The organism is Arthrobacter sp. TJ-58, assembly GCF_058269295.1.
Map to the genome: position 1 here is coordinate 1 of NZ_JBZCNM010000001.1, position 230,686 is coordinate 230,686.

The 230,686-nt window shown below is 65.4% G+C and carries 198 protein-coding genes, 1 tRNA gene, 1 rRNA gene and 2 pseudogenes (1 of these 202 cut by a window edge); 123 read left to right on the forward strand and 79 right to left on the reverse strand.

Going from position 1 to position 230,686, the window contains the following annotated elements:
• From rrf to AC4D2W_RS00055, 11 genes are all read left to right on the forward strand, one after another.
• A 5S ribosomal RNA gene (gene rrf, locus AC4D2W_RS00005) occupies window positions 1-98 on the forward strand; the annotation flags it as partial.
• Window positions 99-491: 393 nt separating this feature from the next.
• Window positions 492-2,717: a hypothetical protein gene (locus AC4D2W_RS00010; protein WP_490924886.1), complete on the forward strand. Its 2,226-nt coding sequence runs from the start codon at window positions 492-494 to the stop codon at window positions 2,715-2,717.
• 4 nt (window positions 2,718-2,721) lie between these two features.
• A complete protein-coding gene (locus AC4D2W_RS00015; RefSeq protein WP_490924887.1) occupies window positions 2,722-3,720 on the forward strand; it encodes an HAD-IIA family hydrolase in 999 nt (332 codons plus the stop codon).
• A 42-nt stretch (window positions 3,721-3,762) separates the two neighbouring features.
• Window positions 3,763-3,969: a hypothetical protein gene (locus AC4D2W_RS00020; RefSeq protein ID WP_490924888.1), complete on the forward strand. Its 207-nt coding sequence runs from the start codon at window positions 3,763-3,765 to the stop codon at window positions 3,967-3,969.
• Window positions 3,970-3,972: 3 nt separating this feature from the next.
• A complete protein-coding gene (locus tag AC4D2W_RS00025) occupies window positions 3,973-4,851 on the forward strand; it encodes a TlyA family RNA methyltransferase (protein WP_490924889.1) in 879 nt (292 codons plus the stop codon).
• A 47-nt stretch (window positions 4,852-4,898) separates the two neighbouring features.
• Entirely contained in the window at window positions 4,899-5,873 is a 975-nt protein-coding gene (locus AC4D2W_RS00030) for an NAD kinase (RefSeq protein ID WP_490924890.1), read from the forward strand.
• A complete protein-coding gene (recN, locus tag AC4D2W_RS00035) occupies window positions 5,866-7,611 on the forward strand; it encodes a DNA repair protein RecN (protein ID WP_490924891.1) in 1,746 nt (581 codons plus the stop codon). Before AC4D2W_RS00030 ends, recN begins: the two co-directional genes overlap by 8 nt.
• Window positions 7,612-7,641: 30 nt before the next feature.
• Complete coding sequence (gene pyrG / locus AC4D2W_RS00040) at window positions 7,642-9,336, forward strand: CTP synthase (protein ID WP_490924892.1); 1,695 nt, start codon at window positions 7,642-7,644, stop codon at window positions 9,334-9,336.
• Window positions 9,337-9,342: 6 nt separating this feature from the next.
• A complete protein-coding gene (locus tag AC4D2W_RS00045) occupies window positions 9,343-10,011 on the forward strand; it encodes an NUDIX domain-containing protein (protein WP_490924893.1) in 669 nt (222 codons plus the stop codon).
• Between the two features lie 404 nt (window positions 10,012-10,415).
• Complete coding sequence (xerD, locus tag AC4D2W_RS00050) at window positions 10,416-11,309, forward strand: site-specific tyrosine recombinase XerD (RefSeq protein WP_490925982.1); 894 nt, start codon at window positions 10,416-10,418, stop codon at window positions 11,307-11,309.
• Window positions 11,309-11,794, forward strand: a complete 486-nt coding sequence (locus AC4D2W_RS00055; RefSeq protein ID WP_490924894.1) for an 8-oxo-dGTP diphosphatase — start codon at window positions 11,309-11,311, stop codon at window positions 11,792-11,794. The genes xerD and AC4D2W_RS00055 overlap by 1 nt, the downstream gene beginning before the upstream one ends.
• A gap of 40 nt (window positions 11,795-11,834) precedes the next feature.
• Here AC4D2W_RS00055 and AC4D2W_RS00060 read toward each other — a convergent pair whose 3' ends face one another.
• Entirely contained in the window at window positions 11,835-12,314 is a 480-nt protein-coding gene (locus tag AC4D2W_RS00060) for a DUF4188 domain-containing protein (protein ID WP_490924895.1), read from the reverse strand.
• A gap of 77 nt (window positions 12,315-12,391) precedes the next feature.
• Here AC4D2W_RS00060 and AC4D2W_RS00065 point away from each other — a divergent pair, with 77 nt between their 5' ends.
• Entirely contained in the window at window positions 12,392-13,039 is a 648-nt protein-coding gene (locus tag AC4D2W_RS00065) for a MerR family transcriptional regulator (RefSeq protein WP_490924896.1), read from the forward strand.
• A 39-nt stretch (window positions 13,040-13,078) separates the two neighbouring features.
• On the opposite strand, the gene AC4D2W_RS00070 is transcribed toward AC4D2W_RS00065, so the two are convergent.
• From AC4D2W_RS00070 to AC4D2W_RS00090, 5 genes are all read right to left on the reverse strand, one after another.
• Complete coding sequence (locus AC4D2W_RS00070) at window positions 13,079-13,522, reverse strand: hypothetical protein (protein ID WP_490924897.1); 444 nt, start codon at window positions 13,520-13,522, stop codon at window positions 13,079-13,081.
• A 118-nt stretch (window positions 13,523-13,640) separates the two neighbouring features.
• Window positions 13,641-14,774, reverse strand: a complete 1,134-nt coding sequence (locus AC4D2W_RS00075; protein ID WP_490924898.1) for a bifunctional 2-methylcitrate synthase/citrate synthase — start codon at window positions 14,772-14,774, stop codon at window positions 13,641-13,643.
• Window positions 14,775-14,829: 55 nt separating this feature from the next.
• Window positions 14,830-15,735, reverse strand: a complete 906-nt coding sequence (gene prpB / locus AC4D2W_RS00080; protein ID WP_490924899.1) for a methylisocitrate lyase — start codon at window positions 15,733-15,735, stop codon at window positions 14,830-14,832.
• Window positions 15,736-17,253 (reverse strand): MmgE/PrpD family protein, encoded by a 1,518-nt coding sequence (locus tag AC4D2W_RS00085; protein ID WP_490924900.1) that lies wholly within the window; start codon window positions 17,251-17,253, stop codon window positions 15,736-15,738. It abuts the gene before it with no gap.
• A complete protein-coding gene (locus AC4D2W_RS00090) occupies window positions 17,240-17,962 on the reverse strand; it encodes a GntR family transcriptional regulator (protein WP_490924901.1) in 723 nt (240 codons plus the stop codon). Before AC4D2W_RS00090 ends, AC4D2W_RS00085 begins: the two co-directional genes overlap by 14 nt.
• 205 nt (window positions 17,963-18,167) lie before the next feature.
• Here AC4D2W_RS00090 and AC4D2W_RS00095 point away from each other — a divergent pair, with 205 nt between their 5' ends.
• Window positions 18,168-20,147: an AMP-binding protein gene (locus tag AC4D2W_RS00095; protein ID WP_490924902.1), complete on the forward strand. Its 1,980-nt coding sequence runs from the start codon at window positions 18,168-18,170 to the stop codon at window positions 20,145-20,147.
• Between the two features lie 23 nt (window positions 20,148-20,170).
• Here AC4D2W_RS00095 and AC4D2W_RS00100 read toward each other — a convergent pair whose 3' ends face one another.
• The 3 genes from AC4D2W_RS00100 to AC4D2W_RS00110 all read right to left on the reverse strand — a co-directional run bounded on the left by AC4D2W_RS00100 (window position 20,171) and on the right by AC4D2W_RS00110 (window position 23,234).
• Window positions 20,171-20,689, reverse strand: a complete 519-nt coding sequence (locus tag AC4D2W_RS00100; protein ID WP_490924903.1) for a GNAT family N-acetyltransferase — start codon at window positions 20,687-20,689, stop codon at window positions 20,171-20,173.
• A 93-nt stretch (window positions 20,690-20,782) separates the two neighbouring features.
• Window positions 20,783-21,541, reverse strand: coding sequence for a response regulator (locus AC4D2W_RS00105; protein WP_490924904.1), 759 nt, complete (start codon window positions 21,539-21,541; stop codon window positions 20,783-20,785).
• Window positions 21,531-23,234 carry a sensor histidine kinase gene (locus AC4D2W_RS00110; RefSeq protein ID WP_490924905.1) on the reverse strand — a complete coding sequence of 568 codons (1,704 nt, stop codon included), beginning with the start codon at window positions 23,232-23,234 and terminating at the stop codon, window positions 21,531-21,533. The genes AC4D2W_RS00105 and AC4D2W_RS00110 overlap by 11 nt, the downstream gene beginning before the upstream one ends.
• A 226-nt stretch (window positions 23,235-23,460) precedes the next feature.
• Here AC4D2W_RS00110 and AC4D2W_RS00115 point away from each other — a divergent pair, with 226 nt between their 5' ends.
• From AC4D2W_RS00115 to AC4D2W_RS00155, 9 genes are all read left to right on the forward strand, one after another.
• Window positions 23,461-24,837 (forward strand): cation:dicarboxylate symporter family transporter, encoded by a 1,377-nt coding sequence (locus AC4D2W_RS00115; protein ID WP_490924906.1) that lies wholly within the window; start codon window positions 23,461-23,463, stop codon window positions 24,835-24,837.
• Between the two features lie 509 nt (window positions 24,838-25,346).
• On the forward strand, window positions 25,347-26,246 hold the full coding sequence (locus tag AC4D2W_RS00120; RefSeq protein WP_490924907.1) for a ParA family protein: 900 nt from the start codon (window positions 25,347-25,349) through the stop codon (window positions 26,244-26,246).
• A gap of 5 nt (window positions 26,247-26,251) precedes the next feature.
• A complete protein-coding gene (locus tag AC4D2W_RS00125) occupies window positions 26,252-27,133 on the forward strand; it encodes a segregation and condensation protein A (protein ID WP_490924908.1) in 882 nt (293 codons plus the stop codon).
• Window positions 27,111-27,842: an SMC-Scp complex subunit ScpB gene (scpB, locus tag AC4D2W_RS00130; protein WP_490924909.1), complete on the forward strand. Its 732-nt coding sequence runs from the start codon at window positions 27,111-27,113 to the stop codon at window positions 27,840-27,842. Before AC4D2W_RS00125 ends, scpB begins: the two co-directional genes overlap by 23 nt.
• 23 nt (window positions 27,843-27,865) lie before the next feature.
• On the forward strand, window positions 27,866-29,137 hold the full coding sequence (locus AC4D2W_RS00135; RefSeq protein ID WP_490924910.1) for a pseudouridine synthase: 1,272 nt from the start codon (window positions 27,866-27,868) through the stop codon (window positions 29,135-29,137).
• A 3-nt stretch (window positions 29,138-29,140) separates the two neighbouring features.
• Window positions 29,141-30,250, forward strand: a complete 1,110-nt coding sequence (locus AC4D2W_RS00140; RefSeq protein ID WP_490924911.1) for a prephenate dehydrogenase — start codon at window positions 29,141-29,143, stop codon at window positions 30,248-30,250.
• Window positions 30,247-30,948 (forward strand): (d)CMP kinase, encoded by a 702-nt coding sequence (gene cmk / locus AC4D2W_RS00145; protein ID WP_490924912.1) that lies wholly within the window; start codon window positions 30,247-30,249, stop codon window positions 30,946-30,948. Before AC4D2W_RS00140 ends, cmk begins: the two co-directional genes overlap by 4 nt.
• Before the next feature lie 188 nt (window positions 30,949-31,136).
• The gene (der, locus tag AC4D2W_RS00150; protein ID WP_490924913.1) at window positions 31,137-32,690 is read left to right on the forward strand and encodes a ribosome biogenesis GTPase Der; all 1,554 of its coding nucleotides are present in this window, start codon (window positions 31,137-31,139) and stop codon (window positions 32,688-32,690) included.
• A 115-nt stretch (window positions 32,691-32,805) separates the two neighbouring features.
• Window positions 32,806-32,879 (forward strand) — tRNA-Pro (locus AC4D2W_RS00155).
• A gap of 63 nt (window positions 32,880-32,942) precedes the next feature.
• Here AC4D2W_RS00155 and AC4D2W_RS00160 read toward each other — a convergent pair.
• Together AC4D2W_RS00160 and AC4D2W_RS00165 are read right to left on the reverse strand one after the other, a co-directional pair.
• Window positions 32,943-33,584 carry a hypothetical protein gene (locus AC4D2W_RS00160; protein ID WP_490924914.1) on the reverse strand — a complete coding sequence of 214 codons (642 nt, stop codon included), beginning with the start codon at window positions 33,582-33,584 and terminating at the stop codon, window positions 32,943-32,945.
• Between the two features lie 63 nt (window positions 33,585-33,647).
• Window positions 33,648-34,229 carry a small multidrug efflux protein gene (locus AC4D2W_RS00165; protein WP_490924915.1) on the reverse strand — a complete coding sequence of 194 codons (582 nt, stop codon included), beginning with the start codon at window positions 34,227-34,229 and terminating at the stop codon, window positions 33,648-33,650.
• 225 nt (window positions 34,230-34,454) lie between these two features.
• Here AC4D2W_RS00165 and AC4D2W_RS00170 point away from each other — a divergent pair, with 225 nt between their 5' ends.
• Both AC4D2W_RS00170 and AC4D2W_RS00175 read left to right on the forward strand, forming a co-directional pair.
• Entirely contained in the window at window positions 34,455-37,253 is a 2,799-nt protein-coding gene (locus AC4D2W_RS00170; protein WP_490924916.1) for an ATP-binding protein, read from the forward strand.
• 12 nt (window positions 37,254-37,265) lie between these two features.
• Window positions 37,266-38,345 (forward strand): PQQ-dependent sugar dehydrogenase, encoded by a 1,080-nt coding sequence (locus AC4D2W_RS00175; RefSeq protein ID WP_490924917.1) that lies wholly within the window; start codon window positions 37,266-37,268, stop codon window positions 38,343-38,345.
• A 25-nt stretch (window positions 38,346-38,370) separates the two neighbouring features.
• Here AC4D2W_RS00175 and AC4D2W_RS00180 read toward each other — a convergent pair.
• From AC4D2W_RS00180 to AC4D2W_RS00195, 4 genes and pseudogenes are all read right to left on the reverse strand, one after another.
• A pseudogene (locus tag AC4D2W_RS00180) lies at window positions 38,371-38,765 on the reverse strand (VOC family protein).
• Window positions 38,739-38,876: pseudogene (locus tag AC4D2W_RS00185) on the reverse strand (helix-turn-helix domain-containing protein); the annotation flags it as partial. The pseudogenes AC4D2W_RS00185 and AC4D2W_RS00180, both read right to left, overlap by 27 nt.
• Before the next feature lie 105 nt (window positions 38,877-38,981).
• Window positions 38,982-40,151: an oxidoreductase gene (locus AC4D2W_RS00190; RefSeq protein ID WP_490924918.1), complete on the reverse strand. Its 1,170-nt coding sequence runs from the start codon at window positions 40,149-40,151 to the stop codon at window positions 38,982-38,984.
• Complete coding sequence (locus AC4D2W_RS00195; protein ID WP_490924919.1) at window positions 40,148-40,654, reverse strand: nuclear transport factor 2 family protein; 507 nt, start codon at window positions 40,652-40,654, stop codon at window positions 40,148-40,150. Before AC4D2W_RS00195 ends, AC4D2W_RS00190 begins: the two co-directional genes overlap by 4 nt.
• Window positions 40,655-40,748: 94 nt before the next feature.
• Between AC4D2W_RS00195 and AC4D2W_RS00200 the strand changes: the two genes are divergently transcribed.
• From AC4D2W_RS00200 to AC4D2W_RS00220, 5 genes are all read left to right on the forward strand, one after another.
• Window positions 40,749-41,543 carry an SDR family NAD(P)-dependent oxidoreductase gene (locus AC4D2W_RS00200; protein WP_490924920.1) on the forward strand — a complete coding sequence of 265 codons (795 nt, stop codon included), beginning with the start codon at window positions 40,749-40,751 and terminating at the stop codon, window positions 41,541-41,543.
• A gap of 562 nt (window positions 41,544-42,105) precedes the next feature.
• Window positions 42,106-42,570, forward strand: a complete 465-nt coding sequence (locus AC4D2W_RS00205; protein ID WP_490924921.1) for an FHA domain-containing protein — start codon at window positions 42,106-42,108, stop codon at window positions 42,568-42,570.
• Window positions 42,571-42,639: 69 nt separating this feature from the next.
• On the forward strand, window positions 42,640-43,410 hold the full coding sequence (ftsR, locus tag AC4D2W_RS00210) for a transcriptional regulator FtsR (RefSeq protein ID WP_490924922.1): 771 nt from the start codon (window positions 42,640-42,642) through the stop codon (window positions 43,408-43,410).
• A 5-nt stretch (window positions 43,411-43,415) separates the two neighbouring features.
• Window positions 43,416-43,916: a bifunctional nuclease family protein gene (locus AC4D2W_RS00215; RefSeq protein WP_490924923.1), complete on the forward strand. Its 501-nt coding sequence runs from the start codon at window positions 43,416-43,418 to the stop codon at window positions 43,914-43,916.
• A gap of 216 nt (window positions 43,917-44,132) precedes the next feature.
• Window positions 44,133-44,720 (forward strand): MerR family transcriptional regulator, encoded by a 588-nt coding sequence (locus AC4D2W_RS00220; protein WP_490924924.1) that lies wholly within the window; start codon window positions 44,133-44,135, stop codon window positions 44,718-44,720.
• A 117-nt stretch (window positions 44,721-44,837) separates the two neighbouring features.
• Here the strand turns inward: AC4D2W_RS00220 and AC4D2W_RS00225 are convergent, their stop codons facing one another.
• Window positions 44,838-45,668 (reverse strand): ParA family protein, encoded by an 831-nt coding sequence (locus AC4D2W_RS00225; protein WP_490924925.1) that lies wholly within the window; start codon window positions 45,666-45,668, stop codon window positions 44,838-44,840.
• 249 nt (window positions 45,669-45,917) lie between these two features.
• Here AC4D2W_RS00225 and AC4D2W_RS00230 point away from each other — a divergent pair, with 249 nt between their 5' ends.
• Window positions 45,918-49,322 (forward strand): pyruvate carboxylase, encoded by a 3,405-nt coding sequence (locus AC4D2W_RS00230; protein WP_490924926.1) that lies wholly within the window; start codon window positions 45,918-45,920, stop codon window positions 49,320-49,322.
• A gap of 112 nt (window positions 49,323-49,434) precedes the next feature.
• Window positions 49,435-50,847, forward strand: coding sequence for a mycothione reductase (locus AC4D2W_RS00235; RefSeq protein ID WP_490924927.1), 1,413 nt, complete (start codon window positions 49,435-49,437; stop codon window positions 50,845-50,847).
• A 63-nt stretch (window positions 50,848-50,910) separates the two neighbouring features.
• Here the strand turns inward: AC4D2W_RS00235 and AC4D2W_RS00240 are convergent, their stop codons facing one another.
• Window positions 50,911-52,719, reverse strand: a complete 1,809-nt coding sequence (locus AC4D2W_RS00240) for an AMP-dependent synthetase/ligase (protein ID WP_490924928.1) — start codon at window positions 52,717-52,719, stop codon at window positions 50,911-50,913.
• A gap of 261 nt (window positions 52,720-52,980) precedes the next feature.
• Between AC4D2W_RS00240 and AC4D2W_RS00245 the strand changes: the two genes are divergently transcribed.
• Entirely contained in the window at window positions 52,981-53,943 is a 963-nt protein-coding gene (locus AC4D2W_RS00245) for an ROK family glucokinase (protein ID WP_490925983.1), read from the forward strand.
• 7 nt (window positions 53,944-53,950) lie between these two features.
• Here the strand turns inward: AC4D2W_RS00245 and AC4D2W_RS00250 are convergent, their stop codons facing one another.
• Both AC4D2W_RS00250 and AC4D2W_RS00255 read right to left on the reverse strand, forming a co-directional pair.
• Window positions 53,951-54,541, reverse strand: a complete 591-nt coding sequence (locus tag AC4D2W_RS00250; RefSeq protein WP_490924929.1) for a hypothetical protein — start codon at window positions 54,539-54,541, stop codon at window positions 53,951-53,953.
• Window positions 54,538-55,299: an alpha/beta hydrolase gene (locus AC4D2W_RS00255; protein WP_490924930.1), complete on the reverse strand. Its 762-nt coding sequence runs from the start codon at window positions 55,297-55,299 to the stop codon at window positions 54,538-54,540. The genes AC4D2W_RS00250 and AC4D2W_RS00255 overlap by 4 nt, the downstream gene beginning before the upstream one ends.
• A gap of 183 nt (window positions 55,300-55,482) precedes the next feature.
• Here AC4D2W_RS00255 and AC4D2W_RS00260 point away from each other — a divergent pair, with 183 nt between their 5' ends.
• A complete protein-coding gene (locus tag AC4D2W_RS00260) occupies window positions 55,483-56,463 on the forward strand; it encodes a lysophospholipid acyltransferase family protein (RefSeq protein ID WP_490924931.1) in 981 nt (326 codons plus the stop codon).
• Between the two features lie 30 nt (window positions 56,464-56,493).
• On the opposite strand, the gene AC4D2W_RS00265 is transcribed toward AC4D2W_RS00260, so the two are convergent.
• A complete protein-coding gene (locus tag AC4D2W_RS00265) occupies window positions 56,494-57,975 on the reverse strand; it encodes an FAD-dependent oxidoreductase (protein WP_490924932.1) in 1,482 nt (493 codons plus the stop codon).
• A gap of 231 nt (window positions 57,976-58,206) precedes the next feature.
• Between AC4D2W_RS00265 and AC4D2W_RS00270 the strand changes: the two genes are divergently transcribed.
• Window positions 58,207-59,604 (forward strand): class II 3-deoxy-7-phosphoheptulonate synthase, encoded by a 1,398-nt coding sequence (locus AC4D2W_RS00270; RefSeq protein ID WP_490924933.1) that lies wholly within the window; start codon window positions 58,207-58,209, stop codon window positions 59,602-59,604.
• A gap of 148 nt (window positions 59,605-59,752) precedes the next feature.
• On the opposite strand, the gene AC4D2W_RS00275 is transcribed toward AC4D2W_RS00270, so the two are convergent.
• Entirely contained in the window at window positions 59,753-61,927 is a 2,175-nt protein-coding gene (locus tag AC4D2W_RS00275) for a Stk1 family PASTA domain-containing Ser/Thr kinase (RefSeq protein ID WP_490924934.1), read from the reverse strand.
• 80 nt (window positions 61,928-62,007) lie between these two features.
• On the reverse strand, window positions 62,008-63,333 hold the full coding sequence (locus AC4D2W_RS00280; RefSeq protein WP_490924935.1) for a lytic transglycosylase: 1,326 nt from the start codon (window positions 63,331-63,333) through the stop codon (window positions 62,008-62,010).
• Between the two features lie 220 nt (window positions 63,334-63,553).
• Here AC4D2W_RS00280 and AC4D2W_RS00285 point away from each other — a divergent pair, with 220 nt between their 5' ends.
• Window positions 63,554-63,907, forward strand: coding sequence for an Rv2175c family DNA-binding protein (locus AC4D2W_RS00285; RefSeq protein WP_104054705.1), 354 nt, complete (start codon window positions 63,554-63,556; stop codon window positions 63,905-63,907).
• Window positions 63,908-64,056: 149 nt separating this feature from the next.
• Here the strand turns inward: AC4D2W_RS00285 and AC4D2W_RS00290 are convergent, their stop codons facing one another.
• Both AC4D2W_RS00290 and AC4D2W_RS00295 read right to left on the reverse strand, forming a co-directional pair.
• On the reverse strand, window positions 64,057-65,166 hold the full coding sequence (locus tag AC4D2W_RS00290) for a polyprenyl synthetase family protein (protein WP_490924936.1): 1,110 nt from the start codon (window positions 65,164-65,166) through the stop codon (window positions 64,057-64,059).
• Between the two features lie 7 nt (window positions 65,167-65,173).
• On the reverse strand, window positions 65,174-65,746 hold the full coding sequence (locus AC4D2W_RS00295) for a hypothetical protein (RefSeq protein WP_490924937.1): 573 nt from the start codon (window positions 65,744-65,746) through the stop codon (window positions 65,174-65,176).
• Between the two features lie 85 nt (window positions 65,747-65,831).
• Here AC4D2W_RS00295 and dinB point away from each other — a divergent pair, with 85 nt between their 5' ends.
• The 23 genes from dinB (at window position 65,832) to dnaE (ending at window position 93,353) form a co-directional block, all read left to right on the forward strand.
• A complete protein-coding gene (gene dinB / locus AC4D2W_RS00300) occupies window positions 65,832-67,079 on the forward strand; it encodes a DNA polymerase IV (protein ID WP_490924938.1) in 1,248 nt (415 codons plus the stop codon).
• A 233-nt stretch (window positions 67,080-67,312) separates the two neighbouring features.
• Window positions 67,313-67,696, forward strand: coding sequence for an SCO2097 family morphological protein (locus AC4D2W_RS00305; protein ID WP_490924939.1), 384 nt, complete (start codon window positions 67,313-67,315; stop codon window positions 67,694-67,696).
• A 308-nt stretch (window positions 67,697-68,004) separates the two neighbouring features.
• Window positions 68,005-68,436: a division/cell wall cluster transcriptional repressor MraZ gene (mraZ, locus tag AC4D2W_RS00310; protein WP_400932888.1), complete on the forward strand. Its 432-nt coding sequence runs from the start codon at window positions 68,005-68,007 to the stop codon at window positions 68,434-68,436.
• A gap of 226 nt (window positions 68,437-68,662) precedes the next feature.
• A complete protein-coding gene (gene rsmH, locus AC4D2W_RS00315) occupies window positions 68,663-69,661 on the forward strand; it encodes a 16S rRNA (cytosine(1402)-N(4))-methyltransferase RsmH (RefSeq protein WP_490924940.1) in 999 nt (332 codons plus the stop codon).
• Window positions 69,658-70,386, forward strand: a complete 729-nt coding sequence (gene ftsL / locus AC4D2W_RS00320) for a cell division protein FtsL (protein ID WP_490924941.1) — start codon at window positions 69,658-69,660, stop codon at window positions 70,384-70,386. Before rsmH ends, ftsL begins: the two co-directional genes overlap by 4 nt.
• A 41-nt stretch (window positions 70,387-70,427) precedes the next feature.
• A complete protein-coding gene (locus tag AC4D2W_RS00325; protein WP_490924942.1) occupies window positions 70,428-72,209 on the forward strand; it encodes a peptidoglycan D,D-transpeptidase FtsI family protein in 1,782 nt (593 codons plus the stop codon).
• Window positions 72,210-72,342: 133 nt separating this feature from the next.
• Window positions 72,343-73,980: a UDP-N-acetylmuramoyl-L-alanyl-D-glutamate--2,6-diaminopimelate ligase gene (locus AC4D2W_RS00330; protein WP_490924943.1), complete on the forward strand. Its 1,638-nt coding sequence runs from the start codon at window positions 72,343-72,345 to the stop codon at window positions 73,978-73,980.
• A gap of 6 nt (window positions 73,981-73,986) precedes the next feature.
• Entirely contained in the window at window positions 73,987-75,510 is a 1,524-nt protein-coding gene (locus AC4D2W_RS00335; protein ID WP_490924944.1) for a UDP-N-acetylmuramoyl-tripeptide--D-alanyl-D-alanine ligase, read from the forward strand.
• The gene (gene mraY / locus AC4D2W_RS00340) at window positions 75,510-76,613 is read left to right on the forward strand and encodes a phospho-N-acetylmuramoyl-pentapeptide-transferase (RefSeq protein WP_490924945.1); all 1,104 of its coding nucleotides are present in this window, start codon (window positions 75,510-75,512) and stop codon (window positions 76,611-76,613) included. Before AC4D2W_RS00335 ends, mraY begins: the two co-directional genes overlap by 1 nt.
• Window positions 76,595-78,169, forward strand: a complete 1,575-nt coding sequence (gene murD / locus AC4D2W_RS00345) for a UDP-N-acetylmuramoyl-L-alanine--D-glutamate ligase (RefSeq protein WP_490924946.1) — start codon at window positions 76,595-76,597, stop codon at window positions 78,167-78,169. Before mraY ends, murD begins: the two co-directional genes overlap by 19 nt.
• Window positions 78,170-79,552: a putative lipid II flippase FtsW gene (gene ftsW, locus AC4D2W_RS00350; protein WP_490924947.1), complete on the forward strand. Its 1,383-nt coding sequence runs from the start codon at window positions 78,170-78,172 to the stop codon at window positions 79,550-79,552. It begins immediately after the preceding gene.
• A complete protein-coding gene (gene murG / locus AC4D2W_RS00355; RefSeq protein ID WP_490924948.1) occupies window positions 79,549-80,658 on the forward strand; it encodes an undecaprenyldiphospho-muramoylpentapeptide beta-N-acetylglucosaminyltransferase in 1,110 nt (369 codons plus the stop codon). Before ftsW ends, murG begins: the two co-directional genes overlap by 4 nt.
• Entirely contained in the window at window positions 80,655-82,133 is a 1,479-nt protein-coding gene (murC, locus tag AC4D2W_RS00360; RefSeq protein WP_490924949.1) for a UDP-N-acetylmuramate--L-alanine ligase, read from the forward strand. Before murG ends, murC begins: the two co-directional genes overlap by 4 nt.
• Before the next feature lie 136 nt (window positions 82,134-82,269).
• Window positions 82,270-83,088 (forward strand): cell division protein FtsQ/DivIB, encoded by an 819-nt coding sequence (locus AC4D2W_RS00365; protein WP_490924950.1) that lies wholly within the window; start codon window positions 82,270-82,272, stop codon window positions 83,086-83,088.
• A 230-nt stretch (window positions 83,089-83,318) separates the two neighbouring features.
• Entirely contained in the window at window positions 83,319-84,512 is a 1,194-nt protein-coding gene (gene ftsZ, locus AC4D2W_RS00370) for a cell division protein FtsZ (protein WP_400932865.1), read from the forward strand.
• 53 nt (window positions 84,513-84,565) lie between these two features.
• Complete coding sequence (locus AC4D2W_RS00375) at window positions 84,566-85,324, forward strand: purine nucleoside phosphorylase YfiH/LACC1 family protein (RefSeq protein ID WP_490924951.1); 759 nt, start codon at window positions 84,566-84,568, stop codon at window positions 85,322-85,324.
• A 4-nt stretch (window positions 85,325-85,328) separates the two neighbouring features.
• Window positions 85,329-86,099 carry a YggS family pyridoxal phosphate-dependent enzyme gene (locus AC4D2W_RS00380; RefSeq protein ID WP_490924952.1) on the forward strand — a complete coding sequence of 257 codons (771 nt, stop codon included), beginning with the start codon at window positions 85,329-85,331 and terminating at the stop codon, window positions 86,097-86,099.
• Window positions 86,100-86,173: 74 nt separating this feature from the next.
• Complete coding sequence (locus AC4D2W_RS00385) at window positions 86,174-86,731, forward strand: cell division protein SepF (protein WP_490924953.1); 558 nt, start codon at window positions 86,174-86,176, stop codon at window positions 86,729-86,731.
• Window positions 86,732-86,797: 66 nt separating this feature from the next.
• Window positions 86,798-87,088: a YggT family protein gene (locus tag AC4D2W_RS00390; protein ID WP_490924954.1), complete on the forward strand. Its 291-nt coding sequence runs from the start codon at window positions 86,798-86,800 to the stop codon at window positions 87,086-87,088.
• Between the two features lie 157 nt (window positions 87,089-87,245).
• On the forward strand, window positions 87,246-87,992 hold the full coding sequence (locus AC4D2W_RS00395) for a DivIVA domain-containing protein (protein ID WP_490924955.1): 747 nt from the start codon (window positions 87,246-87,248) through the stop codon (window positions 87,990-87,992).
• A 137-nt stretch (window positions 87,993-88,129) separates the two neighbouring features.
• Window positions 88,130-88,810, forward strand: coding sequence for a signal peptidase II (lspA, locus tag AC4D2W_RS00400; protein WP_490924956.1), 681 nt, complete (start codon window positions 88,130-88,132; stop codon window positions 88,808-88,810).
• Window positions 88,807-89,742 carry an RluA family pseudouridine synthase gene (locus tag AC4D2W_RS00405; RefSeq protein ID WP_490924957.1) on the forward strand — a complete coding sequence of 312 codons (936 nt, stop codon included), beginning with the start codon at window positions 88,807-88,809 and terminating at the stop codon, window positions 89,740-89,742. The genes lspA and AC4D2W_RS00405 overlap by 4 nt, the downstream gene beginning before the upstream one ends.
• A gap of 74 nt (window positions 89,743-89,816) precedes the next feature.
• On the forward strand, window positions 89,817-93,353 hold the full coding sequence (dnaE, locus tag AC4D2W_RS00410) for a DNA polymerase III subunit alpha (protein WP_490924958.1): 3,537 nt from the start codon (window positions 89,817-89,819) through the stop codon (window positions 93,351-93,353).
• Between the two features lie 95 nt (window positions 93,354-93,448).
• On the opposite strand, the gene AC4D2W_RS00415 is transcribed toward dnaE, so the two are convergent.
• Together AC4D2W_RS00415 and AC4D2W_RS00420 are read right to left on the reverse strand one after the other, a co-directional pair.
• Window positions 93,449-94,039: an ABC-2 transporter permease gene (locus AC4D2W_RS00415; protein ID WP_490924959.1), complete on the reverse strand. Its 591-nt coding sequence runs from the start codon at window positions 94,037-94,039 to the stop codon at window positions 93,449-93,451.
• Window positions 94,036-94,488, reverse strand: coding sequence for a hypothetical protein (locus AC4D2W_RS00420; RefSeq protein ID WP_490924960.1), 453 nt, complete (start codon window positions 94,486-94,488; stop codon window positions 94,036-94,038). Before AC4D2W_RS00420 ends, AC4D2W_RS00415 begins: the two co-directional genes overlap by 4 nt.
• A 298-nt stretch (window positions 94,489-94,786) precedes the next feature.
• On the opposite strand from AC4D2W_RS00420, the gene AC4D2W_RS00425 reads away from it, so the two are divergent.
• The 3 genes from AC4D2W_RS00425 to nrdR all read left to right on the forward strand — a co-directional run bounded on the left by AC4D2W_RS00425 (window position 94,787) and on the right by nrdR (window position 97,420).
• Window positions 94,787-95,323: a TetR/AcrR family transcriptional regulator gene (locus tag AC4D2W_RS00425; RefSeq protein ID WP_490924961.1), complete on the forward strand. Its 537-nt coding sequence runs from the start codon at window positions 94,787-94,789 to the stop codon at window positions 95,321-95,323.
• A gap of 51 nt (window positions 95,324-95,374) precedes the next feature.
• Window positions 95,375-96,730, forward strand: coding sequence for a histidinol dehydrogenase (gene hisD, locus AC4D2W_RS00430; protein ID WP_490924962.1), 1,356 nt, complete (start codon window positions 95,375-95,377; stop codon window positions 96,728-96,730).
• Between the two features lie 192 nt (window positions 96,731-96,922).
• Window positions 96,923-97,420: a transcriptional regulator NrdR gene (gene nrdR, locus AC4D2W_RS00435; RefSeq protein ID WP_490924963.1), complete on the forward strand. Its 498-nt coding sequence runs from the start codon at window positions 96,923-96,925 to the stop codon at window positions 97,418-97,420.
• Window positions 97,421-97,674: 254 nt separating this feature from the next.
• Here the strand turns inward: nrdR and ppgK are convergent, their stop codons facing one another.
• Together ppgK and map are read right to left on the reverse strand one after the other, a co-directional pair.
• Window positions 97,675-98,481 carry a polyphosphate--glucose phosphotransferase gene (gene ppgK / locus AC4D2W_RS00440; RefSeq protein WP_490924964.1) on the reverse strand — a complete coding sequence of 269 codons (807 nt, stop codon included), beginning with the start codon at window positions 98,479-98,481 and terminating at the stop codon, window positions 97,675-97,677.
• A gap of 40 nt (window positions 98,482-98,521) precedes the next feature.
• Window positions 98,522-99,400, reverse strand: coding sequence for a type I methionyl aminopeptidase (map, locus tag AC4D2W_RS00445; RefSeq protein ID WP_490924965.1), 879 nt, complete (start codon window positions 99,398-99,400; stop codon window positions 98,522-98,524).
• Window positions 99,401-99,543: 143 nt separating this feature from the next.
• On the opposite strand from map, the gene AC4D2W_RS00450 reads away from it, so the two are divergent.
• Entirely contained in the window at window positions 99,544-99,720 is a 177-nt protein-coding gene (locus tag AC4D2W_RS00450) for an SPOR domain-containing protein (protein WP_490924966.1), read from the forward strand.
• 18 nt (window positions 99,721-99,738) lie between these two features.
• Here the strand turns inward: AC4D2W_RS00450 and panB are convergent, their stop codons facing one another.
• A complete protein-coding gene (gene panB / locus AC4D2W_RS00455; RefSeq protein ID WP_490924967.1) occupies window positions 99,739-100,608 on the reverse strand; it encodes a 3-methyl-2-oxobutanoate hydroxymethyltransferase in 870 nt (289 codons plus the stop codon).
• 204 nt (window positions 100,609-100,812) lie between these two features.
• Between panB and glnA (AC4D2W_RS00460) the strand changes: the two genes are divergently transcribed.
• From glnA (AC4D2W_RS00460) to AC4D2W_RS00500, 9 genes are all read left to right on the forward strand, one after another.
• Entirely contained in the window at window positions 100,813-102,153 is a 1,341-nt protein-coding gene (glnA, locus tag AC4D2W_RS00460) for a type I glutamate--ammonia ligase (RefSeq protein ID WP_490924968.1), read from the forward strand.
• Between the two features lie 64 nt (window positions 102,154-102,217).
• A complete protein-coding gene (locus tag AC4D2W_RS00465; protein ID WP_490924969.1) occupies window positions 102,218-105,235 on the forward strand; it encodes a bifunctional [glutamine synthetase] adenylyltransferase/[glutamine synthetase]-adenylyl-L-tyrosine phosphorylase in 3,018 nt (1,005 codons plus the stop codon).
• A 145-nt stretch (window positions 105,236-105,380) separates the two neighbouring features.
• Complete coding sequence (locus AC4D2W_RS00470; protein ID WP_490924970.1) at window positions 105,381-106,850, forward strand: amino acid ABC transporter substrate-binding protein/permease; 1,470 nt, start codon at window positions 105,381-105,383, stop codon at window positions 106,848-106,850.
• Window positions 106,847-107,575 (forward strand): amino acid ABC transporter ATP-binding protein, encoded by a 729-nt coding sequence (locus tag AC4D2W_RS00475; protein ID WP_490924971.1) that lies wholly within the window; start codon window positions 106,847-106,849, stop codon window positions 107,573-107,575. Before AC4D2W_RS00470 ends, AC4D2W_RS00475 begins: the two co-directional genes overlap by 4 nt.
• A gap of 652 nt (window positions 107,576-108,227) precedes the next feature.
• Window positions 108,228-108,872 (forward strand): DUF2510 domain-containing protein, encoded by a 645-nt coding sequence (locus tag AC4D2W_RS00480; protein ID WP_490924972.1) that lies wholly within the window; start codon window positions 108,228-108,230, stop codon window positions 108,870-108,872.
• A 199-nt stretch (window positions 108,873-109,071) separates the two neighbouring features.
• On the forward strand, window positions 109,072-109,443 hold the full coding sequence (locus AC4D2W_RS00485; protein ID WP_490925984.1) for a PadR family transcriptional regulator: 372 nt from the start codon (window positions 109,072-109,074) through the stop codon (window positions 109,441-109,443).
• A complete protein-coding gene (locus tag AC4D2W_RS00490; RefSeq protein ID WP_490924973.1) occupies window positions 109,424-109,786 on the forward strand; it encodes a DUF1048 domain-containing protein in 363 nt (120 codons plus the stop codon). Before AC4D2W_RS00485 ends, AC4D2W_RS00490 begins: the two co-directional genes overlap by 20 nt.
• 23 nt (window positions 109,787-109,809) lie before the next feature.
• Window positions 109,810-110,631: an ABC transporter ATP-binding protein gene (locus tag AC4D2W_RS00495; RefSeq protein ID WP_490924974.1), complete on the forward strand. Its 822-nt coding sequence runs from the start codon at window positions 109,810-109,812 to the stop codon at window positions 110,629-110,631.
• Window positions 110,631-111,395, forward strand: coding sequence for an ABC transporter permease (locus AC4D2W_RS00500; RefSeq protein ID WP_490924975.1), 765 nt, complete (start codon window positions 110,631-110,633; stop codon window positions 111,393-111,395). The genes AC4D2W_RS00495 and AC4D2W_RS00500 overlap by 1 nt, the downstream gene beginning before the upstream one ends.
• Window positions 111,396-111,497: 102 nt before the next feature.
• Here AC4D2W_RS00500 and glnA (AC4D2W_RS00505) read toward each other — a convergent pair whose 3' ends face one another.
• The gene (glnA, locus tag AC4D2W_RS00505) at window positions 111,498-112,922 is read right to left on the reverse strand and encodes a type I glutamate--ammonia ligase (RefSeq protein WP_400932819.1); all 1,425 of its coding nucleotides are present in this window, start codon (window positions 112,920-112,922) and stop codon (window positions 111,498-111,500) included.
• A 249-nt stretch (window positions 112,923-113,171) separates the two neighbouring features.
• Between glnA (AC4D2W_RS00505) and AC4D2W_RS00510 the strand changes: the two genes are divergently transcribed.
• A complete protein-coding gene (locus tag AC4D2W_RS00510; protein WP_490924976.1) occupies window positions 113,172-113,612 on the forward strand; it encodes an RDD family protein in 441 nt (146 codons plus the stop codon).
• Window positions 113,613-113,715: 103 nt separating this feature from the next.
• On the opposite strand, the gene AC4D2W_RS00515 is transcribed toward AC4D2W_RS00510, so the two are convergent.
• The 3 genes from AC4D2W_RS00515 to lipB all read right to left on the reverse strand — a co-directional run bounded on the left by AC4D2W_RS00515 (window position 113,716) and on the right by lipB (window position 116,338).
• Window positions 113,716-114,468, reverse strand: a complete 753-nt coding sequence (locus AC4D2W_RS00515; protein ID WP_490924977.1) for a DUF4191 domain-containing protein — start codon at window positions 114,466-114,468, stop codon at window positions 113,716-113,718.
• 146 nt (window positions 114,469-114,614) lie between these two features.
• Window positions 114,615-115,619 carry a lipoyl synthase gene (gene lipA, locus AC4D2W_RS00520; protein ID WP_490924978.1) on the reverse strand — a complete coding sequence of 335 codons (1,005 nt, stop codon included), beginning with the start codon at window positions 115,617-115,619 and terminating at the stop codon, window positions 114,615-114,617.
• Window positions 115,616-116,338 carry a lipoyl(octanoyl) transferase LipB gene (lipB, locus tag AC4D2W_RS00525; protein WP_490924979.1) on the reverse strand — a complete coding sequence of 241 codons (723 nt, stop codon included), beginning with the start codon at window positions 116,336-116,338 and terminating at the stop codon, window positions 115,616-115,618. Before lipB ends, lipA begins: the two co-directional genes overlap by 4 nt.
• 136 nt (window positions 116,339-116,474) lie before the next feature.
• Between lipB and AC4D2W_RS00530 the strand changes: the two genes are divergently transcribed.
• The 5 genes from AC4D2W_RS00530 (at window position 116,475) to crcB (ending at window position 123,362) form a co-directional block, all read left to right on the forward strand.
• The gene (locus tag AC4D2W_RS00530) at window positions 116,475-118,106 is read left to right on the forward strand and encodes a protein kinase domain-containing protein (RefSeq protein ID WP_490924980.1); all 1,632 of its coding nucleotides are present in this window, start codon (window positions 116,475-116,477) and stop codon (window positions 118,104-118,106) included.
• A gap of 70 nt (window positions 118,107-118,176) precedes the next feature.
• Window positions 118,177-118,722 (forward strand): GNAT family N-acetyltransferase, encoded by a 546-nt coding sequence (locus AC4D2W_RS00535; RefSeq protein WP_490924981.1) that lies wholly within the window; start codon window positions 118,177-118,179, stop codon window positions 118,720-118,722.
• A gap of 35 nt (window positions 118,723-118,757) precedes the next feature.
• Entirely contained in the window at window positions 118,758-122,342 is a 3,585-nt protein-coding gene (locus AC4D2W_RS00540) for a S41 family peptidase (protein ID WP_490924982.1), read from the forward strand.
• Window positions 122,343-122,529: 187 nt separating this feature from the next.
• Window positions 122,530-122,988 carry a fluoride efflux transporter FluC gene (locus AC4D2W_RS00545; protein WP_227908751.1) on the forward strand — a complete coding sequence of 153 codons (459 nt, stop codon included), beginning with the start codon at window positions 122,530-122,532 and terminating at the stop codon, window positions 122,986-122,988.
• Window positions 122,985-123,362: a fluoride efflux transporter CrcB gene (gene crcB, locus AC4D2W_RS00550; RefSeq protein ID WP_490924983.1), complete on the forward strand. Its 378-nt coding sequence runs from the start codon at window positions 122,985-122,987 to the stop codon at window positions 123,360-123,362. The genes AC4D2W_RS00545 and crcB overlap by 4 nt, the downstream gene beginning before the upstream one ends.
• A gap of 69 nt (window positions 123,363-123,431) precedes the next feature.
• On the opposite strand, the gene AC4D2W_RS00555 is transcribed toward crcB, so the two are convergent.
• Window positions 123,432-124,448 carry a LacI family DNA-binding transcriptional regulator gene (locus AC4D2W_RS00555; protein WP_490924984.1) on the reverse strand — a complete coding sequence of 339 codons (1,017 nt, stop codon included), beginning with the start codon at window positions 124,446-124,448 and terminating at the stop codon, window positions 123,432-123,434.
• 118 nt (window positions 124,449-124,566) lie between these two features.
• Between AC4D2W_RS00555 and AC4D2W_RS00560 the strand changes: the two genes are divergently transcribed.
• The 5 genes from AC4D2W_RS00560 to AC4D2W_RS00580 are packed head-to-tail and all read left to right on the forward strand — an operon-like array spanning window position 124,567 to window position 131,406.
• Entirely contained in the window at window positions 124,567-125,865 is a 1,299-nt protein-coding gene (locus tag AC4D2W_RS00560) for an ABC transporter substrate-binding protein (protein WP_490924985.1), read from the forward strand.
• A 9-nt stretch (window positions 125,866-125,874) separates the two neighbouring features.
• Window positions 125,875-126,900, forward strand: coding sequence for a carbohydrate ABC transporter permease (locus AC4D2W_RS00565; protein ID WP_490924986.1), 1,026 nt, complete (start codon window positions 125,875-125,877; stop codon window positions 126,898-126,900).
• The gene (locus AC4D2W_RS00570) at window positions 126,900-127,772 is read left to right on the forward strand and encodes a carbohydrate ABC transporter permease (RefSeq protein WP_490924987.1); all 873 of its coding nucleotides are present in this window, start codon (window positions 126,900-126,902) and stop codon (window positions 127,770-127,772) included. Before AC4D2W_RS00565 ends, AC4D2W_RS00570 begins: the two co-directional genes overlap by 1 nt.
• Before the next feature lie 8 nt (window positions 127,773-127,780).
• Complete coding sequence (locus tag AC4D2W_RS00575; protein ID WP_490924988.1) at window positions 127,781-130,153, forward strand: beta-xylosidase/alpha-l-arabinosidase; 2,373 nt, start codon at window positions 127,781-127,783, stop codon at window positions 130,151-130,153.
• Entirely contained in the window at window positions 130,150-131,406 is a 1,257-nt protein-coding gene (locus tag AC4D2W_RS00580; protein WP_490924989.1) for an endo-1,4-beta-xylanase, read from the forward strand. Before AC4D2W_RS00575 ends, AC4D2W_RS00580 begins: the two co-directional genes overlap by 4 nt.
• Window positions 131,407-131,478: 72 nt before the next feature.
• Here AC4D2W_RS00580 and AC4D2W_RS00585 read toward each other — a convergent pair whose 3' ends face one another.
• The 14 genes from AC4D2W_RS00585 to AC4D2W_RS00650 all read right to left on the reverse strand — a co-directional run bounded on the left by AC4D2W_RS00585 (window position 131,479) and on the right by AC4D2W_RS00650 (window position 145,877).
• Entirely contained in the window at window positions 131,479-132,408 is a 930-nt protein-coding gene (locus AC4D2W_RS00585) for an urea transporter (protein ID WP_490924990.1), read from the reverse strand.
• 2 nt (window positions 132,409-132,410) lie between these two features.
• The gene (locus tag AC4D2W_RS00590; RefSeq protein ID WP_490924991.1) at window positions 132,411-133,541 is read right to left on the reverse strand and encodes a HoxN/HupN/NixA family nickel/cobalt transporter; all 1,131 of its coding nucleotides are present in this window, start codon (window positions 133,539-133,541) and stop codon (window positions 132,411-132,413) included.
• Window positions 133,542-133,587: 46 nt separating this feature from the next.
• Window positions 133,588-134,610 carry an urease accessory protein UreD gene (locus AC4D2W_RS00595; protein WP_490924992.1) on the reverse strand — a complete coding sequence of 341 codons (1,023 nt, stop codon included), beginning with the start codon at window positions 134,608-134,610 and terminating at the stop codon, window positions 133,588-133,590.
• Window positions 134,611-134,678: 68 nt separating this feature from the next.
• Window positions 134,679-135,314 carry an urease accessory protein UreG gene (gene ureG / locus AC4D2W_RS00600; protein WP_490924993.1) on the reverse strand — a complete coding sequence of 212 codons (636 nt, stop codon included), beginning with the start codon at window positions 135,312-135,314 and terminating at the stop codon, window positions 134,679-134,681.
• An 86-nt stretch (window positions 135,315-135,400) separates the two neighbouring features.
• Window positions 135,401-136,090 (reverse strand): urease accessory protein UreF, encoded by a 690-nt coding sequence (locus AC4D2W_RS00605; RefSeq protein WP_490924994.1) that lies wholly within the window; start codon window positions 136,088-136,090, stop codon window positions 135,401-135,403.
• A 9-nt stretch (window positions 136,091-136,099) separates the two neighbouring features.
• Window positions 136,100-137,824, reverse strand: a complete 1,725-nt coding sequence (gene ureC, locus AC4D2W_RS00610) for an urease subunit alpha (protein WP_490924995.1) — start codon at window positions 137,822-137,824, stop codon at window positions 136,100-136,102.
• Window positions 137,824-138,252: an urease subunit beta gene (locus AC4D2W_RS00615; RefSeq protein WP_490924996.1), complete on the reverse strand. Its 429-nt coding sequence runs from the start codon at window positions 138,250-138,252 to the stop codon at window positions 137,824-137,826. Before AC4D2W_RS00615 ends, ureC begins: the two co-directional genes overlap by 1 nt.
• 69 nt (window positions 138,253-138,321) lie before the next feature.
• Complete coding sequence (locus AC4D2W_RS00620; protein WP_490924997.1) at window positions 138,322-139,239, reverse strand: sirohydrochlorin chelatase family protein; 918 nt, start codon at window positions 139,237-139,239, stop codon at window positions 138,322-138,324.
• A 1-nt stretch (window position 139,240) separates the two neighbouring features.
• A complete protein-coding gene (locus AC4D2W_RS00625) occupies window positions 139,241-139,546 on the reverse strand; it encodes an urease subunit gamma (protein ID WP_104054653.1) in 306 nt (101 codons plus the stop codon).
• Between the two features lie 264 nt (window positions 139,547-139,810).
• On the reverse strand, window positions 139,811-140,239 hold the full coding sequence (locus tag AC4D2W_RS00630) for an OsmC family protein (RefSeq protein ID WP_490924998.1): 429 nt from the start codon (window positions 140,237-140,239) through the stop codon (window positions 139,811-139,813).
• 92 nt (window positions 140,240-140,331) lie between these two features.
• On the reverse strand, window positions 140,332-140,682 hold the full coding sequence (locus AC4D2W_RS00635; protein WP_490924999.1) for a hypothetical protein: 351 nt from the start codon (window positions 140,680-140,682) through the stop codon (window positions 140,332-140,334).
• A gap of 195 nt (window positions 140,683-140,877) precedes the next feature.
• Window positions 140,878-142,641: a 2-oxoglutarate dehydrogenase, E2 component, dihydrolipoamide succinyltransferase gene (gene sucB, locus AC4D2W_RS00640; RefSeq protein WP_490925000.1), complete on the reverse strand. Its 1,764-nt coding sequence runs from the start codon at window positions 142,639-142,641 to the stop codon at window positions 140,878-140,880.
• Between the two features lie 119 nt (window positions 142,642-142,760).
• Entirely contained in the window at window positions 142,761-144,143 is a 1,383-nt protein-coding gene (gene lpdA, locus AC4D2W_RS00645) for a dihydrolipoyl dehydrogenase (protein WP_490925001.1), read from the reverse strand.
• 204 nt (window positions 144,144-144,347) lie between these two features.
• A complete protein-coding gene (locus AC4D2W_RS00650; RefSeq protein ID WP_490925002.1) occupies window positions 144,348-145,877 on the reverse strand; it encodes a leucyl aminopeptidase in 1,530 nt (509 codons plus the stop codon).
• Between the two features lie 299 nt (window positions 145,878-146,176).
• Between AC4D2W_RS00650 and AC4D2W_RS00655 the strand changes: the two genes are divergently transcribed.
• From AC4D2W_RS00655 to AC4D2W_RS00670, 4 genes are all read left to right on the forward strand, one after another.
• A complete protein-coding gene (locus AC4D2W_RS00655; RefSeq protein ID WP_490925003.1) occupies window positions 146,177-147,226 on the forward strand; it encodes a proteasome assembly chaperone family protein in 1,050 nt (349 codons plus the stop codon).
• Between the two features lie 18 nt (window positions 147,227-147,244).
• Window positions 147,245-148,708: an MFS transporter gene (locus AC4D2W_RS00660; RefSeq protein ID WP_490925004.1), complete on the forward strand. Its 1,464-nt coding sequence runs from the start codon at window positions 147,245-147,247 to the stop codon at window positions 148,706-148,708.
• Between the two features lie 209 nt (window positions 148,709-148,917).
• Window positions 148,918-150,213, forward strand: coding sequence for a DUF4192 domain-containing protein (locus AC4D2W_RS00665; RefSeq protein WP_490925005.1), 1,296 nt, complete (start codon window positions 148,918-148,920; stop codon window positions 150,211-150,213).
• A 302-nt stretch (window positions 150,214-150,515) separates the two neighbouring features.
• Window positions 150,516-151,796, forward strand: coding sequence for an RNA polymerase sigma factor (locus AC4D2W_RS00670; protein ID WP_490925006.1), 1,281 nt, complete (start codon window positions 150,516-150,518; stop codon window positions 151,794-151,796).
• A 205-nt stretch (window positions 151,797-152,001) separates the two neighbouring features.
• Here the strand turns inward: AC4D2W_RS00670 and AC4D2W_RS00675 are convergent, their stop codons facing one another.
• Entirely contained in the window at window positions 152,002-152,226 is a 225-nt protein-coding gene (locus AC4D2W_RS00675) for a DUF7455 domain-containing protein (RefSeq protein WP_400932759.1), read from the reverse strand.
• 252 nt (window positions 152,227-152,478) lie between these two features.
• Between AC4D2W_RS00675 and AC4D2W_RS00680 the strand changes: the two genes are divergently transcribed.
• Entirely contained in the window at window positions 152,479-154,590 is a 2,112-nt protein-coding gene (locus AC4D2W_RS00680) for a DNA gyrase/topoisomerase IV subunit B (protein ID WP_490925007.1), read from the forward strand.
• A 91-nt stretch (window positions 154,591-154,681) separates the two neighbouring features.
• Here the strand turns inward: AC4D2W_RS00680 and AC4D2W_RS00685 are convergent, their stop codons facing one another.
• Together AC4D2W_RS00685 and AC4D2W_RS00690 are read right to left on the reverse strand one after the other, a co-directional pair.
• Window positions 154,682-155,644, reverse strand: a complete 963-nt coding sequence (locus AC4D2W_RS00685) for a M56 family metallopeptidase (RefSeq protein ID WP_490925008.1) — start codon at window positions 155,642-155,644, stop codon at window positions 154,682-154,684.
• A gap of 29 nt (window positions 155,645-155,673) precedes the next feature.
• Window positions 155,674-156,051: a BlaI/MecI/CopY family transcriptional regulator gene (locus AC4D2W_RS00690; RefSeq protein WP_490925009.1), complete on the reverse strand. Its 378-nt coding sequence runs from the start codon at window positions 156,049-156,051 to the stop codon at window positions 155,674-155,676.
• A gap of 228 nt (window positions 156,052-156,279) precedes the next feature.
• Between AC4D2W_RS00690 and AC4D2W_RS00695 the strand changes: the two genes are divergently transcribed.
• From AC4D2W_RS00695 to AC4D2W_RS00710, 4 genes are read left to right on the forward strand one after another with little or no spacing between them, the layout of a single operon-like run.
• Window positions 156,280-157,914 carry a cytochrome ubiquinol oxidase subunit I gene (locus AC4D2W_RS00695; RefSeq protein WP_490925010.1) on the forward strand — a complete coding sequence of 545 codons (1,635 nt, stop codon included), beginning with the start codon at window positions 156,280-156,282 and terminating at the stop codon, window positions 157,912-157,914.
• An 18-nt stretch (window positions 157,915-157,932) separates the two neighbouring features.
• Window positions 157,933-158,952 carry a cytochrome d ubiquinol oxidase subunit II gene (cydB, locus tag AC4D2W_RS00700; RefSeq protein WP_490925011.1) on the forward strand — a complete coding sequence of 340 codons (1,020 nt, stop codon included), beginning with the start codon at window positions 157,933-157,935 and terminating at the stop codon, window positions 158,950-158,952.
• The gene (gene cydD, locus AC4D2W_RS00705; protein WP_490925012.1) at window positions 158,949-162,455 is read left to right on the forward strand and encodes a thiol reductant ABC exporter subunit CydD; all 3,507 of its coding nucleotides are present in this window, start codon (window positions 158,949-158,951) and stop codon (window positions 162,453-162,455) included. Before cydB ends, cydD begins: the two co-directional genes overlap by 4 nt.
• A 34-nt stretch (window positions 162,456-162,489) precedes the next feature.
• Window positions 162,490-163,491, forward strand: coding sequence for a GNAT family N-acetyltransferase (locus AC4D2W_RS00710; protein ID WP_490925013.1), 1,002 nt, complete (start codon window positions 162,490-162,492; stop codon window positions 163,489-163,491).
• A gap of 36 nt (window positions 163,492-163,527) precedes the next feature.
• Here the strand turns inward: AC4D2W_RS00710 and AC4D2W_RS00715 are convergent, their stop codons facing one another.
• Genes AC4D2W_RS00715 through AC4D2W_RS00725 form a run of 3 tightly spaced genes read right to left on the reverse strand, consistent with a single transcriptional unit; the run spans window position 163,528 to window position 165,846 of the window.
• Window positions 163,528-164,235, reverse strand: a complete 708-nt coding sequence (locus AC4D2W_RS00715; protein ID WP_490925014.1) for a metal-dependent transcriptional regulator — start codon at window positions 164,233-164,235, stop codon at window positions 163,528-163,530.
• A gap of 9 nt (window positions 164,236-164,244) precedes the next feature.
• Window positions 164,245-164,736 (reverse strand): SRPBCC domain-containing protein, encoded by a 492-nt coding sequence (locus AC4D2W_RS00720; protein ID WP_490925015.1) that lies wholly within the window; start codon window positions 164,734-164,736, stop codon window positions 164,245-164,247.
• 9 nt (window positions 164,737-164,745) lie between these two features.
• The gene (locus tag AC4D2W_RS00725; protein WP_490925016.1) at window positions 164,746-165,846 is read right to left on the reverse strand and encodes a hypothetical protein; all 1,101 of its coding nucleotides are present in this window, start codon (window positions 165,844-165,846) and stop codon (window positions 164,746-164,748) included.
• 102 nt (window positions 165,847-165,948) lie between these two features.
• Here AC4D2W_RS00725 and AC4D2W_RS00730 point away from each other — a divergent pair, with 102 nt between their 5' ends.
• The 5 genes from AC4D2W_RS00730 (at window position 165,949) to AC4D2W_RS00750 (ending at window position 170,158) form a co-directional block, all read left to right on the forward strand.
• Window positions 165,949-166,485 carry a putative immunity protein gene (locus tag AC4D2W_RS00730; protein WP_490925017.1) on the forward strand — a complete coding sequence of 179 codons (537 nt, stop codon included), beginning with the start codon at window positions 165,949-165,951 and terminating at the stop codon, window positions 166,483-166,485.
• A gap of 66 nt (window positions 166,486-166,551) precedes the next feature.
• Entirely contained in the window at window positions 166,552-166,935 is a 384-nt protein-coding gene (locus tag AC4D2W_RS00735) for a VOC family protein (RefSeq protein WP_490925018.1), read from the forward strand.
• A gap of 133 nt (window positions 166,936-167,068) precedes the next feature.
• Window positions 167,069-167,419 (forward strand): metal-sensitive transcriptional regulator, encoded by a 351-nt coding sequence (locus AC4D2W_RS00740; RefSeq protein ID WP_490925019.1) that lies wholly within the window; start codon window positions 167,069-167,071, stop codon window positions 167,417-167,419.
• 62 nt (window positions 167,420-167,481) lie between these two features.
• On the forward strand, window positions 167,482-167,703 hold the full coding sequence (locus tag AC4D2W_RS00745) for a heavy-metal-associated domain-containing protein (RefSeq protein ID WP_400932731.1): 222 nt from the start codon (window positions 167,482-167,484) through the stop codon (window positions 167,701-167,703).
• An 82-nt stretch (window positions 167,704-167,785) separates the two neighbouring features.
• A complete protein-coding gene (locus tag AC4D2W_RS00750; protein ID WP_490925020.1) occupies window positions 167,786-170,158 on the forward strand; it encodes a heavy metal translocating P-type ATPase in 2,373 nt (790 codons plus the stop codon).
• A 520-nt stretch (window positions 170,159-170,678) separates the two neighbouring features.
• On the opposite strand, the gene AC4D2W_RS00755 is transcribed toward AC4D2W_RS00750, so the two are convergent.
• Window positions 170,679-173,204 carry a DNA gyrase/topoisomerase IV subunit A gene (locus tag AC4D2W_RS00755; RefSeq protein WP_490925021.1) on the reverse strand — a complete coding sequence of 842 codons (2,526 nt, stop codon included), beginning with the start codon at window positions 173,202-173,204 and terminating at the stop codon, window positions 170,679-170,681.
• A 113-nt stretch (window positions 173,205-173,317) separates the two neighbouring features.
• On the opposite strand from AC4D2W_RS00755, the gene AC4D2W_RS00760 reads away from it, so the two are divergent.
• From AC4D2W_RS00760 to AC4D2W_RS00785, 6 genes are all read left to right on the forward strand, one after another.
• Window positions 173,318-176,014, forward strand: coding sequence for a bifunctional acetate--CoA ligase family protein/GNAT family N-acetyltransferase (locus AC4D2W_RS00760; protein WP_490925022.1), 2,697 nt, complete (start codon window positions 173,318-173,320; stop codon window positions 176,012-176,014).
• A 110-nt stretch (window positions 176,015-176,124) separates the two neighbouring features.
• Window positions 176,125-176,796 carry a DUF5998 family protein gene (locus tag AC4D2W_RS00765; protein ID WP_400932723.1) on the forward strand — a complete coding sequence of 224 codons (672 nt, stop codon included), beginning with the start codon at window positions 176,125-176,127 and terminating at the stop codon, window positions 176,794-176,796.
• Between the two features lie 6 nt (window positions 176,797-176,802).
• Window positions 176,803-178,026 (forward strand): alkaline phosphatase family protein, encoded by a 1,224-nt coding sequence (locus AC4D2W_RS00770; protein WP_490925023.1) that lies wholly within the window; start codon window positions 176,803-176,805, stop codon window positions 178,024-178,026.
• A 2-nt stretch (window positions 178,027-178,028) separates the two neighbouring features.
• Entirely contained in the window at window positions 178,029-178,781 is a 753-nt protein-coding gene (locus AC4D2W_RS00775) for a thymidine kinase (protein ID WP_490925024.1), read from the forward strand.
• Between the two features lie 264 nt (window positions 178,782-179,045).
• Window positions 179,046-179,510: a hypothetical protein gene (locus tag AC4D2W_RS00780; protein ID WP_490925025.1), complete on the forward strand. Its 465-nt coding sequence runs from the start codon at window positions 179,046-179,048 to the stop codon at window positions 179,508-179,510.
• A 1-nt stretch (window position 179,511) separates the two neighbouring features.
• Entirely contained in the window at window positions 179,512-179,757 is a 246-nt protein-coding gene (locus tag AC4D2W_RS00785; protein ID WP_490925026.1) for a helix-turn-helix transcriptional regulator, read from the forward strand.
• A gap of 3 nt (window positions 179,758-179,760) precedes the next feature.
• Here the strand turns inward: AC4D2W_RS00785 and sepH are convergent, their stop codons facing one another.
• Window positions 179,761-181,245 (reverse strand): septation protein SepH, encoded by a 1,485-nt coding sequence (gene sepH, locus AC4D2W_RS00790; RefSeq protein WP_490925027.1) that lies wholly within the window; start codon window positions 181,243-181,245, stop codon window positions 179,761-179,763.
• A 309-nt stretch (window positions 181,246-181,554) separates the two neighbouring features.
• Here sepH and AC4D2W_RS00795 point away from each other — a divergent pair, with 309 nt between their 5' ends.
• A complete protein-coding gene (locus AC4D2W_RS00795) occupies window positions 181,555-181,857 on the forward strand; it encodes a DUF4193 domain-containing protein (protein WP_400932709.1) in 303 nt (100 codons plus the stop codon).
• Between the two features lie 62 nt (window positions 181,858-181,919).
• Here AC4D2W_RS00795 and AC4D2W_RS00800 read toward each other — a convergent pair whose 3' ends face one another.
• Window positions 181,920-182,384, reverse strand: coding sequence for a DUF3093 domain-containing protein (locus AC4D2W_RS00800; RefSeq protein WP_490925028.1), 465 nt, complete (start codon window positions 182,382-182,384; stop codon window positions 181,920-181,922).
• 214 nt (window positions 182,385-182,598) lie between these two features.
• Here AC4D2W_RS00800 and dut point away from each other — a divergent pair, with 214 nt between their 5' ends.
• The 4 genes from dut (at window position 182,599) to AC4D2W_RS00820 (ending at window position 184,945) form a co-directional block, all read left to right on the forward strand.
• Window positions 182,599-183,048 carry a dUTP diphosphatase gene (dut, locus tag AC4D2W_RS00805; protein ID WP_490925986.1) on the forward strand — a complete coding sequence of 150 codons (450 nt, stop codon included), beginning with the start codon at window positions 182,599-182,601 and terminating at the stop codon, window positions 183,046-183,048.
• Between the two features lie 61 nt (window positions 183,049-183,109).
• Window positions 183,110-183,865, forward strand: coding sequence for a DUF3710 domain-containing protein (locus AC4D2W_RS00810; protein ID WP_490925029.1), 756 nt, complete (start codon window positions 183,110-183,112; stop codon window positions 183,863-183,865).
• Between the two features lie 4 nt (window positions 183,866-183,869).
• On the forward strand, window positions 183,870-184,226 hold the full coding sequence (locus AC4D2W_RS00815) for a single stranded DNA-binding domain-containing protein (RefSeq protein WP_490925030.1): 357 nt from the start codon (window positions 183,870-183,872) through the stop codon (window positions 184,224-184,226).
• Window positions 184,223-184,945, forward strand: a complete 723-nt coding sequence (locus AC4D2W_RS00820; RefSeq protein WP_490925031.1) for a DUF3159 domain-containing protein — start codon at window positions 184,223-184,225, stop codon at window positions 184,943-184,945. The genes AC4D2W_RS00815 and AC4D2W_RS00820 overlap by 4 nt, the downstream gene beginning before the upstream one ends.
• A 47-nt stretch (window positions 184,946-184,992) precedes the next feature.
• On the opposite strand, the gene AC4D2W_RS00825 is transcribed toward AC4D2W_RS00820, so the two are convergent.
• Together AC4D2W_RS00825 and AC4D2W_RS00830 are read right to left on the reverse strand one after the other, a co-directional pair.
• Window positions 184,993-185,649 (reverse strand): potassium channel family protein, encoded by a 657-nt coding sequence (locus AC4D2W_RS00825; RefSeq protein WP_490925032.1) that lies wholly within the window; start codon window positions 185,647-185,649, stop codon window positions 184,993-184,995.
• Window positions 185,646-186,320: a potassium channel family protein gene (locus tag AC4D2W_RS00830; protein ID WP_490925033.1), complete on the reverse strand. Its 675-nt coding sequence runs from the start codon at window positions 186,318-186,320 to the stop codon at window positions 185,646-185,648. Before AC4D2W_RS00830 ends, AC4D2W_RS00825 begins: the two co-directional genes overlap by 4 nt.
• Window positions 186,321-186,457: 137 nt before the next feature.
• Here AC4D2W_RS00830 and AC4D2W_RS00835 point away from each other — a divergent pair, with 137 nt between their 5' ends.
• The 6 genes from AC4D2W_RS00835 to AC4D2W_RS00860 all read left to right on the forward strand — a co-directional run bounded on the left by AC4D2W_RS00835 (window position 186,458) and on the right by AC4D2W_RS00860 (window position 195,422).
• On the forward strand, window positions 186,458-187,768 hold the full coding sequence (locus AC4D2W_RS00835; protein ID WP_490925034.1) for a class I SAM-dependent RNA methyltransferase: 1,311 nt from the start codon (window positions 186,458-186,460) through the stop codon (window positions 187,766-187,768).
• Window positions 187,769-188,089: 321 nt separating this feature from the next.
• A complete protein-coding gene (locus tag AC4D2W_RS00840) occupies window positions 188,090-190,915 on the forward strand; it encodes an aconitate hydratase (RefSeq protein WP_490925035.1) in 2,826 nt (941 codons plus the stop codon).
• A 184-nt stretch (window positions 190,916-191,099) separates the two neighbouring features.
• Window positions 191,100-193,073: a 1-deoxy-D-xylulose-5-phosphate synthase gene (dxs, locus tag AC4D2W_RS00845; RefSeq protein ID WP_490925036.1), complete on the forward strand. Its 1,974-nt coding sequence runs from the start codon at window positions 191,100-191,102 to the stop codon at window positions 193,071-193,073.
• Window positions 193,074-193,113: 40 nt separating this feature from the next.
• Entirely contained in the window at window positions 193,114-193,962 is an 849-nt protein-coding gene (locus tag AC4D2W_RS00850; protein ID WP_490925037.1) for an SDR family oxidoreductase, read from the forward strand.
• Window positions 193,963-194,048: 86 nt separating this feature from the next.
• Window positions 194,049-194,366, forward strand: coding sequence for a primase-like DNA-binding domain-containing protein (locus AC4D2W_RS00855; protein ID WP_490925038.1), 318 nt, complete (start codon window positions 194,049-194,051; stop codon window positions 194,364-194,366).
• A gap of 78 nt (window positions 194,367-194,444) precedes the next feature.
• Complete coding sequence (locus AC4D2W_RS00860) at window positions 194,445-195,422, forward strand: aldo/keto reductase (RefSeq protein WP_490925039.1); 978 nt, start codon at window positions 194,445-194,447, stop codon at window positions 195,420-195,422.
• A gap of 167 nt (window positions 195,423-195,589) precedes the next feature.
• On the opposite strand, the gene AC4D2W_RS00865 is transcribed toward AC4D2W_RS00860, so the two are convergent.
• The 5 genes from AC4D2W_RS00865 to AC4D2W_RS00885 form a co-directional block, all read right to left on the reverse strand.
• Entirely contained in the window at window positions 195,590-196,099 is a 510-nt protein-coding gene (locus tag AC4D2W_RS00865; protein WP_490925040.1) for a maleylpyruvate isomerase family mycothiol-dependent enzyme, read from the reverse strand.
• A gap of 199 nt (window positions 196,100-196,298) precedes the next feature.
• Complete coding sequence (locus AC4D2W_RS00870; protein ID WP_490925041.1) at window positions 196,299-196,739, reverse strand: cytidine deaminase family protein; 441 nt, start codon at window positions 196,737-196,739, stop codon at window positions 196,299-196,301.
• 67 nt (window positions 196,740-196,806) lie between these two features.
• Window positions 196,807-197,097 carry a DUF4287 domain-containing protein gene (locus AC4D2W_RS00875; protein ID WP_490925042.1) on the reverse strand — a complete coding sequence of 97 codons (291 nt, stop codon included), beginning with the start codon at window positions 197,095-197,097 and terminating at the stop codon, window positions 196,807-196,809.
• A gap of 172 nt (window positions 197,098-197,269) precedes the next feature.
• Window positions 197,270-199,411: a 3-hydroxyacyl-CoA dehydrogenase NAD-binding domain-containing protein gene (locus AC4D2W_RS00880; RefSeq protein WP_490925043.1), complete on the reverse strand. Its 2,142-nt coding sequence runs from the start codon at window positions 199,409-199,411 to the stop codon at window positions 197,270-197,272.
• Window positions 199,411-200,658: a thiolase family protein gene (locus AC4D2W_RS00885; RefSeq protein ID WP_490925044.1), complete on the reverse strand. Its 1,248-nt coding sequence runs from the start codon at window positions 200,656-200,658 to the stop codon at window positions 199,411-199,413. Before AC4D2W_RS00885 ends, AC4D2W_RS00880 begins: the two co-directional genes overlap by 1 nt.
• Before the next feature lie 295 nt (window positions 200,659-200,953).
• Between AC4D2W_RS00885 and AC4D2W_RS00890 the strand changes: the two genes are divergently transcribed.
• The 7 genes from AC4D2W_RS00890 (at window position 200,954) to AC4D2W_RS00920 (ending at window position 208,950) form a co-directional block, all read left to right on the forward strand.
• Window positions 200,954-202,303 carry a hemolysin family protein gene (locus AC4D2W_RS00890; protein ID WP_490925045.1) on the forward strand — a complete coding sequence of 450 codons (1,350 nt, stop codon included), beginning with the start codon at window positions 200,954-200,956 and terminating at the stop codon, window positions 202,301-202,303.
• Window positions 202,300-203,340, forward strand: a complete 1,041-nt coding sequence (locus AC4D2W_RS00895; protein ID WP_490925046.1) for a hemolysin family protein — start codon at window positions 202,300-202,302, stop codon at window positions 203,338-203,340. Before AC4D2W_RS00890 ends, AC4D2W_RS00895 begins: the two co-directional genes overlap by 4 nt.
• Before the next feature lie 148 nt (window positions 203,341-203,488).
• Window positions 203,489-204,106 (forward strand): class I SAM-dependent methyltransferase, encoded by a 618-nt coding sequence (locus AC4D2W_RS00900; RefSeq protein ID WP_490925047.1) that lies wholly within the window; start codon window positions 203,489-203,491, stop codon window positions 204,104-204,106.
• A 46-nt stretch (window positions 204,107-204,152) separates the two neighbouring features.
• A complete protein-coding gene (locus tag AC4D2W_RS00905) occupies window positions 204,153-204,830 on the forward strand; it encodes a hypothetical protein (RefSeq protein ID WP_490925048.1) in 678 nt (225 codons plus the stop codon).
• Between the two features lie 467 nt (window positions 204,831-205,297).
• Window positions 205,298-207,787, forward strand: coding sequence for an excinuclease ABC subunit UvrA (gene uvrA, locus AC4D2W_RS00910; RefSeq protein WP_490925987.1), 2,490 nt, complete (start codon window positions 205,298-205,300; stop codon window positions 207,785-207,787).
• A 60-nt stretch (window positions 207,788-207,847) separates the two neighbouring features.
• Window positions 207,848-208,402: a GNAT family N-acetyltransferase gene (locus AC4D2W_RS00915; protein ID WP_490925049.1), complete on the forward strand. Its 555-nt coding sequence runs from the start codon at window positions 207,848-207,850 to the stop codon at window positions 208,400-208,402.
• The gene (locus AC4D2W_RS00920) at window positions 208,366-208,950 is read left to right on the forward strand and encodes a GNAT family N-acetyltransferase (RefSeq protein WP_490925050.1); all 585 of its coding nucleotides are present in this window, start codon (window positions 208,366-208,368) and stop codon (window positions 208,948-208,950) included. Before AC4D2W_RS00915 ends, AC4D2W_RS00920 begins: the two co-directional genes overlap by 37 nt.
• Window positions 208,951-209,041: 91 nt before the next feature.
• Here the strand turns inward: AC4D2W_RS00920 and AC4D2W_RS00925 are convergent, their stop codons facing one another.
• Window positions 209,042-210,865, reverse strand: a complete 1,824-nt coding sequence (locus AC4D2W_RS00925) for an immune inhibitor A domain-containing protein (RefSeq protein WP_490925051.1) — start codon at window positions 210,863-210,865, stop codon at window positions 209,042-209,044.
• A gap of 198 nt (window positions 210,866-211,063) precedes the next feature.
• On the opposite strand from AC4D2W_RS00925, the gene AC4D2W_RS00930 reads away from it, so the two are divergent.
• Entirely contained in the window at window positions 211,064-212,860 is a 1,797-nt protein-coding gene (locus AC4D2W_RS00930; RefSeq protein ID WP_490925052.1) for a bifunctional metallophosphatase/5'-nucleotidase, read from the forward strand.
• Window positions 212,861-213,085: 225 nt separating this feature from the next.
• On the opposite strand, the gene AC4D2W_RS00935 is transcribed toward AC4D2W_RS00930, so the two are convergent.
• The 8 genes from AC4D2W_RS00935 to AC4D2W_RS00970 form a co-directional block, all read right to left on the reverse strand.
• Entirely contained in the window at window positions 213,086-213,517 is a 432-nt protein-coding gene (locus tag AC4D2W_RS00935) for a GNAT family N-acetyltransferase (RefSeq protein WP_490925053.1), read from the reverse strand.
• A gap of 56 nt (window positions 213,518-213,573) precedes the next feature.
• Complete coding sequence (locus tag AC4D2W_RS00940) at window positions 213,574-214,881, reverse strand: HRDC domain-containing protein (protein ID WP_490925054.1); 1,308 nt, start codon at window positions 214,879-214,881, stop codon at window positions 213,574-213,576.
• Between the two features lie 112 nt (window positions 214,882-214,993).
• Window positions 214,994-215,623 carry a DUF3000 domain-containing protein gene (locus tag AC4D2W_RS00945; RefSeq protein WP_490925988.1) on the reverse strand — a complete coding sequence of 210 codons (630 nt, stop codon included), beginning with the start codon at window positions 215,621-215,623 and terminating at the stop codon, window positions 214,994-214,996.
• Between the two features lie 221 nt (window positions 215,624-215,844).
• Complete coding sequence (locus AC4D2W_RS00950) at window positions 215,845-216,918, reverse strand: threonine aldolase family protein (protein WP_490925055.1); 1,074 nt, start codon at window positions 216,916-216,918, stop codon at window positions 215,845-215,847.
• Window positions 216,919-217,001: 83 nt separating this feature from the next.
• Window positions 217,002-217,772 (reverse strand): SDR family NAD(P)-dependent oxidoreductase, encoded by a 771-nt coding sequence (locus AC4D2W_RS00955; RefSeq protein WP_490925056.1) that lies wholly within the window; start codon window positions 217,770-217,772, stop codon window positions 217,002-217,004.
• The gene (locus AC4D2W_RS00960; RefSeq protein ID WP_490925057.1) at window positions 217,773-219,164 is read right to left on the reverse strand and encodes a DUF6421 family protein; all 1,392 of its coding nucleotides are present in this window, start codon (window positions 219,162-219,164) and stop codon (window positions 217,773-217,775) included.
• Window positions 219,165-219,344: 180 nt separating this feature from the next.
• A complete protein-coding gene (locus tag AC4D2W_RS00965) occupies window positions 219,345-219,665 on the reverse strand; it encodes a hypothetical protein (RefSeq protein WP_490925058.1) in 321 nt (106 codons plus the stop codon).
• 139 nt (window positions 219,666-219,804) lie between these two features.
• Complete coding sequence (locus AC4D2W_RS00970) at window positions 219,805-221,385, reverse strand: peptide chain release factor 3 (RefSeq protein WP_490925989.1); 1,581 nt, start codon at window positions 221,383-221,385, stop codon at window positions 219,805-219,807.
• A 300-nt stretch (window positions 221,386-221,685) separates the two neighbouring features.
• Between AC4D2W_RS00970 and AC4D2W_RS00975 the strand changes: the two genes are divergently transcribed.
• Entirely contained in the window at window positions 221,686-222,852 is a 1,167-nt protein-coding gene (locus AC4D2W_RS00975) for an acetyl-CoA C-acetyltransferase (RefSeq protein ID WP_490925059.1), read from the forward strand.
• A gap of 184 nt (window positions 222,853-223,036) precedes the next feature.
• Complete coding sequence (gene trpS / locus AC4D2W_RS00980; RefSeq protein WP_490925060.1) at window positions 223,037-224,080, forward strand: tryptophan--tRNA ligase; 1,044 nt, start codon at window positions 223,037-223,039, stop codon at window positions 224,078-224,080.
• A 141-nt stretch (window positions 224,081-224,221) separates the two neighbouring features.
• Here the strand turns inward: trpS and AC4D2W_RS00985 are convergent, their stop codons facing one another.
• The 6 genes from AC4D2W_RS00985 to AC4D2W_RS01010 all read right to left on the reverse strand — a co-directional run.
• The gene (locus tag AC4D2W_RS00985) at window positions 224,222-225,571 is read right to left on the reverse strand and encodes a M14 family zinc carboxypeptidase (RefSeq protein WP_490925061.1); all 1,350 of its coding nucleotides are present in this window, start codon (window positions 225,569-225,571) and stop codon (window positions 224,222-224,224) included.
• A 251-nt stretch (window positions 225,572-225,822) separates the two neighbouring features.
• Window positions 225,823-226,293: a ribosomal maturation YjgA family protein gene (locus AC4D2W_RS00990; protein ID WP_490925062.1), complete on the reverse strand. Its 471-nt coding sequence runs from the start codon at window positions 226,291-226,293 to the stop codon at window positions 225,823-225,825.
• A 114-nt stretch (window positions 226,294-226,407) separates the two neighbouring features.
• The gene (locus AC4D2W_RS00995) at window positions 226,408-227,007 is read right to left on the reverse strand and encodes a V-type ATP synthase subunit D (protein WP_490925063.1); all 600 of its coding nucleotides are present in this window, start codon (window positions 227,005-227,007) and stop codon (window positions 226,408-226,410) included.
• A gap of 13 nt (window positions 227,008-227,020) precedes the next feature.
• Window positions 227,021-228,433 (reverse strand): V-type ATP synthase subunit B, encoded by a 1,413-nt coding sequence (locus tag AC4D2W_RS01000; RefSeq protein WP_490925064.1) that lies wholly within the window; start codon window positions 228,431-228,433, stop codon window positions 227,021-227,023.
• A complete protein-coding gene (locus AC4D2W_RS01005; protein ID WP_490925065.1) occupies window positions 228,420-230,255 on the reverse strand; it encodes a V-type ATP synthase subunit A in 1,836 nt (611 codons plus the stop codon). Before AC4D2W_RS01005 ends, AC4D2W_RS01000 begins: the two co-directional genes overlap by 14 nt.
• A protein-coding gene (locus AC4D2W_RS01010; protein ID WP_490925066.1) for a hypothetical protein crosses the window boundary here: on the reverse strand, window positions 230,240-230,686 show its 3' portion. The gene runs 81 nt beyond the window's last position; only the last 447 of its 528 coding nucleotides appear in the window; the start codon falls outside the window, past its right edge; the stop codon is at window positions 230,240-230,242. Before AC4D2W_RS01010 ends, AC4D2W_RS01005 begins: the two co-directional genes overlap by 16 nt.

Below are 230,686 nucleotides of genomic sequence, written 5' to 3' on the forward strand. Positions count from 1 at the left end.
GGGAAACGCCCGGTCCCATTCCGAACCCGGAAGCTAAGACCCACAGCGCCGATGGTACTGCATCCGGGAGGATGTGGGAGAGTAGGTCACCGCCGGACAATATTTGGCAGAGAGGTTCAGGCCCGTACCGTATGGTGCGGGCCTGAACTGTTTAACACCCCGGGTTTTTGGCGGAATACCGCCTGTCTCCGACAGGTGGGGAATCTCTCATAAAGCCGCTGATCCCGGTGAAAAGCCGGCCCCTGGGAAACCGGTAACCAGGACTCGGGATAACCGGAGCGCTGCGCCCGGCAACGCCGCAGGTGGGGAGTCTCACCTATTCCCAGCCACCCTGCACGGCACGGGACAACGATCTTCGAAGCCGACTGCACTAGAATCAGACTGTGCCTGTTTTAGGCCCCATAAACTTTGAACCAACTTTATATATCCATAGTGACGAGCGACTGCAGTAAATTCCGTTGGTCGGCTCACGACGAGAGGAACTCACCAGCATGTCAGAGCAAAATAACAGGGATCAGCGCAGCGAAGGAACCAACTCCGCCCGCAACAGCAGCTCGTCAGATCGACGCGATGACCGCGGTCGTCCTGCAACCAATGACCGCAATGCACCCAAGCGTTTCGAAGACCGCAAGCCTTCCTTCGGTGGCCGTCCCGCACGTGACGGTGAGCGCAAGTCCTTCGGTGAGCGCGGAGCCTCTTCTGAGCGCAAGCCTTATTCCAAGGACGGCAAGCCGTCTTTCGGTGACCGCCCGGCCCGTGGCGGGGATGACCGCCGTCCGGCACGTGACAATGATCGGAAGCCGTCTTTCGCCGACCGTGACCGGAAGCCGTCTTTCGGTGACCGCCCGGCCCGCGGCGGGGATGACCGTCGTCCGGCACGCGACAATGACCGTAAGCCGTCGTTTGGTGGAGACGACCGTCGTCCGCCGCGTGATGGTGAGCGCAAGTCCTTCGGTGACCGTGACCGTAAGCCGTCTTTCGGTGACCGCCCGGCCCGCGGCGGGGATGACCGTCGTCCGGCACGCGATAACGACCGTAAGCCCTCTTTCGGTGACCGTGACCGTAAGCCGTCCTTCGGTGACCGTCCGGCCCGCGGCGGGGATGACCGTCGTCCGGCGCGCGACAATGACCGGAAGCCTTCTTTCGGTGACCGTAAGCCTTCGTTTGGTGGGGACGATCGTCGTCCGCCGCGTGATGGTGAGCGTAAGTCCTTCGGTGACCGTGACCGCAAGCCTTCCTTCGGTGACCGCCCGGCCCGCGGCGGCGATGACCGCCGTCCGGCACGCGATAACGACCGGAAGCCTTCTTTCGGTGACCGTAAGCCGTCCTTTGGTGGGGACGATCGTCGTCCGCCGCGTGATGGTGAGCGTAAGTCCTTCGGTGACCGTGACCGCAAGCCTTCCTTCGGTGACCGCCCCGCCCGTGGCGGCGATGACCGCCGTCCGGCACGCGACAATGATCGGAAGCCCTCTTTCGGTGACCGTAAGCCGTCCTTTGGTGGGGACGATCGTCGCCCGCCGCGTGATGGTGAGCGTAAGTCCTTCGGTGACCGTGACCGCAAGCCTTCCTTCGGTGACCGTCCCGCCCGCGGCGGCGATGACCGCCGTCCGGCACGCGACAATGACCGCAAGCCCTCCTTCGGCAAGGACAACAACCGCCGTCCGGAGCGGAGCGAGGATGCTCCCGTCACTGAGCGCAAGCACAATGCCCGCGACCTGCGCAGCGCCAACCGCCCGGACCGTGAGCGTTCGCCGGAAATCGACGATGACGTCACAGGACAGGAACTGGACAAGGTCACCCGCGCCCAGCTGCGCGTCCTGGAGGAAGTCAGCGGCGAGTGGGTCTCCAAGCACCTGGTCATGGCAGGACGCCTGATCGACATCGATCCCGAACTGGCCTTCCAGCATGCGCTGGCGGCCAGCCGCCGCGGCGGACGCATGGCTGCGGTCCGCGAAGCAGTTGCACTGACCGCCTATGCCTCCGAGAACTTCGCTGAGGCGCTGCGCGAATTCCGCACCTACCGCCGCATCAGCGGCTCCAACGCCTACCTGGCGATGATGGCCGACTGCGAACGCGGTCTCGGCCGTCCGGACCGCGCCCTGGACATCTCGCGCTCGGACGAGGCGAAGGAACTGGATACCGCCGGCCAGGTGGACATGGCGATCGTAGCTTCGGGTGCCCGCATGGACATGGAGCAGTACGACGCTGCCGTGACCGCACTGGAAATCCCGCAGCTGGATAAGAACCGTGCATTCTCCTTCAGCCCCCGCCTGTTCCGCGCCTACGCCGACGCTCTGGAGCTCGCAGACCGCAACGAAGAAGCCGAGCAGTGGCGCAACCGTGCACTGCTGGCCGAAAAGGCACTGGGCATCGGCGAGTTCGCTGAGCCGGACATCTACGACCTCGACGACGAAGAGGAAAAGCCGGAGAAGCCGCGCCGTGCCCGAGAAGACCGTGAGGAGCGAAGCGGTGCAGAGCGTTCCGACACTCCGTTCGCAGCTCCGGCCGAAATCGAGCCTGCAGATGCGCTCGGCGATCTGGATCTGACGGACGACGTCGACACGTTGCCTTCCGATGACCAGGAAGGCGTGATTGGTGTCCTCGAAGCCGAGGAAGAGGACGACGACAACACCGTCGAACAGCACGACGACGGCAATGACAACGACGAATTCTCCGCCGACGCACCCTCGGGCGACGTCGACGAGGACCGCGCGTAGCATCATGCAGTCCACCGCGCTGATTGCCGGATACGACGCCGTCCTGTCGGACTTGGACGGCGTCGTCTACGCGGGTCCGCACGCCATTGAGGGTGCCGTCGAGGCGCTGCAGCGTCTCGACGGCGTGGGTGTGCAGCTCGCCTACGTCACCAACAATGCCTCGCGTTCCTCCGAAACCGTGGCCGCGCATCTGCGCGAGCTGGGGGCACCGGCAACAGCGGAGACCGTGTTCGGTTCGGCGCAGGCCGGTGCGGAGCTGCTGGCAGCTTCCGTTCCGGCCGGCGCAACGGTCCTGGTAACCGGAAGCGCCTGGCTTACCGAGCAGGTGCGCGACCAGGGGCTGGTCCCGGTGCTTTCCGCTGATGACCGCCCCGACGCCGTCATCCAGGGCTTTGATCCCGCACTCGGCTGGAAAGACCTCGCGGAGGCGGCCTTCGCCGTCGGCCGCGGCGCCGTATGGGTCGCCACGAATACGGATATGTCCATTCCGCAGGCCCGGGGCATCGCTCCGGGCAACGGAACCCTGGTTGCTGCCGTCGCTGCAGCCACGGGCAGGACGCCCCTGGTGGCAGGAAAGCCGGAGGCACCGCTGTTCCGAACGGCGGCACGCCACCTGAACGCGAAGACGCCCTTGGTTGTGGGCGACCGCCTGGACACCGATATCCTTGGCGGCAATAACGCCGGGTTCGCCACCGCAATGGTGCTTACCGGCGTCGACACCCCGCAGACCGCGCTGGCAGCCCGCACGGCGGAGCGGCCCGCCTATCTGCTCGAAAACCTCGACGCCCTCTACCAGCCCTACCCGGCGGTGGAAGTGCTCGACGGCGTGGCGCGCTGCGGTGCCGCAACCGCCCGGGTGACCGGGGGCATGGTGGAGATTTCCGGGAACCGCAACGATTTGGACAGCTGGCGGGCAGCCTGCGCCGCGTGGTGGCGCGCCCGCCCGGACGAGGAAAACGCCACCGCACCCGAGCTCAGCTGGAGTGTCAGCACCGACGGATAAGCTGGGATCCAAACGTCGGAACAAGGGATGGGCAGACGCCGCATGCAGAACACTAGCGAAGATTTCCGGGTTTCCGCCGGCCCCTGGCCCGACGGCGGGACGCAGACGGAGGACCCGGCGGTCAACGCTGCCCTGGCGGTTCTTGGACACCTTCCGGACCTGCCTTCCACCGGCCACCATGCCGTTTACTCCGCGCTCCATGACAGCCTGATGGCCGAACTGACCGCCGAACCGCCAGAGGAGCGATAGCACGTGCCAAGACTCGACCAGGAACTGGTTGCCAGGGGACTGGCCCGCTCCCGGACCCATGCGGCCAAACTTATTGCCGCAGGCCGGGTCTCCCGCGGGGGCTCCGTCCTGGGCAAAGCCTCGGTGTCGGTGACCGGCGAGGATGCGCTCTCAGTGCTCGACGACGGCGTCCCCGACTACGTCAGCCGCGCCGGACACAAACTTGCCGGAGCCCTGGATGCTTTTCCGCAGGTGCAGCCGGCCGGGCAGCGCTGCCTGGATGCCGGAGCCTCCACCGGAGGTTTCACCGACGTCCTGCTGCGGCGCGGAGCCGCACATGTGGTGGCGGTGGACGTGGGCCACGATCAACTGGTGGAAGTCCTGCGCCGGGACCCCCGGGTTGAGGTCCATGAAGGCCTGAATGTCCGTTACCTGGATCCGGAGGCAATCGGAGGACAGGTGGACCTCACCGTCGCTGATCTGTCCTTCATCTCACTGACCATGGTGGTGGCGGCGCTGGCCAAAGCCACGCGGCCCGGCGGCAGCATGCTGCTCATGGTCAAGCCGCAGTTTGAAGTGGGCCGTGAGAAGCTGGAGAAAGCCGGCGTGGTCCTCGATCCGCAAAAGCACCGGCTGGCCGTTGCCCGCGTGGTTGAATCAGCCCTGGCTGAGAATCTTCGCGTTGCCGGACTGGCGCCCAGCCCGCTGCCGGGACAGAACGGAAACGTGGAGTTCTTCCTGTGGCTGCAGGTTCCGGAGCAGGGAGACCCTGCGACGGAAAGGCCCGCCGATGCACAGGAAGCCGCACGGCGTTTGGTGGATGAGGCCTTTGACGGGTTTGATGGAGCCGGACATAATCCGGCTGATCGGGCTGCAGGCGGGGAACGCACCGCAGAAGACTGACGGATTTCCAACCAGCTCCCTCGGGGGCGGAACAGGACACAACAGACATGAGCAGACGGATACTCGTGCTGGCCCACACCGGCCGGCAGGCTGCCATGACTGCGGCCCAGGAAGCCTGCACACAGCTTCACGCCTCCGGGCTGACCCCGGTCATGCGGCGCAAGGACCTGGAGGATATCCAGGCGGTATACGGCGTCCTGACGGCCCCCACGGAGATCCTTGATGAAGACGTCTCCCTGGACGGGGTGGACCTGGGCATGGTCCTGGGCGGAGACGGCACCATCCTGCGCGCCGCCGAGCTCGTCCGCGACACCAACGTTCCGCTGCTCGGGGTGAACTTGGGCCACGTGGGATTCCTGGCCGAAAGCGAACGCGCCGATCTGGAACAGACGGTCCACTGGGTTGTGGAGCGCGCCTACACGGTGGAAGAACGGATGACCATTGACGTCAAGGTCTGGTTTGAAGACCGGCTCATCGTTCACACCTGGGCCCTGAACGAAGCTGCCGTGGAAAAGGCGGACCGGCAGCGGATGCTCGAAGTGGTTGTGGAAGTGGACGGCCGGCCCATCAGCTCCTTCGGCTGCGACGGCGTTGTCCTGGCCACGCCCACCGGATCCACCGCCTACTCCTTCTCCGCCGGCGGCCCCGTGGTGTGGCCCGAAGTGGAAGCCCTCCTCATTGCGCCGATCAGCGCCCATGCGCTCTTTTCCCGGCCGCTCGTCGTCGCCCCGGATTCACTCCTTGCCGTGGAAATCCTGACCCGGACCAATGCCGCCGGAGTGCTCTGGTGCGACGGGCGCCGCAGTGCCGAGCTCCCGGCCGGAGCCCGGGTGGAAGTGACCCGCTCCAACATTCCCGTGCGGCTGGCCCGCACCCATGCCACGCCGTTCTCCGAGCGGCTGGTCCGCAAGTTCCAGCTGCCCACCCAAGGCTGGCGCGGTCCTGTCGGCAGCCCCGGAGACCTCTCGGACAGCGTGGAACTGACGCGTCTGGCCGAGCGCGGAGGGCCGGCACATGATTGAGGAAATCCGTATCCGCGACCTCGGCGTCATCACGGACGCCACCTTGGAGCTGGGCCCCGGATTCACCGTGGTCACCGGTGAAACGGGTGCTGGTAAAACCATGGTCATCACTGCCCTGGGCATGCTCCTGGGCGCCCGGACCGACGCCGGAGCCGTGCGCACGGGCGCCAAGGCGGCACTGGCGGAAGCCGTGGTCCGGCTTCCTCCGGACAACGCTGCAGTGTCCCGTGCGGAAGACGCCGGCGCCGAGCTGGAAACGTACAACGGCATCACCGAGCTGATGCTTGCCCGGACCGTGAACGCAGCGGGGAGAAGCCGTGCCCACGTGGGCGGGCGGTCCGCTCCGGTGGGGGTGCTCGCGGAAGTGGGCCAGCATCTGGTCGCAGTTCACGGCCAGTCGGACCAGCTTCGACTCAAGAGCACGGCCGCGCAGCGAGAGGCGCTGGACAAGTATGCCGGCCCGGCGCTTGCCTCCGTGCTCTCCTCCTACCAAACGGATTATGCCCGCTGGCGGGCAGCGGTTGCCGAGCTCGCGGGCCTGCGGGACCAGGCGCGCGAGCGGCTGCGGGAAGCCGAGTACCTCTCGGCCTCGCTGGAGGAAATCGACGCGCTGGAACTGCTGCCGGGCGAAGACGAAACACTGAAGACCGAAGCGGTCCGCCTGAACAACTTTGAAGAACTGCGAACTGCTGCAGAAGGCGCCCACCAGGCGCTGATCGCAGGGGACTTTGCCGACGGAACCGATGCCACCTCTCTGGTGGACGGTGCCAAACGCCAGCTCGAGATGGCAGGGGAGCACGATCCCGCCCTGGCAGACTCCGCAAAACGGCTGGCCGAGGTTGGCTACGTCCTGGCCGACATTGCCACCGAGCTGGCCAGCTACAGTGCATCCCTGGACGGGGAAGGCCCCGAACGGCTCGCTGAAGTCGAATCCCGGCGCGCTGAAATCTCAGCCCTCACGCGGAAGTTCGCCCCCTCCGTGGACGAAGTCCTGGAGTGGGCCGAAACCAGCCGGGTCCGGCTGGCCGAACTGGGGGATGACAGCACCCGGATCGAGGCGCTGGAAGCGGAAATTACCGACCTCCAGGCGACCCTCACCGCCGCCGCGGCGGACCTGACCAAGCTGCGGACCGAAGCTGCCGCTGACCTCGCCCAGCGGGTCAGCGACGAGCTCTCGGCCCTGGCCATGGCCAACGCCAACCTGCTCATCGAAGTGACGCCGGTGGAGGAGCTGAGCGTGCACGGGGCGGACAGTATCTCCTTCCTGCTCCAGCCGCACCCCGGTGCACCGGCGAGGCCGCTGGGCAAGGGTGCATCGGGCGGTGAACTCTCCCGGGTCATGCTCGCGATCGAGGTGGTGCTGGCCGCCGTCGACCCCGTGCCGACCTTCATCTTCGACGAAGTCGACTCCGGCGTAGGCGGTAAGGCCGCGGTGGAAATCGGCCGCCGGCTGGCCATGCTGGCCAAACACGTGCAGGTGATTGTGGTCACCCACCTTCCCCAGGTGGCGGCGTTTGCCGACCATCACATCCGGGTCATCAAAATGTCCGCGACGGGGGAAGATGGAACAGGGGTCACCGCCAGCGACGTTACCGTTCTGGACGATGCGGAGCGGATCAAGGAACTTGCCAGGATGCTTGCGGGCCAGGAGGACTCAGAGTCCGCCCGGGCACACGCCGTCGAGCTCCTGGCGGCGGCGGGACATCCGCCGCAGAAGCAGTCCAGTGCAGACAAATAACCAGTGCAGACAAAATCAGATCTACAAAAGGTGATAGGCTCGAACTCCGTGGTGCAGCGATCAAATTCCAGGTTTCCCAAGTCGTCTTCTACGACCAAACACATCTTCGTCACCGGTGGCGTGGCGTCCTCACTTGGCAAGGGACTGACAGCGTCAAGTCTCGGCCATCTGTTGAGGTCGCGCGGCATAGCGGTGACCATGCAGAAGCTCGATCCCTACCTCAATGTGGATCCGGGCACAATGAACCCCTTCCAGCACGGCGAAGTCTTCGTGACCGACGACGGCGCCGAGACTGACCTCGACATTGGCCATTACGAGCGGTTCCTTGACGAGAGCCTCGACGGCTCCGCCAACGTAACCACCGGCCAGGTCTACTCCACGGTCATCGCCAAGGAACGCCGCGGCGAATACCTGGGCGACACCGTGCAGGTCATTCCGCACATCACCGACGAGATCAAGCGCCGGATGCGCCTGCCCTCCGAGGCGAAGAAGACCCCCGACGTCATCATTACCGAAATCGGCGGCACGGTTGGCGACATCGAGTCCCAGCCCTTCCTGGAAGCAGCACGCCAGGTGCGCCAGGACATCGGCCGCAACAACGTTTTCTTCCTGCACGTTTCCCTCGTGCCGTACATCGGTCCGTCCCAGGAACTGAAGACCAAGCCGACGCAGCATTCCGTTGCTGCCCTGCGTTCCATCGGCATCCAGCCGGACGCCATCGTCATCCGTTCGGACCGCCCGGTGCCGGACGCCATGCGCGCCAAGATCGGCCGCATGTGCGACGTGGACATTGACGCCGTCGTCGGCTGCCCGGATGCCCCGAGCATCTATGACATCCCCAAGACCCTTCACTCCCAGGGCCTGGACGCGTACATCGTCCAGCACCTGGACCTGAAGTTCAAGGACGTCAACTGGACCAAGTGGGACAAGCTCCTCGAGGTTGTCCACAACCCCAAGCACCACGTGAACATTGCCCTCGTGGGCAAGTACGTGGACCTGCCGGATGCCTATCTTTCCGTCACCGAGGCACTGCGTGCCGGCGGTTTCGCGAACAAGACCAAGGTCAACATCCGCTGGGTTCCCTCGGACGAGTGTGCAACGCCCGAAGGCGCCGCAGCCGCGCTGGGTGACGTTGACGCCATCTGTGTTCCCGGCGGCTTCGGCATCCGCGGCCTGGAGGGCAAGCTCGGCGCGTTGACGTACGCCCGGGAGAACAAGCTCCCGACCCTGGGCCTGTGCCTTGGCCTGCAGTGCATGGTCATCGAGTACGCCCGGAACGTGGTGGGCATGGAAGGCGCGTCCTCCTCGGAGTTCGAACCGGACACCAAGTACCCGGTCATCGCCACCATGGCGGAGCAGAAGCACATTGTCTCCGGCGAGGGTGACATGGGCGGAACGATGCGCCTGGGCCTGTGGGACGCCAAGCTTGAAGAAGGCTCGGTTGTTGCCAAGACCTACGGCAAGACCGCAGTGGCCGAGCGCCACCGCCACCGTTACGAGGTCAACAACGAGTACCGCGACCAGATTGCCGAGGCAGGCCTGTCCTTCTCCGGCACCACGGTTGACGGCGGACTCGTGGAGTTCGTTGAACTTCCGGCGGACGTGCACCCGTACTACGTCTCCACGCAGGCGCACCCGGAGCTCAGCTCCCGCCCGACGCGCCCGCACCCGCTCTTCGCCGGTTTGGTAAAGGCCGCCCTGGCTCGCCAGAACGGAAAGGGCTAGCACCTGATGAGTGAGACCAGAGGGTTCGCCGACGAACGCAGTCCCCGGCGCCTGTTGGATTCCCATGTGGAATACACCGGGCGGATCTGGGACGTGGTCAGCGAGACATTCAAGCTGACTGACGACGGCGAACCCCTGGTCCGCGATTACATCCGCCATCCCGGCGCGGTGGCCATCCTGGCGCTGAACGATGCCGGACAGGTACTGATGATCAACCAGTACCGCCATCCGGTGCGGATGACCCTCTGGGAAATCCCTGCCGGCCTGCTGGACATTGACGGCGAGGACTTTCAGGTGGGTGCTGCCCGCGAGCTGGCCGAAGAAGCGGACATCCAGGCCGCTGAATGGAACGTCCTCACCGATCTGTTCCTTTCCCCGGGCTCCTCCCGGGAAGCCCTGCGGATTTACCTGGCCCGCGGCATTACCGAGGTTCCCGAAGCGGACCGCCATGTCCGGACCGACGAGGAAGCGGAAATTCATTCCATGTGGGTGGATCTCGACGAGGCCGTGCAGGCAGCACTGGACGGCCGGCTGCACAGCCCCTCCGCGGTTGCCGGAGTCCTGGCTGCAGCGGCGGCGCGTCCCTCCGGTTTCGCGAACCTGCGCCCGGGCGACGCTCCCTGGCCCGAACACCACACCCAGCACTCCACGTGGCCGCAGGGCCCTGTTCTTTAGGATTTCAGACCGTTATGGCCGCCTCCGATCTACCTGCTGGCGGACATCATGCTGCGCCGGCACCAGCGAGCACTCCTTCCCCGATCCAGCCGCCGTCCGCGGCTGTGCACAATGACACGGAAGTGTTTGGGTTCCCTCCGCTGAATGCCACCATGCGCCTGGACTCGCCCGCGGAACTCCTCCGGGCCGCCCTGGCACAGGACGCTGCCCTGGCGTCTGCCTCGGCTGAGGGCGAGGCGGAGGCGCCCGGGACGGCAGCGGTTCCGACCCGGCCGGCGCAGGACAGGCCAGCCTCTTCAAAAACTCCCAAAACTCCCAAGGCTGCCACCCCCAAAGGCCCCTCAGCTGCGGAAGAACTCCGCAGCACCGCCGTCGGCCGTGAAATCAGCGGCTACCTGCAGCACATGGCCGTGGAACGCGGCCTGGCCGTCAACACTTTGGATGCCTACCGCCGCGACCTGCTGCGCTACGCGCGTTTCCTGGCCTCGCGCGGCGTGGAGGACATCGCCCGCATCTCCCGCCATGATGTCACCGCCTTTGCGCAGTCCATCGCGGAAGGGTCCGACGGCGCCTCCGCGCTAAGCGTCCGCTCGGCGGCCCGCACCATTGTCGCCGTCCGCGGCCTGCATAAATTCTGGGCGCTGGAAGGGCTGGCCACCACGGACCCGGCGGCAGATGTGCATCCGCCGCTTCCCGGCAAGCGGCTGCCCAAGGCGATCAGTGTCAACGAAGTCACGCGGATCCTCGAAGCCGTATCCACCGAAACCCCCACCGGGCTCCGTGACCGGGCGCTGCTGGAATTCCTGTACTCCACCGGAGCCCGCATCAGCGAAGCCGTGGGCCTGGACATTGACGACCTGTCCCTGGAACGCATTCCGGCCAACGGCCCCGACGTCGTGCGGCTCTTCGGAAAGGGCTCCAAGGAACGGCTGGTGCCGCTGGGCTCCTACGCGGCACGTGCCCTGGACGAGTACCTGGTGCGCGGCCGCCCCGCTGCTGCGGTGAAGGGCAAAGGCACTCCGGCTCTGTTCCTGAACGCCCGCGGCGGACGCCTGAGCCGGCAGAGCGCCTGGACCATCCTGAAGAATGCGGCGGAAAAGGCCGACATCGGCCGTGATGTTTCCCCGCACACCCTCCGCCACTCCTTCGCCACCCACCTGTTGGAGGGCGGCGCCGACGTGCGGGTGGTCCAGGAGCTGCTTGGCCACGCCTCCGTAACCACCACGCAGGTCTACACCCTGGTCACGGCCGAGACCCTGCGTGAGGTTTACGCCGCCGCGCACCCCCGGGCACTGTGATGGAATTCCGGGCCGCTCCCGTGGTGCTCTGTTTCCTCTTCCGCGACACGGAGCAGAGCGGTCCCGAGGTCCTGATGGGACTGAAAAAGACCGGCTTCGGCCTGGGCCGGGTGGTCACCCTCGGCGGGCACATCGAGCCGGGGGAAACTCCGGAACAGGCTGCCGTCCGCGAGGTGGAGGAAGAGTCCGGGTTGTTGCTCCGGGAAACGGACCTGCAGCGGGCCGGCACCATTGAATGGATCTTTCCCGCACAACCCGGGCTGGATATGTCCACCATCCTGTTCCGGGCCCGCCGCTGGGAGGGCGAACCGGTGGAGACTGATGAAATCCGCCCGGCCTGGTATGCGCCCGGCGAGATGCCCTACGCCAGCATGTGGCCGGATTCGGCCCACTGGATGCCCCGCCTGCTCGCGGGGGAGTATTTCGACGCCGTCGTGACCATAGCTGATGACAATGAAAGCGTTGCCGGCGTCGTCTTCTCCTGATCCCCTACCCGCGCTCCTGAACAAATAAGCCGTGCGGGAACTAGGCTGCTGCCGCCGGCCCCAACCGGTCCGCGGCCCGGCTCCCGGAGCCTGAATCCTGCACTGCCGTGACCTTGGCAAGTCCGGTGGTGGGCATTCCGACGTACATGGACTCTGCCCGGTCCACCACAAATGTCTCGTGCCAAATGCCCACGCTGCCGGGCGCCTTACGGGCGGCCCGGTTGAAGGCGGCCCACGCGGGCCGGTGCTCTGCGCTGGGTTGGGACGCGTAGGCATAGAGCTGCTCCGGGGTCTTCCAGTACTGGATTACCGTTGGGCCGCCGGAACCGACCGTGATCCGGTAGCCCAGGAGGCCGGACTCCGGGTCGGCGGAGAGCTCAGCGAGCATCCGCGGCATGGCCGCGAAGGCCGGCAGCCACAGGTCCGGCCGCCAGGGTTTGTTGATCCGCATGCCGATCAGGAAAACCACAAGCGCGCCGTCGTGCGAATGGTTTCTGCGCTGGGGATAGATGCGAGCCATGACGGCTCCCTCCGGATGTCTGGATAGTGATGGTATCCAAACTAGAGAGTTACACTATCCAGCACAAGGGGGTTTGTATGCGGATCTCAGAACTGGCCGAGCAGAGCAGTGTCCCGGTGGCCACCATCAAGTACTACCTGCGCGTTGGACTGCTCCATGACGGCCGCCTCACCGCGCCCCGCCAGGCGCAGTACGATGACAGTCATCTGGGCAGGCTCCGTCTGGTCCGCGCTCTTTTGGGACCGGGAAATCTTTCTGTGACCGAAGCGGGGAACGTCCTGCAGCAGCTGGATGATCCGCCGGAATCCGCGCATGACCTGCTGGGGATCGCGGCCCACGCGGCGGCGGCGCTGCCGGAGTCCTCCACGAGCCACCCCCGGGCCGATGCCCTGCTGGAGAAGTGGGGATGGAGCGTGGATCCCGAAGACCATGACTCCCGCTCCCGTCTGGAACAGGCACTTCGGGGACTCGAGGATGCAGGATTTGAGCCACCCGAAGGGTTTCTGGACATGTATGCCTCGGCCATGGGCAAGATTGCCGCCCGTGAGGTGGAAGAGGTTCCCCGGGGCAGCCCCGCTGCAGCACTGAGGTACGTCATGCTCGGGACGGTCCTGGTGGAGCCGCTGCTGCTAGCACTGCGCCGGCTGGCCCATCAGGATGCCTCCGCACGGATCTTCTCGGCAGCCCCGCCTGCTGTTCCTGCCGAAGACATCCGGCGGGAATGAATCCCTGAGATTACGACGAACGCTCTGCTTGGTCGCTCCCTAACCGAGTGTCCTGAACTCCACGGCCCAACGGGTTTCCGCATCGGAGGCGACGGTAATCATGAGCCCTGTGCCGAACTCATAGGGCTCCACACCGCTGAAGATCTTCACCTGCCCGCAATCCACGTCGGCGGGCGCTCCTCCGGCCATCGAGACGGAGACGGTTCCGGTGTCACAGAGAAAGCTCGCAGCTATCGGCCCCGAAACGATGGGATCGAATCTCAGACTGCCCTCTTCGCCGGCGGAAACGGCTCCTCCGCCCATTCGGGTCTCTGTAAATTCCCCGTCCCCGCGTTGGGACGTGATGTCCTGCTGCAGCTGATAAACCTCGTCAGCCCAGGCGTCCGCGGGATCCGGCGCCGTTGGCCGCCCATCGGCACTGCAGGAGACAGCAAAAACCGCCGAAGCAGCAAGAATCAAGGTTACTGCCCAGCCTGGCTTCATGGCTTTTCCTTCCGGGTTAGCAGGAACTGTATACGCCGGACGGGAGAGTCCAAACACGCAGGCGCCCGCTGCAGGAATTCCTGCAGCGGGCGCTTGCGGAGTGCGAAGCTGTGGCTGGTTAGCCCACGTGCCGTTCCTCAGGGCCGTCATAGGCGCTGAGCGGGCGGATCAGGGAATTGGCTTCCAGCTGCTCCATGATGTGTGCCGTCCAGCCGGTGATCCGGGCCGCCACGAACAGCGGCGTGAAGGTGGGCGTATCAAAACCCATCATGTGGTAAACCGGTCCGGCCGGGTAATCCAGGTTCGGCAGGATGTTCTTGCGCTCACCCATGGCGGACTCCAGCGCCGTGTACAGCTCGCCCAGGTCCTCCCGGTTGTAGTGCTTGACCATTTTGTCCATGGACGCCTTCATGGTGGGCACCCGCGAGTCGCCGTTCTTGTACACGCGGTGGCCGAAGCCCATGATCTTCTTTTTGTCCGCCAGTGCGGCGTCCAGCCAGCCCGCCGCGTGGGCGGCAACATCGCCGTCGCCCGCGCTGGCGGTGATCTCCTCGAAGGTGTGCATGACGGCCTCGTTGGCGCCGCCGTGCAGCGGGCCCTTGAGGGCGCCGATCGCACCGGTGACCGCCGAGTGCAGGTCCGAGAGGGTGGAGGTGATGACGCGGCCCGTGAACGTGGAGGCGTTGAAGGAGTGCTCCGCGTACAGGATCATCGACACGTTGAACGCTTCCACCACCTCGGGGGCGGCTTCCTCGCCGAAGGTCATCCAGAGGAAGTTCGCCGAGTAGTCCAGATCGTCGCGGGGTTCCACCACGTCCTGGCCGCGGCGGCGGCGCTGGTCATAGGCCACCACTGCAGGCATGGCCGCGAAGAGGCTTACCGACTTCTCCATGTTGGCCTGCACCGAGGAATCCTCGGCCAGCTCATGGGAGGCACCCAGGACGGAGGCGGCCGTGCGGCAGACATCCATCGGATGGCAGGTCACCGGCAGCGCGTCGATAACGGCCTTCAGCTCGGGGGAGAGAGCCCGCTGGGCACGCTCACCCGACGTGAACTCGGCGAGCTCATCGGCGGTGGGCAGCTCGCCGTTCCACAGCAGGTAAGCCACCTCCTCGAAGCTGCAGTGCGCAGCCAGTTCCTGGACCGGGTAGCCGCGGTACAGCAGCGAGTTGGATTCCGGGTTGACCTTGGAAATGCTGGTCGTGTCCACGAGGACACCGGCCAGTCCCTTGTGGATTTGCTCATCTGTCATAACGAAAGACTCCTTTGTCGCGGTGGGGTGCTGCTGGTGGATTCCGGCGCCCGTATTAGTGCTGGCCCGGGATCTGGAAGTTGAAGACGGAGGTGTCGAAGCGGTTATAGGCTTCATAATCCACCAGATCGTACAAACGCGCACGGGTGAGCATATTGGGCACATCGTCCTGCTGGGTGCCCTTGGCCTTGATGGTGTCCAGCGTGCGCTCGGCTGCACCCATGGCACTGCGCAGCAGGGTGACCGGGTAGATCACCATGTTCACGCCCACCGAGGCCAGCTGGTCATAGCTGAACAGCTCGCTCTTGCCGAACTCCGTCATGTTGGCCAGGATCGGCACGTCGACGGCGTCGCGCATGGCGGCGAATTCCTCCAGCGTCTTCATGGCCTCGGGGAAGATGGCGTCCGCTCCGGCTTCGACGAGCGCGCGGGCACGGTCCTGGGCGGCTTCGAGGCCGTCCACGGCGCGGATGTCGGTGCGGGCCATGATCAGGAAGTTCGGATCCCGGCGGGCATCGGCGGCGGCACGGATCCGCTTGGTGGCGGTGTCCAGGTCCACGACGTTCTTGCCGTCCAGGTGGCCGCAGCGCTTCGGGTTGAACTGGTCCTCGATGTGGCAGCCGGCCAGGCCGGCGTTCTCGAGTTCCTGGATGGAACGGGCTACGTTCATCGGCTCACCGAAGCCGGTGTCGGCGTCCACGATGGCAGGCAGATCCGTCATCCGGGCGATCTGCCCGGCACGGGTGGCCACCTCGGTCAGGGTGGTCAGGCCGATGTCCGGCAGGCCGAGGTCATTGGCGAGGACCGCGCCGGAGATGTAAACGCCGTCGAACCCCTTTTCCTCGATCAGGCGGGCAGAGAGCGGGTTGAACGCTCCCGGGAACTGCTGGAGCGTGCCGGAGGCAAGGCCTTCGCGGAAGGCGATGCGCTTGGCTTCGGGAGTGACGGAGGAGTACAGCATTTAGAAGAGTCCCTTCGGGGCGTTGGCCGGGTCAATGACGCCGTCGGCTGCGGTGATGTTCAGCTGGTCCAGCTCGCCGGCGGCCAGTTCGGGCAGGCGCTGGACGGTGGTCAGGAACCGCTCGATCTCCTCTTCGGAGACCAGGCCGGCGGCCAGGGTGCGGAACTTGTTGATGTACTGCTCGCGGGCAAACGGCTTGGCGCCCAGCGGATGCGCGTCGGCAACGGCGATTTCATCGGTGATCTCGGTGCCGTCGGTCAGGACGATGGTGACCTTGCCGCCGAAGGCCTTTTCGTTGATGTCCAGCGAGTGGTAGCGGCGGGTCCATTCCGGATCCTCCACCGTGGTGACCTTGTTCCACAGCTCCACGGTGTCCGCGCGGCCGGCACGCTCGGGCGCGTAGGAATCCACGTGGTGCCAGGAGCCGTCCTGCAGGGCAACGGTGAAGATGTACGGAATGGAGTGGTCCAGGGTCTCGCGGGAGGCCGTGGGATCGTACTTCTGCGGATCATTGGCGCCGGAGCCGATGACGTAGTGGGTGTGGTGCGAGGTGGCGATCAGCACGCTGGCCACCTTGGAGGCATCGGCTGCCTCCGGATGTTCGCGGTGGATCTTGCGGGCCAGGTCAATCCAGGCCTGAGCCTGGTACTCGGCGGAGTGTTCCTTGGTGTAGGTGTCCAGGATGGCGCGCTTGGCTTCGCCGGGTTCGGGCAGCGGAACTTCGTAGGCGGCGTCGGGGCCGTCCAGCATCCAGGCAATGACGCCGTCTTCACCCTCGTAGATCGGGGTGGGAGAGGTCTGTCCGCGCATGGCGCGGTCCACGGCCTCCACGGCCATCTTGCCGGCGAAGGCCGGAGCATGCGCCTTCCAGGTGGAGATTTCGCCCTTGCGGGACTGCCGGGTGGCGGTGGTGGTGTGCAGGGCCTGGCCCACGGCCTGGAAGATGGTGTTGACGTCCAGGCCCAGCAGGGTGCCGATGCCGGCGGCTGCGGACGGGCCGAGGTGGGCAACGTGGTCGATCTTGTGCTTGTGCAGGCAGATCGCCTTGACCAGGTCAACCTGGATTTCGTAGCCGGTGGCGATGCCGCGGATCAGGTCCGCGCCGGAGGCGCCGGTGTGCTGGGCGACGGCGAGCAGCGGGGGAATGTTGTCACCGGGGTGGGAGTACTCGGCGGCCAGGAACGTGTCGTGGTAGTCCAGTTCACGAACGGCAACGCCGTTGGCCCAGGCTGCCCATTCCGGAGAGGTCTTCTGCTCGACGCCGAACACGGCCGAACCGTTGCCGTGCGCGGAGGGGGAGAAGGACAGTGCCTGGGCGCGGGCGGCGACGATGGGTCCGCGGTTCAGGGAGGCGACGGCCACCGAGGCGTTGTCGATGATGCGGTTGATGACCATGTCCGTGACCTCGTTAGTCACGGCAACGGGGTCAGCGGCGACCTCCGCGATCTTATAGGCCAGCTGGTCTTCGCGGGCCAGGTTCTCATCGCTGCGGTGGACCCGCACCTTATGGAGATTCATGGGATGTCCTTTCGGGACGTGGTGTTTGCTTTGCTGTGGAACGTTCAGGGGTGCCGGCCGACTGCGGATCAGCGGCGGCGAGGAAATGTTCAAGGCTTTTGTGCAGGTGAACGGATGTGGCAGCCGATGCCAGGGCAGGATCACCGGCAGCGATGGCTTCGGCAATGGTGGCGTGTTCGCCGGCGGTGGCGAGGAGCCTGCGGGGGTTGTCCTTGGCCAGCCGGCGGACGCGGGCCAGGTGCAGGCGCACGTTGGCCAGGGCCTGGGTAAGGTAGGCGTTCGCCGCGGCGGAGTCGATGGCCTCATCCAGGCGGGCCACGAGGGCGTAGTACCCGGAGCGGGACGGATCCGTCCCGGAGTCCTCAACAATGAGGTCGGCCGCATTCTCGAATTCCCTCCGCAGTCCAGCGAAGACTTCCGGAACCCCGCGGGTGGCGGCCAGCGCGGCAGCTTTGCACTCCAGCGCCTGGCGCAGCTCAAAAAGATCGGTCACGGTTTCCGGCGAGATGGAGGTGACGACGACGCCGCGCCCGTTGTGCGGCGCGGCCAGCCCGTCCGCAGTCAGCCGGCTGAGGGCTTCACGGAGCGGGGTGCGGGAGATTCCCAGACGCTGGGACTGTTCCACCTCACCCAGAACGGTTCCCGGAACAAGCCTGCCGGCCACGATGTCTTCGCGGAGCGCCCGGTAGGCGCGGTCACTGGCCCTCACAGGTGCTCCTTTCCAGCGGCGGGCAACCTGCTGGCAGGCGGTCCGAATGTGATGTTGCTCATCAGTGTATACACAACCGGACCTACTCGGCGCTAAAAGCACCCGGGGCGCGTCGTTGCATGGCGTCATGTATACACGGGGCAGTTGTGAGCCGCATACGCACTGCCCTAAGGTGATGGCTATCACATCGAATCGAGGAGGATTCATGAGCTCTGGCCTGGATACAGGAAATGAAGCACCCGTGACCGCTGCCGCCCGCCCCCAAGGCACTGCCGGGGCAGCGGACGCCGGATATGCGCAGGCCTATGCCCGCAGCCTCGAAGATCCCGAAGGCTTCTGGCTGGAGGCTGCCTCCCTGGTGGACTGGGACAGCGCTCCGCAGCGTGCCCTCGACGATTCCGCCGCTCCGCTCTACCGCTGGTTCCCCGACGCGTACCTGAACACCAGTTACAACGCCCTGGACCGGCATGTGGCCGCCGGCAGGGGAGAGAGCGCAGCCCTCATTTATGACTCCGCGATGCTGGGAACGTCCCGCACCTACAGCTACAACCAGCTTTTGGCCGAAGTGGAAACCTTTGCCGGAGTGCTCCGCGGGCTCGGGGTGAAAGCCGGGGACCGGGTCATCATCTACCTGCCCATGATTCCGCAGGCGGTCATTGCCATGCTCGCCGCAGCCCGGCTGGGTGCCATCCACTCCGTCGTGTTCGGCGGCTTTGCCCCCAAGGAACTGGCAGCGCGCATCGACGACGCCACACCCGCCGTCGTCGTCACCGCCAGCGGCGGGATGGAGCCCAAGCGCACCGTGGAGTACCTCCCCAACGTTGCTGCCGCGCTCGCCGCCGCGACGCACCGTGTGAACCATGTGGTGGTTGCCGAACGCGAAGGATTCGCCCACGGCATCTCCGAGTACGACGGCGCGGACGGCGCCGCCTGGCACGACTGGGATGCGCTCGCCGCAAAGGCGCAGCCCGCCGGGCCGGTCTCCGTAGCCGCCACGGATCCGCTGTACATCCTGTACACCTCCGGAACCACCGGCGCGCCCAAGGGGGTGGTGCGCGACAACGGCTCCCACGCCGTCGCGCTCGCCTGGTCCATGCGCAACATTTACGACGTCGGCCCGGACCAGGTGATGTGGACCGCCTCGGACGTGGGCTGGGTGGTGGGCCACTCCTACATTGTGTACGCGCCGCTGATCGCCGGAGCCACCACCGTGCTGTACGAAGGAAAACCCGTGGGGACGCCCGATGCCGGCGCCTTCTGGCGGGTGGCGGACGAGCACCGGGTGGAGGTCCTGTTCACTGCACCCACGGCGCTGCGAGCCATCCGCAAGGCGGATCCTGATGCGGCCCTGATGGAGAACTATGACCTGTCCGTGCTGCGGACCCTGTTTGTCGCGGGGGAGCGGCTGGACCCGGAGACCTTCGCCTGGGCAGGGCGGGCGCTGGATGTGCCCGTGGTGGACCACTGGTGGCAGACCGAAACCGGCTGGGCGATCTGTGCCAATCCGCTGGGGCTGGAACAGCTGCCGGTCAAAGCCGGTTCCGCCACCGTGCCCGTGCCCGGATTCTCGCTCGCGATTGTGGACGGCTCCGGTGCGGAGGTCCCCGCCGGGCAGGAGGGCAACATTGTGCTGCGCCTGCCGCTGCCGCCGGGCACGCTCACTACACTGTGGGGCAGCGATGACCGCTTCCGGTCCTCCTACCTGGAGATCTTCGAAGGCTGCTACACCACCGGGGACTCCGGTTACGTGGACGAGGACGGCTACGTATTTGTGATGGGCCGCACCGACGACGTCATTAACGTCTCCGGACACCGCCTCTCCACCGGTGCAATGGAGCAGATTGTGGCATCGCACCCCGCCGTGGCCGAGTGCGCCGTGATCGGAGTGGCTGATTCCCTCAAGGGCCAGCGGCCGTGCGGGTATGTGGTGCTGAAGGCGGGCTCTGTTGTGGGTGTGGAGGAGCTGCGCGCGGATTTGGTGAAGCTGGTGCGCGAATCCATCGGGCCGGTGGCCGACTTCAAGGACGTACAGGTGGTGGAAGCGCTGCCCAAGACCCGCTCCGGCAAGATCCTGCGCAAGACCATGCGCCAGATTGCCGACGGCGATGCCTACACGGTGCCCTCCACCATCGAGGATCCGGGGGTTATTGATGCGCTGCTGCCGCTGCTGCGTCCGGGCATGTGAGGACCCCGGCGGCTTGTGCGCGTCTAGGCGGTCGCGATCCAGTAGCGGCGCTTGCCGTGACGGATGTCCTCCAGGATGCCGCCGTTCTTCTCGATGGTTGCCCGGGACCCGGCATTGTCTTCATCGCAGGTGACCAGGACCGGGGAGATTCCCAGCGAGTAGGCGAAGGGCAGGGCGTTTTTCAGTGCCTGGGCGGCGTGTCCGCGGCGGCGCACTGACGGCCGCACGCTGTAACCGATGTGACCGCCTTGGTTCAGCAGAAAGTCGTTCAGCTCATGCCGAATGCCCAGGAACCCGATGACGGTTTCATCCTCGACGATCCACAGATGGGTGCAGGGGACGTAACCGGGCTTAAGGACAGTGCCCGGCACGGCCTGAGCCTTGAGTTCCGCCACGAACCGCCGGAATGCCCCGGGATCCCGCAGGTCTTCCAGCAGCCATTCTTCGCCGCCTGCCCCGTCCCGGTGGGCGCCGTCGAAGTCGGCGGCACACTCCAGCCAGGCGGCGTGGAACTTTTCATCCGGATGCATAAGGGAAGCCATCCGGCGATAGTACTGGCGCGTGCCTCCAGGGTCCTGCGCCGCGCCGGCGGGAGGCATTCGGCACTGCTGTACGGTCGGGAGCCACTCCAGCAGCTACCGCCGCCAGTGATACTCCAGCTCGGGCCGGCCGCGGGTGCCGTAGCGGGGATTCCGGGCCACTGCCCGCTGCTCGTCCAGATGCTCCAGGTAGCGCCGGACAGTAATCCGGGACATCGTCAGCGCGGCGGAGACCTCACTGGCCGACATGGGGGCGGCAGCATTCTTCAGCGTCTCTGACACCGCCTCAAGCGTTTCGGGTGACAGGCCCTTGGGCAGTGCTGCAGCCACACTGGGACGAAGGGCGGCCAGGGCCCGGTCCACCTCCGACTGGGTGGCGGACAGGCCCTGCCCGGCAAGGTTCAGGTGGTATTCGCGGTAGGAGGCCAGCTTGGCGCTGAATGCCGAAAACGTGAACGGCTTGATGAGGTACTGCGCAATCCCCGCGGACATGGCGCTGCGGACGACGGCGAGATCCCGGACTGCGGTAACGGCAATGACATCGGCGGGGACCCCGGCGCCGCGGATCCGGCGCAGGACATCCAGCCCGTGCAGGTCCGGCAGGTTCATGTCCAGCAGGATCAAATCCACCGCCGGCCCGGAGGTTTCACCGCCGTGTACGGGCAGGCCTCCGTCCGAGACGGTGCCGCTTCGCCCGGTGGCGGAGGCATTGAGGAACGTGATGGCCTCGGTGCCGGTGTGCACGACGCCGGCCAGTGCAAATCCCGGGCTGCGGCGCACATACTCCGCGTGCGCCTGCGCCGCTATGCCCTCGTCTTCCACCACGAGGACGCTGATGTCCCGGTCAGTGTTCATGGCTGGCCGCCACTGCGAGGGGGAGTACGACCGTAAAGCAGGCGCCGCGGCCCGGCTGTCCGCCCGGGTCAAGCCGGAGCGTGCCGTCCAGCCGCAGCACTGCTTGGCGGACCAGCGGCAGTCCGATGCCCCGTCCGGTGCCTGAAACACCACCGGTGCCGGAGGGGAGCAGCACCTTGGGATCCTTGGTGCTGAAGCCCTGATGAAATACCTGTTCCGTGGAGAGCTCCGGAATGCCCGGGCCATTGTCCTGCACCGTGATCTCGAAGCCCGGGGCGCCGTCGTCGTCCTCCACCAGGGCAAACCGGGCGCTCACCGTTGGCGTCTCGGCCCCGGACACGGCGTCGAACGCGTTGTCGATCAGGTTTCCCGCTATGGTCACCAGCTCTCCCGGATCCAGTCCCAGCGGAGCGCCGGTTTCAGATCCGGCCGCAGAAAGATCGATGAGCAGGCTGATGCCGCGCTCGCGGGCCTGGCCCGCCTTGCCGGTCAGCAGGGCGGCGAGGGCCGGTTCGCCCACGGCGGCAACGACGTCGTCCGCCAGCTGCTGGGACTGCTCCAGATCCCGGGTGGCGAACGCCAGGGCATCCTGGGGGCGGTTCAGCTCGATGAGGGAGACCAGCGTATGCAGCCGGTTCGCGTGTTCATGTGCCTGCGCCTGGAGCGCTTCGGTCAGGGTGTGCATGGACTGCAGTTCTCCGGTCAGTGCTTCTATGTCGGTGTGGTCCCGCAGCGTGGTGACCGTACCGATGCGTTTTGCCGGCGCGGTCCGCGCCAAGCCGCGCAATATCCCCATGGGCGCCGGCGCGAGGACCGGAGACTGGTTCACCACGAGAATCCGTTCACTGGCAAAGTGGAATTCATCTTCCGCCGTGCGGCCGCCGCGCAGCAGCTCGGCGAGGGGAAGCGGCAGGCCCAGCTCCCGGGGATCCCGGGGCCGGTCACCGCGCTCGGCCGGGAGCCCCAGCAGTGCGGCTGCCCGGTTGTTGTACAGCACCAGATCACCGTCCCGGTTCAGCAGCAGCACTCCTTCACGCAGTGAATGCAGGGCCGAGTCGTAGAACGCAAACATGCTCAGCAGTTCATCGGGCCTGCGGTCCGAGGTGGTGCGCCGGAGGTAGCGGCTGAGCGCATACGCAGCGAGTGTTCCGAAGGCCAGGGCGGCCACGGAAATCAGGAACACTGTTGGCAGCTCGGCATTGCGGGCGACGGCGACGCGGTCAACAGTGATGCCCGCCGCCACCAGGGCCTTCACCTCGCCGTCTGCGCCGAGGACGGGGACGACGGCGCGCACGGACGGTCCCAGGGTGCCGGCGTAGGTTTCGGTAAAGGACTTTCCGGCAAGTGCCTGCTCCACCGAGCCCAGATAGGGCTTGCCGATCTGGTCTTCGTTGCGGTGGGTGAACCGGGTGCGGTCCGGTGCCATGACCGTGAGGAAATCGATGCCGGACGCATCCATCACATCCTGCGCGTAGGGCTGCAGGTTGGCACCGGGCGGATTGGCGGTCACGGATTCCAGGACCAGCGGATCCGCGGCTGCGGTTCCGGCCACGGCAAGCATCATGTCTGCGGTTTCTTCAAAGCTGTGGCGCTCGGCCTGCTGGTAGAGCGTCCAGGACAGCCCTGCCGAAAAGCACACAATAAACACCAGCTGCCCCACAAGCAGCCGGCTGGCCAAACTCCATTTGCGCAATGATCTTCTTTCCTGCTTGGTGCCTTGACGGCCGGTATGCCCCGGATTAAGTTCCCGGGCCGGGAACAGTATGACCACAATCGTGACAGTGGTCACAGGGGCGCGACACGATGGCTGCTGAAGACTTATTGTTCCCGGCGATTTCCGCACGGCTCCGCACCCGGAGAACCGCAGTCCCGGTGCCGCTCAGGAACAGATCAGCAACCAAGCCTAGGAGCAGCACAGCATGGCATCTGCCACCATTTCCGGACGCGCGGGCTCACCGAAGAGCCCGCGCAAGAAGGACAAGACACACTTTCTGTACATCGCGGTTATTCTCGCGGTGGTCCTCGGTGCTGCGCTGGGACTGATGGCGCCTGAGTTCGCCAAGGGCCTGAAGCCGATCGGGACCGCATTCATCTCGCTCATCAAGATGATGATCGCGCCGATCATCTTCTGCACAATTGTCCTCGGCATCGGCTCGATCGCCAAAGCAGCCACCGTGGGCAAGGTGGGCGGCCTGGCCCTGGGCTACTTCATTGTCATGTCCACCTTCGCCCTGGCCATCGGCCTGGTGGTGGGAAACCTGATCCACCCGGGCGAGGGCCTGGACCTGGCCGCCGGCGCTGAGAACGCCCCCAAGGCAGCCGAAGACGCCGAAGGCCTTTCCGGCTTTGTCCTGAGCATCATTCCCACCACGCTGCTGGCTTCGCTCACCGGCGAAAGCATCCTGCAGACCCTCTTCGTTGCACTGCTGGTCGGTTTTGCCCTGCAGAAGATGGGTTCCGCCGGAACCCCCATCCTCACGTTCATCGGCCACCTGCAGAAGCTGGTCTTCCGCATCCTGGTCATGGTGATGTGGCTGGCGCCCGTGGGTGCCTTCGGTGCCATTGCCGCCGTCGTCGGCGAAACCGGAATCGATGCCATCAAGAGCATGGCCGTGCTGATGATCGCCTTCTACATCACCTGTGCACTGTTCATCGCAGTGGTCCTCGGCAGTGTCCTGAAGGTCTGCACCGGGGTGAACATCTTCAAGCTCATGCGCTACCTGGGCCGCGAGTACCTGCTCATCTTCTCCACGTCTTCCTCCGAGGTTGCCCTGCCGCGGCTGATCGCCAAGATGGAGCACCTGGGTGTTTCCAAGCCCGTGGTTGGCGTGACCGTGCCCACCGGATACTCCTTCAACCTGGACGGCACCGCCATCTACCTGACGATGTCCGCCCTGTTTGTAGCCTCCGCCATGAACATGCCGCTGGAACTCGGCGAACAAATTTCCCTGCTGGTCTTCATGATCATTGCCTCCAAGGGTGCCGCCGGCGTCACCGGCGCCGGCCTGGCCACCCTCGCCGGCGGACTGCAGTCACACCGCCCGGATCTGGTGGAGGGCGTTGGCCTGATTGTCGGCATCGACCGCTTCATGTCCGAAGCCCGTGCGCTGACCAACTTCACCGGCAACGCCGTCGCCACCGTCCTGATCGGTACCTGGACCAAGGAAATCGACAAGGAACAGGTCACCGCGGTGCTGAACCGCGAACGACCGTTCGACGAATCCACGATGGAAACGGATGGCCACGGGGAACAGCAGGCTCCCGACGCTGAGCTGGAAACCACCGCGGTCCGCTAATCGCACGGGTTCCCTAACCGGATTCAGTCCGGCGCTAAGGGCGCTTCCGCTACCTGCGGAGGCGCCCTTAGCCGTACGGCTGCAAGACGCACTTTCACCTGCATTCACAAGGCACCCGGTCACGTTCACGGAAGACACTCGTCGACCCGGAACCGGCGAGCACTACCGGCATCCGATTCGGCATTCATCGTGCAGATACCGGGCAGGATTTGGCCGGGCTCATTTTGGGCCCGTGAGCTGCACGAAGGATTTGGCCGGGCTCATTTTGGGCCCGTGAGCTGCGCGAAGGATCTGGCCGGGCTCATTTTGGGCCCGATATCTGCGCGAAGGGCCGCACGCACGGAACCAACTGGGCCGGAAATGTGCCCCAAGCCCAACGTTCGACCTCTAGTTGAGAGTAAAGGCTCGCGGGTCCTCGCGGCGCCGATTCGCGGTATAGGTGTTGCACGGCTGTAATCTTGACAGGGACAGCCGGCAGGACAGCTAGAGACGGAAGCGTGGATTAATACGTGAGCAGCGATCAGAGTTCAACAACTCTGCAGGACGCAACACTGGACGGGGCCGATTCCGTGATGGGACCGACCGGACGCCCGCTGACGGAATTCCCCGAACCTCCGGTGCTCAGCTCGCACGGTCCCGCCCGGATCATCGCCATGGTGAACCAGAAGGGCGGCGTGGGCAAGACCACGTCCACCATCAACCTCGGTGCCGCCCTGGCGGAAGCCGGCCGCAAGGTGCTGCTCGTGGACTTCGATCCGCAGGGTGCACTTTCCGCAGGCCTGGGCACCAACCCGCATGAGCTGGACCTCACCGTCTACAACGTGCTGATGGACCGGAAGGTGGACATCCGCGAGGCCATCCACGAGACGGGCATCGAAAACATCGACCTGCTGCCCGCCAACATTGACCTCTCCGCTGCTGAAGTGCAGCTGGTCAACGAGGTGGCCCGCGAACAGGTCCTGGAACGCGCGCTGCGCAAGGTTTCAGATGACTACGACGTCATCCTCATTGACTGCCAGCCCTCCCTGGGGCTGCTGACCGTCAACGCGCTGACCGCCGCCCACGGCGTCATCATCCCGCTGATCTGCGAGTTCTTCGCCCTCCGCGCGGTCGCACTCCTCGTGGAAACCATCGAAAAGGTCCAGGACCGGCTCAACCCCGGCCTCCAGATCGACGGCGTCCTCGCTACCATGTATGACGCGCGGACGCTCCACAGCCGCGAAGTCATCTCCCGCCTCGTGGAAGCTTTCGGCGACAAGGTCTTCGAGACCGTCATCAAGCGGACCATCAAGTTTGCCGACGCCACCGTCGCCGCGGAGCCCATCACCACCTACGCGGGCAACCATCCCGGCGCCGACTCCTACCGCCGCCTCGCCAAGGAACTCATTTCACGCGGCGGTGCCCCCTAACCGCTGTGGCAGCAGGCATTGTGGATTCCGCGGCAACGGAACCAGCCACCCCGGCCGTCCGCGGCTTCCGGGTCCGGCTGGAGAACTTCAGCGGACCGTTCGACGTCCTCCTGGGACTGATCTCCAAGCATGAACTGGACATCACCGAAATAGCCCTCGCCGCCGTCACGGACGACTTCATCGGCTACATCCGCGCCCTCGGCAACGAAGAGCAGGCCTGGGCACTGGATGAAGCCAGCGAGTTCCTTGTTATCGCCGCTACCCTGCTGGACCTGAAAGCAGCCCGCCTGCTGCCGGCCGGGAACGTGGAGGACGCTGAAGACGTAGCTGTGCTGGAAGCCCGCGACCTTCTGTTCGCCCGGCTCCTTCAGTACCGCGCGTTCAAGGAGATTGCCGGCCTCCTGGACAGCAGGCTCCGGGATGAAGCGGACCGCTTTCCGCGGCAGGTGAGCCTTGAACCGCATTTTGCGGCCATGCTCCCGGACTTGATCTGGCGCACCGGCCCGCAGGATTTCGCGGCTCTGGCCACCAAGGCGCTCACTCCGCGGGATCCTGCCCCCGCCACGGTGGGCCTGACGCATCTGCATGCGCCGAAGGTCAGCGTGCGGGAGCAGACGGACATCATTGCCCGCCGCCTCATGGCAGCGGGACAGCTGACCTTCACCGCGCTGGTGGACGACGCCGGCAGCTCGGTTGCGGTGGCCCGGTTCCTGGCGCTGCTGGAACTGTTCCGGGACGCGGCCGTGTCCTTCGACCAGCCCGATCCGCTGGGCGAACTGGTGATTCTGTGGTCCGCGTCACCCGGGACCTGGCCGGCCGCCGGGGGAGCGGGCAAGATTACTGAGAGCAATCCCTTGGAGAGACATGCAGCAGAATCCGTTGGCTGAACCGGAGCTTCCGGAACTTCCTGCCGGGCGCGGACAGGATTCCGAACCCGCCGCCGAAGCAGAAGCCGAAGCAGAAGCTGAAGCAGGACCTTTGCCGGAAACAGCCGCAGCCGAAGCGGCCGCCGACCTCCGGGCAGCGGTGGAAGCGGTGCTCATGGTGGTTGACGAACCGGTCACGCCCGAGGAGCTTGCCGCGGTCCTGGAGGTTGCGGTGCCGGTGGTGCAGGCGGTCCTCACGGAACTGCAGCGTGAGTATGACGGTTATACTGGGGGAGGACCCGGTGGCACAGTACGTAGTTTCACTTCAATGCGAGGTTTTGAACTGCGGGATGTGGCCGGCGGCTGGCGGATCTACTCCCGCGCCGAGTTTGCACCCGTGGTCTCGAAGTTCGTCCTGGGCGGCCAGAGTGCTCGTCTGACTCAGGCTGCACTGGAAACCCTGGCAGTGATTGCCTACCGGCAACCTGTATCCAGGGCGCGGGTCTCTGCCATCCGGGGTGTCAATGTTGACTCCGTTATGCGAACCCTGGTTCAGCGCGGACTCATTGACGACGCCGGTGTGGAAGCCGAGACCGGATCAATGACGTACCGGACCACGCCGTATTTCCTGGAACGGCTGGGGCTGGGCCACCTGAACGAACTTCCGCGGCTCGCACCGCACCTGCCCGGGCTGGAAAACCTGGCTGAATTTGAAGACACTACTTACTAACCGCTACACCCGAAGGACTTTTAATGACACAGGCACCCCGCTCCGGATCAGGCCGTAACAACCCGCGCAGCGGCGGGGGAGCAGCCGGCGGCAAGTCCTTCGGCAAGGGCTCCAAGCCCGCCGGCTCCCGCACCGGCGCACCCCGCGGCGGCCGCTCCGCCCAGCGCGATCCCGGCATGAGCGCCGGCGAATTCCGCGCCAACGGCTACCGCCCCCGCGAAGAATCGGCTGAGAACCGTCCCGAAAAGTTCCGCTCAGCGGCCTCACGGGCTTTTGACGGCAAGGGATCCGGCGCAGCCAAGGGAGCCTCCAAGGGCTCCGGCGAGTCCCGGCCTGCCGGCTCCGGCCAGTTCAAGCCCGAAGGCTACAAGGCCGGTGCGCCCAAGGCCGCCAAGCCGTACGGCACCAAGGGCGGCGCTTCCCGCACCGGAGGCCCGCAGGCCGGCCAGCGCAAGAGCGGCGACCGAGCGTTCCGCAACGAGCGTTTCGGCCAGAACCTGGGCACTGTCAAGCGCACCACCACCCGCCGTCCGGCGAAGCCCGTCATCTCGGATCATCACGATCCCGAGGGCGTCCGCCTGCAGAAGGTCATGGCCCAGGCAGGCGTGGCATCGCGCCGCGTCTGCGAAGACATGATCCGCGAAGGACGCGTGGAGGTCGACGGCGAAGTTGTCACCGAGGTAGGCGTCCGCGTGGACCCCTCCCAGGTTGCCATCCATGTGGACGGCATGCGCCTGCAGCTGGACGAACACCTGAAGTACTACGTCTTCAACAAGCCCAGCGGCGTGGTCTGCACCATGGATGACCCCGAGGGCCGTCCGTGCATCAGCGACTTCCTCAAGAGCACCAACAAGCACGAGCGCCTGTTCCATGTGGGCCGCCTGGACACCAACACCGAGGGCCTGCTGCTGCTGACCAACGACGGCGAGCTGGCCAACCGCCTGACCCACCCGTCCTACGAGGTTCCCAAGACCTACCTCGTGCAGGTCCGCGGGCCGATGGCGCACGGCGTCGGCGCCCAGATGCGTGAAGGCCTGGACCTCGAGGACGGCTTCGCGCAGGTTGACTCCTTCAAGCTGGTTGACTCCACTCCGGGCCACCTGCTCGTTGAGGTTGTGCTGCACTCGGGCCGCAACCGCATTGTCCGCCGCATGTTCGAGGCCGTCGGCCACCCGGTGGAGCGACTGGTCCGCACCCAGGTAGGCCCCATCCGCGTGGGCGACCAGCGCCAGGGCAGCATCCGCGTGCTCGGCCGCACGGAAGTTGGCCACCTGCTGGCCTCCGTAGGCCTCTAAGCAGTGGGCGCGGCACAGGGAACAGCTACGCACCTGTCCGGTCCCGTTCTCGTGATCGGCACCGGCCTGCTCGGCACCAGCATCGGGCTCGGGCTGCGGGCGCGCGGGGTGGACGTTGCACTGTCGGACATCTCGCCGTCGACGGCGGCCGTGGCCCGGGACATCGGCGCCGGCCGCCTGCTGGAAACGGTGGAGGAAGGCTTTGCCCCCGAACTGGTCGTTGTTGCCGCGCCTCCGGACGTCACCGCGGCTCTTGCCGCGCAGGCGCTGAAGGACTGGCCCGGCGCCGTCGTCGTCGACATTGCCAGCGTCAAGGGTGCGGTGCTCGCGGATCTGCGTGCCTCCGGCGAGGACCTGAGCCGCTACGTGGGCACCCATCCCATGGCGGGCCGGGAGAAGTCCGGGCCCGTTGCCGCGCTGGGTGAGCTGTTCACCTCCATGCCGTGGGTCATCTGTGCTGCGGCCGAGAGCTCACCCGCGGCGGTCAAAAGCGCCGAGGCGCTGGCGATTGACCTGGGTGCCGTGGTCTCACGGATGAGCGCCGAGGATCATGACCAGTCCGTGGCGCTGGTCTCGCACCTGCCGCAGGTCATGTCCTCGCTGGTGGCCAGCCGTCTGCAGGACACCCCCGGCCAGGCCATGGCCCTGGCCGGAAACGGGCTGCGGGACGTGACCCGGATTGCCGCCAGCGACCCCAAGCTGTGGGTGCAGATCCTCTCCGGCAACGCTCCGCGGCTGGTGGAAATCCTCTACGGCGTCCGCGATGACCTGAACCGCCTGATCTCCACGCTGGAAAATCCGGTGGCCGACGGTGCCCGGCTGGACATGGCGCAGCTGATTTCCGAAGGCAACACCGGGCAGGCCCGCATTCCGGGCAAGCACGGAGCGCCGCCGCAGTCCTTTGTGTCCTTCACCGTCCTGGTGGATGACACGCCGGGACAGATTGCCCGGCTGCTGACGGAGATTGGCGAGATCGGCGTGAACCTGGAAGACCTGCGGCTGGAGCATTCCTCCGGCCAGCAGGTGGGCCGGGCGGAAATCTCCGTCCTGCCGAGCCGGGTGCACAACTTGGTACATGAATTAAGCGCCCGCGGGTGGAAGGTAGTGCAGTGAGTGTAGAACGTAATCCGGCCGAGTTCCGGCTGGGAAAGCCCCTTGTCGTGGCCATTGACGGCCCGTCCGGATCCGGCAAATCCAGCATCAGCAGGGAAGCCGCACGCCGGCTCCGTGCGGCGTACCTCGACACCGGGGCCATGTACCGCGCAGTAACGCTGTACTGCATGGAAGCCGGCATCGACCTGACGGACGCCGCCGCCGTTGAGGCCGCCGCGCGCGCCGCGGACATCGACCTAAGCACCTCTCCCGACGCCGAGTGGGTCCGCGTCAGCGGCCGCGACGTCACGGATGCCATCCGCGAACCCAACGTGTCCTCCTCCGTCAGCGCCGTCGCCACCACGCTGGGGGCACGGGCCGAACTGGTCCGCCGCCAGCAGCAGATGATCGCCGATTCAGGCCTGCGGATCGTGGCCGAGGGCCGGGACATCACCACCGTCGTCGCGCCCCGGGCCGAAGTGCGGATCCTGCTCACAGCCTCCGAAGAAGCCCGCCTGCGACGGCGCGGCGTCCAGCTGGGCGGCACGCAGAGCGCGGCGCAGCTCAAGGAACAGGTCCTCACGCGCGATGCCAAGGACTCCACGGTGGTCAATTTCCAGCAGGCCGCCGACGGCGTAGTCACCATCGATTCCTCCGATCTGGACTTTGAACAGACCGTCCAGGCGGTGCTCGACGTCGTGTACACCAGCACGCACTAGGACCAACACCACACACCAAGCAGCCGTGCACCGGCAGGGCCCAAATGCCCTGCCGGTGCCGCGCGTGTTTCAATGGACTGGTGGAACTGCGGTGTTAATACCCGCGGAACCCACATACACTTACCGGGCTGAACGTCCGGAGACGGCCTGCTTGCAGTGCTGCAGACCTCAACGGAAAGAAAGCAAAAATGACTAATTCCTCATACTCCGGCGCTGCCGGCGACGAGACTGGCCAGGAAGAATACGTTCCGGCCGGAGAGGACCAGGTAAACGAACGCCTGGCCAATATGGACGACGCCGAGACCGAACTGCGCGCGGAAACCCTGCGCGCCGGCCTGTCCGACTATGAACTTGATGAAGAAGACGCCGCGCTGCTTGAGGGCGGCTTCGAGGAATACGACGACGACGCACCCCTGCGCCAGGATCCCGTCGTTGCCATCGTGGGCCGCCCGAACGTGGGCAAGTCCACGCTGGTGAACCGTATCCTGGGCCGCCGCGAAGCCGTGGTGGAAGACACCCCCGGTGTGACCCGTGACCGCGTGTCATACCCCGCCACCTGGAACGGCGTGAACTTCACGCTGGTGGACACCGGCGGCTGGGAGCACGACGCGCGCGGCATCCATGCCCGTGTGGCCGGACAGGCCGAAGTGGCCGTCGACGTCGCCGATGCCGTCCTGCTGGTAGTGGACGCCACCGTTGGCATCACCGCCACCGACGAAGCCGTGGTGCGGATGCTCCGCGGCAAGGGCAAGCCCGTCATCGTCGTCGCCAACAAGGTGGACGACATCCAGAACGAAGCCGACGCCGCCCAGCTCTGGGGCCTCGGTTTCGGCGAGCCGTACCCCGTTTCGGCACTGCACGGCCGCGGCACCGGTGACATGCTGGACGCCATGATGGAGGTCCTTCCGGAGTACTCCGCCTACGGTGGACTGGACAAGACCGGCGGCCCGCGCCGCATCGCGCTGATTGGCCGCCCGAACGTGGGCAAGTCCTCGCTGCTGAACAAGCTGGCCGGTACCGAGCGCGTGGTCGTTGATGACACCGCCGGCACCACCCGCGACCCGGTGGATGAGCTCATCGAGCTTGGCGGACGCACCTGGCGCTTCGTGGATACCGCCGGTATCCGCCGCCGCCAGCACATGGCCCAGGGCGCCGACTTCTACGCTTCGCTGCGTACCCAGTCCGCGCTGGAAAAGGCCGAGGTTGCCGTGGTCCTTCTGGCCGTGGACGAAGTCCTCAGCGAACAGGACGTCCGCATCCTGCAGCTCGCCATCGAGTCCGGCCGCGCCCTGGTGCTGGCCTTCAACAAGTGGGACCTGCTGGACGACGAGCGACGCCGCTACCTGCAGATCGAGATCGAGCGCGACCTGGCCCATGTGGAGTGGGCCCCGCACGTGAACATTTCGGCCATGACCGGCTGGCACAAGGACAAGCTTGTTCCCGCTTTGGATAAGGCACTGGAGAGCTGGGACAAGCGCATCCCCACCGGCAAGCTCAATGCCTTCCTTGGCGAGCTCGTGGCAGCCCACCCGCACCCGGTGCGCGGCGGCAAGCAGCCCCGTATCCTCTTCGGCACGCAGGCATCCTCACGCCCGCCGAAGTTTGTCCTCTTCACCACCGGATTCCTGGATCCGGGCTACCGCCGCTTCATCACCCGCCGCCTGCGTGAGACGTTCGGCTTCGAGGGAACTCCCATTGAAGTTAACATGCGCGTGCGCGAAAAGCGCGGCAAGAACCGCTAGCATTTGGGGCCCCGGATGCCTGTGTGGCCTCCGGGGCTTTCCCGATTCGGGAAATTCACCAATCATGGGGTAGAGTATTCGAGTTGCTTCGGCCGGAAATAAACCGGCAGAACAGCGGGTTGTGGCGCAGCTTGGTAGCGCACCTGACTGGGGGTCAGGGGGTCGCAGGTTCAAATCCTGTCAACCCGACAAATAGCCCGGCGGAACGAAAGTTCTGCCGGGCTTTTGTCGTTTAAAGTGCCGTAAAGCACCCTAGTCATCGCCTCCGAAAAAGCCGCCGTCAAGGATGCGGCTATATCGCAGACGGAGTGCGCGCTCTGTGCTCGCTGCGAGCGTTGCCAGGACAAGCCCGATGTTCGCTGTAGCCGGAAGGGTGAAGGGGCTGTAAAACGTGCCCACGTTCTCCGCGATGGGTGGGAACAGCGTGATCTGTTCGACGGCCTGGGGCACGCCCAGCACGAGGGCAAGCAAGAGGACAATCAGCGACGCGGTGCCCAAGCCACGGCTCAGCGCCGGGTTGGTTTGCTGCAGGCGGGCACGCCGGCCTTCGGCTGAGGCGGGATCGGGTACCAGTTGCTGCTCTGTTCCGTCGGACCTCACGTAGTGGCAGCGTTTGAGCCCGTAACCGCTGACCTCAACCTCGATGGTGCCGCCGGGCACCGGGAACGCGGCAGGGAGTGAAGACCGGGCTCGATTGACGCCGTTGCGGTAGAGCCGTACATACGCCTCTCCATCCTCGTCACCCCCATGCCGGACATCGACGGACCAGGTCTCCGCCTTGCCGCCCTCGCCGGAGAGGTACAGGTGCAGCAGGGAACGGGTGAACAGCTGCCACCAGCGGAAGCTCGGAAGCGCATGCCCGTCTCCGGACTTCACCGTCTTGTAAGGTGCCATTGAAGTTTCCTTCTCGGTGTTGTGTTGCCCGGACCCGGGGCTGTCCAGGCGGGCAGCGGGAGCTCAGACCCCGACGACGAAGGTGAGTGCCGCCCAGATCGACACAGTGGCTACGGTGGTCCAGATGATGATCGCCACAGCCTGCCACAGCAACACCCAGCCTCGAGAGGTTCCTCCGGCGATAAGGATCGCGGAAGTGAACTGGGTCGGGATCGCGAGGGGGCCAAGGATGCTTGCGCCGGGCACGCCAAAGCGGATGAGCCACGTCTTGAAACGCTGCTGGCCCTTAGTCTCGTGCCTGGCCGGTGCCGGGTCTTCGAAAACAGCAGCTCCTGAGGAACCGGTGGAACCCGGGACAAGCGCGGGGCTTCGGAGCGCAGCTCGGTCCCTGCTCCGCTTGACGACGGCCGTGCGGGTCCGCGATGTCACCAGCACCACGATAAGCACGCACAAGAAGTTGCCGGCGGCGGCCGCAACACCTGCAACAATCGGGTTGAGCCCGCCGACCATGCCGATCAAGGAGGCTCCTTCGCCCTCAATGAACGGAACGGCCCCGGCAAACATCACAACAAAGGGCCGGATGATCTCGGGCACTTGGCCCGCAAGCTCCTGAAAGTTAACAACCAGTTCCTGGACGGGATTCATGGCTTTGATTTCCTCTCTTACGCGGGTGCCGGTTCGAGTGACAACGGGTCAGTCCCCAATTGACGCCGTGGCCCGCAATGCGGCTGTGTCTTCAGAATGCTGCGCGCTATGACGCCGACACATCGGTAAGCCTTCCTGCATGTCCCCGGCCCATACCTACCCACGTGGGGTCGACCGATTTCGTTTGCCTAGGTGAGAATTGCCTAATAGGCTTCCGGGCATGCTTTGAAGGGAGCGTCACCGGTGGACTTCCTGGGCCGGCAGGCCGAGCGCGCAGCTATCGACAACCTCATCTCACGGGCCCGAGCCGGGGAGAGCGGGGTGATCCTGGTGCGCGGAGAAGCCGGTATTGGAAAGACAATGCTTCTTGAGTACGCCCGGGGGATGGCGGAATCCTCAGGGTTCCGAGTGCAGTCCTTGGTCGGAGTGGAGTCCGAGACACAGTTCGCCTTCGCGGGACTGCACCAGTTGTGTGCGCCGCTGCTTGACCGGCTGGAGGCCCTGCCCGAACCGCAGCAGGCCGCTCTGGGCGTGGCACTGGGGCAGCAAAGCGGCGGCGTGCCGGACCGTTTCCTCGTTGGGCTGGCTACTCTTCACCTGTTGGCAGAGGTCGCCGAGGAAGGCCCCCTTTTGTGCCTTGTCGATGATGCGCAGTGGCTGGACGAGGCCTCCGCCCAAGTCCTCAGCTTCGTCGCGCGGCGGATGGCGGCGGAAGGGATAGTGCTGGTGTTTGCTCTGCGGGACCCCGCCGACCGGGACGCTCACTGGTTCGACGGTTTGTCCGTTGTGTGTCTGCGCGGGCTCGAGGAGGTCGACGCACGGGCGTTGCTGGCCACAGCGGTCCACACACCGCTGGACGAGGGAATGCGCGACCGCATTGTCGCGGAGGCACGTGGTAACCCCCTCGCACTGGTGGAGCTGGCCCGCAGTGCGCCGGCGCCATGGGTGACCGGAGGATTCGAGCTGCCGGAGGTGCCGGGCACCGTACACCGCATCGAGGAGACATTTCGGCGCCGCGTAGCAGACCTGCCTGCGCAGTCGCGGCTGCTGCTGTTGGTTGCCGCGGTCGATCCGACCGGAGAGACGGCCCTGCTGTGGCGGGCGGCCACGCACCTGGGGATCGCCTCCGAGTGGGCAGCGCCAGCTGAAGCCTCCGGGCTCCTGGAGATCGGCAGCCAGGTACAGTTCCGGCATCCGTTGGTGCGTTCGGCTGTGCTTCGAGGAGCCGCCCCGCATGAGCGCCGCCGGGCGCACGGTGCGCTGGCCGCGGCCATCGATGCCGATGTCAACCCCGACCGCCGCGCCTGGCACCGCTCTCAAACGGTGCTGGGTACCGATGAGGGCGCCGCCGTGGAGTTGATTCGCTCCGCCGGCCGGGCACACGCCCGTGGCGGATTGGCTGTCTCCGCGGCCTTCTTGGAGCAGGCGGCCAAGCTGACCCCCGACCCCGCCGCCCGTGCATGCCGGGCGCTTGAAGCCGCCCATGCCAAACATGAGGCCGGTGCCTCCGCGGACGCCTTGGAACTGCTGGCGGTCGCTGCGGCCGGGCCGCTCGACGACGTGCAACAGGCTCAGCTCGGACTGCTGCGCGCCCGGATCTCGTTCCACCTCGCGCGGGACGGCGAAGGGCAGGCCATGCTGCTGGAAGCTGCCAAGTGCCTCGCCCCGCTGGACCCGGAGCTGTCCCGGGAGACCTACCTGGGTGCGCTGGATGCTGCGATTGTCACCGGCAACTCCCGCAGCGGCCGCGGCGTACCGACAGTGACCGAGGCTGCCCGGACCGCGCCGCCCCCAACGGGGCCGCCGAGGCCGGCGGATCTGTTGCTCGCCGGGCTCGTGACGATGTTCACGGAGGGGTACTCAACCGGCTTGCCCGGACTGCGGCGTGCGTTGGCCGCATTTGCCGACCACGAGAGCGAGGCCGGCCACGAGCCGGACATTCATGGGGTGAGCGTAACCGACGGGGTGAGCGAGACCCATCGCCGCCGCTGGGGATGGCTCGCCTGCCGAACCGCCATGGCGGTCTTCGACGATGAGATGCTCCACACCCTGGCCGCCCGGCCGGTCCAGCTGGTCCGTGATTCCGGCGCCCTGGCCGCACTCCCACGCGCACTTCTCGGCCAGTCCGTTATGTTGGTGCTCTCCGGTGAGTTCGACCGGGCCGAGGAGCAGGTGGCGATCGTGGCCGCGACCAGGGCGGCACCCTTGCTCCATGCGCAGCTTTTCCTGTCCGCCTGGCGCGGCCGTCCGGACGAGACCGCCGAGGTATACGCGGCCATTGCCGCGCATGCATCCGGCAATGCGAAGGCCACAGAGGTGACCCTGGCACAGTACGCAATGGCGGTGCAGCACAACGGTATGGGCGACTACCCGGCGGCTCAGGTGGCGGCAACCCGGGCGTTCGAGTCAGAGGCGTCGAGGTTCAACAACCTGGCCCATCCCGAACTTATCGAAGCGGCGTGCCGTGCCGGGCAACCGGAGTTGGCCGCCGAGGCGCTGGAAGAGCTCACCTCGCGGGCCCGCGCCAGCGGCACTCCCTGGGGGCTCGGCCTGGCGGCGCGTTCCCGGGCGCTGACCAGCACGGGGCCAGCCGCCGAGGAGCATTACCGTGAGGCGATTGAGCAGCTTGCGCGCTGCCGCATGGTCACTCATCTGGCCCGCACCCACCTCGTCTACGGTGAGTGGCTTCGCCGCGAGGGTCGTAGGCAGGACGCGCGGGAACAGCTTCGCGCCGCGCACGGGATGCTGCTGGACATGGGCGCGGAGGCGTTCGCCGCGCGTGCCGCACGTGAACTGCGCGCCACCGGCGAGCACCCGCGCAGGCGGACCGCTCAGCCCACCGATGTCCTCACAGCCCATGAGCTGCACATCGCCCGCCTGGTGGCTACCGGAGCCACCTCGCGGGAAGTCGGTACACAGTTGTTTCTCAGCCCCCGCACGATCGAGGCCCATCTGCGGAGCATCTTCCGCAAACTGGACATCAATTCCCGCCGGCAGCTCCGGGAGCTGTCTCTTCCCCGGTGATCGGAGAGCGGCATGCCAGGTAAAGCACGTCTTGCGGTGGCCTCTGCAGTTGTGGGTCTGGCAGCGACCGGGTGCACTGCCCCACCCGCTGAGGAGACCGGCGCCGCGGTGGGGACCGCATCCGTGGAGACCATTGCCACCGGACTCGATGCCCCGTGGTCCATCGCCTTCCACGAAGGGACCCCGCTGGTCAGCGAACGTGATTCCGCGCGGATTGTGGAACTCAACGACGACGGCGAGGGCCGGGAGGCAGGCATCATTGAAAGCGCCGCCAACGGGACAGAAAGCGGGGGAGGAGCGACGGGAGAGGGCGGTCTCCTCGGCATTGCCGCTCAGGACGATTACCTCTACACGTATTTCACCACCGGCGGGGAGAACCGGATCGAGCGCCGCGAACTCTCAGGCGCCGTCGGTTCGCTGGTCCTCGGCTTGCCGGAGATCATTGTGGACGGCATCGAGGCCGGACCCATCCACAACGGAGGACGTCTCGCGTTCGGCCCGGACGGGATGCTCTACGCCACCACTGGAGACGCCGGCAACCGTGGGAACGCCCAGGACACATCCTCCCTGTCCGGGAAAATCCTGCGGATGACTCCCGACGGCGAGGTGCCCGAGGACAACCCGTTCCCCGGGTCGCTGGTTTACAGTTACGGACACCGCAATCCGCAGGGCATCGGCTGGGACACGGACGGCGTCCTCTATGCGAGTGAGTTCGGGCAGAACACCTGGGATGAGCTCAACGTGATTGAGCCCGGCGGCAATTATGGCTGGCCGGAGGTTGAAGGTATTGCAGGAGTGGAGGGGTTTATCGATCCGGTGCAGCAATGGGAGCCGGCGGATGCCAGTCCCAGCGGCATCGCCGTCGTCGGAGACTCCGTCTATGTTGCCAATCTGCGCGGAGAGCGGCTTCGGGAGGTTCCGCAAGCTGATCCGGACACCGCCACCGTGTATCTGGCCGGGGAGTACGGGCGGCTGCGCGACGTCGTTGGTGCCCCTGACGGGAGCCTGTGGGTGCTCACGAACAACACCGACGGACGGGGCAGCCCGGTACCCGGAGATGACCGGATCCTTCGTATCAGTGTTTCCGACTGAGTCTTACGACCGGCGGATTGGAGCTTCAGACTGACTGGTTGATGCGGATGAGGTTGCCGCCGGATCGCGGAAGGCGCAGCCCCGGACTCCGTAGTCCTGATCGATCGGTTCCGGGACGACGTCCGCTCCGGCGGCTTCCATCCGTGCGAAGAGCCCGTCCAGATCCCCGGAGGCCAGTGTCACCGACGCGTAGACGCCCTTGGCGATCAGTTCCAGGATGGTACGGCGTTCCTCGTCGGTGATCCCCGGATCAACCGCCGGCGGTTGCAGGACAATCGAGGTTTCCGGATGTCCGGCAGGACCGACGGTAATCCACCGCATGTCCTCGTAGCCGACGTCGTTGCGGACCTCGAAGCCAAGGATGTCGCGGTAGAAGCCCAGGGCAGCTTCCGCAGCGGAAGAATGGTCACGGCGGCACACGCTCGGCGGCACTCCGGCCAGTTCAGTGAACCGTGTGCTGAAGGTGCGCGGGGACGAGTAACCCACCGCACAACAGATGTCCGTCACGCTGAGGTCTCCGCGCCGCAGCAACCCGGCGGATGGCGGCAATGCCGCGCAGCTGCCTGACGCCGAAGACATCCACCAAGCTGGTTTTCGCCGGTGCCCAGGAGTCGAGGGCACCGTGTCCTGGACAGGTTACAGCAGCGCTGACTCGTGCAGGTTGTAGTCGTACTGGGGCAGCGGCTCGCCGGCCCTGAGCGTGCGGACCACAGCAGCGTCGGCAAGGTGCAGGCGGCCGATTCCAATCAGGTCAAACTCGTCCGCTGCCAGGCGGCGCAGCAGGTCTGAGCGGTTGTCGAGGGTGGGGTTGCCGCTGCTGCGCCGGTCCTTGAGGGCCGAACCGATGCCAACGCTGCCCACCGCCATGGCAGATGCACCGGTGAGCTGCTTTGCCCACCCGGCCAGCCCCAGGTTGCTGCCCTCGAAGGCAGGGTCCTGGAATCGCCGTGCGCTGGCATCCAACACGTCCACACCGGCCGTCACGAGCGGGCGCAGGAGGGCGCCCAGCTCTTCCGGGGTGTCGGCAAGGCGTGCGCTGAAGTCCTGCTGCTTGTGCTGGGAAAAGCGGAAGAAGATGGGCAGGTCCGCACCGATTTCCGCGCGAATGGCCCGGACCACTGCTGCCGGAAACGCGGCGCGGCGTTCAGCGTCTCCACCCCATTCGTCATCTCGGCGGTTGGTATCCGCCCACAGGAAGGAATCCAGGAGGTAACCGTGTCCGCCGTGCAGGGCGACGCCGTCGAACCCTGCCTCGACCGCGCCCCGGGCGGCAGTCCGGTAGGCCTCGATGACAGCCTCCATGTCCGCCGTCGTCATGGCCCGGGTCAGCGGTGCAGAGGCGCGCACCAGGTCCGCGGAGTAGTTGGTGATGCCCGGAGTGCCCCACAAACCGGAGGGACGCATGGGCGTCACGTCACTGCCGCCGCCCATTGCGCCCCACAGGGGGCCAACATGCCACAGCTGCGGAATGATGCGGCCGCCTGCGTCGTGCACGCTGTCCACGACGCGGCGCCAGCCGGCCAGGGCCCGGGCGCCGAACATGCGGGGCACCGACGCGTGGTCAACGGCTGCGGGATGGTCGATGGCCACACCCTCGGTGAGGATGAGGCCCGTCCCGCCTTCCGCGCGGCGGCGGTAATACTGAGCCACGTCCGGGCCGGGAACTCCGCCGGGGGAGTAGGCGCGGGTCATCGGCGACATGACAACCCGGTTGCGCAGCTGAAGCGACCTGATGGAGAAGCTGCGGAAAAGCGGATCTGCCTCGCGCGCGTCGAGCTTCTCGGCGGAGCCCGGAGCCGCGGTCACAGGGTCACGCTCCGGGCACCGGCCAGCAGCGCGCGGGACGCAGTCCGGCCGTCCAGCAGCGAGTTGGTCCGGGCCGTGACTTTCCAGCCGGCGTCGGTGCGTGCCAGCTCCCACCGGTTGGCGGCGAGGCGGAACACGTAATACCCGGGGTCCTCCCCGTCACGGTGCCGGACCAGCATTGAGTAGCCGGTGGCGACGGCGGTGTCTGCGTCCACCCGGATGTCCGGGATGCCCATGAAGTGGCTTGAGCCTCCCGTAATGATCTCCTGATGGGAGGGGCCCTCGACCATGGTGCGGAAGTCATCGGCTCCGGTCAGCGTGCGCTCGCCGTCGCCGTAGCTGAACGTGTAGCTTCCGTCCTCAGTCCACAGCCCGGCCACCTCTTCGGCACTGCCGGAATCCACGGCGGGACCATAGGCGGCGAGCACACCCAGAATCTCTCGGTGGTCTTCAAGCCGTTGGATACGGTCGCGCAGCTCGGTGATCTCGGTCAGTGGACTCATCAGTTGTTCCCCTTCGGTTCCCTTTAGCGTATTCAACATCACTGATGACTCAAGATGCAAACAAGCGCTTGATCGGTACGAAGGGAACTGTGGAATGAGCGGATTCGAGAAGTACGGGCCTTGGGCATTGATCGCCGGCGGATCGGAGGGCGTGGGCGCAGCCCTGGCCCACCGCCTGGCCGAGCAGGGACTGAACGTGGCGATCGTTGCCCGCAAGCCCGGGCCCCTCGCAGAGGTGGCGGAATCGGTCCGCTCCGCCTATGACGTGGAGGTCCTGGCCATCGAGCAGGACCTGCTGGCCCCCGGCGCCGTCGCCGCGATCGCCGGACAGCTGGGAGACCGTGAAGTGGGCCTGCTGGTGTCCAACGCCGGTGCCAACACCTACGGCGGCGAGATTGTGACGTCCGACGCCGAGCGCGCCCAGATGGTCATTGACCTGAACATCACCGTGACCCTGGAACTCATCCGGCGTTTCGGGGCGCCGATGCAGGAGCGGCAGCGCGGCGGCATCCTGCTCACCGGATCCCTCAGCGGCTTCGCCGGCACCGCCGGGATCGGCTTCTACTCCGCAGCCAAGGCTTTTGTCCACAATCTTGCCGAGGCACTGTGGGTGGAGATGCGCCCGTACGGCGTCGACGTCCTGGAACTTTGCCTGGGACTGACCCGCACGCCCGCAATGGAACGCCTCGGTTTCTCCTTCGATGCGCCCGGCGTGCGTGCCTCTGATCCGGACACCGTGGCGCGTGAAGGGCTGGAACACCTCGCGGACGGACCCAGCTGGATCGTGGAGGGGTTTGCCGGGGATGCCGAGGCCCGCTCCGCCTTTCCCCGCCGTCCCGTTGTGGAGGCAGCCAACGCCCATTACCGCTCGCCGGCACCGGTGGCCTGATTCCCGCCGGGATTCCGCCGCGTGTGCGGGCCGGGCGGCCTCCCGGCCGGGATATTCGGAGACGGGCACACCGGGGATTTATTCCGGATATTCCTCTCTGAAGCATCCGGACGGCGGACCAAGCATCATTTTTCTTCGCACCGGACTGCCGGTGTTCAAGCCTTCGGAAGTTGCGGGCAGTGCAGGCCAGGGAATGCTGCTGGTCCTGGCTGTAAGGGACCTTGACCACGAGCACGAGCACGAGCACGAGCGTCTGGCGTCTGGCGTCAGCCGGCGTCGAAGTCGTGACCGCTCCCGAGCCGGAGGGCTGGGGGCAGCGGTTCGCACAGTACCGGACCCGAACGGCCTCATTGTGCATATGGTCCAGTGGGTGTGAACCCGGTGTGCGTCCTCCACATGTCGTCGCACGTCGCTCCGCAAACTGCGCGTAAAACGCTCAGTGCCGTGAAAGCCCTCCAGCAGGTAGGCTAGGACAGCCGGTACGGCGAGATTTGTCAGCAGGAACTGTGCGGCCAGCCAGTATGTGAGTGGTTGGCCGCATCTTTTGGGGAGGATAAAGGACATGGCGCGCGAGGACTACAACGCCGGACAGACCGAAGATCGGCGTGAGCTGGGTGCCGAGGACACTACATCCATCAGTCTGCCGCCTCAGACCGATACGACGTCGGTGGAGCCCAAACTCAGCATGGATGAGCGTGCGGCGGTGGCTGCGCTGCCTGCCGGGTCAGCGCTGCTGATCGCCCATTCAGGCCCCAACAGCGGTGCGCGGTTCCTTTTGGACCAGGACGTCACCACTGCAGGCCGTCATCCGAATGCTGATGTCTTCCTCGATGACGTGACGGTGTCCCGCAAGCATGTGGAGTTCCGCCGGTCCCCTGAAGGGTTCCGTGTGGTGGATGCCATGAGCCTGAACGGCACCTACGTAAATAATGACCGGGTGGACACACTGTTGCTGCGGACGGGCAACGAGGTTCAGATTGGAAAGTTCCGGCTCACCTTTTACGCAGCCCGGCCCACCGCCAGCTAAGCATCAACAAAACACGGCGGAGGAAATCCCGCCGCATGTCCAGGGAACACTGAGGGAATAGGTACAAGCATGTCAGCATCACAGCCCATCAGGCGGACCCTGGGAACGGGGAACGAGCGCCTGCGCGGCCGTGTGCTCAATATCGGAGAAGTCCTGAGCGATCTCAGCACGGACTTCCCGGGAATCAGCGCCTCCAAGATCAGGTTTTTGGAGGAAAAAGGACTGGTCACGCCGCAGCGGACGGCAGCGGGATACCGCAAATACACCACCGCCGACGTCGAACGGCTGCGCTTTGTGCTGGCACTGCAGCGGGACCAATACCTCCCGCTGAAGGTCATCAAGGATTACCTTGACGCCATTGACCGGGGCGAGCGTCCGGAATCCCTGCCCGGGGGCATGTCGCTGACCCCGCGGGCCGTGTCCGAACAGCTGGCCGGGGAATTGTCCGCCCGGACGTTTGCCCGGGGTCTGACCTTCAATGAGCTTGTCCGCGAATCAGGCGCTTCGGCGGATCTGGTGCGCAACCTCGCCGAGTACGGCCTGATCACGGCGCCCGAGAGCGGTGCGGACCCCGCCGTCTATGACGAACATGCGCTGAAAGTTGCCAAGGCCTGCGCAAAACTCCAGGCCCACGGCATAGAACCCCGCCACCTGCGTCCCTTCCGGGCAGCCGCGGATCGCGAACTCGGCCTGGTGGAAAGCGTGGTGGCACCGCTGGCCTCGCGACGCGACGTTGCGTCCAAGGCACGGGCGGCGGAAACAGCCCGGGAAATCAGCGATCTCTGCCTGAACCTGCACAGTGCGCTGGTGAACGGACATATTGCACGAATGGAAGGCTGAGGAATATGCGTGAAGTCGAAGTTGTCGGCGTCCGGATTGAACTGCCCTCCAACCAGCCGCTGGTGCTGCTCAAGGAAATCAACGGGGAGCGGCACCTGCCCATCTGGATTGGCGCACCTGAGGCCAGTGCCATTGCCTTCGTCCAGCAGGGGATCGTCCCCCCGCGCCCGATGACCCATGACCTGCTGGCCTCGGTGGTGCTTGCCCTGGGCCGGACCGTGCAGGAGGTCCGCCTGGTGAGTGTCGAGGACACGGTCTTCTATGCGGAACTCGTATTCGACAACGGCGTCACTGTGAGTTCCCGGGCTTCCGACGCCATAGCGGTGGCCCTGCGGGCTCCCTGCCCCATCTTCTGCGCCGACGCGGTGCTGGACGAAGCAGGCGTGCGGATCGCGGAGGCTGAGGACGGCGAAGACGACGAAGCGGAAACGGAAAATGCGGAACAGGAAATGCGGCAGTTCCGCGAGTTCCTCGCCGATGTTGAACCCGAGGACTTCGAGCGCTGAGCCCGACACGCCTTCAGAAAAAGCGCCTGCATCTTTGACCTTGGACCTGGTCAGATCTAACGTCGAAGCATAGAGAGTTCCCACTGCACGGAGCTCCGCCATTCCTCTCCTCGGGTTCTTCCCCTCAGAGGTCCCGCGGGGCACACTGAAGGTAGTCGTTCCCGACACCCAGGTCCCGTGCCCACCCCCCCCGGGAACCGCTACAAGGAGGCACAAGTGAGTCCGAAAGGCGATGCCGGCGAGCATGTCCACGCCGTTGCGCCGGGTAAGGTTCCCGGAGCCCAGGGCTTGCTGTTCACTGAGGATCTGCCCGTTCTCGACGAGGACGCCGGCTACCGCGGTCCAACAGCCTGCAAAGCAGCGGGAATCACCTACCGCCAGCTGGACTACTGGGCGCGCACCGGACTGGTGGAACCCGCCGTCCGCGGCGCCTCCGGCTCCGGAACCCAGCGTCTGTACGGCTTCCGCGACATCTTGGTGCTGAAGGTCGTCAAACGTCTTCTGGACACCGGCGTTTCGCTGCAGCAGATCCGAACCGCTGTTGAGCACCTGCGGGAGCGCGGCGTGGAGGACCTGGCCCAGATCACGCTCATGAGCGACGGTGCCAGCGTCTACGAATGTACGTCCGCAGACGAAGTCATCGACCTCGTTCAGGGCGGTCAGGGAGTGTTCGGCATCGCCGTCGGGCGTGTGTGGCGAGAAGTTGAGGGGAGCCTGGCTCAGCTGCCCAGCGAACATGTCAGCGAGCATGAGTTTCCCGGTGACGAACTAAGCCAGCGACGGAACGCCCGCAAGATCAGCTAGTCCCGGCTCCGGTTTCACCCGCGCAACGGCACCCGGCCGCGGCACTGGCTGTTAGCACTGCCCCTTCGTTTAGGGCATTCGCAGTACGAGAAGCAGCCGCGCGTATCGGTCCGCCGATCAGCCGGCGCGGCGTACGCGGTTGCTGCCGGTGTCCACGAGATTCTTGAGGAGCGCGTCGAAGGTGCCTGCCGCCTGGCGGGCGGACTCGCCGGGCCAGTGATGCACCGAGTGAGCCGCTCCCTGAATCTGCTGCCAGTTGGCCTGGTCCGCAACGATCGGGCTCATGAGCAGGCTTCCGAACATCTGCTTCATCTCCGCCAGCCGGAACGTGTGCTCGCTGGACGTCGAACGCACGCGGTTGGCAACAACCCCCGCCGTGGCAAGATTCGGGGCAAACTCTTTACGGAACAGCTCCAGGGCGCGCATGGTCCGCTCGGTCCCGGCCACTGAGAACAATGCAGGTTCAGCCACCAGCAGGACCTGGTTGCTTGCGGTCCAGGCCATGCGGGTGAGCCCGTTGAGGGACGGAGGGCAGTCGATGAGGACAAGCCCGTATCCGCTGACACCGGACAGGAGGGTGGCAAGGCGCCTCAGATCGCGCCGTCCCAGGTCCGGACGGTCATAGATGCCCGAATATGCCGATCCCATGGCAACGTCCAGAACAGGCCGGCGCCCGGGAATCGGATCCGCCGACCGCCGGTCGTTGGCCACCCAGCCGCTGGGAACCACATTGTCAGTCAGCTGGGTGCGGCGTGCCGCTTTGAGCATTTCGCCGATGCCGGGCTTGTGGGCAGCGCTCACGCCCAGGCCGGTGGTGGCGTCCGCATGAGGATCCAGGTCCACTACGAGGGTACGAATTCCTGCTGCCATTGCCGCCGAGGCCAGTCCGAGCGTCACCGAAGTCTTGCCCACCCCGCCCTTCAGGCTGCTGATGCTCACTACTTGCACTTCTTGAACCAAAACCTAACGTGTCTAGTGGATCACGAGCGGGGCCCCTGCGAGGCTGCCGTTTCATTCTATGTGACGCCCGGCCACTGCTTCGGCATGCAGTGGTTTTGCTCGGCCGCACGGAATAGGCACAATGATGGCAAGTGAGACAGGACACCCAAGGTGCCTGCAACGAATATAGTCTGAACTAGAATCCGAGGAGGGCGGCACTATGCCGCTGCCCCCACCCCGCAACGATGCAGGAGAGCAATGTTCTCGAAGATACTGGTAGCCAACCGCGGAGAAATCGCAATCCGTGCCTTCCGTGCCGCCTATGAGCTGGGCGCAAAAACGGTTGCAGTGTTCCCGCACGAGGACCGCAACTCCATTCACCGCCAGAAGGCTGACGAGGCGTATCTGATTGGCGAGGAAGGCCACCCCGTCCGCGCCTACCTGGATGTGGATGAGATCATCCGTGTCGCCAAGGAATCCGGCTGCGACGCAATCTACCCGGGTTACGGCTTCCTTTCGGAGAATCCGCAGCTGGCGCGGGCAGCCAAAGAAGCGGGCATCACCTTTGTGGGCCCCGCAGCGGACATCCTGGAACTTGCGGGGCACAAGGTCCATGCCATCAACGCTGCCCGGGAGGCCGGCATTCCGGTGCTGCGCTCCACCCAGCCGAGTTCGGACCCGGAGCAGCTGCTCCGTGAGGCAGAGGACATCGGTTTCCCCATTTTCGTCAAGGCCGTTGCCGGCGGCGGCGGCCGCGGCATGCGCCGGGTGGACACGGCCAAGGAACTTCCCGAGGCACTGAACGCCGCCATGCGTGAAGCTGACACCGCCTTCGGTGATCCCACTGTCTTCCTTGAACAGGCAGTTCTCCGGCCCCGTCATATTGAGGTGCAGATCCTGGCTGACGGCGAGGGCAACGTCATCCACCTGTTTGAGCGTGACTGCTCGCTGCAGCGCCGGCACCAGAAGGTCATTGAAATTGCTCCGGCCCCCAATTTGGACGAGAGCATCCGGCAGGCCCTGTACCGTGACGCCGTCAAATTCGCCAAGGCCCTGAAATACGAGAACGCCGGCACGGTGGAGTTCCTCGTGGACACCGTGGGGGAGCGCGCCGGACAGCACGTCTTCATCGAAATGAACCCGCGCATCCAGGTGGAGCACACGGTCACCGAGGAAATCACCGATGTGGATCTGGTCCAGTCGCAGCTGCGCATCGCAGCCGGGGAAACCCTCGATGACCTCGGCCTGCAGCAGGATGAGCTGCGGGTGCGCGGAGCCGCGCTGCAGTGCCGCATCACCACGGAAGACCCGTCCAACGGATTCCGCCCGGACGTCGGAAAGATCAGCGGTTACCGCTCCGCCGGCGGAGCCGGTGTGCGGCTCGACGGCGGCACGGTGTACGCCGGCGCCGACATCAGCCCGCACTTCGATTCCATGCTGGTGAAGCTGACCTGCCGCGGCCGCAACTACCCTGCTGCAGTCAACCGTGCCCGTCGCGCGCTGGCCGAATTCCGCATCCGCGGAGTTTCCACCAACATTTCCTTCCTCCAGGCCGTCCTGGACGATCCTGACTTTATTGCCGGAGACGTGGCTACCTCCTTCATCGAGGAGCGCCCCGAACTGCTCAATGCCCGCGGCTCCGCGGACCGCGGATCGCGGCTGCTGAACTGGCTGGCGGACACCACGGTGAACAAGCCCAACGGCGAGCTGCCAGTCCACATTGACCCGGCGGACAAACTGCCCGCGGACCTGCCCGAAGTCCGGCCCGGCTCCCGGCAGCGGCTGCAGGAACTGGGACCGGTTGGTTTCGCGGCCGAGCTCCGCGGCCAGCAGGCGCTGGCTGTAACCGACACCACCTTCCGGGACGCACACCAGTCCCTGCTGGCAACCCGGGTCCGCACGCGTGATCTGCTGGTTGCTGCGCCCGCCGTGGCTGCCCTGACCCCCGAACTGCTGTCGGTGGAGGCCTGGGGCGGAGCCACCTACGACGTCGCCCTGCGGTTCCTTGGTGAAGATCCCTGGGAGCGGCTTGGCTCGCTGCGCCGGGCGCTGCCCAATATCTGCATCCAGATGCTCCTGCGCGGCCGTAACACCGTGGGCTACACCCCGTACCCGGCGGAGGTAACCGAAGCCTTTGTGCAGGAGGCGACCGATGCCGGCGTCGACATCTTCCGGATCTTCGACGCCTTGAACGACGTCGAGCAGATGGAACCGGCCATCCGTGCCGTACGCGCCACGGGGACTGCAGTGGCCGAAGTGGCCCTGTGTTACACGGCTGACATGCTGAACCCGGAAGAAAAGCTCTACACGCTGGACTACTACCTGAACCTCGCCCAGCAGATGGTCGACGCCGGGGCCCACATCCTGGCGATCAAGGACATGGCCGGACTGCTGCGGCCTGCAGCCGCCGCCAAGTTGGTGGCCGCGCTGCGGGAACGGTTTGACCTGCCCGTGCACCTGCACACGCATGACACCGCCGGCGGTCAGCTGGCCACGCTGCTCGCCGCAGCCAACGTGGGCGTGGACGCCGTCGACGTTGCCAGCGCTCCGCTGGCCGGCACCACCAGCCAGCCTTCGGCGTCCTCCCTTGTCGCCGCGCTGGCACACACCGACCGAGACACCGGCCTCAGCCTGGAGGCCGTCAGCTCGCTGGAACCGTACTGGGAAGCGGTGCGCCGCGTCTACGCGCCGTTCGAATCCGGCCTGGCCGGACCCACCGGGCGGGTCTACCAGCACGAGATCCCGGGCGGGCAGCTCTCCAACCTCCGGCAGCAGGCCATTGCCCTGGGCCTGGGCGAGAAGTTCGAAGCCATTGAGGACATGTACACCGCCGCTGACCGCATCCTGGGCCGCCTGGTCAAGGTCACGCCGTCGTCCAAGGTTGTCGGAGACCTTGCCCTGGCGCTGGTGGGCACCAAGGTGTCACCGGCGGACTTCGAGGAGAACCCGCAGAATTACGACATCCCGGATTCCGTCATCGGGTTCCTCAGCGGCGAGCTGGGCAACCCGCCCGGCGGATGGCCCGAGCCGTTCCGGACCAAGGCCCTGCAGGGACGCACCATCAAGGTGCGCGACGTCGAACTCACCGAGGTTGACCGGGACGGCCTGGCCGGGGACTCGTCCACGCGCCGCGAAACCCTGAACCGCCTCCTGTTCCCCGGACCGGCCAAGGAATTCGCCATGGTGCGTGAAACCTACGGCGACGTCTCAGTCCTGGACACGCGCGATTACCTCTACGGGCTGCAGCGCGGCTCGGAGCACGTGGTTGAACTGGAAAAGGGCGTGCGCCTGATTGCCACCCTTGAAGCAGTGAGCGAGCCCGATGAAAGAGGCATGCGCTCTGTCATGACCACCCTCAACGGCCAAATGCGGACCGTGCTGGTCCGCGACCGCAACGTGCAGTCCTCGGTCAAGGTTGCCGAGCAGGCTGATCCGGCCAACGCCGGACACGTGGCGGCTCCGTTTGCCGGCGCGGTGACCGTTACGGTCAAGGAAGGCGATTCGGTCACGGCCGGACAAACCGTGGCCACCATCGAGGCCATGAAGATGGAAGCCTCCATCACGGCTCCCGTTGCAGGCACCGTCTCCCGGCTGGCGATCTCCGCCGTCGAACAGGTGCAGGGCGGGGATCTCCTCGTGGTGATCGACCCCCAGGCAGAATAGGCGCAGCATATAGACCGGCCGCAGCCGGTCCGGGTGGCAAAGCCGCCCGCCCAAAGGCCCCGGGATCCGCAAGTCGGATGCCGGGGCCTTTGTGCCGTCCTAGACTGGGACGGTGACTCACTTTGATTTGGCCATCATTGGCTCGGGCTCGGGAAATTCCCTCATCACTCCGGATTGGGACGGCAAGAAGGTTGCCATCATCGACGGCGGTGTCTTCGGCGGCACCTGCCTGAACGTGGGCTGCATCCCCACCAAGATGTTTGTCTATCCGGCGCAGTTGGCAGCGGCCGGATCCGACGCCGCCCGCCTGGGCGTGGACGTGACCCTGGACAAGGTGCACTGGCGGGACATCCGCGACCGTATCTTCACCCGCATCGATTCCATTTCCCGGGGCGGGCGGAACTACCGCGCACAGGAGCTGGACAACGTCACCCTGTATGAAAACCGGGTGCGGTTTGTCAGCGAGCATGCCCTGGAAACCGAGGACGGCCAACGGATTACCGCGGACCAGATCGTGGTTGCCGCCGGTTCCCGCCCGGTGCTGCCCGACATCCCCGGCATGGACCTGCCGCAGGTGCACACGTCCGACACCGTGATGCGCATCCCCGATCTGCCCGAGCGCATCCTGGTCATCGGAGGCGGATACATTGCCGCCGAGTTTGGCTTTGTGTTCTCCGCCTTCGGAGCGAAGGTCACGATGGCCGCACGTTCCGGCACGCTGCTGCGCGCGCTGGATGCCACGGTGGCCGAGCGTTACACCGAGGAAGCCTCCAAAAACTGGGACGTCCGGCTGAAGACGCAGGTGACATCACTGGCAGAGAACGCCGACGGTTCCGTTCGTGTCCGTCTGGACGGACCGCAGGGGCCGAGCGAACTCGACGTGGACCTGGTGCTCGCGGCCACCGGCCGGGTGCCCAACACTGACCGCCTTGATATCCGGGCCGCAGGCTTTGACGTGCACTCCGACGGACGGCTGGCCGTGGACAAGTTCCAGCGGGTGCTGAAGGGCGGCAAACCGGTAACGGGCGTGTGGGGACTGGGAGACGTCAGCAGCGACTTCCAGCTCAAGCATGTGGCCAACCATGAGGCCCGCGTGGTGGCCCACAATCTGGTGCACCCGGAAGATCTGAAAGCCAGCGACCACCGGTACGTTCCCTCCGCAGTATTCAGCAGCCCGCAGATTGCGTCGGTGGGCATGACGGAGGAAGAGGCCTGCACGGACACCGAAGCGCGGGGTGTGGAATTGGCCCTGGCCGTTCAGGAATACGGGTCCACCGCCTATGGGTGGGCCATGGAAGACAACACCGGCTTTGTGAAGCTGCTGGCCGAAAAGGAGAGCGGCAAGCTCCTTGGCGCACACATCATGGGCCATGAAGCCTCCATGCTGATCCAGCCGCTGATCCAGGCCATGTCCTTTGGGCTGGACGCGCAGTCCATGGCGTCCGGCCAGTACTGGATCCACCCCGCATTGACCGAGGTAGTGGAGAACGCGCTGCTCTCGCTGAAGACGGGGACCGGCAGCTAGCAACGGACGCAGAAAAGGCCGGCCCGGTAATGCCGGACCGGCCTTTTTCGGCAGCAGGTGAAGCTAGACCTTCTGGCCGCTGTAGATGCTGTCCACCACGCCGGAGAAGTCCCGAAGGACCTGGGCCCGCTTAATCTTCATGGACGGCGTGAGATGGCCGCTGGCCTCCGTGAAGTCGGTGGGAACCACGCGGAACACCTTGATGGCCTCGGCCTTGGACACGTGCTTGTTGGCGCGGTCCACCAGAGCCTGGATTTCACTCTGCAGCTGCTCCGTTTCGGCCGCCTCGGCCACCGTGGTGCCGGCCGGCAGCTTGTGGCGCTCCAGCCAGCCGGGAAGGGCTTCCTCATCCAGTGTCACCAGCGCGGAAATGAAGGGGCGCTGGTCGCCCACCACCACGCACTGGGAGACGATGGCGTCAGCCCGGATGCTGTCCTCCAGGGCCGCCGGCACCACGTTCTTGCCGCTGGCCGTGACAATGATTTCCTTTTTCCGTCCGGTGATCTTCAGGAAGCCGTCCTCGTCCAGCTGTCCGATGTCGCCGGTCCGGAACCAGCCGTCGGTAAAGTTCTCGGCGGTAAGGTCCGGGCGGTTGTAGTAGCCCTTCATGACGCTGAAACCTTTGGCGAGGATTTCGCCGTCGTCGGCGATCTTCACCGCATTGCCCGGCAGCGGAGTGCCCACGGAGCCGATCCGAACCCGCTTCGGGGTGCTGCTGGTGATCGGAGCGGTGGTTTCCGTCAGCCCGTAGCCTTCAAGGACCAGGACACCCACGCCGCGGAAGAAATGACCCAGCCGGTCACCCAGGGGAGCGCCGCCGGAAATTGCGTACTGCACGCGTCCGCCCATGGCATCCCGGATCTTGGCGTAGAGCAGCTTGTCGAAGACCGCATGCTTGACCTTCAGCCCCAGCGGGATCTTTCCGGTCTCCTTGGCCCGGGACCAGGCAATGGCGGTGGCGGCGCCGGCGTGGAAGATCTTTCCCTTGCCGCCGTCCTCGGCCTTGAGCATGGAGCTGTTGTAGACCTTTTCGAAGACCCGCGGGACCACCAGGATGAAGGAGGGCTTGAAGCTCTGCAAATCCGGCAGGAGGTTCTTGACGTCGGCGGTGTGCGCCACGGTGGCGCCAGATGCGATGCAGAGAATGGAAATGAAGCGCGCATACACGTGGGCCAGCGGCAGGAACATGATGGTCTGGGCGCCTTCGCGGCACACTTCGGGCTGCGCCGCCGCGGCGTTGCGGGACAGGTTCACGAAGTTGCCGTGCGTCAGTTCGCAGCCCTTGGGCCGGCCGGTGGTTCCCGAGGTGTAGATGATGGTGGCAAGGTCATCCAGGCCGGCTTTGGAGCGGCGGGTTTCCAGGTCCTCGTCGGACACCGAGGATCCTGAGGCCCGAAGCTCATCAAGGCCGGAGGCATCCAGCTGCCAGACGCTGTTTACCGCTGAGAGGTCCTCGTCAGCTGCGGCTTGCCGGACAACGTTTTCATGACGGGCGGATTCAACCACCACGGCCACTGCACCGGAGTCGCTGAGGATCCAGGCCACCTGCGACGGAGAGGAAGTCTCGTAGATGGGGACCGACACGGCGCCGGCATACCAAAGGGCAAAGTCAACGAGCGTCCACTCATACCGGGTGCGGGCCATCAGGCCCACCCGGTCGCCGGCCTGGATGCCGGCGGCAATAAAGCCCTTGGCCAGCAGCCGGACGTCTGTGAGGAACTCCGTGGCGGTGATGGGCTGCCAGGCGCCGCTTGCGTCCCGGACCGAGAACAAGGCCGGATTGGACGCCTTGGCTGCCTGTTCCAGCAACAGGTCTGTAGTGTTGCTTTGCAGTGGCGATTCCACCAGAGGCGGCACACTGTATTCACGCACGATAGCTCCTTTGATATCCGGCTGCCCCGCGGACGTTCGACGCAGACATTACCGACAGCCTATAACGTGGATCACATAAAATACTGACCGGTAACTTCTCGAAGCAATAACGCTTTCGCGGCAGGGGCGGCCGGTGAATAGAATGGTTGGTTGATGCGTCCCGTAACCCCAGCGCCTGTTCCCCGTTCCTCTCCGATTCCTTGGCAGCGCCGTGCCATTGAGCCTTTCCCCGCGCGCCGTCCGATCCGGCTGCCCAACCGGATGCGGAGGCGGGGGTTGGCCATCGGGATCGACATTGGCGGCACCAAGGTTGCCGCCGGACTGATCGACGGCGACGGCAGAGTCCTTGCCGAGGCCCGGCGCTCCACCCCCGGGCAGGATCCGCGCGAAGTGGAATCCGTGATCGTGGATCTGGTGGATGAGCTTTCCGCCAACCGTCATGTGTGGTCCGTGGGTATTGGCGCCGCCGGCTGGATGGACCTTGCCGGCAGCACGGTGCTGTTCAGCCCCCATTTGGCATGGCGCAACGAGCCGCTGCGCGAAAACCTGGAACGGCTGCTGCGGCGGCGCGTCTATCTGGTTAATGATGCCGACGGCGCCGCCTGGGCTGAGTGGCGCTTCGGATCCGGCATGGGCCAGAGCCGGATGGTCTGCGTTACCCTGGGCACCGGAATCGGCGGTGCCATGGTCATGGACGGCCGGCTGGAGCGCGGAAGGTTTGGCGTTGCCGGGGAATTCGGCCACCAGATCATCATGCCCGGCGGCCAGCGCTGCGAGTGCGGAAACCGCGGCTGCTGGGAGCAGTATGCGTCCGGCAATGCGCTGGGCCGGGAAGCCCGGGAGCTGGCCGCGGCCAACTCGCCCGTGGCCCAGGAAATCCTGCGGGCCGTGGACGGAGACATCAGCGCGATCACCGGTGCGGTCGTGACCGGAATGGCGCTCGACGGCGACCAGGCCTGCATTGAACTGCTGGAAGAAGTGGGCCAGTGGCTCGGCTTGGGGCTGGCCAACCTGGCGGCTGCACTGGACCCTGGCATGTTCGTGGTGGGCGGCGGGCTCAGCGCAGCCGGAGACCTGCTGCTCGAACCGGCGCGGCGCTCCTTTGCCCGCAACCTGACCGGCAGGGGTTTCCGCCCGGCGGCCCGGCTCGAACTTGCGGAGCTGGGACCGGCGGCCGGAATGATCGGTGCGGCAGACCTCTCCCGCATAGCTGCCCGGCGCTGACGCGCAGCTAAACGGCGGCGCCGTCGTCGTCATGGTGGGACGGGAGCCGGAAGAGCAGGTAGCCCGCCGAAGCCACGAACAGGGCAACCACTCCCGCAAAGACGGCCAGGGGGGCGCTCCGCCAGAACATGGCAAACAACAGCAGCAGGATCGGGCCGCCCACCGCTCCCATCCATGCCAGCAGCACCAGCGGTTCACCAGTGCTGAAGGGAGGGGGATCCGGCGGCACGAACTCGCCTTCGGATTCCAGCTCCTGAGGTTCGTCATAGTCCCGCGGTCCGCGCGGCGGTGCCGCACGAAACGGCTGGTTCTCGAAAATAGCGCGCGTCCGCTCCGCTGCAGAACGCCCGGCCGGCGGAGGGTTGTCGGCAGGAAGCGGACCAGCGGCCTGCGCGTCGCCCGGGGGAACCGGTTCTGCCGGGGTGCCGGCGGGATCCGCTGTTGTGCCGGCGTCCGGCACCGCGGCCGCGCCGGTCACCGGCGGTGTGTCCCTGCCGCCATGGGTCTCATCGGCCGGCATATTCTGCAGGCGGGAGACGAGGTCGAGCCAGACCGCGTCGTCAGTGGACTCATTGCGTTCCGGTTCACGTTCTTTCATGCTGCAGCACCTGCGCTGATTCTTTGGATGAACTGATGGGAACGGTCAAAAATCAAAGGAGCATCATGGTCCATAGTGGCCACATGGTAGCTGTTTTCCAAGGGCACTACCTCCAGCTCGCTGACCAAATGCCGGCGCAGGACATCCATGCTGGACTCCGGAACCACCGTGTCCACTGTGGATCGGAACACGATTACCGGCGCGCTGATGCGCGGCAGCGCTGCCGTGGTGTCCTCGAACAGCCGCATCAGCTGGTGGACGCCGCCCACCGGAGTCCGCAGGTAGGCGCCTTCGTCCTGGCCTTGCCGCTTGATGTTGTTGCCGATTGCAGGCACCGACCGCAGGACATACTTCAGCAGGCCGGAGTAGCGCGCCCTGGGATCATCGATGGTGAGACCGGGATTGACGACGGCGACGCCGGCCACCGGGCGGTGCGCGGCAAGGCGCAGGGCAAGGGTTCCGCCCATGGACAGTCCTGCCGCAACTACACGGTCCGTCCGCCCGGCCAGCTCCGAGTACGCCGCGTCGTAGGCGTCATACCAGAGCTCCCAGGGGGTGCGGGCCAACTCCTGCCAGGTGGTGCCGTGTCCCGGCAGAAGGGGAAGGCTCACGGCATATCCCTGGTCGGAAAGGTGCCTGGCCCATGCCATGAGGCTTACGGGTGAGCCGGTGAACCCATGGCTCAGAAGAACTCCGGTGGCGGCGTTTGCGCCGTGTCCGTCACTGGAAAAGGCGGCTGCGCCCGGTGGGGAAGTCATATCTCTATAGTTGCATCGATAGGCACCTTTTCCACCCCTGCAGGTCCCAAAGCCGCGCCGCTTCCGAGCGCCGAAATTCAGTGCGCGCAAGCGGGCGCATAGAGTAGTAGAAGGGGACACCAAACCGGGTCCCTGATTTGTTTTGTCCGGACGGGAGAGCTGGCTTACGTGTTCTATTGGGTGATGAAGACCATTTTCATCGGGCCGGTGGTCAATCTGCTCTTCCGGCCCTGGGTCAAAGGCATGAACAACGTGCCGGAAACCGGTCCGGCTGTTCTGGTGAGCAACCACTTGTCCTTTTCCGACTCGATCTTCCTGCCGCTGGCGGTGCCCCGCCCCGTAAGCTTCCTGGCCAAGTCCGAGTACTTCACCGGCAAAGGTCTCAAGGGTAAGCTCACTGCAGCTTTCTTCCGGCTCACCAACCAGCTGCCGATGGACCGTTCCGGCGGCGCGGCCTCGGCAAACTCCCTGAGCGCCGGCGTGGACGTCCTGGAAAACGGCGGACTCCTGGGCATTTATCCGGAGGGTACCCGCAGCCCTGACGGCCGGCTGTACCGGGGCAAGACCGGGGTGGCCAAGCTGGTGCTCAAAACCGGCGTCCCGGTCATTCCCGTTGCCATGATCGGCACCGACAAGGTCCAGCCGATCGGCCGCAGGATTCCCAATATCCGCCGGATCGGAATCATCGTCGGAGAGCCGCTGGACTTCTCCCGCTATGCCGGTATGGAGAATGACCGGTTTATCCAGCGTTCGGTGACCGATGAAATCATGTATGAACTAATGCGCCTTTCCGGCCAGGAATACGTGGATGTCTACGCGAGCACCATGAAGGAAAAGCAGGCAGCCGCCCGCAAGGTTTCCAAGGGGGCGGAGGCCCGCAGCGCCGCGGTGCGCCTTCCGGATCCCGGGGCTGCTCCCGCTGCCGCCGGTGCGCACGATGCTGCCGGACAGGCAACCCGGCCCGGCGGCCGTGCCCGGCCCGCCGAGCAGGCTTCCGGAAAAGACCCAGCTCCTGTGGAAGATCAGGCGGGGCCTTCCTCCACCAGCCGCCGATCACTCCGCAAACCCGGGACCGTCACCACCATCGGCCGCCGGAAGACGCCGCAGGCGGACACTGGCACGGTCGGTGTCGAGCCCGAAGACACCGAGCCCCACAGCGCCTAGTTCCCGCGCGGTGGCGGTTTCTGCGGACCGTTAGCCGACGGGTCTCCCGCCGGCCGCAGCAGCTCCGGCGCGGCGGCCAAAGAAGGTCCCGTCGCCCAGGGATGTGCCGCTGATGTATCCCTGACCGTGCAGTCCCGAAGTGGCCCGCCCGGCGGCGTAGAGTCCCGGTATCGGCGCGCCGGACACATTCAGGACCTCGCCGTCGTTACCGGTTTTCAGCCCTCCGAGGGTGAAGACTTTAGCCCCGCCCCGTGATGCCCCAAGATCGGGCGAGCTCATGCCGCGGCTGACATCGATTGCCGCGAACGGAGCCTCCAGCGTCCGCAGCCAGCGTTTGTCCTTATGGAAGTAGGGGTCCTCGCCCCTTGCCGCGTGCCGGTTGTATTCGCCCAGCGCAGCCGTAAGTGCGCCGTCGGGCATTCCGATCTCCCGTTCCAGTTCCTCCGGAGTTTCCGCTGCGAAGTGCGGGAGCACACCCCATCTTTCATCCTCCGGCACTTCTTCGAAGGCCTTTTCGTCCAGGATGATCCACACCTGCATGTCCTGGCGGAACAGGGCGGCCTGGCCCAGCAGGCCCGGATACTGGTCCTCGTTAATGAACCGCTGCCCGACGGCGTTGACGAGCATTCCGCGGACGGCCAGGCCCGGCACCAGGGAAATCCCCACCTGGGCAGTTGCCATCCGCTGCACTCCGGCCCCGGCAGCCTGCCCCATGCGGATTCCGTGTCCGTCATCTCCGCCGTCGCTGGTGACGCCCCAGCCGACCAGCTGGGGAGCATGCTGGGCCACCATTTGGGTGTTATCTGCAAATCCGCCGGTTGTCAGGATGACTCCCTGCCGTGCCCGGAACGTCACGGTCTTCCCGAAACACCGGGCGGACACGCCAACAACTGCCGTCCCGTCCATAATGAGCTGCGCGGCATGTGTGTCGGTGCGGACCCGGACACCCGCATTCTCCACTGCCCTTGTGAGCCGGTCCATGAGGACTTTGCCGCCGAAGCCCTCCGCCGTGACCCGGTGCCCGCGCGGAGCCGGCTTGGCGGCAACGGTGAACGGCCAGGCGTTTTCCCCGAGCCACATCAGCCCGTCATCGGTGGGCGGCACCCAGGAAGGGGAGTCCCAAAATGTCGGTTTGAACGGGACCCCCTGCCGAACCAGCCACTCAAAATGTTCCACGCTCCCGCGGCAATACAGCCGCACCTTGTCGGCGTCGGCCTGGGGACCGAGGGCAGCCAGCAGATAAGCTTCCATATCCTCCGCCGTGTCAGTGAACCCGCAGGCCGCCTGGACAGCAGTTCCGCCGCCCAGATAGATCTCGCCGCCGGACAGCGCCGATGATCCGCCGGCTCCGCTGGCGCGTTCCAGGACTGTCACTTCAGCGCCCCGGCTCCGGGCTTCCAGGGCAGCGGCGGCTCCCGCGCAGCCGTACCCGATCACCAGGACATCGGTTTCATGGTCATAGTCGGAGATGGTGCGGTGGTCCACGGGCTGCGCCGGCTGTTCCCTGCTCATCTTTGAGCCTTTCCGTTGGTCAAGTGGTGGGTCACTCAACCACGGCGGCCGGTGCCGGCAGTGCCCTTATCCCGCCCAGCGGGATCCGGCGGAGGAAGCCCTGTCATATGCGGGGGGACCGGCATTCCCGCGCCGCCCGGACCCGGCTGTGTTGCGGTCAAGCCGCACCACGTTACGTTTCACACCCGGCGGCTTCTGCCTCCGCGGGCTCCAGACAGTACCCTTAAAGGCGTGACATACACTCCAGTTGATATCGCACTAGATTCATCTTCCGCTGCACGGAAAGGCGCGGCGGATTATCCCGGCCTCGATGACTGGCGGGCGCTGCCGATCGCGCAGCAGCCCACGTGGCGGGAGCACCCGGGTTATCAGGCCGCTGTAGCCGAGCTGTCCGCTGTACCTCCGCTGGTTTTTGCCGGTGAGGTGGATATCCTGCGCAACCGGCTGGCTGCGGCTGCCCAGGGAAAAGCCTTCCTGCTGCAGGGCGGAGACTGCGCGGAAACCTTTGAGGACGCCACGGCGGACAAGATCAGCTCGCGGGTAAAGACCATCCTTCAGATGGCGGTTGTCCTCACCTACGGCGCATCGCTGCCCGTCATCAAGATGGGCCGCATGGCGGGACAGTTTGCCAAGCCGCGCTCCTCCAATGACGAGACCCGGGGAGGACAGACCCTCCCGGCCTACCGCGGCGACATGGTGAACGGCTATGACTTCACCCCCGAGTCACGGGAGCACAATCCGGCCCGGATGGTCCGCGCCTACCACACGTCCGCTTCCACCCTGAATCTGATCCGCGCCTTCACACAGGGAGGCTTTGCGGACCTTCGGCTCGTGCATCACTGGAACAAGGGATTCACGTCCAACCCGGCCCACTCCCGTTATGAATCACTGGCCCGGGAGATCGACCGCGCCGTCCGTTTCATGGATGCCTGCGGAACCGATTTTGAGGCGCTGAAGCGGGTGGAGTTCTTCGCCAGCCATGAGGCACTGCTGCTGGACTACGAGCGGGCCCTGACCCGGATCGACTCCCGCACCGGGCTTCCGTATGACACGTCGGCACACTTCCTCTGGATCGGGGAGCGGACCCGCGACCTGGATTCCGCACACGTGGAATTTCTCTCCAAGGTCCGCAACCCCATCGGCGTGAAGCTGGGCCCCACCACCAAGCCGGAAGACGCCCTGGCCCTGATCGACAAGCTGGATCCCAACCGCGAGCCGGGACGCCTGACTTTCATCACCCGGATGGGCGCGCAGAATATTCGCGAGAAGCTGCCGCCGCTGGTGGAGCGGGTCACCGCTTCCGGCGCCCAGGTTCTGTGGGTGACGGACCCGATGCACGGCAACACCGTCACCTCGCCCAACGGCTACAAGACCCGCAACTTCGACGACGTCATGGATGAGGTTCGCGGCTTCTTTGAGGTCCATGACTCGCTGGGCACCTTCCCGGGCGGGCTGCACGTGGAAATGACCGGAGACGACGTCGCCGAGTGCCTGGGCGGAGCCGATCCGATTGACCAGGAAGCATTCCTGGAAGGGTACGAATCGGTCTGCGATCCGCGCCTGAACCACATGCAGTCCCTGGAGATGGCCTTCCTGGTGGCCGGCGCGCTGTCCCGCCAGGGGGAGTAAAGCCAGTCCCGGGACCGGCATCCTGAAAGATACCGGCAGATACAACCCGCCAAGCAATGAAGGTGCACGCCCGCCGGGCGTGCACCTTCAGTGTTTTTGCGCAGACAATGTTTTCCGGAGCGAGTCTGCAAACCGCCGTGCGCGTCAGTTAAACCACGCGCAGCGTGATTAGGGATCCCTCCGGTGCCATGGACCCGCCGCTGGGATCCTGTGACTGGACGATGCCCAGCAGGCCGCCCAGCAGTTCATTGATCTGGACCCGGAAACCAAGACGTTCCAGCTGCGCCTGTGCATCTTCGGGGGACTGGCGCACCACGTTGGGGACGGCCACCATCACCGGGCCCTTGGACAGGGTCAGTGTCACTGTGGAGCCGCGGTCCACCAGTTGCGAACCGGGAGCCTGGACAGCAACGGACCCGTCCGGGACGTCGGCGCTGTTGATTCGCTCCGGTAGTACCTTTGCCGTCAGCCCGGCCTCTTTGATGAGCCGCTCTGCCTCGTCCTTGCTCTTGCCGACGACGGAAGGAACCTGGACCGGAGCCGGGCCGAGGCTGAGGACCAGATTCACAGATGTGTCGCGCCGCAGCTGGGTGTCCGCTGCCGGAAACTGGCTGATGATTTTCCCTGCGTCAACGGTCTCGCTGTATTCCTCGGTAACCGCCCCTACGGCAAGGCCGGCATCCGTAATGTTCTCCCGGGCAGCCTCCGCCGTGCGGGAGACGACGTTGGGAACCTCGAAGAGTTCGGGTCCTTTGCTGATGAGCAGGGTCACCGGCTTGTAGCGCCGGATTTCAGCCGGTGCATCGGGATCCGTTCCCACGGCGAGGCCGGCAGCAACAATCTCATCGTGCACTTCGCTTGTGGAGTACTGCAGCCCTTCCCCGCTGAGCAGTGCACCGGCTGCCTCCTGGGAAACATTGGCGACGTCCGGAACGGAAACCACGGCGCCGGGGCCCCGGCCAAAGAACCACCCGGTGAACACTGCGGCGGCAATGAGCAGGACTGCCAGCACCACCAGGAGCGCACCGCGCCTGCGGGGCCGTCCGGGGCGCAGTGAGACTTCGGGGCGGTGCGCCTCCCTGCTGCTTTGCCGCTGGAATGCCTTGGCATCCCTGCGGTCCTGCCGTCGCTGTGCAATGGTTCCGGCCGGGGATCCGGTTAAAGCATCCTCGGCGTGATCAGCAGAGTCGTAGTCGTTCTCCTGCCCCGCTTCGGCAAGCCGCCGGGTATCCGATCCTGCCCCGCCGGCGGGAAACACTGAAGTGGCGTTATCAGTGCGGCGGATAACCTCGGTGGGGTAACCGGCACCGGGTGCTGGGTCTGACGGCGCGATGACCTCGGTGGAGCCGGCCGGAGGCCTCGGAAGGGCGACGGTCTCCGCCTCGTGCGTTCCTGCGGCCTCCGCAACGGAAACGGACGGACGGCGCTCCGGCGGGCGAGGCTGCCCAACGGGGGCGGAAAAATGGTAGTCCAGTTCCTCGTCACTGAGGGACGTGCGGATGTGGCGGAGTTCGCCCAGCAGGGCCCTGCCGTCCACGGGGCGGTTATCAGGATCCGGAGCTGTGCACCACTGAACCAGTTCGTCCAGATCGGCAGCCAGCCCCGGGCAGGCCTGGGAAGGCGCGGGAACTGTGGAGTGGACGTGCTGGAAAGCAATCTGGATGGGAGCCGTGCCCGTGAAGGGCTGCCTGCCGGTCAGCATCTCGTACAGCATGATCCCGGCCGAATACACGTCGCTGCGCTTGTCTCCTCCGCTGCCGGTCACCAGTTCGGGGGCGAGATAAGCAACGGTTCCCACCAGCGTGCCGGTGTTGGTGCTCGTGGAGACAGCGCGGGCCAGGCCAAAGTCAGCGATTTTGATGCTGCCGTTGTCCGCGAGCAGAACGTTTTCGGGTTTGACGTCACGGTGGACGAGGCCGGCGTCGTGGGCTGCTGCCAAGCCGTCCACAACGGCGTCGAGCAGGGCCAGGGCGAGCCGCGGGGACAATCTGGTCCGTGTTTCCAGCAGCTCACGCAGGGTCTTGCCGGGCACGTATTCCATCACCAGATAGGCCAGGTTTTCCTCGAACCCCTGGTCCAGGACGCCGACGACGTGCGGGTGCGAAAGGCGGGCGGCCGACTTTGCCTCCCGCTCAAAGCGGTCCAGGAAACCCGGGTCGGCGGCCAGATGCGGATACAGCACCTTCAGCGCAACATTGCGGTCCAGCCGCAGGTCGGTGGCCAGATAGACCGTTGACATTCCGCCGCGGGCAATACGGGAAAGCACCTGGTAGCGCTCATCCACTACGGTGCCAACTAGGGGGTCATTCACGGGTTCATGCACTCTACGATCCTACGTGTGCAAAAGGGCAGGGTCCGGATCGACACCCGATCCGGACCCTGCCCTGCTCGCGGCTGCTGCGGTTAGGAGAAGGACTGGCGGTGTGCCAGAACCGAGGCGACGTAGTTGCGGGTGTCAGGGAACATGCCCTGCGTGTCCACCGAGTACTGGCCCTGGTAGTAGGAAGCCACTGCATCTTCCAGGCTGCCGGTGGTCCTCATCAGCGAGCTGATGATGGCAACGCCCGCGGTGGCGTTGTCATACGGATCCAGCAGGTTCAGGTCGCGGCCAACGAGGTCTGAAGCCCAGTCGCCGGAGCTGGGGATGACCTGCATGGCTCCGATGGCGTTGGCGGGGGATACCGCACGCTGATCAAATCCGGATTCCTGGTAGGAGAACGCCAGGGCCAGGGCAGGATCAACGCCCATTTCCGCCGCTGTCTGCGCGACGATCTGCTGCATTTGTGCACGGTCCGGAACGTCAGAGTTGTTCAATGACTGCTTGTTGACGTTGGCGTCGGCAACCACCGCGTCCGGGTAGGTGTAGTGCAGGAACGTGTTGGGGACCAGATCTGCCTGGGCTGCTTCCGCGGGTGCGTAGGCGAGCGTCGTGACTGACGCGCCTCCGGAAAGAACAACGACATCGCCCGGGTGCAGGACGGTACTGCCGTTCATGCCGTTGGCGGACATGAGCTCGGCGAGGCCAATGTTGTGGCTGGCTGCGATTCCCGTCAGGGTGTCGCCGGGCTCAACCGTGTGGCTTGCTGCGGGTGCGGCGGACGCGGGTGCGGCTGAAGGAGCGGATCCGCCGGAAAACGAAATCTGCTGGCCGGGGTGGATGACGGAGGTCATCGTCAGGCCGTTGGCGGCCAGGACGCTGTCCAGGCTGACGCCCTGAGCTGCGGCGATGCCGCCCAGCGTATCGCCGGCCACCACTGTGTAGCCGGAGGCTGAGGATGCAGCGGGGGCCGCGGGCGCGGCGGAAGCGGAACCGGTCAGGCGCAGTTCTTCACCGGCGAAGATCAGCGAGGTGGGCTGAAGGTTATTTGCGCTCAGGACTTCATCCTGGGACAGTCCGTAGCGGGCGGCAATGGAGCTGACGGTGTCTCCGGCCTCGATCCGGTGCGTTGCGGGCACTCCGGCTTCGGCGGCAACGGTGACGGGAATCTGAGCGGCCACACGCGACGGGACCACAACGGCGGCAGCCTTCTGGGGAGCCTGTACCGGCATTTGCGTAAAAACGGCTGTGCCGTTGCCCGCGGGAGCTGCATGGGCCGGGTCGGCAAGCGCCAATGCCGACAGCAGGAAAGCAGGAATGGCAGCCGCGGTCACGGCAACACTCAGCTTCCGGGGCATTCCCCGCGAGATAAAACGCTGGGAAGTGGTTCCCTGAATCGCCTGTGCAGTCATAAAGGGCTATTTCCTCATCTGTGGACGGCGCGGATTTAACCGCAACTCCGGAACATTTGTTTAGTGGTGGTGCGAGTGTGACAGAAGTGACTTCTGTGACGTAAGCGAATTTACACTACGTAGGCGCGTATCAGTACCTGAGTAGATGACAATTACGGTTTCAGCGCTCTAATGAACCCGAAACTGGCCCGGGAGAGGGTTCTCATGGGAACCTAGGGGAGTGACTGAACTTGAGGAACTAGTTTCCGACTGGCTGACCCTGCCCGATGTGGCTGAAAAACTGAACGTATCCATTACCAAGGTGCACAGCATGCTCGAAGAGCGTGCGCTGGTGGCCGTACGGCTTGGAGACCGGAAAATCCGCAGCATCCCCGCCGCGTTTATTGACGACGGCGCTGTCCTGGACAGCCTTAAGGGGACCATCTCCGTGCTGATTGACGCCGGCTACAACGACGTCGAAATGGTTCGCTGGCTCTTTACGGCTGACGATTCACTGCCCGGACGTCCTGTTGACGCGCTCCGTGAAGGCCGCAAGACGGAAATCCGCCGGCGGGCCCAGGCGTTGGGCTGGTAATCCGGAACACCCAAAAGTATGTAAAAGCATAAAAGTGCATGAAAAGGCATAATGCAGCGGCTCCCTTATTAAGGGAGCCGCTGCTTTGTTATTCCGCCGTGCTGGGTTTGCTCGCAACTTTCGCAGGCAGCGGGTCCTGCCCGCCCTGATCAGGCTTTGCGGTTAACTGCCGCGAGGGCGAGCGAGTGCAGTGCCGCACGGGTGACGGCGTTTACCGGCATTTGCTCCAGTGCATCAAAGGCTGCCCGCGTATGGCCCTCGATGAGGGTTTCGGTGGCAGCCAGGGCGCCAGAGTCTTCGATCAGGGTGCGCAGCGCGGCAACACCGTCGTCGTCGAGGTCTTCACGGCCCAGGCCGTCCGCAATGACCTTTTGGGCGGTGGATCCGCCCAGGGCCAGCGCATAAGCGACCAAAACGGTGCGCTTTCCTTCCCGCAAATCGTCGCCGGCGGGTTTTCCGGTCTGGACCGGATCGCCGAAGACGCCCAGGACATCATCGCGCAGCTGGAATGCTTCCCCCAGCGGAAGTGCGAAGCGGGAGTACCAGTCCATGAGCTCATCCGATGCACCGGAGAGGGCGCCGCCCAGGGTCAGGGGATGCTCCGTGGTGTATTTGGCGGATTTGTAACGCAGGATGTTCCGGGCGCGGACGACGGCGCGCTCGGGTTCGTGGGTTGGGCCCACCACTTCCTCGAGGATGTCGAGGTACTGGCCGGCCATTACCTCGGTGCGCATGCGGTTGAAGATCCGCCGCGCAGGAGTACCGTGAGCCGCTTGGGCGCCCACCGCAGCGAACATCTCCTCGCTCAGCGACAAGCACAAATCGCCGGCAAGGATGGCTGCGGACGAACCGAAATGGGTTCCGTCCAGGTGCCAGGCGGCCTCGCTGTGGGCTGTGCTGAACCGCCGGTGGACGCTGGGTCCGCCCCGGCGGGTATCCGAGCGGTCAATGATGTCATCGTGGATCAGGGCAGCGCTCTGGAACAGTTCCAGTGCCGTGCCCGCCCGCACTGCTGCGGTGCCCAGCTCGGCCCCGCCGGCACCCCGCCAGCCCCAGTAGCTCAACAGGGCGCGCAGACGCTTTCCGCCGCGGGCAAGGGATGATACGGCGTCCAGGAGCGGAAGCGATTCCACCGATACATCCTGGAGAACGGCTTGCTGCTCGCCCAGGAAGGCTTCGAGTTCCGCGCTGAGGTGCTCGCGGTAGGCGGACTGTTCCCGGGCGGCAGTCGCCTCGGCAGCCGGGAGGGTGTTTTCCACGGCGGGCCTACTTGGCTGACTCGGGCAGGGTGTTGATGCTGGCCGTGTACGTGTTGCCGCCCTCGCGGGGGACAACTGTCACGTTTGCGGTGTCATCGGCACCCGAGCGCAGGAACTGCTGCACGGTGGCGGTCTTCTGGACCTCAGGCTCGCCCGCTGTGAACCCCTGGGCAGTGAACGTCTTGGCGTAGTAGGCCAGGATCTCCTGCGCGGAGGCGGCCGTCGTCGCGCTCAGGGAAGCGGTGAACAGTGCGGGGGTTTCCTCGAAACTCGTGGTCAGCGGGGTTGACCCCGGCATCACCGGAATGAGGTCGGCGGGAAAACCCTCGGCAATGGCGGCGGACGAGGCAGAGGGGGAAGCGCTGCTGCCGGGCGACGACGGGCTGCCGGAGGAGGCTGAAGCGGAGGAGGAGGCCGAGCCGCTGGGTGAGGGTGAGGCTGAAGACGGCGACGCTGAAGACGGTGACGACGACGTGGATGCGGACGCAGGGGCGGCGCCGGCGGAATCCGAGTCCGGAGAGCATCCGGCGGCGACCACGAGCAGGGCGGCGGAGGCAAGGGCGATCAGGGGCTTATTCATGGGTATCCGCTTCGTGTGGGAGTCAGGATCTGGTCCCCAGTCTAGGGGAAGCCCGAATGTCAGTGCCGTTGTCTACCATGAAGGAGTGAGCAACGGCCCCAGCGAAAACCGCGACTGCACCATCATGCACGTGGATATGGATGCGTTTTACGTCTCCGTGGAATTGCTCAAGCGGCCGGAACTGGCGGGCCGGCCCATCATTGTGGGCGGCCTGGGCGGCAGATCGGTGGTGCTGTCCGCCTCCTATGAAGCCAGGCGCTACGGAGTCCATTCCGCCATGCCCATGTCCGTGGCCTACCGGCAGTGCCCGCAGGCCGTCATCCTGGAACCGCACCAGGAAGATTACCGCGAGGTCTCCGGGCGGCTGATGGGGATCTTTGAGTCCATTACCCCGCTGGTTGAGCCCCTCAGTGTGGACGAGGCTTTCCTTGATATTGGCGGCGCCATGCGGCTGCTCGGGCCGCCCCGCGCCATTGGCGAGCTGATCCGGCGGCGGGTGGCCGCGGAGCTGGGGATCACTGCCAGCGTGGGCATCGCCGCTACCAAGTTTGTGGCGAAGATTGCCTCCACCCGGTCCAAGCCGGACGGGCTGCTGCTCATTCCGCGCAGCGAGACAGTTTCCTTCCTGCACACCCTGGATGTTTCGGCTCTCTGGGGCGTTGGCGCCAAAACACGGGAAACCCTGGGACGGGTGGGCATTTCCACTGTCGAGGATGTCGCCCGCACCCCGGTGAGCGTCCTCAAGCGCCTGCTGGGGTCAACCGGGGAGCATGTGTACGAACTGGCGTGGGGGCGGGATCCCCGAAGCGTTACTCCGGTACGGACGGAGAAGAGCATTGGTGCGGAGGAGACCTTTGCGCAGGATGTCTCCGAAGATGAAATCCTGCACACGGAACTGCTGCGGCTGGCGCATCGGACGGCCGTCCGGCTGAGAGCGGCGGGCATGCAGTGCCGGGCGGTCTCCCTGAAGCTGCGCTTTGCGGACTTTTCCACGATTACCCGGACCCGGACCCTGCGGGAGCCGGTGGACAGCGCCCAACTGATCTACGAGGAAGTGCGCGGCCTGCTTACGGCTCTCGGCCCGCGGCGGATGAGCGTGCGCCTGATTGGCCTGCGGACCGAACGGCTCGAACCGGCAGGCAATGCGGCGGTGCAGCTGACGCTGGACGGACGGGATGACAACTGGCGGTCGGCAGAAGACGCGCTGGATAAGATCAATGCCCGCTTCGGCGAGCTCGGCGTGGTGCCGGCCCGGCTCCTGGGACCCTCCGGGCGGGGCCGCCCGGGCCGCAATCCGGGGCAGGGTTCCGCTCCGCCGCCGGCGCAGGACTAAGCCCTAGGCGGAATGGTTCCCCGCGGCATCCCCACCGCTTTCCCCGGGCTAAATTGCCACCTATCCTTAGACGTAAGCACAACTTGCGTTCTGTCCGGGTCATCGGTCCAGGTGGTGGCTCCGGGTTCCCGGGGCTCCTCCGCAGTCTTCCGGGCCACCGGAGGCGGGAACCGCTCCGGTACCGGGATCGTTGGTTGGTTTACATGGGAATTTCGGACCGCAAGGAGGCAGTAATGGCACTCTCGGAACACGAGCAGCGCTTGCTGGACCAGTTGGAGCAGCAATTACACGCCGAGGACCCCAAATTTGCCAATTCAATGGCTACCCCGGCGGCAACGGGCATTTCAACCCGGCGCATAGTGCTCGGAGCACTCGTAGCCGTTGCCGGCATCGGGCTGCTGCTCGGTGGTGTCGCCTCCGATTCCCCGTTTAGCTTGATCCTGGGAATATTGGGCTTCCTGGTGATGGGGGCCGGCGTCTACTACGCAACGACGCGTGGCAAGCGTGGTTCAAAGTCGGTTTCGCCGGCACGCCGTAAGGAACGCGAAGCAAGTTCCCCGAAGAACTTCATGAGCAATCTGGAAAACAAGTGGGATGAGCGCAAGCGCGACCAGTAGCCGGAGCCGTCCGTAAACGGGGACAGGCTCCACTTCCCTCCACGGTCAGCCCGTAAGAGAAAAAGACCCGCTCCGGCGGGTCTTTTTTGTGGCCAAAGGGAGCAAAGAAGAGGGTGGCAGACTCTGGGTTTGCTCCGGATTCCCTCCACTGGCCTCACACCGCGCAAATATGCGGAATAAAAGGCGCGGCGCGCCGTATATCGGTGCGCCGCGTCGTTGACTGTGGAGGGAAGTGGAGTAAAGTGGAGGCCATAAGAGTGCAGAGGCAGCGCAGGAGGAAATTCTCCTCATCAGACGGGTGGTGACCGATGTTCCTCGGAACACATTCACCGCGCTTGGATGAGAAGGGGCGGCTCATCCTGCCGGCCAAGTTCCGCGAGGAGCTGGCCGAGGGCCTGGTCCTGACAAGGGGCCAGGAACGCTGCATCTACGTCTTTAGCCAGAAGGAATTTGAACGGGTCCACGAACAGATGCGGGAAGCTCCGCTTTCTTCGCGTCAGGCGCGTGACTACATTCGGGTTTTTCTGTCAGGAGCATCAGATGAAGTCCCGGACAAGCAGGGTCGGATCACCATTCCGCCGGCGCTGCGGGCCTATGCCGGACTCGGCCGTGAACTGGCCGTGATCGGAGCGGGGACCAGGGCTGAGATTTGGGACGCCGCTGCATGGCAGACCTACCTCGAAGCGCAGGAAACGGCGTTCTCGGAAACGGATGAGGACACCATTCCCGGCATCTTCTAGTCCACTCACTGCACACAACACCAATTCCAAACCCCAGCAGTACCACCACCCAGACCCACCACCACGCAGAGACCGGACAGCAGCGGTTTCTTGCATGAGATCTCCAGCCGCCCCGCAGGGCCGGCACCTGACTCACTTCCCCGGAGCCAGGCGTCACAGCGTGAGGCGCGGATGGGGGTCTGATTCAAGAACTACGCCGCCGTCCCCGGACGCGGAAGGACAGCAGATGAGCGAAGATCGCCCAACCGAAGAACGGCACGTTCCGGTGCTGCGTGACCGCTGTATCAATTTGCTGGCACCCGCCATCGAAAAAGCAGTGGCGGATCACGGCAGCGCCGTGGTGGTTGACGCCACGCTGGGCATGGGCGGACACACCGAGGCCATGCTTTCCCGGTTTCCCCAGCTGCATGTCATTGGAATTGACCGGGACCGGCAGGCACTGGCCCTGGCCGGGGAGCGCCTGGCTCCCTTCGAGGACCGCATTGACCTGGTGCATGCGGTCTACGACGAGATTGCCGACGTCGTCCGGGACCTGGGTTTTGCCGGCATCGACGGCGCGCTCTTCGACCTGGGAGTGTCCTCCCTGCAGCTCGACGAGCGGGACCGCGGATTCGCCTACTCCTATGACGCTCCGCTGGATATGCGGATGGACACCAGCCGTGGACGCACCGCGGCGGACATTGTCAACACGTACAGCGAAGCCGATCTGGTCTCCATCATCCGCAAATGGGGCGAGGAAAAGTTTGCCGGCCGCATTGCCAGCACCATAGTCTCCACCCGGGCAGCGAAGCCGTTCACCACCACCGGCGAACTTGTTGACGCCATCCGGGGCGTAGTTCCTGCCGGAGCGGCGCGCACAGGCGGACACCCCGCCAAGCGCACGTTCCAGGCGCTGCGGATTGAGGTCAATGAAGAACTGGATGTCCTGGAGCGGGCCATCCCGGCCGCTCTCTCCGTCCTCAATCTTGGCGGCCGTGTGGTGGTGATGTCCTACCACTCGCTGGAAGACAAGATTGTCAAGGGCGTCTTCGCCGCAGGTTCACGATCCTCCGCTCCCAAGGGTTTCCCCGTGGAACTGGAACAGCACAAGGCTCAGCTTCAGCGCCTCACCAAGGGAACGGAAGTTCCCACGGATGAAGAAATCACCGAAAACCCACGTGCTGCCTCTGCAAAGCTGCGGGCCGTGGAACGAATCCGCATTTCCACCGACGGGGCAGAATCATGACACAGGTACAGACGCGGCCGCACGCATCGGCGGGTGCTGTCCGCCGGGTCACTCACGGCAACAACGCCCGGGCCCTGAACTGGGCGCCGGCACCGGGCGGCCCCGGACATGCTCCTGCTCCCGCCGCGCCCACACCGCGCCGCCGCACACCGTTGTCAGTGGTGCCCGCAGCACGGAGCCGGCGCCGCGCTCCTGTGGTGGTTTTCTGCTTTGTTGCCCTGATCCTTGGATTGGGAGCAGTACTCCTGCTGAACATTTCAGTTTCCAGCGGTCAGTACCAGCTGGTGGAGCTGCAAAATGAGCGCACCGAGCTGATGCAGCGCAACGAGGCGCTGACCCAGCAGCTGGAAAACCATCAGGCTCCCCAGATGCTGGCGGCTCAGGCTGCGGAGCTGGGAATGGTGACCTCTTCATCGTTCGGCAGCATTGACCTGCAGACGCTGGAAGTAACAGGCAACCCCGTCCCGGCCGAAGAAAGCGAAGGACCTGCGGTGTTGATTCCTGCCCCCGAGGTGCTGACGCAGCCGGTTGCCCCCCAGGCGGCCGGCACAGAAGCGGAAGAAACAGGGGCGTCGGCCCGTGCAGCGGAAGCGCGGGAAGAGGAAGCAGCGGAAACCGGTCCGGTACCGGCCAGCCCTGCTGACGGCTGGACGGCTCCGGCCGCCCCGGAAGCTGACCTGAACGGCGGCACCATTCCCGCACCCGCACAGATCGACGAGCAGTAGTTTTACCAGGCAGTAACACGAAGCACTAACGAGGATACGTTGTGGCAAAAGCGCAGGGCAGGGAAAACCACAGGGTAGCCGTCGTTACCGGCAGGCTCAGGACAGGACTCATCCTGGCACTGATCCTGCTGACGGGTTTGGGAGTGCGCCTTTTTCAGGTGCAGGCACTTGATCCCCAGGGAATGGCCGAAACAGCGGTCAGCGAACGGATCAGGAGCACCACGGTGCCGCCCCTGCGCGGCAGCATTCTTGACTCCAACGGCAACTACCTCGCACGCAGCGTGGAGCGCTTCGACATTGTTGTGGACCAGACGCTCTCCCACGACTACGTCGAAGAGCAGGCGTACGAACGGCGCACTGCTGATGGCAAGGAAACCGTCTCCTTCGACCAGGCCTTTGATGAGCTGTCCGAAATCCTCGGCCAGGACGCGGAAACCCTGCGGGAAGCCGTACTGGGGGACAACTCCTTCAATTTCGTGGCAAAGACGGTCACCCCGGAAACCAAGGACAAGGTCCTGGCAGTGAAATTCCCCGGCATTTACGCGGACCGGACCACTCTGCGCACCTATCCGTCCGGTGCAGTAGCGGGCTCCATCGTCGGCTTCCTGGGGACCGACGGTCCCCAGGAAGGCCTCGAGCTGACTCAGGATGACGTCCTGGCGGGGGAAGCCGGCAGCAAGACCTACGAAATCGGCGGCGACGGCATCCGCATTCCCTACGCCACCAATGAGGATGTCCCGGTGCGTGACGGAGACTCGGTGAAGCTCAGCATCGACCAGGACCTGCAGTGGTTTGCCCAGCAGACCATTGCCAGCCAGGTGGAGGATTACAACGCCGAGTGGGGCAACGTGGTGGTGGTCGAAGTCAAGACAGGGCGCATCATCACGATGGCGGAGTCCACCACCGTTGACCCCAACAACCCCGGGGAAACACCCCCTGAATTCCGGCAGCCGCTGTCCGTGACGGTTCCGTTTGAGCCGGGCTCCACCACCAAGGTCATTACGATGGCGGGCGCCTTGGAAGAGGGAATCATCAACCCGCTGTCCCAGTTCGAGATTCCGCCCACCTACACGGTTGACGGACAAACGTTCAAGGACGCCTTTGACCACGGCACAGTACACATGACGGCCGCCGGCATTCTGACCAAATCAATGAACACCGGCACCGTCATGATCGGCCAGCAGCTCTCACGGCAGGAGCGTTATGACTGGCTGCGCAAGTTCGGCTTCGGACAGCCGTTGAACGTGGGCCTTAACGGTGAAACGGTTGGTATTCTGGCCCAGCCGGATGACTGGGACACCCGCCAGCAGTACACGGTGCTCTTTGGCCAGGGCCTGGCCCAAACGGCTCTTCACACCGCCATGGTTTACCAGACCATCGGCAATGAGGGAGTGCGGCTGGCTCCGAGCCTTATTGACAGCTACATTTCAGCGGACGGCACTGAAACGCCCGCGGAAAAGGGCGAGTCCACCCGCGTGGTTTCGGAGGAAACTGCCCGTGAAGTCCAACACATGCTGGAGACGGTCACCGCTGAAGGATCCGGCAAGGGCGGCAAACTTGAGCAGTACCGGGTGGGTTCCAAGACCGGAACGGCCGAGGCGCCCTCCCATGGTGGCTACGACGGCTACACACTCTCCTATGCTGGTATTGCACCAATGGACGATCCGCAGTACGTGGTGGTCGTGACACTGCAGCGGCCCGAGGGATCACTGCAGGTTCTGGATCCGGGCAAGACTTTCAAGAAGGTCATGCAGCAGGTCCTGACCACCCGGCATGTGGCTCCGTCCGACTCGGAACCGGAGCTGTACCCCGTGGAGTACTGAGCCCGCTCCACAGCACGGGGCAGCGCCCGCTGACGCTGCCCGGCTGATTCTTTTTTCGAGTACCACGTCAATTTTCTGGAGCAATGCAGTGCCTACAAGTGATCAATGCAATCCGCAGCTGCCGGGGAGCGGAATGCGTCCGTCCGCTGTCGAGCCGGTGTCCCTGCGGGCGGCAGCGGCCGCACTCGCCGCAGCAGGTCTGCCCGGTGTTGAACCGGCACGCGCCGCAGACGCCGAAGCGGACATCATGCTCACCGGACTCACGATCAATTCACGTGAGGTCCATCCGGGTGATCTGTACGTCGCGCTGCCCGGCGCCCGCCACCACGGCGCCGTCTTTGGCGCTGCGGCGGCCGCAGCCGGTGCTGCCGCAGTGCTGACCGACGCGGACGGCGTTGCCCAGCTGGCAGAGCTGCCCGTTCCCGTGTACGTCACCGACGAGCCCCGCCGTCTGGTGGGTCCGCTGGCCGCAGCAGTCTTTGCGAGCAGGCCGCAGGACGGCAGCGCCCCCACCCTTTTTGGAGTGACGGGCACCAACGGCAAGACGACCACCACCTACTTCATCAATTCCCTGCTGGGCGCGCTGGGCAAGACCACCGGGCTGATCGGAACCATTGAGATCCTCGCCGGCGGAGAGCCCATTGCCAGTACCCTCACCACGCCGGAGTCTCCGCAGGTGCACGGGCTGCTGGCACTGATGCGCGAAAAAGGCCTGGATGCGGCGGCCATGGAGGTGTCTTCCCACGCGATTTCCTACCGGCGCGTGGACGGCGTCGTCTTTGACGTTGCCGGCTTCACCAACCTCACCCAGGACCACCTGGACCTGCACGGTTCCATGGAAGAGTACTTTGCGGCCAAAGCCGGGCTCTTCCTTCCGGAGCGGGCTCAGCGTGCCGTCATTTGCGTCGACGATGAGTGGGGCGCACGCATGGCGGCCCAGGCGCCTGTCCCGGTGTGGACGCTGGCAACGCACGACGGCGGTGCCGAGGCAACCTGGCGCGTCACCGACGTCGTGCGCGCCGGGCTGGGCCACCGCTTTATGCTGCGGGGCCCCGACGGCGCCGTCCTGCGGGCCGGAACCGGGCTTCCCGGGACGTTCAACGTCTCCAACGCCGCGCTGGCCGCGATCATGGTCCTGGCATCGGGCGTGAACATCGCCCGGCTCCAGGAAGCCCTGGACCGCAGCGATCCGTTCACCGTGGAGGTCCCCGGCCGGATGCAGCTGGTGGGCGAAGCGCCCGCCGCAATCGTGGATTTTGCCCACAACCCGGATGCCCTGGCGCGCACACTGGAATCGGTGCGCCGGGAACCCTCCGGGCCGGAAGCCGCGCCCGAGGCAGAGGTTTCCGCCGCCGAGCCGCCGCGCGTCATTATTGTCTTCGGCGCCACCGGCCAGCGTGACCAGACCAAGCGCCCGCTCATGGGTGCCATCGCCGCACGGCTCGCGGACGTGGTGATCGTCACCGATGACGACCCCCATGACGAGGATGAGGCAACCATCCGTGCCGATGTCCTGGCCGGAGCGCGCAGCGCCCTTGATGGCGGAGATTTGTCCTGTGAAATCCTTGAAGTGGCACCGCGGGCAGCGGCCATAGACCGCGCCGTGGCAATGGCCCGTCCGCAGGACACTGTGCTGGTGGCCGGCCGCGGACATGAAGTGTTCCAAGAAGTAAAAGGAGTGAATTTGGCCCTCGATGACCGTGTTGAACTGAGGAAGGCTTTGACACGGTACGGATTCCCTGTGCTGTCCGCCAACGGGGTAGAGTCCTAAAACGTCATGATTGAACTTAGTGCAGCAGATATAGCGGCAATTACGGGCGGCGAACTGATCGGTGGGGCCGTACAGGCAGCCGGGACGATCGTGAACTCGGCCACAACCGACTCCCGGGAAGCGTCCCCGGGTTCCCTCTTCATTGCCAAACCCGGCGAACAATCCGATGGCCACCTTTTCGTGGAAGCAGCGTTTGAGCGGGGGGCTGTCCTGGCACTCGTCGAGCGCCCCGTTCAGGACTCCTCGGGCGCCGTCTATCCGGCCGTTCAGGTTCCTGACGCGGTCTTGGCCATGGGCACGCTCGCAGCGGAGATTGTCCGCAGGCTCCGGGCATCTGCGCCGCTGACCGTCATCGGCATCACCGGATCAGCAGGCAAGACCACCACCAAGGACCTGCTCGCCGGCATCCTGCGAGCCGAAGGCGCAACCGTGGCTCCCGTGGGCTCCTACAACGGAGAGGTTGGCGTTCCGCTGACCATCTTCGGCGCTGATTACGGCACCCGGTACCTCGTCATGGAAATGGGCGCCACCGGCGTCGGGCACATCGAGTACCTCGCCTCCATGGTTCAGCCGGACATCGGTGTGGTGTTGTGCGTGGGCACCGCCCACGCCGGTGAATTCGGGGGCGTGGAGAACATTGCCCGGGCCAAGGGCGAAATGGTGGAGGCCCTTGCCCCCGGCGGCACCGCAGTGCTGAATGCCGATGACATCCGCGTGGCCGCCATGGCCTCCCGGGCCGGCAGCGGCGTGGACATCCTCTATTTCACCTCTTCTCCGGAAGAGGCACACGGCGCAAAGTCGGCAGTACGTGCCCTGGACGCCCGCACCGACGATCAGGGCCGTCCGGTCTTCACCCTCCGGTTCCCTGACGGCAGCGAGTATCCGGTGGAATCCGGCCTGATCGGCGCCCACCACACGGCCAACCTGCTGGCAGCCGCGTCGGCGGCCTTTGCGGCAGGCGTCCCCGCAGAACGGATTGCTTCCGGACTCTCGGGCCAGAAGGCGGCGAGCCGCTGGCGCATGGAACGCACCGACCGGCCCGACGGCGTCACCGTCATCAACGACGCGTACAACGCCAATCCGGAGTCGATGCGCGCTGCCCTGCGCACCCTGGCCGAACTCGGCCGGGGGCGCCGCACCTGGGCCGTGCTCGGCGAGATGCTTGAGCTCGGTGATGCTTCGGTAACCGAGCACGACGCCGTCGGCCGGTACGTGGTGCGCCTGAACATCTCCCACCTCATCGTGGTCGGGACCGGAGCCCGCGCCATGCACACCGGCGCCGTCATGGAAGGCTCCTGGGGGGACGAGTCCATTTTCGTGGACACCCCCGAAGACGCAGAACGCCTCCTGGCTTCCTCCCTGGAACCCGGTGACCTTGTCCTTTTCAAGTCCTCAAACGGCGCTGCACTGCGCCACCTCGGTGATCGGATAGCTTTGAACGCCCCATCTTCAACCTCCGCCCTGCCGCCGGCGTCCGCGCCGCAGCAAACCAGCCCGGGCACTGCCGGGGAAGCCGGAGGCGTTCAGTAGTGGTTTCCCTGCTTATCGGGTCGTCACTGGCTCTGATCTTTGCCCTCGCCGGCACCCCTCTGTTCATCCGTTTCCTGGTCAGGAAGAGTTACGGGCAGTTTGTCCGCGACGACGGCCCGACGTCGCACCACACCAAGCGCGGCACGCCCACCATGGGCGGGGCCGTCATTGTGGCCTCGGTGGTGGCCGCATACTTCATCACGCACCTGGTCAGCTTTGCGATCAACCCGGGCAGCTTCGGGCCGTCCGCGTCCGGGCTGCTGGTCCTGTTCCTGATGGTCGGCATGGGGCTTGTGGGCTTCATTGACGACTACACGAAGATTTCCCGCCAACGCAGCCTGGGGCTGAACGCCAAGGCGAAGATCATCCTGCAGACCCTCGTGGGGGTCGCGTTTGCCATCCTGGCCCTGAACTTCCCCAACGGGGAGGGCCGGACCCCGGCGTCCACCAGGATCTCCTTCATCCGCGACACCGGCCTTGACCTGGCCTTCGCGGGCACGCTGATCGGCGCCATCCTCTTCATCCTGTGGGCCAACCTGATCATCACCGGAACCACCAACGGCGTGAACCTGGCGGACGGACTGGACGGCCTGGCCGCAGGAGCCTCCATCCTGGTGTTCGGTGCCTACTTCCTGATTTCGTTCTGGCAGTCCAACCAGAGCTGCGGCGCGCCGCAATCGGGCAGCGTCTGCTACGAAGTCCGTGACCCGATGGATCTGGCCCTGCTGGCCGGAGCCATGGTCGGTGCGCTGATCGGTTTCCTCTGGTGGAACACCTCACCGGCCAAGATTTTCATGGGGGACACCGGTTCGCTCGCCATCGGCGGTGCCATTGCCGCCTTTGCCATCCTCTCCCGCACCGAACTGCTCCTGGTGATTCTTGCCGGCCTCTTTGTGATCATCACCTTGTCGGTGATCATTCAGGTGGGGTACTTCAAGCTGAGCGGCGGCAAACGCGTATTCAAAATGGCCCCGCTGCAGCACCACTTTGAGCTCAAGGGCTGGGCGGAAGTTACAGTGGTGGTCCGCTTCTGGATCGTCGCCGGGCTGTGCGTTGCCGTGGCCCTGGGCATCTTCTACGCGGAATGGGTGGTAGGAAATTGAGCGAACGCACTGATGCCGCAGCCGGAAGTTCCCGGCTGGACGAGCTGACCACCTGGGATGCGCCCTGGCGGGGACTGCGCGTTGTGGTGACGGGAATCGGACTGTCCGGATTCTCGGCCGCTGACACCCTGATCGAACTCGGCGCCCGCGTTGTGGTTGTGGACGCGCGCGACAACGAGGAGAACCGGGCCAAAGCGGACACCCTGCGCATCGTCGGTGCTGCCGACGTTCTGCTCGGCGCCGAGCACGCAGAAGCACTTCCCCTCGTGGAGGGCGAGCCCGCGGACCTGGTAGTGACGTCACCGGGCTTCAGCCCGGCACATCCGCTGATGGCGGCCGCCGCCGACGCCGGAATTCCGGTGTGGGGCGACGTCGAACTGGCGTGGCGGGTCCGCATCCGTGAAGGCCGCAAGACCGCGGAGTGGCTGACCATCACGGGAACCAACGGCAAGACCACCACCGTTTCCATGACCGAAAGCATGCTCCGGGCCGCGGGCCTGCGCGCCGTTGCCGCGGGCAACGTGGGAACCCCCATCCTGGATGCCATCCGTGATCCGGAGGGCTTTGACGTCATTGCCGTGGAGCTGTCCTCCTTCCAGCTTCACTGGTCCCACTCGCTCTCGCCGCTGGCGAGCGTGTGCCTGAACATCGCAGAGGACCATGTGGACTGGCACGGGTCCTACGAGGCCTACGCCGCGGACAAGGCGAAGATCTACGAGAACACCCGCGTTGCCTGCATCTACAATGCCGAGCAGGCCGAGACCGAGCACATGGTTGAAGAGGCGGACGTTATTGAAGGCTGCCGCGCCGTGGGATTCACCACGGGTATGCCGGCAGTGTCCATGGTGGGCATGGTGGAAAACCTCCTGGTGGACCGTGCGTTCATTGAACAGCGAAAGGACTCCGCCGCCGAACTGGCCTCCATGGCCGATCTGGGCGAGTACGCCCCGCGGCACATGGTGGCCAACGCCCTTGCCGCCGCGGCACTGGTCCGCGCCTACGGGGTGGAGCCGGTGGCAGTGCGGGACGGGCTGCGGGCCTATGATCCCGGCGCCCACCGGATCCAGCCGGTGGCCCGCCTGGACGACATTCTGTGGATCAACGATTCCAAGGCAACCAACCCGCACGCGGCTTCCGCTTCGCTGTCCGCTTTCCCCTCCGTGGTCTGGATTGCCGGGGGACTGTCGAAGGGGGTCACCTACGATGACCTCATCCGGGACCACGCGTCCCGGCTTCGCTCAGTCATCCTGATCGGCACCGACACGGCGGACCTTCGCACCGCACTGGCGCGACACGCTCCCGACGTCCAAGTGATTGACGCCGTGCCGCCCCACACTGGTGAAAGTGACGCAGCGGCAGATCCCAGCGGGGATGAGGTAATGGCCTTGGCCGTCGCCGCCGCAGCATTGCAAGCCCGGTCCGGAGACACTGTCCTGATGGCGCCCGCCGCGGCGTCCATGGACCAATTCGCGTCCTACGCGCACCGCGGGGACGCTTTCATCGAGGCCGTCCGCGGGTACGTGGAAGGACAGGCGCCGACTCCTAAGGAGCCCTAGATGGTCACTTCGTCCTCCGGGAAACCCCGCAAACCCGTGCTCCGTTCCAGCCGTCCGGCAGGCGTAGCCGGCGCTCCGGCCCGCACCCCGGCACCGTCCGCTCCGGAGCAGTCTTCCGCCGGACACAAGACGTCCGGCAGGGCCCCTGCCTCCGGCCGAAGCCCCCGAATCCGGAACGCCGGGAGGAAAACGCCGTCCCTGCTGGAACGCGGAATCGTGCTCCTGGAAGGGAGTCGGCGCAAAGCAACGGGCTCGGCCTACTACACCATCCTCGGCGCCTCACTGGCCCTGACAGCCATTGGCCTGATGATGGTGCTGTCCGCGTCCTCAGTGGAATCCATCGCTGCCTCGTCCGGCGAATCCATCAGCAGCACGTTCGGCTTCTTCATGAAGCAGGCCATGTTTGCGGCTCTGGGCGTCGTGGCCATGCTGGTGCTGTCCCGGCTGGGTCCCCAGAGCTACCGGAAGCTGGCCAAATGGGGCATGGGGCTGGCCCTCTTCCTGCTGATCCTGGTCTTCATCCCGGGCATCGGCGAGGAGGTCAACGGCAACCGGAACTGGATCAAAATCGGCCCCATCACCGGCCAGCCCTCCGAAGCGGCAAAGCTGGCCATGGCCATCTGGTTTGCCTCGGTGCTGTCCCTGCGGCAGAAGCTGCTGACCAACTGGAAGAATGTCGTGGTTCCGGTGGTGTTTCCGGGCGGTGCCCTGATCCTGGGGCTGGTCCTTATCGGCAAGGACCTCGGGACGGTCATCATCATGGGCCTGATCATGATTGCGGCCCTGTTCTTTGCCGGCACACCGCTGCGCTTCCTGGCCGGCATGGTTGGCCTGGGCGCAGTGGGAGCAATCCTGATGTCGCTGGTCAGCGGCAACCGCACCAGCCGGATCAGTGCCTGGCTGGGGCACGACTGCGGCGCAGGGCTGTGCGACCAGGCCAATGCCGGGATGTACGCGCTGGCCTCCGGCGGCTGGTTTGGCGTGGGCATAGGACAGAGCCGGCAAAAGTGGAGCTGGATCCCCGAAGCGCACAATGACTTCATCTTCGCCATCATCGGAGAAGAATTCGGGCTGCTGGGAACCCTGCTGATCGTGCTGCTCTTCGGCATCCTGGCGGTTGCCATCGTCCGGATGACCATGCGCCACACCGATCCCTTCATCCGGATCCTCTGCGGCTCCATCCTGGCCTGGATCATCGGACAGGCGTCCGTGAACATCGCCATGGTGACGGGCCTGCTGCCGGTCATCGGCGTACCGCTGCCGTTCATCTCCTACGGCGGATCCTCCCTGACCTTTACGCTCGCGGCGGTGGGCGTCCTGCTTTCCTTTGCCCGCAAAATTCCAGAACACAAATTTTCCGAAAGTGAACCATCAGCTCCATGACGCAACGTCCCCTTTCCCTCGTCCTCGCCGGAGGCGGCACCGCCGGGCACATCAGTCCGCTGCTGGCGGTGGCCCGCGCCGTCCGGGAGTCCGCGCCGAAGGCCCGCATCAAAGTGGTGGGCACTGCCGCCGGCATGGAAACGCGGCTGGTACCCGCCGCAGGATTCGAGCTGGCCGTCATTGACCGCGTTCCCATGCCCCGCAAGCCCGGCGGGGACCTGGTCCGGCTGCCGGGCCGGCTGCGGCGCGCCATTGCGCAGGCAGGCGAGATTCTTGACGAAGCCGCTGCCGACGTCGTCGTGGGAGTGGGCGGATACGTGTCCACTCCGGTGTACCTTGCCGCCCGGCGCCGGAAACTCCCGATCATCGTGCATGAAGCCAATGCCCGCCCGGGACTGGCCAACCGCGTAGGTGCCCGCTTTGCCGACGTCGTCGGGACTGCCTTCGCTGAAACCAAATTGCCCGGCGCCCAGCTGGTGGGAATGCCGATGCGCCGCGAAATTGCGGAACTGGACCGTGCCGGCGCCCGCGCTGCCGCCCGGAAGGCCCTCGGCCTGGAACAGGACCGGCCCACCCTCGTGGTCACCGGGGGCTCCTCCGGAGCGGCCAGCATTAACCGGGCCGTGGAAGAGGCGCTTCCCGCCCTCGCTGCGGCCGGCATCCAAACCCTGCACATCACCGGCCGCGGCAAGCAGCTGAAGGCGGCCGACGGCGGATTGCTGGCTGCACCGTTCTATCGCCAGGTCGAATACGTGGACGGCATGGAACAGGCCTACGCCGCCGCGGACCTGCTGCTGGCCCGCTCCGGCGCCGGCACGGTGTGCGAAATCAGTGCCGTGGGCCTGCCCGCAGTCCTGGTGCCGCTGCCGCACGGAAACGGAGAACAGGCGCTGAATGCAGCCGGCCTTGTGGCGGCAGGGGGAGCACTGGTGGTTTCCGATGCACTCTTCACGGGAGCATGGATCTCGGACAAGCTGATACCTCTGCTGGCCGATCCGGCTGCGCTGGACGCCATGTCAGCCGCTTCGGCGGCCGAAGGCATCCGTGATGCCGACCGCCGGATGGCGGAATTCATTCTCGACGCAAACGTAAGGTCACGCGCATGAGCACGCTGAAGCTCCAGGACCTGGGACGGGTGCATTTCATCGGGCTCGGCGGTGCCGGCATGTCCGCCGTCGCCCGGGTCATGATTGGCCAGGGAATGAAAGTTTCCGGCTCCGATTCCCGGGATTCGCCCGGGCTGCGCGCCCTGGAAGCCCTGGGCGCCACCGTGTTCGTGGGCCAGAAGGCAGCAAATGTGCAGGGCGCTGACACCGTGGTGGTCTCCACCGCCATCCGGGCCGAAAATCCTGAACTGGCTGCCGCCCGCGAGCTCGGCCTGCGGGTCATCCACCGCTCGGTGGCCCTCGCCGCAGCCATGGGGACCCAGGATGTGGTGGCCGTTGCCGGAACCCACGGCAAAACCACCACCACCGCCATGGTGACCGTCCTGCTGCGCGAAGCCGGGCTTGATCCCTCCTTCGCCATCGGCGGCGACGTTGCCGCCCTGGGAGTCAATGCGGCCTTCGGCAGCGGCAGCGTGTTTGTGGCTGAAGCCGATGAATCCGACGGCTCCTTCCTGAATTACCAGCCGCGCATCACCGTGATCACCAACGTTGAAGCCGACCATCTGGACCACTACGGCACCGAGGAAGCGGTCTTCGCTTCCTTTGACAAGTTTGTCCGGCTCCTGCCGGCGGACGGCCTGCTGGTGGCCTGTGCCGATGACCCCGGAGCTGCGGACGTGGTGCGCCGCTCCGGTGCCGCGCGGGTGCGCACCTACGGTTACAGCGAAAATGCCGACATCCGGATTACTGATACGCGCCCGCTGTCCAGCGGTTCCGTGTCTGTGCTCCGCTTCAGCCTTGACGGGCTGGAGTGCGAGCAGGAACTGCGGCTCCTGGTGCCCGGCGCGCACAATATCCGCAACGCGGCCGCCGCCTTCGCCGTGGGACTCGGGCTGGGCGTCGATCCGGCCCTGGCCGCAGCCGGACTGTCGGTCTTCTCCGGTGCCGCCCGCCGCTTCGAAGCCAAGGGTGCCGAGCGCGGGGTGCGGGTCTTTGACGACTACGCGCACCATCCCACCGAGCTGGTGGCAGCACTGGAAGCGGCACGGACCGTTGCCGGAGACCACCGGGTGCACGTCCTGTTCCAGCCGCACCTGTTCAGCCGGACGCAGGCTTTTGCCGCGGAATTCGCCTCCGCGCTGGAACTTGCGGACAGCGTTGCCGTACTGGACATCTATGCCGCCCGGGAGGACCCGGTGCCCGGAGTTACCAGCGAACTGATCACCTCACGGGTGAACCGGCCCGGAGGCTATGCCCCGGATGCGGACCAGGCCGTGCGGGATATCTGCCGCCGCGCCGAGCCCGGAGACATCATCCTGACGGTGGGAGCCGGAGACGTCACCCGGTTTGGTGCCGTCCTGGTCCGCGAGCTGGCTGAAACAGCTGCAGCTGGCACCGCCGCTGATACGGACGACGCCGGCACCGCCGGCGCTGCCGAAGCTCAGCCGGTGCCACGGCAGGTCTCCCGTGGTTAGCCGGAAACCGCGCCGGCCCAAGGCCGATACCACCCGTGCGGTATCCGCCGGGGGCGGCACGGAGAACGGGCGCCGTTCCGGACACGGCGAGCCGGAGTCCCGGGGGAGGACCCCTCAGCGGGCCGCCGGCTCTTCCTTGTCTTCGGGGTCAGCGGCGTCTTCGGGGTCAGCAGCCGGCCCGGACAACGGCTATTCCCGGACTGCGACCGATACGGCTGCGCCGGACACCGTCACCGCAACCGTTTTGGCTTTTCCCGAGCCGCCGGTCCGCCGGCGCCGTCGCTGGCTCATCATCTCCGTCGTCTCCGTGCTGGTCGTGGTTGCCGCGTTCCTGGCCTTCCTGTTCCTGTCTCCGGCACTGGCGCTGAAGACAGTGACCGTGCAGGGGATTTCCCTGCTGTCCGAGGAACAGGTCAACAGTTCCCTGCAGCCCTTGATGGGCCGGCCCCTGACCACCGTCGGTGATGACGACGTCGCCGCGCTCCTGGCCGACCGGCCCGAGGTGGCCGGGGTGCACGTTGTTGCCAAGCCGCCGCATGAGATTGAGGTGACCATTGCCGAACGTGTTCCGGTGGCTGTCCTGCAGAGCGGCACGGAGTTTCTGCTGATTGACCAGGAGGGCAGGGTCATCGGTTCGGCTGCCAACCGGACGCAGGCGCGGCTGCCGCTGATCGACGGGGGGACCGAGGCCGTGAACAGTGCCGTCTTCAGCACTGTGACCTCGGTGCTGTCCGTTCTTCCGGAGAAGGTGCTTGCGGAGCTGGACCACGCTTCGGCGTCGTCGGTTGATTCAGTGGAACTTAAGCTCCTCAACGGACAGACGGTATTCTGGGGGAGCGCCGAAGCCAATGTGGCCAAGGCGCGCGCTGTGGAAGCCCTGCTGCAGATGCCGGAAAAGGACCCTCCGGTCCGCGTCTTCGACGTCAGCACCCCCACTGCTCCTGTGACACGGTGATTTTCACCTCCTGCGGGAAAGAAAATTCCGACACGCGGCAGAGGTAATTGCACAACGGGGGTCAGCCCCATAGCGTCACAGGTAGAGCATTACTTGACATAACTATAACCTTCAACCAGAAGCTTAGACTTCCGGACTGAAGGTTGCAGGTCAGGTTCAAGGTTTTTCGGCCGGAAATACTCCGGCCACCCAATGATCAGTTGCACAGATTCGAACAAGGGACACAGGACGTGGCAGCACCGCAGAATTACTTGGCCGTCATCAAGGTCGTCGGCATCGGCGGCGGTGGCGTGAACGCCGTAAATCGGATGATCGACGTGGGACTCCGCGGCGTGGAGTTCATCGCCATCAACACCGACGCACAGGCACTGCTGATGAGTGACGCCGACGTGAAGCTCGACGTCGGACGCGAACTCACGCGCGGCCTGGGCGCCGGTGCGGATCCCGAGGTGGGCCGCAAGGCCGCCGAGGATCACGCCGAAGAAATCGAAGAGGTCCTGCGCGGAGCGGACATGGTCTTCGTGACCGCAGGCGAGGGCGGCGGAACCGGTACCGGCGGCGCGCCCGTTGTGGCCCGCATCGCCCGTTCCCTCGGTGCCCTGACCATCGGTGTGGTGACGCGCCCCTTCACCTTCGAAGGCCGCCGCCGCTCCAATCAGGCTGAATCGGGCATCGACACGCTGCGCGAGGAAGTCGACACGCTCATCGTCATCCCCAATGACCGCCTGCTTTCCATCAGCGACCGCAACGTGTCCATGCTGGACGCCTTCCGTTCCGCAGACCAGGTGCTGCTTTCCGGTGTTCAGGGCATCACCGACCTCATCACCACTCCGGGCCTGATCAACCTCGACTTTGCCGACGTGAAGTCCGTCATGCAGGGTGCCGGTTCGGCCCTCATGGGTATCGGTTCGGCACGGGGAGAGGACCGCGCGGTCAAGGCTGCCGAGCTGGCCATCGCTTCTCCTCTGCTGGAAGCCTCGATTGACGGCGCACACGGTGTGCTGCTGTCCATCCAGGGCGGCTCCGATCTCGGTCTGTTCGAGATCAACGAGGCCGCCCGCCTGGTCCAGGAAGTGGCGCACCCCGAAGCCAACATCATCTTCGGTGCCGTCATTGACGACGCCCTGGGTGACGAAGCACGGGTCACCGTCATTGCTGCCGGATTCGATCAGGTGGACGTAACGTCCCAGCCGATCTCGCACAAGCCGGCCGAGCCGGTTGCACCGCCGGCCAGCGCTCCCGCCGTCGGCTATGCCGGTGCTGCGCCTGCTTCCGCCGGACTTTCGGCATGGTCGCAGCGCCCCACCCAGCACACTGATGTTCCCGCCGATGCAGGTTTTGACGTAGACCTGCCGGCAGTCGTTGAGTCCGACCTCTCCACGGGCCGGAACGATGACCTGGATGTCCCTGACTTCCTGAAGTAGCACCCGGTCCGGACAGCAGTCCGGCCAACACACAGCAGCGAGGTTGTTCGACAATGTTTTGGTGGCAGGCACAGGCCGGTGACGGTCTGACGGTCGCGTTCACCAATACGGCGGCGGGCAACCTCGCTTTGCATGTCGGGGACGATCCGGCGCTGGTTCGACGCCGCAGGGCGGCGCTTGAGCAGCACATGGACGTTCCCGCCGGTTCGCTGGCGTTCATGAACCAGGTGCATTCCAATCTGGTCGCAACTGTTCCCGGATTGCGGACGCCCGGTACCGATTCCTCCCCGCTGTCATCCGAAGGGGATGTCTCTGCTGCGAAGGGTCCGGCCGTGGATGCCCCCACGGCGGACGCGCTGCTGAGCCCGGACGGCTCGGTGCCGCTGGCTGTCATGGTGGCCGACTGCGTCCCCGTGGTCCTGGCCGGCCGATCCGGCACCGGGGTGGTAACCGCCGTCGCGCACGCCGGCCGGCGCGGTTTGCTGACCGGCATCCTGACGAACACCGTGCAGGAGATGCGTGCAGCCGGTGCGCTCAGCCTGCAGGCCTGGATTGGACCCGCTGTCTGCGGATCCTGCTACGAGGTTCCCCCGGCCATGCTGGAGGAGGCAGCCGAAATCCTTCCGGCAGTTCGCTCACGCACCCGATGGGGCACGCCTGCCCTGGACCTGCCGGCCGGCGCCCAGGCGCAGCTGGGGGAGTTGGATGTGGATGTTCTGCGCGTCGGCGGATGCACCCTGGAATCGGATGACCTCTACTCGCACCGCCGCAGCAGCGCCGCAGGGCGCTTCGCCGGCCTCATTTGGAGATGAGCCCATGACGAACAGCACCACCGCTGCGGAGCGATCCGCTGAACTCGCAGCTCGGCTGGACCGGGTGCGCACGCGCATTCAGTCAGCTGTGCACGGCCGGGCCGCGCCCACCCTGATTGTGGTCACCAAGTACTTCCCGGCCAGCGACGTGGAGCTGCTGGCCGGCCTGGGCGTCACGGACGTCGGAGAGAACAAGGACCAGGAAGCCGCCGCCAAGGCTGAGGCCACGGCCGGCCTGCCCCTGAACTGGCATTTCATCGGGCAGCTGCAAACCAACAAGGCCAAATCAGTGGTCCGTTACGCCGCCGCCGTGCACTCGGTGGACCGGGACTCGCTCGTCCGGGCACTGGGCAAGGCGATGGCCGGCGAACAGCAGCGCCGCGACGCCGCAGGGCTGCCGCACCGGGACGCGCTGGAGTGCTTTCTCCAGGTGGACCTGAGGACACCGGAAGCCGCCGGTGCCGGCGACGGAACGCCGTCCGCAGCCGGACGCGGGGGAGCGCAGCCCGGCGAGATCCCTCTTTTGGCCGAAGCGGTGGCCGCCGCTCCGGGACTGCGGCTGGCCGGCCTGATGGCCGTGGCCCCGCTGGGGGCTGACCCGGAGGAAGCCTTTGCCTCGCTCAAGGAGTTGTCCGGCCAGCTGCGCAGAAATCACCCGGAAGCAGGTGCGATCTCTGCCGGCATGAGCGGTGATCTGGAAGCCGCACTGGCGCACGGGGCGACACACCTGAGGGTCGGCTCCGATATTCTGGGGCAGCGCCCCCCGGTGCGGTAGCGTTTATTGGAAGTAAGTCTCTCATTTGGCGAGAGACGGGTGCTACGGCGCTGAAGTTTTATGAAGGAGCAACCATGGCTGGCGCAATGCGCAGGACAATGATCTATCTTGGGCTTGCCGACGGTGAAGAGCCCTACGAGTCTGAGCAGAAGAGCCAGCGGGAAGCTCCGGTGCGCAGCACCGAGGAGTATGTCCCCGACTACGAGCGGACTGAGCGCGTCGAACGTGCCGAGCGGTCCGAAGAGGCCGAGCCCGCCGCCGCACCCGTGGCACGGACTGCCGTCGAAGAATACCGCGCCCCGGTCACCCCCATCAAACGAGTTCAGTCATCCCGAGAGGAAGTGGATGGCTTGCGCCAGATCACCACAGTCCATCCCCGTTCCTACAACGACGCCAAGATCATCGGTGAGAGCTTTCGCGACGGCATCCCCGTCATCATGAACGTCACCGACATGGGTGAAGCGGATGCAAAGCGTCTTGTCGATTTCTCTGCTGGTCTGGTCTTTGGCCTGCGCGGTAGCATTGAGCGCGTGACCAACAAAGTCTTTCTCCTGTCGCCGTCCTACGTGGAGGTGTTGGGAGATGACAAAAAGGTCAGCGAATCCCAGTCGGCATTCTTCAATCAGAGCTGACCGCATCCCCGCAGCAGCGGGGTCACTGCGGAACGCTGAGGCTTCCCCGGAAACGAAACCACACGCGTGAGTATTATTTTTTCCCTGCTGTATGTCCTGCTGGTGCTCTTTCAGTTTGCCCTGATACTGAGGATTGTTTACGACGCAGTGCAGATCTTCGCGCGCCAGTGGCGTCCGAAAGGTCCCGCACTGGTTCTGGCCTCGGCTATCTACGGTGTCACCGATCCGCCGATCCGCCTGTTGCGCAGGTTCATCCCCCCGTTGCGGCTCGGCGGAATTTCGCTGGACCTGGCCTTCATTGTGCTGTTCATCGTAGTGGCGATCGCCAAAGCGGTCGTAGCCAACGGCATCGCCTAGCAGCAGCCTCAATCCGGCGGACGTTAGCATTCCCCACCCGGCAGATATACTGTGAAAAGCAATAAGTCTCCTTGGAATTTATGTTCGTTGGATTCTGTACGTAGAACCGTCTGCCTGACTCGCAGGCGAATCTTATAAACCAGTGTGAGGTGACCAGATGGCTCTGACGCCAGAAGATGTTGTTAATAAGCGGTTCCAGCCGACCAAGTTCCGTGAGGGCTACGATCAGGACGAGGTTGACGATTTCCTTGATGAGATCGTGATTGAGCTCCGCCGCCTGAACGCAGAGAATGAAGACCTCCGCACCCAGCTCGCTGAATGCGTTGCCGGTTCCAAGAGTGGAACTTCAGCAGGCACCAAGAGCGAAAGCTCCGTTCCCGCACCGGTTTCGGCCGCTGCCAAGACCGGACAGGTCACGGCGCCGGTCAAGGAAGAGAAGAAGTCGGGTTCGGTCAAGGCCGAGCCTGCCAACTCCGATGGGTCCAAGGCTGCGGCTGCGCAGACCTCCACGGCCACGTCCAAGCCTGCGGCTCCGGCTGCTGCGGCTTCCGCACCTGCTGCCGGCACTTCTGCAAGTGCCGTCAGCGAGACGGAGACCGCCGCCGGAATTCTCGCCATGGCCCAGAAGATGCATGACGACTACGTCGGCGCCGGCGTTGAGCAGCGCGACAAGATCATCGCTGAAGCGCAGCTCGAAGCCACCGGCCTCATCACCGATGCCGAGGACAAGAGCGCCAAGATCCTCAACAGCCTGGAACAGCAGAAGGCTACCCTGGAGCGCAAGGTCGAGCAGCTGCGCGGTTTCGAGCGCGACTACCGTTCACGCTTGAAGGCCTACATTGAAGGCCAGCTGCGTGACCTGGACGCCAGCGGCACCGTTGCTTCAGAGACGGCTGACGCCTAACCTGCGGAACCAGGGCACCACGGGTGCACTAAACTGAAAATATGCACGGGCCGGCTGGCCGGGACGCCCCGGTCCGCCGGCCCGTTGTCTTGGCGCCCCGGCGTCCCCGGTGAAGCGACCCAACGAATGAAAGCACCATGACTAAATCTTCTGAGGAACCCGTGGCCGCAAGTGCCGCAGGCGGTCCCGGCGCGCATGTCCGCCCGGCCTGGTCCGGTTATGCCCTGCTCATGGCAGGTTGTGCCGTTCTGGGACTGGGCATTGACCAACTCACCAAATGGTGGGTGGAGAGCACCATGCGCCTGGGCGAAGTCACGGACGTTCTGCCTCCCGTCCTGCGGTGGCACTACATCCTCAACCCCGGCGCCGCCTTCTCCATCGGCACCGACCACACCTGGGTGTTCACCATCATCATGGTCGCTGTCTGCGCCTTCCTGATCTACCTCATGCTCAAGGTCCGGTCCGTATCCTGGGCCGTTGCCCTGGGCCTGGTTCTGGGCGGAGCGATGGGGAACCTCACGGACCGGCTGTTCCGTGAACCCTCGTTCGGCCAGGGACACGTGGTGGACTTTATCGCGCTGCCCAACTTCGCCATCTTCAACATTGCCGATTCCTGCGTGGTCTGCGGCGTAATCCTGGTCTGCCTGCTGACCCTTCGGGGAGTGGGCATGGACGGACAGCGGACCCCCTCCGAGACAAAACAGGATCCTGCGGCGGAGGCAGCGCAGGGTTCCGGCCCCGCCGTCGAGGGCGGAACAGCAACACCTGCACGGGAAACCGGCACCACAGATACAACGAACGGCGAAAGCAACAAATGAACGAGATCCACACCGTCCTTTCGATTCCTGACGACGCCGACGGCAAACGCGCCGACGCGGTCCTCGCCAAACTCCTGGAAGTCTCACGCTCCGCCGCCGCCGCCTGGTTCACCGACGGCTACTTCAGCAAGGGGGGCCGGCCGCTGGACAAGTCTGACCGGCTCTCCGCGGGAGACCGGGTGGCCGTGGATATTCCGGAACTGCGCGACCCGCTCGCCGTCGTCGTCGAGCCGGTGGAGGGCCTGAAGATCCTGGCGGACGACGAACATTTTGTGGTCATCGACAAGCCCGTGGGCGTGGCTGCGCACCCCTCACCGGGCTGGGTGGGCCCCACCGTGGTGGGCGGTCTGGCCGCTGCCGGCTACCGCATTTCCACCTCCGGGTCCCCGGAACGGCAGGGCATCGTCCACCGCCTGGACGTGGGAACGTCCGGTGCCATGGTGGTGGCCAAGACCGAACACGCCTACACGCTGCTGAAGCAGGCCTTCAAGGAGCGGACCGTGGAGAAGATGTACCACGCCGTGGTTCAAGGGCTGCCGGATCCGCTGCGCGGCACCATCGACGCGCCGATCGGCCGCCACCCTTCCTATGACTGGCGCTTTGCCGTGCTGGAAGGCGGCCGCCCCTCCGTCACCCACTATGAGGTGCTGGAAGCCTTCGGAAAGGCCTCCCTGGTGGAAGTCCACCTGGAGACCGGGCGCACGCACCAGATCCGCGTCCATTTCTCCGCGCTGCGCCATCCCTGTGCCGGAGATCTCACCTACGGCGCGGAAGCCAAGCTCGCAGCCGAGCTGGGCCTCACCCGGCAGTGGCTGCATGCCCGGAAGCTGGCGTTTACCCACCCCGGCAGCGGTGAACGAGTGGAAGTCATCAGCGAATATCCCCAGGACCTCCAGTACGCGCTGGACGCCCTGCAGCGCGGGGACGTCTGAGGCACTGAGCACATGCCGGGGCACCGGGCGGCGTGCCGTCCGGTGCCCGCGCCGCCCGGGCCTAGAATAGTTCGGTGGCTTCAGCAACTTCTTCGAAATCGTTTGTCCATCTTCACAACCACACCGAGTACTCCATGCTGGACGGTGCGGCCCGCCTGACGGATCTCTTCAGCCACGCTGAGGAGCTGGGCATGAACGCCGTGGCCACCACCGACCACGGTTTCGTGTTCGGGGCCTTCGACTTCTGGAACAAGGCCCGCAACGCCGGCATCAAACCGATCGTCGGCGTGGAGGCCTACCTGACGCCCGGTACGGCACGGGCGGACAAGACCCGCGTGAAATGGGGCGACGGCGGACGCAACGACGTCTCGGGCGCCGGCGCCTACACGCACATGACCATGTGGTCCGAGACCACCGAGGGCATGCACAACCTCTTCCGGATGTCCTCCCTGGCGTCCCTTGAAGGATTCCTCTACAAGCCGCGCATGGACCGGGACCTGCTCCAGACGTACGGCAAGGGCCTCATCGCCACCACCGGCTGCCCCTCCGGCGAGGTCCAGACCAAGCTGCGCCTGGGCCTGTACAAGGAAGCCGTCCAGGCAGCCTCGGACTTCCGGGACATCTTCGGGAAAGACAACTTCTTCTGCGAGCTGATGGACCACGGGCTGGACATCGAGCGCAACGTCCAGGCGGACCTGATCAAGCTGGCCCGCGAGCTGCAGCTGCCGCTGGTTGCCACCAATGACCTGCACTACACGCACGCTGAGGACGCCTCCGCGCACGCCGCGCTGCTGTGTGTGCAGTCCGGTTCCTCCCTCGCGGACCCCAAGCGCTTCAAGTTCGACGCCGACGAGTTCTACCTGAAGTCTCCGGCGGAAATGCGGGCCATCTTCCGCGACTACCCGGACGCCTGCGACAACACCCTGCTCATCGCCGAGCGGTGCGACGTCGAATTCAACACCAATGCCAACTACATGCCGCGCTTCCCCTGCCCGGAAGGCGAAAATGAGGAGTCCTGGTTCGTCAAGGAAGTTGAAACGGGCCTGCACCGCCGCTACCCCAACGGCATCACGGACGCCGTCCGCAAGCGTGCCGACTATGAAGTGGGCATCATCGCCCAGATGGGTTTCCCGGGCTACTTCCTGGTGGTGGCCGACTTCATCAACTGGGCCAAGGCCAACGGCATCCGCGTAGGTCCCGGCCGAGGCTCCGGCGCCGGTTCCATGGCGGCGTACGCCATGGGCATCACGGATCTGGATCCGCTGCAGCACGGCCTGATCTTTGAGCGGTTCCTGAACCCGGACCGTGTTTCCATGCCTGACTTCGACGTCGACTTCGATGATCGGCGCCGCTCCGAAGTGATCCACTACGTCACCGAGAAGTACGGCGACGAGCGCGTGGCCATGATTGTCACTTACGGCACCATCAAGGCCAAGCAGGCGCTGAAGGACTCCTCCCGGGTGATGGGTTATCCGTTCTCCGTGGGGGAGCGGCTGACCAAGGCCATGCCGCCGGACGTCATGGGCAAGGGCCTGTCCCTGCAGGATGTGCACAACAAGGACGCCAAGCGCTACGGCGAGGCTGAAGAGCTGCGCGAACTGCTGCGCACGGACCCCGACTCCCAGCGCGTCTTCGAGACGGCGCTGGGCCTGGAAGGCCTGAAGCGGCAGTGGGGCGTCCACGCCGCCGGCGTCATCATGTCCTCGGACCCGCTGATCGACATTATTCCGATCATGCGCCGTGACCAGGACGGACAGGTCATTACGCAGTTTGACTACCCGACCTGCGAAGGCCTGGGGCTGATCAAGATGGACTTCTTGGGCCTGCGGAACCTGACGATCGTCTCCGACGCCGTGGAGAACATCAAGAACAACCGCGGCGAGGACCTGGTCCTGGAAGACCTGCCGCTGGATCTGAAGGAAGCCTACGACCTCCTGGCCAGCGGCGACACCCTCGGCGTGTTCCAGCTCGACGGCGGGCCCATGCGGTCGCTGCTCAAGAGCATGCGCCCTGACAACTTCGAAGATATTTCCGCCGTCATCGCCCTGTACCGGCCGGGCCCCATGGGTGCGAATTCGCACACCAACTACGCCCTGCGCAAAACCGGACAGCAGGAAATCACTCCGATCCATCCGGAGCTTGAGGAACCGCTGGCGGAGATCCTGGGCACCACCTACGGCCTGATTGTCTATCAGGAGCAGGTGATGGCCATCGCCCAGAAGGTGGCCGGATTCAGCCTTGGCCAGGCCGACATTCTGCGCCGTGCCATGGGTAAGAAGAAGAAATCCGAGCTGGACAAGCAGTACGCCGGATTCCACCAGGGCATGATCGACCGCGGCTACTCGGAGGCGGCCATCAAGGCGCTCTGGGACATCCTGCTGCCGTTCTCCGACTACGCCTTCAACAAGGCGCACTCGGCGGCCTACGGCGTCGTCTCCTACTGGACTGCCTACCTGAAGGCGCAGTATCCGGCCGAATACATGGCCGCCCTGCTCACCTCCGTGGGTGATGACAAGGACAAGCTGGCCATGTACCTGAACGAATGCCGCAAGATGGGCATCACGGTGCTGCCGCCGGACGTGAATGAATCGTCCGTGAACTTCACCCCGGTCGGCAAGGACATCCGCTTTGGCATGGGGGCCATCCGCAACGTCGGCGCCAACGTGGTGCAGTCCATGGTGTCCGCCCGCGAGGAAAAGGGAGCGTTCACCAACTTCAAGGACTTCCTGATGAAGGTCCCTGCGGTGGTCTGCAACAAGCGCACCATCGAATCCCTGATCAAGGCCGGCGCTTTTGACTCGATGGGCCACGCGCGGCGTCCGCTGGCGATGATCCACGAAGAGGCGATCGATTCCGTCGTCGTCCTCAAGCGCAACGAAGCCGTGGGCCAGTTTGACCTCTTTGCCGCGATTGCGGACCAGGAGCCGGAAGACTCGATCAGCATCGAGATTCCGGACCTGCCGGAGTGGGAGAAAAAGGACAAGCTGTCCTTCGAGCGGGACATGCTGGGCCTGTACGTCTCGGACCATCCGCTGCAGGGCCTTGAGGGCATCCTCAGCCAGCACGCGGATTCGTCCATCACGAACATTGTGGGAGAGGAAGGCCCGCCCGACGGCGCCATTGTCACCATTGCCGGCATGATCACCTCGCTGCAGCGCAGGATTGCCAAGAACAGCGGCAACGCCTACGCCCGGTGCGAGATCGAGGACCTGGCCGGCTCCATGGAAGTCATGTTCTTCGGCCAGGTGTACGGCCCGATTGCCGCAGTCCTGGCCGAGGACCTCATTGTGGTGGTCCGCGGCCGGCTCCAGCGGCGCGACGACGGTGCCGTCACCCTGAACGCGCAGGAGCTCACCGTTCCGGACCTGAGTGAGGGCCATTCCGGGCCGGTGGTCATCTCCATGGCCACCTACAAGGCCACGGAAACCGTGGTAACCCAGCTCGGGGACGTGCTCCGCACGCATCCCGGCACCTCCGAGGTGCAGATCAGGCTCAACGGATCCCGCACCGTGGAAGTCATGAAACTGGGCGTTGACATGCGCGTGAACCCCACGCCGTCGTTGTTCGGTGATCTGAAGGTACTGCTCGGCCCGGCCTGCCTGGATGTCTAGGCCCGGCACCGCCGGGCGAACCCCGTAACTGAAAGACCTCCGGGTTGGCGGCTCTGATGAGCCCGCCAGCCGGAGGTCTTTTTGATGCACCAACCTTAGACGGCTGCGGCAGCTGCCTTTGGAGTTCCGCGGCAGCCAAAGCACTTGTCATAGCCGGCGCCGGCCAGGAAGGCGACGGCCAGCGAAATGACCAGGATCAGCATCAGTGCCAGCACATGGCCGCCGAGCCCCGTGTCACTGCCCGACCCGAAGTACAGGACCGCGCGGACGGCGCCGGCGATGGGGTGCAGCGGCTCCCAGGGCGCAATGGCCCGGAAGAATCCGGGCAGGGCCTCCAGCGGCACCACGGCTCCCGATGACGGCAGCCCCATAAGCACCAGGTAGACCATCGAGACCAGCAGCCCGGCGTTGCCGAAGAGCGTCAACAGCGCAAACACTGCTGCCGACACCGCGGCCATGGCCAGCCAACTGATGAGGAAGAGCGTTCCGCCGTTGGGCAGGGGAACGCCTGCGGCGGAGGCCACCCACATCACCACGGCGGCGGCCGGTGCAGCAGCGGTGACAAAGATTCCCCACTTAATCAGCAGGGTCTTCCACCGGGAGAGGCTCATCCGCCGGGACTCCATGAAGGCCGGACCCATCTCCAGCGGCGTCATCCCCACCCGCCCGTCCACGAGCACATTCACGCCGATGGACCCGGTGAGCCCCAGGACCAGGAGCAGATCGCGTAGTAGAAGGAGCCCATGCCCAGTGCCGTGCCCTCCTCCACGGGATGGTACGTGGTGGAGTTGATCTGCAGTGGATCCTGCAGCAGGACGGCAGCGGACGCGCTGACGCTGGGCGCCAGCTGGTCTGCCAGGGCCGCAGGTGTTCCGGCCTGCTGCCGGGCAAGCTCTTTGGCGAAGGCTTCCGTGGCCGGGCCCGCCTTGGCTGCCGCGGCCTGCGTCTGGCGCGCCTGCTCATTCTGTGAGGCCGTCAGCTGCTGTTCCACTGCGGTGCGTGCCTGTTCTTCGGCGTCGCCTGCTGCAATGGTGAGCTGTGCACCTATGGACGTGCTGGCCTGCTCCAGGGCCGGCTCGACAATCTCCGAAGCCAGCCGTGCGGCCAGGGCACCGGCCAACGGATCGGTGTACACCGTGACGGTGGGCCGGGCAGTTGCCTCCCCTCTGCCGCTGCTGGCTCAGTGCCGGAGTCCTGGTTGGCAATCGCCACCGGGAAGTGCGACAAATGCGCTGTTGGGTTAGCCAGGCCGCCCATGTACAGACCCGTGCCGGTTGCGGCAAGCACGATGACCACAACCATGGGAAGAAGCCAGAACATCGGCGCTCTGTACGGTGAGGTTGCCGCGGTGCCGGGCGGGCAGAGTGCCGGGGGCGGACGGGAGTAGACGTGGACATGCGGGCAAGATGCGGAATGCACCTGCAGGAAAGAGGATGACCATGGGCGCTGAGTCCGACGCCGGACCCTCCAGAAGATCGCGGACCGCCACCCGCAGCCGCCTGCTGTCCTCCTCGGCGGAGGTGTTTGCGGAGAAGGGGATAGAAGCAGCCAGCGTCGAGGAGCTGTGTGCTGCGGCCGGCTTCACGCGGGGAGCGTTCTACAGCAACTTCGCCAGCAAGACCGATCCTGCGCTCGCCATGTACGAGGAGCACATCCGGCAGCTTGCGGAACGGCTGAACAGCCAGCTGGATCAGTGGCTGCACTCCGGCGGAGTGGAGCCGGCCGCCGTCGTCGACGGGCAGCGGAAGATGCTGGCCGATACCGTCACCGCAGCGCTGGTTCGGATTGCGGCCGCCCACAATGCCGTCTTTACGGTCGATCCCGCGGAGCTGTCACGGGTGCTGCTTGCGGTCTACTGCGGCCTGCTGAACGAACAAATTGCCGGCGGCGGCAGTCATCTTCCGCAGTTGAACCTTGTTGCCATGACGTGGCAGAGCCTCACTGCACCCGGGCCGCTCCCGGCACCGTAACGGACCGGCAGCCATCGGCGGAAGAACGGGTGCTTAGGTAGACTGGGAAACGTGATTCCTCCTTCCAGCTCAGACCCCGTCTTCGTTTCCTTCGGCACCATCGACCTGCGCGGTCAGCATCTGACGCCGGCCGGACTCAAGCACGCGATGCCGCGCGCGGAGACCACCACGGATGTGGCTTCGGATGCGGTTGCCGCCATCATTGCCGATGTCCGCTCCCGCGGTTATGAAGCACTCGCTGAACTGGCCGCTCGTTTTGACCATGTGGAGCGGGACTGCCCGCTGGTTCCCCGTGCGGCACTGAAGGAAGCCCTGGAGCAGTTGGATCCCACGATCCGCGCCGCCCTGGAGGAATCCATCCGGCGTGCCCGGCTCTTCGCCGAGGCCCAGCGCCCGCGGGACACCGACCTGCAGATCGGTCCCGGAGCCACCGTCAGCCAGAAATGGCTTCCCGTTAACCGGGTGGGCCTCTACGTCCCCGGCGGACTGGCGGTGTACCCGTCCTCGGTGATCATGAACGTGATCCCCGCCCAGGCCGCCGGTGTTTCCTCGCTCGCCCTGGCTTCGCCGCCGCAGCGGTTCTTCGGCGGTTTGCCGCACCCGACCATTCTGGCCGCGGCTGAACTCCTGGGCATTGAAGAGGTGTACGCCATGGGCGGCGCCCAGGCCATTGCCGCCTTTGCCTACGGTGTTCCGGCCTCCGGCGATAACCCGGAACTGGAGCCGGTGGACGTGGTGACCGGGCCGGGCAACGTTTACGTGGCCACCGCCAAGCGCCTGGTCAAGGGAGTGGTGGGCATTGACGCCGAAGCCGGTCCCACGGAGATTGCCATCCTCGCCGACGGGGGTGCGGATGCCAGGCTGGTGGCCGCGGACCTTATCAGCCAGGCCGAACACGATCCCAATGCGGCCTCTGTCCTCGTTACCGATTCTCCGGATCTGGCGGAGCGGGTCCGAGAGGAACTGAGCCGCCAGGTTCCGGCGACCCGGCACAGCGGACGGGTGGCCACCGCCCTTTCCGGTCCCCAGTCCGGAACCATCCTGGTGGATGACCTGGAGCAGGGCATTGCCGTCTGCAACGCCTACGGAGCCGAACACCTGGAAGTTCAAACCGCCAACGCTGCAGACATTGCTGCCCGCATCACGAGTGCCGGCGCCATCTTTGTCGGCAACTACAGCCCCGTGAGCCTCGGCGATTACTGCTCCGGATCCAACCACGTGCTGCCCACCGCCGGAACCGCTGCCTTCTCTTCGGGACTGAATGTCACCACCTTCATGCACGCTATACAGGTCATCAACTATGACCGCGCCGCACTGGAGGAAGTGAGCGGGCATGTTGTCGCCCTGTCACAGGCCGAGGACCTTCCGGCCCACGGCGACGCCGTATCGGTCCGTTTTTCCTCCTGACACTTGGAGCCGCAACCCCCACATGTAGTACCAGCAGGTACAACATGTGGGGGTTGCAATTGGTGCTGACCGGCCTGCGGCCCTAGAATGAGTGCGCAGCCGGCGCCGTGCCGGCTGAACCGAGCTTCTCTGTGATGCAGCAGTCATCGCAGATGCTGTCCCGGGCCCTGAACGCCAGCGAAAGGACACCGGATGTATTGTCCGTTCTGCCGCAACGCTGATTCGCGCGTAGTGGACAGCCGCCTCGCCGACGACGGCTCCGCCATCCGCCGACGCCGCCAATGCCCCGACTGCGGGCGCCGTTTCAGCACCGTGGAGACCACCAGCCTGAGTGTCATCAAGCGCTCCGGAGTGGGGGAACCGTTCAGCCGCGGCAAGGTTATCAACGGCGTACGCAAGGCCTGCCAGGGCCGGCCGGTCAGCGAAGATGACCTGGCCATGCTGGCACAGGAAGTGGAGGAATCCATCCGTGCCAGCGGAGTGGCGGAGATTGACGCCCATGAGGTGGGTTTGGCCATCCTGAAGCCCCTCAAGAAGCTGGACCAGGTGGCTTACCTGCGGTTTGCGAGCGTCTACCAGGCGTTCGATTCACTGGAGGACTTTGAAGCAGCCATCGCGGTGCTGCGCGAGGACTCCCTGAATCCCCAGACCCGCACCGAGTCAGTGCAGCGGCCGCTCACTGCACGCTGAAGCGGCGTTCGCTCCCGGCAGCACGCGGCCACTGTCTCCCACGTCTAAATGTGCTGGTACGGATTCTTTTGCACAGATTAGCTTGTACAGATAATGCGCCTATCCGGCTCTGAGAACCCCCGTTATCTGTACAACCGATGTGTGCGGCCTCGGTACACCGGCACAGCATCAGCAGCTCCTCCGGCACAGCGAAGCGGCGGCAGGTAATCCTGCCGCCGCTTCGCGCTATGTTCCTGCCGGTGGGTCCGCAGGGCCTACTTGATGTAGTCGAAATGCAGGGCAGCCTGCAGGGCGGCGCCCACAATGCCGGCGTTGTTCTTCAGGTTGGCCGTGACCAGGGGAGTGCGCAGGTCAAGCAGCGGCAGGAAGTCCTCGCTGCGCTTGGAGATGCCGCCGCCCACAACAAAGAGGTCCGGGGAGAACAGGAACTCCACGTGGGAGAAGTACCGCTGCAGGCGCTGCGCGTATTCTTCCCAGCTGATGTTGTCGCGTTCACGGGCTGAGGCCGAGGCCCGCGTTTCCGCGTCCACACCGTCAATCTCCAGGTGGCCGAGCTCGGCGTTGGGCACAAGCTGGCCGTTGGAAATGAGCGCCGAACCGATGCCGGTGCCCAGCGTGATGATCAGGACGGTGCCGTCGACACCGCGGCCGGCACCGTAGCGCGCTTCGGCCATACCGGCAGCGTCGGCGTCGTTCATGACCTGCACTTCGCGGTTCAGCGCGTTGGTGAGCAGGGCATCGACGTCCGTGTCCACCCAGCTCTTGTCCACGTTGGCAGCGGAACGGGCCACGCCGTGCTGGATGATCGCCGGGAACGTCACGCCGATCGGGACCTCGGTCCCGGGGCCGTCCGGACGGGAGGAGAGCTCGGCAACAATCTGGCCGACGACGCCGGCTACGGCTTCCGGGGTGGCCGGCTGCGGCGTGGGAATGCGGAAACGGTCACCGATCAGCTTGCCCTTGGTGAGGTCGACAATGCCGCCCTTGATGCCGGTGCCGCCAATATCAATGCCGATCACAGCGTGTGCGTCTCCGTGCTTGGTCTTGTGCTTCTTCGCCATGGTTCTCCAGTGGTAGGTCTGTCTCGTGTCGTGGACGCTGTTAGGGGAGGGTCAGAACTTCGGCGCCGGTATCCGTCACGAGCAGCGTGTGCTCAAACTGGGCGGTGCGTTTGCGGTCCTTGGTGAGGACTGTCCAATTGTCATCCCACATGTCCCACTCAATGGTGCCGAGAGTGAGCATAGGCTCAATGGTAAACACCATTCCCGGTTCAATGAGCCGGCTGTAGGCCGGCGCGGCGTCGTAGTGGGGAATGATGAGTCCGGTGTGGAAGGCTTCGCCCACTCCGTGGCCGGTGAAGTCACGGACCACGCCGTATCCGAACCGCTTGGCGTAGGACTCGATGGTCCGGCCGATGACGTTGATTTCCCGTCCCGGCATGACTGCTTTGATGGCCCGGCGCAGGGACTCCTGAGTGCGTTCCACCAGCAGCCGCGACTCTACGTCCACGTCGCCCACCAGGAACGTCCAGTTGGTGTCACCGTGCACGCCGTTGATGTAGGCGGTGATGTCAATGTTGATGATGTCGCCGTCCTCGAGCACCGTGGTGTCCGGGATGCCGTGGCAGATGACCTCGTTGACGGAGGAGCACAGCGACTTGGGGAAGCCTCGGTAGCCCAGGGTGGAGGGGTATGCATGGTGGTCAAGCAGGAACTCGTGGCCTACCCGGTCCAGCTCATCGGTGGTGATGCCCGGAGCGATGTGCTTGCCGACTTCCACAATCGCCTGGGCAGCAATCTTGGACGCTGCACGGATCTTCTCGATGGTTTCAGGGGACTTGACCTCGGAACCGGTGAAGGGGGCCGGAGCTTCCTTATCAACGTACTCCGGACGCGGAATCGATGCCGGGACTTTGAGACGGGGGCTCACGTTTCCCGGCGTCACGTGGCCAAGGGGTGCAGTGTCAACAGTGTGGGGCATACCATCGATCTTATCGCCGCGGGGCCCCTGCCCCGGTACGCGGACGGCCCGTCGGGGGACGCGCGGGCGTATTTGCGGAGCAGTTCCGCTGCTGGGATGTCCGCGGCGGGTAACAAGAGCACCATGATCAAGGAGACCGAATTATGGCCGAGTACTGGTTCAACGTTGTCACGCACGAGGTCGAAGAGGGGCCCCAGTCCGACTGGACCAAACTGCTGGGCCCGTACAAGACGCAGGAGGAGGCCCAGTCCGCGCTGCTGAAGGTCCAGCAGCGCAATGAGGCCTGGGACAAAGAGGATGAAGAAAACCGCAACTGGTAGCGCGAGCGCGGTCGGGGGCTAAAAGCTGTGCTCCGGGCCGGGAAAGGCGCCGCTGCGGACTTCATCCGCGTAGGTTCGGGCCGCATCTGCCAGCACCGACCGGACATCGGCGAACGCCTTGACGAATCGAGGCTGCTTGCCGCCGCGCAGGCCCGCCATGTCCTGCCACACGAGCACCTGGCCCGTGGTCGCATTGCCGGCGCCGATGCCGATGGTGGGAACGCCAACGGCGGCATCCACCTCGGCAGCCACATCGGCCGGAACCATTTCCATCAGGACGCAGAACGCACCCGCATCGGCCAGGGCCGCGGCGTCGTCGAGCACTGCACGGCGGGCGTCGCCGCGGCCCTGCACCCGGTAGCCGCCCAGGGCGTGCTCGCTCTGCGGGGTGAAGCCCACATGCGCCATCACCGGAATGCCGGCCGCCGCGAGGGCCCGGACATGCGGGGCATAATGCGCCCCGCCTTCCATCTTCACGGCATGCACCAGACCTTCCTTGAGCAGTCTGATCGAGGATTCCACGGCCTGGGCCGGGGAGACTTCGTAGGAGCCGAAGGGCAGGTCGCAGACCACCAGGGCGCGCTGGGCTCCGGCGGTGACGGAGCGGGCAAAAACGATCATTTCATCAAGCGTGATCGGCAGGGTGGTGGCGTGGCCCATGACATTGTTGGCCGCTGAATCGCCCACCAGCAGCACTTCAATTCCTGCCTCGTCGAAGATGGCCGCGGTGTACTGGTCGTAGGCCGTGAGCATTGCAAAATGTGCCCCGGCGTCCTTGATCTGCTGCAGGTGCGGGATGCGGATCCGTCGCGGGCCCTCGGGATTGCCGGGACGCCCGGGAGCGGCGGAGGCGGAGGCATAGGGTGCGGGATGTTCGGCATCGGTCATTCCCCGAGCGTACTAAAAACGCGGACTGTTGCGGCCCCTGTCCCGGAAGCTCCTTCAGCCGGACGTAACGCACGGCCGTAACGAAGGGGCAGCTGCAGGCTCGGCGCGGCATTCAGCGCAGTGATGGGTAGAGTAAACGCAGGCTTGTAACACTGGGACGGCCCGGAGGATCCGGGTCCTCCCACCGTCCGGAAAGAGGTAGGGATGAACCGCCAGCAGGAATTCGTTTTGCGCACCATTGAAGAGCGAGACGTCCGGTTTGTGCGGTTGTGGTTTACCGATGTTGTGGGCACGCTGAAATCCGTGGCGCTGGCTCCGGCCGAGGTTGAAGGCGCGTTTGAAGAGGGCCTGGGCTTTGACGGCTCCTCCATTGAGGGGCTGGCCCGCGTCTTCGAATCCGACATGCTGGCACAGCCGGACCCGTCCACCTTCCAGATCCTGCCCTGGCGCGGAGAGTCTGAGCAGACTTCGCGCATGTTCTGCGACGTGCTCACTCCGGACGGACAGCCGTCCGCCGCGGATCCGCGGAACGTGCTCAAGCGCCAGCTGGCCAAGGCCGCGGACATGGGCTTCACCTGCTATACGCATCCGGAAATTGAGTTCTACCTGCTGAAGTCCGATGAGCTCGGACCCGACGGCGAACCGGTCCCCGTGGACCGTGCCGGTTACTTTGACCATGTTCCCGGCGGTGTGGCTCAGGACTTCCGCCGCACCGCGGTGTCCATGCTGGAGGCCGTGGGGATCTCCGTGGAGTTCAGCCACCACGAGGCCGGCCCCGGCCAGAACGAGATTGACCTGCGCTACGCGGATGCGCTGCAGACAGCGGACAACATCATGACCTTCCGCACGGTCGTCAAGGAAGTGGCGCTGACCACCAGCTGCTACGCCACGTTTATGCCCAAGCCGTTCTCCGACCACCCGGGCTCGGGCATGCACACCCACCTTTCCCTGTTCGAAGGGGACACCAACGCCTTCTTCGAAGCCGGTGCCCAGTACCAGCTGTCCCGCACCGCCCGGCAGTTCATCGCCGGTATCCTGCGCCACGCTCCGGAATTCACTGCGGTCACCAACCAGTTCGTGAACTCCTACAAGCGGCTCTGGGGCGGCGGGGAGGCTCCGAGCTATGTGTCCTGGGGCCACAACAACCGGTCCGCCCTCGTCCGCGTCCCCCTGTACAAGCCGGGCAAGGGCCAGTCCGCCCGCATTGAATACCGCGGCATCGACTCCGCCGCCAACCCGTATCTGTCCTATGCCGTCCTGCTCGGCGCGGGTCTGAAGGGCATCGAAGAAGGTTACGATCTGCCCGCCGGTGCCGAGGATGACATCGAGAGCCTCTCGGCGGCCGAACGCCGCGCCATGGGCCTGGATCCGCTGCCGGCCTCGCTGCATGATGCCGTGCGCGCCATGGAGGAATCCGAACTGGTGGCGGACATCCTGGGCGAGCAGGTTTTCGAGAACTTCCTGCGCAACAAGCGTGCCGAGTGGAACGAGTACCGCCAGCACGTCACGCAGTTTGAACTGAAGAAGAACCTGGGCATTCTTTAGTCCGGCCCCCGATGATCTGCGGTACCCAACGGCATGGAGGAATGAGCGATATGGAGGACCTCCGATGAGTCTCACCCGCCGGCTGATTGCCGCAGGCTTCACTGACCTGGAAAAGAGCAGCCGCTTCCTGCAGGCTCCGGAACTGGAGGGCCTGGACGAATCCGTGCTGTTCACCGGCTTCCTGCAGGCCGCGGACCCGGACCTGGCCCTGCAGTCACTGGTCCGGCTGCTGGACCGGGTTCCCTCGCTGCGGGAACTGGTGGAGGGCGGCGTGGAGGAAAGCGAAGCACTGTTTCGGCTGCTTGGAGCCTCCGAGGCGCTCGCCGAGTTCCTCATGCGCCACCCGGAGGCAGCGGAAAGCCTGCGGTCTCCGCTGCGCGCGGAGCCCGCGGAGGTAGCCGGTGACATCCTGCGCGCCTCGCTGCTGGAATCCGTGAAGGCCGGCACCGGAGACGCCCCGGTGGCCGGCATCACCGGCACCGAAGCCTATGTGGCGCTTCGCTCCCGTTACCGCCGCCATCTGCTGGACCTGGCGGTGCGGGATCTGGGTGCAGCCTCGCCCACCGATGTGCTGCCCGCCGTCGGCCGTGAGCTCGCGGATCTTGCCGGTGCGGCGCTGGAAGCGGCGTTGGCGGTGTCACGTGCCGAATTGGCCTCCAGCTATCCGGCCGAGGACATTTCGCGTGTCCGGCTGGCCGTGATTGCCATGGGCAAATGCGGTGCCCGGGAGCTCAACTACATCTCCGACGTGGACGTCATCTACGTGATGGAAGCGCAGGACCTGGATGAAACATCCGCGGCCCGGATCGGCACCGCGCTGGCGGCCGGTATCTCCCGAGCCATCAACGCATCCGCACCCGAGCCCGGGTTGTGGGAAGTGGACACCAACCTCCGCCCGGAGGGCAAGGACGGGCCCCTGGTCCGCACCCTGGACTCACATCTGAGCTATTACTCGCGCTGGGCGCACACCTGGGAGTTCCAGGCATTGCTCAAGTCCCGCGCTGCAGCGGGGGACCCGGACCTGGGGCGGCGCTATGAGGAAGCAGTGGCCCCGCTCATCTGGTCGAGCACCGAGCGCGAAGGGTTCGTGGAAGCGGTGCAGGCGATGCGCCGCCGCGTCACGGACAACATTCCGGCCCACGAGGAGGCCCGGCAGCTCAAGCTCGGCAGCGGCGGGCTTCGCGACGTTGAATTCACCGTCCAGCTGCTGCAGCTGGTTCACGGACGCACCGATGAGTCCCTGCGCGTGCGCAGCACGACGGCGGCCATCGCCGCGCTGAGTGAGGGCGGCTACATCGGCCGTACCGACGCCGTGGACCTGGACGCCGCGTACCGTTACCTGCGCGTCCTGGAGCACCGCATCCAGCTGGTGCACATGCGGCGCACGCACCTCATGCCGGAGACCGAGCCGGCCCTGCGCGCCCTGGCCAAGGCCGCCGCCGGCTCCCTCGCCGTCGGCCGTCCCACCGCGGAGCGGCTCACCGACACCTGGCAGCGCACCAAGCGGCTGGTTCGCCGGCTGCACGAAAGCATTTTTTACCGTCCGCTGCTCAACACCGCTTCCAACCTCAGCGTGGACGAGGTGAAGCTCTCCCCGGCGGCCGCCCAGGCGCGGCTGGCGGCACTGGGATATGCCGACCCCAAGGGCGCCATGCGGCACATTGAGGCGCTAACCGCCGGGATCAGCCGCCGGGCCGCCCTGCAGCGCCAGCTGCTGCCGGTACTGCTGGGATGGCTGGCCGACGGCGTGGACCCCGACGCAGGCCTGCTGGGCTTCCGACGGCTCAGTGAGTCGCTGGGGGAGACGCACTGGTACCTGGGCATGCTGCGCGACTCCTCGGCAGCGGGGGAGCGGCTGTGCTCGATTCTCTCCTCCAGCCGGTTCATCACGGACCTGCTGGAAGTCTCCCCGGAAGCCACTGCCTGGCTGGACACGGACAAAAACCTGGTCCCCATGAGCTTTGATGCACAGTGGCAGGAAATCCGGTCCAAAATGTCCCGCCATCCCAAGCCGCAGGAAGCGATGCGCCTGATCCGCCTGATCCGCCGGCGCGAAATGCTGCGGATTGCTCTCGCGGACAGCGCCGGGCTGCTCTCGCAGGAGGACGTGGGACTGGCGCTCGCCGACGCGGACAGGGCTGCCGTCCTGGGCGCGCTGCATGTCGCCGAGGGCGAGGTCTTCGGCGCGGAGGACAGGCTCACCGAGATGCTGGTGGTGGCCATGGGCCGCCAGGGCGGACGCGAAATCGGCTACGGATCCGACGCCGACGTCCTCTACGTCCACCGTGCCCTTCCCGGCGCCGATCCCGGCGCCGCCCAGTCCCAGGCCGAACGCATTGTCGGGCAGCTCTCGGCGCTGCTGCAGCAGCCGTGCACCCCCGCCGTCCTGGCGGAAAAGGTGCTCATCCTGGATGCCGGACTCCGCCCCGAAGGCCGCAACGGGCCTCTGGTCCGCAGCCTGGGGTCCTACCGGGAGTATTACAGCCGGTGGTCGCTGATCTGGGAGGCGCAGGCACTGCTCCGTGCCCGCCCCATGGCCGGCAGCGATGATCTGGCAGCGGACTTCATTGACCTGATCAACCCCATCCGTTACTCCGCCGGGGTCACCGAGCACGACGTGGTGGAAATCCGGCGGATCAAGGCACGCGTGGAGAACGAACGCCTTCCCCGCGGCGCCGATCCCTCACGCCAGCTCAAGCTGGGCAGGGGTGCGCTCAGCGACGTGGAGTGGCTGGTGCAGCTGCTCCAGCTTGAGCACGCCGGCAAGTATCCCCAGCTGCGGACCACATCCACCCTGCCGGCGCTCGACGCCCTGGCCGCGGCGGCCCTGATTCCGGAGGCGGATGCCGCCATTCTGCGTGAAGCCTGGCTCCTGGCCAGCAGGATCCGAAGCGCCAACGTCATCCGGGGCGGACGCAACGCAGACGTGTTGCCTTCCTCACGCCGGGAACTGGAGGCAGTGGCCCGATGGTGCGGTTACGGGTCCGGCCAGGGCGGCGTGCTGGAGGAGGATTACCTGCGGATTACCCGCCGTTCGCGGGCTGTTTTCGAGCGCTGGTTCTACGGATACGGCTCTCACTGACCCCTCGGGTGAAGCCTGGAGGCTGCTCGGTTGAGCCTGCCCCTGCGGCCTCCCGGTTAGTTCCTGAGCCTCTCGCTGGGTAGTCTCTATGAGGCATTATCGGCATTTTTGTGCCGTTCCGGAACATCTAGGAGACGTTTTTACCTTGCATACAGGCAATCGGGTCCGTCGAGGCCCGGCCAAACTCGCTGCCCCGTTCATAGCGGCGACCGCGGCCATCGCACTGCTCCTTGGCGTCCCCGCAACGGGGGCCAGCGCCGCGGAAACTCCCAATGCGGCCGAGGGCCAGAGTTTCTCCGTCGGCACGGACACCACCTTTGCCCCCTTTGAGTTCCGCCAGGACGGCGAACTTGTGGGTATTGACATGGATCTCCTGAACTCCATTGCCGAGGAAGAGGACTTCACCGTTGATATCCGCTCCCTGGGCTTTGACGCGGCGCTCCAGGCACTGCAGTCCAACCAGGTTGACGGTGTCATTGCCGGCATGTCCATCACCGAGGAACGCCAGAAGACCTTTGACTTCTCGGATCCGTACTTCGAGTCCGGCATCCAGATGGCCGTCGCCGAGAACGACGACGAAATCAGCAGTTACGAAGACTTGGCCGGAAAGCGCGTGGCCGTCAAGACCGGCACCGAGGGCCAAACCTTCGCCGAGTCCATCAAGGACCAGTACGGATTCAGCGTGGTGGCCTTTGCCCAGTCCGCCCAGATGTACGACGACGTAAAGTCCGGCGGCTCCGTGGCAGTCTTCGACGACTACCCCGTGCTCGCATACGGGGTGAAGTCCGGCAACGGCCTCAAGACCGTCACGGAAAAGGAAGCCGGTTCCTCCTACGGCTTCGCCGTGAACAAGGGCACCAACCCCGAGCTGCTGGCCGCCTTCAACTCCGGCCTGGCCGAGCTGAAGGCCAGCGGCGAGTACGACGAGATCCTGGACCGCTACCTGGAAGCCGGAGCCGAAGATTCCAGCTTCTGGTCCCTGGTCACCGACAACGCACCGGCCTTTGCCAAGGGCATGGGCCTGACTCTGCTGGCCACCGCCCTGTCCCTGGTCTTCGCGCTGGTGCTTGGTGTGCTGTTCGGCTTCTTCAAGGTCAGCTCCAACATAGTGCTGCGAGGCATCGCCACCACCTACGTGGCGATCTTCCGCGGCACCCCGGTACTGGTCCAGGCATTCTTCTTCTACTTCGGCCTGCCGCAGCTGATCGGGCACCCGGTGGACGTCCTGACCGCGGGCGTGCTGACGCTGTCACTGAACGCCGGTGCCTACATGACTGAAATTGTCCGCGGCGGCATCCAGTCGGTGGACCCGGGCCAGATGGAGGCTGCACGCAGCCTGGGCCTTGGGTACGGCAAGACCATGCAGAAGGTCATCATTCCGCAGGCCGTGAAGATCATGACGCCCTCCTTCATCAACCAATTCGTGATCACCCTGAAGGACACATCGCTGCTGGCCGTGATCGGCTTTGCCGAACTCACCTACCAGGCACAGCAGATCTACGCCGTGAACTTCCGCACCGCAGAGGTGCTGTTGATCGTGGGCGCCCTGTACTTCATCGTCATCACGCTGCTGACCAAGCTGGCAGATGTCCTGGATAAGAGGTTTAACAAGTGAGCAAAATCGAAACCCGCGGACTGCGCAAGTCCTACGGCACCAATGAGGTCCTCAAGGGCCTGGACGTTTCCATTGCCGAAGGCGAGGTTGTCTGTGTCATTGGACCCTCCGGCTCGGGCAAGTCAACCTTCCTGCGCTGCCTGAACAAGCTCGAAGACATCAGCGGCGGCGAAGTGGTGGTTAACGGGGCCAGCCTGACCGACCCCAAGGTGGACCTGAACAGAGTCCGCCAGAACATCGGCATGGTGTTCCAGCACTTCAATCTGTTCCCGCACATGAGCGTGCTGCAGAATGTCATGCTGGCACCGCTGGAACTGAAGAAGGGTTCCAAGGCGGAGGTCCGGGCGAACGCGCTGCGCCTCCTGGAGCAGGTGGGTCTGGCGGACAAGGCCGACGCCCGCCCGGCGCAGCTTTCCGGCGGCCAGAAGCAGCGCGTGGCCATTGCCCGTGCCCTGGCGATGGCCCCGGACATCATGCTCTTCGATGAGGCTACGTCCGCCCTCGACCCGGAAATGGTGGGCGAGGTCCTGCAGGTCATCCGCGACCTGGCCAAGGCCGGCATGACCATGGTGGTGGTGACCCACGAAATGGGCTTTGCCCGCGAAGTGGCAGACCGCGTGATCTTCATGGCCGACGGCCACATTGTGGAGGAAGGCGAACCCGAGTCGTTCTTCTCCTCACCCAAGCATCCCCGGCTGCAGGATTTCCTGGCCAAGGTGCTCTAACGCTCCACAGCACTGCGGCGCCGCACCGGCGCCGCAACGACGACGGCGGCCGTTCCCATGGCGGGGACGGCCGCCGTCGTCGTTGCAGGTCCGGGTGCGGGTGAGCAAACCCACGTTGAGGTCGCGGCCGAAGGCACCTACAGTTAAAGGAGCAGGAATCACCGGCACGTCGGCCCGAGCCGACCACATGCCCCCCTGCACTGCAGCGGTTGCGCTGCACATCAAAGACTGCACTGCAGCAGCCGCTCTGCCTTCCCGGCAGGAGCAGGAACCGCATTCCCATTCCGGCGCAGAGCCGCCATGTCCGCGTGCCTTCGCCGCCGACCGGGAATGCCGCTATCAATCGATTGGAGAATTGTTAATGTTGAAGCGTGCCACCACGACCCGGCGCAGGACAGGGTCAGCCGTATCGAGGCAAATGACAGCCATAGCAGTGGGCTGTGCCCTCATTGCCGGAGGTGTATCGGCTGCGGAGATCAGCATGCTGAACAACTCCCGTGCCGACACCTCCGTCAGCACACAGTTCGTTCCCTAACCCGCAGCAACAGCTGTGGACGGAGGACTCCGGTTTGCGCTGCATCGGATACGTTTGGTTTGACGACCTGTCCGTTAGCGCAGCGGCAACCGCCGCCTTCCTCACCTGGAGACTCCCATGACAACGCCACTGCCCGGCTGGTATCAGGATCCAGCCCAACCAAACCAGCAGAAGTGGTGGGACGGCACGGCGTGGACGAATTACACGCTGCCGTTGGCCGAGCAAACGCAGGCTGAACCAGCCGAGCAGTCAGCGGGGAACTCCGTTCCGGATTCAACCGGAACGGACGTTGATGATGTTCCCGGCCACGTGCCGCTTGCCCCGCTGTCCATCCCTGATTCCACCGGCCGGGAGGGCGGCTCCGTGCCCGGTCCGGGCAATGCGCAGGGCTACCCGGGGCACCAGCAGGGCCAGGACGGCGCTCAGGGTTATGCGCAGCAGTACCCGGGGTCGGCGCCGGCGTATCCCGCTTACCCCGGATATCCGGGCTTCCCCGGCAACCAGATGCTGAGGTCCAACCCCCTCGCCCTGACCGGATTCATCCTCGGGCTTGTCAGCCTCTTTCTTTTCTTCATTCCCCTTTTCGGCACGGCCGTCTGCCTGACCGCTGTAGTGTTCTCCGCCGTCGGGCTGGCCAAGCAAAGAGGCCGTGCGCCCAGATACAAATCTTTCGGCATCATCGGCCTGGTTCTGGGCATCCTTTTCTCCCTGTTGTCGTTGGCGCTGACAATTGCGATCTTTTCCAGCCCGTACTACTACTGACAGCTCCCACTGACAGCTGCTCGGACGGCGCTTCGTTCCGGGCGGCTGTTCGTCTTTAACGCCCCGGCTCTTTGTGCCCCAACCGCTGGCACCCGAAATTTTGCCCCGCGGGCGCCTTGATCCACCGCTATTTGGCGTTACTATGTACTGGTAGCTAGCATTACCAAGTACATGAATGACCAAGTACAGGGGCGGGTTGATGGGTAAGCAGATGACCGAGATGCTCAAGGGAACCTTGGAGGGCATTGTCCTTGCCCTGCTGGCTGTGCGTCCGGCGTACGGCTATGAGATCACGGCCAGGCTGCGGGAACAGGGCTTCACCGACATCGTGGAGGGCACCGTCTACGCACTGCTTGTTCGGATTGAACGGCGCGGCCTCGTCGATGTTGAAAAGGTTCCTTCAGAGAAGGGTCCGCCCCGCAAGGTTTACTCACTCAACGCCCCGGGCCGAAAGTACCTCGAGGACTTCTGGGGATCCTGGGGGTTCCTGGCAGGCCGCATCGAAGTGATCCGCCGGCAGGCAGACCACGGGCAGGAAGAAGGGAACAGTCATGGCCGCAAAATGGATTGAACACGTGACCGGCTCATTTGAAGACAAGAAGCGCTGGCGGCAGTACAAAGCACGCAAGGAACAACTGCCTCCGGGTTACCGCACCGCCATTGACGCGCTGGAGCGGTACCTGATTTACGCCGGTGCCATCGTCAAGGGGGACATGCTTATGCAAATGCTGGAGGATCTGGCGGACTTGGTCGAGCGGGCCGCCGCTGACGAAACCCCCATCCGCGCCGTCGTCGGTGAAGATCCGGTGGAGTTTGCCGAGGCCTTCCTCGAGAACTATACGGACGGCCAGTGGATCAACAAGGAGCGGCTGCGCCTGTACAACACCATCAAAGAGGCAACGGGAGAAATATAGCCGCCTCGATTGGAGTATCGAGCATGACAGCAAACCCAACCACCGTCCCGGTCATCCGGGTTCGCGGGCTGCGGAAGTCCTTTCAGGACCTGCGGGTCCTGCGGGGGGTGGACCTGGACGTCGCTGCGGGGAGCGTTGTGGCGCTGCTCGGGTCCAACGGAGCGGGCAAAACGACGCTGATCCGCATCCTGGCAACCACGCTGAAGGCCGACGCCGGGACGGCCTCGGTATGTGGCTTCGACATCGGCACCGATCCGGGCCCGGTGCGAAAATCCATCAGCCTCACGGGCCAGTTCGCCGCGATCGATGACGTTCTCACCGGCCGCGAGAACCTCATTCTGATGGCCAGGCTGCGCCGGCAGGAAGATCCGAAGGGGACCGCCGACTCCCTTTTAGCCCGGTTCTCGCTCACGGAAGCAGGCAACCGGAAAGCCGCCGCCTACTCGGGCGGAATGCGCCGACGGCTGGACATTGCGATGAGCCTGATCGGGAATCCGCCGGTGATTTTCCTGGATGAGCCAACCACGGGCCTTGACCCTCAGGCACGGATTGAGGTGTGGGAGACCGTCCGGACCCTTGCCGGCGCCGGCATCACGGTACTGCTGACAACCCAATACCTTGAAGAGGCTGAACAACTGGCCGATCGGATCGCCATCCTGCATCAGGGTGTCATTATCCGCAACGGCACCCTCGCGGAACTGCGGGCACAGCTTCCTCCTGCCAAGGTCGAATACCAGCAGAAGCAACCCACCCTCGAGGACGTTTACCTGGCGCTCGTTGGTGCCGGCGGCGCAGGAAGAGGCTCGGACGGGGATGTCTCCCTGCCTGCGGGAGAGGAATCATGATGAGCATGCAAGCTCTGGGCGATACCCGTGCCCTGACCGGACGCTCACTGCGCCACATCCTCCGCAGCCCCGACACAATCGTCACCACAGTGCTCACTCCGGTCATGCTGATGCTGCTGTTTGTCTATGTCTTCGGAGGAGCCATCACCACCGGGTCCGATGAGTCCTACCTCAGCTACATGCTGCCCGGCATCCTGCTGATCACCATCGCATCCGGGGTGGCCTACACGGCATACCGGCTGTTTCTGGATTTGCAGGGCGGAATTTTCGAGCGGTTCACGTCCATGCCCATCGCGAGGTCAAGCGTGCTCTGGGCCCATGTGCTGACGTCGCTGGCGGCGAACCTGATCTCGCTCGCCGTCGTCGTCGGCGTTGCCCTGGTCATGGGATTCCGGAGCGGTGCCTCGGCAGCGGCTTGGCTCGCCGCGGCGGGGATCCTGATCCTCTTCACCCTGGCGCTCACCTGGATTGCGGTGTTCGCAGGTCTGTCCGCGAAGACCATCGACGGTGCCAGCGCGTTCAGCTACCCGCTGATCTTCCTGCCGTTCATCAGCTCCGCGTTTGTTCCCACCAGCACGATGCCGGGGCCGGTTGCGTGGTTTGCCGAGAATCAGCCCGTCACTTCAGTGGTGAATACCATCCGCGCCCTGTTCGCGCAGCAGCCGGTTGGCAACGGAATCTGGGTTGCCCTCGCCTGGCTGCTGGGAATTTTCGGCTTGAGCTACATATTGGGGATCATGAAATACCGCAGCAAATTCAGCTAAGGCGAGGCTGCCGGAACGCAAAGAGCCCGCATGCCCTGCCGGAAGGCGGGGCATGCGGGCTCTGTTGCTCGTCAGCGGAAATACCGCTTCCGGAGCTAGGGCTTAGCAGCCGTAGTAGAGCTCGAACTCATAGGGGTTCGGGCGCATCGCCAGGGGCAGGATTTCGTATTCGCGCTTGTACTCAATCCAGCTGTCGATCATGTCCTGGGTGAACACGCCGCCGGCCTGCAGGAACTCATTGTCGTTCTCCAGGGCAACCAGCGCCTCCTCGAGGGAGCCCGGAGCCTTCTGGATGTCCTTGGCCTCTTCGGGCGGCAGCTCGTAGAGGTCCTTATCGATCGGGTCCGCCGGCTCAATGCGGTTCTTGATGCCGTCCAGACCGGCCATCAGCTGCGCAGCGAAGGCCAGGTACGGGTTGGAGGAGGGGTCAGGGGCACGGAACTCGAGGCGCTTGGCCTTCGGGTTGGAACCGGTGATCGGGATGCGGATAGCAGCCGAACGGTTGCCCTGCGAGTAGACCATGTTCACGGGAGCTTCAAAGCCCTTGACCAGGCGGCGGTAGGAGTTGACCGTCGGGTTGGTGAAGGCCAGGACGGCGGAGGCGTGCTTGAGCAGGCCGCCGATGTACCAGCGTGCGACGTCGGACAGGCCGGCGTAGCCCTTCTCGTCGTAGAACAGGGGAGTGGAGCCGTTCCACAGTGACTGGTGGCAGTGCATGCCCGAACCGTTGTCGCCGAAAATCGGCTTCGGCATGAAGGTGGCGGACTTGCCCCAGGCATCAGCCACGTTCTTCACGATGTACTTGAACTTCTGCAGGTCATCCGCTGCGTGGGTCAGGGTGGTGAACTTGTAGTTGATCTCGGCCTGGCCTGCACCGCCCACTTCGTGGTGGGCGCGTTCGACCTCGAGGCCCGCATTGTCCAGCTCCACGCTGATGGCGTCGCGCAGGTCAGCCTGCTTGTCCACCGGAGCCACGGGGAAGTAGCCGCCCTTGTAAGGGGTCTTGTTGCCGAGGTTTCCGCCCTCTTCTTCGCGGCCGCTGTTCCACGGGGCTTCGATCGAGTCGACCTTGTAGAAGCTGCCCTTGGGGAAGGACTCGTACTGGACGTTGTCGAAGATGTAGAACTCAGCCTCAGAACCAAAGAAGGCCGTGTCTGCGATGCCGGTGGAGGCCAGGTAGGCTTCTGCCCGCTCGGCCACGCCGCGGGGATCGCGGTGGTACGGCTCGCCGGTGCGCGGGTTCACGATGGAGAAGTTCAGAGCCAGCGTCTTCTCGATGCGGAAAGGATCGATGAACGCCGTGGTGACGTCGGGGATCAGCTGCATGTCCGATTCGGCGATGCCCTGGAAGCCGCGGATGGATGATCCGTCGAACAGTTGACCGTTGACGAAGAAATCGGCATCTACGGTTTTGGCCGGCACGTTGAAGTGCTGCTGCACTCCGGGAACGTCGGTGAATCGGATGTCGACGAACTTCACATCTTCGTCAGCGATGAACTTGAGGACTTCGTCCGCAGTTTTGAACATCGGTACTTTGCTCCTTATACACGATTTGATTGGATGACTCCGGACTGCACAGCCCCGGCCGCAGAGCCGGAAACAGCTCCCCGTCAACTCCTTAGAACTGTAGGGCCAGCTAATTTCTCATCCGTGTCGGCCGTGTTTCAGGCAAGTTACGCAACCCGAAGTCTCTCCTCTACCCTAGCGTGAACACTGCCACAGAGGGGCATTGCCGGCCCAAGCGGAGGCTTTCCGGAAGCCGGGTAGTCTTAAACGGTGGTTGACAGAAGAAGCTTAGGTTCGTGGCTGGAAGGCCCTCCCTCCGACGAGAATTCCTGGCCGGGCAAGCGCCTGGGCCGGCCCAAGACGGGTCCCGGCAGCATAGGACGAGTGGGTCCGCGCCTCGGAGCCATCATTATTGACTGGGCCATTGCCTCAGTGATTGGTTATGCGTTTTTTGACGGTTCGTCCGCTGCCGTCCTTGCCATTTTCGCCGTTGAGCAGATTGTGCTCGTTTCCGTGTTGGGCTACGGCATTGGACACCGGGTCTTCAGCCTGCAGGTCCAAAAGTTGGACGGCAGCCCCGCAGGCCCGCTGGCCGCCGTCGTCCGCACGCTGCTGCTGTGCGTGGTGATACCCGCCGTCGTTTTCGACGAGGACCAGCGCGGGCTGCATGACCGCGCCATGGGCACCGTCCTGGTGAAGGTCAAGCACTAGCATCATCAAACACTGAAAACAGGCTGTCCGCGGTTAAACCATGAAGGGCCCCTCCGATGGAGGGGCCCTTCATATGTTGGACAACGTGTGTCCGTGGTTGAGGCTACCGTCCGCGGGAGGCCTTGCGGTCCGGACGGGCCTTGTACGGGTCAATGCCCTTGGGGATCGGCAGGCGTGTTCCGAGAGCGGCCAGGCGCTTGTTGACGGCCTGGACTTCCTGCTTGGTCAGGGCCTTGGGCAGCTTCTTGGCTTTCTTGGCGACCTGGGAAAGGGGCGTCAGATTCTCGCCGCGGCCGGTCTGGATGACGTGCACGGGTACGTTCGGTGCAATGCGGTTCATGCGCCGGCGTTCGCCGTCGGCCAGCGCCTTGGCGCGTCCGGGGGCACCCTCGGTGACCAGGATGATGCCGGGGCGCCCGATGGCACGGAACACTGCTTCCTGGCTGCGCGGGTTCACGGCAACGGGCTGCTCTTCCAGGATCCAGCCCCGGCGCAGGATGCTCAGCGCGGCACCGGAAGCGCCGGGCTGGCCCTCAATCTGCGTAAAGGCGGCGCGTTCGGCGCGGCGGGACAGCACGAAGACAGCTGCCAGCACACCCAGCGGGATTCCGATAATGAGCATCGTGATCCAGTTGTCGATCAGCAAACCGATCAGCAGTGCGACGGCGACGATGCCCAGGAACGTGCCTGCCATCACCCACACCAGGTTGGGATCGTTGCGCCGCGTCATCTTGAAGACGTCGGCGATCTGCTTCATGCGGCCCGGGCCCTTTTTCTTCTTTTCCGCTTTGGGCTTGCGGGAGAAGAGACCGCGGCGGGCGCTCTTGGGTGCGTCGGAATCTGTGCTGTTGGCCATAGTGGTTCAATTCTACGTGATAGCCGCCGTGGGTTTGTCCGTCCACCGCACGGGCAAACGCGGAATTCCGCGGTTCCCGCGAAGCAGGTTCGCGGCAGGCGTACACGCGCCGCTGTGCGCTACCTCAGCCGGCGGCGGTGCGGACATCAACCGCGGGCAAGAATGGAGGAAGCCTCCTGCAGCGTTGAGCCTGAATCCTCGATGTGCGCCAGCAGCGGAGGAAGTTCCAGGCCCTTCTTGCGCATGGCTCCGGCCCACAGCCGTCCGGCCCGGTAGGACGAGCGCACGAGAGGACCGCTCATCACTCCCAGGAAGCCCAGGGCGGTGGCTTCATCGCTCAGTTCGACGAATTCCTGCGGCTTGACCCACCGGTCTACGGGCAGGTGGCGCTCGCTGGGGCGCAGGTACTGGGTGATCGTGAGGAGGTCGCAGCCGGCGTCGCGCAGGTCCCGCAGTGCGCCGGAAATTTCCTCACGCGTTTCCCCCATGCCCAGGATGAGGTTGGATTTGGTGACCATGCCCAGTTTCTGGCCCTGGGTAATGACATCCAGCGAGCGTTCGTAGCGGAAGGCCGGGCGAATGCGTTTGAACAGCCGGGGCACGGTTTCCACGTTGTGGGCAAACACCTCGGGACGGGCATCACAGATCGCTTCGATGTGCTCGGGCTTGCCGGAAAAGTCGGGAATCAGGATTTCGACGCCGGTGCCCGGGTTCAGCTCATGGATCTTGCGGATGGTCTCGGCGTAGAGCCACACGCCCTCATCTGCCAGGTCGTCGCGGGCCACCCCGGTGACGGTGGCGTAGCGAAGGTTCATCTTTTGCACCGAACGGGCCACCTTGACCGGTTCGAAGAGGTCTACGGCTGAAGGCTTTCCGGTGTCGATCTGGCAGAAGTCACAGCGGCGGGTGCACTCGGAGCCGCCGATGAGGAAGGTGGCCTCCCTGTCTTCCCAGCATTCAAAAATGTTGGGGCAGCCTGCCTCCTCGCAGACAGTGTGCAGGCCCTCTTTTTTGACCTCCCCCTTCAGCTGCACGTACTCGGGGCCAATGGCCACCTTGGCCTTGATCCATTCCGGCTTGCGTTCCACGGGTACGGCCACGTTGCGCTGTTCGATGCGCAGCAGGCGGCGTCCTTCAGGGGCAAGAGTCATAGGAGTGCTCCTTTCGACCGTCCGGCTGCGGTGGCGCCGGTTTCCGGTGAGGGGGTGTCCGTGGCCCGAACAGGGTGTTCGCGGACAAGGTGTTCCCGGCGGCGGAAGAGTTCTTCTTCCACCCGGGTCACCAGATCGGCCGGTACAACGGTGCGGCCGGTTTCGGCCGAGATTGAGGTGGTGCCGGCATCGGTGATGCCGCAGGCGACGATCTGGCTGTAGGGAGCGAGGTCATTGCTGCAGTTCAGGGAGAATCCGTGCATGGTGACGCCGTGGTTGACGCGGATGCCGATGGCGGCAATCTTGCGGTCCGGACCGCCGCCCCGGATCCACACTCCGGACCGGCCGGCAACGCGCTCGCCGGTAATTCCGAAGTCGGCAAGGACCGCAATGAGCACGTCTTCGAGTGTGGAGACGTAGTCGGCGATCTTGCTGGGGTCCGGCAGCCGAAGGATCGGATAGCCGACCAACTGTCCCGGCCCGTGCCAGGTCAGCTTGCCGCCGCGGTCCACGGATATCACCGGGGTGCCGTCGAAGGGGCGCTCATGCTCCTCGGTCCGCTTGCCCGCCGTGTACACCGGAGAATGCTCCAGCAGAAGCACCGTGTCCGGTGCCGTACCGGTCAGGACACTCTCATGCAGGGCGCGCTGCCGGTCCCAGCCGTCCAGGTAATCCACGTAATCCGGGGCAAGACCGATGCGCAGGAACTCCAAAGCCATGGGGACAGCCTAGACTGCCGCAGCCGAAGTTCCGACTATGGCCTTGGTCACACTGTCTCTGTGGCCCGGAGCACTGTCGTGAAAGGCATGTGGATAACTTCTGCAGGCAGCCGCAATGGGGGCTAGAACAGAGTCCATGGACAATAAAGGAACGGCCGGAATCCCTGCCCCGCCGGTGGTTGAGCAGGGTTATCAAGCGGGCGGGCTCCTGGGATCGGGGCGCACTGCTGCGGTGTGGCTGACTCAGCGGGAGGGGGACGGTGCCCGCTTTGCGCTGAAAATTCCGGCCGTGGCAGCAGGAGGACCCGGAACCACCTTTGAAACCCGGCGTGAGCTGAACATCCTGACCCGGTATGAACACGCTAACCTCCTGAGCCTGCACACCGTGCTGGAAACGGACCAGGGTCCCGGGCTGCTGATGGAGTGGGCAGCCGGGGGCTCCTTCGCCCGTCTGTCCCGTGCGCGGGGGACCCTGTCTCCGGGGGAGGCTGTCACCGTGCTGGTGGGCATTGCATCCGCACTCGATTATCTGCACGGCCTGAACGTGTCCCACTTGGACGTGTCCCCGGGCAATATCCTTTTCACCGCAAACGGCAAGCCGCTGCTCGCGGATCTGGGCACGGCCCGGCTGTTTGGAACCGGTGCGGGAATATCCGCAGCACCGGAAGAGGACATCTTTGCCTTGGCAGCCGTGGGATGGCTGGCTCTGACGGGACGGGCGCTGCCCCCGGCAGAGCGCCGCTTGCCGCTGGCGGCGCTGGTGCCGGAAATTCCGGAGGCGCTCGCCGAGGCGGTTGACGCCGGCCTGCAGGAAGACCCGGGACTCAGGCCGAATGCCGCCGAGTTCTCCCGCATGGTTTATGCGTCGGCCGCCGCGCAGCCGTTGGACTTGGCGTTGCCCGAGGCAGCAGCCGCTCTTCCCGGGCCGCAGACGCGGCGTGCCCGCCGCGACTCACATCAGGCAGCGGGCAGGGTTTGGAAGCAGTCTGTGAGGTTGCGGCGCGAACCGCACGCGGAAAGACCGAAAGCTTCCCGGCGTCAGCCCAGCCCGCTGGTGCTGGCGGGAGCGGCGGTCCTCGTGGCGGCAACCATGGGGCTGGGAGCTGTTGCCGTGGCGGCACCGGAGATCCTGCAGGGCGAGGGGAGGGAGTCCGCTTCGGGAAAGGAAAATACAAAGGGAGAGAGCGGGGCATCCGGGAATCCGGCGCCGGCAGGGGACGGGACGCAAGCACAGACGGAGGCAGGGGTTGCGGAGCAACAAGCCCCGGAAGCCGCTCCGGGCCAGGCGAACGCTCCGGCACCGGACACCTCCCCGCCGCAGCCGGGACCTATGTCCTTGGCACCCGCCCACAACCAGGACCTCCAGCGGATGGTGCGCGGCGAAGACCCGGTACAGGCCGCTCGGGCACTCGCGGAACTGCGGGCACGGGCCTTTAGCGCCGCTGACCGGGAACAGCTGAACAGCGTCAATGCACCGCGCTCGCCGGCCATGGAAACGGATCAGGAGGAGATCGGCAAGCTCAAGGCATCAGGCACCGTTCTCTCCGGTCTCGGGGTGGAGATTGTCTCGGCCGAGCCGGCCCGCCCCGGTCCGGAAGGGCGGGTCAGCGTTCGGGCAGGAGTCTCCACATCCGCGTACGAGGAACGGGATGCCGGAGGCGGCGTGGTGCGGAACGTGGCTGCGGTGCCCACTCAGGACGTAGTGCTGGTGCTGCTGCGGAGTCCGGACGGGTGGCGTATTGAGGACGTCCTGGCGCCGCCTGCCTGAGACCACCGGATACCTCTGGCCCGGGTTCGGGAGACAGTCCGAAGGAACACGTTTCGGCTAGGTTTGGGAGATGCTGACCCTGGAAACTCCCCGGCTGCTCCTTCGCCCCTACACCAACGACGACGCCGCGTTCGTCCTGGATCTGTACTCGCGCCGGGAAGTTCAGCAGTTCCTGGGCGTTTCTCCGAAACTGATGAAAGATTCCGCCGAAGCGCTGGCTTTGATCGCCGCCTGGAACAGGCTGGACGACGGCACCTGCGGCGTCTGGGCCGTCCAGGTCAGCGACGCCGCGGGTCCGCGGAACCTGGCCGGGACGCTGCTGTTGAAGCCCATTCCGGCGTCCGGGCCCGAACGGAGGCCGTCCGGGGACATCGAAATTGGCTGGCACTTCCACCCGGGCAGCTGGGGAAAGGGGTACGCGCCGGAGGCCGCAGCCGCAGTTTTGGACCATGCACTAGCCCGGGGGCTGCCGAAGGTGGTGGCCGTCATTAATCCTGCCAACGGAGCTTCCCGGCGGGTGTGCGAGAAAATCGGCCTGCATCATCAGGGAATCACGGACCGGTACTACAACGCCGTCTGCGAGCTCTTCAGCACAGAAAAGCCGGCCTGTCCCTGAGCGGCCCGGACGTTCCTGAAAGATAGGATCGCACCATGAGCCCAACTGCGTACCTTCGTTATCCCGATCTGCACGGCGACCTTCTCACCTTCGTGGCCGAAGACGACGTCTGGATGGCTCCGGCCACGGGCGGACGCGCCTGGCGCGTTTCGGCGATGGCGTTGCCCGCACGCAGCCCGAAGTTCTCCCCGGACGGCACCGCCCTGGCCTGGCAGGTGGTCCAGGGCGCCGCTCCGGAGATCGTCACGGCGGATGTGGAAGGCGGAAATTTCCGGCAGCTGACCTTTTGGGGCAGCCAGAGCACCCGTCTGAAGGGCTTCAATTCTGCGGGGCAGGTCATTGCTACTACCTCGGTGGAGCAGGAGGACAATCGGCTGCGGTGGGCTTTCAGCGTGCCGCTGAACGGTTCGGCGCCCACAAAGCTCCCCTTCGGGCCGGTGGAAACGATTGCTGAGGGCCCCGCCGTCGGAGACGAGCGCCCGGTGGTCATCGGCAGCATGCTGACCCGTGAGCAGGCCTGGTGGAAGCGCTACCGCGGCGGTACTGCAGGAAAACTGTGGATCGATTCGGACGGTTCAGGGGAATTCGAACGCCTGGTTCCCGAACTCGACGGCAATCTCTCGGACCCGATGTGGATTGACGGCCGCATCGTGTTCCTCTCCGATCATGAGGGCTACGGCAATCTCTATTCGGTTACGCCCCGGGGCACCGACCTGCGCCGGCATACCGATTTCGACGGCTTTTACGTGCGGCATCCTTCCTCCGACGGGACCCGCATCGTCTTTGAATCCGCCGGACAGCTCTGGCTCCTGACATCGCTGGATGCGCACGCCCAGCCGGTGAAGATAGTCCTTGGCTCGGCGTCCAGCGCCCGCCGCCCGCGGCCGCTGGACGTATCAAAACACCTTGCCGAGGTTGTTCCCGAGGCCACGGGTACGGCCAGCATCGTGGAAACCCACGGCACCCTGCACTGGCTGACCCACCGTGACGGACCTTCCCGTGTTATCCGGGCGGACTCATCCGTGCGCGCCCGCCTGGGCAGGCCGCTGGGGAATTCCCGGGCGGTGTTTGTGGCCGACGACGGCGGCGAAGAAGCCCTTTACCTCAAGGATGTCTTCGCTGATATCGACGTCGCTGCCGCGGCCGCAGAGTCGACGGGGAACCTGGCCCGGGACATGCCCGCCGCGGCACACCGCCCGGAGGCCACCGGCGAAAGCGCCGGCTTTGTCCTGCCCAGCCCGGTGCCCGCAGCCGGGGCGGCCGCAGGCTCGGAAGTCCGGGGTCCGCGCGGCGCCGGCCCCGGGACTCCGGACTTCGAACAGCATCAGGATCCGTTGGCTGGCCCGCGGCAGGCGCCGGGGGCCGGCACCGTTCGCATTGGCTTTGACCGTCCGACCCGGGTCAGCCAGCTGGTACCCAGTCCGGACGGTCGGCACGTGGGCGTGGCGACCGAGTACGGTGAAGTCTTTGCGCTTGATGTCGCTGCGGCGCGGCTCGTCCCGGTAGCTGCCTCCGAGTTTGGAGCCGCTGACCAGCTGGCCTTCTCGCCTGACTCCCAGTGGCTCGCCTGGGCGGAACCCGTCAGCGCCCAGGGCCGGACCAAGATCCGCCTGCGCTCCGTACGGGACGCCGCGGCACCGGTGCTGGACGTGACCGACGGCCGGTTCACCGACCACGATCCGTCCTTCACCACGGACGGCCGGTACCTGGCATTCCTCTCCGAACGCAGCTTTGATCCGGTGTACGACACCCACCGGTTCGACCTGAGCTTCCCGTCCTCCACGAAGCCGTTCCTGGTGGCGCTTGCTGCCGGGACGCCGTCGCCGTTCGGCCCGTCGGTTTCCGGCGGCGGGGTGCCGGCAACCGTGAACTCGGCGGCGGAGGGCACCGCATCGACGGCTGACTCCTCCGCGGATAAGGCGCCGGCCGTGCGGGTGGACGCGGAGCGGATTGGGGACCGCATTATTGCCGTTCCCGTCCCGCAGGGGCGTTACGACAGGCTCCGTGCCGCTGAAGGCGCCCTGCTCTGGCAGGCCACGGACATTTTTGGAGTAACCGGCGACGGGAGGGCCACGGCGGCAGACCGTGACCCGGCATCCCGGCTGGAGCGCTTCGATCTGGCGACGAAGGAAACTGCCGTCCTGGTTCCGGCCCTGGACAGTTTTGAGGTCAGCGGTGACGGCACCAAGGTGGTGGTGCGTCACGACGGCGGTGCGCGGGTGATCCCGGCAGGCTCGAAGGTGGAGGAGGACTTCGCGGAGAGCATCCGCGTTGATCTGGATCGAATCCGCGTCCGGATTGATCCCGTCAAGGTCTGGGGCCAGGCCTTCGACGAGGCCTGGCGCCTGCAGCGGGATTTCTTCTGGGCTCCGGACATGGGCGGACTGGACTGGCAGGGCGTGCACGCCCGGTACCGTCCGCTGGTGCAGAATCTCGGCAGCCATGATGACCTGGTGGACCTGCTGTGGGAAATGCACGGCGAGCTGGGCACGTCCCACGCGTACGTCACCCCGGCGCCGGTCACTGAACAGGGATCAGGAGGTCAGGGATTCCTCGGGGCAGACCTGCGCCCCGGAGTCCGCGGCTGGGAAGTGGTGCGCATTCTCGGTGCGGAGTCTTCCGACCCGCAGGCCACCTCGCCGCTCAGCGCCCCCGGCGCCGACGTTCATCCCGGGGATGTCATCGCCGCGGTCGACGGCGTTCCCGTGCCGCCGGGCGAAGGCCCCGCCCCGCTGCTGGCGGGTGCAGCCGGACGCACAGTGGAGCTGACCATCGTCTCCGCCAACGACGGCGCCCCACCTGCGCAGCGTCGTATCGCCGTCGTTCCCCTGCGCAGCGAGGAGCGGCTCCGCTACCAGAACTGGGTGCACGCGAACCGCCTCATTGTCCGTGAAGCGTCCGGCGGTGCCTTCGGTTACCTGCATATTCCCGACATGGTGGCCAACGGCTGGTCGCAGCTGCACCGGGACCTGGATCAGGAAGCATCCCTGCAGGCCCTGGTGGTGGACATCCGGCGTAACCGCGGGGGACACACCTCCCAGCTGGTGGCGGAACTGATCGGCCGGAAGGTCACAGCGTGGGAAAACCCCCGCGGCGGCCAGCCCTCGACGTATCCGGCTCATGCTCCGCGCGGGCCCGTGGTGATCCTGGCGGATGAGTTCGCCGGCTCAGACGGAGACATCGTCACCCAAACCGCCAAGCTGCGAAGCATTGGTCCGGTGGTGGGCACCCGTACCTGGGGCGGCGTCGTAGGAATTGACGGGCGTTTCGATCTGGTGGACGGCACCGTGGTGAACCAGCCTCGGTTTGCCTACTGGTTCACCGGCGGCGTGGGGTGGAGCGTGGAGAACCGCGGTGTGGAACCGGATATCGAGGTGGCATTCCCGCCGCAGGCCTACGTAGCGGGGGAGGACCCGCAGCTGGAGCACGGCGTGGGAATCCTGCGCGAAATGCTCTCAGAACTGCCCACCGACCAGCCTCCGGCATTTGCGGGCTACCGGTCCCTTCAGCCGGGTCCGCTTCCGCCGCGTCCGCAGGCGGAGCTGGGGCCGGCGATATTGGATGAGGGAACCGTCCCGGGACCAATTGCGGCCTCGGGGTGGGGTCCGGGCATTTCCTAGTTCCCTGGAGTCGGCGGCAGGCGCGGTGCGGGCGTCTGCCGCTCTGGATGGCTTGTCAGCGTTGTCTGCGGTTTGCAGCGCCGGTAAAGTCAAGCAGATGGGTACGTCTCCCGATTCCCCACCAAAGCACCCCGTCGCCGTCGGCGTTTTTACCTGACGCCACGCAGCCTCGGAGCAAGGAATAAGTATGAGTACCGGCACCCGTCCGTCATACCTGCGCTGGGCAGCTATCGCACTCGTCTTTGTCGGCGGCGGATTCGGTGCCGCCAGCCGCGAGGGCCTTTCACTCGTTATCCCAAACCTCGGTCAGGTACCGATCGCCATCCCGATCATCAACGTGGTCGGCGCATTTCTGCTCGGCTACCTCTACGAAGCCGTCACCCGTCTGGACAGCGCGCGCCCCACGGGCGCGAACCTCAAGCTGCTTCTGGGCACCGGATTCTGCGGCGGCTTTACTACCTACAGTTCCCTGGCCACGGACACCGCGGTGCTCTTCCGCGACGGATTGCCGGGCTCCGCGGTGGTTTACGCCCTCGCAACAGTGATCGTCGGCGCCTTCGCCACCTGGGCGGGCATCGCCATTGCGACCGCCGTCAACAACCGCAGCACAGGGCCGCGCAAAGATCAGCAGGAGGATGCGACATGACCCCCGGAATCTTCCTGTTGCTTGCCTTGGCCGGCGGTGTGGGCGCCGTGGTGCGGTTCATATTGGACGGATTCATCCGGGCCCATTCCAAGACGCGGTTCGCGTGGGCGACGACGATCATCAACGTCTCAGGTTCCCTCGTGCTCGGCTTTCTCACCGGCCTCACCATCGAGCACCTGGTGTCAACCGATGTCAGCATCGTGATCGGCACCGGGTTCCTCGGCGGCTACACGACGTTCAGCACGGCGAGCTACGAGACGGTGCAGCTGATGAAAAAGGGCCGCTACGGTGCGTCGTTCGTCAGCGGCATTTTCATGCTCGTGCTTTCCGTAGCCGCTGCTGTGATCGGCCTCTGGGCGGGCGCGGAGCTGTAAAGGCACCGCGTTCGCGCCCAGGCAGGGCCGCGACGGCGAGAGGAAGGGCTTGACCTCAGGCTCGGCCCGTCAGCCCGCAACCGGCGCGGCCGTACTGTCACGGACGACGAGGCGCGTTGCAAGGTCCATCCGGGGGATGGTTTCGAGGGTGCTCTCGCTCATGCGGATCACGAGCCGCGCCGCTTCCTCGGCCATCTCCGTGAGCGGCTGATGCACGGTTGTGAGTGCAGGACTGGACCACTGAGCGAGCTGCAGATCGTCGTAACCGACGATGGACAAATCAACGGGCACCCGGAGCCCGAGGGTTCTGGCAGCCTCGATGACGCCGAGCGCCTGGAGATCGCTTCCCGCGAAGATCGCTGTGGGGCGGTCGGGCAGCGTCAGGAGTTCAAGGGCGATGCTGCGGCCGCCGTCGACCCGGAAGTTGCCGAATCGAACAAAGCGTTCATCGATCTCAATACCGGCCGAGTTCATGGCGGATCGGTATCCGTCGACGCGGGCGAAGGAGCACATCATGTCGTCGCGACCGGTGATCGCGGCAATCCGGGTGTGTCCGAGTTCGATGAGATGGCGAGTGGCAACGAGGCCGCCGGACCAGTTCGCCGACCCGACCGCGGGGACATCGGGGGCCGGATCGCCGGCCGGGTCGATGATCACGAACGGAATGGCGCGGGATTGGAGGGCTGCCTTAGCTTCCGCCGCGAGATTGGCGAAGAGGAGCACCACCCCGACCGGGCGCCGGCGGAGAACCCCGGTGATCCAGGCCGGGGACGGAGAGTGGCGGTCACCTGATTCGGTAAGCACGACGCTCAAATCGTTGGCACGAGCGACATTTTCGACTCCACGGATGATCTCCATGGCCCAGGCTGTCTCGAGTTCGGGGAAAACGAGCTCGATCAATGTGTCTCTGTTGGGCAGGCCCGGGCGTCGCTGGTATCCGTGCTTGCCGAGGAGCTCTTCGATTTTCGCCCGAGTCTGTGCGGACACGTCTGACCGTCCGTTGAGGACTTTCGAAACCGTGGAGAGCGAAACTCCGGCCTCATCGGCCAATTCATTGAGTTTGACCTTGCGACCTGAGTCGGTCATGGGCGTCCAATCTGTATTTGTTGTGGGAAACACTTGCGTTTCACCGTGCCACTGCTAGGCTCACACCACACTAAGTGCTTTCGACGGAAATGTCGAAACTTTCGAGAGGCGTTCAAAGATGAACAAGCACAGTATCAGGAAGCTGCTGACAGTCGGGGCGGCGACCGCAATCGCCCTCGGCGGCCTGTCAGCGTGTGGCTCCGACGGTGGAGCAACAGAAGACGGTGACGTCACCATGACGTTCTGGCATAACTCGACGACGGGCGCCGGCAAGGCTCACTGGGAGAAGACGGTCGCAGCGTTCGAGGAAGCAAACCCCGGCGTTACGATCAACATTCAGTCCGTCCAGAACGAGGAGATGGACGGGAAGCTCCAGACGGCGCTGAACTCCGGCGATGCACCCGACATCTTTATGGCGCGGGGCGGCGGCAAGCTTGCGGATGTCGTTGCGGCCGGCCAGGCCATGGATATTACGGATTCCATCGACGACGCCACCAGGGCCGCTGTGCCCGAAGGTGTTTTGAACGCCTTCGAGGTCGACGGCAAGATTTACGGCATGCCCACCGCCGTGCTGCCCGGCGGCATCTTCTACAGCCAGGACCTCTTGGCCGAAGCGGGCGTCGACACGGCGCCGACGACAATGGACGAGCTCGGTTCCGCCGTCGACAAACTCAAGGCTGCCGGAATCGCCCCCGTCGCCGTCGGCGCCAAGGACGCATGGCCTGCTGCCCACTGGTACTACTTCTTCGCGCTGCGGTCGTGCTCGCAGGACACGATGAACGAAGCGGCCGAGTCGAAGAAGTTTGACGACCCGTGCTGGCTCGAGGCTGGTAAGGAGATGGAAGCGTTCGTGAAAACGGAACCGTTCAACGACGGATTCCTCACCACATCGGCACAGCAGGGAGCAGGCAGCTCTGCAGGTCTCCTCGCGAATCACAAAGCAGCAATGGAACTCATGGGCGCATGGAACCCGGGCGTCATCGCATCGCTGACCCCTGACGAGTTGCCGCTGGAAGACCTGGACTGGTTCCCGTTCCCGGCCGTCGACGGTGGCGACGGCGCCGAGGGTGCCATGATGGGTGGCGTCGACGGATTCACCTGCTCCGCTCAGGCGCCGAAAGAAGAATGCACGGCATTCCTGAACTTCTTCATGCAGCAGGAGTACCAGGAGGACTACGCGGAGGCGTTCCAGACTCTCCCCGCCAACCAGGACGCCCAGGCAGCTGTCACTGATCCGGCGCTCCAGTCGATCCTTCAGGCGTACAACGACGCACCGTACGTTACGGTGTGGCTCGACACCCTGTTCGGCCAGAACGTCGGAAACGCGCTGAATAAGGGCGTTGTCGACATGCTCGCCGGTCAGGGCTCTGCTGAAGATATCGTCTCCGCTGTGAACGACGCAGCGGCCAAGGGATAGCAGCAGATAATGACTGAACCTGCAGGCGGTGCTCCGTTGATGACGGACGCTCAGCCGCCGCGGGGCACGGCTACGGCAGGGGACGGCGCGCGTGTGTCGTCCCCTGCCGCACCGCGGCCCAGGCGGCGTCCAACGGACTGGCGCAAGCGCCTCGAGATCACGCTTCTGGCCGGGCCGGCCATCTTCGTTTTTGTCGGCTTCGTCATCTTCCCGGTCGTCCTCGCCGGCTACTACGGCTTCTTCCGCTGGAAGGGCTTTGGACCGGCCACAGACTTCGTCGGTTTCGAAAACTACAAGATCATCTTTCAGGACAGCGCGTTCCACGACGTGCTGCTTCACAACGGGTTCATCCTGGTGCTCTCCCTGGTCATCCAGGGCCCCATTGCGGTCGTCCTGGCCCTCCTGCTCAACCGGAGTATCCGGGGCCGCTCGCTCATCCGCGTCCTCATCTTCGTCCCGTACATCATCTCCGAGGTCATTGTCGGGATCGGCTGGGGTCTCATGCTGCAGACATCCGGCGCCGTCAACGGGCTGCTCGACAGCATCGGGCTGGGAGCGTTCAAGGCAGACTGGCTCTCCGATCCGAAGATCGCCATCTGGTCCCTGATGGTGATCATCTCGTGGAAGTACATCGGCTTTGCCGTCATCCTTTTCCTCGCCGGATTGCAGAGCATCCCCACCGAACTGTTCGAGGCGGCCGCGATCGACGGCGCCAGCTACTGGCAGATCCAGCGCTCCATTACGCTGCCCCTCCTCGGGCCGACCGTGCGGATCTGGGCGTTCCTGTCAATCATCGGTTCGCTGCAGTTGTTCGACCTGGTCTTCATCATCTGGGGCCAGTACGTCGCCTCGACCGCCGGGACATCGACCATGGCCACCTACATGGTCGCCAACGGACGCACGTCGGGCAACTTTGGCTACGGCAGTGCTGTCGCCGTCGTCATGTTCCTGATCTCCCTCGTCATCGCATTGATCTACCAGCGGTTCGTTCTTCGGCGCGACACCGCCGGTGCCCTCACGTCAGGAAAGAAGTGATGACTGTTCTAGACACTCCCACGCCCCCGCGCACGAAGCGTCCGCCGAGGGAGCGCCAGCCGTGGGGCAGCCCCGCGACCTACTTCGTCGCCTTTGTCTTCATCTCACTCTGTCTCGGACCGGTCATCTACATTATTCTCGGTGGGTTCCGCGACAACTCGCAGATCACCAATTCGCCCGCGGGATTCCCGAGCCCGTGGAATTTCGGCAACTACGCGGAGGTGCTCGCGAGCCCGACCTTCTGGCACCAGGTCGGCAACTCGACGATTGCCGCGCTCGCTACGACCATCGGTGTGGTGGTGCTCGGCCTGATGGCAAGCTTCATCCTCGCGCGATACACGTTTGTCGGCCGCGGAGCCATGTATTCACTATTCGCCGCCGGGCTCATGTTCCCGATGACCGTGGCGATCACGCCGCTCTACATCCTCGTTAGGGACCTGGGCCTGATGAACAACCTGGGCGGCGTGATTCTCCCGCAGATCGCCTTCGGACTGCCGGTGACGATCATCATCCTGGTGCCGTTCCTCAAGGCAATCCCCGATGAAATCGAAGAGGCAGCGTCGATCGACGGCACCAGCCGGCTGGGCTTCTTCTTCCGGATGGTCGTTCCTTTGTCGCTGCCGGGCGTGGTGACGACGGGCATTCTAGCCTTCGTGGCGAGCTGGAACAGCTATCTTCTGCCGCTGTTCATCCTCAGTGACCAGGCGACGTACACCCTGCCGCTCGGAGTCCAGGCGTTCGCTTCGCAGTATTCGGTGGACACGGCAAAGGTACTTGCCTTCACCTCACTGTCCATGATTCCAGCACTGATATTTTTCACGCTGTTCGAGCGTCGCATCGTCGGCGGACTCACCGGCGCGGTCAAAGGTTAGGACTTCCCTTGAGCAACACAACATCCACGACGACTACGCCGGCATGGCACGACGTCAGCGCATCCGCTTCGGACCGCGTCGAAGCACTCCTCGCCGAGCTCACGCTCGAGGAGAAGATTGCCCAACTGTTCGGCGTCTGGGTCGGCGCGTCCAGCGAGGGCGGGGACGTTGCCCCGCATCAGAACGACATGGACGACCTCGTTGACCTCGATGCGCTCCTGCCGAACGGGCTCGGCCAGTTGACCCGGCCGTTCGGCTCGGCTCCGGTCGACCCGGCGCTCGGGGCGCTGTCCCTCCTCCGCAGCCAGCGCCGGATTGCGGCATCCAACCGGTTCGGCATCCCGGCTGTTGCGCATGAAGAATGCCTTGCCGGCTTCGCCACCTGGGGGGCGACCGCCTATCCGGTGCCCCTCGCCTGGGGTGCCTCGTTCAATCCGGAGCTCATTGAGCGCATGTCACACCGCATCGGGTCTGACATGCGCTCAGTCGGCATCCACCAGGGCCTTGCCCCGGTGCTCGACGTGGTGCGGGATGCCCGCTGGGGTCGGGTCGAGGAGACTATCGGCGAGGACCCGTATCTCATCGGCACCATCGGAACGGCGTACGTCCGTGGCCTCGAGTCCGCAGGGATAGTCGCAACTCTCAAGCACTTCGTCGGATACTCGGCGTCTAAGGCCGGCCGTAACCTCGCGCCGGTCTCGGTCGGTCCGCGTGAACTCGCTGACGTGCTGCTCGTCCCGTTCGAAATGGTCATGCGCGAAGGCAAGCCGCGTTCGGTCATGCACTCCTATACCGACCTCGACGGCGTGCCATCCGCGGCTGACGAGTCGCTGCTCACCGGAGTCCTGCGCGACACCTGGGGTTTCGACGGCACCGTCGTGGCCGACTACTTCGGGATCGCCTTCCTGAAACTGCTTCACGGCGTCGCGGGTTCGTGGGGCGAGGCCGCCGCTCTCGCGCTCACAGCGGGCGTGGATGTCGAACTGCCGACGGTGAAGACCTTCGGTGCGCCGCTGACTGAAGCGGTCCGGTCGGGTGCCCTGTCCGAGGCGGTCATAGATCGTGCCCTCCGGCGTGTGCTGCGCCAGAAGGTCGAACTCGGACTGCTTGATCCTGACTGGGATGCCACGCCTGCAGCGTTGCGCGACGCCGACGTGGACAACGCGGAAGGCATCCGCGGCACCATCGACCTGGACAGCGCCGGTAATCGGACGGTCGCCCGCGAGATCGCCGAACAGTCCATCGTGCTTTTGAGCAACGACGGGATCCTTCCGCTCGCCGCCCCGCGCCGGATTGCTGTCGTCGGGCCGACGACCGACGACCCCTTCGCCGTTCTCGGCTGCTACTCGTTCCCTGCGCATGTCGGCGTGCAGCACCCTGACACGCCCCTCGGTATCGAACTGCCCACGCTGCTGGACAGCCTCCGCATCGAGTTTCCCGAAGCCGACATCGAATACGTACCCGGGACGACGATCGACGGAGGAGAAACCGCCGGGATCTCCGCAGCGGTGGATGCTGCAACGCGGGCCGACGTCGTCATCGTCGCCCTCGGCGACCGGGCCGGGCTCTTTGGCCGCGGCACGAGCGGTGAGGGCTGCGACGTCGAGTCGCTCCGTCTGCCCGGTGCCCAACAGATCCTTCTCGACGCCGTCCTGGCAACATCGACGCCTGCCGTCGTCACCCTGCTCGCCGGACGACCGTACGCGCTGGGATCCGCTGTCACGGGCGCCGGCGCGATCCTGCAAGCGTTCTTCGCAGGAGAAGAAGGAACCGCCGCGCTTGCCGGCATCCTCTCCGGCCGGGTCAATCCGAGCGGACGCCTGCCTGTCAGCATCCCGGCCTCAGAGGGGACGCAGCCGTCCACATACCTGGCCGCTCCTCTGGGACGCTCCAACGGAGTGTCCAGCATTGACCCGACCGCCGTCTTCCCGTTCGGACACGGGATCGGGTATACGACCTTTGACTGGAGCGCCGGCCAGCACGGGCCGGCGACGATCGGAGTCGACGGCACGGCGACCCTCGGCCTCCGTCTGCGCAACACCGGGGACCGTTCCGGGACAGAAATCGTCCAGATTTACGTCCACGATCCTGTCGCGTCAGTGGTGCGCCCGGTGCAGCGTCTGGTCGGTTTTCATCGCGTTGACCTGTTGCCGGGCGAATCCGTCGAGCTCTCGATACACATTCCCGCAGATGTCACCAGCTTCACCGGCCGAAACGGCGAGCGGGTGGTCGAACCGGGGGAGATCGTCCTTGGTCTCGGAGCGTCGAGCGCCGACATGCGGATCACGCAGTCGGTGCAGCTCTGCGGTGAAGCGCGCGTCGTGGGCTTCGACCGGGCCTTCCACCCGAGTTTTAAGGAGATCGCACGGAGCGCCTCATGAGCGTCGATCACCGTCGGGGAACCGCGCAGGTCACCGTGCTGGACTCCGTCGGCAACCCTGTGCCCAACGCGGATGTCACTGTCGAACAGCAGCGTCATCACTTCACCTTCGGCAACATCGGTTTCGACTTCATCCCGCTCGCCAATGGGGAGACCGAGCAGGATGCCGCCGCGGAGCCCGTTTTCGGCGGGGCAGGGCTCGCTGGGCTGCCGGATCTCGAGGCGATGTGGCTCGACCTCTTCAACACGGCGACCCTTCCGTTCTACTGGCGGGGATTTGAGCCGACCCGCGGCAAGCCTGACACCCGAAGACTTCTCCGGACCGCCTCGTGGTTCGCTGAGCACGGAGTGGCGGTGAAGGGGCATCCGCTTACCTGGCACACGCTCGCGCCCGAGTGGCTCACCGGTTTACCGGCAGCGGAGATCGAGCGGCTGCAACGCGAGCGGATCCGGCGCGAGGTGACCGACTTTTCCGGGGTCATCGACACGTGGGATGCCATCAATGAAGCCGTCATCATGCCCGTGTTCACTGCAGAGGAAAACGGTATCACCCGGCTTGCCCGGAGCATTGGCCGCGTGCCCATGATTCAGCTCGCGTTCGAGGAAGCCCGCGCCTCCAACCCTTCGGCGACGCTCGTCTTGAACGACTTCGACTTGTCCAGCGACTACGAAGCTCTGATCGAGCGCGTGCTTGAAGCGGGGATCACCGTGGACGCGATCGGCCTGCAGACGCACATGCATCAGGGATATTGGGGAGAAGAGACCATGCTGGCGGTGGTCGACCGATTCGCCCGCTTCGGGCTGCCCCTCCATCTGACCGAGACGACCCTGCTGTCGGGGGACCTCATGCCGCCGGAAGTCACCGACCTCAACGACTATCAGATCCCATCCTGGCCATCGACACCCGAGGGAGAGGCCAGGCAAGCGAACGAGATCGTGCGCCACTATCGCTCCCTCGTTGGCCACCCGGCGGTGCAGGCCATCACCTACTGGGGGCTTACCGACGACGGAGCGTGGCTCAGCGCGCCGGGCGGGTTTGTTCGCGCCGACGGCACGCCGAAACCCTCGTTTTACGCGCTGCGGTCCCTGATTAAGGGCGAATGGTGGCTGCCGCAAATGACGATGCGCACGGATCATGACGCACGCTTGTCGATCACGGGTTTCTTCGGTGATTACGTGATTAGGCGCGACGGGCAAAGCGCACCGCTCTCGCTCTCGCCGGGGCGTGACACGGCCACCGTCCGATTCCGCTGACACCTCAAAAGACTCTCCACGCGGCGAGTGCAGGTCGCCGCGGCTGAATAAGCTTGGAGGTCTCCTGCACGCTTAGGGGCGCTTGGCCGCAGGAATGTAATGGGCAATGACCAGGAACACCCAGGTGGTGAGGATGTACGGCCAGGTGTAGGTGGGAGCGTCAAGGCGGTGCATCACCACTGTGACCACAGCGGTCACCACGGTTCCAATCACGGCGAGCACCCAGGACACTGAACTGCTGCGCAGGAACACCACGGCGAGCGCGATGGCGGTGAGGACGCCGGAGTAGCCGGCCAGACCGTTTGCGGTTTCGGTGAGCGACTCTCCCATTGCCAGGGCACACAGGCTGCCTACCACGCTGCCGAGCAGCCCGGCCAGGCCGACTTTCCACCCGGCCACGAACAGCCCGATCAGGATGAGCGCCCCCGCCCACACATTGTTGATCAGCACCACTTCGGACACATTGGTCAACAGCGAGCGTGCAAAGGCGAGCGGCTCCGAGTCGATGGTGCCGGACTGCGCCGCACTTACATGCAGCGGTTCGGTGCTGAGCAGTATGACCGTCGCAACAAGGCAGAACGGTGCCGTCGTTGACGGCAGGTTATATACCTTCAGCGGCGTCTTCGTGAACAGCGCGACCACCAGCCATGTGACCGGGGCACACAGCAGCCCGCCCAGGAGTGCGATGGGGTATGACTCCCACCGGCCGCCGATGGCAGAGTAGGTCCCGGCACCCACCAGGGCGCCGCAGAAGCCCTGCAGACCCGAAGTCACGGAGGACGGATCGGCCTTGAGCAGGAATCCCCCCAGCGTGTTTCCCGCACAGCCAATCAGGACGAGCAGTGCCATGCGCCAGTCAGCGACGACGAAGGCGGCCAGGATCAGCAGCGCCGTGTAGGTATTGCTCTGGAAGAAGATCTGCGAGAGCCCCTGACACCAGCCCTTTAGCCACCCCGCGCCCGAGATGGGAGAGTTCGATGCGGTTGCGCCAATGCTGCTCATGGTCAGCTCCTGTTCGGAATGTCATCGGGCGGCGTCCCCTGGCCCTGGCCCGGCTCCGGACCGCCCGGTGCGGTCGAGCCGCCGCCCGCCAGCGCCCACCGCTCCTCCACATGGCCGAACCGCCAGTAGGCGGTGGAGGTGAACCAGACCAGTATCAGCGTGCCGACGACGATGTAGCCCACGTTCTCAAGGTCGATGGCGGCCACCCACCCGGTGAGGGGGTCGCGCAGCCCCAGCTTCTCGTTCAGCAGCCCGACCAGCTCAATGCCGCCGATCATGACGGCGATCATGACCGAAAGCCCGGTGATGGTGAGGTTGTAATACAGCTTGCGGACCGCGTTGACGCTCGCCCAACCGTAAGCCTTCACCATCACGGCAGAGTCAAGAGTGTCGAACAGGCTCATGCCGGCCGCAAAAATCAGGGGCAGGCAGAGGATGGCGTACCAGGGCAATCCTGTCGCGGCCCCGGTTCCGGCCAGGACCAGCAGAGCGATCTCACTGGCGGTGTCGAAGCCGAGCCCAAACAGAAAGCCGACGGCGTACATCTTTCCCGGCCGGTCGATGCTCCGCAGCATCGGCCGGATGAGGCGGCTGATGAGGCCCCGGCCCTGCAGATGCCGCTCCAGCTCCAACTCATCGAGGTCGCCGTTGCGCGATGCCCGCCACACCTTGAGGATTCCCACGAACGCCACGGCATTGATAAGTCCGATCAACAACAGGAAGACGCCGGACACCAAGGTGCCGAACACGCCGAGCCCGTTGCGCACTTCGTTGCCGTCGCTGCTCAGCCCCACCGCCCAGCTCACCCCGAGCGCCAGCAGCGCCGCCATCAGAAAGACTATGGTGGAGTGCCCGAGGGAGAAGAACAGGCCCACCCCTGCGGCCGGCTTGCGCAGATCCACCAGCTTGCGGGTGGTGTTGTCGATGGCGGCGATGTGGTCCGCGTCGAAGGCGTGCCTGACGCCGAGTACATAGGCCACCACGGCAATCCCCACCCCGAAGACGGAGGAACCCAGCTGCAGATGCAGCGGCTCGACCAGGAAGAAGAAGAGTCCGAACCCCGCGATGTGCAGGAGCGCGACCGGAATGAAGGCGCGCACCACCTGCGCCCGGTAGGACCGCACCGGTTTCATCGCCGTCTCTTGCGCCGTAGCCCGTTCACTCACCTTTTGTCCCCCTCTAGCTCTTTCGAATTACGGGTGCCTGCCGCCCGGTCAGCAGTTCGTGAACGGCTGATGCCGCGGCTGTGTTCGCGGCAGCCACGGCAACGGTGTCATTGCCCACCAGGCGCATCCACACGCCGGCATCGTGTGGCAGCGTGCTCACCCCGTAGATGAGGTCACCGCCGCTGCCAGCGAGTGCCCGGTGCAGCGTGTCAGCGAGCTGGGCAGGGGTAGCCAGCGGTGTGAGGACATAGAGCATCGTGAGCACATCGTGGTCCGCGAGCACGCCCAGCCCGTTCACGCCGTCGGCCGCAGCCCCGGGTTCCGCGCCGTTCTGCGGGCACAGCCGCACCCGGTCGAGGGCGACCAGGCGGCCGTCCGGCCGCCGCACCTCGAGGTCCGAGGCGTAGACGTCGTAGGCATGCCGCTCTCCGCGGGCGAGCCGGCCGGCATACACGGTCTCGCCGAGCAGCAGTGTTGCCGACTCATCGAGTACCACCGAGGTCTGCTGGTAGAAACGCGAATCCGCGAAGGGCACGGTGGGCTCAGGCAGGTACTCCACATAGGCGTCCTGCTCCACCTCAATATTCATGATCGCGGCGGCGTAGTCGTGGTCCATGCGGTAGACCCGGGTGTGGGTCTGCGTGGCCAGGTACGCCGACGTTCCGGGGCCGAAATGGAGGTCGGTGCGCAGCCGGTCCCCCTGCAGAATGCCGCCGCCGGAGGACATGAGGTAGGTGTAGGCCATGTCGGGACGCAGCGGATTGAAGTAGAGCGGATGCATGATCTGCAGCGGAGACTTCTGATAGTGCTGCACGAGCTCGGTTCGCCCGCGGTTGCGGGCGAACCCCAGCTGCAACACGCCCACCTTGCCCGGGCTGCCAACAGGCAGGGTGGGCGCCCCGGCATGGCGCAGCACTTCGGCTGGCACCCGGGCCGGCTCATAGTATGCCGGCTGGAGCCGGTAACCGCCGGTGCTCGGTTCCCGGCCGCCGGTCTGCCTGGGCGGCGGGGGAGGCACGGGAATCACGCCGGTCATTCCGTCACCATCGGCGGGAGCATTCCCGGCGGGTGCCGGCGTGTTTCGCGGTTCCGTCACCTTGACCGTCATCCGATGAGCTCGGTTCTGGCGCCGTTCCACTGCGTCATGATCTCCCGGTACAGTTCGTCGACCCCGTGTCCGGTGAGTGAGTTTGTCAGCACCACCGGCCGGTTCTCACGCACCCGGTGCGCATCGGATTCCATCACGTCCAGGTTCGTGCGCACGTACTGCGCAATGTCGATCTTGTTGATCACCAGGATGTCGCTGTCCGTGATGCCGGGCCCGCGCTTGCGCGGCATCTTCTCGCCCTCGGCGGTGTCCAGCACGAACACGAACACATCGGCGAGCGCCGGCGAGAAGGTAAGCGTGAGGTTGTCGCCGCCCGACTCGTAAATCAGGGTGTCGATGTCGGGAAACCGTTCCAGCATCTCTGCGCCGACGGCCAGGTTCATGGTCGGATCATCGCGTACGGCCGTATGCGGGCAGGATCCGGTCTCAACACCCACCACCCGCTCGGGGTCCAGGATGCCCGCCAGCTCCCTGCGCACGTGGTGGGCATCCTCCTGGGTATAAATGTCATTCGTGATCACACCGGGTGTGCGCCCGGCCTCAATGAGCAGCGGCACCAGCGCCTCCGTCAGCGCAGTCTTCCCGCTGCCCACGGGACCGCCGATGCCGATCCTCAAAACGTTCTCGCTCATCAGTTCCTCATTTCAGTGATCTCTGGTATTCTTCTGCCTGCGCGCCGTGTCTCAGGCGCCGCGCTTTCTGTCTGTCCGTACCGGTGTCAGCTGGCAAACAGCCGAGCCTCGGCTCTTTCGTGCCGGGCCGACATGATGTCGGCCATGGGTGCACAGCCGCCAAGGTCGGCAAGATCGCGCTCAAGGGCTTCATCCGTCGCCTGCTCTATCACCCCGGCCGTCTCCAGCAGGATTGCCTGGGCGTGCCGGTGGTCGGTCAGCCGCAGCCGCAGGGCGGCTCCGACAAAGCTCGCCGAAAAGGCGAACAGGTCTGAAGCCACGGCCTGCGGGGTGGTTACTCCGGCGGCGGCATACACCACCGCCGTCGCGACCGGCTGGCAGCCGGGTGTGCTGCGCAGACGCACCCGTTCGCTGTACTGCGCGAGCAGCGCGTTGTCGATCAGTTCGGCGCCCAGATCGATCAGCTGGTGCCCGCTGCGCACGGAGGCGGTGCGCATTTCGGCGTTGAGTTTTGAGGAGAACAACCGCTGGTCGATCTCCTGGACGAGTTCGACGTCGTCGCCAGCCGCCGCGCGGTGGGCGGCGGCAAGTGCAGTGGCGTCCCCCGGCCCGACCGAGTGCAGCAGCAGCTCGGCGAGCAGCTGCTGCACTCCGTTCCGGGACACGAGCCGGGCCTGGCTGTAGGCCTCGAGCCCGTGGGACATGGTGTAAAAGCCGCTGGGAAAGGCCGAGTCGGCGAATTGCAGGCTGGTCAGCAGCTGGTTCACATCCGTCATTCGGTGCCCCTATGCGAGGAAGAACAGCTGAGTCAGCGGCAGGGTCTGCGCCGGCGGAATCGTGGCCAGCGTCCCGTCGTATGTCACGTCGTACGTCTCGGGGTCAACTTCGATGTGCGGCGTCGCGCTGTTGCGTACCATGTTCTCCTTTCCGAGGCCGCGGCAGCCGTGTACCGGAAGGATCTGGCTTTCCAGCCCGAGCCGCTCGGGAACGCCCTTGTCGATGGCCGACTTGGACATGAACGTCGCCCGCGTGCTCTGCAGCGTCTTGCCCTGCGCGCCGAACATGGGCCGGTAGAACACCGGCTGCGGAGTTGGCAGCGAGGCGTTGGGGTCGCCCATCAAGGCCCAGTTGATCAGGCCGCCCTTGACAATCAGTTTGGGCTTGGCGCCGAAGGAACCCACGGGCCAGAGCACGATATCGGCCATCTTGCCCTCTTCCAGCGAACCGATGTAATCGGATACGCCCTGGGTAATGGCCGGGTTGATCGTGATCTTGGCGAGATAGCGCAGGACCCGGAAGTTGTCGTTATCGGCACTGTCTTCCGGAAGGGTGCCGCGCTGGTCCTTGCAGTGGTGGGCAATCTGGAAGGTACGCATGAACGACTCTCCGATGCGCCCCATGGCCTGTGAATCGGAGGAAACCATCGAAATGATCCCCTCGTCATGGAAAACCGTTTCGGCCGAGATCGTCTCGGCACGCACGCGGGAGTCGGCGAAGGCTACGTCTTCGGGGATGTCATGGGAGAGGTGGTGGCAGACCATCACCATGTCCAGCAGCTCGTCAACCGAGTTGGCGGTGTAGGGCAGGGTGGGGTTCGTCGAGGACGGGAGTACGTTGGGGTGGCCGGCCACCTTGATGATGTCCGGTGCGTGCCCACCGCCGGCACCCTCGGTGTGGAAGGTGTGGATGGTGCGGCCGTCGATGGCATCGAGGGTGTTCTCGACATAGCCGGCCTCGTTGAGGCTGTCGGTGTGCACGGAAACCTGCACATCGTAGGCGTCAGCCACGGAGAGCGCGTTGCTGAGCGCGGCCGGTGTGGAGCCGTAGTCCTCATGCACCTTAAGGCCGCATGCCCCGCCCTGGACCTGTTCGATCAGGGCTTCGGGAAGCGATCCGTTGCCCTTGCCGAGGAAACCCATGTTCACCGGCATCGCCTCGGCTGATTCCAGCAGCCGGGCAAGATTCCACACACCCGGGGTGGTCGTGACGCCGTTGGTGCCGTCGGTTGGTCCCGTACCTCCGCCAAAGAGGGTGGTGATGCCGTTGGAGAGGGCGGCCAGGGCCTGTTCCGGCGAAATGTAGTGCACGTGCGAGTCGATGCCGCCGGCGGTGGCGATAAGGTGCTCGCCGGCCAGGAATTCGGTGCCCGGGCCCACCACAAGCCGCGGATCTACTCCGCTCATGGTGTGCGGGTTGCCCGATTTGCCGATGCCGGCGATCTTTCCGTCCCGCACACCGATGTCGCCCTTAACAACGCCGAGCACCGGATCCAGGATGATGGCGTTGGTGATGACCAGGTCAAGCACGCCCTCCGCGTCCGTCGCAGACGGGTCCGCTGCCATGCCGTCACGGGCGGTTTTTCCGCCGCCGTAGACCACCTCGTCGCCGTAATGGCCCTCGTTGTAATCCTTCTCGATCTCGATCACCAGATTGGTGTCGGCCAAGTGGACCCGGTCGCCAACGGTGGGACCAAAGAGGTCCGTATATTGCTTGCGCGAGATGATAGCCATTACTTTTGCCCCTTAGATGCGTCGCCGGTTGCATTGGCACTGGGTTTGACGCTCGGTTTACCGTTTTTGAATTCGAGTTCTTCCATTCGTGCCATCGCCCGGATCTTCGTTGCCGCGGAGTCGAGCCCGCCGTCCACGAGGTTGTTGAAGCCAATCACGCGCCGGATTCCGGCGTACGCGGTGAGCGTCACTTCACGGGTGTCACCGGCCTCCAGCCGGATGCCGGTCCCCGCGGGCACATCCAAATGCATGCCGTAGGCGAGTTCCCGTTCGAACAGAAGTGCCTTGTTGGCCTCGAAGAAGTGGAAGTGCGAGCCGATTTGTATCGCCCGGTCGCCGGTGTTGCTCACCAGCAGCGTGACGCTTGGCCTGCCGGCGTTAATCTCGATGTCTTCGTCTTTATGGTGATAAGTGGGGCTGCCCAGCATGGTGTTTCCTTCCCTTGCGGCGCGATGCGGGGTCGCTGCGCGCGGCGTTGCGGTGTAGGAGGGATCCGATCAGCTCGAACGGATGGGGATGGGATGGTGGTGCGTGTGAGAGTCGGCCTGGCCGTGGTGATGCGTATGGGAGTGACCGTTGGCTTCCTCGAAGGCATGCGAGTGGGCATAGCCGTGACCGTGGTCAGCCGTCAGGCCTGCCTGGATGCCGTTACGGCCGTGGCGCAGGTTGTGCAGAGCGTCGCGGACCCGCTCGCGGATGACGCGCAGCACGGCCTGCTCGCTCAGCAGTGCACCGTAGAACCCGGCATCAGCGAAACCGCCCTCCCCGAACGGCACGGGCTCCCCGCGCACGGTCGCCACCCGTCGGAAACCTGCCGGGACGACGACCGTCTGCGCGCTGCCGAGCAGCCGCAGCCGGTTTACGACCGCCAGGAGTCCGGCTGCGTCGTCAACGGTCGCCGTGTCCACAGGGTTGCCGGCCCCGTGGGTGCGCACCAGATGTGCGATGCGGTGGAGCTCGGCGTCGTCGAAGGGGTTGGCAGCATCCGCGAAGATCAGGACAGCCGCCTCCGGTGCGCTCCGGCGCACCTCGGTGGCGGCAGCCCGAAGCCATGCCGTCAGGTGGTCTCCGGTGCCAAAGGCATCGGCCAGAACCATTGGCACGGGGGAGGACGCGGTGCTGTTGCTCGAGGGTGCCTGGACGCCGAGCCAGCTGAGCGTCTTAGCGATGTCCGCCACCAGGGTCGGATTGCGGCCGAAAGTCATGGGCAGCACGACGATCGGTGCCGGCTCTGCGCCGGAACCCGGACGACTGCTCGCGAGCAGGTGCGTGAGCGTGTTGTGCAGCGGTCGGCCGGCCGGGGTGATGAGAGCTCCGGGAACCAAATCCGCCGCGAAGGAGAGATCCGCTCCGTTGTTGCTCTCGTGTCCGCCGACCAGCACCACGGTCGCTTGGGACTCGAGGAGCTGAGTCAACTCATACCCCGATGGGATCGTGGCAGGAGACGAGCTTGCTGCCGTCCACAAAAGTTGCCTCGACCTGCAGGAGCGGCAGCCGCTGGCGGACGCCGTCCATGCACTGGCTTTCAGAGACGATGGTCTTGCCAAGCTCCATCACCTCCGCGACGGTCCGGCCGTCGCGGGCGCCTTCCAGTATCGCCTCGCAAATGAGAGCGGTGGCTTCGCTGACGTTCAGTTTGGTTCCGCGTTCGCGCCGTTTACGGGCCAAATCGGCCACTTGGTATATGTACAGCTTGTCTATTTCTTTTGGAGTGAGGTCCATTGCTTCACCTTCAGCCGCAGTTGTGATCACTTTGTTTGTGCTCGGCGCACCGGCCGAGCCCGCGTAGGAGAGACGCTACCCGCAGCAATTGGCAGCCAACACCCTGTGATCCGGAACTGGGGTTGGTACGGTGCAGAGAAATGTGAGTGTTGATTCTGCACCTCGGACAGGCACAAAAAACCCGTGCTTCCCTTGACTTTCCAAGGGGAACACGGGTTGTTTGCGCACCGGTGCCAAGCCGGCTCGGGCTTAGGACTCCAAGACTTAGGACTCCAGTGTGGCGTCCAGCGAGATCTTGATTCCGGCGAGCGCCTGCGACACCGGGCAGCCGCTCTTCGCGGCCTCCGCGATGTCCGCGAATTCCTCGGCGGTCAGGCCGGGAACCACAGCGGTGACCTTCAGGCGGCTCTCGGTGATGCCGGTGCCGGGGACGAAGGTTACGTCCGCGGAGGTCTGGATGCGCTCAGCGGTCTTCCCGGCTTCGGCCAGTCCGTTGCTGAAGGCCATGGAGAAGCAGGCAGAGTGGGCTGCGGCAATCAATTCCTCCGGGCTGGTCTTGCCGTTGGCTTCCTCTGCGCGGGCCTTCCACGTGACGTCGTAGGTGCCCAGGCCGGAACTGTCGAGGGTGACATCACCCTTGCCGTTGAAGAGGTCGCCGTTCCAGACGGTGTGGGCTGAGCGGACTGTAGCCATGGGAAGCTCCTTAAAAGCGGATGGGATGAAGGCCGGCAGGTGCCGGGACTTCATCCCATCCTATTCAGTGACGCTGAGCGGGTTCTACTGTCCTAGTGCCACATCGTTGCAACGGCTATGTTAACGACGGCGAGGATGCCCACGCCGTTGGCCAGAGCAGAGCTCACGGGCTCGTTCTTCTTGTACTTGCGCTGGCCGACGAACGCCAGCACGGCGATCACCAGGGCCACCACAAGTTTGACGGTAATCTTCGCGTAATTGACTCCGTAGTCATCCATCTCGGCCAGGCCCACGAGGAGGAGTCCGGTGACCAGGGCCAGCAGCGCACCGTGGAACTGGCCGGGCATGACGGTGGGCTTCTTAATATTGGCAAGCCAGATGCCGACGATGATGGCCGCACCGAGGATGTGCAGGAAAACAAGAAAATTGTGTAGGAAGTCCATCCCTCCAGCTTACGGACGCCCCGGGCGCATTCAACAGCAGGACGGTGCGGCCAACGGTAACTTTTCGACAACATGTAGAAAACATGCCGAAATCCGGTTCATGGCAGGTTCCCCGGGGCGGGGCCGAAAGGCGGAGAGCAGAAAGGGCGCTTCCCCGAGGGGAAGCGCCCTTTCTAAGCGGCAATCAAACCGGGGCTAGAGGCCCAGGTCAGAGGAGAAGTTGCCTTCTTCAAGGCGTGCCTTCAGCGTCTGCAGGAACCGGCCTGCATCAGCACCGTCCACCAGTCGGTGGTCGTAGGACAGGGACAGGTACATCATGGAGCGGATGGCGATGGTGTCATTGCCCTCGGCATCGGTGAGGACGACGGGACGCTTGACGATCGCACCGGTGCCCAGGATGCCCACCTGCGGCTGGTTGATGATCGGGGTGTCGAACAGGGCACCCACGGAACCGATGTTGGTGATGGTGAAGGTTCCGCCGGACAGCTCGTCCGGTCCGATCTTTCCGGCCTTGGTGCGCGAACCGACGTCGCCGATGCGCTTGGCCAGGCCGGCAATGTTCAGGTCGCCGGCATCGGTGATGACGGGAACCAGCAGGCCCTTTTCGGTGTCCACGGCAATCGCGAGGTGCTCGGCGTCGTGGTACGTGATCTGCTGGGCATCCGAGTCGTAGGACGCGTTCAGCTTCGGGTGCTGCTTCAGTGCCTCGGTGACTGCCTTGGCAATGAAGGGCAGGAAGGTGAGCTTGGCGCCGTTCTGCTCCAGGAAGGAGTTCTTGGCCGAGGCGCGCAGCTTGGCGACGCGCGTCATGTCCACTTCCTGGACCTGGGTCAGCTGGGCCGACACCTGCAGGGATTCGACCATGCGGCGGGCGATCGTCTGGCGGATCCGCGGTGCCTTGACCGTGGTCCCGCGCAGCTTGGCGCTCTCTTCGCTGATCTTTGCCGGTGCAGCAGCCTTGTCCGAGGACGGGGCAGCAGCCGGTGCAGCCGCGGCGGCCGGAGCAGCCTCGGAAGCCTTCTTGGCTTCAGCGGCTTCCAGGACATCCTGCTTGCGAATGCGGCCGGCGACGCCCGAACCCTTGACGGTGGACAGGTCCACGCCGTGCTGGTTTGCAAGCTTGCGCACCAGCGGAGTGACGTAGGTTCCTTCGGACTCGGCAGCGGCGGGAGCTTCCTGCTTGGGAGCCTCCTGCTTCGGAGCTTCAGCCTTGGGCTCGGGCTTCTTCTCTTCCTGCTTCGGGGCTTCCTTCTTCTCCGGCTCAACTGCCGGAGCTTCGCGCTCGTCCTTGGAAGCGGCCGCTACCGGCTCGGCTTCCTTCGGCTCGGCCTTGGCCGGAGCACCTGCACCCGAACCGATGACGGCCAGGACGGCGCCCACCTCGGCGGTGTCATCCTCATTCACGCGGATTTCCAGCAGCTTGCCGGCCACGGGGGAGGGGATCTCGGTGTCAACCTTGTCGGTGGAAACCTCAAGCAGGGGCTCATCCACCTCGACGTCATCGCCCACGGCCTTGAGCCAGCGGGTGACGGTGCCTTCGGTGACGGACTCGCCCAGGGCCGGAAGGGTTACTTCGGTGCCTTCGCCGGAACCCGAGTCGGAGGCGGGAGCCTCTGCGGCCGGAGCTTCCTCAGCCGGGGCTTCCTCAGCAGGAGCCTCTTCGGCCGGTGCTTCCTGGTTGGCGGCGCTGCCGCCGTCGTCCTTGGCATCAGCGGAACCGGAGCCGTCGCCGATGCGCACCAGCGCCTCGCCAACCTCTGCGGTTTCGTCTTCGGCGACGAGGATTTCCTCGATGACGCCGGCCACGGGGGAAGGAATTTCGGTGTCAACCTTGTCGGTGGACACTTCCAGCAGCGGCTCGTCTACTTCAACGCTGTCTCCGACAGCCTTCAGCCAACGGGTAACGGTACCTTCGGTGACGCTTTCACCAAGGGCGGGTAAGTTCACGGTTTCAGACATATTGTCCCCGTTTCTCCTTATTAGATCTTTTGAACCAGCCGTACCGCTGGTGCTGGTGGTGGAAAGCCTAGTGCACCCGGGTTTTGGACCCGGGTGCACCGGGCAGGTAATTCTCTGCTTTAGCCGTGCAGGGGCTTGCCGGCGAGGGCCATGGCGGCCTCGCCGAGGGCTTCGTTCTGCGTGGGGTGGGCGTGCAGCAGGCTGGCCAGATCCTCCGGGTAGGCTTCCCAGTTCACGATCAGCTGTGCTTCACCGATCTGCTCGCCGATGCGGCCGCCGATCATGTGGACACCCACAATGGGGCCGTCCTTTTCGCGGACCATCTTGATCAGGCCGGAGGAACCCAGGATGGAGGTCTTGCCGTTGCCGGCCAGGTTGTATTCCTGGACCTCGACGCTGTCATCACCGAACTTGGCCTTGGCGGCCTTCTCGGTCAGGCCCACCGAAGCGATTTCGGGCTCGCAGTAGGTGACCTTGGGGATGTTGACGTCTTCAACGATGACCGGCTTGAGGCCGGCGATTTCCTCGGCCACGAAGATGCCCTGCTGGAAGCCGCGGTGGGCCAGCTGCAGGCCGGGAACAATGTCGCCCACTGCGTAGACGTTGCCGACGCCGGTGTGCAGGCGCTCGTTGGTGATGACGAATCCGCGGTCCATGGTCAGGCCGGTTTCCTCGTAGCCCAGGTTGGCGGTGACCGGTCCGCGGCCGACTGCCACGAGCAGGAGGTCGGCTTCGTACTTCTTGCCGTCGGCCAGCGTGACGACGACGCCGTCGTCGTTCTGCTGGACGTTGTCGAAGAAGATGCCGGTGCTGAACTTGATGCCGCGCTTCTTGTAGGCACGCTCAAGCTGCTTGATGATTGCTGCGTCTTCGTTCGGGACCAGGGAGGGCAGGCCCTCCACGATGGTGACGTCCACGCCGAAGGAGTTCCAGACCGAGGCGAACTCGACGCCGATGACGCCGCCGCCGAGGATGATTGCGCTCTTGGGAACGGTGTCCATCTTCAGGGCCTGGTCGGAGGTGATGACCTTGCCGCCGATTTCCAGGCCCGGCAGTGAACGGGAGTAGGAGCCGGTGGCCAGGATGATGTTGGCGCCGGTGTACGTCTCGCCGTTGACCTCAATGGTCTTTTCGCTGGTGAGCTTGCCTTCGCCTTCGATGACAGTGATGCCCTTGGACTTGATCAAGCCCTGCAGGCCGCGGAACTTGCCCGCAATGATGTTGTCCTTGTAGGAGTTCACTGCCGTCATGTCGATCGAATCGAAAGTTGCGTTGATGCCGTACTTCGATGCGGTCTTGGCATTCTCGGCAATTTCGGCCGAGTGCAGCAGTGCCTTGGTGGGGATGCAGCCGTTGTGCAGGCAGGTGCCGCCCAGCTTTCCCTTTTCAATGAGTCCTACGGAGAAACCCAGTTCCACGGAACGGAGAGCAGCGGCATAACCACCGCTTCCTCCTCCGAGGATCAGGATGTCGAATTCTTGCGCAGTTGCCTTTTCGGCCACTTGGACGCTCCCTCGCGTAATCGGTGACGCACATGGGCGCGTCGTTTTAGTGATTTGGGCGGTTGTGATCGTCTCTCACACTATCCCGCCGGCAGGGCTCCATCCACTCGCTGATGGGCCGCCGGCGGGAAGTGTAAGGAGAAACACCAGCCGTATTGCTTGTTCCCGGTAGTCCCCGGAGGGTGCCGGTGCTATAGGTACGCCTTAGGCGGAGCGGGAGACAACGTCTTCCGCGTAGGCCACCAGCGTGCGGACGGCGACGCCGGTGCCCTCCTTGGGCGTGTAGCCGTAGGGCGAGCCTTCGTTGAATGCCGGTCCGGCAATGTCCAGGTGCGCCCACGGGATCTTCACGCCGTCGACTTCTCCGACAAACTCCCGCAGGAAGCTCGCTGCGGTCATCATGCCGCCGAACCGCTCGCCGTGGTTGGCGATGTCCGCCACCTGGGAATCCAGGGATGCACGCAGTTCTTCGGGGATGGGCATCGGCCAGAACAGCTCTCCGGCGCGGTCCGCGGCGACCTTGACGGCGTCGCGCACCCCTTCCTCGCCCATGACGGCGGAGACCCGGTTGCCCAGGGCGATCATCTGCGCACCGGTGAGGGTGGCGACGTCGATCAGCACATCGGGAGCTTCTTCAGAGGCTGCGACCAGGCCGTCGGCCATGACCAGGCGGCCTTCTGCATCTGTATTCAGAACCTCAACGGTGCGTCCGCCGTAGGTGGTCATGACGTCGCCCGGACGCTGGGCGGTGCCTGAGGGCATGTTCTCGGCAAGGCACAGCCACGCGGTGACCTTGACCGGCAGGCCCAGTTCGGCGATGGCCAGCAGGGCGTTCAGAACGACGGCGGCCCCGCCCATGTCGCACTTCATGGTCTGCATTCCGGCGGCAGGCTTCAGCGAGAGTCCGCCCGAATCGAAGGTGATGCCCTTGCCCACCAGGGCGAGCTTGGCCTTGGCGCGCGTGGGAGCGTATTCCACCTTGACCATGCGCGGCGGGCGGGAAGAGCCCTTGCCCACGCCCATCAGTCCGCCGAAGCCGTCACGCTCCAGTTTCTTTTCATCCATGACGGTGATTTTGACCTTGGACGAGAGGGGCTTGGCCAGGTCCTTGGCTGCCTGGGCAAACGTCTCCGGGTACAGGTGGCTCGGCGGCTGGTTGACCAGGGTGCGGGTGGCGTTGACCGCGCGGCCCAGGATCCGGGCCCGGTCCAGTGCGGGCTTCAGTGCCTTGTCGTCTGCGGCCGGAGTGACAACGATGATGTTGCTCACCGGGTCCTTGAGCTTGGCCTTGTCCGTGCGGTGTTCGGTGTAGCTGTAGGCGCCGAACAGGGCGCCCTCGGCTACGGCTGCGGCGTCGGCCACAGTGGCGGCCGGCAGGGCAAGGGCCACGGTCTCGGTGCCGGCCAGCTGCCGGACGGCGGAGCCGGCGGCGCGGCGCAGTGCCTCGGAGCTCAGGGGAACGCCTGCGCTGACCTTGCCCACGCCGGTCAGGACCAGCATCTGTGCGTCGAGTTCCGGCAGGCCCGGAAGGCGCAGGACCTCGTCGGCGGCACCGGTGGCTCCAAGCAGGGGAAGGGATGCCGCGAGGGCGGTGGCTGCCTTGGAACTGAGCGGGCTGTCAATCAGAACCGGACCGCCGGGGGTCTGGCCGATGCCCACTACCAAAGCCTGGGCCGGCACCTTTTGCACGTCCCGGGAGACCACCGTCAGATTTGGTTCGTTCGTTTTGACCACGAAGTTACATCCTTAATATTCCGAAATATTGGCTGGTGCCGCTTTCCCGCGTCCCGCGTTATGCCGGAGCGGCGCCTTATTACCGATCGTAGTCTCTTGGCAGTGGTGCTCCGCTTTGCTAAGCCGTGGGCGTGCGCCCGCGGCGGACGGGAATGAAACGCGGGGGCAGCGGCGTTTACCCTTGAGTAAAGAGCGCAGCAAGCGCTGGCACGCCGCTTTTGGCAGATTTTCCCAAATCGGCGGCACACCCTGATATCCCTCGAAAGACCCAAGCGCATGGAAGCACAGAAGGGGAAGACATGCTTGATCCGCTGACCCTGTTCAATCTGAATCCGGAGGTGGCCGACGACGCAGGCCTGCACGGATTGCAGCTTCTGATGGGCTTTACCGGCTTTGCCGAGGCAGGCCATGTGGTCTCCCAGATCCGCGATGAGCTGCTGGAAACCCTGGACCATGACCTGGTGGCGACCTTTGATTCGGACCAGCTCATCGATTACCGGGCGCGGCGTCCGCAGATCGCCTTTGTCCAGGACCATCTGGCCGATTACGAGCCGCCGCAGTTGAATCTGTACCGGCTGCATGACGGCCTGGGTGAACCCTTCCTGTTCCTGACCGGTTTTGAACCGGACGTGCAGTGGGAACGTTTCGCGGCCGCCGTCGTCCACCTGGCCAAGAGCTTTGAGGTGGAGCGGGTGAGCTGGATCCATTCGATCCCCATGCCGGTGCCGCATACCCGTCCCGTGGGCGTGACCGTCCACGGGAACCGGCCTGACCTGATGGCCGGCATCAGCGCCTGGCGTCCCAATGCGCAGATCCAGGCAGCCGTGGGGCATGTGCTGGAGCTGAGGCTCATGCAGGCCGGGTTCGACGTCGTCGGCCACGCCATGCACGTGCCGCATTACCTGGCCGAAGCCGAATTCCCGCCCGCCGCCGTGGCAGGCCTGGAGTACCTCGGTGCTGCCGCCTCGCTGGTGCTGCCCACCGACAGGCTCCGCGAAGCCGGCCGTGAAGTGGAGCGCCAGATCGCCGAACAGGTGGAAGCATCCGCGGAAGTGAAGGGCGTGGTGGCCACCCTCGAAAAGCGCTATGACGAATACACGGACAGCACTGTGCGCCGGTCCCTGCTTGTTAAGGACAATGACGAGCTGGCCGATGCAGAGGAACTCGGTGCCGCCGTCGAAGCCTATTTGGCGAGCCCGCAGGCGGAGGAAGAATCCGAAGCACTGCGGCCTGAAAACAATCTGGATACAACGGAGGACGCAGAAACTCGTGGGAATGCCGATACATCCGGAGAAACGAATTCTTCCGGCCCGTCCGACCGGGAAACGGGGAGAGCTACCGGGGACTAGCCCGACGGCGGTTCGGCCATGAACTCGAAACGCGCCTGGCTTGTATGGGGCGTCAGCGTCCTGGCCTATCTTGTTGCGGTGACCCAGCGGACCACCTTTGGCGTTGCCGGTCTGGAAGCGACGGCCCGTTTTGACGCCACCGCGTCCATTCTTTCGGTCTTCACGGTGGTGCAGCTGCTGGTTTACGCCGCGCTTCAGATTCCCGTTGGCGTGCTGGTGGACCGCTTTGGGCCCCGGCTGCTGATCGCCGCCGGGGCCGCACTGATGGTGGCCGGCCAGCTGCAGCTGGCCACTGCCGACACTGTGGGCGGGGGCATTCTGGGCCGGTCCCTGGTGGGCGCCGGTGACGCCCTGACCTTCATCAGTGTCCTGAGGCTTCTGCCGGCGTGGTTCTCCGGCCGGCAAATCCCCGTATTGACGCAGTGGACGGGAATCATCGGCCAGCTGGGCCAGATTGCCAGCGCCGTTCCTTTTGCCTTTGTCCTGCACCGCTTCGGCTGGAGCACAGCCTTTGTGTCCGCGGCGTCCCTGTCCGTGCTGGTCCTGGCGCTCACGCTCGTCTTTGTCCGCAACCGGCCCTCCGGCGCCGAGGCGCCGGTGCTGCTGCCCCTGCGGCAAACCGCGACCTCCCTGGGCCAGGCCTGGCGCCAGCCGGGCACCCGGCTGGGAATGTGGACACACTTCACCATTCAGTTCCCCGGCACCGTGTTCGTCATGATGTGGGGCTTCCCGTACCTGGTCAGCGCCGAGGGAGTGGAATCCTCCTGGGCATCGGCCCTGATGACTCTCTTTGTGGTGGTGGCCGTCATCTGCGGGCCCTGGCTGGGGTCCTGGGTGGGGCGCCATCCGCTGCGCAGGTCCACCATGGTCCTGCTGATCGCTGCGGCCATGGCCTGCGCCTGGCTCGCGGTGATGCTTTATCCCGGTCCGGCACCACTGTGGCTGCTGGCCCTGCTCGTCGCGGTCCTGGCCATTGGCGGCCCCGGCTCCATGATTGGGTTCGACTTTGCCCGCACCTACAACCCGGGCCACCGGCTGGGCACCGCCACCGGGATAGTCAACATTGGCGGGTTCATCGCTTCCCTGGTCTCCATGTACCTGATCGGAGTGGTGCTGGACTTCCTGAACGCCCGCGGCTTCTCCGGCGGAGACCTGTATGCGCTGGATTCCTTCCGCATAGCGCTGGCAGTCCAATTTGTAGTGATGGCTGTGGGAGTCGCCGGAATTCTGCGCACCCGGTCCCGGGTGCGGGCACGGATGGCCGACGACGGACTGCGGCTTCCGCCCCTGCGCGAAGCAATGGCCCGCGAACGGCAGCGCAAGCAGGCTGAACGTGCCGCCCGGCAGGCCGCCCGCGGCTCAGGCTCCGGTGCCGGACATAACCCCGAAACCGAAACCGACGCCGTTGCCCGACGCCGGACCAGCGCCGGGAGGGGCACACTCGGCGGACATGACCCGGATGGCGGTCCGGACACGGAGTAGGACCCTGCGGCGGCGGGGCACAGGTTGGTCCCGTCCTTGGGCAGTGGCCGTCCTGCGGCGAGACGAGTCCTCCTCCACCGGGACGGGTCCTCCTCCACCGGGACGGGTCCTCCTCCACCGGGACCGCAGCGGGACGGGCGGAGGGTGCTGCCTCCACAGCAGCGGCTCCGGCACCGCTGCGCGCCTTCCGCGCCGCAATGCTTGGGTTCATGACGAATTCTCCCAGCGGCCGGCGGCCCCAGGAACCGTTTCCAGTACGCGGACCTGAGGACATTCTGGCCTTCATACCCCACAGCCTTGGTTTCGTTCCGCGGAACTCGCTGGTCCTGATGACCGTCGACGCCGTCCGCCTCGGGGCAACGCTGCGCCTGGACCTCCCGGCCTCAGCCCTTGATTATTCGGACTTTGCTGCAAAAGTCTGTGAAATCCTGCGCTCGGACCTCTCCGCAGACGGCGTGTTGATGGCCCTGTATACGGACCGCGCCTGGAAGCGTCCGGATGCTCCGCCGTACCGCAGGCTCGTCTCAGCCCTGGACCGGTGCCTGGCTGATGCAGGCATGCCCCTCCGGGACGGCTGGGTGGTGTCCGCCGCCACATGGCGGGAGTACTTCTGCGTTGACGGCAGCTGCTGCCCCTGGCCGGGCCATCCGCTGGGTGAGATCAGCGCCAGTACCCTTAGTGCCGAAATGGTGTACCGCGGCAGCGCTTTTGCCCCCTCATTGGGGGAGGCCGTGGACATGGACCTGCCGCCGCTGTGGGCCGACGCTTCAGAAGCCGCGGCCCACTGTGCCGCCTACGCGCGCCGGTTAAAGGGCAGATGGTGCGGGTATGAACAATTTGCGGACACTTTAGAAATTTGGGACTGGTTCTTTTCCGCTGCGGCGGCGGATGCCCGGCCCCTGCCCGGTGCCGGACCTGGCTGCCCCAGGGTTCGCGCCGACCCTGAGGCCGCCGGCTTCCTGCTGGCGAGTCTGCACGCCCGGCCGGTTCGGGACACGCTCCTGGTCATGGCCGCCCTGGGCATGGAGCAGGCGCTGTCCGGGGCCGCCGACTGTCACCTCCTGTCGGCAGACGGGAAACGTCCGCTCGTGCCTCCGGGTTTCGGTGCTGCCGCTGCCGCGGAATACGCCGGGGGGCAGGGCGGGGGACGTATCCGGCAGCGGTCGGACAATGCAGCCCAGGTCTTCCGCGACGTGCTGGTGGGACAGTACCGGCAGGCACCGCAGTGGCGCGGCATGGACGCGGCTTTTTCCGTCTTCACGGAACTCCTGGCGGCAGCTGCGGCTGACCGGTGTGCGGACCGGGAGGCAACCGCGGCCCTGCTGAGCCTGCTGGCCTGGATTGAATGGGCCCGGGGGAGAGGATCCAGGGCACAGGTGTACCTGATCCGGTGCCTGGCTGCCTATCCGGGATACCGGCTGGCCCAGCTCCTGGAAGAATTGCTGGCAACCGGCCTGTTCCCCCTCTGGGCGCGGACAGCGCAGACAGCTTGGAAGGGGTCGTAAGGAACAAGACCCCGGCGCCGCCCGGACATGAGCACCACGCCGCCCCGCCAGATGTGGGTCCGGTGCTGGCAGCAGCGGGAAATCGTGAGACAATGGGAACCGAGACCCGGTCGGGTTCGTGTATCAAGTGTCGCTTTTGATTCCTTTGCCTTACGGCAGGGGAACAGAAACCAGAGCGTGAGTGTTCTCCTAAGGAGCACCACTGCAGACGGGATCGCTTGAATCCAAGCACGGACTTGACAGGGTCATAGTGGTGTTGCCCCTAATGGCGATTCCACAGCCCGCCGTATGAAAGGTTTTCTGTGTCGCCGAGAAAGTCAACTGCAGTCGAAGAGACTGACACTGCAAGCAAGCGCACCGCCGTAGAGGAAACGCCTGCTCCGATGGAAACGGCCGCCGGCGAAAAGACCGCGGTAAAAACCGTCCGCAAGGCTGCGGTGCGTAAGCCTGCCGCAAAGTCAGGTACCGCTGCAGCCGGCCGCAAGACGCCCGCGAAGTCTGCCAAGGCCGCGAAGGCTGCCGCAGCCGAAGAGGAAGAGTCGCGCAACGAGTCCGAGGCCGAGCCGGAGGCTGACGCGCCTGACGCACCCGAAGCAGCGCCGACCGGCTCCGGATTTGTCTATTCGGATGCCGACGATGACGACGCACCTGCCCAGCAAGTCGTCTCCGCCGGTGCCACAGCCGATCCGGTCAAGGATTACCTGAAGCAGATTGGTAAGGTCGCCCTGCTGAACGCTGAGCAGGAAGTCGACCTCGCACTGCGGATCGAAGCGGGGCTGTTTGCAGAAGAGAAGCTTGCAGCCGATCCGAACATGGACCCCAAGCTCAAGCGCGAGCTCGAGTTCATCGTCCACGACGGCAAGCGTGCCAAGAACCACCTGCTGGAGGCCAACCTCCGACTCGTGGTCTCTCTGGCCAAGCGCTACACCGGCCGCGGCATGCTCTTCCTGGACCTGATCCAGGAAGGCAACCTGGGTCTGATCCGTGCAGTCGAGAAGTTCGACTACACCAAGGGCTTCAAGTTCTCCACGTACGCCACATGGTGGATCCGCCAGGCCATTACCCGGGCCATGGCCGACCAGGCCCGCACCATCCGTATTCCGGTGCACATGGTTGAGGTCATCAACAAGCTTGCCCGCGTGCAGCGCCAGATGCTTCAGGACCTGGGTCGCGAGCCCGCTCCGGAAGAGCTGGCACTGGAACTGGACATGACGCCTGAAAAGGTTGTCGAGGTCCAGAAGTACGGCCGCGAACCGATCTCTCTGCACACCCCGCTGGGTGAAGACGGCGACTCCGAGTTCGGTGACCTCATTGAGGACTCCGAGGCTGTGGTTCCGGCTGACGCAGTGAGCTTTACGCTGCTGCAGGAACAGCTGCACTCCGTGCTGGATACGCTCTCCGAGCGTGAAGCCGGCGTGGTGGCCATGCGCTTCGGCCTGACCGACGGCCAGCCCAAGACCCTGGACGAGATCGGAAAGGTTTACGGAGTTACCCGTGAGCGCATCCGCCAGATCGAGTCCAAGACCATGTCCAAGCTCCGTCACCCGTCGCGGTCACAGGTTCTGCGCGACTACCTGGACTAAGCATCAGCAGTACCAGCTGCTCTGGGGATGCGCCCCCTGTTCCGCCTCGGTGGAACAGGGGGCGCACTGCTTTAAGCGGCCGGGACCTTAGAACGCCGTGCATCCGCAGGACCGCGGGCATGGAAAAGGCTCCCCCCGCCGGGCGGGAGGAGCCTTCCAAGCTGTACGCGGTGTCCGGGTAACCGGGTTCACCATCACTGCGGCACTAGTCTGCCGGGACTGCTTCTGCCTTCGTCATCAGGCGGGACGTCTCGTCCTGCCATTCCGAGGTCAGCGGGCGGAGATTCGTCTCCACTGCCCGAGCATGGTGTCCGCAGAAGAGCAGTTCCCCACCCGAGGATTCAAGTACCGCACGTACGTACGCCTGGGCGCCGCACCGGTCGCAGCGGTCCAGCGTATTCAGTTCACGAGTAGCTACTGCTGCTGTCATGAAAGCCTCCTAAAGGGTGTTGATACTTTATATAACCATCTTTGAGGCCCGAGCCTTTGCATACAGGCCGGTCTTTCGCTCTGCGCGTACCAACCCGGCGGATGGTTGTGAGGTATTTCACCGCTGCTGAGTCGCTGGCGTGCAGTGTCAGTGGCGGGCCTTAACCTAGGAAGTAGCCCGGTTCCCTCCGGGCATGAGCTGGATCGGCGATCTGCCGGCCAACGGTCCCAAGGCCTGAGGAGTTTCAAACACGTGGCGCCCCCGAACACTGAGTACAACGCCCGCCACCTTTCCGTCCTGGAAGGGCTCGAAGCCGTCCGGAAGCGTCCGGGCATGTACATCGGCTCCACAGACTCCCGCGGACTGATGCACTGCCTGTGGGAGATCATCGACAACTCCGTGGATGAGGCTTTGGCCGGGTACGGCCAGAGCATCAAAATCATCCTCCATCCGGACGGCTCGGTGGAAATCCACGACGACGGCCGCGGCATCCCCGTGGACATCGAGCCCAAAACGGGTCTGTCAGGCGTGGAGGTCGTCTTCACGAAGCTGCACGCCGGCGGCAAATTCGGCGGCGGTTCCTACGCTGCCTCCGGCGGCCTGCACGGCGTCGGCGCCTCTGTGGTCAACGCCCTCTCCTCCCGCCTGGACGTCCAGGTGGACCGCTCCGGCAAGACCTACCAGATGAACTTCCGGCGCGGCGAACCGGGTCACTTTGCCGACACGGGCAAGACCCCCCGCCCCGACGCGAAATTCACGCCCTTCCTTGAAACCTCCAAGCTTGAGGTGGTCGGCAAGGCCAAACGCGGCGTCACCGGCACGCGGATCCGCTATTGGGCGGACCGCCAGATCTTCACCCCCGACGCCAAGTTCTCCTACACGGAACTGCAGTCCCGCGCCCGGCAGACCTCGTTCCTGGTTCCCGGCCTGCGCATCACCCTGCGGGACGAGCGTCGGCTTCCCGGCACCGCCGGCGAAGCAGGACCGGTGGAAGAAGTCTTCCAGCACGACGGCGGCATCACCGAGTTTGTCGAATTCCTCGCGGCGGATGCTCCCGTCACCGACATATGGCGCCTGCAGGGCAGCGGCAAGTTCAAGGAATCCGTGCCCGTCCTCGATGATTCCGGCCACAGCAAAATCGCCGAGGTGGAGCGTGAGTGCGAGGTGGACATTGCGCTGCGCTGGGGGATTGGCTACGAAACCAACATCCGCAGCTTCGTGAACATCATCGCCACCCCCAAGGGCGGAACGCACCAGGCCGGGTTTGAGCAGGCACTGCTCAAGACATTCCGCAAAGTGATCGAGGCCAACGCCCGCAAGCTCAAGGCCGGCAACGACAAGATCGAAAAGGACGATGTGTTTGCCGGACTCACTGCAGTCCTCACCGTCCGGCTGGCCGAGCCGCAGTTCGAGGGCCAGACCAAGGAGATCCTCGGCACCTCCGCCGTCCGCGCCATCGTTGCCAAGGTGGTGGACAAGGAAATCACAGCCCGGTTGAACTCCACCGCCCGCGCGGACAAGCAGCAGTCCGCGCTGCTGCTGGAAAAGGTTGTCTCGGAGATGAAATCCCGCATCTCCGCACGGGTCCACAAGGAAACCCAGCGGCGCAAGAACGCCCTGGAGACCTCCACCATGCCGGCCAAGCTGGCAGACTGCCGCATCGACGACAGTGAGCGCTCAGAGCTGTTCATCGTCGAGGGTGACAGCGCGCTCGGCACGGCCAAGCTGGCCCGCTCCTCGGACTACCAGGCGCTGCTGCCCATCCGGGGAAAAATCCTGAATGTCCAGAAGGCCTCCGTGGCGGACATGCTGTCCAACGCCGAATGCGCCGCCCTGATCCAGGTGGTGGGCGCCGGTTCCGGACGCAGCTTCGCCCTGGAAGCCGCCCGCTACGGCAAGGTCATCTTCATGACGGATGCAGACGTTGACGGTGCCCATATCCGCACCCTGCTGCTGACGCTCTTCTTCCGCTACATGCGCCCGCTGGTGGAGGCCGGACGCGTGTACGCGGCGGTCCCTCCGCTGCACCGGGTGGAGGTCATCAACCATGGCTCCAAGGCCAACGAGATGATCTACACCTACAGCGAGAAGGAACTGCACCAGTTGCTGGCCAGGCTGCAGAAGGAAGGCAAGAACTACAAGGAGCCCATCCAGCGGTACAAGGGGCTGGGCGAAATGGACGCGGACCAGCTGGCCGAAACCACCATGGATCCGCGCCACCGGACGCTGCGGCGCGTGCGCATTGATCAGGCGGCCGACGCCGAACGCGCCTTTGAGCTGCTCATGGGCAGCGATGTGGCCCCGCGCAAGGACTTCATCATTGCCGGTGCCGCCATGCTGGACCGCGACCGTATCGACGCCTAGCAGTCACCCGCCAGGGGAACCGGCCGGAGAGTCGGCCGAGGAATCTGTCGGCAGCAGGGGACCGGGCGGGGTCGGAAGATCCCGCCCGGAATCAGAGGATGCCCGGGGCGACCAGAAGCGTGGTGGGCACGGCCAGCAGCAGGCCGGCCAGGATGAGCACAGCCGCGCGCTGCCAGGCAGGCAGCGGCGGCAGGGGAGTCAGCAGCCGGCTCAGCCGGTGCACGGTACCCAGTTTTTCCTGCTGGTCCGGGTTGTCCGGCAGAAGGCCCCGGGGTTCGGCCGCATTGAGTGCCTCGGGGGCCGCTGCGCCGGTTCCCACGATTGCCACGGCCCGGATCAGGGTTTCGGGCTGAACGGTGCGCAGTGCGTCGTCGTCGGCCAGCATCTCGATCAGCTCGTTGACCGACTGCTGGGCCAGCTGGGAGGTGGGCAGCCACGGAAGGGCGGCGCGCCACGCGGCAAAGGCCCAGAGCAGCAGGTGATGGTGCTGGGCCAGATGGGCCTTCTCGTGGATCAGGACGGCTGAGAGCTCCTCGTCGGAGAGCATTTCCAGCAGCCCGTCCGAGAGGACAGTGACTGAACGCGCGCCGCCCGGAAGGCAGTACGCCACCGGTGCGGGGTGGTTGATGACCACGGTGGCGGGCCGGGTGGCGGAGGGAGAGCTGAGCAGTGCCAGCATGTCCCGGTGCCTGCGGCGGCCGCGCCGGATCCGGTAATAGGTCAGCAGCAGGGTGAAAATGAGGTGCGCGCTGAGCAGCAGGGCAGCGCTGAGGGCAAATACATGCACCAGGCCCAGCGTGGTGGCCGGCGCGCCGTTGATCAGGATGTTCCAGAGCCCGCGGAGCGCATCGACCAGGTTGTCGCCAAGGGGCTCAAGGCCCCAAGTGAGCATGGCGCCGATCATGGACAATCCGCCGGCGAGGGCGATTGCCTGCCAGAGCACCATGGCGGTGAAGGGTGAGCGGGCAGGCCACTTTGCCCGGGACAGTGCTATTGGAACAGGCCACGCCAGCACGAGGGCCAGCGCGGCCAGAGCATATGAGGCCCAGAACACCGGGGCGGAAAGTAGCTGCCGCTACCGGGTTAGACGCTGCCGAGCAGCCGGCGAAGGGTCTCTGCCTCGCTGACGGACACTGAACCGATGAAGCGCGCCAGTACGGCTTCGCGGTCGCTGACGGATCCGAGCACCTCGTGCATCAGTTCGGCTGTGTGCTCGGCCTTGGTGGTGATGGCACGGTAGCGGTGCGGACGGATGTTCCGCTCACGTTCCACCAGTCCTTTTTTCTCCAGCCGGGAGAGGACGGTGAGGATAGTGGTGACCGCCAGGCCCTTGCCGTCGCCCGAGCCGGCCGCGGGGTTGGCCTCGGCCAGTGTTTCACGCAGTTCGTTTGCTGTGGACGCTTCCGCGGACTCCCAGAGGATGTCCATGGTTGCCCGTTCCAGCTCGCCGAGGGTAGCCATCTTTTGTTCCTGTCCTTCACATTGCAATCCGCCCGAGTCTGCTCCCTGGTCCCGCGTCCCGAGGGGACGGCAGGGGGAGCGGCGGAAGAGGTCTGACTCTCTAATGTACAGGGTTTTGGAGCTGGGTTCTACGTCACGTAGAAATCTTTTTGCATCTGATCTACGATCGGAAGCAGAATGAAATTCTACGCTCTGTAGAAGTTCTGGTCCTACTGAAGGAATCCTCCCTTGGAAGCACTCGATATTGCCCGCTGGCAGTTCGGCATCACCACCGTTTACCACTTCCTCATGGTGCCGCTGACCATCGGACTGGGCCTAGTGGTGGCCACCCTGCAGACCATGTGGGTGCGCACCGGCAAAGACGAATACCTGCGGATGACCAAGTTCTGGGGAAAGCTCTTCCTCATCAACTTCATCATGGGTGTGGCAACCGGCCTGGTCCAGGAGTTCCAGTTCGGCATGGCCTGGAGCGAGTACAGCCGCTTCGTGGGGGACGTCTTCGGCGCCCCGCTGGCCCTGGAATCGCTGCTGGCATTCTTCACTGAATCCGTGTTCCTGGGACTGTGGATTTTTGGCTGGAAGCGGCTGCCCAAGAAGGTTCACCTCGCCACCATCTGGATTGCCACGCTGGCCTCCGTCCTCTCCGCCTACTTCATCCTGGCCGCCAACTCCTGGATGCAGCACCCCGTGGGTGTGGAGATGGTGGACGGCCGTCCGGTCCTGACGGACATCTGGGCCGTGCTGACCAACAACACCCTCCTGACCGCGTTCCCGCACCAGATCACGGCAGCACTGTCCGTTGCCGGCGGTTTCCTGCTGGGCATCGCCTGGTACCACCTGTGGAAGCGCCGCCGCGACGGCATCGACACCGTTTCCGAAAACGGCAAGGTAGTGGTTGGCTCCCGTCCGGAAACCGGCCGGGACAAGTCGGACTACAGCGTGTGGATCAAGTCCCTGCGCATCGGCGCAGTGGTGGCCATGGTGTCCTTCGCCGGAACCGCCATCACCGGTGACCTGCAGGGCAAGCTCATGTTCGAGCAGCAGCCCATGAAGATGGCCGCCGCCGAGGCAGCCTGCCATGACGGCACCTCCTTCTCGATCCTCTCCGTAGGCGATGTCGGGGCAGAGAACTGCGACGACGTCACCGCCGTGATCGAGGTGCCCGGTCTGCTGTCCTTCCTGGCGAACAACGACTTCGACACCGAGATCAAGGGCGTCAACACGCTGATTCCGGAATACCAGGAAGCCTACGGCACCCACATTCCGGATGATCCCAAGTACGGTGCACAGGCCGGTACGGAGATTGACTACCTGCCGGTCATGTCAGTGACCTACTGGGGTTTCCGCATCATGATCGGCTTTGGCGGCATTGCCGCCGCTGCATCCGCCGCCGCGCTCTGGATGACCCGCAAGGGCACCGTGCCGCAGTCCAAGTGGCTGATGCGCCTGGCCGTGTTCGGCATCCTTGCCCCCTTCGGCGCCAACAGTGCCGGCTGGATCTTCACCGAGATGGGACGCCAGCCGTTCGTCGTGGCTCCCAACCCGAGCTTCACCGGCATTGACCAGGTGTTCATGTTCACGGCGGCCGCAGTGTCTCCGGGCGTCTCCATGGCTGAGCTGATCTTCTCGCTCTGCGCATTCGCCCTGGTGTACCTGGTGCTGCTGGTGGTGGAAGTGCGGTTGCTGTTCAAGTTCACCCGCGGCGGCGTTCCGTCCGCCATGCCCGAACTGCTGCACGGCGGGGGGCACGACGGCGGTTCCTCCGGCGGCATGGATTCCGCCGGCGGTGACGATGGAACGGGCAGCGACGGGTCCGACACCAAGACCAAGCAGCCCGACGATGTCCTCGGCTTTGCCTACTAAGCGATCTGGAGCACAGAAGTGATTTCGCTACCCACCCTTTGGTTCATCGTCCTGGCCTTCCTCTGGACCGGTTACCTCTTCCTCGAAGGCTTCGACCTCGGCGTCGGCATGCTCATGAAGCTGATGGGCCGCAGCGAGAAGGACCGCCGGGTCATGCTGAACACCATCGGCCCGGTCTGGGACGGCAACGAGGTCTGGCTGATCACTGCCGGGGCCATGACGTTTGCCACGTTCCCGCTCTGGTACGCCGCACTCTTCTCGGCACTGTACATCCCGCTGGTGCTGGTCCTGCTGGGACTGATCTTCCGGGCCGTATCCATCGAATACCGCGGCAAGCACGATGATGACCGCTGGCGCAGCCGCTGGGACTGGGCCATGGCCCTGGGCTCCTTTGTCTCCGCCTTCGGCGTCGGGGCAGCCCTCGCGCTGACCACCACCGGGCTGCCGTTGAACGAAAACGGCGACCGGGTGGGCGGAGCCTTCGCCTGGTTCAACGGCTATGCGGTCCTGGGCGGCCTGGCCGTCGTCGCATTCTGCCTGGTCCATGCCTGCGCCTTCCTGGCGCTGAAGTCCCGCGGCGAGATCGAAATGCGGGCCCGCCGCGCCGTCGTCCGCTGGCTGCCGCTGGGCGTGCTGCCCATGGCGGCCTGGGCCATCGTGGTCCAGCAGCAAAACGGCAAGGTACTGACCCTGATTCCGCTGGTGATCGCCGTAGTGGCCGTGGTGCTGGCCTGGGTCACGGCACGCCGCGGCCGCGAAGGCTGGAGCTTCACGTGGATGGGGCTGTTCCTGGTGGCCGGTGTGTTCACCATCTTCGCCTCGCTGTACCCGAACGTCCTGCCCTCCACCCTGAATCCGGCCTGGAATCTGACCGTGGACAACGCGTCCTCCTCGGACTACACGCTGACCGTGATCTCCTGGGTCTCGCTCTTCGGCCTGCCCCTGGTCGTGCTCTACCAGGGTTGGACCTACTGGGTCTTCCGCAAGCGCATTAGCGCTGACTCCATCCCCGCTGCCCACTCGGTGACCGCCCAGTGAAACCGGTTCTTCCGGTCAGTTCTGCCAGCCGGCGGGCGCTGTATCTCCTGGGGCTGCTGGCCGCCGTCAAGGCGGCCGGGCTGGTGCTCCTGGCCACGGGCGTGGCCGCCGGGGTTGCCGGTCTTGCATCCGGCGAACCGGACTGGCGCTGGGTCTTCGCCAACGGCATCGCCGGTGCGGTGCTGCGGTCCCTCGCGGTCTGGGGAACCGAAACGGTGTCCCAGCGCGCCGCGGCGGGCGTCAAGGAGGAACTGCGGGCATCCCTCACCTCACGGGCGCTCGACGACGGCGGCAGTGTTCCCGGCATGGGCAGCGGCGCGCTGAGCGTACTGATTACCCGCGGACTGGACGGGCTGGACAACTACTACGCCAAGTACCTGCCTGCCCTGGTGACCTGCGCCGTCGTGCCATTGCTGGTAGGCCTGCGGATCCTCTCCGCTGACTGGCTCAGCGCGGTGGTGGTTGTCCTGACCGTGCCGCTGATTCCGGTGTTCATGATCCTGATCGGACTGCACACGGGAGACAAGACCGCCGCAGCCGTGGACGCCTTGAACCGGCTCTCGGACAACATGCTGGAGCTGGCCAAGGGACTGCCCGTCCTGGTGGGTCTGGGCCGCGCCCGGGCCCAGACCCGGGCCCTGCGCGACGTAGCCGAGAACTACCGCACCCGCACCCTGGAAACCCTGAAGGTGGCGTTCCTGTCCTCCCTGGCACTGGAACTGATTGCCACCATCTCCGTGGCCCTCGTGGCAGTGGTGATCGGCGTGCGCCTGGTGCACGGCTCCATGTCCCTGGAACTGGGCCTGCTGGCCTTGATCCTGGCTCCCGAGTCCTACCAGCCGCTGCGTGACCTGGGCACCGCACACCATGCGAGCGAGGACGGGCTCGAAGCGCTCAAGCGCACCAACGCCGTCCTGGACGCGCCCGCCGCAACGCCGCTCATCCCGGCCGCCGCTGACACCGATGTTCCGGCTGACGCCGATGCCTCAGGCCTCACAGGTCCTGCCGCTGTTCCCGCCGCTGCCGCACTGTCCGTCACGGGGCTGACCATCCGATACGCCGGGCGTCCCCGTCCCGCAGTGTCCGGCCTCAGCTTCGACGTGCCCGCGGGCAGCATTGCGGCACTGACCGGATCCAGCGGCAGCGGTAAAACCTCCGTCCTGGAAACCCTCGCCGGACTGCGCCGCAGCGGCGGCGACACCACGCTGGAAGGCACCGTCACCGGCGTCGACCGTTCCGGCATTGCCTGGATTCCGCAGCACCCGGTGCTCGTGGAAGACACCACCGTGGAAGAAATTGCCCTGTACTCCGGTCTGGACTCGGCGGAGGAGGGACGGCAGGCAGCCGCAGATGCGCTCGCCGCCATTGGCTCGGCGCACCTGCTGGACACCCGCACCGCTGATCTGAGCCCGGGTGAACAGCGCCGCGTGGCAGTTGCCCGGGCGCTGGCGCGCCTTGCCTGCCAGCCGCAGGTGCATGTACTGCTGGCCGACGAACCCACTGCCCACTTGGATGCCGCCAGCGCCGCGGCCGTCATCCGCGCATTGGATAGCCTGCGCGGAACCGTCACGGTACTGCTCGTGGCCCATGACCAGGCGGCAGCGGCCATTGCCGACCGGCTGATCCCGGTGGATGCCGGGTCCCCGGAGGCGCCGGCACCAGATGCCCCGGAGGCGCCGGCACCAGATGCCCCGGCGCCGGCGCTTTCGGGCGCCGCAGCCAGCGCCGCCGAGGACACCGCGGCCGTGCCCGCCGGAACAGCTGCGACTTTTGCCGGAACAAGTGCCGCTGCCGGCGGGGCAACCGTGCGCTGGCAGGATGAGCTCGCGGAGACCGAACTTCATCCCGTGCATCAGCCGCTGTGGAAGAACCTGCTGGTCCTGCGGCCCTGGAGCGGCCAGTTCCTGCTGGCACTGCTGCTGGGCACCGGCGCCACCCTGTTTGCCGTGGCCCTCACCTCGCTGTCCGGCTGGCTGATTGTCCGGGCCTCCGAACAGCCTCCCATCCTGCTGCTGCTCGGCGTGATTGTGGGTGTCCGGTTCTTCGGCATAGGCCGGTCTGTACTGCGCTACCTGGAGCGGCTGCGCCTGCACGACGCCGTCTTCCGGGCCACCAACGCCATCCGGATCCGTCTGTGGAACGGACTTCTGCAGCGCCCCGAGGGCTGGCGCCGGCTGGCCCGCGGCGGAGGAGCACTGGAACGCCTGGTGGGCGACGTGGACGAGCTGCGCGATATTGCACCGCGCGTCGTTTTTGCACCGCTGACCGGCTTCTTTACCGCAGTGGCCGCCTGCATCGCCACCGGCCTGCTGCTGCCCGGTGCCCTTGGTGCGCAGATCCTGGTGTGCGTGGTCGGGCTGGTTGTTGCCCCCCTCGCGGCCGTGGGAGCCGACGCTGCCGCACGCGCTGCAACCGTGCGGCTGCAGTCCCGGTCCATGGCAGCCATGGCGCGGCTGCTCGAGGCCGCACCGGATTTGGAAGCCAACCGCAGTGCCGCACCTGTGTTTGCCCGCCAGCAGGACCTCGACGCGCGGGCCTCTGCTGCCGTGCGGCGCAGCGCCTGGGCCCAGGGCCTGGCCAACGCGCTCACGGCACTGGCCTGCTCCTTCGGTGCCCTGTACATGCTGACCGTGGCCGGGAACGTCTCCGCGACCGTAGCCGCCGTCGTCGTACTGATGCAGCTGGCCCTGATCGAAGCCTTCGTGGCCGTCAACGGATCCATCCAGCAGTTCTTTGCCTGGCGGACCCTCGGTGACAAGGTGCTGCCGGACCTCGGCACCGACACCGTGGAGCCCGAGGCGGAATCCGGGGACCCGGCTACGGTCCCCGCCGTGGAAACCGTTGAACTGCGCGGCATCAGCTACAGCTATCCCGGCGCCGACACTCCGGTGTTTGAGGATCTGGACCTGGACCTGCGCCCGGACAGCTGGCTGGCCGTCACCGGCCCCTCCGGCAGCGGAAAGTCCACGCTGCTCGGCGTCCTGCTGGGCTTCCTGACCCCGCAGGAGGGAACCTTCCGGATCAACGGCCGGGCCGCCGCGGACCTGCCCCCGGCGGCACGGCGGATGGCCTGGTGCCCGCAGGAAGCCCACTTGTTCGACTCCACGCTGCGCGGCAATCTGCTGCTGGCCCGGGACCGCCGGCACGCGCCCACCGAAGCGGAAATGGCGGCGGCCCTGGACGCCGTCGGCCTCGGTCCGTTCCTCGCCGGCCTGCCGGAGGGACTGGACACCCGCGTGGGGGGCGGCGGACATTTCCTGTCCGGCGGACAGCGCCAGCGCCTTGCCGTTGCGCGCGCCCTCCTTACGGAAGCCGACGTCGTCCTCCTGGACGAGCCCACGGCGCATCTGGATGCGGAAGCAGGCGAACAGCTGATGGCCGATCTCGCTGCGGGCCTGCGCGGAAAATCCGTGGTGGTGGTCACCCACAATCCGGCGGACACCGTCTGGTGCGCCCGCAGATTGAATCTGGGACAGCCGGTATGCGCTGGGTCACACCGATAGGAAACGCCCGAAGCAGGTGTCATAGTCTGGAAAGATGAGTATCTCGACACCACCGGAAATTCCTGGTCCTGCAACGGGTCTGCGCTGGCGGGCCATCACGGCGGAGGACGTAGACGCCTGGCTGGAGCTGGTTCGGCGCATCGCCGCAGTGGACAAACCCGGTTTTATCCAGCAGCGTGCGGATCTGGAACACGTGCTGGAAGCCAGTGCCGACACCCCCGCCCGCGACACCCTGCTGGGGCTGGACCGGGACGGCGTGCCGCGCGCCTACGGATACCTGGTCCGGACCGAGGGATCGGACAAGATCCACGGTGCCGGCGGAGTGGACCCGCAGTGGCGCCGGCGCGGGATCGGCACCGCACTGCTGCGCTGGCAGCAGCAGCGCGCCCGCGAGCGGCTGTTGGAAACAGGCCATAAGAAAGGCCTGCTGCGGTTCATGGCGGAAGAGGATAACGCCTCGCACATTGCACTGTTCCACGCCGCCAACGCGTCAGTAGTTCGCTACTTCACTGAAATGAGCCGGCCCCTGGATGCGGACATTCCGGATGCCACGCTGCCGGAGGGACTGGAATACGTGACCTTCAACGAGGACATTTCCGAGGCGCTGCGCGTGGCCCACAACGAAGTCTTCCAGGACCACTGGGGGAGCGAAGAGCGCGATCCCGAGCGCTGGCAGCACAACATCGAACACCCGCATTTCCGGCCTGACTGGACCTTCGTCGTGATGGATACGGCAGCCGGGGAAATTGCCGGTTACAACATTGCCTCCTTCGACCCTGAGGGGCAGAAGCTCAACGGCTACAGCGAGGGTTACACCGAACTCCTCGGCGTGCGGCGCAGCTACCGCGGCCTGGGCCTGGCTCCGGCGATGCTCGGCGAAGCAATGCGCCGGTACAAGGCATCGGGCATGGAACGTGCCGGTTTGGGCGTGGACACCGAGAATCCGTCGGGAGCCCTGGGGCTCTATGAGAGCCTGGGCTACACGCCCACCTACCGCGAGGTGGTCTTCGACCTGCACGTGCTGCCCCAGGAGTGAGTCCTGCCGGCGGGCTAGCTCATTCGCCGGGTTAGCTCATCCCGCTGTTGCGTCCTGCCGGCTGTCCGCAGCGGCGGGCGCCGGCAGGACCCAGATGGACTGTGCTGCCGGAAGGCCCAGTTCCAGCTGTTTGCCGTGTGCCGCAACGGTGAGGGTTCCGGCGTAGGCCTGGCGCGAGAGAACGTGCACCTGCACGTCCAGATGCAGTCCCAGGCCGGCCAGATACCGCAGCAGTTCCGGGTCGGAGTCCGAAACCCGGGCGATGCTCACTCTGCTGCCCGGCTCGCAGCCGCTGAGCCGGACGGCCGCCAGCGGCGGAAAGCTGCCGTCCCGTGTGGGGATGGGGTCTCCGTGCGGGTCGCGGACGGGATAACCCAGGCGCCGGTCCAGGGCGTTCACCAGCTTTTCCGAGACGGCGTGTTCCAGATGCTCGGCTTCGTCGTGGACCTCGTCCCAGCCGTAGTCCAGGTACTCCACCAAAAATGTCTCGATCAGCCGGTGCCGGCGCACCATGGCCACCGCTTCACGCGTACCCTCTTCCGTCAGCGCGATCGAGCCGTAGCGCGCATGGGTCAGCAATCCCCGGGTTGTCAGCTTTTTGACGGCCTCTGAGACCGACGACGGCGAATTCCCCACGTGCGCGGACAGCGCGGACACCGTGACCGGCGCGTCGGTCCATTCCTGGGCGGTCCAAATGACCTTGAGATAGTCCTCGGAAGCGGCTGAAAGCGAATTGGTACCCACGCCTCCACCTTACGTGTTGCGGCTGGCCGGGCTCCTGCGGTCATCCAGCCCTTCATACACCAGCCAGAACTCGCTCATGCGCCGGGGGCAGCCCCGGAGCAGATCCTCGAGGTACAGCAGATGCGTCTGCCAGCCGGGCAGGTAGTTGGCGGCCTCATCTCCCAGCCCCTCGTGGACCAGCAAAAGCTGCGTGCTGCTGCCGACCGGGGTCAGCTCAATGCGCAGAACGGAGAGCGGCTCATCCGGAAACGACCAGGTGATCGCCAGCAGCCTTCCCGGTTCCCAGTCCCGGATCTCGCTGATGCAGGAATAGCCCACGGAGTGCTGGACGGTGACCACGCTGTCTGCAGCGAATTCACCGGAGGTGACGGTCCCCATCCAATGCGGCAGCGCTTCCGGGCTTGTCAGTGCGTGCCACACCCGGTCCGGAGACTCCGGCAGGGACCACTGCAGGGTCACACACCCGGACAAGGTGTCCATCAAGCGGCTGGTCAGAGGCATGGGCGGAGCCTAATGGACTTTATCTTCGTCCACCAGCGTCCAGGCATCGCCGTGTTGCGCCCGGTGCCAGTGCTGCCGGGGGCTGTCGATTTCACGGACGACGTCGGTCAGCCAAATGGTCCGGTCCGGATCCCAGCCGGCAATCACGGAAGCCCACTCCTCATCGACGTGGAGCGCGCGCCCTGCGCTGCTGAGATATCCCGCCACCGTCAAATGAACCGCATCCCATTCCCCAGCCACACGCTCCCAGTCCGGAATCAGCCACCGGCCGTCACGTCCAGTGACATGGAACCAGTCGTTGCGGCGGGATGCGGTGACGTCGAGCGGAAATTTCCGGCAGAGCGCTATCCAGTCTTCTCCGGTGCGGATTTCATACGTCCGGCCTGCGCCGCGGACCGGGATGGTGGTGGCGTCCAGCCAGCCCAGGGAATCCTCAATGAGGTTCAGGGCAGCGGGGATCCGGCTGACGGTGCCGACAAGCCCAAGGGGAAACGACCACCATGAGCCGGTCCAATTCGAGTGCAGTCCGCGTGCACTTGCCTTCCATTGCATTTCCTCGGCACGGATGTTCCGCCCCCACTGGGCCAGTCTCCGCTGCGGAGCGCTCCCCAGCGGCGCCGGGTCATCCGGGCCCCGCCAGTCGATGGCCCACTGTTCAGTGCCGCGGGGCGCCGCACTGTGCTGCATTGCCGGCATGGTCCCGACCCGGACGGCCAGGGGGACAAGTGCCTTCCGGATGACCGGCAGCGCGGCGAGCACATCCTCGCCGTCGGGGGCCTGCCAATACCTGGCAGCATCCACCGCAGCCTCGAGGGCCGGCTGGATCAGCTCATTGCGCAGGCCCGAAAAATCAAGAGAGAAGAGCGCGGCAGCGAGTTCCTCGGGCGAGGCAGAAACGGGGACACCGGCGTCGTCCTCTTTGGTGCCGTCGTTTGTCTCTTCAGGACTCATCAGGCCGAACATCACCGTGGAAGTTCCTTTGCCGGGATCGAGCTCGTAACCCAGCCGGAACACGGCCGTGCTGACGTCCGGGTCGAGTTCGGCCGCGAGCTGCAGGCACATCCGGCGGCCCCGGGGGCCGGCGAGCAGCGGTTCAGTCTCTGCGTTCATTCGGTCATCCTTGCACGCTGCAGATGCAAGGAGGAGAAGCCGTGCAGGTGAACCGCAGGAGAAACGGGGGACGGCAGGCACCCGGTATGCAAAGGTGATGCCATGGGTTCTCCTCAATCGCTGAGCGAAGCAGACCGGCGCACTCTGGCTGTTTGGGCTGCTGACTGCGCCGAACGTGTCCTGGCATTGTTCGAAGCGGACGTTCCCGATGATGGTCGGCCTCGGGATGCCATCGAGCGCGCCCGGGCTTTTGGCTCCGGTGAACTCAGCGCCGCCGGTGAGATTCGGCGTCGTTTCCTTGCCTTCAGAGCCGCCGGCGCCGCCGCGACGCCTGCCGGTGCTGCTGCCGCCAGAGCGGCGGCGCAGGCCGCAGCTGTTGCACATATGGGAGCACATGCCCTGGGCGCCGCGGCGTATGCCGCCAAGGCCGCCGCCCTCGCGGACACTGACCGGACCGCCGCGGGCGCAGAACTCCAATGGCAGGTCGCCCGCATGAGCCCACAAACCCGGAGCGTTCTCCGCCTGCTTCCGCCGGTGGGGGAGGACAGGGCCGGACCTCTGGGCCCGGGGCGGCTCGCAAGCGGTGAACTGGGGGCAACCATTCGGGCCATTCAGTCCGCCGTCAGCTCCGGCGATTGACCCGTGGGGGGGAGAAGCCGCAGCGCGCTCCTGAGCCGGCGGCGCTCGCCGGTTACGCTGACCTCCATGACAGCCCTGATCTCACATACGTCCTTTGACAGCATTGATGCCTTCGCCCAGTCAGTGTTCTGGAAAGAGGTGCTTGGTTTCCATGACGATCCCCACGACCCGAATCATCCCGGCGACGAGGAGTGCATGATTGCCTCCGACGACGGTTCCCAGCGCCTGCTGTTCATCAAAGTTCCGGACGCCAAGCAGGTCAAAAACCGGGTGCACCTGGATCTCAAGCCGGCCGAAGCTACCCGCGACCGGGAGCTGAAGCGCCTGCTGGGGTTGGGGGCCCGGGAAGTTGCGGACCGGCGGATGCCTGACGGGACCGGTTGGGTGGTCCTCGCGGATCCGGAGGGCAATGAATTCTGCATCCTGCGCAGTGACGCCGAGCGCGCGTAACCGGGCACGTGAGCATCACCGCCTGAGCCCCCGATGCTGCCCACCCGAGCAGCTGACAGATACCCCCTAGGGGTACTTGACGCATACCCCAAGGGGGTATATCTTCGTGGTAGATCGAACCTTAGGAGCGCAGATGAGCACAACCCAGGAACAGGCCACCGGCGGCCTCGCAGAGCAGGATCACTCCGGTGCCCACGGGTATGCCTCGGACAAGGAGGCCTACCTCAAGCGGCTTCGGCGCATTGAGGGCCAAGTCCGCGGAATTGCCCGCATGGTCGAGGAAGACAAGTACTGCATCGACATCCTGACCCAGGTCGCGGCCATCAACAAGGCGCTGCATGCCGTGAGCCTGGGCCTGGTCCAGGACCACATGTCCCACTGCGTCGTGGGCGCTGCCCGCGAGGCCGACGCCACCGGCAACCCGGAACTGGTGCAGGCCAAGGTTCAGGAAGCCACGGACGCCATCGGCCGGCTCCTGCGCTGAAATCTCCCTGCACCGCAGCTTTCAACGCCTGCCAAAGCAACCCATACCGAAAGAGGAACCCCATGGAAACCACACTGAACATCTCCGGCATGACCTGCGGACACTGCGTCGCCTCCGTGACTGAGGAACTCGAAGCCCTTAACGGCGTCGAGAACGTCAGCGTCGACCTCAACGCCGGCGGGATCTCCACCGCCGTCGTCACCTCCAGCCGCGAACTTTCACCCGTCGAGCTCGGCGAAGCCGTGGCAGAGGCGGGCTACCTCGTGGTGGAACCCTCCGCCTAGCAGCGACGGCTCCGACGGCGGCGCGCCCGCCACCTGCGGGCCCGTGCCCGCACCGCAATACCTTTGGAAGGACAGCATCCCCATGAGTACCGAAAAACTGCTCCAGCAGCCGCAGCCGCGGGTCATCGACCTCAAGGTTGAAGGCATGACGTGCGCTTCCTGCGTGGGCCGGGTAGAACGGAAACTGGGAAAGATTGAGGGCGTCGAAGCCACGGTCAACCTTCCGCTGGAATCCGCGCGGGTGCGTGTTCCGGACGGTGTCACGGACGAGCAGATCCTGCAGGCCGTGGATTCGGCCGGCTATAAGGCCAGCCTGGTCCGGCCCGCCGGATCGTCGCGTGCCGCCGTCGGAGCGCACAGCGGCAAAGCACACGACGGCGGGGCGCACGGGTGCGCCGAGGAGCATGCAGCCCATGATGGCGCCGGCATGGAGCAAACCGGCGAGGACCACATGGCTCACGGCGGAACGGCGGCCACGCTGCGTCCGCGGCTGATCCTGGCCGCCGTCCTCACGGTGCCGGTGTTCCTCATTTCCATGATTCCGGCACTGCAGTTCAGCAACTGGGGCTGGGTTGCTGCGCTGCTGTCCCTGCCGGTGGTCACCTGGTCCGCCTGGCCCTTTCACCGGGCTGCGGCCATCAACGCCCGGCACTTCGCCTCCACCATGGACACCCTGGTGTCCCTGGGCGTCATCGCGTCCTACCTGTTCTCGCTGGGCATCCTCCTTGCCGATCCTGCCCTGACCGCCCACGGCGGCATGTCGGATATGCAGGGAATGGCCGACGGCGGGCACGCCAACCTCTACTTTGAAGTCGCCTCCGTGGTGGTCACCTTCCTGCTGCTGGGAAGGTATCTGGAGGCCAATGCCAAGGCCCGCGCGGGCGACGCCCTGAAAGCACTCCTGAGCCTGAGCGCCAAGGATGCCACCGTGCTGCGCGACGGCGCCGAGGTCCGGGTTCCGGCGCAGGATCTGGTGGTTGGCGACGTCATAGTGGTCCGCCCCGGTGAGAAGATCGCGGCCGACGGCGTGGTCACCGACGGACACTCAGCCGTCGACGCCTCCCTGATCACGGGCGAATCCGTTCCGGTGGAAGTGGGCCCGGGGGATACCGTCACCGGTGCCACGGTCAACACCTCCGGCCGGCTGCTGGTCACCGCCACGCGGGTGGGCAGTGAAACCACCCTGGCCCAGATGGGGCGCCTGGTCAGCGACGCGCAGTCCGGCAAGGCGCCGATCGCTCGGTTGGCGGACCGGATCAGCGCCGTCTTCGTGCCGATTGTCCTTGGCATTGCCGTGCTGACCTTCGTGCTGTGGCTGGTCTTCAGCGGCGACCTGCAGGCAGCCTTCACCGCCGCCGTCGCCGTCCTGGTCATTGCCTGCCCGTGCGCCCTGGGTCTGGCCACTCCCGTTGGACTGCTCACCGGCACCGGCCGCGGAGCCCAGCTGGGCATTCTCATCAAGGGCCCGCAGGTGCTCGAAGACACCCGCACCGTGGACACCATTGTGCTGGACAAGACCGGCACGGTGACGGACGGACGGCTGTCCGTGGTGCGGACCGTGACCCTGGATCCGGTCTTTGATGAGCAGGAACTGCTGCAGCTGGCCGGATCCGTGGAGGCGGCGGGGGAGCATCCGATCGCCGTCGCCGTCGCCGCCGCTGCTCAGAATGCAGCGCCCGACGGCGCACTCGCCCCGGTGAGCGGGTTCGACTCGGCGCCCGGCGGCGGTGTTCGCGGAACAGTGAACGGACGCGCCGTCGTCGCCGGACGCCCCGGCTGGCTGGAAGACAACGGGATCCACCTGCCCGAGGAGGCCCGGACACTGCTGCGGGCCGAGCAGGAAGCCGGATCCACTGCTGTCCTGGTGGCCGTGGACGGCCGGGCCGCCGGAATCATTAGCCTGCAGGACAACCTCAAGCCCGGTTCCGTGGCTGCCATTGCACGCCTGCGGACCCTGGGACTGCGGCCCGTGCTGCTCACCGGAGACAACGCGGTGGTGGCCGGCCGGGTGGCGGCCGCCGTGGGGATTGCCCCGGAAGACGTGCTCGCTGACGTCCGCCCGGAGGGCAAAGTGGAAGCCGTGAAGCGGTTCCAGGCCGAAGGAGCCACCGTGGCCATGGCCGGCGACGGCGTGAACGACGCCCCGGCGCTGGCGCAGGCGGACCTCGGCATCGCAATGGGCTCCGGCACCGACGTCGCCATCGAGGCAGCGGACCTGACCGTGATGGGCAACGATCTGGGTCAGGTGGCCACGGCCATCGAACTGTCCCGGCGCACCCTGGGCACCATCAAGACGAACCTGTTCTGGGCCTTCTTCTACAACGCAGTGGGCATTCCGGTCGCGGCCCTGGGGCTGCTGAACCCGATGATTGCCGGCGCCGCGATGGCCGCCAGCTCCGTGCTGGTGGTCGGCAACTCCCTGCGGCTGCGCAACTTCGGCAAGCAGCACAGCTAGGCGGGGCAAGTCCTGCCGCCGCAGATCTCCGGCGGAACCACTCCGAATATCGAACCATTTAGTCAGAACTGCGTCAGTCAGAACTGCGCCCGTCAGCACTGCGCCCGCCGGTCCCTCTGGGCCGGCGGGCGCAGTGCGTTAACGGACAGCGGGACGCTGTGGAGTCTGTGGCGGATCCATTGTTCAGCCTTCGGGGACTTCCAATTTTGGGGACTCCAAATCAGCCGGATCTGCCCACAGGGTTACTTCGCCGGCATCTTTCGTGCAGATAACGGGTCTTGCGGAATTCCTGCGTGCAGATAAGGGGCTTATCAAGGCCGATATGACGTGTTTGAGCCCGTTATCTGCACGAAGAAATTGGCAGGACCGTTTTTCAGCCCGTTACGTGCACGAAGGATCTGCAGGCCGGCCATTTAGCCCGTTAGCTGCACTAGAGATCCTGCGCCGGATTCGCAGTGGCCTCAGGAGACAGCGAAGGCCGGACGGTCCGCAGACCACCCGGCCTTCGCCTGTGCCGGACCTAGCCCGCGGCCGGATCCTCGCCCGGCTCAACCGGCGTGTTGCTCGGCCCCACCTGGTCCACCTGGTTGGTCAGCGGAATGCCGGAGCCGTCCCGCCGTCCGTGTTCGGTGGGCAGCGCCCGGGCCACACCGTTGGCAGCGGCAGCCTTCGCCGGACCGTGCCCGGCCCACGCCACCGCCAGCGCATCCTCGCCCTTCAGGAAACGGTGGGCGCGCACGCCGCCGGTGGCCCGGCCCTTCACCGGATACTCGGAGAACTCGGTCACCTTCACCGAACCCCCGGGCGTCCCGGGGAGGGTCTCGGCGCCCGTGGACACGGTCACAACGACGGCGGCCGGATCATTCTGCGCCACCACGCCGAAGAACAGCACCCGGTCATCGGCACCGAGCTTGATGCCGGCCACCCCGCCGGCGGTACGTCCCTGCGGACGGACCAGCGACGCGCTGAAGCGCAGCAGCTGAGACTGTTCGGTAATGAACACCAGCTCGTCGGTGTCCTGCGCGGCTACCCCCAGGCCCACTACTTCGTCCTTGGGCTTGAGTGTGATGGCTTCCCAGTCGTCGCGGTTCAGCGGGTACTCCGGGTTGACCCGCTTCACGATGCCGTTCCGCGTTCCCAGCGCAATGATCTCGTTCAGCGGCACCAGACCGATCAGCTTCTCGCCCTTGGCCAGGGTCATGAAGTCCTTCACCGGAACCCCGCCGGCCATGTTGGGCAGGCCCGCGGTGGGCGGCAGGGCCGGCATGTCCAGTACCTGAACGCGGATCATCCGGCCCGACGACGTCACCGCGCCGATCTCGCCGCGCGCCGTCGTTTTCACCACGGACCGGAACACATCGTGGCGCACCCGCTGGCCGGCTTCGGTGAGCGGCTCCTGGTTGGACGTGCGGGCCAGCTGGCCGGAACTGGTGAGGATAACCCAGCAGGGATCATCGGCGATCTCCAGCGGCATTGCCGCCTTGGCGCCCTTGCCGGTGACGGCGGGCGCAGCGGCCACACCCTTCAGCGGAGAGGCGGCCTCGGATTCCAGCAGCACCGTCCGCCGCGGGGTGGCGTACTTCGCGGCCACCTCGCCGAGCTCCTCGGAGACCAGGGCGCGCAGCCGCGGCTCCGAATCGAGGATGGCCTGCAGCTCCTTGATCGCCAGGAGCAGGTCATCCTTTTCCTTCTCCAGCTCTATGCGCGAGTACTTGGTGAGCTGGCGCAGGCGAAGCTCCAGGATGTGGTTGGCCTGGATTTCCGTGAGGTCATAGACGGCCATCAGGCGTTCACGCGCCTGTGCCGTCTCATCCGAAGTGCGGATGATCTGAATGACCTCGTCAATATCCACAATCGCAATGAGCAGGCCTTCGACCAGGTGCAGCCGGTCCTGCTTCTTGCGCAGGCGGAACGCGGTGCGGCGGCGCACGACGCCGAGGCGGTGCGCCACATAGACCTGCAGAAGCTCCACCAGACCCAGGGTCCGGGGCTGCCCGTCCACCAGGGTGACGTTGTTGATGCCGAAGGAATCCTCCATGGGCGTGTAGCGGTACAGCTGCGCCAGCACGGCGTTGGGATTGAAGCCGTTCTTCAGCTCAATCACCAGGCGCAGTCCGTGGCTGCGGTCGGTCAGGTCCACCACGTCCGAGATGCCCTGAAGCTTCTTGGAGGTCACCGCATCCTTGATTTTCTCGATGACCTTTTCCGGGCCCACCATGTACGGCAGTTCCGTGATCACCAGGCCGGTGCGGCGGGCGGAGAGCTGCTCCACCTCCACCTTGGCGCGGGTCTTGAAGGAACCGCGGCCGGAGGCGTACGCGTCGCGGATGCCGTCCAGTCCCACAATCCGGCCGCCGCTGGGCAGGTCCGGGCCGGGGATGAAGCGCATCAGCTCATCCAGTGTGGCGTCCGGATTGGCGATCAGGTGCTGGGTGGCGGCAATGACCTCGCCGAGGTTGTGCGGAGCCATGTTGGTGGCCATGCCGACGGCGATGCCCGTGGTTCCGTTGACCAGCAGGTTGGGGAAGGCCGCCGGAAGCACCTCGGGCTGCATCAGCTGGTTGTCATAGTTGGGGACAAAGTCCACTACGTCTTCATCCAGGTGATCCGTCAGCGTCAGCGCCGGTGCGGCCAGGCGGGCCTCGGTGTACCGCGCGGCGGCGGGGCCGTCGTCGAGCGAACCGAAGTTGCCGTGTCCGTCGATCAGCGGCAGGCGCAGCGCCCAGTCCTGGGCCATGCGGACCATGGCGTCGTAAATGGCGGAGTCACCGTGCGGATGGAGCTTGCCCATGACCTCGCCCACCACCCGGGCGGATTTCACATGGCCGCGGTCCGGCCGCAGACCCATGTCCGCCATCATGTACAGGATGCGGCGCTGGACGGGCTTGAGGCCGTCACGGGCGTCGGGAAGGGCGCGGGAGTAGATCACCGAGTACGCGTACTCGAGGAAGGAACCTTCCATCTCGGTGGTGACATCAATGTCGATGATGTTCTCGGCGATTTTCTCGCCGGGTGCGGTTTTGGAGACGGGTTGGCGCCGGGCCATGCTGTTGTCGGGTCCTTGCATTGGTAGGGGGCAAACGGGGGTGCAGACGGGTTCGGCGCGGCGGCCGAAGCGTCCTGCAGACAGCGGAGAAAATTTCCCACTACTCTGAGTCTATGGCGGAGCAGGGACATTACCCCGAATATTGGGAAGCTGACGTGGTGTTGCGGGACGGCGGCACAGGGCATCTGAGACCTGTGACACCCGGGGACGCGCAGGCGCTGCAGGAGTTCCACATGCGCCAGTCCCAAAGCTCCATCTACCTGCGCTTCTTCACCTACAAGGCCAAGCTCAGCAACAAGGAACTGGCACGGTTCACCAACGTGGACTACAAGGACCGGGTGGCCTTTGTCATCACCATCGGCTCGGAGATTATCGGCATCGGCCGCTACGACCGCCTCGATGACCCCACCGAGGCCGAGGTCGCCTTCAACATTTCGGACGGCCACCAGGGCCGCGGGCTGGGTTCCATCCTGCTCGAACACCTGGCCGCCGCCGCCCGGGAAAACGGCATCCGCCGGTTTTCCGCCGAAGTGCTCCCCGAAAACCGCAAAATGATCGGGGTCTTCGCGGACGCCGGCTACGAGGTGCGCCGGCATTTCGACGACGGCGTCATCGCCCTGGACTTCAACATCGACCCCACGGACAAGTCCCGGGCCGTGATGGAAGCACGCGAACACCGCGCGGAGGCCCGCAGCGTGGCGGACCTGCTCTCGCCGTCGTCGGTGGCGGTCATCGGAGCCAGCCGCGAGTGGGGCAAGGTGGGCTACCAGCTCCTGGAACACATCATCGAGGGCGGGTTCACCGGCTCCGTCTACGGGGTGAACCCGGAGGCCTTCGAGCTGGCCGGAATGGTGTCCTACGCGCGGATCGCGGATGTGCCGGAACCGGTGCAGCTCGCCGTCATCGCCGTCCCCTATGACCAGGTGCTGCCTGTGGTCGAGGAGTGCGGCCGCGCCGGCGTCAAGGGACTGCTGGTGGTCACCGCCGGTTTCGCGGGCGACGGCGAACGCGGCCTGGCCCGCCAGCGCCGGCTGGTGCGGCATGCCCGCGCCAACGGCATGCGCGTGGTGGGCCCGGCGTCGCTGGGCCTGATCAACACCCGGCCGGACGTAAATCTGAACGCCTCCATGGCGCCGTCCATGCCCGTGCCCGGGGGGCTGGGACTGTTCAGCCAGTCCGCGGCGATCGGGGTGCTGCTCTACGCGGCGGCGCAGCGGCGCAGCCTGGGCCTGTCCTCCACCATCTCCGCGGGAAACCGGGCCGACGTCTCCGGCAACGACGCCATGCAGTACTGGGAGGATGACACTGACACCCGGGTGGTGGGCATGTACCTGGAATCCGTGGGCAACCCCCGCAAGTTCTCCCGCATCGCCCGGCGGCTGGCCACCTCCAAACCCGTGATCGTGGCGAAGTCCGATGTCACCGGGCTGCAGCTTCCCCCGGGCCATGCCGTGCGGACCACCCAGGCGCCGGCCGGGGCACTGGATGCCATGCTGCGGCAGTCGGGGGTCATCCGGGTGAACACCAACGAGCAGCTGATGGATGTGGCCCAGATTGCCGTGAGCCAGCCGCTTCCGGCCGGCCGTTCCCTGGCGGTCTTCAGCAACTCCGCCGCGTTGGGACGCGTGGTGGCCGATGCCGCCGTCGGCCTGGAACTGGAAGTGGGCAGCCTGCAGACTGACCTTTCCCTGGACAGCGGCATGAGTGTTGCCCTGCCGCTGCTGCGGGCCACCGTCACCAAGGCGCTCGCGGCCGACGGCGTGCATGCCGGCGTGGTGACGCTGCTGCCCTCTGTCGGGCTGACCACCGAGAAAATTGCCCAGTGCCTGCAGGAATGCGTGGCGGAAACGGGTAAGCCCATCGTCGCCGCCTTCACCGGCATCATGGATCCCGGTGCGCATGTGGAGGGATTGTTCACGGCGGGAGGCCGGGAGGAGGACGGGCGCCAGTCGGGCCTGCCGTGCTTCGCCAGCCCGGGCGCCGCCGTTGCCGCGCTCGCCGCCCTGATGAGATACACCGAATGGGCCGCCCGGGACCACGGCCACTATGTGGAGCCGGCGGGCGTGGACCCGGAGGCCGCCCGCGCCTTGATTGAGGAACAGCTGACCGGCGTGACCGGTGATGAGCTGATGCGGCTGCCCTCGGCGGCGGCCACGCAGCTGCTCGGCCACTACGGCGTGCAGCTGCTGCCCTCGGTTCCGTTTACCAGTGCGGAGGAGGCAGTGGCGGCAGCGGATTCCCTGGGCTGGCCGGTTGCCATCAAAACCATGGACGAACACCTGCGGCACCGCCTGGATCTGGGCGGAGTGCGGTTGAACATCTCCACGCCCGAGGAGCTCCGGACCAACATTGCGCAGATGAAGCAGGCGCTGGAACCCTACGGCAGCTTTGAGCTTGAAGTGCAGACCATGGCTCCCGCCGGGCAGGGCTGCACCGTGCGGGCCATCGAAGATCCGCTGCTGGGGCCGGTGCTGTCCTTCGGCCTGGCCGGGGACGCGGTGAACCTGCTGGACGACTGGGCGCACGGCATTCCGCCGCTGACCAACACCGATATTGCCGACCTGGTGCGCGCCCCGCGCGCCTCCGGCAAGCTCTTCGGCTACCAGGGGCTGCCCAAGGCCAACGTTGCGGCCCTCGAGGACCTGATTTCCCGGCTGGCGCTGCTCAAGGACGAACATCCCGAGATCGCCCTGCTGGAGATCAACCCCGTGCTGGTTTCCACCACCGGAGTCACCGTCCTCAGCGCCGACGTCCGCGTCGGCAACCCGCAGCAGCGCACCGACAGCGCCCGGCGTGCCATGCGGGATTAAGGCCGGACCACGCGGGACCCGGGGGAAGGCGCAAAGCGATCCAGGACTCACTTGGTGTGCTCCCGCGCGCCATTTAGGTGCTGGGGCGCTGTCTGGGGGAAACTGGAACCATGTCGCCGTTACTTTCTTCTGAACGCCGCAGCCTGGACGCATCCATGGAGCGGGCCGGCTTTTACCCCACGCTTCTGGCCGACGTCGTCCACGACGCCCTGGACGGCCGGGAACCGCTGTCCCACCTGATTCACCTGGAGACCCACTTCGAGCGCACCGAGGTGCACCGCCACATCACCGTGCTGGTGCTCACCGAGGACATGCTGGTGATCACCCACGTGGATGACCAGCAGCTGGATGAGGCCGGGGAACAGATGATGGCGCAGGTTTCCACCGAATCGGTTCCGGTAACGCAGATCCGGTCCGTGGTCCTGGGCTACATGTACGCCCAGCCGCAGAACTACAAGCCCTCCGACCAGGCCCGTGAACTGACCCTGGCCATCGCCTGGTCCGGCGGCCAGCGGCTGGACATGGGGCCGGCCGGATGCGCGGACCCGCAGTGCGACGCCGATCACGGCTATACCGGCAGCATCGCCCAGGAGGACATTGTGCTCCGGGTCAGCGCCGAGGCGGACGGAGCCCAGGCGGTGCAGAATGCCAAGGACTTTGCCCGGGCCCTGCGCAAGGTGAACACGGACACCGTGAATCTGCGCGCCCTGGACACCGGGGAAGCGCGCCAGCGGGCCGCCGGCCTCGGCAGCCGCTTCAACCGCGGCCACCACCAGCGGTAAGGGGCCATGAACTCGCCCTCCGGAACAAGCTCGCCCTCCGGTGAACCGCTGCCTCCAGCTCCCGGCTACGGACGCAGCAGCGTTGCCGATGTCCTTACCAGCTCCGCCGCTGTGCTCGGAGTGCCAGGGTTCGAGAACACCCTGAACCTGCCGGCCGCCAAACGCGTCTGCGTCGTCATGGTGGACGGCCTTGGCTGGTCCCTGCTCAAGCAGCGCGGCGGCCACGCACCCTTCCTGCGGGGCTTTCTGCCCACGGCGCGGGTCCTCACCGCAGCTTTCCCGACGACGACGGCGGCGTCCCTCGCTTCGCTGGGCACCGGGCGCCCGCCGGGTGAGCACGGCATGGTCGGATACGACGTGCTGGACCCGGAGCAGGACAAAGTCGTCAACATGCTCGGGAACTGGGATGCGGGGGTGGACCCCGCACGGTGGCAGCCCTGCCCCACGGTCCTGGAACGGGCGGCCGAGCACATTCCGGTGGCATCGGTCAGTCTTCCCCGCTTCGAGGATTCCGCCATGACCCGCGCCGCCCTGCGCGGGGGCGACTTCATCGGCGCCACCGGTGTCCACGCCCGGGTTGCCGCCGCGGTTCAGGCCCTGGCCGGATCCCCGAAGATGCTGATGTACCTGTACTGGAACGAGCTGGACAAAGCCGGACACAAGCACGGCGCCCAGTCACAGCAGTGGGGCTTCCAGCTGGAAGAGCTGGACAGTGCGCTCAAGCTCCTGGCCGCGCGCCTGCCGGCGGACACGCTGCTGCTGCTCACCGCGGACCACGGCATGGTTGATGTTGCTCCGGAGCACCGCTATGACTTCTCGGAAGACCCCGCACTCATCGCGGGGGTCCGCCACACGGCGGGGGAGCCGCGGATGGTGCACCTCTATCTGGAACCCGGCACCGACGAGCAGGACCGCGACAAGCTGATGGCCGCCTGGCGCAGCGCGTACGGCAATAAAATCTGGATCGCCACGCGGCAGGAAGCCGTTGCAGCAGGCTATTTCGGCGCCGTCGTGACGGAGGCCGTGCTGCCGCGCATCGGTGACGTGCTGGTGCTGGCGCGGGAGCCTATTGCCCTGTATGACCTGCGCCGCATGCGGCCGGCTTCGCTGGAAGTGGTGGGCCAGCACGGTTCCCTGACCCGCGCGGAGCGGGAAGTTCCGCTGCTGCAGCTCGCTGCACCCGCCGCCAAGCGCAATCCCGGGGCTTCTGCCGGCGGGAGAAAGAAGTAACAGTGGCTGAGCTTGTTTTCTTTTCCGGAACCATGGACTGCGGAAAATCCACGCTGGCACTGCAGATGGACTACAACCACAGTGCCCGCGGCCGCGGCGGGATCCTGTTCAGCCGCAATGACCGGGCGGGGGAGTCAATGATTTCCTCCCGGTTGGGTCTGCGCACCCCCGCAGTGGAGGTCACGGACGCCACGGATTTCTGGGACGAAGTGACGAACCGCCGCCAGGCAGGTTTCCGAGTGGATTACCTCATCTGTGACGAAGCCCAGTTCTACGCCGCGGACCAGGTGGAGCAGCTGGCGCGTGTCGTGGATGAGCTGTGCGTGGATGTGTTTGCTTTCGGCATCACCTCCGACTTCCGCACACGTCTTTTCCCGGGCTCCCAGCGGCTGATCGAACTCGCTGACCGGACCGAAGTGCTCCAGGTCCGCGCGCTGTGCTGGTGCGGCCGGCGGGCCACCCACAACGCCCGGACCGTGGACGGCGTGATGGTGGTGGAAGGCGACCAGGTGGTGGTGGGCGACGTCGGCAAGCATGCGCCCGCCGCGGCACCGGCCGGAGCGGCACCGGGTGTCACCGAGGAACCGCTGTTCTCCGCGGAAGCCGTGGAAACAGTGCCCGTCGTGGGATATGAAACCCTCTGCCGCCGGCACTACATGCGCCGGGTCACAGCCCACCAGGCGGAGTCGATCTCCGCTGCTGATGACTCTCCGGCCGACCTGGACGTCTGCGCGGTTCATCCCCGCATCCCCTAAGGAGCTGCGGTTTCGTGGCCTAGCGTGAAGTCATGGCAGACCGGCGCGCCACGTCGATCTCTGCGTGGCCGGCACGCTGCACGTTCGCAATCTCCTGGCCGTGAGGGACATCTTGAGGACGTATCCTGCGGGACCGCTACGGCAGCGCCTGGCTGCGCCGGGGCTGGCCGGAACCCTTGACGAGAGCTCGCGTGTAAAGCAGGCTGTACATGTAAAGCAGCCTGTACATGACAAGCGGGCCAAACATCGAAAGGGGAGAGCGGGATGGAGACTGAAACGCGCACTAAGTGGGGACGGGCGAGGTTTGGTTCCGGCCGGGTGCCGGCCATGGCAGTCGCTCTGCCCTGCGGGCTGCTCCTCGGAGCAGGCGGAGGATGGCTGGCCGTGGTCACCGGCGTCACAGAGGCGAATCCGGTGCTCGGCTTTTGCGTCTTCGCGGTTATGCTCACGATGCCCGCAACTCTGCTGGTGTACGCGGCAGTTGTTGACCGCAACACCATCGAGGGGGCGGTCGAACGGCCGGATGATTCGATCGAGGCTGGCTGGTATGACAAGGCGGCGTCCCGTTCCTTCACCGATCTCATCCTGATACTCGGAGTTGCGGGGACTGTTCTCGCATTCCTGCCGGGGGAAATTACCGTGAGCTTGAAGCTTGTGCTGCCGGCCGTGCTGGTCCTGTGCGCCGTGCTCTTTGGTGTGCGCTATCTGCTGCAGCGGCGCCAAGGCTGACGTGCGCAATCGAGTTAAGGAATTCCGCTCGAACCGTGAGTGGTCCCAACAGCACCTCGCCGATGAGCTCGGCGTCTCGCGCCAAACCATCATCTCCATTGAACGCGGACGGTTTGATCCGTCCCTGCCGCTGGCCTTCCGGCTTGCGTCGCTCTTCGGCAGTACCATCGAAGACCTGTTTATCCCCGACGACTACTCCTCAGGCGTGCCCGGAACATCCCAAGCACCGGGTGCGCCCCAGGCGTGAAGGCTAGTCGCCCTTGGTGCCGAAGACGATGTCGTCCCAGCTGGGTACGGAGGAGCGCTTGGGCTTGACCGCACGGCGGTCGGTGCCGTTCTCATCCTTGCCGGAACCGTCCTCACCTGTTCCGGCGTCAGTACGGGCGGCACCGGAACCCATCCGGTCCCAAGGGAAGTCGGTCCGGCCGCCCTTGCGGCCCCCGGTCTTGGCCTTGCCTCGGGCCGCAGCTGCCTCGGATGAGGTGTTGGTATCTGAAGCAGCGGCATCCTCTGAGGCAGGGGAAGGTGCCGTATTCGCGGCTGCCGTGATGCCGCTGTCGGCTTCTGCTGCGGGCGCGGCCGCCTGGACGGCGTTCTTCACGGGCTCGGAGTTCTGAGCTTCTGCACTCGATGCCGCGGCGTTTCCATCGGTCGACGACTTGTCGCCGGCACCGGCCGCTGCCTCGCTGCGACGGCGGAGCGGCCGCGTCAAGACGCTGAGTTCGCGGGTGTCCCGGTTGACTTCGCCGGGCAGCCGGTCCGCATCCACGGCGTCTGGTGCATCCGCCGCGGTATTCACGCCAGGGGCCGCCAGGGTGAGATGTCCGGTGCGGGGACGGCTGGAAGCGGAGTCATCCGCGTCCGAATGTGCGTCACGGGGATGGGCTGCCGGGATGCTGCCCTTGGCCAGCAGGGCGGCCAGCGCATCATCGCCGTTTTCATCGGCACCAAGCCGCTGTCCGCGGCGGGAACGCAGGACCTCCAGCAGGTTGGCGTTGTCCTCGTCGCCTTCCACGACTGCTCCGTCTTCTTCAGCCGCGGCGGCCTCAAAATCAAAGACACGGTCTGCAACAGCGGTAAGCCGCCGGGACGGGAGAGGGGAGTCCAGGGGTTCCAGTTCACTCAGCAGCTGCGCCCAGCGGTTGGCATTGGAAATGCTCTTCCGCAGGGGGCTGAAGGTCCAGCGGGCCGGTGGTTCTTCACCTACTGAGACCTGTGAGCCGTCCTGCAGATCAAACCGGGCCACCACATCCCAGGTGGAGTCGGGGCGCCGCCAGGCGTCCCACTTGACGCTGTCCGGGTCCACGCCGAAGGCCTTGAGCCGGTGATTGACCATATCGCCAAGATTTACCGGGCTGTCCCCAAAAGTGCTGCGGTAGCCGTCGTGTGCGGCGGGCAGGGGGGCTGCCACCTCAACGGACTGTGCCTGCCGGGCGACGTAGTCGCGTTCGGCGCGGACCGGGCCCTCGTAGCGGCGGATGTGGGCGAGGTCCAGGCCGGAAGCTTCAGCGACTTCTTCGGCGCTGGCTCCTGACCGGATCCGGGCCTGGATGTCGCGCGGCGCCATGGCCGGACCCTCGGGGCGTGCGGCAGCGGCGGTGGAGCGGTGCATGGAGCGGGATACTGCCACCCGAAGCGCTTCATCCATGCGCAGGCGGTAAGTCTCTCCGCCCTTGCCGCTGAGCAGCAAATGCTCGCCACCCTCATGGACACCCACGAGACGTAGATCCTGCATGAACCAATCCTCCACCCGATAGCAATTCCTTCTGGAAACAATGCCATCCGGCGGGCCGAAAGCCTACTGTTTGCGCGGGTGTGGCGCGGATTCGCCCCGGCGGGAGCCATGTGTTTTTGGCCTCCCGCAGCCCGGGCGGAGCCCCGGTGTGGTGTTTTGCTTCTGGGTCCGCAAAAATCTCGGGTTTACGGGCACAAAACCCCAGCTCATTGCGTTGATACCTCAGAGCCGAAGAAGCTTGCCGGTCCAGCGGCAGGTCGGCCCGATTAACCCTCCCGACAACTCGACCGGATGGTGAGAGTACTAATTATGGCGACTGACTATGATGCGCCGCGTAAGACCGACGAGGACATCAGCGAGGAATCCCTCGAGGAACTCAAAACACGCCGGACTGCCACCACGCAGTCGGCGGTTGTGGACGAAGATGAGACTGAAGCGGCAGACAGCTTCGAACTGCCCGGCGCGGACCTCTCGGGCGAAGAACTCCTGGTCCGGGTCCTTCCTGCACAGGCTGACGAATTCACCTGTGCATCCTGCTTCCTGGTTCGGCATCGATCCCAGATAGCTGCTGAGAAAGACGGGCTGTACTACTGCATTGACTGTGAGGGCTGAAGGCTCACCCGAGCCTTCGGTGTGCAGGCGGCCGGCCGTAACCGCCACCTGCACCGGCAGTCCTAGCTGCTGAGCGCGCGGACCAGCTCTTCCGGGTGGCGGGTGGATGTGAGCCAGTACGGCGTGCGGTCGGCGGGGTCGGTGATTTCAATTTTGACCACGGGCGAAATCCATCCGCGGAAACACATGAAGGCCGTGGCGTTCAATCCGCGGCCGCGCTGGTACGTGGCGTCGTCTCCCCGGAAGCCCTCCACGGCGCCCACGTAGCGCCGCTCGATTTCGGCCTTGCCCACCTGCAGGGTGTCCGCGGTGACCCGGATGGTGGGAGTGGACAGCAGCAGAAGGGTCACCAGGATTGCCGCAAAAACGATGGCGGCAATAATGCCGGTTTCGACGCTGATCGGCAGGAATACAAGGATGCTGGCGCAGGAGGCCCCGAAGACCATCACCCAGATCCAAAATGAGGGAAGGAGCCGCTCCGTGTATAAAACGGTGCTGGCCGGGGTCTGGGAAGAGGGGGATGACATACCTTTAGCTTGGCACTTTTGTGCCGGTATTTCATCTTGGACCCGGGCGGGTGGAATGCCGGTTCGACGCGTACGGAGAAGCGTCAGGAAAACGCGCTAAAGTGAGGTTCGGTATTCCCGGGAGGCATCCGGGGCGCGCGCTGATCCGCTTGGAACGCGTACCAGGAATCACACAAGGAAGTCGGAGACACTGGTGTTTGAAGCAGGCCCCACCATGACCGTGCAGCTGAAAATGCTCGACGACGGGCTGGAACCGCCGTCGTACGCCCACCCGGGCGACGCCGGAGCGGACCTTCGCACACGCGTTGACTTTGTCCTTGAACCGGGGGAGCGCAAGCTTGTTCCCACCGGCGTGGCCCTGGCGCTTCCCTTTGGTTACGCGGCGTTTATCCACCCCCGGTCCGGGCTTGCCGCCAAGCACGGCCTCACTGTGGTTAACGCTCCCGGCACGGTCGACGCCGGCTACCGGGGCGAGATCAGTGTCACGCTGCTTAACACGGACAGCTCCAATTCCATCACCCTGAGCCGGGGTGACCGGATCGCCCAGATGGTGATCCAGCGGGTGGAGACGGCATCTTTTGAACTGGTTGATGAATTGTCCGAGTCCGTCCGCGGCGTCGGAGGATTTGGTTCCACCGGCGGTTTTACTGCACTGCCTGCCTAGAGCAGCTGTCCCCGGGGGTCAGCAGTGCGCGGCCCTCCCCATACGAGAGAGGAACCCGGTCATGGCATTTGGGCGGAAGAAAAACAAGCAGGAACAAGATCAGCAGGAACTGAGCGGCGAGGAGCAGAGCGAAGCCCGCGGGGCTGCCGGATCTGCGGCTGCCGGTTCGGCATCCTCCGATGCTGTAAACGGTTCGGCGGCGACAGCGGCCGCGGGCCCTTGGGACGCCGCCGACAAGCCGTCCCTGGACGGCTACGTGGATCTGGGTGCGCTGCGCATCGCTGCGACCCCGGGTCTGCAGCTGCGTCTGGAAGTGGAAGAGAAAACCCAGCGCGTCGTGGCCGTAACACTGGACCTCGACGGATCCAGTCTGCAGCTTCAGGCGTTCGCGGCGCCGCGCTCGGAGAGCCTCTGGGACGACATCCGCGGCCAGATCGGCAAATCTGTGGGCTCGCAGGGCGGCACCGTGGACGAGATTGCCGGCGTCTTCGGCACCGAGCTGCTGGCCAAGGTCCCTGCCCAGGCACAGGACGGCTCCAAGGGCTACCGGGTGGCACGGTTTGTAGGCTTTGACGGACCCCGCTGGTTCCTGCGCGGTGTCTTCGGCGGACCTGCAGCGTTGAACCCCGAGGCCGCCAAGCCGCTGGAAACGGTCTTCCGCGACGTAGTGGTGGTGCGCGGCGAACAGCCGCTGCCGCCGCGGGACCTGCTGCAGCTGCGGCTGCCGCGCGACGCCTCACCCCTGCCCAAGCGCACCGACGATTCGGACCGGCCCGCTCCTCCCGAGCGGGGCCCCGAGATCACGACCATCGGCTGACCTGATGCCCTCCCAGCAATCCCTCCCGCCGGGCAAGCAGGAGCCGGTGCACGTCAGCGCCCTGCCCGAGCGCGGCCGGGTGTACAGCGGCGGCTACGTGGAGTCCATCACCGTGGTTCCGGCGACGGAACCTCCGCGTTTCACGGCGATGGTGGAGGACCGGGAAGCGGCGTACCGGGATCCGGCATCCCGGAAACCGCGTGCACGTGTCCGGCTTATCTGGCTGGGTCAGCGGCGGGTGCCGGGGGTGGAAGCCGGTACCCAGCTGGCCTTCGAAGGCATGGTCAGCACCGTGGGAAGTTACCCCACCATCTACAACCCCCGTTATGAAATCATCGGACGTCCGGAGAATGAAACATGACTGAGCGACCCGGCAGCGACGGGCCCGAACCCTCGACGGGCAAGGGCAACAGCGGCGAGCAACCCAGTTTCGGCGACGTAGCCGGCGCCTACGCCGCCCGTGCCGGTGTGGAGCGCAAGGACGACGGCCAGATTGATGTGCTCAAGTCCGTGGGCGGAGTCCGGGGCCTGGCGGAAGCCATTGTTCCCGGCCTGCTCTTTACCCTGCTCTTCACCCTGACATCCGGGCTCTACTTGTCGCTGGCCGCGGCGGTGGCCTCGGCCGGCGTCTTCTCGGTGGCCAACCTGGTCCAGAAGCGCCCGCTGATGCAGTCGCTGACCGGAGTGATCGGCGTGGTGATCTGCGCCGTCGTCGCCCTGCGCAGCGGCAGCGGCACGGAATTCTTCCTGCCGGGCTTCTACCTCAACGCCGCCTACATCCTGGCGTTCGGCCTGTCCATTGCCGTCCGCTGGCCGGTGGCGGGCCTGCTCTTCGGGTTTATCCGGGGGGAAAACGTGGAATGGCGCGCCAGCCGCAAGCGGACCCGTGCCTACGCGCTGGCCACCTGGATCATTATTGCCGTCTTTGCGCTGCGCCTGGGCGTCCAGCTGCCGCTCTATCTGGCGGACAATGTTGGTGCCCTCGGCACCATGCGCCTGGCCATGGGAGTGCCCCTCTACGCGCTGGGGCTTTGGCTGGCCTGGGTGGTTTCCCGGCCGCTGCCGCAGCAGAACCTCTAAGGAAGCAGAACCCCTAGGGGAGCAGGACCCCTAGGGGAGCAGGACCCCTAGGGGAGCAGGACCGCCCGCAGCTGGTCCTCGGCGGCGATCGTGCAGATGAAGAAGAGTTCGTCACCGGGCTCGATGACGTCGTCGTTGCTGGGCGTGATGGGCGCGTCGTCGCGCAGGATGGCGGTGACGGCGGCGTCCAGGGGCCAGTCGATGGACCCCAGCGTCCGGCCCGTCAGCGGCGAGTCCGCCGGAACGGTGAATTCCACCATGGAGGAAACGCCGGTCTGCAGCGTCAGCAGCCGCACCAGGTCGCCCACCTCCACTGCCTCTTCCACGAGGGCCGTCATCAGGCGGGGCGTGTTGACCGCCACATCCACGCCCCAGGAATCATCAAACATCCAGTCGTTCTTGGGATTGTTCACGCGGCCCACGGTGCGTGCCACGCCGAACTCGCTCTTCGCGAGCAGGGACACCACCAAATTGACCTTGTCGTCGCCGGTGGCGGACACCATGACGTCGGCCTCCTCGAGCCGGGCATCCTTCAGCGTGGTCAGCTCGCACGCATCCCCGATCAGCCAGTGGGCGCCCAGCAGCCCGCTGCGTCCCACCACTTCCGGCTTCTCGTCAATCAGAAGAACTTCATGCTTGTGGGAAAGCAGCTCCTTGGCGATGGAGGACCCTACGCTGCCGGCCCCGGCTATGACGACTTTCACTGGATCTCCTTGACGGGCGCAACGGACAAAATGCGGCTGATTTCGCTGGTGCGTTCCACGTTCATCATGGCGTGCAGGACGTCGCCCTGCTGGTAGCTGGTGTCAGGCCGGGGGAGTATTCCCTCGCCGAACCTGGTCAGGTACGCGATGCGGACACCGGCGGCCTGTTCGATGCCGGTGAGCGTGGCGCCCATCCAGCCCTCATGCAGGGACAGTTCGCCCAGGATGAGCCGGCCGGAGGACTCGCGGAAGTCACCGTTGATGCTCTGCTCCGGCAGGATGCGCCGCAGGACCTGATCCGCGCTCCAGCGCACCGCGGCGACGGTGGGGATGCCCAGGCGCTGGTAGATCTCAGCGCGTCCCGGGTCGTAGATCCGCGCCACAACGTGGGGAACATGGAACGTCTCGCGGGCAACGCGGGTGGCGAGGATGTTTGAGTTGTCGCCCGACGACACGGCCGCAAAAGCGTAGGCCTCCTCGATCCCGGCCTCCTTCAGGGTGACCCGGTCAAAGCCGACGCCGGTGACCTTCCGGCCCGTGAACGTGTGGCGCAGGCGACGGAAGGCCCTCTCGTCCTGGTCAATGACGGCCACTGTGTGCCCGGCATTGTCCAGTGTGTGGGCGAGGGACACGCCTACGCGTCCACACCCCATGATGACGTAATGGGCCACCTGCTACCTCGGTTCCTGATGATCTGCTGCGAAAAAACCCAACCGCCAGCATAGACCCCGGACCCGGGCGAATATGCACCCGGGTCCGGGACATGGTGTGATGGTCTTTTAGGCTCCATCAGGAAGTATCCGGCACTATGACGACCGACACCACCGAATCCGAGATCGAACTCACCATCGGCGCGCCCGCACACGGCGGCCACTTTGTGGCCCGGCACGAAGGCCGCGTGGTCTTTGTTCGCCATGCGCTGCCGGGTGAGCGGGTCCGCGCCCGCCTGACGGAAGCGGGCGACGGCGCCAAGTTCTGGCGCGCGGACGTCACCGAGGTCCTCGAAGCAGCTCCGGGCCGGGTGGAGCACTTCTGGCCCGAAGCCGACGCGCTGCGTGCGGCCTCCCGCGGGCGCCTGCCGGTGGGCGGCGCCGAATTCGGCCACATCGACCTGTCCGTGCAGCGCGAGCTCAAGGGACAGATTTTCGCAGAGCAGCTGCACCGCCTCGCCAAGGTGGACCGCGATGTCATGGTGGAACCGGCGCTGGACGAACGCGAAGACGGACTGCACTGGCGGACCCGCGCCAGCTTCTCGGTTGCTCCGGGCGGCCGGCTGGCCATGCACGCCCACCGCTCCGATGAACTGATTCCGGTCCAGCGCATGCCGCTGGCCGTTGACGCCGTCAATGATCTGCAGCTGTGGGACGTGGACTTCAGCGGCGTCTCCCGCGTTGAGGTGGCCGTTCCGTCCTCGGGCGCTCCGCTGGTGCTCCTTATTCCTGCTGAAGGCGCCCATCCCAAGGCCCTGGGCCGGATTGCTTCCGCCCTTCCCGAGGGAACTTCCATTGCCTCCTGGGATCCCGAAACGTCCACCCTGAACCGGCTCCGCGGCCGCACCTGGGTGTCGGAAAACGTGCTGGGGCATGACTACCGGGTGACCGGTGCCGGTTTCTGGCAGATTCACCGCAGCGCGCCCGCCACCTTGGCGGGGGCGGTCCTGGAGGGACTGCAGCTCCAGCCGGGCGAGCAGGTGGCGGACCTGTACGCCGGTGCCGGACTGTTCACGGCACCGCTGGCAGACGCCGTCGGCGAAACCGGCCGCGTGCTGTCGGTGGAAGGTTCTCCTTCCGCCAGCCGCGACGCCCGCAAGAATCTCTTTGCTGCTCCGCAGGTGGAGATCCTGCAGGGACGCGTGGACAAAGCGCTGGCCGCCTACGAGGGCCGGCTCGACGTCGTCCTGCTGGATCCGCCGCGCGTGGGCGCAGGCAAGGATGTGGTGGCCCGGATTGACGCCGCCGCGCCCCGCGCCGTGGGCTACGTGTCCTGCGATCCGGCGTCGTTTGCCCGCGACCTGGGCTACTTCCAGGACCTCGGCTGGCAGCTGGACTCACTGCGGGTCTTTGACCTGTATCCGCACACCCACCACATGGAATCCTTTGCGGTTCTGACCCGCCCGTAGCCGGACCCGGCCCGCGGGGCCGTCCGCAGAATTGGGAGGTTCCCCGGGTCGCCGGCCAAATTTGGCGGGCGGCTCGGTGGTGTCTTCGGGCTCACAGGCCCGTGTAACGGATAGTATAAGAGCAGTTGTGCAGATCCGCGCCGTGTTGGGGAGCTTTATCCGCTTGAGCGGAAAAGATTTTTCGTCCGGCAGGGGGCTTCCCGGCTGCGAAAATACTCCACCATTTTCCGGCCGTCCCCCGTGGCCGCCGGTTAGGGAAACCTAACTGGCATGCCGCGGACCGCTGGACAAAGATAAAACGGTGGCGAGAGGAGTCCTATTATGACTAATGTGGACAGCTTCGGATCCAAGGGCGTACTAAACGTCGGCGGAAACGAATATGAAATTTTCCGGTTGAATTCCGTCGAAGGTGCAAAGAGCCTTCCGTTCAGCCTCAAGGTCCTGCTGGAGAACCTGCTGCGCACCGAAGATGGTGCCAACATCACCGCGGATCACGTACGTGCACTTGCACAGTGGGATGCGAACGCAGAGCCCAGCACCGAAATCCAGTTCACCCCGGCCCGGGTGATCATGCAGGACTTCACCGGCGTTCCCTGCATTGTCGACCTGGCAACCATGCGTGAAGCCGTTGCCGAATTGGGTGGAGATCCCAAGCGGGTCAACCCCCTGGCCCCTGCGGAAATGGTCATTGACCACTCCGTCCAGATTGACGCCTTCGGCAATTCCGGTGCGCTCGAGCGCAACATGGAAATCGAATACCAGCGCAACGGCGAGCGTTACCAGTTCCTTCGCTGGGGCCAGACGGCCTTCGACGACTTCAAGGTAGTTCCCCCGGGAATGGGCATTGTCCACCAGGTCAACATTGAGTACCTGGCCCGCACTGTCATGACGCGTGAAGTTGACGGCGTCCTGCGTGCCTACCCGGACACCTGCGTCGGCACCGACTCCCACACCACCATGGTCAACGGCCTGGGCGTGCTGGGCTGGGGCGTTGGCGGCATCGAAGCCGAGGCTGCCATGCTTGGCCAGCCCGTCTCCATGCTCATCCCGCGCGTTGTCGGCTTCAAGCTCACCGGTGAGATCCCGGCCGGCGCGACCGCGACCGACGTCGTCCTGACCATCACCGAAATGCTGCGCAAGCACGGTGTCGTGGGCAAGTTCGTTGAGTTCTACGGTGAAGGCGTCGGAGCTGTTCCGCTGGCCAACCGCGCCACCATCGGCAACATGAGCCCCGAGTTCGGTTCCACTGCCGCAATGTTCCCGATCGACGATGTGACGCTGGATTACCTGCGTCTGACCGGCCGTTCGCAGGAAAGCGTGGACCTCGTGGAGGCCTACGCCAAGGAGCAGGGCCTGTGGCACGATCCGTCCGTCGAGATCCAGTACTCCGAGTACCTGGAACTGGACCTGTCCACGGTGGTTTCCTCCATCGCCGGACCGAAGCGTCCGCAGGACCGCGTGGAACTGACCAACGCCAAGGAACAGTTCCGCAAGGATCTGAAGAACTACGTCCACGAGACGGTTGAAGCCGAGAGCGGCACCGTTGACGAGGCGCTGGAAGAGACCTTCCCGGCTTCGGATGCGCCGTCGTTCAACGCCAACGCCACTCAGGTGGAAGACCACGGCCATGACCTGGTGGAAAAGGCTGACGCTCCGGCCGAACGCTCCACGAACTCGGTTCCGGTCACCATGGCCGACGGCCGCAGCTTCGAGCTGGACCACGGCGCCGTGTCGATCGCCTCGATCACGTCCTGCACCAACACGTCCAACCCGTCGGTGATGATGGCAGCAGCAGTGCTGGCCCGCAACGCCGTCGAAAAGGGCCTCGTCACGCAGCCGTGGGTGAAGACGTCGATCGCTCCGGGTTCCAAGGTAGTCACCGACTACTACGAGAAGTCCGGCCTGATTCCCTACCTCGAGAAGCTTGGCTTCTTCGTGGTCGGCTACGGCTGCGCCACCTGCATCGGTAACTCCGGCCCCCTGGAAGACGAAATCTCCACGGCCATTCAGGAAGCCGACCTCGCCGTCACCGCTGTCCTCTCCGGTAACCGCAACTTCGAAGGCCGGATCAACCCGGACGTGAAGATGAACTACCTGGCCTCCCCGCCGCTGGTAGTTGCCTACGCCCTGGCCGGCACCATGGACTTCGACTTCGAAAATGACCCGCTGGGCCAGGACGAAGCCGGCAACGACGTCTTCCTGAAGGACATCTGGCCGAACCCGGTCGAGGTCCAGGAAATCATCGACGCCTCCATCAACAAGGAGATGTTCAGCAACAGCTACGACACCATCTTCGAAGGCGACGACCGCTGGAAGTCCCTGCCCACCCCCGAAGGCGCAACCTTCGAGTGGGATACGGAGTCCACCTACGTCCGGAAGCCCCCGTACTTCGAGGGCATGAAGGCACAGCCGGAGCCCGTCACCGACATCGAGGGCGCCCGCGTCCTGCTGAAGCTCGGCGATTCGGTCACCACCGACCACATCTCCCCGGCCGGTTCCTTCAAGTCCGACACCCCCGCGGGCCGTTACCTGCTGGATCACGGTGTTCAGCGCAAGGACTTCAACTCCTACGGTTCGCGCCGTGGCAACCACGAAGTGATGATCCGCGGCACGTTCGCGAACATCCGCATCAAGAATCAGCTGCTCGACGGCGTTGAAGGCGGTTTCACCCGCGACTTCAGCCAGGCCGATGCACCGCAGGCAGCCGTTTACGACGCCTCGGTCAACTACCAGGCCGCCGGCATTCCGCTGGTTGTCCTGGCCGGCAAGGAGTACGGTTCCGGTTCCTCGCGTGACTGGGCAGCCAAGGGCACCGCACTGCTGGGCGTCAAGGCTGTTGTTGCCGAGAGCTACGAGCGCATCCACCGCTCCAACCTCATTGGCATGGGCGTCCTGCCGCTGCAGTACCCGGCCGGCGTCAACGCCGAGTCCCTGGGCCTGACCGGCACGGAAACCTTCGCAGTCACCGGCGTGACCGAACTGAACAACGGCAACACGCCCAAGACCGTGACGGTTACCGCCACCCCGGAGAATGGCGAAGCCATCACCTTCGATGCCGTCCTGCGCATCGACACCCCGGGTGAAGCGGATTACTACCGCAACGGCGGCATCCTGCAGTACGTACTGCGACAGATCACCGCCAAGTAACACGCAGCGTGTCCGGAGCCGCTGACGCGGAGCCGGAAAACGCGGAGCCCCGCCTCACGAGTATTTGACCTCGGGAGGCGGGGCTCTTTGCCTGTTATGGAACTGGCGGCGCTTCCTCAAGCGTTAGAGTTAAACCGTTGTGACGGTGTGCAGTGCCGTTGCCTGAAAGCAAGGGAGACGCCCGTTGGGACTTCTGGAAACCATCCGTGATCCGCGGGACCTGAGCAAACTCTCCATGGAGCAGCTGGAACGTTTGTCCGAAGAGATCAGGTCCTTCCTGATCAGCAATGTTGCCCAGACCGGAGGCCATCTGGGCCCCAACCTGGGTGTGGTGGAACTGACCGTGGGAATCCACCGGGTCTTCGACTCGCCCCGGGACAGCATCGTCTTTGACACCGGCCACCAGTCCTACGTGCATAAGATCCTCACCGGACGCCAGGATTTCTCCACCCTGCGCCAGCAGGGCGGCATGTCCGGCTACCCCTCGCGGGCCGAGTCCGTGCACGACATCGTGGAATCCTCCCACGCTTCCTCCTCGCTGTCCTGGGCGGACGGCATCTCCCGCGCCCGGCAGCTCACCGGCGAAGGCGACCGCTACACCGTGGTCATGGTGGGCGACGGCGCCCTGACCGGCGGCATGGCCTGGGAAGCCCTGAACAATATCGCTGCTGACCAGCGCCGCCGGGTCGTCATCGTGGTCAACGACAACGGGCGTTCCTACGCCCCCACCATCGGCGGCGTCGCCGACTACCTCGCGTCGCTGCGCCCCACCCTCGACGCCGTCCGCACCCACCGCGCCTACGAAAACACCCTGGGCTGGTGGAAGAACCGGCTCCAGCACGGCGGCCCGGTGGGCAAATTCACATACCACAGCCTCCATGCAGCCAAACGCGGGATCAAAGACTGGTGGGCTCCGCAGGGCCTGTTCGAGGACCTGGGCATGAAGTACATCGGGCCCATCGACGGACATGACATGGCCGCCGTGGAACGCGCACTGACCAAGGCGAAGAACTACGGTGGTCCCGTCCTGGTCCACGCCATGACGGAAAAGGGCCGCGGCTATGCGCCGGCCCGCGCCAACGTGGCGGACCAGTTCCACGCCGTCGGCATTATTGATCCGGAGACCGGAAAGCCTGTTGAACCGGGCGGAAAGCAGTCCTGGACCTCGGTTTTCGCCACGGAAATTGCTGACATCGCCGATGAGCGCGAGGACATCGTGGGAATCACCGGCGCCATGCTGATCCCGGTGGGCCTGCATCGGTTCGCTGAAAAGCATCCGGAACGGGTATTCGACGTCGGCATCGCCGAACAGCACGCCCTCACCTCGGCGGCGGGCATGGCTTTCGGCGGGCTGCACCCCGTCGTTGCGCTGTACGCCACGTTCCTGAACCGTGCGTTCGACCAGCTGCTCATGGACGTGGCCCTGCACAAGGCAGGTGTCACCATTGTCCTGGACCGCGCCGGGGTGACCGGGCCCGACGGCGCCAGCCACCACGGCATGTGGGACATGTCCATGCTGCAGATTGTTCCCGGACTGCACCTGTCCGCTCCGCGAGATGCCACCCGGCTCAAGGAAGAACTGCGCGAGGCGGTCGCCATCAGCGACGCGCCCAGCGTGGTCCGTTTCTCCAAGGGCACGGTCGGACCGGATGTGGATGCGCTGGAACGCACCTCAGACGGTGTCGACATCCTGGCCCGCCGTCCCAGCGGTGAGCAGTCCAACGACGTCCTGATCGTCAGCGTCGGTGCCATGGCCGAGATGGCACTGCAGGTGGCAGGCCGGCTTGGGGACCAGGGCATCAGTTCCACAGTGGTGGATCCCCGCTGGGTCCTGCCGGTGCCGCGCTCCATCATCCGCATGGCAGCCGAGCACCGGATTGTGATCGTGATCGAGGATGGCGTGCGCGCCGGCGGCGTCGGTTCCAGGATCCGCCAGGAAATGCGTGCTGCGGGTGTGGATACCGCTTTGAACGAGGTGGGTCTTCCGGTGGAATTCCTTGACCACGGCACCCGCGGGGAAGTTTTGGAGCGCGTCGGGCTGACTGCCCGGCAGGTGGCCAACGACGTCGTCGCGCAGGTCCTGGGGACAAAGGTGCCGTTTGCCCGCCCGCTTCCCGGGCAGGAAATGCCCACCGGACAAATCCCGAAAATCCAGTAGGCACAGTCAGCGGCAACTGCAACGGCGAGGAGCGGACACCATGGCACAGGAACAACCCGACGTCGCTGTCACCGGCGCCACCGGAGCACTCGGCGGTGCTGTGGCCCGGCTGCTGGCAGAAGCAGGCATCCGCCAGAGGCTGCTGGCGCGGCATACCGCCAAGCTCCCGGAGTTTCCCGGCACGCCGTCGTACGCCATTGCCTACTCCGACCGTGAAGTGTCCGCCCGTGCGTTGGAGGGCGTCCGGACACTGTTCATGGTCTCCGCGGCGGAGAGCCGGTACCGGCGCCAGGACCAGCGCACCTTTGTGGACGCCGCCGTCGACGCCGGTGTGCAGCACATCGTATACACCTCCTTCATGGGGGCAGCGCCGGATGCTGTCTTTACGCTTTCGCGTGACCACTGGGACACCGAGGAATACATCAGGTCCAAGTCAGTGGGGTACACGTTCCTGCGGGACTGCCTGTACCAGGATGTCCTGCCCTCTTTCGTGGGGCGCGACGGAGTGCTCCGCGGTCCGGCCGGCAGCGGCCGGCTGGCCGCCGTGGCGCGCGCGGATGTTGCCCGTGCCGCCGCCCGGATTCTGGTGGACCCGCAGGCCCACGCCAATGCGGTGTACACGCTCACCGGTCCGGAGGCGCTGACCTTTGAAGAAATCGCCGAGATCCTGACCCGGGTCACCGGCTCCGAGGTGCGCTTCCACAATGAAACTGTGGAAGAAGCGATGGAATCCCGCCGGGGCAGCGATGTGGAGAAATGGCAAATAGAGGCCTGGGTCAGCACCTACTCCGCCGTCGCGGCCGGTGAGATGGCGGAGGTTAGCTCTGACATTGAGCGCCTCACCGGAACTGCGCCGCTGGCGCTGGAGGAATACCTGCTTCAGGGGTGAGCGGTAAACAGCAGCTGCTGCTGTTTATCTCTCTGATTGGTGCACAGCGGCTTCCGGAAGCCGGGGTTATTGCCTAGGGTCGAAGCATGTCAGAGCAGATTCCCGATCCCATCTCCCTGTTCTTTGACGAGTGCACCCTGGCGGGGCTCGACGAAACCGAGACCGTGCCTGCCGCCGATCTTTACGGCATGTACATGGTCTGGTGCGAGAACTCCGGCAGGGAGCCGGCATCCGCACACCACTTCCATGATGCTGCCCGCAAGGCAGGCCTGCCCGAATCGCGGCGGCGCTCGGAGCGGGTCTATGAAGGTGTGGTTCCCACGGGTCCCGTTCCAATTCAATACATCATGGAGACAGACAAGGCCCCCGGACCGAACACGAATCCGTTCCCTTTCACCGGTTGAGGCTTCCCCGGGCGTCATGTCGCGGGCTGTGTACAGGGTGCTCCGCAGCCAGCCGGGAAATTCGGTACCGTGGGCACCATGACTTCATACAACAGACTCGGAAATTCCGGCCTCACCGTTTCCACCGTCGGGCTGGGCTGCAACAACCTCGGCCGTCCCGGCACGCCCACTGAAACGCAGGAGGGGACCGACGCCGTCGTCAATGCAGCGATCGACGCCGGCATCACCCTGTTCGACGTCGCTGACAGCTACGGCCGCACGCCTGGACTGAGCGAGGAAATGCTGGGCAAGGCCCTGGGCAGCCGCCGCGACGACGTTGTGCTGGCCACGAAGTTCGGTATGGATATGAAGGGCGTCAACGGACGCGACTTCGATGCCCGGGGTTCCCGCCGCTACATCGTCAAGGCAGCCGAAGCGTCGCTGCGGCGGCTGGGCACGGACTGGATTGATCTGTACCAGTTCCACACCCCGGACCCGCTGACGCCCATCGAGGAGACGCTCGCTGCGCTCGATGATCTGGTCACCGCCGGGAAGGTCCGGTACATCGGGCACTCCAACCGCTCCGGCTGGCAGATCGCCGAAGCCGAATTCACTGCCCGGATGGGCGGTTACACGCCGTTCATTTCCGCCCAGAACCACTACAACCTGCTGGACCGCCGCGCCGAACTCGAGGTGACCCCGGCAGCCGAGGCGTACGGACTGGGCGTGCTGCCGTACTTCCCGCTGGCCAACGGTCTGCTGACCGGAAAGTACAGCAGCGGCAAGGCCCCCGAAGGCAGCCGCCTCTCGCACTCCCGGACCAACCTCTTGGAAAATGCTGATTTCGACCAGCTGGCAGAGTTTGGCGAGTTTGCGAAGGACCGCGGACTGACCGAAATTCAGGTGGCCTTCTCCTGGCTGGCCGCTCAGCCGTCCGTGGCTTCCGTGATTGCCGGAGCCACCAAGGTGGAGCAGGTCCAGCAGAACGCTGAGGCTGTTTCCTGGGAGCCGTCGGAGAAGGATCTGGAAGAGCTGGACCGGATCTTCCCGCAGACGCCGAAGGTTGCTTTGTTCTAAGGTTCGCTTGATCGGTGACCTTGAGTGGCCGGGTGGGCCCGGAACGGCGGCAACGAAAATCCCTCGCTCGCAGAGCTCGCCGGGATTATTAAAGCCGCCTAACCCGGGCCCTCCGGTTGCTCCCGGTCCCTCGCCTACTCCGCGCCCTCCGCAGCTCCGCAGACAGGTTACTTCGCAATGGCGGAAAGAAATGCTGCAGCCCCGGGGCCGGACAGCTCGTCGGGGTTAACGGGGCGCCCGGAGACTGCAAGCAGCAGGACGATGGCCGGACCGTGGACCTCGGGGCCGGACCCGTGCGAAAACGCCGCGTCTGTGGCCATCAGCCGCCAGCCCCCGGCAGGTTCTTTGCCGCCTCCCATTTTGACGGTCGTTTTCAGCTGGTATTGCAGGGCGGTGAGTACGTGGGGAGTTGGATACGTCCGACGGATTCCCAGCGGACGCCGGATGTCCTCACCGTGAATGAAGGCTTCGACCAGCCGGGTCGCAAGCGGCACCGGCGGCCCGGTCCGCCGCATCTGAACCGCCCTGAACCCGGCAAGAGCGGCACCGGAATGTGCCCTTCTCTCATGTGCTATCCCCGAGGCGTTGGCGCGGTCGAAGTCGAAGCCGGCAGCGACCATGCCGCGCACAAAGCTCAATTTTGTGGTCTTTGCGGTATCAGTGAGGTGGGCCAGCACATCCTGGACAGTCCAGCCCGGACACAGCGACGGCGTCTGCCATGGACGGGCGGTAAGGCCTCCAGATCCTGGATTAATGCCCGGCGCTCTTCGTGCACCACCGGCCAGATGATGGAACCGCTCCGTGATGTCCTGCGGGAAAGGAACATGTTGAGGACCCTATCCGTGTGTTCCGTGCCAAAAAGACATCCCGGGGGTCCTAGCCCTGCTCACCCCGGGTGTCGAAGGCCAGGGGCAGCAGTTCGCGGGCGGCAATGCAGGTGAGGCCGTCCGGTGTCGGCATGATGACCTGAAGGTCGGGGTAGTAATCCGCGAAGACCTGCCGGTCCCGTCCGCACGGCCTTTTGACTCCGCGGCCGTGGTTGGCCACGGCAACGATGTGCGTGAACTCGGTGGCGCCTGCAGCCCTTGCCGCTCCGAGTGCCACCAGCTCGGCGCACGGACCGCCGGCGAAGTGATAGAGGTTGACGCCGGCGAACATACGGCCGTCCGCGGACCGGACGGCTGCGCCCATGGTGTGGATGCCGTCTTCGTCAGGGCCGGCGTCGGTGGTCGCGTCGATAGTTGTCCGGGCCAGGTCGATGAGGGCCTGCTCTATTGCCGGAAGTGCGTGCGTCGGCTGGGCTGGGTTTTCATTCACGGCCCTATGCTAGCCGCGGATCTGACCCGCAGGGATTACCGGCAGGGATGAGCGAAACGGTCCAGCGTTAGGCGGGCCTGCTCGCTCTGCCGTCAAGCCACAGAAGCTCGGTCTCATCACGGTGCGGCCCGTCGGTGCCAACATGTTTGGCGTCGATCTGCGGACCGTTCCGGATGACGTGGACCAGTGCCATGCCGTGGCCCCGGCCCAATCCGTAGTCGGACTTGAGCCATTCCAAGATCTGCCCGGCCTTAGTGTCGCTCTGGTCGAAGCCTTTTTGCCGTGCCAGTTCAAGGAATTGACGGGGCGTAAGCCCGGTCTTGTCCTCGATGGTGTCGAGGTACGCCTGGAATGACATCGGAGTTCACCCTTCGCCTGGTCTCTGGCCATGCTCACTCCAGCGTATGCGCTCACCCATCTTCAGAACAGGACGGGCGCAGGGAGGTAACGAAAGTTCCGGTCGCGCCCGGCGCGGCCAAAGAGGAGGGCTCCCGCCGAAAACCGGCGGGAGCCCCCCCCTTCCCAACAGACTAGGAAGCGGCCTGAGCCGGCTCCTTCTCGGCGTGGAACTTCTTGCCGTTCACGCGCTCGGAGGCGCCAACGCGGTCCAGGTACGGCGTGATGCCGCCCAGGTGCATGGGCCAGCCGGCGCCCAGGATCATGCACAGGTCGATGTCCTCGGGACCTGCGACAACGCCTTCGTCCAGCATGCGGCCGATTTCATCCGCCAGGGCATCCTGCGTGCGCGTCAGGACTTCCTCGGAAGTTGACGGCGTGTTGCCGAAGTCGAGCATTTCCAGAGTTTCGGCCGGGATGTAGGGCTTCCCATCCTCGTCCTTCTGCCAGAGCGACTTGATGCCGGCGTCGATGATCTTCTGGGAGTTCTTCGACAGCCAGAACCGTTCGCCGAAGGCAGCGTGGAGGGATTCCTGCACGTGCTGTCCCACCGGCAGACCCACCAAAGCCAGCAGGGTGAACGGTGACATTGGCAGGCCCATGGGGCGCAGCGCATTGTCGGCCGTTGCGGCATCGGTGCCCTCGTCGAAGACGGCGGTGATTTCGCCGAACATGCGGCCCAGGATACGGTTCACCACAAACGCGGCGTCATCCTTGACCAGCACGGCGGTCTTCTTCAGCGCCTTGGCCAGGACGAACGCTGTGGCCAGCACGGCGTCGTCGGTCTTGGGGGCCCGCACAATTTCCAGCAGCGGCATGACGGCCACCGGGTTGAAGAAGTGGAAGCCCACCACGCGCTCCGGGTGCTGCAGGTCAGCGGCCATCTCCGTCACGGACAGCGAGGAGGTGTTCGTGGCCAGGATGCACTCGGGGGAGACCACGGCCTCCACCTCGGCGAAGACCTGCTTCTTCACGGAGAGTTCCTCGAACACGGCCTCGATGACGAAGTCGGCGTCGGAGAACGCTTCCTTGGATACCGATCCCGAGACCAGCGCCTTGGTGCGGTTGGCAGCGTCGGGGGAGATGCGCTTCTTGGCCAGCAGCTTGTCCACCTCGGCGTGCACGTAGCCCACACCCTTGTCCACGCGTGCCTGGTCAATGTCCGTCATCACCACGGGCACCTTCAGCTGACGGGCGAACAGCAGCGCGAGCTGGCTGGCCATCAGGCCGGCACCCACCACGCCCACCTTGGACACCGGGCGGGCCAGCTTCTTATCCGGCGCGCCGGCGGGACGCTTGCCGCGCTTCTGGACCAGGTCCAGGAACGCGTAGACGGTGGAGTGGAACTGCGGAGTCTGCATCAGTTCGGCCAGGGCTTCGCACTCGGCGTCGCGGGACTGCTCGGCGGTCCAGTTCTTGCCGGCCTCGAGCAGGTCCAGCACCTTTGCGGGAGCCGGGGCTGCGTTGGAGGTGCGGGCCTCCACCACGGCACGGCCGCGTGCGACGGCGGCGTCCCAGGCTTCGGGGGTGGCGGAGGGATCCGCGGCATTGGGCCGTGAGACGGCAACTTCGCCGGTGATGACGCGGGCGGCCCAGGCGAGGGACTGCTCCACGAAATCGGCCGGCTCAAACATGGCATCGGCAATGCCGAGTTTGAATGCTGCCGGACCGGAGAGGGTGCGGTTGTTGCTCAGCGGGTTCTCGATCATGACCTTGACGGCGTTCTCGGGTCCGATCAGGCGCGGCAGGATGTACACGCCGCCCCAGCCCGGAACCAGGCCGATGAAGGCCTCCGGCAGGGCCAGTGCACCGGCGCCGGTGGAGACAGTGCGGTACTGGGACTGCAGGGCGATTTCCAGCCCGCCGCCCAGTGCCACGCCGTTGATGAACGCGAAGCTGGGTACGCCCAGGGTGTGCAGCTTGCCGTAGACCTCGTGGCCCAGGCGGGCCATGGCCAGTCCGTCCTCGTAGGAGGCCAGCTTCTGCGTGGCGGACAGATCGGCGCCGGCCACCAGGTAGTGCGGCTTGCCGGTGACGCCGACGCCGGCAATTTCGCCCGCCTCGGCGCGCGCCTTCAGGGAATCCAGGACCTCGCCCAGTCCCAGCAGGGTGTTGGGGCCCAGCGTGGTGGGGCGGGTGTGGTCGACGTCGTTGTCCAGGGTGATCAGCGCAAAGGTGCCGGCACCGCCGGGCAGGGCGATGTCCGAAACGTAGGAGTGGGTGACAACCTCGGTGGGGAAGAGGCCTGCCAGCCGCTGGTAATCGCTTGCAGTCATTACTTTGTGGCCTCCGTGGACTCGGTGTCGGTGTTGTAGTCGGGGTGGAACGCGTTCTCCCAGATGATGGTCGCGCCCATGCCCAGGCCGATGCACATGGTGGTCATGCCGTAGCGCACCGTGGGGTCTTCTTCGAACTGGCGGGCCAGCTGGTTCATCAGGCGCACGCCGGAGGAGGCCAGCGGGTGCCCGACGGCGATCGCCCCGCCGTAGCGGTTGACCCGGGGGTCGTCGTCGGCGATGCCGTAGAAGTCCAGGAAGGAGAGCACCTGGACGGCGAAGGCTTCGTTGATCTCGAACAGTCCGATGTCCTCGATGGACAGGCCGGTCTGCTTCAGCACCTTCTCGGTGGCCGGAACGGGGCCGTAGCCCATGACCTCAGGTTCGACGCCGGCGAAGGCATAGCCAACCAGGCGCATCCGAACGGGCAGGCCCAGTTCCGCGGCGGCGTCGGCGGAAGCGAGCAGCGCGGTGGTGGCGCCGTCGTTCAGGCCCGATGCGTTGCCGGCGGTGACGCGGCCGTGGGCGCGGAAGGGGGTGCGCAGCTCGGCGAGGTCCTCCACTGTGGTGCCGGGACGCGGTCCCTCATCAACGCTGTTCAGCGTCCAGCCCTTGCCGGGCTTCTTGGAGGCAACCGGCACCAGGTCCGGCTGGATCTGGTTGTTGGCGTAGGCCTTGGCGAGCTTCTCCTGGCTGGAGGCGGCGTACGCGTCGGTGCGTTCCTTGGTGATGTCCGGGAAGCGGTCGTGCAGGTTCTCGGCGGTGTTGCCCATGTTCAGGGCGGCCGGGTCCACAATCCGTTCGGTGACGAAGCGCGGGTTGGGGTCGGCGTCCTTGCCCATCGGGTGGTTGCCCATGTGCTCCACGCCGCCGGCGATAACGACGTCGTACGCGCCGAAGCCGATGCCCGAAGCAGTGGTGGTCACGGCCGTCAGGGCCCCGGCGCACATGCGGTCAATGGCGAAGCCGGGAACCGACTGCGGCAGTCCGGCCAGCAGTGCTGCGGTGCGGCCGATGGTCAGGCCCTGATCACCGGTCTGCGTGGTGGCGGCGATGGCCACTTCGTCGATCCGTTCCGGCGGAAGCGAGGGGTTGCGGCGCATCAGCTCGCGGATGCACTTGACCACCAGGTCATCGGCGCGCATGCCGGCGTACATGCCTTTTTCGCCGGCTTTTCCGAAGGGAGTCCGCACTCCGTCAACGAAAACTACGTCCCTGATCTGCCGTGCTCGGCTTTGTGGGCTCACGTGCAACTCCTCTTTGAGATATGAAACGGAACACTGTCCGGCCTTGATGTTACTCGCCAGTAACATAGCCTGCAAGCGCCGTGCCCCCGACACTACCGACATACCGCCGGCAGGCGTAACGGATGTCATTGCCGCACCGAAATGTCCTCATCTGTAAGCGAACGGTTGCAGGCTCAGCATTCGTCCAGACTTTTCACGTATTATCGTCGGACTATGGATGACCCTCCCTCACATAAACCCTTGCCCCTCCACGCTCTGACCGGATTCCCGGCCACAACCAGAGAGGGGCGCCCCAATGTATGAGCTGATCATGCTCGCGGTTGGCCTCGTTCTAACGGTTGGCACCGGGTTGTTCGTTGCCTCGGAATTTTCGCTGGTCAATCTTGACCGCAATGACCTGGAGGCACGGCAGGCACAGGGCGAAAAACGCCTCGGCCCCACCATCAACGCCCTCAAGATCACGTCAACGCACCTCTCGAGTGCGCAGCTGGGCATCACGCTCACCACACTGTTGACGGGCTACACCTTTGAACCGGCCATCAGCTCCCTGCTGCGTGAGCCGATGCTGGCCGTCGGAATTCCGGAAGCAGTTGTCGGTGGAGCAGGTGCCGTTATCGGCATCTTCCTGGCCACGGTGTTCTCGATGATTATCGGCGAACTCGTGCCCAAGAACTTCGCTCTGGCCCTTCCGCTGGCGACCGCCAAGGTGGTTATTCCGTTCCAGACCCTGTTCACCACGGTGTTCAAGCCTGTCATTCTGCTGTTCAACAACACCGCCAACGCGATCATCCGTTCCTTCGGCATCGAACCCAAGGAAGAGCTATCCGGTGCCCGCAGCGCCGAGGAACTGAGCTCTCTGGTCCGCCGCTCCGCCTTGGAAGGCGTTCTGGACCTGGACCATGCACAGCTGCTCAGCCGCACCCTGCGGTTCTCGGACCACACGGCGGCCGACGTCATGACTCCCCGCGTCCGGATGCGCTCGGTTGCAGCCACGGACACGGCCGAACAGGTCATCGAGGCAGCCGTTTCCACCGGTTACTCCCGGTTCCCGGTGATCGGCCGCGACTCCGACGACATCCTGGGCGTGCTGCACGTAAAGCAGGCCTTCGCCGTCGCTCTCGCAGAACGCGGCGGCATCACCGCCGGAGACCTCATGGTTGAAGCCCTCCGGGTGCCCGAATCCATGGGCGTCGACTCCCTCCTGGGGCTGCTGCGCCAACAGGGCCTGCAGGTGGCGGTGGTCTCCGACGAGCACGGCGGAACCGCCGGCATCGTGACCTTGGAAGACCTCGTTGAGGAAATCGTCGGTGAACTGGAAGACGAACATGACCGCGCCCGCGTCGGCGTCGTCCGCTCCGGCCGCTCGCTCACGTTTGACGCGTCGCTGCGCCCGGACGAGCTGCGGGACCGCACCGGCGTCGTCGTGCCCGACGGCGAGGAATACGACACGCTCGCCGGCTTCGTCACCGACCGGCTGGACCGGATTCCGGAACTGGGCGACGAGGTATCCCTGGAAAACGGTGTCCTGCGCGTGGAACGCGTGGTGGGAACCCACGTGGAGCGCCTGCGCTTCACACCCACGGAGGGATCGCTGCCGAGCACCCACGACCAGATCATTGACGAACTGACGAAGGACCTGGCATGAGCGAATATCTTCCCGGAATCATCTGGCTGGTTGTTCTCCTGGTCGTCAATGCCTTCTTTGTCGGAGCGGAGTTTGCGGTCATCTCCGCCCGGCGCTCCCAAATCGAACCCAAGGCGGAAGCCGGATCCAAGGCTGCCAAGACCACCCTGTGGGCGATGGAACACGCCACGCTGATGCTCGCCACGAGCCAGCTCGGCATTACCGTCTGCTCGCTGGTGATCCTGAACGTCTCGGAACCGGCCATTCATCACCTGCTGGAAATCCCGCTGGGCCTGACCTCGCTGTCCGGCGAAACGATTGGCATCATTGCGTTTGTGGTGGCGCTGCTGCTGGTGACATTCCTGCACGTGGTTATCGGCGAGATGGTCCCCAAGAACATCTCCTTCTCCGTTCCCACCCGCGCCGCCCTGCTGCTGGCCCCGCCGCTGGTGATGGTGGCCCGGATTTTCAAACCGGTGATCTGGTCACTGAACGGGATTGCCAACAGCGTCCTGCGCCTGTTCAAGGTGGAGCCCAAGGACGAGGCGACCAGCGCCTACACCATGGATGAAGTGGCCACCATTGTGGAGCAGTCCACCCGCGAGGGAATGCTGGCCGACGCCAGCGGCACCCTCAGCGCGGCCTTCGAATTCACCAGCAAGACCGTTGCCGATGTTGAGGTGCCCATCGACCGGATGGTGCTCCTGCCGGAAACCGCCACGCCCGCGGACATTCAGGAGGCGGTGAGCCGCCACGGCTACTCCCGCTACATCCTCACGGACGACGACGGTGACCCCAGCGGCTACCTGCACCTCAAGGACGTCATGGACCTGACCAAACCGGAGAAGTTCGCCGCCCCGGTACCCGCCAAGCGCATCCGCCGGCTGGCGTCCGCCTTTGTCGGCAGCGAGCTCGAGGATGCCCTGGCTACCATGCGCCGCAGCGGCGCCCACGTGGCACGGGTGTTCGACGCCGAAGGCAACACCACCGGCGTGTTGTTCCTGGAGGACATCATCGAGGAACTCGTGGGCGAGGTGCGGGACGCCACCACTGTGTAGCGTCCGGCACTGATCCCTTCCTTCAACTACCGGTTCCGCCGGCTGCCCCTCCGGGTGGCCGGCGGATCTGTTTAAGGCAGGCCTGGTTTACGGCCGCTGATACGATCCCGGAAACTGTAGGAGCCAAACTAACGGGGGAGTGACGGCGATGGAGGAGAACTACTACGCCCTGCCGGAGCTCGCTCAGCGGTACGACGCCGACACGCAGGACCGCGCCGACCTTCCCTTTTACGTCGCTCTGGCCCGGGAGCTGATGCCTGCCTCGGTGGCCGACGTCGGCGCCGGAACCGGGCTGTTCTGCAGTTTGCTGGCCGGCTGCGGGGCGAGGACGGCGGCCCCTTTCGCCGGGAGCAGCGCCGGAATGAGGATCTTCGGAGTGGAACCGCAGCAAACCATGCTCGACGTCGCCCGCCGGCAGCCGCTTGCCGATCGGGTGGATTGGATTCACGGCACGGCGGCGGACTTGCCCGGTGCAGCGTTCGATCTGGTCTTTATGACCGGACACGTGGCCCAGTACTTTCTGGACGATGCCGCCTGGGTCGAAGTCCTGCAGCAGATCGCCCGTGCCCTGGTGCCGGGCGGGCGGCTCGTCTTCGAGGTGAGGGATGCTGCCGCCGGCCTGCAAATGGAACGTTCCTGGGGCAACTGGGACGGGTCCCCGGTCACGGCGGACAGCCCCGAGCGCATTCTGATGGCGCGGACCCCATATCCGCCGGCGTCGTCGTCGTCGTTTCCTCGTTTTCGGTGCGGTGAACGCAATCCCTAGAATGGATGGGTCCCGCCCGCGCACGTTCAGAATTGTGGAGTCTGCATTGTCCCGAGGAAAACACCATCCGCCGAGGCCCAAGCCGGCCAACAGCGAAGGGCTGCTGATTGCCAACGACCTGAAAAAGGACCGGGGCTGGACGGACACGCAGATCAAGACCTTCCTGCCAGAACCTGACCAGACTGCCCGCAACCCGTTCTCCCGCAAAGCCGCTCCCATGAAGCTGTACGCGCTGGAGAGGGTCGAAGCCATCGAGGCCACGCCCGCATACCAGAAGGCGCGGGAAGCATCACGGACCCGGCAGATTGCCGCCCGCACCCGTGCCCTGGCCAAGAAGAAGGAAGCCGTTGCCGCAGCGGAGGCTCTGGAGCTGAGCATCGTGCCGGAACCATGGCAGGAGATGCAGGACAAGGCTATTGCGCACTTTAACAGCCGGCTCCGCCGCAGCCAGTCCCCGGCCAGCCGGAACACCTCCAAGGCACGGCTGGACCGGCTGACCGTGAATTACCTGCGGCACAAGCAGACCTCCTACGAGGAGGAGCTGAAGGAATTCAAGGGAGTTGTGGGCGTGGGGGAGGCGTACCTTGTGGTCCGCAACCGCATCCTGGACCTCATTGCGGACACCTACCCGCTGCTTCGCGATGAGTGCGAGCGGCAGAAGTTCGAAGCCCCTGAGCTGCCGGACGGCGTGCAATTGCCCGACACCCTCACGGTCCAAGGCTGACCTGCCGGTACTTGGGCTGGGGTCTTGGGCGCGGATCCAGGATCCGAACCTGGCGGCCCGATCCAGGATCCGAACCTGGCGGTCCGAATCTGTGGTCCGAGTCCTTCGGGCAGATAACGGGATGTGCCAAAAATCCTTCGTGCAGATCAGGGGCTCAAACGGGGCTATTTGACGGTTTTGAGCCCGGTATGTGCACGAAGGATCTGTGGGCCTGCTCTATGGGCCCGGTATGTGCACGAAGAATCTCCTGGACCGCTCTTTGAGTCCGGTATGTGCACGAAGGATTCACCCGAGACGCCGGCCCCGGCGAAATCGAGCAGCAGCCGGACGGCGTGACGCGCTAAGCGGAAAGCCTGCTGATCATTTAGTCCCGCGGCCGCCTCCTCGGTAGGCTTAAACCGATGAGTACTGCTGATTCCTCCCCGAAAACTGCCCAGACTGTCAGCACCGATGTGAGCGCCAGCGGCATGGTCCGTGTGCGCGGCGCGCAGGAAAACAACCTGCGCAACGTCGACGTCGACATTCCCCGCGATGCGATTGTCGCCTTCACGGGGGTGTCCGGCTCAGGAAAGTCCTCGCTGGCGTTCGGCACCATCTACGCGGAGGCCCAGCGCCGCTACTTCGAGTCGGTCGCCCCGTACGCGCGGCGCCTGCTCTCCCAGGGTCACACACCCAAGGTGGAGGAAATCACCGGGCTGCCTCCCGCCGTCGCGCTCCAGCAGCGCCGCGGCACCCCCGGCTCCCGTTCCACGGTGGGCACCCTGACCACACTCTCCAACTCCATGCGCATGCTCTTCTCCCGCGGAGGAACCTACCCGGCGGATGCGAAGCCGGGCAGCCTGGACTCGGACGCGTTCTCGCCCAACACTGCGGCCGGCGCCTGCCGGGAGTGCTCGGGTCTGGGGATTGCCCACACGGTGACCGAGGATTCGCTGGTGCCGAACCCGGACCTGACCATCCGGGACGGGGCCATCGCTGCGTGGCCCGGCGCCTGGCAGGGCAAAAACCTGCGCGATATCCTCATCCAGCTGGGCTACGACGTCGACGTGCCGTGGAAAGACCTGCCGAAAAAGGACCGCGACTGGATCCTGTTCACCGAGGAACAGCCCGTGGTGATGATTACCCCGCAGCGGGACCGAGTGGCCAAGCCGTATAAGGGCCGGTTCTGGAGTGCAAAGTCGTACGTCATGCACACCCTGGCTGACTCCGGCAGCGAGCAGATGCGCAAGCGCGTGCTCGAATTCATGGTCTCCGGACCGTGCCCGGTCTGCGGCGGTGCCGGCCTGCGGCCCGAAGCGCTCGCCGTAACGTTCGCCGGGCGGAACATCGCCGAGCTGAACGGCGCCACCCTGAGCGAACTGGCGGAAATCATCCGGCCGACGGCGGAGCTGAAGTCCGCGGGAACGGCCTCGCGTGCAGCGGCGTCCAACGAGGACACCGAGGTTGCCGTCACCATCACCCGCGACCTGCTGTCGCGGCTTAAGATCCTCATCGACCTGGGCCTGGGGTACCTGAGCCTGTCCCGGTCCACGCCCACCCTGTCGCCCGGTGAGATGCAGCGCCTGCGCATCGCCACCCAGCTGCGCTCGGGCCTGTTCGGCGTCATTTACGTCCTGGACGAGCCCTCCGCAGGCCTGCATCCGGCCGATGCCGAGCCGCTTCTGGCCGTCCTGCAGGAACTGAAGGATGCCGGGAACTCGGTGTTCGTCGTCGAACACAACATGGACGTGGTCCGCAGCGCCGAGTGGATCGTGGATGTGGGTCCGCAGGCCGGCGACGGCGGCGGCACCGTGCTCTACAGCGGTCCCGTGGAGGGTCTGGCGCAGGTGGAGGAAAGCGCCACCCGTCCGTTCCTGTTCCGTGAGGCGGAGGAGCCGGCGTCCGCAGGCCGCACGCCCGAGCAGTGGCTGAACCTCAAGGGCATCAGCCGGCACAACCTGCGCGAACTCGACGCCGAAATTCCGCTCGGCGTCCTCACCGCCGTCACCGGTGTTTCCGGCTCCGGCAAGTCGACCCTGGTCAGCCAGGTGCTGGCCGAAACCGTGGGCGTGCACGTCAACGGTTCCGCCGCCACGGCAGCAGAACGGGAGGAAGACCCGGACGCGGAAACGCAGGACGACGTCGATCCCGGCGCCACGGTGCGCGACATCGCCGGGCTGGAGCACCTGGACCGCCTGGTCAGGGTGGACCAGCGGCCCATCGGCCGCACGCCGCGCTCCAACCTGGCCACCTACACCGGGCTGTTCGACGCCGTGCGCAAGCTCTACGCCGGCACCGACGAGGCCAAGGCCCGCGGCTACACCGCAGGCCGTTTCTCCTTCAACGTGGCCAGCGGGCGCTGCCCCACCTGTCAGGGTGAAGGCTTCCTCGCCGTCGAACTGCTGTTCCTGCCCGGCACCTACGGTCCCTGCCCGCAGTGCCACGGTGCGCGCTACAACGAGGAAACCCTGGAGGTGACCTACCGCGGCAAGAACATTGCCGACGTGCTGGGCATGCGCGTGGAAACTGCGGCGGAGTTCCTCGCGGACGTCCCGGCGGCGTCGCGGAGCCTGCAGACCCTGCTCGACGTCGGCCTGGGCTACCTGCGCCTGGGCCAGCCCGCCACCGAACTTTCCGGCGGCGAGGCCCAGCGCATCAAGCTGGCCACCGAGCTGCAGCGTGCCCGCCGCGGACACACCCTGTACCTGCTCGATGAGCCGACCACCGGTCTGCATCCCCAGGACGTGCGCCTGCTGCTCGCGCAGCTCAACCGGCTGGTGGACGCGGGCAACACCGTGGTGGTGGTGGAGCACTCCATGAACGTGGTCGCCGCGGCCGACTGGGTCATCGACATGGGACCGTCCGGCGGCGACGACGGCGGCCGCATCATCTGTGCCGGCACCCCCGCCGAGGTGGCCGCCTGTGAGGCCAGCCGGACCGCTCCCTACCTGACCGCTGCCCTGCAGACGCTGCGGTAGCTTGCCGGGTCAGTAAGCAACTTGCCGGGTGGGCAGGCAGGCGCCGGGTTAGGCTGTGGCGTGCTTACCAACTCGCAGGACTTCCCCGCCGCCACGCTGCTGGACGGCATCACGCTCACCGTAGTGGGCCCGGACGACGCCGGTCGGCTCGCGGCTGCCTACCGGCGCAACCGGGATTATCTGTCGCCGTGGGAGCCGGTGCGCCCGGACTCCTTCTTTACCGAGGCAGGCCAGCAGGCCGTGATCGACGCCAAGCTGGCCCTGCATCAGGCGGGCAGCGAGGTGCCGATGATCCTCTCCGAGGGCGGGCGGGTTGTCGGCACCGTTACCCTGACCGGGATTGTCCGCGGACCCTTTCTGTCAGCCAATCTGGGCTACTGGATTGACGAGGGCTGTGCCGGACGGGGTGTGGGCACCGCGGCGGTGGCCGCCGTCGTTGAAACCGCGCGGGAAATCCTGGGCCTGCACCGCATCCAGGCGGCCACGCTGCTGCATAACGCCGCGTCCCAGCGGATTCTGGAGAAGTCCGGTTTCGAGCGGATCGGCCTGGCGCCGCAGTACCTGAAAATCGCCGGGCAATGGCAGGACCACCTGCTGTTCCAGCGGATCCTTTGACCGGCGTGGATCCGGTCCTGAGGGCCGGGCTCATTACGACACCCCGTCTGACGCTGGAGCCGCTGGGCGTTCATCATGCAGAAGAGATGACCGCGGTGCTGGCGGGAACGGCCATCTACCGGTACATCGGAGGCCAGGCCCCAACAGCGGAGGAGTTGTCCGGCCGCTACGCCGCCCAATGCGTGGGTCCGTCCAAAGACAGCGGTGAGGCGTGGCTGAACTGGATCATCCGGGAAACGGGCTCCGCGGTCGGATTTGTGCAGGCCACCGTGGTCACGGAGGCCGCGGGACCGACGTCGTACATCGCGTGGGTGGTGGGCGAGGCGCACCAGGGCAGGGGAATTGCCACCGAGGCAGCCAGGGCCATGCTGCTCTGGCTGGCACCGCGCACAGGCGGGTCCGCGGCGGCCTCTATTCATCCGGGGAACCGGGCCTCGGCCGCGGTGGCGCGGAAGCTCGGCCTCACTCCCACCGGGCGAATGGACGACGACGGCGAGGAACGGTGGGAGGGCGGCCCGCCGGCGCTGGGAACCGGAACCGCTCCATGAAAAAGCGGCAGGTGCCGGAGATCTGCTCTCCGACACCTGCCGCCCGGGCTTCCGGTTCAGGGCCTCTGCTGACGGCCCCCGGGGTGTGGTGCTACTTGACCTTGACGGTCATCATGCCCTTGGAATTGCTCTGAATAACCTCGATGCTGGTGCCGGAACCGGCTACCCGAACACTGCCCTGCGGGTTGGCGGGGTCGTAGTAGGCGTTGGGGTTGCTGTCGTTGAAGACGGCAACGCCGGGACGCGACGGAACATTGAGGGTGGTCATGCCGGCAGCGGTCTCCCGGTGCAGGCTCAGCGGATCAGTGGCTTCCTTGCCGAACGTGGCGTCGAAACTCTGGATACGGTTGCGGGCAACCACGCCGTCGGTCCACCGCAGGGCCTGCGGACGGGCGTCGACAGGAAGGACCAGTCCGGCGCCGGGGTGCTGGCTGGTGTTGTTGTTGCGCTGTCCGGCGTTCCAGTACGTCACGAGCAGGCCGTTCTGGTACGGGAAGTGCTCCACCCGGTCCGGAGAGCTCAGGGCCCAGCCGAAGTTGTACGGTCCGGTCTGCAGCGTGGCGTCGTATCCGACGTACTGACGGTTCTCCGCGAGGTAATACCGGCCGTTGCCCTGGGCGTCCTTGGGCAGGTTGACCACGAGGGCCTGCTGCTTCTTGGTGGCGTGGTAGGACGGGCCAAGCATGTGCGTGGACTTCACGCCGGCGGTGGCTACGTCATAGTCCAGCCAGCCCAGCTGCAGTTTCTCCCAGGCGCCCAAGTGGTTGGGGGTGGTCCCGATGGAACCGGTGCCGCGGCCCAGCCAGGAACCGGAGCTCATGAGAGTCCAGAAGCCGGTGCCGTTGTCTCCGCCGGCCGTGTCGTAGAGATCGGGCAGGCCGAGGTCATGGCCGTACTCGTGGGCAAAGACACCCAGGCCGCCGTTCTCGGGTTCGGTGGTGTAATCCCGGATCCAGACCTTGGAGTCGCCGATGCGGATGCCGCCGAAGGGGTTGGCGGCCGGGCCCTGCGTGCCCCGGCCGGCCTGGCCCACGGACCAGCGGTGTGACCAGATGGTCGATTCCGGTGCGCCGGCTTCTTCACCTTCGCCGGCATGGATGGCCTGGAAGTGGTCGATGTAGCCGTCAGGCTCATCGAAGTTGCCGTTGTTGTTGTAGTCGTAGCGGTCCCACTTGTCGAAACCGGCCAGGTAGGTGTCGATGTCGGCGGCTGACTTGCCGGAGGCCAGCTGTGCGTCGTACCAGGCGTCCGCAGCGTCCTGGACAAAGCGGGTCATGTCCGCCTGGCTTTCGGTCTGGCCGTAGCTGGCGGAGTTGTAGGGGACCGTCACCCACTCGCTGACATCGCCGTCCACCGTGTAGCGTCCGCTGGACATCTCTTCATAGAGGGTCTTCAGCGACTCGCCCTCGGTGTCAAAGAACATGTCCTGGTAGTGGTCACGGCTGAAATCGGGCAGCCAGTTTGTGGAGTTGTCCACGCTGCGGTTGGGCTCCGGGATCTGGTTGTGCACCGGACCGGGTGTGGAGGCCGGGAAGCGCGGGTCCACCTGCGTGCCGAAATCAATGAGGAAGGACAGGATCTGGTCGCTGTCCTCCAGCCCGTACTGGGCCCACTGCCCGGGCGCCACCTGGACGGACTTCGAGCCGCCGCGCTGCTGCACGGGAGCCTCGCCGCGCACCACCTTTTCCACCGCCTGCTGGTTGAGCGTGCGCCGCTGCTCCTCGGCGGTGTCCGTGCGGTCATCGGCCTTGGCAGCGGTGCCGTTGGCCCCCGGGGCTCCGAAGGAGCTGCTGTTTTCAGGTGCCGGCGGCGGAGTGGACGGAGCCGCGAAAGCGGCCGTCGCCGGAGAAAGAAGAAGGGCTCCGCTGACGGCCAGTATGGCCGCCTGCCGGGCATTGCCGTGTTTCTTAACCAATTGGTCCCCTTAGAACGGGTGTGAAGTGAGGTGGAATAAAAGTATGTCCGCAGAACCAAAGCGTGAAACCCGGGGTCTCTTTGGAAGTAATTTCCGCAAGAATTATCGTCATTTGGCACGCGCCTCTGTTGGAATTGTCCTTTAACCTGTAAGGGTGCCTAGGGGGACTTTTATACGTACTACTAGGAGTTGTTTACATTGCTGTTTTCATCCGCCCGACGCCGGGGTGCTGCCACCGCAGTCACCGCCGCCGTGGCAGTTTCACTTGTTTCCATGACCCCTGCGGCAGCGGCGCCGCCGGAGCATGCAGGCAAGGATCAAAAGACCAGCGTCACCGTGCTGGGCACCTCTGATCTGCATGGGTACGTGGAGAACTGGGATTACTTCAAGGACGGCGAATACGAGGACGCTGCACACAATGACGTGGGACTAGCCAAGATCTCCACCCTGGTGAATTCCGTCCGCGCCGACCGGGGGCGGGAATCCACCCTCCTGATTGATGCCGGAGACACGATTCAGGGCACCTCACTGACTGATTACTTTGCCAACACGGAGCCGATCACCGAGACCGGCGAAATCCACCCCATGGCGGCGGCCATGAATGCCATGGACTATGACGCTGCCGCGCTGGGGAACCACGAATTCAACTACGGGCTGGACATGCTCCGCGGATTTGAAAAGCAGCTGAACTTCCCGCTGCTCGGTGCCAACGCGGTTGATGCAAAGTCGGGCAAGCCCGCATTTACTCCGTACATCATCAAAACGGTCAAAACCAAGGGCAACAAGCCCGTCAAGGTTGGCATCCTCGGAGTGACGAACCCCGGTGTGGCCATTTGGGACAAGAACAATGTGGAGGGCAAGCTTGTCTTCCCCGGAATTGTTGAGCAGGCACAGAAATACGTGCCGGAAATGAAGGCCCGCGGCGCCGACGTTGTGGTGGTCAGTTCCCATTCGGGAACCTCAGGTACCTCGTCCTATGGGAGTGAGCTGCCCCTGGAAAACGCGTCCACGCAGCTGGCCGAAACAGTCCCCGGCATTGACGCCGTCCTGGTGGGACATGCCCATCAGGAAATACCGGAGCGCTTTGTCACCAACAAAACCACGGGCGAGCAGGTGCTGCTCACCGAGCCGATGAACTGGGGCATGCGCCTGTCCGTGATGGACTTTGAACTGACCAAGGTGCGCGGCCAGTGGGACGTGACGGCGGCGTCGTCGTTCCTGCTTAACGCCAACACGGCAGTTGCCGATCCGAAAATCTCCAAGCTGGTGGCCGAACAGCACCAGCGTGTCATCGATTACGTCAACACCCCCGTTGGCACTGCCACCGAAACCATGCCCGCGCGTGAATCCCGCTACCGCGACACCGCGGTGATGGACTTCGTGAATTACGTGCAGGCTCAGGTGGTGGACCGCGCGCTCGACGGCGGACCCAACGCGGACCTGCCGGTGCTGTCCATCGCGGCGCCCTTCAGCCGCACCGCGGAAATCCCCGCCGGCCCGGTCACCATCCGCGACCTTGCCGGACTGTACGTGTTCCCGAATACCCTCTTCGGAGTGGAAATGACCGGGGCCCAGGTTCGGGAGTACCTGGAGTACTCGGCCAAATACTTCGTCCAGACCGCTCCGGGAGCCCCGGTGGATCCCGAGACGCTGACCAACGCCGACGGAACCCCGGACTACAACTACGACATCATGTCCGGAGTGTCCTATGACATCGACATCTCCAAGCCGGTGGGCCAGCGCATTCAGAACCTCAGCTTTGACGGGGCTCCGGTGGACCCGGCCCAGCGGTTTGCGGTGGCCACCAACAACTACCGGCAGTCCGGCGGCGGGAACTTCCCGTACATCGCCGGCGCTCCGGTGCTCGTGAACCAGCAGACGGAAATCCGTCAGCTGCTCATCGACTACGTGGTGGCCCAGGGATCGGTTAACCCCGCGGACTTCGCGGAAAACAACTGGCAGCTGGTGCGCAACGGCGTGCCGGTCTTCGAGTAACACCGGGAGACAACACCGGAACATAGCAGCGAAGCCGAAGCGGGCAGTGGATCTCAGCCCGCTTCGGCTTCTCTCTGTCAACCTGGCCGAGAGCCGTTTTACGGCCCGCCGGGCAGGGCTGAAGCGGAACAGGAATGCGGAGGCGCGGGCCTTGCGCAGGCCCGTAAGGTCGGAGGGCCGCACCATCACCGGGTCGTCCCCTGTCTCGGTTCCTCCTGCCATGTTTCACGCATCGAAGCGGACAAACGCCCGCAGCGGCAGCCCGCCGTCGTCGGCGTCTCCGCCCGCCTGCCGGTAGCCAAGAGATTCGTAGAAGGCCTTTTGCTCCGGCTCGGTATCCGTCAGCAGGACTTTCTGCCGCACATGCGCATAGGGTGCCAAAACGAGCTCGACGAGGCTCCTGCCCAGCCCGGTGCGCTGGTACCGCGGATCAACCAGGACATCCTGGAGATAACAGATGGAATGACCGTCGGAGATGACCCGGGCCAGGCCCGCCAGATCGTTCCCGTCGCGGGCCACGGCCAGCAGTGTGGAACCGGCGAGGGCTGCGGCCAACTTCGGCGGGTCCTCGGTGTAAGCGCTCCAGCCCACCGCATCATAAAGCCGCACGACGGCGGCAAGGGGCAGGTCTGATCCGTCGGAGTAAACAAGTTCCATGGGCCACAGCCTAGCGGCTTGGTTCGGCACGCCGCGGCAGTCCTAGCGGGACAGCCTTAGCGGGACGCGGCGGCGTCCTTTTCCTTCTCCACCAGCGGATCCGGATCCAGGAACGCGACGGTGAGCACCGCAGCCGTCTGCTCGATCTGCCATTCACGGGCACCAAGATCACGCAGCGCCGCGCTGATCGACTCCAGATTGATCTGGGCCGGCGGACGCCAGGCGACCCGGCGGAGGGTGTCGGGGGTCAGGAGATTCTCGATGGGCAGGTTCAGCTTCTCCGCAAGTGCGGCCAGACGCGGCTTGGCCGTCTGCAGGCGTGCTGCTGCGGCCGGATCGTTCTTGGCCCAGACCCGCGGAGGCGGCGGGGCGTGGGTGGGGATATGCAAGGGCGGCAGGTCCTTTGTGGACCGGGCCGCCGAGATGCAGCGCAGCCAGCGGGGCGCTTCCTTCTGCGCGGCGCGGCCGTGGAAGCCCGGAGTGCCCAGCAGCTGCGGAACCGTGGTGGGCATAGCCCGTGCAGCGGCCACGATCGCGGAATCAGGAATGAGCCGTCCCGGCGCAGTGTCGCGGTTTTCCGCCAGGTGTTCGCGTTCAGTCCACAGTTCGCGGACGGCGGCGAGCTGGCGCCGGTCACGCAGCTGGTGCATCCCGCTGGTGCGGCGCCACGGGTCCACGCGCGGGGCCGACGGCGGTGCGGTGCGGATCGCTTCGAACTCCTCTTCCGCGAAGGCGAGCTTCCCGGCGTCGTCGAGCACCTTAATCAGTTCCACGCGAAGCTCCGCGAGGACCTCAACGTCCAGGGCGGCGTAGCGCAGCCACGGCTCGGGCAGCGGGCGGGTGGACCAGTCGGCGGCCGAGTGTTCCTTGGCCAGGGTGAAGCCGAGCAGGTTTTCGATGACGGCGGCCAGGCCAACGCGCGGCAGGCCTGCCAGGCGTGCGGCGAGTTCCGTGTCGAAGAGTTTGTCCGGCCACATGCCCAGTTCGGACAGGCAGGGAAGGTCCTGGGTGGCTGCGTGCAGGATCCATTCCACGCCCTTCAACGCATCGTTGATGATGTCCAGGTTGTCGAACGGTTCCGGATCAATCAGCCAGGTGCCTGAGCCTTCGCGGCGGATCTGGACCAGGAAGGCCCGCTGGCCGTAGCGGAAACCGGAGGCGCGTTCGGCGTCGACAGCGGCGGGACCGGTTCCGGCGGCAAGAGCCTTGGCGGCCCGTTCCAGTCCGCGGGGAGTATCGATGACCAGCGGCACCCCGTCTTTCGGTGCCTCCAGCAGCGGGAGCGCAACGGGCTCGGCGTTCGGGTCGGCGGTTTGGTCAGCGGAAGAGGTGTGCGTGGCGGAGCCGGGTATCTGCGCGGTCATAAGGAGTCCAGTCTATCGAGTCCGGCGGAGCCGTGCTGACAGCCGGTGCCTGCGGGCGGTGTTCTGCGCGGGGTTGGGCACCGGTTTGGCGCCGGAGTTGGGGTGCACAGGGTTAGCTTCGGCGCACCCGCGGGAGGGGAGTGACGCCGTCGGGCAGGGGAGGCAGTCCGGCGAAGGTGCAGACCATGTCCGACCAGGCTTCCAGATGTGCCTGCACATCAGCCGAATCCGGGGTCCAGGAGGCACGCAGCTCAATGTCGATGGCGTCTCCGCGGCCGGCCAGGGTCCCGTAGCTTTCGGAGAGGATGCGGGTGGCAGTTCCGCCGGCATGGGAGTATCCGGCGTTGTGTTCCTGCAGGGCGTCCACGAGCCAGGTCCACGCCACGGAGCCCAGCAGTTCATCGTTGCCCATGTCCGGTTCAAGTTCGGCCCGGATATAGGTGACGATCCGGAAAGTGCCGTTCCAGACGGGGGAGCCTTCGGGGTCGTGCAGGAGGATAAAGCGGCCGGTGGCCAGCTCGGTCTGCTCCGGAATCACGATCCCGGACGGGCCATGGCCGAGTCCTTCATCGCGCGCAAGCGGTCCGCTCGCCAGGATCTCCGCACCGAGCGAGACGGCAAACGGCGCCAGCCGGGCCGGAGCCGGAATCTCGTTCAGATGCAGCTCCGGGCGGCACCGTGCACGCCGCAGGGAACCGAGGGCTTTCAGGAAGTCTGGGGGTACTTGTGATAAGTCACCGATTGCACTCACCTTCGCAGACTACGGGCGCGCGGTTCAGACCACGGGACGGGCTCGCCGCCGTGACCCATTCGTTACCTGTCCAGCGTAGGTTGTGGTCCCCGTGGGTGAAAGGTTTCAGGGAACCGTTCCCGGCCGGCACATGAATAGGTCCCGGGCTCCTTGGTGAGGAACCCGGGACCTCTTCGTCCGGTTGGACGGACTTATGACGCAGTGGGACTGATTTACACCGTCTCGGGATCCGCAGCAACCTCGCGGGCAATTGCTTCGGCGAAGGCGTCGATGTCGGCCTCGGACGTGTCAAAGGTGCACATCCAGCGCACCTCACCCGTGGCCTGGTCCCAGTCGTAGAAGCGGAAGGCGGTGCGCAGGCGGTCGGCAACTCCTGCCGGGAGCTTCGCGAACACGGCGTTGGACTCGGTGGGCTGGGTGAGCTCCACGCCGTCGATCTTCTCCACCGCCGCACGCAGCCGCTGCGCCATCGCGTTGGCATGCGAGGCCGAGCGCAGCCACAGGTCGTTCTCATACAGCGTGACGAACTGGGCGGAAATGAAACGCATCTTGGAGGCCAGCTGCATGTTCATCTTGCGCAGGTAATCCAGGCCGGGGGAGGCCTCCGGATTCAGCGAGACAATGCACTCGCCGTACATCATTCCGTTCTTGGTGCCGCCCAGGGACAGGATGTCCACGCCGGCGTCGGTGGTCATCGCACCCATGCCCACGCCGAGCGCCGCAGCGGCGTTGCCCAGCCGGGCGCCGTCCATGTGCAGGAGCATGCCGTGCTTGTGGCAGTGCTCCGCGATGGCGGTGATTTCCTCCACGGTGTACAGGGTGCCGAGCTCCGTGGACTGCGTGATGGACACGGCCAGCGGCTGGGCGCGGTGCTCATCTCCCCAGCCCCAGGCCTCCTGGTCGATCAGTTCGGGCGTCAGCTTGCCGTCCGCGGCGGGGATCTGCAGCAGTTTCATGCCGCCGATCCGCTCCGGTGCCCCGTTCTCGTCCACGTTGATGTGGGCGGTGGAGGCGCAGATGACGGCGCCCCAGCGCGGCAGCAGGGACTGTAGGGCGGTGACGTTGGCGCCGGTGCCGTTGAAGACCGGGAAGGCACGCATCTGGCTGCCGAAGTGCGCGGACAGGACCTCGCGCAGCCTGGCCGTGTACACGTCTTCGCCGTAGGCCACCTGGTGGCCCTGATTGGCGGCGGTCAGCGCATCCAGGATTTCGGGGTGCACTCCGGAGTAGTTGTCGGAGGCAAACGCGCGGATGGATATGTCATGCAGGGGGGAAATGTTGGTCACAGTGTCCAGTATCTCTTACGGGGTGTTCGGTTTTGTCCGGGCAGTGCCGGAGTGTGCAGGCGGTCCGGCGCAGGCAGTGCAGCTCAGCGCTGCGGAACCAGCGAGATGCGCTGTCCGTTCAGCTGCGCGGCATCCCGGCCAAAGAGGCCGACCGCGGCATCGGCCAGGGTTTGTACGTCGGTGTAGGTGCTGAAGTCCCGGTCCGGCTCGGCCGCACGCATGGAGTCGTCCACGAGGGCTTTGACCACAAACACGACGGCGGCCGAGTGCTGCGGCTGCGGGTTCTCCTTGGCGCCGGACTGGGCCCGGCGGAACCCCTGCGCGATGGCCTGGACCCAGGCCTCGGCCGCGGCCTTGGCTGCCGCATATCCGGCACCGCCGGCGGTGGGGGATTCCACGGCGGTGGAGGACACAATGGCCAGCCGGCCGTCGTCGGACGCGGCCAGCTGGTCATAAAAGCTGCGGCTGACGTTGCGCAGCGTCTGCAGGATGTTGGTCTGCAGGAAGTCCCAGTCATCTTCCTTCTGCCCGGTGATGCCGCCGCCGCCGCGCCAGCCGCCCACCAGATGGATCAGGCCGTCGATGCCGCCGTACATCTCCTGCAGGTCCTGAGACAGTGCGTCCACGTCGCCGGGACGGGACAGATCGCAGGTGCGAAGGTCCGCATCGAACAGGTCGAAGAGGGTGTTTTCCAGCCGGGCGGCGTCGCGGCCCACTGCCACCACCTTGGCCCCGGCGGCTTCCAGTGCCTTGCAGACCGCCACGCCGGAGGGCGAGGCGGCGCCGGCCACCAGGACGGTGCGTCCGCGGACGGAGGACGCGGTAACAGATCCTGCGGCCGGCTCAGTGCTCATTTACTTTGAACTCCCTGTAATTCCCGAGGTGGACTCGATGACCGGAGCCATCTTCTTGGACAGCGCTTCGTAGAACATGGACAGCGGAAATTCGTCGTCCAGGACCTGGTCGGTGAGCCCGCGCGGCGGACCGTCCAGCGGCAGGGCGTCCGGGCCCTTGGCCCAAACGGAGGCCGGGTTGGGCGTCAGCGTGGCGGACACCAGATCGTAGGCGGCAAACCAGTGGGCGGTCTTCGGCCGGTCGATGGAGCGCCAGTACAGTTCCTCAATGTTCGCACCCAGGCGGACAACGACGTCGGCCACGTCTTCCCAGTCGATGCTCAGCTTGCCGTCGGTCCAGTGCAGGACGTGGTTCTGGTGCATCCAGGCGAAAAGGAGCTGGCCGCCGAGGCCGTCATAGTTGCGCACCCGGCTGCCTGTAATGGCGAACCGGAAGATCCGGTCAAAAATCACCGCGTACTGGACCAGCGTGGCATGTTTGCGAGCTTCGGGGGAAGCGTCCTCGTCCTTTTCGATCTTCACGGCTTCACGGAAAGCAGTGAGGTCGCAGCGCAGTTCCTCCAGGGAGTAGAGGAAGTACGGCATGCGCTGCTTGATCATGAACGGATCAAAGGGAAGATCGCCGCGCATGTGGGTGCGGTCATGGATGAGATCCCACATGACAAAGGTGTCCTGGGCCAGTTTCTGGTCATCCAGCAGGGCGGCGGCGTCCTCGGGCAGCTGCAGGGAGGTGATCTCCGCTGCGGCACGCAGCACGTGGCGGAACCGGGCAGCCTCGCGGTCGGCAAAGATGGCTCCCCAGGTGAAGCTGGGGGTTTCGCGGACGGCCACGGTTTCGGGGAACAGTACGGCGGAGTTGGTGTCATAGCCGGGGGTGAAATCGAGGAACCGGATCGGGACAAAAAGCTTGTTGGAGTACTCGCCGGCTTCCAGCTCGCTGACGAACTCCGGCCATACCACTTCGATCAGCACGGCTTCCACGTAGCGGTTGGTGGAACCGTTCTGCGTGTACATCGGGAACAGGACCAGGTGCTGCAGTCCGTCCGTGCGGTCCAGCTGCGGGGAGAATGCGAGCAGAGAGTCCAGGAAATCCGGTTCGCCCAGTCCGTCGGCGACCCAGCGCTCAAGGTCGCTGACCAGCAGGCGGAGGTATTCGGCGTCGTGCTCAAAGGCGGGAGCCAGGGCCTGGACGGCGGCGGCAATGACGGAAATGAGCTCTTCCGCTGCGCTGCGGTTTTCCGGGTCGACCGAGCCGTTCATGTTCTGCAGCGGCTGCAGGTCGGTGGCGGCTTGCTTTAGCGCCTGCCAGGCCTCGGAGGTTTCCGGTGCAGTGCCGGCGGGAACGGCGGCAAAATCCGGGCGGGAAAGCGAGGGGAACGCGTGGACAGACATGGCTGCGACCTTCCAGAGGGAGGCCGCCCCGAAGCAGTGGAGCGGCAGTGAAGTATTGCGAAGAGCATACTCACGAAAAACTAACGCTTACGCTGTTTCGGGGTAAAGGTAAGCATTCCTTATGCTCGGGGTTCCCGGGCAGGGCCGTGACCGTAACGTGTGCTGCGGGTCACAGGCGTATTAGGAGGAGGAAGAGGGCTGCAGATCAACTGTGCCGTCCCCGATGACAACCTGCTGCCCGGGACACACCCTTTCGCTGAGGACAGTCTCCTGGCCGGAAAGGAACTGAACGCTAATGTCATCCTCGCTGCAGCCGTAATCCAGGATCACGACCCCGCCGTCGGCGTCGACGGTGAATTCCTGGTCCCCGGTGGAGACCGTCACGGCCTCAGGGCCCTCGTTGCTGAACTCGAGGTCGCCGTCGGCGCTGCATGCAGTGAGGGCACCGGCCAGCGCCACCACGAAGAATCCGATTCTGCCGGACTGCTTCCGGTAACTCATCTGCTCCCCGCTTTCCCGCCGGCGTGGGGCGCGGCGTTGGCAGCGAGCTTATAACGGTCTCCTGGTTTTGCCGAGGGTCTCCATCCGCCCGGCGGACCGGGCGCCAGCTGATGCTCAGTCCAACCGCGCCCTGCGGAACCTAGTAGCTCCGGCTGTTGGGGGATTCGGTGCCGATGACGCTCAGCGACACTTCGGGGTGGTTCTTTTCCACGCGCCGCAGTGCCCAGACGTCGTTGAACAGCGCCAGGAACGCACCGTCGGTGCGCTGCAGCACTTCGGCGCCGTGCACGTTGGAGAGGACCTCCGCTGCGTCAGGCGTGGTGAGCCGTGCCAGCGAGTAGGAGAGCTGCTCGTAGCGCATGGGCGCGTTGAAGTCCTGCGTCATGCGGTCCTCCACCACCTCGAACTGCATCGGGCCGACGGCGGCCAGCACCGGAGCCTGGTCTCCGCGCCGGTCCGAGCGCAGCACCTGGATGATGCCTTCGTGCTCCAGCTGGTCGATCCCGCGCCGGAACTGCTTGTAGCGGCTGGGGTCCTTGGACCGGGCCACCCGGAAGTGTTCCGGGCTGAAGAACGGAATGGGCGGGTACTCGACCGGCTCCTCAACGTACAGGCTGTCGCCCACGCGCAGGGCCGAAGCGTTAACCAGCCCGACGACGTCGCCCGGGTACGCCTGGTCGATGACCTCGCGTTCACGGCCGAACAGGTGCTGGGCGTACTTGGTGGCGAAGGTCTTGCCGGTGTTGGAGTGGGTGACCACCATGCCGCGCTCAAAAATGCCGGAGCAGACCCGGATGAAGGCAACGTGGTCGCGGTGGGCCTTGTTCATGCCGGCCTGGACCTTGAAGACGAACCCGGAGAACGGGGCCTCGACCGGGCGGAGTCCGCCGTCCTTGTCTTCGCGCGGTCCGGCGGAGGGCGCCAGATCCACCAGTGCGTCCAGGATCTGCTTCACGCCGAAGTTCAGTGCGGCGGAGGAGAACAGGATGGGAGTGGCCTTGGCAGCCAGGAACGCATCGCGGTCAAACTCGCGGCCGTCGATGACCAGCTCGGCTTCACCCAGGGAGTCTTCCCACACGTCGCCTTCGCGGGCGAGGGCGTCTTCGGGGCTGAGGTGTTCTTCCTTGGCCAGGGAGGCGCCGGAGTTTTGCCGTTCAAAGTGGACGTATTCGTCCTTCTGCAGGTCCCAGACGCCGCGGAAATCTCCGGCGATGCCCACGGCCCAGGTCAGCGGCATGGGGGTGAGCCCGGTGCGTTCGGTGATTTCATCCATCAGGGCCAGCGGATCCAGTCCGGGACGGTCCCACTTATTGATCACGGTGATGATCGGCAGGTTGCGGGCGCGGCACACCTCAAAGAGCTTCATGGTCTGGGTTTCCAGGCCCTTGGCTGCATCCACCAGCATGACGGCGCAGTCAACGGCGGCCAGCACACGGTAGGTGTCCTCGGAGAAGTCGGCGTGGCCCGGAGTGTCCAGCAGGTTGATCACGGTGTCGCGGTACGCGAACTGCAGGGCCGTCGAGCTGATCGAGATGCCGCGGTCCTTTTCCATCTGCATCCAGTCGGAAACCGTCTCGCGGCGGTTCTCCTTGCCGTTGGTGGCACCGGCGGTGCCGATCACGCGGGCGTGCAGGGCCAGCGCTTCGGTGAGCGTGGACTTACCGGCGTCGGGGTGGGAGATCACCGCAAAGGTGCGTCGCCGGGAGGACTCCCGGGCGATGACCTGATTCGCCGATTTGCCGGCCGGGCTGGTGGTGGCGCTGACGGTGGGCTGAACCTGTAAGGACACTCCGCTGCTTTCACGTGTGGTGGGTAGGTGGCCGCGGGGGTTGGACACTCGCGGCGGTGCTGCCAGTGATGGCAGCCTTTCCATTCTAGCCGGTGCGGGGCCGGGGCCCGACGGCGCAGCTCGCGGCAGCTTGCCGGCGCGCATACCGGCAGTCGGGTGCCGCCGTCGCCGTCGTCCTTTACTGTGGGGGGGGGAAAGCAGCAGCTCTTACGACGACGAAAGGCCTGTTCCATGGCTGAAGCATTCATTATCGACGCAGTGCGCACCCCGGTGGGTCGGCGCAACGGCGGTTTGAGCACCATTCACCCGGCCGACATGGCCGCCCATGTGATTGCCGAGACCGTCCGGCGCACCGGAATCGATTCGGCGGAGTTTGACGAGGTCATCCTCGGCGCCATCGACCAGGTGGGTCCGCAGGCCATGGATATTGCGCGCACCTCCTGGCTGGCGGCCGGGCTTTCCGAACGGGTTCCCGGCACCACGGTGGAGCGCCAGTGCGGTTCCGGACAGCAGGCGGTGTCCTATGCGGCGCAGGCCGTCATGAGCGGCACCAGCGACCTGGTCCTGGCCGGCGGAGTGCAGAGCATGTCCTCAATTCCCATCGGCTACGCCAACACCGCTGCCCGCGAGCTCGGGTTCCCGAATCCCTTCGCCGGGTCCGCCGGCTGGGCCGAGCGCTACGGGGACCAGCAGGTCTCCCAGTTCATTGGGGCGGAAATGATGGTGGACAAGTGGGGCCTGACCCGCTCCGAGATGGAGGACTTCGCCGTCGAATCCCATGTCCGGGCGCTCGCCGCCCAGGCCCAGGGCCGCTTTGACCGGGAGATCCTGCCGCTGAACGGCCTCAGCGCGGACGAAGGCCCGCGGGAACCGAACCGCGTCAAGATCGAGTCCCTGGCTCCGCTGTCCGACGGCGGCCGCCTCACCGCTGCCACGTCGTCGCAGATTTCCGACGCCGCTGCGGTCCTGCTGCTCGCGTCCGAGGACGCAGTGCGCCGGTACGGCCTCAAGCCGCGGGCACGCATCCATTCCATCTCGGCCCGCGGCGACGACCCCATCATGATGCTCAGCGCGCCCATCGAAGCCACGCGGCACGCCCTGGGCAGGACAGGCATGAGCCTGGACGACATTGACCTGCTGGAAATCAACGAGGCTTTCGCCTCCGTGGTGCTGGCCTGGCAGCGCGAACTCGATGTGGACATGGACAAAGTGAACGTCAACGGCGGCGGTATTTCGCTGGGGCATCCCATTGGTGCCACCGGTGCGCGGATCATGACCACCCTGCTCCATGAACTCGAGCGCACCGGCGGACGCTACGGTTTGCAGACCATGTGCGAGGGCGGCGGCCAGGCCAACGTCACCATCATTGAACGCCTCGATGAGAGCTTCCGGCTGTAGGGCAGATTCTCCGGCCGGGGTTAGTATGGGGCGCATGAACCTTTGCCCCATGAGCTGGTGGCGGCTGCACTAGGCAGCCGGTTCATTCATCATGTCCGCGGGCTGGCACGGCAGCCCGCGACGCGTTCCTTCTCCGCTGTCCGCAGCGCTGTGCAGCCCTCCACGCTCAGATAGAGGAATAGCCATGAATTCATTTGCCGCTGCGGAACAGCGTTCCCGACAGCTTTCGCAGACCATCCTGCAATCGCCCGGGGACTATCGGGTCCTCACCGGTGAACGCCCCACCGGCTTCCTGCATCTCGGTCACTTTTTCGGCAGCATCGTGGAGCGGATCAGGCTCCAGCGCGCCGGGGTGGAAGCCTTTCTGGTCCTTGCCGACTATCAGGTGATTACGGACCGCGATTCCATGCCGCGGGTGCGCGAGTACGTCTACAGTGCCGTTCTCGATTATCTTGCCGCCGGGATGGATCCGGACCGGACGACGATCTTCACCCATTCGTCGGTTCCGGCACTGAACCAGCTGATGCTGCCGTTCCTCAGCCTGGTCACTGAAGCAGAGCTGCACCGCAATCCCACGGTGAAGTCGGAGCTGGCGGCCTCCGGGCGGGCGCTGAGCGGGCTCCTGCTGACCTATCCCGTGCATCAGGCTGCGGACATTCTGTTCTGCAAAGGAAACCTGGTGCCGGTGGGGAAGGACAACCTGCCGCACGTTGAAATGACGCGCGTCATCGCGCGCCGCTTCAACGAACGGTACGGCAGGGTTTTTCCGGAGCCGGAGGCCTTGATCACCTCTGCTCCCGAGGTGCCGGGGCTGGACGGGCGCAAGATGTCCAAAAGCTACGGCAACGCGATTTCGCTGGGGATGTCTGCTGACGAAACAGCGCAGGTCATTCGCCGAACTCCCACTGATTCGGAGCGCCGCATCAGTTTTGACCCCGCGTCGCGTCCCGGAGTGTCAGCCCTGCTCTCCACTGCAGCCCTGTGCCTGGGGCAGACGCCGGAGGAGGTTGCGGAAAGCATCGGGGACGCCGGCAGCGGGGCGCTGAAGAAAAGAACAACGGAGGCGGTCAACGGCTTTCTTGCCGGCCACCGCGAGCGGCGGGCTGAGCTGGCCAAAGACCCGGGTTTCATCGGGAAGATTCTCCAGCAGGGCAATGATCGGGCCAATCAGGTGGCCGAGCAAACCCTGGATGAGGTTCGGACGGCGATGGGCACGCGCTACGAGTGAGAGCGTCGTGCCATCGCCGGACCGGTCCGAAAGCCGGCATGGCACCCGCATGGCACAAAGGGAGACCGCCATCACCGATGACGGTCTCCCTTTCCAGCGTGGTCCTGGCCGGAGAATCCAATCTTCTTGACGCGTTCTCCTTTAGGGGCAGGTGTCCAACGGGGTGGCTTCGCTCACGTTGAACGGTGCTCGCGCATCAAAGATCAGCGGAATGAGAGTCTTGGCGGGCTGGGCCATGGTGACAATGGCTCCGTCCCTGTTTCTCTTCCACGTAATGCCGTGCAGTTCCAGAACCGGCCGCAGATCCGTCAACTGAGTGGCGGAGAGCTGGTAACCGCACATCGGGTGGGGCTCTGCACCGTCAGGGGTGGTGGGCAGCATGTCATCCTGGCCGTCGAAGTACACAACGCCGGAGCGTTCGGCACCGGCCTGGGCAGCCTTGCTCGCGGCATCGACTGATGCCTGCGCCAGGGTCTGCCGGTTCTCGATGAGCATCGAGACCGAGCCCACGGCACTGTCATACTGACCCGCCACGCGGCGCCGGTTGAGCAGCGTCACGTCGCTTTCTTCCTCCGGGGTCACAGCATCGCTGGCGGTTTCGGTCAACTGGCCCGTGATGTGCCGGAGGCCAGCGTAGTTGCGGAGGATCCTGCCCTGCCCGTCGCCGGCGATCTGCTGGAAGGGAACACCGTCCTTGACCAGTTGTCCGTAGATGCCCGTGGTGTAGCCGTCGGATGCGACCTGTGCCAGGGAATAGTCATTCACCATGGTCTTGGAGAGATCGTGAATCTGCGGATCCACGTTGCGGTTGCGCGGCCACAACGCCAGCACCTGTGAGTCATAAAACTCACTTGGGCCGAATTCGTGCAGGTCATTGAGGACATCCGGCTTCCAGTCACGCATGACCTTGGCCAGGGCGCGGGCTTCGGGTGTGGAGAGTGCAAGGAAATCGCGGTTGATATCAACACCGGCAGCATTGCCGCGGGTGTCGGCCTGCCACCCGTCAGGATTAATGGTGGTGAACAGCACCGTGGTTTCTTTCAGCAGGCGGATCCAGGAGGGATTTGTCGTAGTGGACATGTCCCGTGCCAGCTGCATGCAGCCTTCCCTGCCGGAAGGCTCATCACCGTGAATGGAGCAGTTGAAGAGAATCACGGATCCTTTAGCGGCCTCGGAAACAGGTTTGGGCTCCGGATATCCGACTGACACCATTTGAATCGGCTGTTTGGCCCCCGAGGTTCCGATCCGTTCCACCTTGACCCGTGGACTGCTGTCGTCGAGTTGCTGGTTGAACTTCCGGGCTTCAGCCACCGACGTCCATGCCGCGCCGTTGCTGATCTCGAACGGCGTCCTGAGGTCCTGGACCTTCGCAGCCGTTGCTGCCCGGACCGAAGTGTCCTGGATGCTGGTGGGGGCTTCCTCCAAGGTCCTCTTCAGCTCATCCGCGGAGGTATCCGACAAGGACGCGACACCGGCTACGGTTCGCGGCACGGTAGATGTCACCGGTGCATGTCCGGAGGTAAGCAGGGCGCCTGTTAATGAGGTAACGCAAATTAATAACGCTGAGCGTTTGAAATGCATACGATTATCCCCTTTGCGAGTGATGCCATCGCATTCGCAAACGGTGAGTGCACCGCGCCATGCGATGCGCTCAACCTGCCATAACGCCGGAGCGGTTTTGCAGGATCGCTCACTAAAAGACGAATTCGCAGGGTCAACATGGCGCCGGAGGTCGTTGAGGATTACTGTTCCGATTTGGAGCCGGAAATCCGAACACCCGGAACCGTTCCCGCCAATCTTCTGTTTGCAATGAGCTGCACCGCCGAATCGGCACTCCCGGCCGCGGCAGCGCCGGCCGCGTAGGCGGGCAGATCCCAGGGGTTGAACGTGGTTCCGAACACCAGACGCAGCGGCGGCCACTCAAGGGCCCACTGCGCGGGCCAGGGGGTGAGCTGGAACAGCTCGACCAGGACGCAGAGCACGACGGCGGCAGCGGCCACTGCGGAGCAGCGAACCCGGGGCGCCGCAAATGCCAGCACAAGGTAGATCAGCACTGCGTACAGGATTCCACCCGCGGCATCTCCGACGGATCCGGCAAGGGCGACGCGTGCCCAGAGTCCTGCGCCCACTACTGTGACGGCCGCTCCGGCCAGCAGGAGCCGGCGGGAGGCCACGGAGCGGCCCGGGAAGGACGCTCGTCGGAGGAAGGACATGGTCGCAATCTACCCCAGAGGTTCAGCACCAATGGTTTGTCGGTCAGTGGGGGGCAGACAATGGACCGGCTACCAGCGGTTACCTGAATGAGGAAAGCCGGATCAGCACAATAGTCAGATCAGCCCGGCTGACCAGCGCAGCCGCAGGCTCTCCTCCAGCTCCTGTTCCGCGATCTTCCGGCCAATCTCCGCCAGCTGTTCGTGAAGCAGCGGAATCCACCTGTTCTCTACGGCGCGCTGCCGGGTGCGGGTGGCTACCAGTTCACGGGTCACCAGTTGCAGGGCCCGTTCGGCGCTCGCCGCCGCCACGGCTGCCTGCAGGGCGTCCCGATGCGTGGCGCCGGCGTAGGCGAGGGCTGAACTTCCGCCCGTCGGCGCGGCAGCGGGCAGGACGCATTCAGCACCCTGGGGATAGGAAATTCCCATGGCCCCTCCCCATTGCACCTGTACGGTTGCGGGCGTATCCGGTGCGGCTTCACTGATCCGGTCCGAGCCGTCGAGACCGGCAGCCCGCTGCAGCCACACCGCCGCCAAGGCTGCCTGCTTCTGCCAGGCCAGCCGCGCGGCGTCGGCCTCGCCCTGCAGGCCTTCAATGGCGCGCTGCAGGATGCGCTGCTTGCGGTCCAGTAGTTCAGCTCCGCGGGTGGCGGTGGCCAGGCGGCGTTCAATGTCGGCCTTGTCCGCCCGGCTGCCGCTGCTGCGGAACCCGCTCACGACGCGTCCGCGCTCACCGGGCATCACCCTCGGGACCGGGCAGGTACTTGTCCAGGAACTCGTTGGACAGCATGTTCAGTTCCCGGCGCGGCAGCAGCGACAGCGCCCGCCAGGCCCGGTCCATGGTTTCCTCGAAGGTCCGCAGCTCGTCCCGGCCCTGGTTCAGCAGGTCGTGCTCCACCACGTTGCGGAACTTGATGTAGGCATTGTCGGTTTCACTCAGTGCCGCCGTTCCCACCAGCTCCGCCAGTTCCGCTGCAGATCGTGCGCGGGCCATGGCGGAGAGGATCTGCGCCGCGACGTCCAGATGGTCTTCCCGGGTGCGGCCCTTTCCGGCACCGCTGCGCATCAGGCGGGACAGGGAGGAGAGCTCATCGACCGGAGGATAAATGCCGCGCGCATCGATGTCCGGTTCCAGCACAATCTGCCCTTCGGTGATGTATCCGGTGAGGTCCGGAACGGGATGGGTGATGTCCCCGGCCGGCATGGTCAGCACCGGCACAATGGTGACGGAACCTTCCCGGCCCTGCACCCGGCCGCAGCGCTCATACAGTGTGGCCAGGTCGCTGTACAGATACCCCGGATAACCCCGGCGGGCAGGGATTTCCCGGCGGGCGGCGGAGACTTCACGGACGGCTTCGGCGTAGCTGGTCATGTCCGACATGATCACCAATACGTCGGAGTCATGGTCGTAGGCCAGGGACTCGGCCACGGTCAGGGCAATCCGGGGAGTAAGGATGCGTTCGATCACGGGATCATCCGCTGCATTCAGCAGCAGCACCAGCTCCCCGGCAGCGGAGCGTTCCTCCAGCCGGTCGCGGATGAAGGCGATGTCCGCGTGCGTCATGCCCATGGCGGCGAACACCACGCGGAACGCCCGGCCCGCGGAGGTGGCCGCCTGGGCGGCGATCTGCGTGGCCAGGGTCAGGTGCGGCAGGCCCGGCACGGAGAAGATGGGGAGCTTTTGTCCGCGCACAAGCGTGGTCAGGGCATCGATCGCGGAGACCCCCGTGATGACCGGATCCTTGGGCGGTTCACGGAACACCGGGTTCAACGGCCAGCCGCCCACGGGGGCCGAGGTCTCCGCGGTAACCGGCGGCCCGCCGTCGAGCGGCTCACCGCGTCCGTTGCACACCCTGCCCAGCCAGCCGGTGCCGGTGGGAACTGCCAGCGGCCGCCCGGAGAAACGGACCTCGATGCCGCCCAGCGACATGCCCTCGGTGCCTTCCAGGATCTGCAGCGTGGTCTCATCCCCGTCCACTTCCAGCACCAGCCCGTGGCGGTCCGGCTGCCCTGCCACGGAAACGGCGGCGAATTCGTCCCAGCCCACTCCGGCGGCGTCGCCCAGGACCAGCAGGGGCCCGCGCAGTTCTCGCACGCCGCTGTGGCCCACCCGGGGGACTGCAGTGCCGTCAGGTTCCGCCATGTGCGCCTCCAGGTGAGTTCGCGGCCGTTTCTGCCGGCCCGTCCAGCTGCTGCAGTTCGCGCAGGAACGCGAGTCCCCGCGCCACGACGCCGTCGGCATCGGTGGGACCGGTGTCCTCCCGCAGCCTCAAAATCGGGGTGAAGTCAACGCGTTCGACGTCGGCAGGCGGCACCCCGCGCGCCACCAGGGCCTGGCAGACGTCCACCACCTCCAGCACAATCTGCAGCAGGGCGGAGCCCTTTTCGGCGGAGGAGTAGCCGTCATTGGGGCTGAGGGCGTTCTGCAGCAGGACACCGTCGCGTATCAGGCGCCCACCCAGCAGCACCATCTGCTCATGCCCGGGCAGGGAAGTGGTGCCGATGATGTCGGCCAGCGCGGTCAGCCGGTCCGCCTCGGAAAGCAGCAGGGTGGCAGAGGCACGCCGCTGGGCCCAGAGTGGATCCCCGTGTGCCGCGTGCCAGAGGGCCAGTGCCTCCGCATCCCGGGAGAAGGAACCGCGCCAGCTGACGGCAGGGTAATGCCGGGAGTAGGCCAGATCACGGTCCAGCACCCAGAGGGAACGCACAAAGCGCTGGGTGTCGGTGGTCACCGGTTCGCTCATGTCTCCGCCGGGAGGGGAGACCGCACCAATGACGGTGACCGACGCCGTCGCCCCGCCCAGGGTGCGCACCCGCGCCGCCCGCTCGTAGAACGCCGCAAGCTCACTGGCCAGGGAGGCGGGATAGCCTTCTTCGGCGGGGAGATCTCCGTTGCGGTTGGCGAACTCGCGCAGCGCTTCGGCCCAGCGGGAGGTGGAGTCCGCAATGACCACGGCGTCGTACCCCATGTCCCGGAAGAACTCGGCTACGGTGACCCCGGTGGCAATGGAGGCTTCACGCGCCATCATGGGCATGTTGGATGTGTTGGCAATGATCACTGTCCTGTCTATGAGCTTCCCGCCGGTCCGGGGGTCCTCCAGATCGGAGAGCCCGTCCAGCACGTCCGCCATCTCGTTGCCGCGCTCGCCGCAGCCCACATAGACAATGACATCGGCGTCGGACCATTTGGCGATCTGCTGCAGGGTCAGGGTCTTGCCCGTTCCGAAGCCGCCCGGCACGGCAGCTGCGGAACCCCGGGGGAGGGGAAAGAGCAGATCGAGCACGCGCTGGCCCGTCTGCAGGGGCACGGCCTCGCTCAGGCGCTCGCCGAAGGGCCGCGGGCTGTGCACGGGCCACTGCTGTGCGAGCGGCACGTCCACTCCGCCCACCCGGGCCACGGGATCCAGCGGACGCACCGGGCCGTCGGCCAGCCACTGAACTTCCCCGCCAATGTTCGGCGGCAGCAGGACCCGGAACTCCACCGTCCCCGCGGCCGGCACTGTGCCCAGAACCTGCCCCGGCTGCACCGTGTCGCCCACGGAGACCGACGGCGTGAACCCCCATTCGGTTCCCAGCACCGTTGGATCTTCTGCGGAGGCCTGCCGATCCTGGGTCAGCCACAGGGGTGCGGAGGACAGCGGCCGGAGCAAACCGTCAAACACCGTCCCCAGCAGCCCCGGACCCAGCAGACCGGAGAGCTGGCGTCCGGTGCGCTCCACGGGGTCACCGGCTTTGAGTCCGCCGGTGTACTCGTACGCCTGAAGGGTTGCATCCGCACCGTTGATGGCAACGGCCTGGGCGGAAATCCGGTCAGGCCCCACGGCAACAACTTCCAGCATGGAAAGACCCGGCAGCCCGGTAACCTCCACAAGGGGACCGCTGACCCGCGTGATCGTCCCCGTGCTGGACGCGGAAGTGCTGGCAGAAGCGGAACCGCTGCCCGAGGCGCTCACTCGTCGGTCCATAACCGGCTCACCTCCCCGGCACGGTTCTCCAGGGCCTGTTCGGCCAGCGCCGGCAGTGACAGGTCCAAATGTCGTGAACCGGCCGATCCGGTCACACCGCCCTTGTAGCTTTCCGTCACCGAAGCCAGCGGCCCCAGGATTGCGTCCGCGCGCTCGGTCAGGAGCCGGAGCATCTGGGGATAGCGGGGGTCGCTGCGCAGCTGGCCGGCTTGTTCCAGGACGCTGCGGATGAGTTCGGTGCGCAGCGCTTCCTGCTGTGCCAGGACAGTGCGGCGTGCCTGCCGGCGGACGCGTGCCGATCGTCCGGCCGCTTCAGTGCGTGCTGCCTCGCTGCCCTGACGCACAGCCTCCTGCCGGATTTGTTCTGCCTCGGCCCGGGCTGAGGCGAGAATATCGGCGCTTTGCCGCCGCGCGTCGTCGGCGTCGCCCCG

What these genes read in the sequence shown, in the direction of transcription:
- AC4D2W_RS00380 (WP_490924952.1), top strand. Translation starts at nt 85,329, where the DNA reads ATGACGAACAGCACCACCGCTGCGGAGCGATCCGCTGAACTCGCAGCT.
- AC4D2W_RS00250 (WP_490924929.1), bottom strand. Translation starts at nt 54,541, where the DNA reads ATGAAAGAACGTGAACCGGAACGCAATGAGTCCACTGACGACGCGGTC.
- AC4D2W_RS00795 (WP_400932709.1), top strand. Translation starts at nt 181,555, where the DNA reads ATGGCGACTGACTATGATGCGCCGCGTAAGACCGACGAGGACATCAGC.
- AC4D2W_RS00690 (WP_490925009.1), bottom strand. Translation starts at nt 156,051, where the DNA reads ATGGCTACCCTCGGCGAGCTGGAACGGGCAACCATGGACATCCTCTGG.
- AC4D2W_RS00625 (WP_104054653.1), bottom strand. Translation starts at nt 139,546, where the DNA reads ATGGACCTCACTCCAAAAGAAATAGACAAGCTGTACATATACCAAGTG.
- lspA (WP_490924956.1), top strand. Translation starts at nt 88,130, where the DNA reads ATGACTAAATCTTCTGAGGAACCCGTGGCCGCAAGTGCCGCAGGCGGT.
- ftsR (WP_490924922.1), top strand. Translation starts at nt 42,640, where the DNA reads ATGTCAGCATCACAGCCCATCAGGCGGACCCTGGGAACGGGGAACGAG.
- AC4D2W_RS00675 (WP_400932759.1), bottom strand. Translation starts at nt 152,226, where the DNA reads ATGACAGCAGCAGTAGCTACTCGTGAACTGAATACGCTGGACCGCTGC.
- AC4D2W_RS00745 (WP_400932731.1), top strand. Translation starts at nt 167,482, where the DNA reads ATGGAAACCACACTGAACATCTCCGGCATGACCTGCGGACACTGCGTC.
- glnA (WP_400932819.1), bottom strand. Translation starts at nt 112,922, where the DNA reads ATGTTCAAAACTGCGGACGAAGTCCTCAAGTTCATCGCTGACGAAGAT.
- AC4D2W_RS00385 (WP_490924953.1), top strand. Translation starts at nt 86,174, where the DNA reads ATGGCTGGCGCAATGCGCAGGACAATGATCTATCTTGGGCTTGCCGAC.
- trpS (WP_490925060.1), top strand. Translation starts at nt 223,037, where the DNA reads ATGAATTCATTTGCCGCTGCGGAACAGCGTTCCCGACAGCTTTCGCAG.
- AC4D2W_RS00265 (WP_490924932.1), bottom strand. Translation starts at nt 57,975, where the DNA reads ATGAGCAGGGAACAGCCGGCGCAGCCCGTGGACCACCGCACCATCTCC.
- AC4D2W_RS00820 (WP_490925031.1), top strand. Translation starts at nt 184,223, where the DNA reads ATGACTGAGCGACCCGGCAGCGACGGGCCCGAACCCTCGACGGGCAAG.
- AC4D2W_RS00330 (WP_490924943.1), top strand. Translation starts at nt 72,343, where the DNA reads ATGCGTCCGTCCGCTGTCGAGCCGGTGTCCCTGCGGGCGGCAGCGGCC.
- AC4D2W_RS01000 (WP_490925064.1), bottom strand. Translation starts at nt 228,433, where the DNA reads ATGGCGGAACCTGACGGCACTGCAGTCCCCCGGGTGGGCCACAGCGGC.
- panB (WP_490924967.1), bottom strand. Translation starts at nt 100,608, where the DNA reads ATGACCGATGCCGAACATCCCGCACCCTATGCCTCCGCCTCCGCCGCT.
- AC4D2W_RS00770 (WP_490925023.1), top strand. Translation starts at nt 176,803, where the DNA reads ATGAACTCGCCCTCCGGAACAAGCTCGCCCTCCGGTGAACCGCTGCCT.
- AC4D2W_RS00570 (WP_490924987.1), top strand. Translation starts at nt 126,900, where the DNA reads ATGACTGTTCTAGACACTCCCACGCCCCCGCGCACGAAGCGTCCGCCG.
- AC4D2W_RS00740 (WP_490925019.1), top strand. Translation starts at nt 167,069, where the DNA reads ATGAGCACAACCCAGGAACAGGCCACCGGCGGCCTCGCAGAGCAGGAT.
- AC4D2W_RS00105 (WP_490924904.1), bottom strand. Translation starts at nt 21,541, where the DNA reads ATGAACACTGACCGGGACATCAGCGTCCTCGTGGTGGAAGACGAGGGC.
- AC4D2W_RS00450 (WP_490924966.1), top strand. Translation starts at nt 99,544, where the DNA reads ATGGCCGAGTACTGGTTCAACGTTGTCACGCACGAGGTCGAAGAGGGG.
- AC4D2W_RS00095 (WP_490924902.1), top strand. Translation starts at nt 18,168, where the DNA reads ATGAGCTCTGGCCTGGATACAGGAAATGAAGCACCCGTGACCGCTGCC.
- AC4D2W_RS00045 (WP_490924893.1), top strand. Translation starts at nt 9,343, where the DNA reads ATGAGTGAGACCAGAGGGTTCGCCGACGAACGCAGTCCCCGGCGCCTG.
- sepH (WP_490925027.1), bottom strand. Translation starts at nt 181,245, where the DNA reads ATGCAGGATCTACGTCTCGTGGGTGTCCATGAGGGTGGCGAGCATTTG.
- AC4D2W_RS00900 (WP_490925047.1), top strand. Translation starts at nt 203,489, where the DNA reads ATGGAGGAGAACTACTACGCCCTGCCGGAGCTCGCTCAGCGGTACGAC.
- AC4D2W_RS00765 (WP_400932723.1), top strand. Translation starts at nt 176,125, where the DNA reads ATGTCGCCGTTACTTTCTTCTGAACGCCGCAGCCTGGACGCATCCATG.
- AC4D2W_RS00840 (WP_490925035.1), top strand. Translation starts at nt 188,090, where the DNA reads ATGACTAATGTGGACAGCTTCGGATCCAAGGGCGTACTAAACGTCGGC.
- AC4D2W_RS00960 (WP_490925057.1), bottom strand. Translation starts at nt 219,164, where the DNA reads ATGTCTGTCCACGCGTTCCCCTCGCTTTCCCGCCCGGATTTTGCCGCC.
- AC4D2W_RS00395 (WP_490924955.1), top strand. Translation starts at nt 87,246, where the DNA reads ATGGCTCTGACGCCAGAAGATGTTGTTAATAAGCGGTTCCAGCCGACC.
- AC4D2W_RS00760 (WP_490925022.1), top strand. Translation starts at nt 173,318, where the DNA reads ATGGCGGAGCAGGGACATTACCCCGAATATTGGGAAGCTGACGTGGTG.
- AC4D2W_RS00585 (WP_490924990.1), bottom strand. Translation starts at nt 132,408, where the DNA reads ATGAGCAGCATTGGCGCAACCGCATCGAACTCTCCCATCTCGGGCGCG.
- AC4D2W_RS00655 (WP_490925003.1), top strand. Translation starts at nt 146,177, where the DNA reads ATGCTTGATCCGCTGACCCTGTTCAATCTGAATCCGGAGGTGGCCGAC.
- AC4D2W_RS00245 (WP_490925983.1), top strand. Translation starts at nt 52,981, where the DNA reads ATGCGGAGGCGGGGGTTGGCCATCGGGATCGACATTGGCGGCACCAAG.
- AC4D2W_RS00425 (WP_490924961.1), top strand. Translation starts at nt 94,787, where the DNA reads ATGACCATGGGCGCTGAGTCCGACGCCGGACCCTCCAGAAGATCGCGG.
- AC4D2W_RS00065 (WP_490924896.1), top strand. Translation starts at nt 12,392, where the DNA reads ATGCGGATCTCAGAACTGGCCGAGCAGAGCAGTGTCCCGGTGGCCACC.
- AC4D2W_RS00540 (WP_490924982.1), top strand. Translation starts at nt 118,758, where the DNA reads ATGAGCCCAACTGCGTACCTTCGTTATCCCGATCTGCACGGCGACCTT.
- AC4D2W_RS00580 (WP_490924989.1), top strand. Translation starts at nt 130,150, where the DNA reads ATGAGCGTCGATCACCGTCGGGGAACCGCGCAGGTCACCGTGCTGGAC.
- AC4D2W_RS00200 (WP_490924920.1), top strand. Translation starts at nt 40,749, where the DNA reads ATGAGCGGATTCGAGAAGTACGGGCCTTGGGCATTGATCGCCGGCGGA.
- AC4D2W_RS00920 (WP_490925050.1), top strand. Translation starts at nt 208,366, where the DNA reads ATGGCAGGACCACCTGCTGTTCCAGCGGATCCTTTGACCGGCGTGGAT.
- AC4D2W_RS00335 (WP_490924944.1), top strand. Translation starts at nt 73,987, where the DNA reads ATGATTGAACTTAGTGCAGCAGATATAGCGGCAATTACGGGCGGCGAA.
- AC4D2W_RS00060 (WP_490924895.1), bottom strand. Translation starts at nt 12,314, where the DNA reads ATGGCTCGCATCTATCCCCAGCGCAGAAACCATTCGCACGACGGCGCG.
- glnA (WP_490924968.1), top strand. Translation starts at nt 100,813, where the DNA reads ATGAACCGCCAGCAGGAATTCGTTTTGCGCACCATTGAAGAGCGAGAC.
- AC4D2W_RS01005 (WP_490925065.1), bottom strand. Translation starts at nt 230,255, where the DNA reads ATGGACCGACGAGTGAGCGCCTCGGGCAGCGGTTCCGCTTCTGCCAGC.
- AC4D2W_RS00940 (WP_490925054.1), bottom strand. Translation starts at nt 214,881, where the DNA reads ATGACCGCGCAGATACCCGGCTCCGCCACGCACACCTCTTCCGCTGAC.
- uvrA (WP_490925987.1), top strand. Translation starts at nt 205,298, where the DNA reads ATGGTCCGTGTGCGCGGCGCGCAGGAAAACAACCTGCGCAACGTCGAC.
- AC4D2W_RS00535 (WP_490924981.1), top strand. Translation starts at nt 118,177, where the DNA reads ATGCTGACCCTGGAAACTCCCCGGCTGCTCCTTCGCCCCTACACCAAC.
- ureC (WP_490924995.1), bottom strand. Translation starts at nt 137,824, where the DNA reads ATGGCTATCATCTCGCGCAAGCAATATACGGACCTCTTTGGTCCCACC.
- AC4D2W_RS00935 (WP_490925053.1), bottom strand. Translation starts at nt 213,517, where the DNA reads ATGGAACTTGTTTACTCCGACGGATCAGACCTGCCCCTTGCCGCCGTC.
- ftsW (WP_490924947.1), top strand. Translation starts at nt 78,170, where the DNA reads ATGGTCACTTCGTCCTCCGGGAAACCCCGCAAACCCGTGCTCCGTTCC.
- AC4D2W_RS00565 (WP_490924986.1), top strand. Translation starts at nt 125,875, where the DNA reads ATGACTGAACCTGCAGGCGGTGCTCCGTTGATGACGGACGCTCAGCCG.
- AC4D2W_RS00160 (WP_490924914.1), bottom strand. Translation starts at nt 33,584, where the DNA reads ATGGCACCTTACAAGACGGTGAAGTCCGGAGACGGGCATGCGCTTCCG.
- AC4D2W_RS00555 (WP_490924984.1), bottom strand. Translation starts at nt 124,448, where the DNA reads ATGACCGACTCAGGTCGCAAGGTCAAACTCAATGAATTGGCCGATGAG.
- AC4D2W_RS00195 (WP_490924919.1), bottom strand. Translation starts at nt 40,654, where the DNA reads ATGAGTCCACTGACCGAGATCACCGAGCTGCGCGACCGTATCCAACGG.
- AC4D2W_RS00485 (WP_490925984.1), top strand. Translation starts at nt 109,072, where the DNA reads ATGGGTAAGCAGATGACCGAGATGCTCAAGGGAACCTTGGAGGGCATT.
- AC4D2W_RS00635 (WP_490924999.1), bottom strand. Translation starts at nt 140,682, where the DNA reads ATGGACTTCCTACACAATTTTCTTGTTTTCCTGCACATCCTCGGTGCG.
- AC4D2W_RS00710 (WP_490925013.1), top strand. Translation starts at nt 162,490, where the DNA reads ATGAGTATCTCGACACCACCGGAAATTCCTGGTCCTGCAACGGGTCTG.
- AC4D2W_RS00010 (WP_490924886.1), top strand. Translation starts at nt 492, where the DNA reads ATGTCAGAGCAAAATAACAGGGATCAGCGCAGCGAAGGAACCAACTCC.
- AC4D2W_RS00595 (WP_490924992.1), bottom strand. Translation starts at nt 134,610, where the DNA reads ATGACCGGCGTGATTCCCGTGCCTCCCCCGCCGCCCAGGCAGACCGGC.
- AC4D2W_RS00660 (WP_490925004.1), top strand. Translation starts at nt 147,245, where the DNA reads ATGAACTCGAAACGCGCCTGGCTTGTATGGGGCGTCAGCGTCCTGGCC.
- AC4D2W_RS00875 (WP_490925042.1), bottom strand. Translation starts at nt 197,097, where the DNA reads ATGTCATTCCAGGCGTACCTCGACACCATCGAGGACAAGACCGGGCTT.
- AC4D2W_RS00230 (WP_490924926.1), top strand. Translation starts at nt 45,918, where the DNA reads ATGTTCTCGAAGATACTGGTAGCCAACCGCGGAGAAATCGCAATCCGT.
- AC4D2W_RS00015 (WP_490924887.1), top strand. Translation starts at nt 2,722, where the DNA reads ATGCAGTCCACCGCGCTGATTGCCGGATACGACGCCGTCCTGTCGGAC.
- AC4D2W_RS00495 (WP_490924974.1), top strand. Translation starts at nt 109,810, where the DNA reads ATGACAGCAAACCCAACCACCGTCCCGGTCATCCGGGTTCGCGGGCTG.
- sucB (WP_490925000.1), bottom strand. Translation starts at nt 142,641, where the DNA reads ATGTCTGAAACCGTGAACTTACCCGCCCTTGGTGAAAGCGTCACCGAA.
- AC4D2W_RS00515 (WP_490924977.1), bottom strand. Translation starts at nt 114,468, where the DNA reads ATGGCCAACAGCACAGATTCCGACGCACCCAAGAGCGCCCGCCGCGGT.
- AC4D2W_RS00545 (WP_227908751.1), top strand. Translation starts at nt 122,530, where the DNA reads ATGAGTACCGGCACCCGTCCGTCATACCTGCGCTGGGCAGCTATCGCA.
- AC4D2W_RS00480 (WP_490924972.1), top strand. Translation starts at nt 108,228, where the DNA reads ATGACAACGCCACTGCCCGGCTGGTATCAGGATCCAGCCCAACCAAAC.
- AC4D2W_RS00205 (WP_490924921.1), top strand. Translation starts at nt 42,106, where the DNA reads ATGGCGCGCGAGGACTACAACGCCGGACAGACCGAAGATCGGCGTGAG.
- mraZ (WP_400932888.1), top strand. Translation starts at nt 68,005, where the DNA reads ATGTTCCTCGGAACACATTCACCGCGCTTGGATGAGAAGGGGCGGCTC.
- AC4D2W_RS00280 (WP_490924935.1), bottom strand. Translation starts at nt 63,333, where the DNA reads ATGACTGCACAGGCGATTCAGGGAACCACTTCCCAGCGTTTTATCTCG.
- AC4D2W_RS00955 (WP_490925056.1), bottom strand. Translation starts at nt 217,772, where the DNA reads ATGAGCACTGAGCCGGCCGCAGGATCTGTTACCGCGTCCTCCGTCCGC.
- AC4D2W_RS00860 (WP_490925039.1), top strand. Translation starts at nt 194,445, where the DNA reads ATGACTTCATACAACAGACTCGGAAATTCCGGCCTCACCGTTTCCACC.
- AC4D2W_RS00165 (WP_490924915.1), bottom strand. Translation starts at nt 34,229, where the DNA reads ATGAATCCCGTCCAGGAACTGGTTGTTAACTTTCAGGAGCTTGCGGGC.
- AC4D2W_RS00405 (WP_490924957.1), top strand. Translation starts at nt 88,807, where the DNA reads ATGAACGAGATCCACACCGTCCTTTCGATTCCTGACGACGCCGACGGC.
- AC4D2W_RS00560 (WP_490924985.1), top strand. Translation starts at nt 124,567, where the DNA reads ATGAACAAGCACAGTATCAGGAAGCTGCTGACAGTCGGGGCGGCGACC.
- nrdR (WP_490924963.1), top strand. Translation starts at nt 96,923, where the DNA reads ATGTATTGTCCGTTCTGCCGCAACGCTGATTCGCGCGTAGTGGACAGC.
- AC4D2W_RS00965 (WP_490925058.1), bottom strand. Translation starts at nt 219,665, where the DNA reads ATGAGTTACCGGAAGCAGTCCGGCAGAATCGGATTCTTCGTGGTGGCG.
- murC (WP_490924949.1), top strand. Translation starts at nt 80,655, where the DNA reads ATGAGCACGCTGAAGCTCCAGGACCTGGGACGGGTGCATTTCATCGGG.
- AC4D2W_RS00855 (WP_490925038.1), top strand. Translation starts at nt 194,049, where the DNA reads ATGTCAGAGCAGATTCCCGATCCCATCTCCCTGTTCTTTGACGAGTGC.
- lipA (WP_490924978.1), bottom strand. Translation starts at nt 115,619, where the DNA reads ATGACTCTTGCCCCTGAAGGACGCCGCCTGCTGCGCATCGAACAGCGC.
- AC4D2W_RS00055 (WP_490924894.1), top strand. Translation starts at nt 11,309, where the DNA reads ATGGAATTCCGGGCCGCTCCCGTGGTGCTCTGTTTCCTCTTCCGCGAC.
- prpB (WP_490924899.1), bottom strand. Translation starts at nt 15,735, where the DNA reads ATGCTGTACTCCTCCGTCACTCCCGAAGCCAAGCGCATCGCCTTCCGC.
- murG (WP_490924948.1), top strand. Translation starts at nt 79,549, where the DNA reads ATGACGCAACGTCCCCTTTCCCTCGTCCTCGCCGGAGGCGGCACCGCC.
- AC4D2W_RS00735 (WP_490925018.1), top strand. Translation starts at nt 166,552, where the DNA reads ATGACAGCCCTGATCTCACATACGTCCTTTGACAGCATTGATGCCTTC.
- AC4D2W_RS00605 (WP_490924994.1), bottom strand. Translation starts at nt 136,090, where the DNA reads ATGACGGATGTGAACCAGCTGCTGACCAGCCTGCAATTCGCCGACTCG.
- AC4D2W_RS00895 (WP_490925046.1), top strand. Translation starts at nt 202,300, where the DNA reads ATGAGCGAATATCTTCCCGGAATCATCTGGCTGGTTGTTCTCCTGGTC.
- rsmH (WP_490924940.1), top strand. Translation starts at nt 68,663, where the DNA reads ATGAGCGAAGATCGCCCAACCGAAGAACGGCACGTTCCGGTGCTGCGT.
- ureG (WP_490924993.1), bottom strand. Translation starts at nt 135,314, where the DNA reads ATGAGCGAGAACGTTTTGAGGATCGGCATCGGCGGTCCCGTGGGCAGC.
- AC4D2W_RS00780 (WP_490925025.1), top strand. Translation starts at nt 179,046, where the DNA reads ATGGAGACTGAAACGCGCACTAAGTGGGGACGGGCGAGGTTTGGTTCC.
- AC4D2W_RS00085 (WP_490924900.1), bottom strand. Translation starts at nt 17,253, where the DNA reads ATGAATCTCCATAAGGTGCGGGTCCACCGCAGCGATGAGAACCTGGCC.
- AC4D2W_RS00465 (WP_490924969.1), top strand. Translation starts at nt 102,218, where the DNA reads ATGAGTCTCACCCGCCGGCTGATTGCCGCAGGCTTCACTGACCTGGAA.
- AC4D2W_RS00490 (WP_490924973.1), top strand. Translation starts at nt 109,424, where the DNA reads ATGGCCGCAAAATGGATTGAACACGTGACCGGCTCATTTGAAGACAAG.
- ftsL (WP_490924941.1), top strand. Translation starts at nt 69,658, where the DNA reads ATGACACAGGTACAGACGCGGCCGCACGCATCGGCGGGTGCTGTCCGC.
- AC4D2W_RS00800 (WP_490925028.1), bottom strand. Translation starts at nt 182,384, where the DNA reads ATGTCATCCCCCTCTTCCCAGACCCCGGCCAGCACCGTTTTATACACG.
- AC4D2W_RS00020 (WP_490924888.1), top strand. Translation starts at nt 3,763, where the DNA reads ATGCAGAACACTAGCGAAGATTTCCGGGTTTCCGCCGGCCCCTGGCCC.
- AC4D2W_RS00070 (WP_490924897.1), bottom strand. Translation starts at nt 13,522, where the DNA reads ATGAAGCCAGGCTGGGCAGTAACCTTGATTCTTGCTGCTTCGGCGGTT.
- AC4D2W_RS00755 (WP_490925021.1), bottom strand. Translation starts at nt 173,204, where the DNA reads ATGGCCCGGCGCCAACCCGTCTCCAAAACCGCACCCGGCGAGAAAATC.
- AC4D2W_RS00115 (WP_490924906.1), top strand. Translation starts at nt 23,461, where the DNA reads ATGGCATCTGCCACCATTTCCGGACGCGCGGGCTCACCGAAGAGCCCG.
- AC4D2W_RS00135 (WP_490924910.1), top strand. Translation starts at nt 27,866, where the DNA reads ATGACACAGGCACCCCGCTCCGGATCAGGCCGTAACAACCCGCGCAGC.
- AC4D2W_RS00835 (WP_490925034.1), top strand. Translation starts at nt 186,458, where the DNA reads ATGACGACCGACACCACCGAATCCGAGATCGAACTCACCATCGGCGCG.
- AC4D2W_RS00890 (WP_490925045.1), top strand. Translation starts at nt 200,954, where the DNA reads ATGTATGAGCTGATCATGCTCGCGGTTGGCCTCGTTCTAACGGTTGGC.
- AC4D2W_RS00850 (WP_490925037.1), top strand. Translation starts at nt 193,114, where the DNA reads ATGGCACAGGAACAACCCGACGTCGCTGTCACCGGCGCCACCGGAGCA.
- AC4D2W_RS00630 (WP_490924998.1), bottom strand. Translation starts at nt 140,239, where the DNA reads ATGGCTACAGTCCGCTCAGCCCACACCGTCTGGAACGGCGACCTCTTC.
- AC4D2W_RS00530 (WP_490924980.1), top strand. Translation starts at nt 116,475, where the DNA reads ATGGACAATAAAGGAACGGCCGGAATCCCTGCCCCGCCGGTGGTTGAG.
- AC4D2W_RS00815 (WP_490925030.1), top strand. Translation starts at nt 183,870, where the DNA reads ATGCCCTCCCAGCAATCCCTCCCGCCGGGCAAGCAGGAGCCGGTGCAC.
- AC4D2W_RS00295 (WP_490924937.1), bottom strand. Translation starts at nt 65,746, where the DNA reads ATGAATAAGCCCCTGATCGCCCTTGCCTCCGCCGCCCTGCTCGTGGTC.
- AC4D2W_RS00810 (WP_490925029.1), top strand. Translation starts at nt 183,110, where the DNA reads ATGGCATTTGGGCGGAAGAAAAACAAGCAGGAACAAGATCAGCAGGAA.
- AC4D2W_RS00880 (WP_490925043.1), bottom strand. Translation starts at nt 199,411, where the DNA reads ATGACTGCAAGCGATTACCAGCGGCTGGCAGGCCTCTTCCCCACCGAG.
- recN (WP_490924891.1), top strand. Translation starts at nt 5,866, where the DNA reads ATGATTGAGGAAATCCGTATCCGCGACCTCGGCGTCATCACGGACGCC.
- ppgK (WP_490924964.1), bottom strand. Translation starts at nt 98,481, where the DNA reads ATGGCGAAGAAGCACAAGACCAAGCACGGAGACGCACACGCTGTGATC.
- AC4D2W_RS00590 (WP_490924991.1), bottom strand. Translation starts at nt 133,541, where the DNA reads ATGAAACCGGTGCGGTCCTACCGGGCGCAGGTGGTGCGCGCCTTCATT.
- AC4D2W_RS00665 (WP_490925005.1), top strand. Translation starts at nt 148,918, where the DNA reads ATGACGAATTCTCCCAGCGGCCGGCGGCCCCAGGAACCGTTTCCAGTA.
- AC4D2W_RS00725 (WP_490925016.1), bottom strand. Translation starts at nt 165,846, where the DNA reads ATGAACGCAGAGACTGAACCGCTGCTCGCCGGCCCCCGGGGCCGCCGG.
- AC4D2W_RS00750 (WP_490925020.1), top strand. Translation starts at nt 167,786, where the DNA reads ATGAGTACCGAAAAACTGCTCCAGCAGCCGCAGCCGCGGGTCATCGAC.
- AC4D2W_RS00030 (WP_490924890.1), top strand. Translation starts at nt 4,899, where the DNA reads ATGAGCAGACGGATACTCGTGCTGGCCCACACCGGCCGGCAGGCTGCC.
- murD (WP_490924946.1), top strand. Translation starts at nt 76,595, where the DNA reads ATGGGTGGTAGGAAATTGAGCGAACGCACTGATGCCGCAGCCGGAAGT.
- AC4D2W_RS00375 (WP_490924951.1), top strand. Translation starts at nt 84,566, where the DNA reads ATGTTTTGGTGGCAGGCACAGGCCGGTGACGGTCTGACGGTCGCGTTC.
- xerD (WP_490925982.1), top strand. Translation starts at nt 10,416, where the DNA reads ATGGCCGTGGAACGCGGCCTGGCCGTCAACACTTTGGATGCCTACCGC.
- der (WP_490924913.1), top strand. Translation starts at nt 31,137, where the DNA reads ATGACTAATTCCTCATACTCCGGCGCTGCCGGCGACGAGACTGGCCAG.
- AC4D2W_RS00615 (WP_490924996.1), bottom strand. Translation starts at nt 138,252, where the DNA reads ATGCTGGGCAGCCCCACTTATCACCATAAAGACGAAGACATCGAGATT.
- AC4D2W_RS00215 (WP_490924923.1), top strand. Translation starts at nt 43,416, where the DNA reads ATGCGTGAAGTCGAAGTTGTCGGCGTCCGGATTGAACTGCCCTCCAAC.
- AC4D2W_RS00305 (WP_490924939.1), top strand. Translation starts at nt 67,313, where the DNA reads ATGGCACTCTCGGAACACGAGCAGCGCTTGCTGGACCAGTTGGAGCAG.
- AC4D2W_RS00260 (WP_490924931.1), top strand. Translation starts at nt 55,483, where the DNA reads ATGAAGACCATTTTCATCGGGCCGGTGGTCAATCTGCTCTTCCGGCCC.
- crcB (WP_490924983.1), top strand. Translation starts at nt 122,985, where the DNA reads ATGACCCCCGGAATCTTCCTGTTGCTTGCCTTGGCCGGCGGTGTGGGC.
- lipB (WP_490924979.1), bottom strand. Translation starts at nt 116,338, where the DNA reads ATGGCTTTGGAGTTCCTGCGCATCGGTCTTGCCCCGGATTACGTGGAT.
- scpB (WP_490924909.1), top strand. Translation starts at nt 27,111, where the DNA reads ATGCAGCAGAATCCGTTGGCTGAACCGGAGCTTCCGGAACTTCCTGCC.
- dut (WP_490925986.1), top strand. Translation starts at nt 182,599, where the DNA reads ATGACCGTGCAGCTGAAAATGCTCGACGACGGGCTGGAACCGCCGTCG.
- AC4D2W_RS00730 (WP_490925017.1), top strand. Translation starts at nt 165,949, where the DNA reads ATGGGTTCTCCTCAATCGCTGAGCGAAGCAGACCGGCGCACTCTGGCT.
- AC4D2W_RS00720 (WP_490925015.1), bottom strand. Translation starts at nt 164,736, where the DNA reads ATGCCTCTGACCAGCCGCTTGATGGACACCTTGTCCGGGTGTGTGACC.
- AC4D2W_RS00975 (WP_490925059.1), top strand. Translation starts at nt 221,686, where the DNA reads ATGGCTGAAGCATTCATTATCGACGCAGTGCGCACCCCGGTGGGTCGG.
- AC4D2W_RS00175 (WP_490924917.1), top strand. Translation starts at nt 37,266, where the DNA reads ATGCCAGGTAAAGCACGTCTTGCGGTGGCCTCTGCAGTTGTGGGTCTG.
- AC4D2W_RS00500 (WP_490924975.1), top strand. Translation starts at nt 110,631, where the DNA reads ATGAGCATGCAAGCTCTGGGCGATACCCGTGCCCTGACCGGACGCTCA.
- map (WP_490924965.1), bottom strand. Translation starts at nt 99,400, where the DNA reads ATGCCCCACACTGTTGACACTGCACCCCTTGGCCACGTGACGCCGGGA.
- AC4D2W_RS00990 (WP_490925062.1), bottom strand. Translation starts at nt 226,293, where the DNA reads ATGTCCTTCCTCCGACGAGCGTCCTTCCCGGGCCGCTCCGTGGCCTCC.
- AC4D2W_RS00075 (WP_490924898.1), bottom strand. Translation starts at nt 14,774, where the DNA reads ATGACAGATGAGCAAATCCACAAGGGACTGGCCGGTGTCCTCGTGGAC.
- AC4D2W_RS00100 (WP_490924903.1), bottom strand. Translation starts at nt 20,689, where the DNA reads ATGGCTTCCCTTATGCATCCGGATGAAAAGTTCCACGCCGCCTGGCTG.
- AC4D2W_RS00255 (WP_490924930.1), bottom strand. Translation starts at nt 55,299, where the DNA reads ATGACTTCCCCACCGGGCGCAGCCGCCTTTTCCAGTGACGGACACGGC.